Genomic DNA, 230,686 nt, shown 5'->3' with positions numbered 1-230,686 from the left:
GATGCCGCCAGCCAAGCTTGGCTCGCCGTAACCCGTAGCGGTAGAAAGCCAGCACCGGCCAATGCCACAGGTACAGGGAAAAAGATCGAAGTCCGATTGCCCGGGCGACTGGGTTGGCAAGCGCTTTGGCCAGCAGGCCGGACTTGTCGGAGCCGCCTAGGATCAACAGTGCCGCACCGACCGCTGGGACTATCGAGCGGACGCCAGGGAATCCGCCTGTCTCGTCTAGCACGGCCAACGAACCAGCAATTAGGGCCACGCCGAATATGCCCGCGGCATTCGCCACGGCGGAGCTGATGCGCCGCAAGTCCAGCCATAGGAAGAGCAGGGCACCCACCAGCAGCTCGCCTGCGCGGGAAGGCAGCATGTAGTAGGCGAATGATGGATCACGCGTAACGTAGTACTCACTTACCGCGAACGATGCTATAGCGATGATCACAGCCGCGGTAGCCAGCAGGCGTTTACCGCCCAGCTTCATGGCGATGATCATTAAGGCCGGCCACACTAGGTAGAACTGTTCCTCCACACCAAGCGACCACATGTGAAGAAGTGGCACAGTCTCGGACGACTGAGCGAAATAGCTGGTGTCGAGGAAAAGCCAGAAGTAGACGTTAGCGGCTGACAGAGCTGCAGCGATCGCAGAGCCTGACAGGTCTTTCACATCACTCGGCATCATGAGAAGCGAGCCGGCGACCAAAGTTATGGCCGTGACGAAGATGGCCGCAGGCAAGATCCGGCGCACTCGACGACCGTAGAAGTCAGCGAAGGAGAAGCCATCGCCCTTGCCGTAGATGATCCCGGTGATAAGGAACCCCGAGATGACGAAGAAGATGTCTACACCGATAAACCCGCCTGGCATCCACTGCTTGTTGAAGTGAAAGATTGTAACCGCCAAAACGGCCACTGCCCGAAGACCGTCAATGTCCGGTCGATAGGCTAAGTGTTTGCCTTGCATTTTTGATTTCCCTGTCATGGGGCCGCTGAATAAACGGCCGATGATACCGTTTTGCCCGCAGTCGCGGGCTTTTTTGTGCCTGGAGAAAACATGGCCAGACTCACCGAGACCCAGGCCGGAGGCGCGAACGTGCTCCGGTTTCTGGACCTGATTGCCTTCTCTGAAGGCACCTCGACCGTCAAGGCGAGCGATGACGGCTACAACGTGCTGTATGGCGGCGGCCTGTTTAAGGGCTATTTTGACCACCCGCGGCGCAAGCTGACCTTCCCAATAAACGGCAAGCCCGTAACCAGCACGGCAGCCGGCCGATACCAGCTGCTCGAGCGTTACTGGGATGCGTACCGGGTCAGCCTTCGCCTGTCGGGCGGATTCACGCCGGAGAACCAGGACCGCATTGCGCTGCAGCAGATCCGCGAGCGCAAGGCCCTGGACGACATCAAGGCCGGCCGTATCGAGCAAGCGATCGCCAAGTGTTCGAACATCTGGGCCAGTTTCCCTGGCAATAACTATGGGCAGAACCCACACCGCCTGGAAAAGGTGCTGGCTCAGTGGCAGAAGCTCGGCGGGGTGCTGGCATGACCTGGCTTGGCGCGGTACCGGCTTGGTGCTGGTGGCTGATTGCCTTGGTGCTAGTTGCCGGCGGGCAGCATTACCGGGTTGTGCTTGCTAATGGAGAGGTCACAGCGGCACGCAAGGAACTGTCCGACTACCGCCTGGAGGTCTCCGAGCGGGACCGGCGCGCCGCCGCCCAGGCCAGAACCGAGGAACAGCGCCGCCAGGCCGTGGCGGACCAGTAGGGTGAGAATGCACGCAAGAAACTGGAACTGGCCCAAGGCCGCGCCACTACTGCTGAGTCTGCTGCTGGTGGGCTGCGCGGTGAAATCGCCAGACTGCGGGACGGTCGAACAGCAACCTGCGACGCCATCGCTACCCAGCAGCGCCAAACAGGAGCCTCTACCGTCGTGGTGCTCGGGGAGTTGCTTGAAGAAGCTGACCGAATGGCGGGAAGCCTCGCAGAAGCGCTTGAGCGGAGCCGAATAGCAGGTGTCGCATGTCAGAGCATTCTTGCTGCAACCCAGAAAAAAGCCCGCTGATAAGCGGGCTTATTCAAATTGGCTGGTTCAGCTCAATTGATTACGCGTTGAGCCAGTTGGTAAATTTTCATGGAGCCAACCACACTTAGGTGGCCTTCATCTCGGTAAATAGGCACGCCATCAATGATGCTGACGCACGTAGATGTGTTGCATAGAGTATCCGAGAGGCGAACAACCTTAACATGAAGATCCTGCTCGAGGAACGAATAGAATTGGTCAAGATTCTTTGAGTACCGCTCAAATACGCTTCGTGGCTTACCACAGTCTAGATTATCACCAAAGCTTACCTTTCCGCTGAGGGTTCGCTCCATGCAATTCAGATTTTGCGTAGTTATTCCCGGAGGGCTGGCGATAACTATGACTTGCTTTCCGGAGGATCGCAGCTTTTCGATCGTGTTAGATATATCGCTTTTTAGTGAAGGAAGACCGGTATCAACAAGTACGTTTTCACCTTGCGGCTGGCGTACGGACATTTTTCCGCCTGGGTTGGCGTAGCTGGCGAATGATGCAGCGAGAATCACGTTCTTGATCGACTCGTCATTCATGATGAAGTTCAAGACCTTATCGTTGAATGAAATACAATTCGTGACTTTTTGAGGGATAGTTGTTTTCGGATTGAATGGTGACGTTCCAATGAACGGCGGGCAGGCGCTGAACGTGGCTTGGCGAAGGTCAATGTTCTGCGTCTTTGCCAGCCCTGGCACATTGTGCATCGCGTAAGAGTCTCCCCAAACAATAGTGGCTGGACTCTTACTGGTTTTACACGCAGGGTCATCAGAGAAATTGAAGTTGTCACACTTCTTGTTCAGTCCATAGTTCGGCGCGCGGTTTGCGCTGAAATCGATGGAAGGTTTCCCAGCCTCAACTACTGCAAGATGAATTGCGAGGACCGCGGCACCAGCCGCAGCGTACGTTGCGAAGGTAGGGAGGGCGCGCTTGCCGGCGAAGCGGAAGGGGTTCTCAATTGCTTTGTGCATAACAACTGCCAGAACCACCGAGAGGACGACAACGCCAACTTTGGTTTCCAGAGGGATTGGGCCGACGTAGGAACTGTTCATGAATACCATGAGCGGCCAGTGCACAAGGTAAAGCGGGTAGGAGATATTGCCCAGGCTAGAAAGCGGCTTCAAAACTTTAGAAGAGTTTAGAGCTTCGCTACGAGCAAGAATCAGTATCAGCGTGGCCGCACAAACTATGAGTGCATCCAATCCTGGATGAGGGAGGCCTGTAGTAAAGAACTGGATGGCGATCAAACCAACAATGGCTGGTACTACCAAGGGCTTGCACGCGCTTCTGACCCTATCGCTATGGGCCACGAGAGCGCCAGCAGATCCAATCAATAGCTCCCATGCGCGCGAAGGCAAAAGGTAGAATGCTGCACTCGTGTCTGTCGACAAGAGATAGATGCAAACTGCAAGGCTGGCAGCTATGAGAGTTGCAATTGTGTGAGGCCAGAGTCGGCGAGGAGTGAAGATCAGAATAACCGGGAGAAATAGATAGAATTGCTCTTCAACCGCCAAGGACCAAAGGTGAAGCAGCGGTTTGAAAGCGGCAGCAACGTCGAAATATCCGGTTTGCCCCCAGAGCACGAAGTTAATGCTGAATGTGAGCGCGCCAATAATCTGTGACTGGAGAGCTTGAAGCTCAATAGAGTTCAGGAAAAAAACAGAGCCGATGGAAGTCAGGATTATCGTTGTAAAAGCAGAAGGAAGAAGCCGGCGCGCACGCCGTAGATAGAAGTCCGAGAATGAAAAGGCTTTATCTTTGATCTTGCCGGCGATGATCGAGGTAATCAAGAATCCAGAAATTACAAAGAATATATCAACTCCGAGATACCCGTTCTTCAGGTACATCAGGCCTATGTGGTCTAGTACTACTAGTGCTACTGCTAGCCCCCTTAGGGCTTGTATATCCTGTCTTATTGAGCTCATTTAAATCACTGCAAGGTTTCTGGTTGGCTGATAAGGCTGCAGTGCGTTTTAAACTTGACATTCCATGGGCTCGAAGCTTGGTAAAATTCCTAGCCCCTCTGCCTAAGAGCGCAAATTGGCGCACGTGTCCCTGGCGAAACGCTGGCACTATACAGAAAGGCCGCCAGAATTTCATGACCGGCCTGACGAGGGCGCGACGAATGAACAGGTCCATACTAGGGATGATCGAAGCAGGCGAGCCACTGATCCAGCAGGCCATCGAAGCCATGCGGGAGTACCACCAGGCACAGGACCATGGCGCGCCGCCTGAAGAAGTCGAGCGTCTACGCCTATTGGCGGATTCGCTATACCAAGCGGTTCTCGATTACCAGTTAATCCAAGCAGGGCGGGCACCGGCTACTATTCAATGATGGCGGCCTCAGAATGGAGTTCAGATGGAGACTAAACCACCGTTCCTTTATCCGGACCATCCCATGTATACCGACGCCGTGCAGGCATGGAAGCGTCACCATGAAGCTAAGGCCTCTGGTGCGCCGGCGGAAGAGGTAGAGCGTCTGCGGATGATCGCAGAGTCACAGTGTCAGGCAGTCACCGACTACCAGCTCAAAGCGTTAGGCGGCCCTGCTGGTCCGATTCACTAATTGGTTCGATCAGCTCGGCGCCCTGGTTGCGCACATTGCCAACGGCCGTGCCAACCCGGTACCACGCGAAGGCCTCGGCCGGCTCTCCAAGGTTGAGCATCAGTTGCTCGGCATGCTCGCTCGGCATTTCTGCTCCAATCCACTCGTAGGCCAGTTCTGGCGACAACACGACAGGCCGACGGTCGTGAACATCGACCATGCCGCCCCGGGCATCGGCGGTGATGATCACAAACCCGTCGTGCTCGCCGCCGGTGAATTGGCCGATCGACGCGCAAAGGGCAGGGCGCCCGTCCCGGCGACGGATGTAATACGGCTGCTTCTTCGGCCCACCTGCATCGACCCATTCGTACCAGCCGTCGATAGGCGTGATGGCACGGTGCGGCCAGATCGCTCGGAAGAATGGGCCGTGCGCCACCTTCTCGACCCGAGCATTGATCGGCGCAGCCCGGTCGGTTGCCCAATGCGGCCGCCATCCCCACCTCACCAGGTCCGCCCGCGGACCTGCGTCATCAACCCGCAGCACTGCCACCGGAGTGGTCGGCGCAACGTTGTACCGGCCAAGCGGATGTTCGCCGACGTTGTTTCGCCAAGTCTCGGGCAGGCTCAGGGTTTCAACGAAGTCGTGTATGCCCCGGTACTGGCTCAACCTTCCACACATAATTGATTCCTCCGAAACCATGAGCGTAGGTTAGGGCATGGTTCTCTTGACCAGCTCCCCAAGGTTGAGAGCGAAGCCATCTCTGGTCAGGTCGATGCCATAGGAACATCGAGCCGTGTTCATCAGGTGCACGTATTCGACATACGCGCAGTTTGCACGCTTGTGCTCCACGGCGATTTGCGCCTGCAGGTCCTGGTTGATCTGGACCAGCTTGTTGATGTTGCGATTGGCCTGAGCAAGGTCGTGCCTGAGCAGGTCATTCTCGTTGCAGAGCAGGTGGCACTGGTGCTCGAGCATTTCTTCTCGAGTTGGCATGCCCAACTCAAAGCCAGTGGTGTCGATGTCCATGATGAGCGTCTGAATCTAACTGTATATGTATACAGTATTTGCATTCGTGCTCGTCGCCAAGCCTGGAGCGACAAAGTGACAATGGCGGTATTGGTGTACAGGAAATTGAATTAACGGAGTATGCCGAATCGGCATGGAGGATGGGCACAGACTGTCGGACCAATCGGCGAACCAACCAGTGCGTTTTGGCGGGGGATAGAGGGGAGTTTCAGCCAGTAAAACCTACGCATCTCCACCTGCTAAACCCCATTGCATAGCGCATGGTGATGTTAGCGGTAGAAATCAAGTGCTTGTCCTGCGGGGGTTCCAGAGGTGTATTTAGGCCCTCTCGTCAGTTTTGGGCCAATTTTGGGCCAATTCGACTCGGGGCGGCAGCTTCTCCAGCTCCCTCCAGTCCGAGGAGGAGCTGATCCATTTCGCGTAGGTAGAGAGCAACATCTCGACGCTATGGCCGAGCTGGTTCGCGATGAACGCGGGGTTCATCCCAGCCATCAGGCACATGGTTGCGTAGGTGTGGCGGGTGTCGTACTGCCGGCGTTCACGGATGTCCAGCGCCTTGAGCGCTGATTTGAAGTGGCGGATTGTAACACTTGGTTCGTTGATCCACAGCCCACCTTTGCTCGGCTGGCTGCTGGAGCTGGATCCGCTGTCGCTAGAACTGCTGCTGTCGCTCGACGAGTAGCTGCTGTAGTCGCGGCTTGAGCACGAACCAATTGAACGCGCCGGCTCATAGCTGTCGACCTGGTAAGCGGGATGTAGCGGGCTGACCGGGCTCAACGGGCTCAGCGGATCAAGCATCGGATCTTGCCGACCGGCTGCCGGGCTATGGCCGCGCGCGAAACCGGTCGGGCCTATGACCGGACGGTGCTTCGGCTTCTTCTTACATTTGAACAAGCGGGTCAGGAAATTGAGCATGAGTCTCTCCATGCCCGGGCATGTCGGCGGGCTTGAGTTGTAGGGGGAGGGGTTACTCGCTGTACTGCTTGCTGTTGCGGTGCCCCAGCTCGATGGTGATGGCAACGCATATAATGCGTTAGGGATCACCTCAGCCCGGCTTTTGGCCGAGCCAAACCCGCCTGGAACGGCACCATGCCGGACGGGATATCACTCAGGGAAATGAGAAAAATGAAGACCGCTATCAAGGCCGGTATCGCAGGCGCGGTGCTGGTAGTAGTGGGCGCAGCCCACGCCGAGCTGCACGGGGAAGAAGCAGAGAATGCAGCACGGGATGCAGCGGTGCGTCAGTACGCGGCGAAGCTGGAGGCCGATTGGCAGCAGTGCTTGAGGAAGCCGGAGACCAAAACCACCCAGGATTCAGGTCTTTGCGCATATGCAATGCGGGAGGCGGCTAAGGATGCTGTGAAAGAGAAGTACCAGAAGGCCCTGGCCACCGCAAAGGAGTACGTCGATAAAGGCTGGCTCCCGAAAAATTTACCGGCCATGATGCCCCAGGCGCAGGCAGCGTGGGAGCAGTTCGTAGAGGCAGATTGCGGTGTGGTAGGTGCTCTCGTCACTGGGACCGCGAGCGCTACCTATCAGATAGTGTGCGAGTACAAGCACCAGATACAACGTCTCCACGACCTGGACCAATGGTGATTTTGATGGTGATTGATAGACGCAGGTCGTCGTAGTCAGGCCGGTCGCCCGATTTGGCCGCCTAGATGATTTCTCCGAAAGTTTTAATGGCTTGTCTCCAGCGGCCAGGGCCTCAGCCTTCAGTGAGGCGTACGCCACGCCATCCAACGCGCTGTCCTCGTGGTATTTGTCGGAGTTCTGCCACTGGCGCACGTCCTTGACGACCTGCATCAGCAGCCAGCCTTCTGCTTCGGTGAGATCGCGACCGGTTATGGCGTTGAAGGCTTGGACCGTCTTCACCATGCTGCGAGTGCCGTCCGGTGCGTCGTACTGCTTGCCGCGCTCGGCCTGTACGTCGATGGCGGCCTGCAGGAAGTCGGTGGATTTCTTCACAGCTCATACCTCTCATCAATCCAGCGCCCAGGCGCCAGAGCGGGTGTAGGTTCGGGTTGGGTTTCGTGCGGGTAGAACTGGCGCTCGTTGCCGGCCTGTAGCTGGCTGTCGGGGATGCAGCTGATGCCGACATGGTTGAGGATGTAGCAGGTGACGCCGCGCTGGCTGTCGTGCTCGACGTCGATGACGTTCTCGGTTGCGCTGGCTCCGGTGGCCAGCAGCAGGAGGCAGAGGGCGAGGCGAGTCATGGCTGCACCCGCTTGAACTCGACCGCCCAGACCCATGGGTTGGCGCTCCACAACTCATCACCGTTGATGCTGCTCCAGAGGCACTCGAATACCCAACCTGCGACACGCTGCTGATGACTCGACTGGCCACCGAGGCGGTCGGGCGGATCTTTAGGCCTGGGTTCCGCTACAGCAAGGCCGAGGTGCTGCTGGGGATGGACCTGCGGCAACCAGGTGAGTTTTCAGAGGATTTGTTTGCGCTCAAGCAATCGGTGGCATGTGACCGGCTGATGCAGGTGATGGATGACATCAATGAGCGCTGGGGGAGGGGGACAATGCGAGCCGCCAGCGTGCCGGCGACACCGGACTGGGGGATGAGGAGAGAGATGATGAGCCAATCCTATACAACGCGGATCGATCAATTGTGGACGGTCAAATGTTGAGCCTGCCAGCGGCCTGGCTGGCCGAACTCAATGATCAGCCCGCTCTGATAGCCGATCCGGATGGCCGAGCTAGGGTGCTTGCCGAGCTCGCGATTTCTGCGCACCGACGCGGTTACGTTAATGCGAGCCAGTTGGCTGACATGCTGGAGTTTGCCGAGGCGGCTAGGCTGTGGGCTTTGATTGAGGATGGAGAGGTGACTTGAGCCGATCGATGCGCCCCGCGGCTAGCGGGGCGTTATTTTTGCCGGTCGTGAATGGCTGCCTTCGACCCAAAGCAGACAGTTGGCGGTACTGCGATCTCAATGAATGTCAGGTACCACGACGATCTCGACAAAACCCTCAGACCTGCAAGGTGGCTCGAACGCGGCCGCAACTGCCTCGATACTCGCTTGCGGCACTTGATGATCCGAGCGTCGCAACGCATTGCGTGTAAGCGCTTGCTCCAGCGAAGTTCTCAACCAGACGGCGGTGACCGGTACCCCATGCTGTGCGGCCAATACCAGTATCGGCTCACGATGTTTGCGTCGCGGCAGTGCCGCATCGAAATACAGGCAATGGTTGTCTTCCCCAGCAGCACGATTAAATTCGATCCAACTGCTTTTTCCCGCACCCTGCACGCCTACTACCAATATCAACCTGGCATTCGGCCCGGCCCGCGAAAGCGCAGCTTCCAGCGCCAGCATCACCAACCGCCAGGCATCAGCGTTCCGCGATTGGCTGAATACTCGCCCGCCGAGGGTTTCAAGGTAATCGTCCGGATTGAACACGCGCGTATCATCTGCTGGGGCAGATGACCAACGATATCCAGTGAGCGGCCATGATTGTCCAGCCAAGTTGATGGATTTCGTTGTCGCCTTGCTGCCACCACAATGCCGATAAAAGTTTCTATGCGGATTATGGGACAACACCCAAGCCAGCAAATCTTGACGGCCCGGTGCCTGAAGCTGCATCGCCACCGCCAGCAGCAATCGTCGCCCAATGCCCCGATTTTGCCAGGGGGGTAGCAGATACAAGGCATAGAGCTCATTAACCACATCTGACGCCGAGCTTCGGTTCGGCCCTCCCGACGAAAAGCCCACGATCTCTCCCGCCACTTTGGCTGTGTAGTAGAACACGCCACTACGGGCGAACAGGGCCTGATGCCGTTGCAACTGATCTTCGACGGTTAACCCGGCCAGATATGCATCTGGCAGGACTCCATGGAACGTTGCCTGCCAGGCCTTCACCGTAACGACCGCGATGCCTGCCAGATCCTCAGGGGCTGCCGGGGTAACGAGCAAGTCCATATGAGTTCTCTCAGGGAGCCTTTCGACTGGGCTCTGTTCGTGACAAATCACCTTATCCACACGCATCAATTACCCAGCTCTAGCTCTGCTTACCATGGCCAAGTGAATGCTTGCAGAGCGATCTGTTTCGTCATGAATCGAGCATCACGCCATAACGGGTAAGCGGGAGTGGTTCACCGTTTTCTTCAAAGATGCGTTGGCTTCCTGCCTGCACTGAAAAACCATGCTTGCAGTAAAAGCGTGTGGCTCGCTCGTTGCCATCGAGCACCCAAGCACAAACCTGTTGATAGCCATGACCCATTATTGCCTGCCGGGCCTCTGCCCAGAGAGCTGTACCAATACCACACGCCCAGAATGCCGGGTCGAGGTAGATTGCCATCAGTTCAGCAGTGCCGGTGGGACCATCCTGATCACGGCTAGGGCCGAAGGAAACCCAGCCAATCACTTGCCCATCAAATTCGGCAACGCGAATTGACGGGCTGCCAGACTCAATTGCCTGCTTCAGGAACACCACACGGCGTTCCACACTGGTGTCCAAGGAACTCAGGTATCGTTTTGACAACAGACCTTCGTAGGCGCTTTGCCAACTGTGGATGTGAAGGATGGCAATGGCAGCGGCATCATCGCTGACAGGCTTGCGAACAAGGAGCTTGGGTAACAAGCTGATGCTATCCATGTGATCAGATCTAAAAGGGTACTGCGTAGGCTGTTGCATGCGCCATGCCAGTTGGCGAGTTACGATCAACTGGCGCTTATGGCGGCATCAGCAAATTTTTCCTGCTTCCCAACCACACAAACTGTTTCGGCGGTGTTCTCAGGCCAACAGTAACGGCCTGGATCCATCCAGCCATGCCTATCGGGGGTTTAATGCTTCGCACAAGGAGGTCAACCACATGAGTGTTTCGAAGGCATGGCTGGAGTCAGCCATTCACGCGCTGGAGGTACGTCTGCTTGAACGCGAGTCTCGCCTTGATCGCGACATACTGAACAGCTTCCTGGCTCCAGATTTTGTGGAATTTGGCGCGAATGGTGCCGTTTGGAACCGAACACAGATCATAGACGCCTTGCTGGAGCAGGACTTTGTCCAGCGTCAGATCAACGATTTTCAAATACGCATCCTGTCCGAAAAAGTGGTGCTGACCACCTATCGATGCACTGTCCTTAGTCCGAGCGGCAGCACCGAATCTTTGAGAAGTTCAATATGGCGCCAGGTGGGAGACGATTGGCAAATGGCATTCCACCAGGGAACGGTGAGGGCAAGAGAATAAAAAATAACGCCAGATGAATGGCCGCTTCGGGTCGAAAGCGGACGGTGGAGATAGGAATGATGTCTTGGCTACATGAGCCTGTTTCTCTGACCTGAACAACTAATTTGCCCTGGTGGCTGATCCTGATGGCGCGCAGCAGTCCTGAGCGAGCTGGACTGTGCCGCGCGCCGACGGTGGCAAATCGACGAAGGTGATCTGGTGGACATGCTGAAACTGGCGGAGGCAGTCTGGTTATGGGCGCACGAGCATGACCATTCAGGCGGCCCGCTCGGCGTCGATCTGGTGCCATAGTTCCTCTTCGATGAACTCGGCGTAACGGTCGGCCATCTCGGCGCAGCCATTCCGGCCCAAGTCATGTGGGCCACCGTCTGGATCCAGCCACTGGCCGGATATCACGCGAAACTCCAGCTCCCGGTAGCCTTGAGCGTCCCAATCGCTCGACCAGGCGCCGGGCCGAGGCTGCTCATCCACTAGATCAGTTACCTCGCACTGCAACACGCTGGCTTCACCGTCCACCGCAACCTCATACACTGTGCCTCCTGGACAGGTTATTTACCAAGCTCTTTCCGAACGTTTTCTGTGCTATTGCCTACGGCCTTCACAGCTTCCCGGAGCTGTTGCTCGGTGACGCCGAATTTTTGTGACCAGTAATGGACCTCCCAGTCTTCGCTGAGATTGATGCGAGTCCGATCCTGAGTGCCTCGGTTCAAAAGATCATCAGCCATTTCTAGGCTCCTTTGAGGAGACCTGGTCAATCCAGGCCGGTGAACATCTGGACCTATGGGAGCGGCGCAGGTTTATTTTTTCTGGGGGTAATTGGTCGGCAGAAAGCCGGAGGGGAGCGAAAAACGATTCCAAAACTGAAATGGTGACCCTTGCAGTATGTGGCCTGTATCGTGCCGTTTCATCGTTGTTTTGGAATCGATTTTGCCTTGCGGGCGGCATGGATAGGGCGCTTGTGCCACGGTCTTGAAAGCCGCTGACCCGCACTTGGTGTACGCCTGGATTATCACCTGAAGTCTTGGGTCAATTCTTGGGCCATTGTAGCGTTAGGTGCGGTGTGGAGAGGCTGAAGCCCGCGAAAACAGGCACTGTACACCGCTCAAAACCGCGAAAATAATCGCATGGTGATGTTAGCGGTGGAGATCAAAGGGCTTACCTATCAGTAACTTACGACGCTGGGCTTTCAGCTGATACCGATTTGATACCAATCTTGAGTTTTTCCAGCTCGCTCCAGTCGGAGCTTGAGTTGAGCCAACGGGCCTACGTCGACAGCAGCATCTGAACGCTGTGACCCAGCTGTTGGGCGATAAAATGCGGGGTTGAGGCCGGACATTGAGGATATCGTCGCATAGGTGTGACGGCAGTTGTATGGGGCCGACGCCGAATGCCCAGCTCATTCAGCGCCGGCATACACTGTTCCACCGCACCGCCAAGGCCTACAAGGGGTTTGGTTCAGTACAAGAAAATCGGCCGGTGGTCCGATTCAGTTCTCAAGCTGCAACAGCGAGATTGCGTCTCGCCCCGCTTTGACTATGGTGAGAATTCACCAGTGGCATACAACTAAAGTCGTAGGAGGTCGACATGAGGATTCGTGGTGAGGTTTTCTGGAAATGGGCTGACCCTTCGCTTCACCATCGTACTCATGACGAGACCCTTAGTGATGGAACGCACATAGATGTCCAGGTGCGACTGTCGCGGGCAGGTAACACGCAGATGTTCATTGGGGTGTATGCCGCAGGCGGCATGGCCCTTCATGAGGAAGCATTCGATTCGCGCCCAGGTGAATCCATGACCAGGGCTTTGGCCTGGGGGGTGGGTAGGGCTCGCCGGATCGCCACTGATACACAGCCGAAATTCGACCAGGTCGCCTGCTCGAACTAGAGCATGGAGAGGCTAGTGCCAACTGGAGTACAAGTGTACTCCATTCAGTATTTCGATCACCCCTGGGTTAAGCATCACCGCATAACGAGCACATGGCGGCGGATTTCGTGGTCTTTGCGTGGTTCGCATTACTTTCTCCATGCATGCGTCGCCCTCGCCGGGGAGGCGTTCATCGTTTGAGGGGGTGGTATCCTTCGCCGCTTACCAGCCAAGGAAATTGGTGATGCATTTGCGCGAAAGGCTTCGAGCGTTCCAGCTGTGGTTTAACCCGAAGCGCAGACGGTGGGCTGGCGTTGCGCTGATTGCACTTGGCGTGGTCGGGATGTTTCTCAACCCTGAAAGCCGGTGGACCTTGGTGTTAGGAACCGGGATCTACTGGTTCTTCACAGCCTTGCCACCCGTCCTCGGCGGGAAGTGTTGAGGCGGTGGCGGGCAGCGCGTGATGCAAGCTTTGCTGAAGGATTCGATCTTTGCTATAACGCCCGACCATTTCACAGGAAGGATCCTTATGAAACGCACCATAATTGGCGCCATGCTCGTTGCCGTTACTGCGCTGTCGCTGAGCGGCTGCTTCGAATCCGAGGCCGAAAAGAAGGCGAAGGAGCAGCAAGAAGCCAGCGAGAAATTTTGGAAAATCACGCCGCCAGACCGGAGCAAGGACCAAGGGTTTAAGCCCTGATTCACTGCAGTTCCTAACGCCGCCGACAACGGCGGCGTTTTCATATGCCCTTTGGCGCTGTCGGGCAGCGTCCTTCTGGCCCAGCATCTACTTGCTGGGCCAATTCGCACGACCTGCATTGATTTCCCGTCTGGCCCTGTCGCCAAGGCCAGCCAGTGAAATCGAAGTGATCCAGGCGGCCCATCGTTCTCCTCAAGGGTCAGTTTGCAAACGTATGCGAATCAGCATCCGTACTGGGATGTTCAACCCGGACGAAGCGCATCACGGCCAGGGTGCGTTGGTAGAGCTTCCATACCCAAACTGTGACACGCTGCTGATGTGACCGGCTGATGCGGGTGATGGATGACATCAATGAGCGCTGGGGGAGGGGGACAATGCGAGCCTCCAGCGTGCCGGTGACACCGGGCTGGAACATGAGAAGGGAGATGATGAGCCAATCCTAAACAACGCGGATCGATTCACCTGTCGACATACTGATGCGCCCCAAATAGCATGCCTTAATCCAATATGCACGAGCTGGTAAAAATGATCTCAGATCCTGGCACACCAACTCTCGACCAGCTGAAAGTTCTCCTGACGGTCGTAGAGGTGGGAAGCTTTGCCGGTGCTGCAAGGAAACTGCACCGTGCAACGTCCGTGGTGAGCTATTCCATTTCCAACCTCGAGATACAGCTCGGCGTATCACTTTTTGACCGCAAGACGACACGTAAACCACAGCTGACAGAGGCTGGCCGTACAGTGTTGGCCGAAGCACGAACCATCATCAACGGAGTCAACGGACTGCGTTCGAAGGTGTCTGGACTGCTGAATGGTCTCGAAGCAGAGGTGCATCTTGTTCTGGATGTAATGCTGCCAGCGGAGCGGGTGGTCGATGCGCTTAGGACTTTCAGACAGCTGTTCCCAACCGTGGCTTTGCATCTACACATGGAAGCGCTCGGGGCGGTCACGCAACTAGTATTTGAGAAAAAAGCCGGCATTGGAATCAGTGGGCCTCTGGAGACGGGAAGGGATGGCCTTGAGCGTGTCGGCGTAGGCAGTGTAGAGTTAGTACCCGTTGCAGCACCAGCCCACCCACTCGCCCTCGCCGGCCGCAACGAGCCTGGAGCGGCAAGAAATCACGTCCAATTGGTGTTGTCAGACCGCTCAATGCTCACTGGGGACAGAGATTTTGCCGTAGTGAGCCCCCGCACCTGGCGGCTCGCGGACTTAGGCGCAAAACACATGCTACTCAAGGAAGGCATTGGCTGGGGCAACATGCCCTTACCTATGGTCCAAGCGGACCTCAATTCGGGACATCTTATCCATCTCGATCTGCCCGATTGCAAAGGCGGCTCTTACGCGTTTGACGCTATCTACCTTACCGATTCGCCGCCTGGGCCGGCTGGTCTATGGCTCATCAAACGCTTCGGCCAGCAAGCCGAAGCTCTCTAGACTTGTCGAATAATTCGAATAAAACCTTCGATATTCTTCTGGTTTTTAGCCAGCTAGGCCCCTGTTAGGCTGTTGCTCATAGACCAGACCCGCGCTCCGGTGCCTGGCCTCAATGGTCACAAAATTCCGGTACCACGAGGTGAACCTATGTATTCGGCAGCCGAGCTTCTCAAACACCATTTCGAAACGTTTGTTGATGACCATGAAAAATGGAAATCCCTAATCGCCCCAGACATCCTCTGGGAGCTACCCTTCGCCCCGAGTCTCGGTCACCCGGAAAAGCTAGTCGGCCGCGAGCAAGTGCTCAATCACGTCGCCTGGTTTGTCGGAGCGGTTGAATCGTTTCGATTCCACGATATACGTATTCAGCAATTCGCTGATTCACTGTCCGCCGTCGCGCAAGTCAAGGCGCAGGGGATCATCACTGAGACGGGTAAAACCTACTCACAAGAATATGTCCTTTTCGTTAGCGTTTCTGAGGGAAAGCTGACGCATATTCGTGAGTACTTCGATCCTGTCCAGGCGTCTTATGCCTTGGACTCCCCCGTGGTGATGCCGGGCTAGCGCCGCTGCCTAGTACACGAAAGAAGCAAAACTCCGACAGGCAAAGCAAGGTCGCCAAGGAGTCGAATGTCAAAAAGAGAGAAATTGGCACCGTCGAAAGCGACAAACAATTCCTGACTTGGAGACATCAAAATGACTGACTTCATCCCAACCCCAAATGAAGTGGCAGGCAAAGTGGTGCTGGTAACCGGCGCGGCTAGCGGCATCGGGAAGGCCATCGCCGAGCTCCTTCACAGCCGTGGAGCGAAAGTCATTGCCGAGGATATCGACCCGAAAGTCAACGCCCTTGAGCGGCCCGGCCTGGTTCCTTTCGTCGCCGATATCACGGTTGACGGTTCTGCCGAGCAAGCGGTGGCGTTGGCGGTAGAGAAGTTTGGCAAGCTGGACGTCCTGGTCAATAACGCCGGTCGCATCCTGTACAAGCCCCTCGTCGAAATGACCCGTGAAGATTGGGAATGGCAGATGCAAACCAACGTGACGGGGGCCTTTCTTCATTCCCGAGAGGCGATGAAGGAGATGATGAAGAACAAGAGCGGCGCGATCGTGAACATCGCCTCGTACGCGTCCTACTTCGCATTTCCCGGTATCGCGGCCTATACCGCGTCCAAAGGCGCATTAGCACAGTTGACTCGTACCCAGGCGCTGGAAGCGATTGAGCATGGCATTCGGGTCAACGCCATTGGCGTGGGAGATGTGGTTACCAACCTGTTGAACCACTTCATGGAAGACGGTCGTGGGTTCCTGCAGGAGCATGGCAAGTCCGCGCCGATCGGTCGAGCTGCAGCACCGGAAGAGATCGCCGAGATTGTCTCTTTCCTGGCTTCCGAGCGCGCCAGCTTCATTGTCGGTTCGGTGGTCATGGCCGATGGCGGCATGAGCGTCCCGGTAGGTTAATCCTCCGCGTTGTCCGCGTTGTCCGCGTTGTGCTGCATTGGCAGCACAACGCGTTTCCTTGCTAGCAGACCTTTTCAGCGGAGGCATCATGACCGCACCTCGAAAATCCGACTTTCCCCTCATCGACGTTCGCCAGCATCTGGAAACCGGGCCCATCGTCCTCGTGACCTCAGCCTGGAACGGCGAAAACAACATCATGACCATGGGCTGGCACATGATGATGCAGTTCGATCCAGCCCTTTTTGGCTGCTATATCTGGGCGGGGAACCACAGCTACGAACTGATCCGCAACAGCCAGGAATGTGTGATCAACGTACCCACCCTGGAGCTGGCGGACCAGGTAGTCGCGGTGGGCAACAGTACGGGCAGTGACGTAGACAAGTTTGGTGAATTCGGACTTACCGCGACAGCGGCGACGCGGGTTGCAGCGCCGCTGATAGCCGAATGTTATGCCAGCTTCGAATGCCAGCTGTACGACTCGAAGCTGATTGGTGATTACGGCTTGTTCATCTGGGAAGTCGTCAAAGCGCACGTAGATCGCTCCGTGAATCAGCCCAGAACGCTGCACTACAGGGGAGGCGGTCAATTCATGGTGGCTGGGAAAACTTTGGATTTTCGCCAGCAATTTCGTCCCCAGAACCTCTGACTGGCGTGGCCCACTCACTATTTACGGTATTGAGTAGGCGTGACGCCAACCTCACGTTTGAACACCTGCGAAAAATGGCTTGGGCTGCTGTATCCGATCTCCAAGCCTATATCGATCACGCTCCGATCCGTTTCGACCAGGAGCTGCCGGGCTCTTGCCATCCTCAGTCTGATAAAGAACTGCGACGGGGAATAACCAGCGGCTTTTTTGAACAGCCGGCTGAAGTGGTACTCGCTCATCCCAGCTATTTCGGCCAAGTGTCCAAGATTGAATTCCTCAGCCAAATTCGCCTCCATCGCCGACAGCACGCGGCGCAGCTTGTAAGCAGGCAATGCGTTGCGGCGCACGATATCGTCCGCTGAGCTGTCTAGGTAGCTGCGGGCAAGGTGGATGGCGATGCATTGGGCCAGACCCTGCAGATAAAGAGGACTAGCCCTGTGCACCGTCAGCTCCAGGCGAACTTGCTCCAGTAGAACGGACAACCCATCGTCACGCCCGCCTGAGACTTCACGTAGTCGAACCGCTTCCACAGACCCGCCCAAGACCTCATGGATGGCTTTTTCCAAAAGCGGGATGCCGAGGTAGATATGCATGACTTCAAATGGTTCTACACCGTCTACGTTCCAGCGCATCTCGTAAGGCTGTGCCGAAGTAGTCAAGAAGAAATCACCTTTGGACACCTGGCTACATTGCCAGTCGCCGTCAAGCTCACGCTCCTGAACGGCAGCATTCCCGGAGATGATCCACACGAGCAAGGGCTCAGCTACGGCGGGCACGATAAAGCTCTCTTCCTTACGCTCCCGGTTATAGATCTGCACCAACATATCCCTATCGGCCAGGACGTCCGAGGCGGCAAGCCGCTCACCCCGAATGTAAGCCTCCAGACCATGGGCTGAAGTCCGCTCTATGACATCCATGGAATCGCCACCTCAGTCAGTACGCCTGCTCAAACGAGCCATCTCGGGCGTTGGTCTCACAGGGGGGACTTGAAGTTCAAGCCTAGGCTTTCAACGGTGAAGGCCGATCGCGGACCCGTTTGGGGATGTAAAGAACCCGCTCTGGATGCGTGTTCTGAAACGTAAAGGTCCAAAAAAAGCCGGAATGTCTCCATTCCGGCCGGGCCTTCAACGCTCGTGATACAGAATCATCCCTGCGTGATACAGCACGTTGCTACGAAACTCCCCGTCGGCAGTAAATCCGCTGTCATCCACATACTCGATGTGATCCCCCTCTAGCCAGTATCGACCTTGGTACGCGCTTTGTTGCCCTCCGCGGGCTTCGTCATAGCGGCCGCCAGGCAGGAGCTCATGGCGAATGCGTCCGTCAGCCGTCACCCACATGCCAACGTATTTATCCTGATCTCCAAGTGGTTCACCCATGGCATTTCCTCGCTGTCTACCGGATATTCAGAATGGACTTGCGGTTGGACGCACGATCAGTTCGCTGACATCGACATCTGCAGGCTGTTCTACGGCGTAGGCGATCGCCCGGGCAATCGCCGAGGCTGGAATCGCGATCTTGCGGAACTCGCGCATCTCGGCACGCCCGCCCTCATCGGAAATGCTGTCGGCCAGTTCGGACTCGGTGACGCCTGGGGCAATTACGGTGACCCGGATGTCACCCCCCACCTCTTGGCGCAAACCTTCGGAAATGGCTCGTACGGCATATTTGGTAGCGCAGTACACCGCAGCTGTCGGGCTCACCGCGTAGGCTCCAATCGAGGCAATATTGATGATCTGACCGGCGCGCTGTTCTTGCATGAGCGGCAGCGTTGCGGCAATGCCGTGCAGGACACCGCGAATGTTCACATCGATCATCCGATTCCACTCATCTACCTTGAGCGCTTCGAGTTTCGAAAGCGGCATGACGCCGGCATTGTTGATCAGCACGTCGACGCGTCCGTGCAGTTCGACAGCGAAGTCTATAAAGGACTGCATGTCATCCAGGTTGGTGACATCCAGCGCCAGGACATCAGCGATACCGCCTGCTGAACGAATCTCCCTGGCCAGAGTTTCCAGGCGATCGGTGCGGCGGGCGCCCAGGACCACGCGAGCGCCTTTGCTGGCAAGCAGGCGGGCTGTTGCTTCGCCGATACCACTGCTGGCGCCGGTGATCACGATGACTTTTTGTTCGATGCCGTGCATTTTTTCGTACTCCTGTTTCTGGCTTGAGGTGCCACCGCCGACGGGCAGGTGGTGAAGCAAGAGTAAGAAGCCTGAGCTGGGCTGGGTTATCCCATTCCTATTGCCAACATGCACGATCCTGCGTTAGCGGTCGGGTTGGAGGTCATCCCGTTATCAGTGGGAAAAAGGGAAAAGGCTTTTCTATTTAATCGAACATAAAGCAAGAAATTAACCGTCTATTCAGCTATGTGAGGCTGTTCCAAACTTCCTCCTACCAGCGTTCCATTCCGGAATGCTTACATCAAGGAACGTATGCCATGCCTCCCGCCACCACCGTTTCAAGCTCAGCCTCTCATCCTTCGGCTGCAACAGCTGGTGCAGCCGCACTAGTAGGTCGCGTTTTTCTGAGCGCGATATTCATCCTCTCCGGCATATCCAAGGTAAACGCGCCGGCCATGATGATCGGCTACATCAGTTCAGTGGGTCTGCCGTTTCCTTCCTTAGCGCTGACGCTTGCCATTCTTGTGGAAATAGCCGGCGGTGTAGCTCTAGTCGCCGGCTATAAGACCCGTGTTGTCGCAGCAGGTTTGGCGCTTTTCAGTGTCCTCACTGCGGTGGTCTTCCACAGTGCTCTGGCCGATCAAAATCAATTCATTCACTTCTTCAAGAACATCGCGATGGCCGGCGGTTTGCTGCAGATCGTGGCCTACGGCGCAGGCCGCTTCAGCTTGGATTCGCGTCGCCATTAACTGACGCGCGCTGCCATCCATCGACTTAGATAAACCATTACCTACAGAGGGGAAGTTCATGAAAGCTATACAAGTGGCAGAGTACGGTCAGGTTGAGCGGCTTGAGCTGATAGAGCTTGTAGAGCTGGTGCCCAACGATGACCAGGTTCTGATTGACGTTGCCGGGAGCGGAATCAATCCGATCGACTGGAAAATTCTCTCGGGGGCCATGAAGCAGTTCATCCCAATGTCCTTCCCCTACACGCCGGGTGTCGAGGTTGCTGGCACCATTGCAGCCGTTGGAAAGAATATTCATGAATACGCTGTGGGTGATGAGGTGTTCGGATTCATTGGAATAGTCGGTGGTTACGCCACTCAGGCTCTTGCAACGCCCGACAGGCTTGCGCACAAACCCGATGGGCTATCACTTCTTCACGCCGGTGGAATTCCTGCCGCAGCGCTTACTGCTTGGCAGGCGCTGCACGAACACGCCGAAATCAAGCCAGGCCAGACTGTTTTGATTCACGGTGCCGCAGGCGGGGTGGGTAGTTTCGCGGTCCAGTTAGCACGGCTGGCCGGCGCTCATGTAGTGGCAACGGGCTCGGCCAGAAACCGAGGCTACCTCCGATCACTCGGCGCCCATCAGTTCATTGATTACACCGCACAACAGTTCGAGAACCTCGTCAGCAATGTCGATACGGTGATTGATCTGATCGGCGGAGAAACTCAGGATCGGTCCTGGGCGGTGATCAAGCGTGGTGGGGCGTTAGTCTCGCCTGTCAGCACACCCAACGTGCAGAAAGCTCTTGAGTACGGCGTAGTCGGAAAAAACTTCGCAACCCGGTCGGACGGGCGCCAGTTAGCGGAGATAGCGAAATTGTTTGCTGAGAAGAAGCTACACGCCGAGGTTGAGGTCGTTCCGCTTTCCAAAGCGGCTGAGGCTTTGATGCTAAGCCGGGGAGGACATACTCGTGGCAAACTGGTGTTCGATGTGAATCGGTGATTAACCTCGAAGGCCCTGCGCTCGAGTGAATCTGCCAGAAGGCGGCCCTACGCAGGAATATGCAAAAGCCTCGCAGGAACCAAATAACGGCCTGCTTATCGCCGCCGTAATCTGAGCCCAAGCAGAAAGCGAGCCCGCTTCTGCCGCCGGCCATCAGAGCGACCGAGCCTGCAACAAACAGGAATCCATGTCACGCTTTGCACTGAAAACCGGCAACGAATCCATCGCAAATTACGGAGTCGCTGTCATGAAAACTGTACATACCATGATGATTGGAATCGCCTTGTCTGCTCTCAGCGCAGGTTCGATGGCATTGCCAGCCAAAGAGATTGGAAGTTGGACCAATCAGACCTGCAAAGAAGTGATGGCTCCCCTTGTGGCGGAGGGTGGTGCGGATCGCCGTAATGACCGCCGTGTGGCTGAGGGTGGTACTGATCGTCTGAATGACCGCCGTGTGGCTGAAGGTGGTGGGGATCGTCTCAATGACCGCCGCGTGGCCGAGGGTGGTGCAGATCGTCTCAATGACCGCCGCGTGGCCGAGGATGGTTCGGATCGCCTGAATGACCGCCGTGTGGCTGAGGACGGTGCTGATCGCCTGAATGACCGCCGTGTGGCTGAGGACGGTGCTGATCGCCTGAATGATCGCCGTGTGGCTGAAGATGGTGCGGAACGTCTTAATGCCCGTAGAGTGGCTACATTCGATACGGATTGTGTAACCTATGCCTGACGTATATAGCCCATCCTACCGAGAGCCCGGCCCGCCGGGCTCTTGCATTTGAAGGGTGTTCATTAGCATCTACCCAAAAGGCTGCGGACCAATTTATTCTCTGCAATAGAACCAGCCTAACGGGAGGTAATGGCAGTGGATGACAGGGACGAAGAGCTGACGCGTCTGAGGGCCGAGCTAGCATCAACCATGCATCGTTATGCTCCCACCTATGGCGTGTTTCAGACGGGAATTGCTCCGCTGCATTTCATTCGCAGTGATGCTCCAACCGATGTGATCCACACTGTACATAAGCCGGGGCTATGTATCGTTGTGCAGGGCCGTAAACAGGTGCAGCTGTGGGAAGAAAGCTATGTCTACGACCCTTTGAACTATCTGGTCGTCTCGGTAACCCTGCCTCTCGCGGGTCAAGTGACAGAGGCATCCTCAGAAAAGCCCTATTTCTGCATCCGCCTGGATATTGATCCGGCAGAAATAGCTCAGCTGATCGCAGACGTCAGTCCTATCGGCGTGCCGAGCCAACAGCCCCACCGAGGGTTATATCTGGATAAGATCGACAGCTTCTTGCTTGATGCAATGCTGCGATTGGTACGTCTGTTGGATGTACCATCGGATATCCCAGCGTTGGCGCCGCTCGCTTTGAGGGAAATTTTCTACCGACTGCTCAAAGGCCAGCAGGGTAAGCGTCTACATGAGATAGCCATAACCGATAGCCAGACCCATCGCGTCACTCGGGCCATTGAGTGGCTGAACAATAATTATGCACAACCATTGCACATTGATAAGCTAGCGAGTTATGTCAATCTTAGTAACTCGACGCTTCACCATCGATTCAAGGCTGTCACCGCGATGAGTCCTTTGCAGTATCAAAAACAACTTCGCCTGCAGCATGCACGCAGGTTGATGATCTCAGAGGGTCTGGATGTTTCTACAGCCGGATTCAAGGTGGGCTATGAGAGTCCCTCGCAGTTCAGCCGTGAATACAGCCGGATGTTTGGGGCCCCACCGAGCCGAGATATCGCGAAGCTTCGGTCTCTCGGGTAAGGTGCCGCTGAGGGGTCGGCTAAAACAACCCTGATGGCAGACGCCGAGCAGAAGGTGCTGCGGCACCTTATCGGCTGCTATGGGGCCAGGCTGTGTGAAAACCTCCCGACCGATGTGGCTGTTCAAAAAACATCCTAAAAACCGCGCCTCTACGCAAAATCTGGGTCTGCTGAGCCGCCATCTCTTTTCAGATTTCACGTACGAGCGCGATCATCGAAAAGCAGCGGGGGTTTTCACGCAGCCTGGGTCGAAAGCGGACAGTCAACGGCTGCTACCAACTGATGCCAATTTTGATACTACTGGCGGGGGAAATGAGGGGGCAGGAGGGGTGTTTTGCCTAGTAAACTCAATCCCTTAGCATAGCGTGCAGATCCACGATGCTGGTCAAACGGATTCAGCGCCTGCCCGCAGCCGTGTCAGCCTGCCGCTACGGGCGATGGCTGCAGGTTGGCTGCCTCCTCGGGAATCCTGACGAACACGCTGTACTTGCCACCTTCCATTTCTTCGAAGGCAATCAGTTTTTTCACCAGCAGACCGTTCAGTACCTTGCCGGCGTTCAATAGCAGCATGCCGTTGTCGGCATTGAGGTTGCGCGCCAGTATCATGCCCTCTGCCAGCTCGTGCGTGCTCAATACCTTGATCGCCGGGTCGGTCAAGGTAATGTCACGCATATACTCGGCACAGACGCTGACGAAGTCTTCCACCAGGTCTGGGTCATACAGTTTTCCGGCATATTTGCGTATGTAGAGCAGTGCCTCGTCGCTGTTGAGCTGGCGGTCCAGGACCAGTCCGCGCTGCAATTCGATGAAATCCACGGCCATTTTCAACCAGCGGGCGCCCAGTGGAATGGCCGCGCCCTTCAGGTGGCCCGGAAAACCACTCCCATCCCAGCGTTCCTGGTGGTGAAGGATGATTGGTGCCGCCTCTTTCATCGGCTCCAGGCTCATGACCAGCGCTTCGCTCTGTTTCGGGTATGACCGGTAGAGTTCGCGCTCTTGGGCAGGTATGAGATCGGCAGGGCAGGTGAGCATGCTGTCGGTCCAGCTCATCTTGCCAATGTTGTAGAGGGCTGCAGCCATGGTCAGGTTGCGACAGGTACCTTCGTCCAGCCCATGGCTGGCGCAATACACCCGTATCAATTCTATGACTTGCCGGTTGGTCTGCTTGGCCTTGGGCAGGCGCATGTTGCCCAATTGCGAAAAGAACTCGGTGCTGGTCACGTAACTGCGCTTGAGTTCTTCATAGGCAAGGTCAAGCATGTCGGCAGTTTGTTGCAACTCGGCGGTGCGCGCCGCTACACGCTGTTCAAGGCTTTCGTTAAGCGCCTTGAGCTGCCTGATCTGCACCTGCGTGAGCTGTTCCAGGCGCTTTCGTTCGCTTTCGGAATGTTGGTGGGCCAACGCCTGGCGCAAGGTGACCAGCAGCTCTTCATCATTCCAGGGTTTGCTGATGTAACGATAGATATGCCCATCATTGATGGCTTTTGCGATGGTTGTCCGTATCAGCGTAACCCGTAAGCAGAATGCGCAACGTATCAGGGAAACGCTCATGTACATGCGCCAACAGCGTTGCCCCGTCCATGTTTGGCATGCGCGCATCACTCATTACCAGGTTGACCGGGTGCTGCTGGAGCAACTGCAGGGCATCGGCGCCGCTTTCGGCGAGGAGGAGTTCGTAGGGTTGGTTGCGTAGCAGGCGACGAAGGCTGTTGAGAATCGAAGGTTCGTCATCAACCAGAAGGACCACGGCTTTGTCTGCTGTGCCATCGCTTACGGGTAGCTCCATGGTTCCCTCCTTGCCGGTCTCGGCCAGACTGATCCTTGGCCACAGCCTAGATGATATTTGCCCCGGCCGTTAGCTTTTGCCGGTTGGTCTCACTATGCTCGGAGGCAGGTGGCATCTTGCCAGGGAGGGTAGTGCTGTGCCGATCTGTCTACAGGTTCGCATCGTTGCCGTGATGCTTGTGGTCTTGCCAGCGTTGGCGTTGGCCCAGAGCATCGGCGGGCCGCTGACGCCATTGCCGGCGGTGCCTGAGCTTGACCCTGCCCGGGTGGAACTGGGGCGCAAATTGTTCAATGACCCGCGTCTGTCCCCGGATAACAGCCAGGCCTGTGCTAATTGCCATCGCCTGGACCGTGGTGGCGCGGACGGCCAGGCACGCTCGCCTGGTGCAGATGGCAAGCCTTTGCCCGTTCATACCCCCAGCGTGTTCAACGCCAGCCTGAACTTCCTGCAGTTCTGGGATGGGCGTGCGCAATCGTTTGACGGCCTGGTGCACCTGACAACCGGTAGTGCGGACGATAAAGGAGTTGGCTGGGCTGCCGTAGTTCAACGCATTGCCGGTGATCCGGCTTATCAGGCAGGGTTTGCCCAGGCCTATGGCAAGCCAGTAAACGTCCTGGATGCCAAGGATGCCCTGGTCACGTACCAGCGTACCTTGCTGACACCTGATTCACGTTTCGATCGCTATCTGAAAGGCGATACCAGCAGCCTCAGCCTGGAAGAGAAGCACGGCTACCAGCGCTTCCAGGAATACGGTTGTATAGCCTGCCATCAAGGCGTGAATATCGGCGGCAACATGTTGCAGAAGTTCGGTGTGTTCGATGACTACTTCGCCAACCGTGGCCATATTGCCGAGGCGGATCGGGGGCATTACAACGTGACCGGTGACCCGGATGACCTCTACCTGTTCAAAGTTCCCAGTCTGCGAAACGTGGCGGTCACGGCGCCTTACTTTCATGACGGCTCGGCACCTACCCTGGAGGCCGCTGTCGATGCCATGTTTCATTATCAGTTGGGACGTAAGCCGAGCGACGATGATAAAGCGCTGATCATCAAGTTTCTCCAGACGCTCACCGGCCAGTGGGAGGGTAAGCCGCTATGAGACTGAACGCGCGGCGCAGTCTGCTGCTGTTGGCTACCTGTGCCATGTCGCTGGCTTCCGTGCTGGTCTATCTGTACTGGATGTCCAAGTCCGATGAGAACGGCACCTACGCCCAGGCGCGTGATCTGATTCGTCAGATCAAGCAGTACGATGCACAGTGGGAAGGTGCAGTGCTCAAGTCGCGCACCACAACCAACTACAATTATGACCCGCTGGTGTTGCCGTTGCTGGAAATGAAGCGTCTTTGGCGGGAGTTCGACACGCTGGAGGGGCGTCACCTACAAACAGACAGGCATGCCTGGCAATCGGCCTTTCGCGATTACCAGCAAGCCTTTGACGACAAGGTCCTGCTGGTTTCGCGCTTCAAGTCGCACAATGCAATCCTGCGAAATTCCCTGGCTTTTCTCCCGGCCGCAGCCGATGTCATACAGGTACACCTTCGTCAATTGGTGGATGCCGATACACTGCGCCTGCGCAGAATCACCAGCGATACCTACGACTTGATGCTGAGCAGCCTTGAGTTTGCCCAGACCACAACCGATGACAAAGCTGCCGACATCCTGGTCGGGCTGAACAACCTTTCGGTCAACAAGGAGCGCTTGCCTGTCGATTTTCAGGTGCCCATCGATACCATCAGCCAACACATAGCGTTGATTCTTCGTGAACAACCCAAGGTCGATCAGCTGCTTGAAGCGATCGAGGCGGTTCCGATCGCCGAGCGCCTGGACGCCATCGCCCTGATGCTGGACCGCGACGAACAGGCAGCAGCGCTGACGGCTCAGCGTTACCATTTCTACCTGCTGGTGTTTTCCACCCTGCTGGTTTTGCTGTTGCTGTACATGGGGGTGTGGTTGATGCGCAGCTACGCCGAGATAAACCGGGTAAACCGCGCCCTGGTGAGCGCCAACGATGAACTGGAACAGCGGGTTGAACGGCGCACACAGGCGCTGAGCCAAGCCAGCGCTGCATTGCAGCGCGAGGTGGATGAGCGCCGGCAGCTCGAGAACCAGTTGGTGCAGTCGGAAAAGCTCGCCTCGCTCGGTCAGCTGGCAGCCGGCGTCGCCCATGAGGTCAATAACCCGATTGGTTTTGTCTCGTCCAACCTCGGTGCCCTGGATGACTATTTCAGCCGTTTGCAGGATATGCTCAAGGCTTATGCTGATGCGGAAAATACCCTGATACCGAACAAGCTCAGCGCGGAGCTGGCGAAATTGCGCACGGAAATCGAGCTGGACTACTTGCTGGAGGATATTCCGGCGCTGATCCGCGAATCCAAGGACGGTATCAGCCGCGTTGCGCGGATCGTGAAGGATCTCAAGGACTTTTCGCGAGTCGACAGCAGCAATGACTGGCAACTGGCGGACCTGCATCAAGGCATAGAGTCGACATTGAACATTGTGGCCAGCGAACTCAGGCACAAGGCAGACCTTGTCAAGGAGTACAGCCCATTGCCGCAGGTCGAATGCCTGCCTTCGCAGATAAATCAGGTCATCATGAACCTGCTGGTCAATGCCACCCAGGCGATGGGGGCCGAGCGTGGCAAAATCGCCCTGCGAACCGGCGCCAGTGAGAATTGGGTGTGGATCGAAGTCGCAGACAATGGCTGTGGTATTCCTGCCGAAAGCCTGCAAAAGATCTTCGATCCTTTCTATACGACGAAGCCCGTCGGCCAAGGCACCGGGTTGGGGTTGTCACTTTCGTACGGAATCATCAAGCGACATGGGGGCGAGATCCGCGTAGACAGCGAGGTAGGAGTCGGTACCACATTCCGGGTCGAATTGCCCATCCATCAGGCGCGCTCGGCCTGAGCCTGCCCCGACAGCACCCGGGCAGTGGAGTGCTGGAACGGTAATTGCTGCGAACCTGAGGCATCGATCATGCGGAGTATGCAGAAATGACTCAGAATGACCGCTACTACATGGTGTTCGTTGTGGTTGCTGTGCTGGTCCTGGATCTGGCGGCGACGTTTGTGTTTCTGAAGGCCATCGCCTGATCCCCGCTTGTGGGGCCAGTTTCACCCGAAATCGGGGGCATCGGCAGGGTGACAATCCGGTTGGGCAAGCCTTCGGTCTGGAACTTGCCGGGTAACCCGCGAATGCAGGTTAGCTTCGCGGGGAAAGCCCGCCCCTAAACCGATATAGCGAACAAGCCTAATGCCCGGCTGACATTGAGCAGTAACATGGGCAAACCAAAACAAAAAAAGGGCATGCGGCTTGGCAACACTTTCCCAAGTTACTCGATGGGGCAGCAGGAGCGTGTCGCGTGAAGAGCTCAAGATCGGTAGCAGGCGCAATACTGATGTCTACTTTCGCCACACTATTCATGGCAGGCTGCGCACATGACCCCGATGTGCGTGAGGGCCATGGTTATGCGTCCGGCGACACAGAAAGAAGTACGCCGGCGTACCTGGGGTGCGTCAAAAGCGAACTTCCAGGGCGTGTGAAAACCTACCAGGTCGATGGTGACAACTCGGTCAAACTGTTCGTCGACAGCACCGACCCCAACCAGGCGGGTGGCTTGATCGAGGTGCGGGGCACGGGATCCCGGCAGCACTTCAGGGCTTATCAACGCGACGCCTGGTACGACCACGGCAGGCTGCTGGACGCCGCGCTGATGTGTGCAAAAGCATGATCAATTCCACTCAGGTACAAAAAGCCCGCCCACGAGAGCGGGCTTTTTGCATTTGCCGACCCCAGTCGCAGTAACCGCCCCCTCACGCGACATGCCCGAACTATTGTTGATCGCGTACCGCTACCCAGTTACGAAGGCCGCTTCTACCCGGACGCGTTCTATGTATTCAGTGGCCGGGCACCAGGCAAAGTGGCCAAACTGAAGTTTCGCCAGGAACTTCCAATTATATACCTGTGTCCATTTGAGTGGGTGTGACTGGGAAGTATCATCCGTTCGCATCTATCAACAAGGCAGAAGGTACTTTCACACGCGACCTGCCAAATAATACTAACTTTCATTATCGATCAAGCCGCTATTTGTGACTATTTAAAATGGAGTAGCAGGGCGCTCGGGTCGCCGTGTTGGCGTAGTTTCGAGCGTTGTAAGAATTACCAAGTTTTTATAGAAAACCGACTGGCGTTTTAGGGTGGGCATGCTATTTCTGGATATACGAGTGCGACTGCTCGGTCGTGCTGTTGACAAAGGGACTGTCAGGTATGTCGATTCAGGCCAAGGTATCTCCCCTCGCTCAGAATGTTACTTCCGCCGCCCCCATCGAAATCCCCAACAACGGAATACTGACGCTCACCCAGAGCAGTAACGTTGTTCTGGATATTGCTCCTGAAAGTGTGACCGGCTACAGCAAAAGCGGCCCAGATCTGATCGTACAACTGAAGTCCGGCGAAAGCCTGCGCATTGCCAACTTCTATGTCGAAGGGCAGCCTGTAAGCCAGTTGTACCTGGTAGACCGGGACAAACTGCTGGCCGTCGACTTGCCGCCGGTTGCTGCCGATGGGCCGCTGGTGGCGGGTTATGTGCCCCAGGAGAGCCTTGCCGGTTTCGACTCGCTCACTGCCGCCGACAGCACCGTTGGCGGGCTGAGCCCAGGCGGTGCACTGCTGGCTGGTGCAGCGATCATCGGTGGCGGCGTCGCGATCGACCAATAGCAACAGTGGTGGCGGTGGTGGTGGTGGCAGTGGCAGCGTGCCGCCTGACACCACGGCCCCGGCGCCGGCTAGCGGCCTGCAGATTGCCACGGATGGCAGCAGCATCAGCGGCACGGCCGAGCCGGGCGCCACCGTGGGCATTGACACCAACGGCGACGGGCAAACGGACGTCAGCGTGGTGGTCGGCCCTGATGGCAACTTCCAGATTCCGCTGAACCCGCCACTGACCAACGGCGAAACGGTCTCTGTAGTGGTGACCGATCCGGCCGGCAACAGCAGCCCGACCGTGACCGTGCAGGCCCCTGACTTTCCTGATGCGCCGCAGATCAACCCGAGCAATGGCTCCAGCCTGAGCGGTACAGCCGAACCGGGCAGCACCGTGGTGCTCACCGACGGCAACGGCAACCCCATCGGCCAGACTACCGCCGACAGCAACGGTAACTGGTCATACACCCCGGACACCCAGTTGCCCGACGGCACGGTGGTCAAGGCGAGTGGTCAAGGACGCCGCCGGTAATAGCAGCCCGCCCGCCAGCACCATCATCGATGGCGTGGCGCCGTCGGCACCCGTGGTCAACCCGAGTAACGGTACCGAGCTGAGCGGTACCGCCGAGCCGGGCAGCAGCGTTACCCTCACCGATGGCAGCGGCAATCCGATCGGCCAGACTACCGCCGATGGCAACGGCAACTGGAGTTATACCCCCGCGACACCGCTGCCCGACGGCACCGTGGTCAACGCCACTGCGACCGACCCGGCCGGCAATACCAGTGGGCAGGGCAGCACCACGGTGGATGGCGTGGCCCCGGGCGCGCCCACCATCAACCTGAGCAATGGCAGCAGCCTCAGCGGCACCGCCGAGCCAGGCAGCACTGTGGTCCTCACCGATGGCAACGGCAACCCTGTCGGCCACACGACAGCCGACAGCAACGGCAACTGGTCGTATCCTACTGATAGCCAACTGCCTGATGGCACGGTGGTCAACGCGGTGGTCGAGGATGCCGCCGGCAACAGCAGCCAGCCCGCCAGCACCATCATCGATGGCGTGGCGCCATCGGCTCCCTCGGTCAACCCGAGCAATGGCGCCGTGATCAGCGGCACCGCCGAGCCGAACAGCACCGTGATCCTTACCGATGCCAGCGGCAATCCGATCGGCCAGGTGATGGCCGATGGCAGTGGCAACTGGACCTACACCCCGACCACGCCGATTGCGGATGGTACGGTGGTCAACGTGGTGGCCCGGGACGCAGCCGGCAACACCAGTACGCCCTCGAGCACCACAGTGGATTCGCAGGCCCCGGCGGCACCGGCGGTCAACCCTAGCAACGGCAGCGAAATCAGCGGCACCGCCGAGCCAGGCAGTACCGTCACCCTGACCGATGGCAGCGGCAACCCGATCGGCCAGACCACCGCCGATGGCAGTGGCAACTGGTCGTTTACGCCCGCTACGCCACTGGCCAATGGCACCGTGGTCAACGTCACGGCGACCGACCCGGCTGGCAACACCAGCGGGCAGGGCAGCACCACGGTGGACGGTGTGGCGCCAGGCACGCCCACCATCAACCTGAGCGATGGCAGCAGCCTCAGCGGTACCGCCGAGCCGAACAGTACGGTGACCCTCACCGACGGCAGCGGTAATCCCATCGGCCAGGCGACGGCCGACGGCAGTGGCAACTGGAGCTTCACTCCAGCCACGCCGCTGGCCAATGGCACAGTGGTCAATGCCACGGCGAGCGACTTGGCGGGCAACACCGGCCCGGCAGCGACAGTCACCGTCGATTCCAATGCGCCGGCTGCACCCGTCATCAATCCAAGCAACGGTGTGACCATCAGCGGTACGGCTGAAGCCGGCGCCACCGTGACCCTGACCGACGGCAGCGGCAACCCGATCGGCCAGATCACCGCAGACGGCAGCGGTAACTGGAGCTTCACCCCCGGCACGCCGCTGGCCAACGGTACCGTGGTCAACGCCACGGCAACCGACCCGACCGGCAGTACACCAGCGCGCCGTCGAGCACCACGGTGGACTCGGTGGCCCCGGCCGCGCCGGTGGTCGAGCCGAGCAACGGCGTGGAAATCAGCGGTACCGCCGAAGCTGGCGCGACGGTCATCCTCACCGACGGCAGCGGCAACCCGATCGGCCAGACCACCGCCGATGGCAGTGGTAACTGGTCGTTCACGCCGGGTACGCCGCTGGCTAACGGTACGGTGATCAATGCCGTGGCCCAGGATCCGGCAGGCAATGCCAGCGGGCCGACCAGCGTCACCGTTGACGCCATCGCCCCGGCCGCGCCGATCATCAACCTGAGCGACGGCAGCAGCCTCAGCGGTACAGCAGAGCCGAACAGCACGGTAACCCTCACCGATGGCAGCGGCAATCCGATTGGCCAGGTGACGGCCGATGGCAGTGGCAACTGGACCTACACCCCGGCCACGCCGATTGGTCATGGCACAGTAATCAATGTGGCGGCCCATGACGCAGCCGGCAACAGCAGCATTCCGTCGAGCACCACAGTGGATTCGCAGGCTCCGGCCGCACCCGTAGTCAACGCCAGCAATGGCACCACGGTCAGTGGCACCGCAGAACCAGGTAGTACCGTCACCCTGACCGATGGCAGCGGCAACCCGATCGGGCAGGTGACCGCCGACGGCAGTGGTTACTGGAGCTTCACCCCCGGCACGCCATTGGCCAATGGCACTGTGGTCAACGCCACGGCAACCGACCCGACCGGCAACACCAGCGTGCCGTCGAGCACCACGGTGGACTCGGTTGCTCCGGCTGCACCAGTGGTCGAACCGAGCAATGGCAGCGAAATCAGCGGTACCGCCGAGCCAGGCAGCACCGTCATCCTGACCGATGGCAGTGGTAACCCGATCGGCCAGACTACCGCCGATGGCAGCGGCAACTGGGCCTTTACACCTTCGACCCCGCTGGCTAATGGCACGGTGATCAACGCTGTGGCCCAGGACCTGGCCGGCAATACCGGCCCGCAGGGCAGCACTACGGTGGATGCGCTCGCACCCGCTGCGCCAGTGGTCAACCCGAGCAATGGCGCGGTGATCAACGGCACCGCAGAGCCGAACAGCACGGTGACCCTCACCGACAGCAGTGGTAATACGATCGGCCAGGCAACGGCCGATGGCAGTGGCAACTGGAGCTTCACTCCAGCCACGCCGCTACCCAATGGCACCGTGGTCAACGCTACTGCGACCGATGCCGCCGGCAATACCGGCAACCCCGGTAGCACTACCGTGGACTCGTCGCTGCCATCGATTCCGCAGGTCGAGCCGAGCAACGGCTCGGTGATCAGCGGCACCGCCGATGCGGGCAACTCCATTATTCTCACCGATGGCAACGGCAACCCGATCGGCCAGGTCACCGCCGACGGCAGCGGCAACTGGTCGCTCACGCCCGGCACTCCGCTGCCGGATGGCACTGTGGTCAACGCGGTAGCGCGCAATCCTGGTGGGACCGAAAGTGCGCCGGCGGTGATTACCGTGGACGGCGTGGCGCCGGCGGCGCCAGTGGTCGAGCCGAGTAATGGCACGGAAATCAGCGGTACCGCCGAAGCTGGCGCAACTGTCATCCTCACCGACGGCGGCGGCAACCCGATCGGCCAGACTACCGCCGATGGCAGCGGCAACTGGTCGTTCACGCCCGGTACGCCGCTGGCCAACGGTACGGTGATCAATGCCGTGGCCCAGGATCCGGCAGGCAATGCCAGCGGGCCGACCAGCGTCACCGTTGACGCCATCGCCCCGGCTGCACCGATCATCAACCTGAGCGACGGCAGCAGCCTCAGCGGTACCGCCGAGCCGAACAGCACGGTAACCCTCACCGATGGCAGCGGCAATCCGATTGGCCAGGTGACGGCCGATGGTAGCGGCAACTGGACCTACACCCCGGCCACGCCGATTGCTGATGGCACAGTAATCAATGTGGTGGCCCAGGACGCAGCCGGCAACAGCAGCATTCCGTCGAGCACCACAGTGGATTCGCAGGCTCCGGCCGCACCCGTGGTCAACGCCAGCAATGGCACCACGATCAGCGGTACGGCTGAAGCCGGCGCCACCGTGACCCTGACCGATGGCAGCGGCAACCCGATCGGCCAGATCACCGCCGACGGCAGCGGCAGCTGGAGCTTTACCCCCGGCACGCCGTTGGCCAACGGTACCGTGGTCAACGCCACGGCAACCGATGCGACCGGCAACACCAGCGCACCGTCGAGTACCACGGTGGACTCGGTGGCCCCGGGCGCGCCGGTTGTCGAACCGAGCAACGGCAGCGAAATCAGCGGTACCGCCGAGCCGGGCAGCACCGTCATCCTGACCGATGGCAGTGGCAACCCGATCGGCCAAACCACCGCCGATGGCAGTGGCAACTGGTCGTTCACGCCGGGTACGACGCTGGCCAACGGTACGGTGGTCAACGCTGTGGCCCAGGACCCGGCTGGCAACACCAGCGGGCAGGGCAGCACCACGGTGGACGGTGTGTGCGCCAGGCACGCCCACCATCAACCTGAGCGATGGCAGCAGCCTCAGCGGTACCGCCGAGCCGAACAGTACGGTGACCCTCACCGACGGCAGCGGTAATCCGATTGGCGAAGTCACCACCGATGGCAGTGGCAACTGGAGCTTCACCCCAGCCACGCCGCTGGCCAATGGCACCGTAGTCAACGCCACGGCAAGCGACTTGGCGGGCAACACCGGTCCGGCAGCGACGGTCACTGTCGACTCCAGTGCACCTGCCGCGCCGGTTATCAATCCAGGCAACGGCGTGACCATCAGCGGTACGGCTGAAGCCGGCGCCACCGTGACCCTGACCGATGGCAGCGGCAACCCGATCGGCCAGATCACCGCCGACGGCAGCGGCAGCTGGAGCTTTACCCCCGGCACGCCGTTGGCCAACGGTACCGTGGTCAACGCCACGGCAACCGATGCGACCGGCAACACCAGCGCACCGTCGAGTACCACGGTGGACTCGGTGGCCCCGGCCGCGCCGGTTGTCGAACCGAGCAACGGCAGCGAAATCAGCGGTACCGCCGAGCCGGGCAGCACCGTCATCCTGACCGATGGCAGTGGCAACCCGATCGGCCAAACCACCGCCGATGGCAGTGGCAACTGGTCGTTCACGCCGGGTACGACGCTGGCCAACGGTACGGTGGTCAACGCTGTGGCCCAGGACCCGGCTGGCAACACCAGCGGGCAGGGCAGCACCACGGTGGACGGTGTGGCGCCAGGCACGCCCACCATCAACCTGAGCGATGGCAGCAGCCTCAGCGGTACCGCCGAGCCGAACAGTACGGTGACCCTCACCGACGGCAGCGGTAATCCGATTGGCGAAGTCACCACCGATGGCAGTGGCAACTGGAGCTTCACCCCAGCCACGCCGCTGGCCAATGGCACAGTGGTCAATGCCACGGCGAGCGACCTGGCGGGCAACACCGGCCCGGCAGCGACGGTCACTGTCGACTCCAATGCGCCGGCTGCACCCGTCATCAATCCGAGCAACGGGGTGGTGATCAGCGGAACAGCTGAAGCGGGTGCCACCGTGACCCTGACCGATGGCAGCGGCAACCCGATCGGCCAGATCACCGCCGACGGCAGCGGCAACTGGAGCTTTACCCCCGGCACGCCGTTGGCCAATGGCACTGTGGTCAACGCCACGGCAACCGACCCGACCGGCAACACCAGCGCACCGTCGAGTACCACGGTGGACTCGGTGGCCCCGGCCGCGCCGGTGGTCGAACCGAGCAACGGCAGCGAAATCAGCGGTACCGCCGAGCCAGGCAGCACCGTCATCCTCACCGATGGCAGTGGCAACCCGATCGGCCAAACCACCGCCGATGGCAGTGGCAACTGGTCGTTCACGCCGGGTACGCCGCTGGCCAACGGTACGGTGATCAACGCTGTGGCCCAGGACCCGGCCGGCAATACCGGCCCGCAGGGCAGCACTACGGTGGATGCGCTCGCACCCGCTGCGCCGGTGGTCAACCCGAGCAATGGCGCGGTGATCAACGGCACCGCAGAGCCGAACAGCACGGTGACCCTCACCGACAGCAGTGGTAATACGATCGGCCAGGCAACGGCCGACGGCGGTGGCAACTGGAGCTTCACTCCAGCCATGCCGCTGCCCAATGGCACCGTGGTCAACGCCACCGCGACCGATGCCGCCGGCAATACCGGCAACCCCGGTAGCACTACTGTGGACTCGTCGCTGCCATCGATTCCGCAGGTCGAGCCGAGCAACGGCTCGGTGATCACCGGCACCGCCGATGCGGGCAACACCATTATTCTCACCGATGGCAACGGCAACCCGATCGGCCAGGTCACCGCCGACGGCAGCGGCAACTGGTCGTTCACGCCCGGCACTCCGCTGCCGGATGGCACTGTGGTCAACGCGGTGGCGCGCAACCCTGGTGGAACCGAAAGTGCGCCGGCGGTGATTACCGTGGACGGCGTGGCGCCGCCCGCACCGGTGGTCGAGCCGAGCAACGGCGTGGAAATCCGCGGTACTGCCGAAGCTGGCGCAACTGTCATCCTCACCGACGGCGTCGGCAACCCGATCGGCCAGACTACCGCCGATGGCAGCGGCAACTGGGCCTTTACACCTTCGACCCCCCTGGCCGATGGCACCGTGGTCAACGCCACGGCGACCGATCCGGCCGGCAATACCAGCGGGCCGACCAGCGTCACCGTTGACGCCATCGCCCCGGCTGCACCGATCATCAACCTGAGTGACGGCAGCAGCCTCAGCGGTACCGCCGAGCCGAACAGCACGGTGACCCTCACCGATGGCAGCGGCAATCCGATAGGCCAGGTGACGGCCGATGGAAGTGGCAACTGGACCTTCACCCCGGCCACGCCGATTGCGGATGGCACAGTAATCAATGTGGTGGCCCAGGACGCAGCCGGTAACAGCAGCATTCCGTCGAGCACCACAGTGGATTCGCAGGCTCCGGCCGCACCAGTGGTCAACGCCAGCAATGGCATAAACGATCAGTGGCACCGCAGAACCGGGTAGCACCGTCACCCTGACCGATGGCAGCGGCAACCCGATCGGCCAGATCACCGCCGACGGCAGCGGCAACTGGAGCTTTACCCCCGGCACGCCGTTGGCCAATGGCACTGTGGTTAATGCCACGGCAACCGACCCGACCGGCAACACCAGCGCACCGTCGAGCACCACGGTGGACTCGGTGGCTCCGGCTGCGCCAGTGGTCGAACCGAGCAACGGCGCGGCAATCAACGGTACTGCCGAAGCTGGAGCGAGGGTCATCCTCACCGATGGCAGCGGCAACCCGATCGGCCAGACCACTGCCGATGGCAGTGGTAACTGGGCCTTCACGCCTTCGACCCCGCTGGCCAATGGCACGGTGATCAATGCCGTGGCCCAGGACCCGGCCGGCAACACCAGCGGGCCGGCCAGCGTCACCGTTGACGCCATCGCCCCGGCCGCGCCGATCATCAACCTGAGTGACGGCAGCAGCCTCACGTGGTACCGCCGAGCCGAACAGTACCGTGACCCTCACCGACGGCAGCGGTAATCCCATCGGCCAGGCGACGGCCGACGGCAGTGGCAACTGGAGCTTCACTCCAGCCACGCCGCTGGCCGATGGCACCGTGGTCAACGCCACGGCAAGCGACCTGGCGGGCAACACCGGCCCGGCAGCGACGGTCACTGTCGACTCCAGTGCACCTGCCGCGCCGGTCATCAATCCAGGCAACGGCATGACCATCAGCGGTACGGCTGAAGCCGGCGCCATAGTGACCCTGACCGATGGCAGCGGCAACCCGATCGGCCAGATCACCGCCGATGGCAGCGGCAACTGGAGCTTCACCCCCGGCACGCCGTTGGCCAATGGCACTGTGGTCAACGCCACGGCAACCGACCCGACCGGCAACACCAGCGTGCCGTCGAGCACCACGGTGGACTCGGTTGCTCCGGCTGCACCAGTGGTCGAACCGAGCAACGGCGCGGCAATCAGCGGTACATGCCGAAGCTGGAGCGAGGGTCATCCTCACCGACGGCAGCGGCAACCTGATCGGCCAGACCATCGCCGATGGCAGCGGCAACTGGAGCTTCACCCCCGGCACGCCACTGGCCAATGGAACCGTGGTCAACGCTACGGCAACCGACCCGGCCGGCAACACCAGTGCGCCGTCGAGCACCACGGTCGACTCGCTGGCCCCGGCCGCGCCAGTGGTCAACCCGAGCAACGGCACCGTGATCAATGGTACTGCCGAGCCGAACAGCACCGTGACGCTCACCGACGGTAGCGGTAATCCTATTGGCGGGGTCACCACTGACGGCAGCGGCAACTGGACGTTCACACCTGCCACGCCTCTGCCCAATGGCACCGTGGTCAACGCTACGGCGACCGATGCCGCCGGCAACACTGGCACCCCTGGTAGCACTACGGTGGACTCGTCGCTGCCGTCGATTCCACAGGTCGATCCGAGCAACGGCTCGGTGATCAGCGGTACCGCAGATGCGGGTAACACCATTATCCTCACCGACGGCAACGGTAACCCGATCGGCCAGATCACCGCCGACGGCAGTGGCAACTGGAGCTTCACCCCTGGCGTACCGCTGCCGGATGGCACCGTGGTCAACGCGGTGGCGCGCAACCCTGGTGGGACCGAAAGTGCGCCGGCGGTGATTACCGTGGACGGCGTTGCGCCGCCCGCACCGGTGGTCGAGCCGAGCAACGGCGCGGAAATCAGCGGTACTGCCGAAGCTGGCGCAACTGTCATCCTCACCGATGGCGTCGGCAACCCGATCGGCCAGACTACCGCCGATGGCAGCGGCAACTGGTCGTTCACGCCCGGTACGCCGCTGGCCAACGGCACGGTGATCAACGCCGTGGCCCAGGACCCGGCCGGCAATACCAGCGGGCCGGCCAGCGTCACCGTTGACGCCATCGCCCCGGCCGCGCCGATCATCAACCTGAGTGACGGCAGCAGCCTCAGTGGTACCGCCGAGCCGAACAGGTACCGTGACCCTCACCGACGGCAGCGGTAATCCCATCGGCCAGGCGACGGCCGACGGCAGTGGCAACTGGACCTATACCCCAGCCACGCCGCTGGCCAATGGCACAGTGGTCAATGCCACGGCGAGCGACCTGGCGGGCAACACCGGCCCGGCAGCGACGGTCACCGTCGACTCCAATGCGCCGGCTGCACCCGTCATCAATCCAAGCAACGGTGTGACCATCAGCGGTACGGCTGAAGCGGGCGCCACCGTGACCCTGACCGACGGCAGCGGCAACCCGATCGGCCAGATCACCGCCGATGGCAGCGGCAACTGGAGCTTCACCCCCGGCACGCCGTTGGCCAATGGCACTGTGGTCAACGCCACGGCAACCGACCCGACCGGCAACACCAGCGTGCCGTCGAGCACCACGGTGGACTCGGTGGCCCCGGCCGCGCCAGTGGTCGAACCGAGCAACGGCGTGGAAATCAGCGGTACCGCCGAAGCCGGCGCGAGGGTCATCCTCACCGACGGCAGCGGCAACCCGATAGGTCAGACCACTGCCGATGGCAGTGGCAACTGGGCCTTCACGCCTTCGACCCCGCTGGCCAATGGCACGGTGATTAATGCCGTGGCCCAGGACCCGGCCGGCAACACCAGCGGGCCGGCCAGCGTCACCGTTGACGCCATCGCCCCGGCCGCGCCGATCATCAACCTGAGTGACGGCAGCAGCCTCAGTGGCACCGCCGAGCCGAACAGTACCGTGACCCTCACCGACGGCAGCGGTAATCCCATCGGCCAGGCGACGGCCGACGGCAGTGGCAACTGGAGCTTCACTCCAGCCACGCCGCTGGCCAATGGCACAGTGGTCAATGCCACGGCGAGCGACCTGGCGGGCAACACCGGTTCGGCAGCGACAGTCACCGTCGATTCCAATGCGCCGGCTGCACCCGTCATCAATCCAGGCAACGGTGTGACCATCAGCGGTACGGCTGAAGCCGGCGCCACCGTGACCCTGACCGATGGCAGCGGCAACCCGATCGGCCAGATCACCGCCGACGGCAGTGGTAACTGGAGCTTCACCCCCGGCACGCCGCTGGCCAACGGTACCGTGGTTAACGCCACGGCAACCGACCCGACCGGCAACACCAGCGTGCCGTCGAGCACCACGGTGGACTCGGTGGCCCCGGCCGCGCCAGTGGTCGAACCGAGCAACGGCGTGGAAATCAGTGGTACCGCCGAAGCCGGCGCGAGGGTCATCCTGACCGATGGCAGCGGCAACCCGATAGGTCAGACTACTGCCGATGGCAGTGGTAATTGGAGCGTCACCCCAGCCACGCCGCTGGCCAATGGCACGGTGATCAATGCCGTGGCCCAGGACCCGGCCGGCAATACCAGCGGGCCGACCAGCGTCACCGTCGACGCCGTCGCGCCACCTGCTCCGATCCTCAACCCAAGCAACGGGGCGGTGATCAGTGGTACCGCTGAAGCCGGGGCCAAGGTGATTCTTACCGACGGCAGCGGCAACCCGATCGGCGAAACGACCGCCGATGGCAGTGGCAACTGGACCTTCACGCCTGCGACCCCTCTGGCTAACGGCACGGTGATCAACGCCGTGGCCCAGGACGTGGTCGGCAATACCAGCGGGCCGACCAGCGCTACCGTTGATGCTGTCGCGCCGCCTGCGCCGATCATCACCCCGAGCAACGGGGCAGTGGTCAGTGGTACTGCTGAAGCCGGTGCCAAGGTGATCCTGACCGATGGCAGCGGCAACCCGATCGGGCAGGTCACCGCTGATGGCAGCGGCAACTGGAGCTTCATCCCTGGCTCGCCGTTGGCCAACGGTACCGTGGTCAACGCCACGGCAACCGATGCGACCGGCAACACCAGCGTGCCGTCGAGCACCACGGTGGACTCGGTTGCTCCGGCTGCACCGGTGGTCGAACCGAGCAATGGCGCGGCAATCAGCGGTACTGCCGAAGCTGGAGCGAGGGTCATCCTCACCGATGGCAGCGGCAACCCGATCGGCCAGACCATCGCCGATGGTAGCGGCAACTGGAGCTTCACCCCCGGCACGCCACTGGCCAATGGAACCGTGGTCAACGCTACGGCAACCGACCCGGCCGGCAACACCAGTGCTCCGTCGAGCACCACGGTCGACTCGCTGGCCCCGGCCGCGCCAGTGGTCAACCCGAGCAACGGCACCGTGATCAATGGTACTGCCGAGCCGAACAGCACCGTGACGCTCACCGACGGTAGCGGTAATCCCATTGGCGGAGTCACCACTGACGGCAGCGGCAACTGGACGTTCACACCTGCCACGCCTCTGCCCAATGGCACCGTGGTCAACGCTACGGCGACCGATGCCGCCGGCAACACTGGCACCCCTGGAAGCACTACGGTGGACTCGTCGCTGCCGTCGATTCCACAGGTCGATCCGAGCAACGGCTCGGTGATCAGCGGCACCGCCGATGCGGGCAACACCATTATCCTCACCGATGGCAACGGCAACCCGATCGGGCCAGGTCACCGCCGACGGCAGTGGCAACTGGAGCTTCACCCCTGGCGTACCGCTGCCGGATGGCACCGTGGTCAACGCGGTGGCGCGCAACCCTGGTGGAACCGAAAGTGCGCCGGCGGTGATTACCGTGGACGGCGTTGCGCCGCCCGCACCGGTGGTCGAGCCGAGCAACGGCGTGGAAATCAGCGGTACTGCCGAAGCTGGCGCAACTGTCATCCTCACCGATGGCGTCGGCAACCCGATCGGCCAGACTACCGCCGATGGCAGCGGCAACTGGTCGTTCACGCCCGGTACGCCGCTGGCCAACGGCACGGTGATCAACGCCGTGGCCCAGGACCCGGCCGGCAATACCAGCGGGCCGACCAGCGTCACCGTCGACGCCGTCGCGCCACCTGCACCGATCCTCAACCCAAGCAACGGGGCGGTGATCAGTGGTACCGCTGAAGCCGGGGCCAAGGTGGTCCTTACCGACGGCAGCGGCAACCCGATCGGCGAAACGACATCCGCCGACGGCAGTGGCAACTGGGCCTTCACGCCTGCGACCCCGCTGGCGAACGGCACGGTGATCAACGCCGTGGCCCAGGACGTGGCCGGCAATTCCAGCGGGCCGACCAGCGCTACCGTTGATGCCGTCGCGCCGCCTGCGCCGATTCTCAACCCGAGCAATGGGGTAGTGGTCAGTGGTATCGCCGAAGCCGGGGCCAAGGTGATCCTCACCGACGGCAGCGGCAACCCGATCGGGGAGACGACCGCCGATGGCAGCGGCAACTGGGCCTTCACCCCCGGTACGCCGTTGGCCAACGGTACGGTGGTCAATGCCGTGGCCCAGGACGCGGCCGGCAACACCAGCTCGCCAGTGGTCAGCACTACGGTGGACACGGTCGCACCTGGCCAGCCGACGGTTGACCCAAGCAACGGTACCGAGATAAGCGGTACCGCCGAAGCCGGCGCCAGGGTGATCCTCACTGACGGCAGCGGCAACCCCATCGGTCAGACTACTGCCGATGGCAGCGGCAACTGGGCCTTCACGCCTTCGACGCCGCTGGCCAACGGCACGGTGATCAACGCCGTGGCCCAGGACCCGGCCGGCAATACCAGCGGGCCGACCAGCGTCACCGTCGACGCCGTCGCGCCACCTGCACCGATCCTCAACCCAAGCAACGGGGCGGTGATCAGTGGTACCGCTGAAGCCGGGGCCAAGGTGGTCCTTACCGACGGCAGCGGCAACCCGATCGGCGAAACGACCGCCGACGGCAGTGGCAACTGGGCCTTCACGCCTGCGACCCCGCTGGCGAACGGCACGGTGGTCAACGCCGTGGCCGAGGACGCCGCCGGCAATACCAGCGGGCCGACCAGCGCTACCGTTGATGCCGTCGCGCCGCCTGCGCCGATTCTCAACCCGAGCAATGGGGTAGTGGTCAGTGGTATCGCCGAAGCCGGGGCCAAGGTGATCCTCACCGACGGCAGCGGCAACCCGATCGGGGAGACGACCGCCGATGGCAGCGGCAACTGGGCCTTCACCCCGGTACGCCGTTGGCCAACGGTACGGTGGTCAATGCCGTGGCCCAGGACGCGGCCGGCAACACCAGCTCGCCAGTGGTCAGCACTACGGTGGACACGGTCGCACCTGGCCAGCCGACGGTTGACCCAAGCAACGGTACCGAGATAAGCGGTACCGCCGAAGCCGGCGCCAGGGTGATCCTCACTGACGGCAGCGGCAACCCCATCGGTCAGACTACTGCCGATGGCAGCGGCAACTGGGCCTTCACGCCTTCGACGCCGCTGGCCAACGGCACGGTGATCAACGCCGTGGCCCAGGACCCGGCCGGCAATACCAGCGGGCCGACCAGCGTCACCGTCGACGCCGTCGCGCCACCTGCACCGATCCTCAACCCAAGCAACGGGGCGGTGATCAGTGGTACCGCTGAAGCCGGGGCCAAGGTGGTCCTTACCGACGGCAGCGGCAACCCGATCGGCGAAACGACCGCCGACGGCAGTGGCAACTGGGCCTTCACGCCTGCGACCCCGCTGGCGAACGGCACGGTGGTCAACGCCGTGGCCGAGGACGCCGCCGGCAATACCAGTGGCCCGGTCAGTACCACGGTCGACTCGGTGGCACCATCGGCACCACTGCTGAGCATCAGTAGCGACGGTGCGCTGCTGACCGGTACCGCCGAGCCGAACAGCCAGGTGCGTATTGTGATCGATGGCGATACCGCAAACCCGATCACGGTGAATGTCGACGGTAGCGGCAACTTCAGCCTGCCGTTCGCACCGCCGCTGATCATCGGTGAGCTGATCGCCGGGGTCGCAGTGGACGCTGCGGGCAACGTCAGCGGGCCAGCGACGATCAACGCGCCGGACCTGGCACCGCCGACCATCAGCGTGCCAGAAGCCGCCGATACCTGGATCAACGCTGCCGAAATCAGCGATGGCATCCAGGTCGACGTGACGATACGCCCGACCATGCAGGTCGGCCAGGTGATCACCGTCGCCTTCGCCGGGCAGAACGGCTACGAGACGCAGGCGACGCACACCATCACCGCTGGCGATATCCTGGCCGGCAGTGTCACCGTGACCATTCCCCCTGGCGATGGCATGGGGCCGTTCCCGGAGGGCGCCTCTACCGTCACCGCAGACATCAATGGCGGAACTGCGTCGAGCCCGGTGCCGTTCACTGTCGACACCATCCCGCCTGCGACCCCGGTGCTGTCGCTGGTGGGCAGCATCCTGACCATCTCCACAGATCCGGGAACCGAACTGACGGTCGAAGTGGACATCGGCGGCGTCACCGCCACCGCCACGGTGACTGCCGACAACAGCGGGCTGGCCTCGCTGAATCTGCTTACCGACCTGGACATCGACCTTACCCTGGACCAGTTGCTCAATGCCCAAGTCTCCGTGACCGGTGAGGACCCGGCCGGCAACCCGAGCAATGTGGCGACCATCGGTGTCGGCAGCAGCATCGAGCAGCCCGTTACCATCGGCAACTTCGGGGTCGACGTCAGCCTCAACCCGCTGAACCCGCGGTTCGGTTTCAGTGGCACCACCGAACCGGACTCCAGCGTGGTGATCCGGGTCATCACCCCGGCGCTAAACGTCGAGCTGCTGCCGATCGCGGCGGACAGCTCTGGCAACTTCTCGCTGAACCTGCTGAGCCCGACCGTCCTCACCCAGTTGGGGTTGAACATCACCGATATCCTTAACCTCGGTTCGCAGATCTCGTTCAACATCGTCGCTACCGATACCAACGGCAACGACAGCTCGGCATACGGCATCACCCTGACCCCGAACGGGCTGTCAGTGAACATTGGCCAGATCGACGTCAACGGCACCTCGGGGGACGATGTCATGTCCGGGGCGAGCGGCAGTTCGGAGCACATCAATGGAGGCGATGGCAACGACCTGATCTTCAACGTGGGGACCGGTGATCACGTGGTGGCAGGCAACGGCAACGATGCCGTCCAGATCACCGCGACCGACTTCGTCAGCATCGATGGCGGCGCGGGCTTCGACACGTTGGTCCTGGCCGACGGCATCGACCTCGACTACAACGCCGTCGGCGTCGGCACGCTCTCCAACATCGAGCGTATCGACCTCGGCCGGGGCGACTCGGGGAGTGTGCTGACCCTGACCGCAGCGGAGGTCGACGCCATCACCGATGCCAACAACGTGCTGCAGATTACCGGCGAGAGCAACGACACCCTCAACGTGGTGGGTGCCGTGAACACCGGGACCACCCAGCAGCTCAACGGCATTACCTACGATGTCTACAGCTTTGGCAGCAGTACCCTGCTGATCGAGGACAACACGGTACAGGTTGTGGTCTGATGCGCGGCCTGTCCGTGCTCAAGGGAAGGCGCCGTGGCGCGGGAGCCCTTTGGCTCCTGTGCTTCGGGCTGCCGTTATCCACTTCGGCAATTCCTCTCGACCAGGCGGTGCGGGAGGGGTTGGCGATCCACCCGCAGGTGCGTTCGGCGATGGCCGAGGCGGACCGTGCGGGCACCGAGGTAGAGATCGCCAAGGGTGGTTACTACCCCTCCGTCACGATGTCCGGAGGGCCGCAGGAGTTCGACGTTGGCGAGGTCGTCTACGACCTCACCGTATCGCAGATGCTGTATGACTGGGGAAGGGTGACAAGCAAGGTCGACAGCGCCAGCGCAACCCGGCGCAAGCTGTCCGAGGCGGTGCTGGTGGCGCGCGACGATGCGGCGCTGGATATCGTCGAGACCTACCTCGACGTGCTTGCCTCGGAGCGCCGGGTGGAGACGGTGCGCCAGCACATCCAGCGTCTGGACCGCATCCGCGAGATGACCCAGGCGCGCGGCAGTGATGGCTACGCCGACCGTAGCGAACTGGACCGCGCCAACCTGGAACTGGCACGCGCCCAGGAACAACTGTCGCTGGAGAAGGGCAACCTGCAGGACGCACGCAACCAGTACGCGATCCTGGTTGGCCAGGACCCCTCCGAACTGGTGGAGCCCGAGCCGATGTCGCTGCAGCGCTACCTGGCTGCCAGCGACGTGGCACGGGTGATCCGTGAATCGCCGTTGCAGCGCAAGGCACTGGAGGACGCCAATGTCGCCGAGGCGCAAGTCCGCGAGGCCAAGGCTTCGTTGCTGCCGCAGTTGAACCTGGAGGCCTCCGCGTTGCGCCGGGAGATCGGCGGTCGCCCGGAAAGCGACTCGGTGATGTCGCTGCGCTTTCGCATGGACACCTTCCAGGGGCTTTCCAATTTCCGCCGGCCGACCGCTGCGCAACAGCGCCTGGAGTCGGCGCAGTGGACGGCCGATGCGATGCAGCGTGATATCCGCCGGCAGTTGCAGACGCTGTTCGACAACAGTGACACGCTGCGTTGGCGGGAGCAGTCGCTTAGCCAGCAGGTGACGGAGGCGGAACAGGTCGGCGAGCTGTACCGCGAGCAGTTCGAGGTCGGCCGGCGTGACGTGATCGACTTGCTCAATGTGCAGCGCGAGCGTTTCGAGGCCGAGCGGCAATTGATCAATCTGCACATCGAACGCAAGCGTATCGAGTACCGGGCGGCCGCGCAGGTCGGTCTGTTGGGGGCTCTACTGGAGAATCGGTTGAATCATGGAAGTTGAACAAGCCCCAGATAACGTTTTGCCCCTGAACCACGACGACCCGCTGCGCCAGGGCCTGCTGCTGCTGTGCCGGCAACTGGGCCGGCCGCTGGGCGACGCCGAGCTGGTCGATGGCCTGGCGCTGGAGCACGGACGCCTGCCGCTGCGGCTGGTCGTGCGCGCGCTGCGCCGTGCCGACCTGACTGCCAGGGTCGCGGAGCTGCCATTGCGGCACATGGACGCCTACCTGCTACCGGCCCTGCTGCTGCTCGGCGATGGCCGCAGCCTGCTGCTGGTTGGCGTCGAAGGCGAGCAGTGCGAGGTACTGGTGCCGCAGAGCGACGGTGGCCGTGAATGCATGGCGTTACCCGCGCTGGAGGCGCTTTACAGCGGCACGGCGGTGTTCGCCAAATGCCGCTATCAACCCGACGGCCGAGTCGGCGACTACGCCAGCAGCTTGCCGGAGCATTGGTTCTTCGGGCCGCTCAAGCGGCTCTGGCGCTCCTATGTGGAAGTCACGGCGGCGGCCCTGGTGGCCAACGTCCTCGCGGTCGCTTCGGCGCTGTTCGCCATGCAGGTGTACGACCGCGTGGTGCCCAACGCGGCCTTCGATACCCTGTGGATACTCGCCAGCGGCGTGGCCTTGGCAATCATTGTCGACGGGGTGTTGCGGATCCTTCGCGGGCACCTGCTCAACGTACTTGGCAAGCGCCTCGACCTGCAGCTGTCGAGCCTGCTGTTCGCTCGCGTGCTGAGCACCCGGATTGCCGCCAAGCCGGCGTCGATTGGGGCGTTCAGCACCCAGGTGAGGGAATTCGAGTCGGTCCGTGAGTTCTTCACTTCGTCCAGCGCCGCGCTGATCAGCGACCTGCCGTTCGTGGCCATCTTCCTGTTGCTCATCGCCGTGATCGGTGGCCATGTGGTCTGGGTTCCGCTGGTGGCCTGCGTGTTGATGCTGCTGCCGGGGTTGCTGACCCAGCGCCTGCTGGGGCACCTGTCGCGGCAGAACCTGCGCGAGGGGGCGATGAAGAACAGCGTGCTGCTGGAAGCCTTCGAACACCTGGAGACGGTGAAGGCCGCGCGTGCCGAAGGCCGTTGCCGCCAGCAGTGGGAGACACTCACGGGGGAACTGGCCGGTACCGCGATGAAGACCCACGCCTTGGCCTCGACCCTCAGCTACTCGGCCAGTATCGTCCAGCAGCTGTGCTACGTCGGGGTGGTGGTGTTCGGCGTCTACCGCATAAGCGACGGGGCGATGACCGTCGGTGCCCTGGTGGCCTGTTCGATCCTTGCCTCGCGGGCCATCGCCCCCTTGTCCCAGGCGGCCGCCATCCTCGGCCGCTGGCAGCACACCAAGGTTGCACTGGAGGGCCTCGACCAGCTGATGTCGGCCGAACAGGAGCGTCCCGTCGGCAAGCGCTTCGTGCACCGCGAGCGGCTCCACGGGCATTACCGCCTGGAGGGGCTGCGGCTGGCCCACGGCGACAGCTCGCCGGTGGTCGATGTGCAGGCGCTGAGCATCCAGGCCGGCGAGCGGGTGGCGCTGCTCGGCGGCAATGGAGCGGGCAAATCGACCCTGCTGCGGCTGCTCAGTGGCCTTCTCGACGCGCAATCCGGCCGGCTGTTGCTGGACGATATTGCCCTGAGCCAGCTCGACCCGGCCGACCGCCAGCGCGGCATCGGCTACTTGCCACAGGACGTGGCGCTGTTCCACGGCAGCCTGCGCGAAAACCTCAACCTGGCGAACGCTGCGTTGAGCGACGAGGAATTGCTGGAAGCCCTCGACGGCGTGGGGCTGGGCACTTTCGTACGCGCTCACCCGTTGGGCCTGGACATGCCGATCCAGGGCAACGCAAGCCTCTCCGGCGGCCAGCGTCAGGCTGTCGGGCTAGCCCGGGTACTGTTGCAGGACCCGCCGATCCTGTTGCTCGACGAGCCGACGGCGGCCTTCGACCAGAACAGCGAGAAACAGGTGATCGACTACCTGCAGAAGTGGCTGGGCCGGCGCACACTGATCATTACCACCCACAAGAAAAGCGTGCTGGCGCTGGTGGACCGTGCAGTGGTGCTGCGCAATGGCCAGGTGATCATGGACGGCCCGCTGAATCAGGTGGTGCTGGGCAACCAGGTGCAGGCGCCACAGGTCGCCGAGGGAGCGGGTCATGGCTGCTGAAAATTACTCTGTACAGCTGCGCCGGCAGTTGGCCGATCCCTTGCTGGCGACCACTCACCCGGTCTACCGTCCGCTGCTCTGGACCCTGCTCGGCAGTGTCTTGCTGTTCGTCGCCTGGGCCGCCTGGGCGGAACTTGATGAGGTGACGCGCGGCGACGGGCGCGTGGTGCCGTTCAGCCGCATTCAGAAAATCCAGAGCCTGGAAGGCGGCATTCTCGACCGCCTGCTGGTGCAGGAAGGCGACCTGGTGGAGGTCGGGCAGCCGCTGCTGCGCCTTGACGAGACGCGCTTTCTCACCAATTTTCAGGAGTCGGCCAACCAGGCCGGCGTGCTGCGGGCGGCCATCGCCCGGCTGGAAGCCGAGGTGCTGGGCAAGGCGGCCATCGAGTTCCCGCCCGACATCGATCCGCAGGGGCCGCTGGCGCGCTCCGAGCGCGAGCTGTTCAAGTCGCGACGGGACAAGTTGCTCGAAGGTAGCCAGGCGATCCAGAGACAGATCAGCCTGGCCCAGAGCCAGCTCGACTTGGTCCGCCCGCTGGTGGCCAAGCGTGCGGTGAGCCAGATGGAGGCGCTGCGGTTGAGCCAGGACATCGCTACCCTCAACGGCAAGCTGACCGAGCTGAAGAGCAGTTACTTCCAGGACGCCTACACCGAGCGCTCACAGCGCAAGGCCGACCTCAGTGCGCTGGAGCCGATTGTGCAGCAGCGCCAGGACCAGTTGCGCCGTACCGGAATCGTTTCGCCCGTGCGTGGGCGGGTCAACACCGTGCTGATAAACACCCGTGGCGGGGTGATCCAGCCCGGCGAGGCGATCATGGAAGTGATTCCGGTGGAGGACCGCCTGCTGGTAGAGGCCAGGATCAAGCCGCGTGACGTGGCCTTCCTGGTGCCGGGCATGCCGGCCAAAGTGAAGATCACCGCCTACGACTTCAGCATCTATGGCGACCTCAAGGGCACCCTGGAGCAGATCAGCGCCGACACCATCGAGGAGGACACGCCCCATGGCAAGGAGTCGTACTACCAGGTGCTGATCCGCACTGACGGTAGCCAGCTCAAGCGCGGCGAAGAGGTGCTGCCGATCATTCCGGGCATGGTTGCCGAGGTGGACATACTCAGCGGCAAGCGCAGCGTCCTCAATTACTTGCTGCGCCCGCTGATCAAAGCCCGTCTCTACTGACCCCGACCAGGCGTTTGGAACGGGAATTGCTGCATTGCTGAAAACCTGTGCATTTTGGGGATACGGCCATGCTTCCGGAAGATCTGTACGTCATGTTCCTCTTCGCCGTTGCCGTACTGGCCCTCGATGTTGCAGCCATCGTGCTGTATCGGGGGGCCAAGCCCTGACCCCGGGTTTCGGGGACTGTCACCCTGAACCGGGTTTTGTTCTACAGTGCAGGGAGGTCACTGTGTAAGGAAACAGATATGGCAAAGCAACGGTGGGCAGTTGTCGCTATTTCGATCGCACTGTCAGTGGGCCCTGCGCTCACTTATGGCGACCCGGGTAACGGTAAAGGGCAGGGCCATGGCAAGGGGCAGGGGCAGCATGGCCAAGGGCACGGTAGCGCATATGGTGGGCCGTCGATTAACCGTGGCGATGTGCTTGGCATTCTGGATGGGCACCGCAATTACTGGAGCGCGGGGGCGGCCTTGCCCCCCGGCATTCAGAAGAACCTGGCCCGTGGCAAACCTTTGCCGCCGGGTATCGCCAAGAAGCTGGATGGCAGGCTGCTGGGGCAGCTCCCTCATTAATGATGGCTATGAATGGATGCAGGCGGGTGCCGATCTGATCCTGGTAGCAGTTGCTACGGGGATCATCTACGAGGTGTTGAACGGCGCGCTGGATTGACCTCAGGAGCGGTTGTCAGCAAGCGCCTCAGCTGGCTTGCTGGCAATTGCTCCACAAGGCGCTCCTCCGGGCTAGCGCTGACTACCGTCAGCTGCGCCACCCCCTTGCCGCCCGGTGCCTTCCGAGCCACTGCCATCCACGCCCGGCAAATCCCGGTTGTCATTCTGTTCCGCCGGGGGGCTGTCGGGGTCGTTGCCCTGTATGCGCGGGTCGGTGTTCCGGGGCACGGGTTTTTCGATCGGGTTGAGAGTGCTGTCTACGCCAGGCTTGGGCGCCGGGCTGTGCGGGTCGTCAGGGTAGGTGGGGCCGGTGCCGGCGGCCAGGGCCAATGGCGCGGCGAGCAGGGTAACCAGCAGGATGCTTGAGCGGGGCATGGCAGGCTCCTTCGCTTCGGGTAGGGCTGATACTTCCTTTCGGCCCTACCCGAAACTTCAAGGTGCCATTGCCCCGATCAACGGTTACACCACCAGTGAAAGCAACATGATGAAGATGATGCCGACGATCGACAGGATGGTTTCCATCATGCTCCAGGTCTTGAAGGTTTCGGCCACGGTCATGTTGAAGTATTGCTTCACCAGCCAGAAGCCGGCGTCGTTCACATGGGAAAGGATCAACGAGCCGGCGCCGGTGGCCAGCACCAGCAACTCGCGGTTAACCCCCGGTACCAGATCGATGACCGGTGCGACGATGCCCGCGCCGGTAATGGTGGCGACCGTGGCGGAACCGGTGGCGATGCGGATAACCGCCGCTACCAGCCAGGCCAGCATGATCGGCGAAATTTCCGCCTGCACCGCCATTTGCCCGATCACGTTGCCCACGCCGGTGTCTACCAGCATCTGCTTGAAGCCGCCGCCGGCACCTACGATCAGCACGATCGCGGCGGTCGGCGCCAGGCTTTGGTCGAGCATCTTCATGATCTGCTGGCGGTTGAAGCCACGGGCCGCGCCGAAGGTGTAGAAAGCCAGCAGCAGGGCGGCGAGCAGGGCGGTGATGGGGTGGCCGATCAGGTCCATCCACTGGCGCACGATGTGCTCGGCAGGCAGCACCACGTCGGCGAAGGTCTTCAGCAGCATCAACACCACCGGCAGCAGCACGGTGACCAGGGTGATGGTAAAGCTCGGCAGGTTGCCCTGGTCGGACTCCTTGGCAATCTGGTCCATCAGTTCCTGGGACGGGCTGCCCGGGATGTAGCGGGAAATGAAGTTACCGAACAGCGGGCCGGCGATAATGGCAGTAGGCAGCGCCACGATCAGGCCATAGAAGATGGTCTTGCCGATGTCGGCATGGAAGATGCCGATCGCCAGCAGCGGGCCCGGGTGCGGGGGGACCAGGCCGTGCACCACCGACAGGCCGGCCAGCAGGGGGATGCCGATCTTGATCAGCGACACGCCCGAGCGCCGGGCAACGATGAACACCAGCGGAATCAGCAGCACGAAGCCGATCTCGAAGAACAGCGGGATGCCCACCAGGAAGGCGGCGAACATCATCGCCCAGTGCACGTTCTTCTTGCCGAACGCGCGGATGAGGGTTTGCGCGATCTGGTCAGCCCCCCCGGAGTCGGCCATCAGCTTGCCGAGCATGGTGCCCAGGGCGAGCACGATGCCGACGAAGCCGAGAACACCGCCAAAACCGTCCTGGAACGATTTCATGACCTTGGCCACCGGCATGCCGGAGGTCAGGCCGAGGAAGCCGGCCGCGATGGTCAGGGCGACGAAGGGGTGGACCTTGAAGTGGGTGATCAGCAGGATCAGCCCGACGATGGTAACCAGCGCGTCGAGCAGCAGGAAGGTATCAGTAGCCAGTCCGAACATGGTTTGAAGGCCTCGGTCTTATCGTTGTTTTGGCGTAACTTTTTTTTGCAACTTTGCGCACGTTTATGGGGCAGGGTAGCGCTGTCTTTGGTGAGCCAAGGAAAGCCGCCGGGGTCAGGCGGTTCGTGCCAGGCCTCGCTCACCGCGGCCCTTTAGCCAGCTGTCCACCGCTTCGGCAAGTGCTTCGATGGGCTGTGTGGCATCAAGCGCCAGGGTCAGGGGCTCGCCGTGTGGCGGTTCCAGGGCAGCGAACTGGCTGTCGATCAGGCTCGCCGGCATGAAATGCCCGGGGCGGGCCAGCACGCGTTTTTCGGCTTCGGCGGGCGACAGTTCGAGGAATACGAACACCAGCCCCGGCACGGCATCACGCAGGGTGTCGCGGTAGCGGCGCTTGAGGGCCGAACAGGTCAGGATCGGACGTTCCCCGGCCGCGGTGGTGGCTTGCAGTTCCTGGCCAAGACGCACCAGCCAGCCGGCACGGTCGCTGTCGTCCAAAGGGATGCCAGCGCTCATCTTGCGGATGTTTTCGGCAGGGTGGAAAGCGTCGCCTTCGATCAGGCGGCCGCCGCTTCGGGCGGCGATGGCAGCACCGATGCAGCTTTTGCCGCAACCGGCCACGCCCATCACCACGATGGCGGACAGGGGAGAATTCATCAGTACCTCCTGCGGGTGAGATAGCGCTGTCTCGTCATGGACGAGCAGTCACTTCCCCCGGTGTTATTGGTCTTGTCCTTACGCAGTATGGACGCTTGGCGGCGAGCGCGTGGCGGCTGCTACCAAAGATTACATTGCCTGCGTCCTGAGACAGCGCTACCTTAGTGGCCGTTCCCTTTCCTTGCAAGTAGTAAAATTACAACACCCATGTCCCGCACCGGCTCCCGCACCACAGGTCGTCCCACCCTGGCAGAAGTTGCCAGGCTTTCCGGGGTTTCCCCGATTACCGCCTCGCGCGCCCTGCGTGGGGTCAGTACGGTTGCACCGGAACTGGTGGAAAAGGTCGTTGCGGCTGCAGCGAGCCTGGGGTATGTGGCCAACCCGGCGGCCCGTGCGCTGGCTTCGGCACGTAGCCAGTCGGTAGTGGTTCTGATCCCGTCGCTGTCCAACCAGCTGTTCATCGACACGCTGGAGGCCATTCACGAGGTCATGCGCCCACGGGGGCTCGAGGTGCTGATCGGCAACTATCATTACGACCTTGCTGAAGAAGAGAACCTGATCCGCAACTACCTGGCCTACCAGCCTTGCGGCATGCTGCTGACCGGTTTCGAGCGCAGTGAGGCATCGCGGCAGATGCTGGCGGCTAGCGGCGTGCCCTGCGTGCACATGATGGAACTCAATGGCGAGGCCGGGGCGCTTTCGGTCGGTTTCTCGCAACAGCAGGCCGGCCGCGCTGCGGCTCGCCACCTGATCGAGCGCGGGCGCAAACGCCTGGCGTTCATTGCCGCCCAGCTCGACCCGCGAGTGATGCAGCGTGCCGAAGGGTTCCGCCAGGCGTTGGCCGAGGCCGGCTTGCAGGCGGCCGAGCTGGAGGTGCTGGCACCGGAGCCTTCTTCCATCGCCTTGGGTAGCGCACTGTTCAGTCAGCTGCTGCAGCAGGCACCGGATGTCGACGGCATTTTCTTCTGCAACGACGACCTGGCCCAGGGCGCAGTGCTGCAGGCATTGCGCCAAGGGGTGGAGGTGCCGCGGCAGGTGGCGATGGTCGGTTTCAACGACCTGCCGGCTTCGGCGCACATGGTGCCGCGTTTGACCTCGATTCGCACGCCTCGGGCTGCCGTTGGGCGCGGCGCGGCGCAGGCGCTGCTGGCGTTGCTCGATGGCAAGCGGGTGCCGAATGCGCAGCAGGATTTGGGTTTCGAGTTGATGGTGCGGGAGAGCTCCTGAGTACGCCTTGAGTGATAGGGTGAATTTGAAATCGAGCGACGCGCAGGAGGCGCCACAAAGACCACGCCGCACGCCAGGCGATCTATGCTCATGACACCGCGCATAACAGGAGCCCGGCGTCATGTTCGATTTCCACCGCAAGTCCGATCTGGTCGAGATCCAGCGCAGTCATGAGGCCTTGGCCAGCTTGCAGGCGAAGCTGGCGGCAATCAGCCGCTCCATGGCCATGATCGAATTCGCTCCCGACGGCACGATCCTCGATGCCAACGAGCGCTTCTGCCAAGCGATGGGCTACAGCGCCGACGAATTGCGTGGCAAGCACCACCGGCTGTTCTGCGACCCCGCCTACGCCAAAAGCGCCGAATACCAGCAACTTTGGCATGAGCTGGGGCAGGGCAAGGCCATCAGCGGTACTTTCGAGCGCGTCGACAAGGCCGGCCGTGAAGTCTGGCTGGAAGCCAGCTACATGCCGGTACTGAATGAACAGCATCGGGTCAGCAGCGTGATCAAGGTAGCTTCCGACATCAGTCAGCGGGTGATGCAGGAGCACGAGAGCGAAAGCCTGCTCAAAGCCATCAGCCGTTCCATGGCGGTGATCGAATTCACCCCGCAGGGCCGGGTGATCAAGGCCAACCAGAACTTCCTCGATACCATGGGCTATCGCCTGGACGAGGTGGTTGGCCGCCATCACGGGCTGTTCTGCCTGGCGCACGAGCGCGAATCGGCCGAGTACCGCGAGTTCTGGGCTTCGCTCAATCGTGGCGAATACCATTCGCACCGTTTCGAGCGCATCGACAAACATGGCCGGATGGTCTACCTGGAGGCTTCCTACAACCCGATCTTCGACAGCAAGGGCCGATTGTACAAAGTGGTGAAGTTCGCCAGCGACATCACCCGCCAGGTCAGCACCCAGCAAAGCGCCGCCGATGCTGCCCATGCCAGTTCGGTACAGACCGATGCCTGCGCACGCAAGGGTACCGAGGTCGTGCAGCAGGCGGTTCAGGTGATCGAGCAGATTTCCCATGAGCTCAACGACGCTGCACGCAGCATCGATGCGGTGAACAGGCAGTCGGATGTGATCGGGCAGATCGTGCTGACCATCCGTGGCATTGCCGACCAGACCAACCTGCTGGCTTTGAACGCGGCCATCGAGGCGGCCCGCGCCGGCGAACACGGGCGTGGTTTTGCCGTGGTGGCTGACGAGGTGCGCAGCTTGGCAGCTCGAACCAGCAAGGCCACCCTGGAAATCGTCGACGTGGTACGGCAGAACCACGATCTGTCGCTATTGGCCGTAGCCAGCATGCAGTCGAGCCTGAAGCGCACCGGCCATGGCGTGGCGCTGGCCAACGAGGCTGGGACGGTGATCATGGAGATCCAGCAGGGTTCACGGCACGTGGTGGATGCCATCAGCCAGATCAGTTCGACGCTGCAATTGCATTGAGTGTATCGCCCAGCTCCTCCAGCAAGGCCTCCAGACTGGCTTGTAATTGCAGGCGCAAGTCAGCTGTCGGCAGGCCTTGGCCATGAGCCTGCTCGATGGCTTCGCAATCCGTGACCAGTGCACGCATCTTGAGCATTTTCGCCCCTCCCTTGATCCGGTGAGCCAGTGCGCGCACGGTCTCGCCGGGGGCGTCTGCTGCAAGTGCGCGCAAGCTGGCGAGGTCTTCGCTGACACTCTGTGTCAGCTGTTCCAGCAAATGCCGAATCAGTTGTTCGTCGTCCTGGGTCAGGTGGCGCAGTTCGCCCAGGTCGAAGCCGCTGCCGGTACGCACCGGTGGCTGTTGCCGGGCACGGGCCTGCGGTAGCCGGGCCTTGAGCGTGTGCAGGCCAATCGGTTTGAACAGGCATTCGTCCATGCCGCTGGCCAGGCAGCGGGCACGTTCCTCGGCCTGGGCATTGGCGGTCACGCCAAGAATCCGGCATGCCGCCAGGCCACGTTCGGCTTCGAGGTTGCGGATGCGACGGGTCAGTTCGTGGCCATCCATGACCGGCATGCTGCAATCGGTTATTACCAGGTCGAAGCGCGCTGCCTGCCAGTGCGCCAATGCGATTTCGCCGTTTTCCGCCAATGTCACGCGGTGCCCCAAGGTTTGCAGTTGCCGCTCCAGCAGCAGCAGGTTGGCCGGGTAGTCGTCGACCACCAGTATGTTCATCGGGCCGCTGCTGGTTTCCAGCGTCGGGGCGTGCTGCTGGACCTGCAGCGGTGCTGCGCAGGCGGGCAGTTGCAGGCTGACCTGCACTTTGGTGCCAACACCTTCGACGCTCTGCAAGCTCAAGTTGCCGCCCATCAACTCGGCCAGGGTTCGGCTGATGACCAGGCCCAGGCCTGCGCCTTGGCGTGCCCGGGGGCCGTCGGCCTGGACGAAGGCATTGAACAGCCGGGCCTGGTCGGCCGGGCTGATGCCGATGCCGGTGTCTCGCACAGTCAGTTCCACGGCCAGCTGGTCGCTGTCGGCGGCCGTGGGCAGCAGCAGGCTGGCTTGGACTTCGCCGCGATCGGTGAACTTGATGGCGTTGCTGATCAGGTTGGACAAGACCTGCTTGAGCCGCAGCGGATCAGCCAGCACCCAGACCGGCGCAGCGGGCAGTTCGCTATGCAAATGCAGGCCTTTGGCCCTTGCGTTGCCTTCGAACACCCGCACGCTGGCACGTACCAGTTCGACCAGGTTGGTGGGTACCGGCTGCAGGGTAATGTGCCCTGATTCGATGCGGGAAATGTCGAGAATATCGCCAATCAGTTCGAGCAGGCCCATGGCCGAATCATGAGCGGTCTGCAGGGTCTGGGTGTCACAACGGCCGCCGCGGCTGTCTTCCAGGGCCAGCTCCAGCAGGCCGATCACGGCATTCATCGGGGTACGGATTTCATGGCTCATGGTGGCCAGGAAGGTGCTTTTGGTCTGGCTGGCCTGTTCGGCATCTTCCTTGGCCTGGCGCAGTTGTTCGAGCAGGCCGCGGCTTAGCGCCAGCTGCGCTTGCAGCGCATGCTGGGCCTCGGTGCGCTGGTTGATCAGCTTGCGCAGGTAACTGTTCCAGAACACCACCCCGGCCAGCAGCAAGGCTGACAATACCAGCACTTGCAGGGCCAGGGTGCGGTAGTCGCGCCAGGGGCTGTCGCTGACCAGGGTGCTGGTGCGCCAGCGGTTGATCAGCTGGTCCAGCTCTTCGGGTGGAATGCTCAGTAGCGCCTTGTCGAGGATGGCCTGCAACTGGGGGCTGGTCCGCGGCCACGGCGAAGGCGGCGATGGCCGGGTCGTCGTCGAGCACACTGGCGATGCGCAGGCGGTCCTTGAACACATGGCTTATGTAGTAGGCAGCATTGATATGACTGCTCAGAGCGACGTCGGCGGTACCGTTGGCCACGGCTTCCATAAGGTCGAGCGGGTTGTCCACCTCGACCACCCTGGCCTGCGGGTAGCGCTGTTGCAGCAGGGCCCGTTGCGGCGAGCCGCGCACCAGGGCGATGCGCTGGCCATCCAGCGCCTTGGCCTGCGCCGGTGATGCGTTGTCGCCGCGGGTTACCAGCACCCGCGGGCTGACCAGGTAAGGGCGGGTATAGCGCAGTTGTTTCGAACGGTCCGTGCCGTAGCCCAATGCGCCGATCATCTGCGCATCGCCGTGTGCCACGCGCTCGACCATTGCCTGTGCCGACGGGCTTTCGACCGGCTTGAAATGCAGCCCTGTGCGCAGCGAGATCTGCTTGAGCAGGTCGAGGGTAATGCCGCTGGGGCGGTGCTGGGCATCGTTGAAGGTCAGCGGCGCCAGTGAGGTGTTGACCAGTACGTTGATGGTGGGGTTGGCAGCGATCCAGGCTTCTTCTTCTGCGGTCAGGGCGGCGAGATGGCGCTGCAGCAGCAGGCTGGTGTTGCCACTGCTCCAGCGGCGCAGAATGTTCAGGCGCTCGCTTTCGCTGATGCGTGCCAGCGCCTTGTCGATCAATTGGTGCAGGCGCGGGTTGTCACTGGCCATGGCAAAGGCAAATGCCCCCGGGGCGACCTGGCAGAAATGGTCGATCTTCAGTGTCCCCTGGTAACTCTTGCCAATCGCGAAGTCGGTACTGATGGCATCGCCCAGGTAGGCGTCGGCTTCGCCCAGTTCGACGGCGGCCAAGCCGGCCAGGGTCGAGCGATACAGGCTTAATTGCGCCTTGGGGTACAGGGTGCGGACGTTACTGGCTGGCAGGTAATGATCGACCATGGCCAACCGCAGGCCGGCGAGGTCGGGCGTGTTCTTCAGGCTGCGCCCCTCACGGGTGACTATCACCGGCAGGTCGTCGGCATAGGCAGCACTGAGGCTCAGCTGGGCATCCGCGGCCTCGAAGGCGTTGGAACTACCCAGCAGGTCGATACGGCCCTCGCGCAGGGCGGCGATGGCTTCGTGGCGGCTGTCGTAGCGTCGTACCTCGATGGGGATGCCCAGCTGTTCGGCGATAATACCTGCGTAATCGGCGCTCAGACCTTCGTAGTCGCGCGGGCTGACATTGATTTCGAGCGGTGGGTAGTCGGGCCGCGAACTGCCCAGCACCAGGTGCTGGCGTTGCTGTAGCCATTGCCGCTCTTGTTGGGTCAGCGCAAGGGGGGCGGCGGCGCTGACCGATCGGGCCAGCAACTGGCGGGGTTCGCTGTTGGCCAGCAGCGCGCCGGAACCGGCCAGGCCGATGGCCAGGAGGGCGCTTGCCAGCAGGCGCTTCATCGCGGCCAAGTGCTCAGTAGACGCTGTTGCGCTTGGCCAGGTCGACCATTTCAACCAGCGATTCGGTCTTGAGCTTTTCCATGATGCGGCCCCGGTAGGTGCTGATGGTCTTGGCACTGAGGTTCATGCAGGTGCCGATATTCTTGTTGTTCTCGCCCCGCGCCAGCCGCCGCAGCACCTCCATTTCCCGGTTGGACAGGCTGGCCAGGCGCACCGGTTCGCTTTCCAGCGAGTTGCTGTTGACCGACATTTGCGGGAAGGTCGAGTAGCCCTTGACCAGGGCCTTGAGGGCAAACAGCAACGCCTCGTGGTCTTCTTCCTTGGTGACGAAAGCGCCGATGCCGGCATCCAGGCAGCGCCGCACATACAGGTCGGTGGCCTGGCCGGTCAGTACCATGATCTTGGGGACCGGCTCCAGGCATTGCAGGCGCTTGATCACTTCCATGCCATCCAGGCCGGGCAGGCCGATGTCGAGAATGACCACGTCCGGGCGCAGTTCGCGGGCCACCTGCGCCACCTCGCTGCCATTGCCGACCTCGCCGATGACATGAAAGCGCTCGCGCTCGAGCAGTAGGCGCAGGGACAGCCGGACGATGGGGTGGTCGTCGACGATCAGCACGGTTGTCATGAGGAAAACTCCTGTCGGGGTGTGGTCCGCTTCCTTGATCACTCAGGAATACGTCTGCAAGTGGGTTATCGGAAGCGCTGCACGATACGACCATTCCCTAAATTTGGTAATGCCGAGTATAGAAGTGTTGAAAGTCCACGCGGTATTTGTTGAAAAATCCTACAAGTAGCGGGAAAGACATCACCCTGTCAAAGCGGCAATGTCTTTTTTGAGGTCGCTCAAGCGCAGGCAGAGTGCGATTTGGTCACGCGCTGGGTCGAGGCGGGGTTGTTGGCCAGTGCCCGGCCGACCCGTGTCGGGCGTGCTACCAACTGGCCGGTGCAGTTCGGGCAGCGGCCCTGGAAACGGGTTTCGGCGCAGGTGCGGCAGAAGGTGCATTCGAAGGAGCAGATCAGCGCGTCGGGGCTGTCACCCGGCAGGTCGGTATCGCAGCACTCGCAGTTGGGGCGTAGGTCCAGCATGGGCATGACTCCTGTTTGCAGGTGGGAACCTGGAGTCTGCTACGCCTGCGGCGAACCTGGCAATGCTCAGTCGCCAGGGCGATACAGGTGGGCGTGCCCTGCGCGGTACAAGGCCGATTCGGCAAACGGTGTGTCGCCCAGTACATGGCCCACGAGGATCAGCGCGGTGCGCCGGAAGTCCTTGGCCGTGACGCGTTCGACGATATCGCCGAGGGTGCCGCGCACCCAGTCCTGATCCGGCCAGGTGGCGCGATGTACCACCGCCACCGGGCAGTGTGCGCCGTAGTGTGGCAACAGTTCATCGACGATACGCGACAGGTGCTTGACCCCCAGGTGAATCGCCAGGGTGCTGCCGTGGCGCGCCAGGTCGCCCAGTTGTTCGCCGGGCGGCATTGGCGAACTGTCGCCATAGCGGGTGAGGATGACGGTCTGCGCGACCTGCGGCAGGGTCAGTTCGCAGCCGAGCAGGGCGGCGCTGGCCGCCGTGGCGGTGACCCCGGGGATGATCTGGTAAGCGATGCCCAGCGCCTGCAGGTGACGGATCTGCTCACCGATGGCGCCGTACAGGCTGGGGTCGCCACTGTGTACCCGCGCCACATCCTGGCCTCGCTCATGCGCGCTGCGCATGGCGGCAATGATCTGTTCCAGGTGCAGTTCGGCACTGTTGATCACGGTCTCGGCCTGATGGCCCTCGAGCACGGCGGCCGGCACCAGCGAACCGGCATAGATGATCACCGGGCACTGGCGAATCAGCCGTTGGCCCTTGACCGTGATCAGTTCCGGGTCGCCTGGGCCGGCGCCGATGAAGTAGACCGTCATGGAATGTCCTTGCAGGAAAGAGGAGGGTGAAACGTTCAACAGGCCAGGGCGAGGGTAGCCGGGCCCAGTACCTGGCGCGTCAGCAGCAACCTGGCCGTGCCCAGCCGCTGGCTGGCGAGTGCCAGTGCCGCACTCTCGGCCACGCCCCAGCAGCCGCTATGGGCATAGGCTGTGGCGGAACAGTGGCTGAGTTGGTGTGCGTAGGGTTGCAACTGCGCGCAATCGTACAACACCAAGGGCACGTCGAGGCGCTTGGCCAGCTGCTGCAAACCGGGTTCGTCGGCCTTCAGGCTGATGCTGGCGATACCGTTGAGGTCGGCCAACGCCAGGCCCTGATCGTCCAGGGCCTGGCGTAGCAAGGTTTCCAGCGTATCCACCGGGCAACCCCGACGGCAGCCGAAACCGGCGTAGAAGGCTGGCATCAGGCCTGGCTGGAGCGTCGGAACAGCCAGGCGCTGAGCAGGCCCAGGGCCAGCCAGAAGGCGGCGTTGGTCAGCCAGGAGGCGACTTTGAACTGGGCTTCCAGTGCTGCGGGGGCCAGGCTCTCGTGCACCTCGGGTTGCGGTGCACCGATCACATGGGGCATGACCAGCAGTACGGCGCCCAGTGCCTTCAGCAACCCGTGGCGAGCGAACACCAGCAGCGCCAGGCCCAGCGCAGTGGCACTGGCGGTGCCGATCCACCAGGCCTGGCGTTGTCCCAGGTCGGCGGCTGCAGTACCTGGCAGTTCCGGCGGCAGGCCCAGGGTCGGGGCCAGGCAGAACACGGCGAAACCTGCCAGGCCCCACAGTGCACCCGTGCCGGCACGCTTTGGTTCACGCAGGTTGTAGAGGGCGGTGAGGATCAGGGCGAAGCCGACCGCCACCACCAGGTTGCCGCCGGTGGTGGACAGTACCCGTTGCCAGCCGTCTTCCGGTGACCAGGCTTCGGCGCTGTGTTCATGGCCGGCCACTGCGCCAGCATGTTCGTGCTGGGCGGACGGCGCCGCAGACTCGTAGGTTTCAGCCTCGAGAATCAGCGGGGTGACCCAGAAGCTTTGCAGCAGGGTCAGCAGCAAGGCCGCCAGCAGCCCGCTGAAGCCCGCGGTACGGGCAATGCGTGTGATCATCGGGCGTACTCAGTGGCAAGGGAAGGCGGCGCTGTGGCGGGTGTCGTGGGCGGCGTTGTGCACGGCCTCGATGTGCGAGAAACCAGCGAAGTACACCAGGCACAGGCCCAGCAGGCTGGCGCCGACGGCGATGACGACACGCTGGCTGAGGGTGGTGGGGGTGGTAAGGCTGTGTTGCTTGGCGCTGGTGACGGGCATGACGCGTTCCTCTGCTTTTTGTGGGCAATGGGCAAGCGCGGCAGCCCCGAGCGTGGCGGCTCAGGGGAATGCAACAGCGCCCGCCCACCGCGGGGTGTTCATGAACGACAGGCCGGTCTCCGGGCTTGCGAGGAGGAGCCAGGCTCCTGGAAGGCGTCACCTTCCCATGCCCGATGCCCGGGCACAGTGGTACAGACGCTTCGCTCGCTTACCGTTGCGGGGGCAGCACCGGCCTTGTCCGGCCCTGCTGGAGGGCCTGCAACGCACCGGTTTCCCGTTTCACCCCCATCGGGGGCACCTGAACGCGAGGCATAAGGAGAGCATGGGGGCGGGCTTGGCGTCAATTGCCGTGATGGTAGGGTTTTGGCTTTGCAGTGCCGGGAGCATCCACCCACTCACCCGCGAGCAAACGCCGCCAGCTTGTCCCCATCCAGCCGGTAGCGCACCCACTCATCCTGCGCTTCGGCGCCCAACTTCTCATAGAAGCCAATCGCCGGCTCGTTCCAGTCCAGCACACTCCATTCCAGGCGCCCACATTTGTTTGCCACCGCCTCGCGGGCAATGTGTTGCAGCAACTGTCGCCCGGCGCCGTCGCCGCGTTGCTCAGGGGTGATGTACAGGTCTTCCAGGTAGATACCGTTGCGGCCTAGCCAGGTCGAGTAGCTATAGAAATACACGGCAAAACCGATTGCCCGGCCATCGCGCTCGCAAATCAGGCTGTGCACGGTGCTGCCCTCGCCGAACAGGCTGTGCTCGATATCGGCAACGCTCGCTATCACCTCGTGGCGGGCACGTTCGTACTCTGCCAGCTCGGTGATGAAGGCCAGGATCTGCTCGGCATCGGCGCGTACGGCAGGGCGAATGGTGAGGCTCATGGTGACGGCTTCCTTGGTCGGGTTGTAGCGGTACAGCAATGTGTATCTATGCAATATAGTGGAACTGTACCGGTCGCACAGGAGGGCGACTCCGTTAGTGTGACAGGACCCGTCAAGAAAGTGGAATGCCTGCCATGCTTGCCTCTGCCGACCTGCTGACCGCCTTCGTGCTGTTTGCCTTCGTATCTTCCATCACACCTGGCCCCAACAACACCATGCTGCTGGCCTCGGGGGTGAACTTCGGTGTGCGTCGCTCGATCCCCCATGCCATGGGTATCAGCGTCGGTTTCATGGTAATGGTGCTGGCCGTAGGCCTGGGCCTGGGCGAGGTGTTCAAGGCGTGGCCAGCGCTGTATACGGTACTGCGCTACACCGGCGCCATCTACCTGCTGTACCTGGCCTGGAAGATCGCCACCTCCGGGCCGGTCGGCACAGCCTCGTCCAGCGCCCGCAAACCGCTGGGCTTCTGGGGGGCGGCGGCATTCCAGTGGGTCAACCCGAAGGCTTGGGTGATGGCGGTAGGGGCGATAACCACCTACACACCGGCGCAAGGCTATGTGACCAACGTGATTGTCATTGCCGCCTTGTTCGCCTTGGTCAACCTGCCCAGCGTGGGGGTTTGGGTAATGTTTGGCAGCGCCCTGCGCAACCTGTTGCAGAATCCGCGCTGGCTGATGCTGTTCAATGTCCTGATGGCCTTGCTGCTGGTGATTTCACTGTACCCGCTGCTATTTGTAGAATCGGCGTTTTCCTGACCTCGCGAGTACAGTAGCCGATGCAGTTGATCCCCTGGTCTCACGAATGCGCCGAAGGCTTCACGCTGCGTGGCTGGCGAACCCCGGCCAGTGGCAAGCCGCTGCTGCACTTTCTGCACGGCAACGGCTTCTGCTGCCTGGCCTACCAGCCGTTGCTGATGCGCCTGGGTGAGCACTTCGACCTGTGGCTCAGCGATGTCCAGGGGCATGGTGACAGTGACCACGGCGGGGTGTTTCGTGGCTGGAACCGCACCGCTGCGCTGGCAGTGGACGCTTTCGCAGCCGGGCGAGGCGAGTATGGCGACGTGCCGCGCTTTGCCGTGGGGCACAGCTTCGGTGGCGTACTGACCGGCCTGATCCTGGCCAGTGAACCGCAACTGTTCACGCGTGCCGTGCTGCTTGACCCGGTACTGTTCAGCCGACGCATGCTGGGAGTGATGGGGGTTGCAGCGCTGGTCGGCTTGCATCGGCGCCATGCGTTGGCGCGCAAGGCCGCCAGCCGTCGCAGCCACTGGCCTGACCGTGAGGCGGCCCTGGCTTCGCTGCAGGGGCGGGGGATCTTCAAGGGGTGGACCGATGCGGCGCTGCACGCCTACATCGAGCACGCTATCGGTGACTGTGGCGAAGCGGTGGTGCTCAAGTGCCGACCAAGCCGTGAAGTGGAAATCTTCAGTTCGTTCCCCAAGCGCATGTGGGCGAGCCTGACGGCGATCCGCACGCCTACACGGGTGCTGTATGGCGAACATACCTATCCCTTCGTGCCCCATTCGGTGAACCGCCTGGCGGCGCTCAACCCTGACGTGACCGCGCAGCAGGTCCCCGGAGGACACTGCTTCATGCAGGAAGACCCGGCCATGGCTGCGGAGTGGGTGCTTGGTTTCTTGTTGAGATAATTGTTCCATTGATGGGACGATGAATGCCAAGCCAGCCAGCTACCGCGTGATTGGCATCATTGATAAGGTTATCCCAACCAAGAGAGGAGCCTTCTCATGAAAACGATTCTGGGTATTCATCGCAGCCCTCACGCCCACTGGGTAGGTGATGGTTTCCCGGTGCGCAGCCTGTTCACCTACGACAACCTGGCCAGCAAGATCAGCCCGTTCCTGCTGTTGGACTATGCCGGTCCTTATGACTTCACACCAACCAGCGCGCGGCGTGGGGTTGGCCAGCACCCGCACCGCGGCTTCGAAACCGTGACCATCGTTTACCAGGGCGAGCTGGAGCACCGGGACTCCACTGGCGCGGGTGGCTTGATCGGCCCCGGTGACGTGCAATGGATGACAGCCGCCAATGGCATCATCCATGAAGAGTTCCATTCCCCAGGCTTCGCCCGCACTGGCGGTACGCTGGAGATGGTACAGCTGTGGGTCAACCTGCCGGCGCGGGACAAGCGCGCCGCGGCTGGCTACCAGACGCTGCTGGCCGAGGAGATCCCGGTGGTGGCGCTGGACCGTGAGGGCGGTAGCCTGCGGGTGATTGCCGGTGACTATCGTGGCCACGCTGGCCCGGCACGGACCTTTACCGCCATGGATGTCTGGGACCTGCGCCTGAATGCCGGTGCAGCCTTGCAACTGCCGGTGGCCGCCGGGCGCAATGCGGCGCTTGTGGTGTTGCGTGGCAATGTGCGAATCAACGGCGAGCGCGAAGCCGGCCCATCCAGCCTGGTGCTGCTTGACCGGGGCGGCGTGGATGTTGCTGTCGAAGCGCTGGAAGGTGCCAGCCTGCTGTTGCTCAGCGGCGAACCGATCGACGAGCCGATAGTGGGTTATGGCCCGTTCGTGATGAACAGCCAGGCAGAAATTGCCGAGTCGTTCGACGACTTCCATGCCGGGCGGTTCGGGCAGATGCACGATGCACGGGACGGCGCTGCGCATTGATCCTGATTGATTGAATGGCTTGTCCGGCCCTATCGCCGGCAAGCCAGCTCCCACAGGTATTGCACATGGCTTGGGATCAATGCGGTCGAGGTGGGGGGCTTGCCGGCGATAGGGCCGGTATAGGCATTACATTTGCTGGCATGATGCACCCATGCCAAAGCTCACCCCCATGCACGCCGTGCGCCGATCATTGCCCACCCCCGGGCGCCACATCCTGTGGCTGCGTTACCGTGCCCCTTACCATTGGCCCTCGACCCTGGCCTTCCTCGCTGCCCGTTGCATCCCCGGTATCGAGACCTGCCTCGACGGCACCTACCGCCGTACCCTGGTGACTGCCGGCCGCCATGCCGTCTTGCACGCTACCCCTTCGCGCAGCCAGTACCTGCGGGTCTGCCTTGAAGGCGTCCCGGCTCACGCGCTACCCGGCCTGACGGCCAGGCTGAGGCGGGTCTTCGACCTTGATGCCGACCCCGCGCGCATCACTGCCGATCTGTCCCGCGACCCGCTGATGGCTCGCCTGCTGCAGGAGCGCCCAGGCCTGCGCGTGCCACAAGGCTGGGACCCGTGCGAGCAGGCCGTGCGCACTGTGCTGGGTCAGCAGGTCAGTGTGGCCGGGGCCATGACCCTGGCCGGCCGTCTGGTGCAACGCCACGGCGTGGCCTTGCGCTGGCCCGCAACCGGCCTGAGCCATGTGTTTCCGGCTCTGCCGGTACTGGCGGCTGCGCAGTTCGATGGCCTGGGCATGCCGCAGGCGCGCGCAGCCACCCTGGGCAGGCTGGCCAGCGCACTGCTGGCCGAGCCCGGGCTGCTACGCAGCGGGCAAATGCTGGAGGAACTGCAGCGCAACCTGTGCCAAGTCAAGGGGATCGGCCCTTGGAGCGCGCAGTACCTCGCGCTGCGCCAGGCCGGTGCGGCCGATGCCTTGCCGCTGGGCGATGTGGCGCTGGTCAAGGCATTGCGTCTGCTCGAAGGCGATGGCGCCCAACTGGCGCAACGCGCCTTGGCCTGGCGACCCTGGCGGGCCTATGCGGCCCAGCACCTGTGGGCATCGCTGGGGCCTGCCGGGACCACTCGTCGTTAAAACTGCCATTGCGTTCGAACCCTGCACCCGGGCAAGCAATCTTCCACTAAGGTGCTAGAGGATTCCCTGCCCGATAATTGCCCCGGCGTATGAACGCCTGCCGCGGCATGCGCAATATCAATTGGCACCCCGCCTGACAAAGGCGTACTCACACAACAGACCATCGCACAGAGAGGGTCGTACCATGTCGTTGATAGGAGTTTCGATGCTAGAAATGCGGCAGATGATCGAGCAGGCCTGCCTGCCCGACCGTTGTGAAGTCAGCTGCCCGGACGGCGCCAACCTGACCATCCGCCTGGGGCAGGGCCAGAGTCTCGATGAGGGCGTGACCCTGAGCGGGGTCCCGCTGCAAAGCCTCAACAGTTGCCGCGACCTGGTCAACCTGGTGGGGCAGCTGCACGCGCTGCGTACCAGCCACCCGGCGCCACTCAAGGCGATTGCCTGAGCGCGCCCGCTGCGCCCCGGTCAGCCGAGGTTGGCCGGGCGCACATATTCCGGCATCAGGCCGTTGAACCAGAACAGGATCATCGCCACCAGGATGGTCACCAGCAGCAGTAACCCCACCCCCCACACACAGGTCGCGAACAGCATGGCCTGCTCCTTCTTCAGCCGCAGGAAAGTCTGCAACCCGCCATATAGCAACACGCTGGCATACGCCGAGGCTGCCAGCAGTGCCGCCAGTGCCAGCCAGCGGACCGGCAGCAGGCCGGCCACCCCGGCGAAGAACCATGGCGTGGCGCAGTAGGCGGCAAAGCCGATGCACTGGTTGAGGCTGGGCTGTGCATCGAAACCGCGCGACATCCAGCGGATCATCGTGCCCATCAGCATTACCCCGGCCACCGTGGTGACGTAGAGCAAGCCTGCCAGCTGCGCAGCGCTGCCCATACTCAGGCGTACCCGTTCTTCGGCCGCCAGGCTCCAGCCGAAGGTGGTGGTGCCGACGAACAGGCACACGGCGGGGATCAGTGCCAAGGCCAGCAAGCGCGGCAGATATTGCTGCGGGTGGTCTTCCTCGGCTCGGCGGATTTCCAGCCAGGCGTCGGCGGGGTGGGTGAAGAGTTTGAGCAACGGACTGTTCATTGACGTTCTCCGCGTTCTCCGGAGGGCGTGGGCCCTTTTGCTATGGAGACGTGCTGCGCCAGGTGGGTTCAGTCGGGTTTATCGCCGTTGATCGTGTTACAGCAGTTCCAGCAACAGGTTCAGGCCGCCATCACCGCATTTGCCTTGGTCGCGGACCACGCCGTGGTAGCTGCGCCCGTCCCAGACGAAAGCCACGCTGTGAGCCCGGTCGACCTTGTCGGGCAGCGGCGGGCAGATGTGCAGGCGCAGGCCCGGGCGGCCTTGCAGGTTGAGTGCGGCGAGCTGGCATTGGCACTCCACGCTTTGAGCCACCGGGCCGAACAGGGTATCGCGTACGTAATCGAGCTGTACGGAGGCATTGGGTGCGCGGCAGGGCATTTTCATGGGTGCACGCCTCCGCTGTGAGGGGACGGGGAACAGGGCTGGCAGGGCATGGCGGGCTCCAGGCTGAAGAGGGCGTGGGTTATCGTTTGAAGCTTGCCCGGCCAAGATGTTCAACGTGTTTCATGTGCGTTCATCCTGTTTGCGCAGGGGACCGGCCGCAGGCCATTCAGCCACCAGCCCTGCGCAAGGTCAGGTTGATCCGCCGTTCACCCAGGCGCGGATGCACGCCGGGCTTGATCGGCAACACGCCGTGAAAGCGCAAGCGGTCTTCGCCGCCCCAGACCAGCACATCGCCATGGCTCAGCGGGATGCGCCGGGTCTTGTCGGCGCGCTGCAGGCCACCGAACAGGAACACCGCCGGCAGGCCCAGCGACACCGACACGATGGGCTGGCCGAAGTCCTGCTCGTCGCGGTCCTGGTGCAGGCTCAGGCGGGTGCCCGGGAGGTAGTGGTTCACCAGGCAGGCATCCGGCACAAAACCGTCGAACCCGGCCATGGCCGCAGCGCGGGCTGCCAGGTCAAGCAACACCGGGGGCAGGGCGGGCCAGGGTTTGCCGCTGAGTGGGTCGCAGGGGCTGTAGCGGTAGCCGTGTTCATCACTGACCCAACCCAGCGTGCCACAGTTGGTCAGGCCGACTGCCATGCGCAGGCCACCCGGCGTGCGCATGTGCCGGAACGGCGCGGCGCGTAGTACCGGGCGCAGGGCGTCGAGCAATGCCTCGATTTCGACCAGGGCAAAGCCTGGCAGCAGCACGGTGTGGCTGGCCAGGCGTTGCGGCTGGGCGCCGAACAGGTCAAGGTCGGACTGGATCATGGGTCAGGCATCGGTTGGGGTGTAGACCATTGTAATGCGCTTGGCAGGCCAGGCCTATTCGCGGGCATGCCCGCTCCCACCTCGACCGCGCTGCCTTCAGGCCTGTGTAGTACCTGTGGGAGCGGGCGTGCCCGCGAACCGGTCGGCAAGAAAAAGGAGTTGTGACGGGAATAAAAAGGAACCGCGGCACCAGGGAGAGGAGCACCGCGGTTCAAGGGGGGAGCGATCTACTGCTGAGTCACCGTGGCCAGGTTCGCGCTGCCGAGCTGGCTGATGGTGGCGGTTTGGTTGGTACCACTTTGGTCGACGTACGCCTGGTTGCCCTGGCCGCCCTGGGTCACGTAGGCGATGTTCATGCTGTCAGCCTGCTTGATGGTGGCTTCGTTGCCGCCACCGTACAGCTGGTTGGTGTAGCTCTGGTTGCTGTAGCCGGATTGGTCCAGGGTGATGGCGTTGCCGTTGCCCTGGCTGTTGCCGTAGGCATAGTTGTCGGTACCACGCTGGTCGGCGACCAGAATGTTGTCGGTACCGTTCTGCTCGAAGTACAGCTCGTTGTTCATGTCGGCCTGTTTTGTCTGCATCTGGTTGCCGGTGCCTTTCTGGGTCAGCGTGGCCAACTGGTTGTCACCGTTCTGGGTCAGGTTGACGCCGTTGCCATTGCCGTTCTGGTTGATGGTGGCGTTCTGGTTGGTGCCGAACTGTCCGCCCATCTTGGCGCCTTTCCAGTTGCTGGCGGTGATATTGTTGCCATTGCCCTTGGTGTTGATGGTCAGGTTGAGGTTTTCACCGTTCTGGTAGGTGAAATGCAGGTTGTTGCTACCGGTCTGGGTGATGGTGGTGGTCGAGTGGTTGGTCTCGAACTGGTCCGACCAGCTGGCGTTGGCCGTGCCCTGTTGCGACAGGCTGACCTTGTTGTTCATGCCGAAACTCTGGTCGATATAGCCTTCGTTCATCTGCCCGGACTGGGTCACGGCTGCCTGGCTGCCGGTCTGGGTGTCCTGCCACACTTCCACCGAGTTGCCGCCACCGTACTGGCCAATGCCGATGGTGCCGCCGTTACCGTCACGCTGGTCACCATACGCCCAGTTGCCCTGGCCATCCTGGTAGACCTGGATATCGCCATCAATATGGTTCAGGTGCTCGGCGGCGGCATAATTGTCCTGGCCGGTCTGGTTGATGTTGCTGCGGTTGTTGCTGCCGCCGAAGGTCTGCTCGATGAAGGCTTCGTTGCGCTGGCCGGATTGCCAGGTGGTGGCCTTGCTGCCCTCCTGGCTGTCCTGCCACACGGTCGAGGTGTTCTCGGCGCCTTGCTGGGTTTGCAGCGATTGATTGCCCAGGCCCAGCGACTGGCTGGCAAAGGCATCGTTGTAGCTGCCGCCGGCGTGTTGGGTGATCTGGCTGCCGTTCTCGAACAGTTGCTCGGCGTAGCCGGCGTTGTACTGGCCGGTGGCGCTCTGCCGGATATCGCTGGTGCTCTCGGCCTGCACCGCCATGTGGTTGTGGCCCTTGCCGGTCTGGGCCTGGGTGGCCGAGGCGTATGGCGCCAGGGTCTGGCTGACTTCGGCGATGTTTTCCTTGCCGTCCTGGGTCTGGGACGAGGTGCTGTCAGCAGCCATGGCCTGACCTGCAAGGGCCAGGACGATAGCGGCACTTAACGGAGCGAGCTTGTACATGGGGTGCCTCCAGGTCTATCGGTATTGGGTGATCTGAACGTGCTGACCGTTGCCGGCCTGAGTCACGGAGCTGTTGAGGCCCGTGCCGGACTGCACGATGCTGGCGCTGTTGTCGTTGCCGATCTGCTCGATGGCCGCGCTATTGCTGCTGCCGCTTTGGCGGATCGACGCGCTGTTGCCATTTCCCTGTTGGCTGATGATGGCCATCAGGTCACTGCCCTCCTGCAAGATGTACGCTTCCTGCGCGCCACCGGCCTGGACGATGCGGCCCAGCAGGGCCTGGCCGTTCTGGTCGAGGACGGCGCGGTTGCCCGTGCCTTGCTGCCCGATCACCGCAGCCTGGCCGGCGCCGGCCGGCAGCAGGCGAATGATCACCGGGTCGCCGAGGTCGTTGCCGGGCGCGAGGTCGGCATTGTCCAGCAGGTCCTCGGCCCAGCAGGCCTGGCCCGCCAGGGCCAGGCCGAGCAGCAGGGGGTACAGGCGTTTCATTGCACCCTCCGGCCTTTACTGCACGGTTACGTTGACGGTGCGTGTGGTGCCCTGGCTGGTGGTGATCGTTGCCGTCGGTGCCGCAGTCGGGACGATCGTGGTGCTATTGCTCACCGCCAGGCGCCAGCGGCCGGTCAGCGCTACCGTGGCGGTGCCAAGGGTCTGCACGCCGGTAGTGGTGGTAACCCGCACGGTGACGGTGTTGCCGGTGGTGACCGACGAGGTACCGCTGAGGTCCCAGTTGTAACGGTTGTTGGAGCGTGCCGTGACCGTGGCCGCCGTGACCGCGAAGGTTTCGGCGGCGGGCCGTGGCGACACGTTGACGGTGACGGTGCCGGGGTTGGACAGTGCCCCCAGCGAGTCACGAGCCTGGTAGGTGAAGGTGGTGGTGAAGGCGGTGGTCACCGTGGCCGGAGGGGTGTAGGTCACCGTGGTGCCGTCGGTGCTGACTGTGCCCCGACCGGTAGCCGGCTGGGTGAGGGAGGTAGCGGGAACAGTCAGCGGCACGTTGCCTTCCGGATCGGTGTCGTTGGCCAGCACGTTGATGGTCAATGGCACGCCCAGGGTGGTGACGGTTTCCGGATTGGCGGTTGGTGCCCGGTTGGGCGCTACGTTGATGGTGACAGTAGCCGGTTCCGACTTCAGGCCCTTGGCGTCCACCGCCCGGTAGCTGAAGGTGGCCACCACGGGTTGCGTGGCCCCGGCTGGCGGGGTGTAGGTGACCGAGGTGGTGCCGTTCATCACAACGCCGCCAAGGCCGGTACCGGGCTGGGTCAGGTCGCTGATGGTCAGCGGCACGTTGCCGTCCGGGTCGCTGTCGTTCTGCAGAAGGTTGAGGGTGATCGGGATGCCGACGCTGGTGCTGCCGATATCGGCCTGGGCCAGTGGTGGCTGGTTGGCTGCCTCGACCGGCGCGTTGCCGACCACCACCACCGGTTCGACATCGCTGCCGCCACGTGCCGACTTGACCGTGATGGTGGCCGGTGGCTGCGGCACGTCGTTGACGGTCAGGCTCTGCAGCGTGCCTGCCTTGGACAGGCGACCGTAGCCCTGGGCGAGCAAATCGGGGATCGCCACTTCATCACTGGAACTGGCCTCGATCAGCAGGCGCTTGTTGGCCCAGTCGTAACGTGCCGTGCTGACCTTGACTACGTCGGTGAGCTTGCTCGACAGCGCGGTCGGCTGGGTACCGCCGGCACTGTTGCTGGCGGTGACCACCACCACTGCGGGCGGTGCGTCCTGGCCGAACTGCTGGTGGAAGAACAGCCCGTTGTTGTCGGCGGTGAGGGTGAACTGGCACGGCGAAGGCGGGGCGCCGACCAGGGCAATGCCATTGCGCATGCACAGGCTGGCTGCGCTGGGCGCCTTGGCGAACACTTCCGTGCGGGTGCCGCTGGCGTTGCGCGAATAGGTGGCGCGTTCCAGGGTGACCGGTGTTTGTGCGCGTGGGTCCAGCACCTTGCCCGAGACAGTGAAGGCGTTGGTCTGGATGGTGCCAGCGGGGCCTTCGATGCGCACGAAGTTGGTACTGAAGGGGCTTCCGGTCACCGCTTCGGTGATATTGGGGTCGCCGATGTAGGTTTCGGCGGCACCCGTATCGGGGTTGACCTCGGTATAGGGCCCGCCAACCCCTTTCAGCCAAGGGCCGATTGCCCCCGCCAGCGCTCCGCGGAAGTTGCCTGGCGCGCCGATGCCGATGTCGCGGGTAATGTTGATTGCCCGTCGGCCTGGCGTAGTGACGTTGACCGTCTCTACGCCATAGGGGTGGGTGATGGTGTAGGTGCCGGCAGTGGGCACCGACACGCGGATACGGATGCGTGCGAAGCTCTGTTGGTCCCCATCCACCGGGTTTTCGGCAGCAAAGGCTGCTTCCACGCCAGCGACGTAGACTTCCAGTTCGTAGCCACTGTTACCCACGGCCGGGATGGAGGTTTCGGCCAGGAACCAGAACATTTCCGGTGGCCAGTTGTCGGGAAATACCAGCGGCAGGGTGTCGTCGTAGATACCCGGTTCGGGTAGCAGGGTGCACATGTAGGCTGGTGTGCCGGGGGCGCCTGCGGCCCGCGAACTGACGGCACGTGACTGGCACAGCTCCAGGGACTGGTCGAGGCTGTCCTTGTACCACATCGGGTAGCCACCGGTGGCGAAGGTGTAGGGCCCCGGGTCGACATCAGACAGCGCGGCAAAGGCTGCGCTGGTAACGGTAAGGGAGAATCCGGCGGCCAACAGCGCACGGCGCGACCAAGTATTCATGCTGCCTCCTTGAAGGCTGAGCCTTTGTCTGTTCATGGCACCAGCACCACGTCTTCGGTGTCGCTACCGCCATTGGCACTGGTGACCTGCACCTTGGCCGGCGGGATGGGCGAGAGGGTGGTGTTCAGCGTCTTCACCGCGCCGTTGCCGCTCAGGTTGCCGATCAACGTGCCGTTGCCGGTGTGCGCGGTAAGTACCGGCGGCGTGGTCTCGTCGCTGGTGCTGGCCACCAGGGTCAGCTCGCCGGTAGACAGGCGGTACCGGGCCTGGGTGATGGTGACCAGGTCGGTCAGTGGCACGTTGGCGCTGGTCAGGCTGCTGGTGGGAATCGCCACACTGTTGTCGGCGGTGAGCGTCAGGATCGTTCCGGCAGCCGGGTCGAGCACCGACTGGGCATACCAGGCACCCGTGCCGTTGGCCTCGGTGAGGTTCAGGTTGGGGGTCTGGCTGGTCAGGGCGACGCTGGCCGGTGGTGGTGGGGCCATGACGAAGATGTCCTGCTGGGCGCGCAGGTCGCCGTTTTCGGTATGCCGCGAGTAGGTACTGCGTTGCGGCATCAACGGGGTTGGCAAGGCCACCGTAGAAAGCTTGCCCGAGATCGCGAACAGCTCGGTGCGCAGGTCGATGCCGCCGGGGCCTTCGATGCGTACATAGTTGGTGTTGAACGGGCTGCCGGTCACCCGTTCTTCCAGGTTCGGGTCGCCGATGAAGCGCTCGCTGCCTTCGGTGTAGGGCCCGTTGACGCTGCGCAGGAACGGCCCAACGTCGCCTTTGAGCGCGCCGGTAAAGTCGCCTGCACCGCCAATACCGATATCACGGGTCATGTTGATCGCCCGGCGCCCCCCGGCGGGTACGTCGAACACTTCGACGCCATAGGGGTGGGTAATCACGTAGGTGCCGGCGGTGGGAACATCGACCCGGATACGCACCCGGGCGAAGCTGACCTGATCGCCATCGACAGGGTCCCCAGAGCCGAACGCGGCCTCTATCGCCGTGCCATAGCCCAAGTCGATACCGCGCGCCGCATCGACGATGGTGGCGTCGGCGGTGAACCAGAACGCCTCATCGGGGAAGTTGCCGGGGAAGGCGATGGGTTGAGTATCGTCGAACACGCCAGGGGTGGGCAGCAGGGTGCACATGTACGATGGTGCTCCGGGCGCGCCAGGGACACGCGAGCTGACCGCCTTGGTCAGGCACAAATCGAGAGTGCGACCGTGACTGTCCTGGTACCAAGCGGGGAAATTGCCGTTGGCGGGGACATAGGCGCCGGGGTCGACAGCATTCAAGGCAGCCTGCGCCGGGAGCTGGAGCATGCCGGCGAAAATCGCCATTGCCAGCGGGTGAGGTATCGGTCGGTGCATGAGTCATTTCCTCCTGCAAACGGGCCCATGGACTTGGGGCGTCTGGCAGGAGATCGGCAATAGGCGTGCCAAGCCGAAAAAAACATGCTGTAGCCCTTGCAGCGCAAGGGATCCAATTCTTTTGCAAGGGTGTTCGCAGGCGTTTGCCGTTGGGCGCCGTGTCCCCCAAGGTTGGGGAGTGGGGCAGGGTCGTACCTCCCCAATCATGACACTTGCGTGAACGCGGCCCTGTGGGCGCGGGCCTCGCTCATGGATGTCCATGCAACCGCCAGGGCGCAGGCTGGCCCAACGTCCAGGCAGCCCTTCCAGTTCAGGTCTGAAACCGGTTTCAAAACATTTCTGAACGCGCTAGATTATCCGGCTGTTTTGTTGATGGCCTATCAAGACCACTGCCCCGTATTGAAAATCAGATGGCGCTTTTCAAGGCCGCATACAGCCGATGAGGATTCGCAATGCCTGAGCATGCCCCAGACAACCCGCGCAGGGATTTTCTGCGCAAGACCTTGACCTTGATCCCTGTGGTAACCGTGGCCAGCACTGGCCTTGGCGTGGGCGCTGGTCAGCTGCTTGCGGCCCCGCAACATGAACCGAAAGTGCCGGCCACGCCGCCAGCGGGCAACTACCAGCCGACCTTCTTCACTGCCGAGGAGTGGGCCTTCGTGCAGGCAGCCGTCTCGCGCATTATCCCGGCCGACGAGCTTGGCCCTGGCGCACTTGAAGCCGGCGCTGCCGAATTCATCGACCGGCAGATGAACACCCCTTATGCAACCGGCGCGCAGTGGTACATGCAAGGCCCGTTCAAGGCCGACGCCGCGCCCGAACTGGGTTACCAGCTGCAACTCAGCCCGCAACAGATCTACCGCCTGGGCATCGCCGCCGTGGACGGCTGGTGCAAGGCCAACTCCGGGCAAGTTTTTGCTGCGCAAGATAGCGCTACCCGGGACCATGTTCTCAGCAAGGTCGAAGCTGGCGAGCTGGTTTTCGACACCGTGCCGGCCAAGCTGTTCTTCAGCTTGCTGGTGCAGAACACCCGTGAAGGATTCTTCTGTGACCCGATCCATGGCGGTAACAAAGGCATGGTCGGCTGGACCCAGATCGGCTTCCCCGGCGCCCGCGCCGATTTCATGGATTGGGTCGAGCGCAACGAGCCTTACCCGTTTCCGGCTGTTTCGATCCGTGGCGAGAGGGCCTGAGGCATGGCGAGCGTGATGAAGAAAGTGGACGCGGTAATCGTGGGCTTCGGCTGGGCCGGCGCGATCATGGCCAAGGAGCTGACCGAGGCCGGGCTGCAAGTGGTGGCCCTGGAGCGAGGGCCTATGCAGGACACCTACCCGGAAGGCAGCTACCCGCAGGTGATCGACGAACTGACCTACAGCGTGCGCAAGAAGCTGTTCGTAGACGTGTCGAAGGAAACCGTCACCATCCGCCACGGCATGAACGACGTGGCACTGCCCAATCGCCAGCTCGGTGCCTTCCTGCCGGGTAAAGGTGTAGGTGGCGCAGGGCTGCACTGGTCGGGCGTGCACTTCCGGGTGGACCCGATGGAGTTGCGCATGCGCAGCCACTACGAAGAACGCTACGGGCGCAAGTTCATCCCTGAAGACATGACGATCCAGGACTTCGGGGTCAGCTACGAAGAACTGGAACCGCACTTCGACTTTGCCGTAAAAGGTATTCGGTACTTCTGGCCAGGCCTGGACTGTCAACGGCCAGGTCGTTGGCGAAGGGAAGGGCGGCAACCCCTATGCGCCGGACCGTTCCAGCCCGTTCCCGCTGCCCTCGCAGAAAAACGTGGTGTCGGCCAGGCTGTTTGAAAAGGCGGCGGCCAGCCTGGGCTACAAGCCTTACAACCTGCCCTCGGCCAACACCTCCGGCGCGTACACCAACCCGTATGGGGCGCAGATGGGGCCTTGCAACTTCTGCGGTTTCTGCAGCGGCTACGTGTGCTACATGTACTCCAAGGCCTCGCCCAACGTGAACATCCTGCCGGCGCTGCGCCAGGTGCCGAACTTCGAATTGCGGCCCAACGCCCATGTGCTGCGGGTGAACCTGGACGACAGCAAGCGCAAGGCCACCGGGGTGACCTACATCGATGCCCAGGGGCGGGAAGTGGAGCAGCCGGCGGACCTGGTGATCCTGGCGGCGTTCCAGTTCAACAACGTGCGCCTGATGCTGCTGTCGGGCATCGGCAAACCGTACGACCCAGTCAAGAACGAAGGCGTGGTGGGGCGTAACTTTGCCTACCAGAACATGGGTACGGTCAAGGCGTTCTTCGACAAGGACACATACACCAACAACTTCATCGGCGCCGGTGGCAACGGTATTGCCATCGATGATTTCAACGCCGACAACTTCGATCATGGCCCGCACGGCTTCGTCGGTGGCTCGCCCATGTGGGTGAACCAGGCCGGCACACGGCCGATTGCCGGCGGCGCTACCCCTCCCGGCACACCGGCCTGGGGCAGCGCCTGGAAGAAAGCCACCGCAGATTACTATACCCACCAGGTGTCGATGGACGCCCATGGTGCCCACCAGTCCTACCGCGGCAACTACCTGGACCTTGACCCGACCTACCGCGACGCCTACGGCCAGCCGCTGCTGCGCATGACCTTCGACTGGCAGGAAAACGACATCAGGATGAACCAGTTCATGGTCGACAAGCTCAGCAAAATCGCCTTGGCGATGAACCCCAAGACCATTGCCGTGCTGGGCAAGAAGGTCAAGGACCACTTCAACACCGCCAGCTACCAGACCACTCACCTGAACGGCGGCGCGATCATGGGCACCGATCCGAAAACCAGTGCGTTGAACCGCTACCTGCAAAGTTGGGACGTGCACAACGTGTTCGTCCCGGGCGCCTCGGCGTTTCCGCAAGGCTTGGGTTACAACCCGACCGGACTGGTGGCTGCGCTGACTTACTGGTCGGCCCGCGCCATCCGCGAGCAGTACCTGAAAAACCCTGGCCCGCTGGTTCAGGCTTGAGGAGCGATGCGCATGAAGACAATGTTGATCGCAACCTTGCTGGGCGCCAGCCTGGCTGCCCAGGCTGCATCGAATGACGATGCGCAGGTGCGCCAGGGCGAGTACCTGGCCCGCGCCGGCGACTGTGTCGCCTGCCATACCGCCAAGGGCGGCAAGCCGTTCGCCGGCGGGCTGCCGATGGAAAGCACCGATCGGCACGGTGTACTCCACCAACATCACTCCGGCGGCCAGTGGTATTGGCCAGTACAGCTTCGAAGACTTCGACCAGGCGGTGCGCAGGGGCATCGGCAAGGACGGCAGCACCCTTTATCCCGCCATGCCATACCCGTCCTATGCGCGCGTCAGCGAGCAGGATATGCAGGCGCTGTATGCCTACTTCATGAAAGGCGTGGAACCGGTCGAGCAACCGAACAAGGCCAGCGACATCCCCTGGCCACTGAGCATGCGCTGGCCGCTGGCGATCTGGCGCGGGTTGTTCGCCCCAGAGGCCAAGCCTTGGCAGGCATCGGCGGCGGCCGACCCGGTTGTCAACCGTGGTGCCTACCTGGTCGAGGGCCTGGGGCACTGTGGTGCGTGCCATACGCCCCGGGCGCTGACCATGCAGGAAAAGGCACTCAGCCCACAGGATGGCGAGCAGTTCCTGGCCGGCAGTGCACCGCTGGAAGGCTGGATTGCCAAGAACCTGCGTGGTGACCACAAGGACGGCCTGGGTAGCTGGAGCGAGGAGCAGCTGGTGCAGTTTCTCAAGACTGGCCGTAGCGACCGCAGCGCCGTGTTCGGTGGCATGAGCGACGTAGTCGAGCACAGCATGCAACACCTGAGCGATGCCGACCTGACCGCTATCGCCCGCTACCTGAAGACGCTACCACCGAGTAACCCTGACGACCGCCCGCACGTGTACGACAAACAGGTTGCGGATGCGCTGTGGAAGGGCGACGACAGCAAGCCCGGGGCGGCGGTGTACATCGACAACTGCGCGGCCTGTCACCGTACCGATGGCCAGGGCTATACCCGCGTGTTCCCGGCCCTGGCTGGCAACCCGGTGGTGCAGACGGCGGACGCCACATCGCTGATCCACGTGGTGTTGGCGGGGGGCACGGTGCCGGCGACGCACGCGGCGCCGTCGAACTTCACCATGCCGGCCTTCGGCTGGCGCCTGAGTGACCAGGAGGTTGCCGAGGTGGTGAACTTCATCCGCACCAGTTGGGGTAACCAGGGCAGCGCCGTTACGGCTGGTGATGTGAAAGCCCTTCGCTGACCCAATCCTGGGTGGGTGAGACTTGCTCCTGTGGGAGCGGGCGTGCCCGCGAAGCAGGCGACGCGGTGAATGGCACCGGCTTCGCCGGTGTTCGCGGGCGCGCCCGCTCCCACAAAGTTCCTCAGTTATATTTCCTTTAATATCAATTTGTTGTCAGGTGCTTTTCATCCTGTATAACACCTTTTTGTAGCAGAGCCGACCAACGGCAGGTTGACTAACAGGTGCGATTTTGCTGTATTGAAACCGGTTTCATCGCTATCACAACAATCATAAGGACAGCCCATGACCGACGCGCCTGCCCATGCCCGCGAACGGGTCACCATCAGCGAAGTAGCGCGTGTCGCTGGCGTTTCCAAGGCCACCGTCTCGCGTTACATCGGTGGCGACCGCCAGTTGCTCGCCGAAGCCACCGCCAAGCGCCTGGAAGAGGTCATCGAGCGCCTCGGTTACCGCCCCAACCAGATGGCCCGTGGCCTGAAACGCGGCCAGACGCGCCTGATCGGCATGCTGGTGGCCGATATCCTCAACCCCTATTCGGTCGCCGTGATGCATGGCGTGGAAACTGCCTGCCGCCAGCACGGCTACAGCCTGGTGGTATGCAATACCAACCGCGACGACGAGCAGGAGCGTCACCACCTCGTAGCCCTGCAGTCGTACAACGTCGAAGGGCTGATCGTGAACACGCTCGGCCATCACCCCGGCGAATTGCTCAACCTGCAGCGCGACATCCCCATGGTGCTGGTCGACCGCCAGTTGCCCGAACTGAATGTCGACCTGGTGGGCCTGGACAATGCCGACGCGGTCGAGCAGGCCCTCGACCACCTGCAGGCGCAGGGCTACCGCGACATCCTGGCGGTAACCGAGCCCCTTGATGGCACCAGTTCGCGCCTTGAGCGGGTGCAGGCGTTCGGCACGTCGATCAGCCGTCGCCCCGGCATGCGCCAGCAGGTGCTGGAAACCGGCGCCGGCCTGGATGACCAGCTGGCTTCGTTCCTCGCCGGCAGGGGCCATGGCCCGCAGGCCATCTTCACCTTCAACGGTGTCGCCACCCTGGCCGTGACCCGGGCCCTGCATGAGGCAGGGCACAATCTGTTCGCCGACGTCGGGCTGATCGCCCTCGACGACCTCGACTGGTACCCCTTGGTCGGCAATGGCATCACTGCACTGGCCCAGCCCACCGAGCGCATCGGCGTGGCCGCATTCGAAAGCCTGCTTGGTCGCCTGCGCGGCGACAGCGGGGCAGCCCGGCGCATCGACTTCAAGGCCGCGCTGATCATCCGAGGTTCAACCCAGCCACAGTAATCAGAGGCAGGCATCTGCGTGCCTGCTGCCGATAAAAAATGAAACCGGTTTCATAAGGACAACAACAATGCATTCGAACCCCGTTTCCATCAGCCTCTCCAGCTACGGTGCCGACTTCGTCCGGCAACGTGGCCAGGAGCAGTTCATTGACCTGCTGGCTGCCGCCGGCGTCACTCGCGTGGAACTGCGCGAAGAACTGTTCACCCGTGCGCCGGATACTGCAGCGCTGGCCGCGGCCATTGCCGCACTGGGCCTGGAGTGCCTGTATTCCACGCCCCTCGAACTGTGGACCGCACAAGGTGTGCCGGACCCGCAATTGGCGCACAAGCTGGAAATCGCCCGCGGCCTTGGCGCGGTAGCGCTCAAAGTGTCCCTGGGCCACTTCCAGGCGAGCTGTGACGTCGCGGCCTTGGCGACGCTGTTGCCGGCGCACGGGCCGTTGCTGCTGGTTGAGAACGACCAGACCGCGCAAGGTGGGCGCATTGCCCCCCTGCAGCAGTTTTTCCAGCGCGCCGATGCGCTCGGGCTGACGGTGGGCATGACCTTCGATATCGGTAACTGGCAGTGGCAGGGCGAGCCTGCCCGGCATGCCGCGCGCCAGCTTGGCCGCTGGGTGCGCTACGTGCATTGCAAGGCTGTGCAGCGCCGGGCCGATGGGCGCCTGGTTGCCGTGCCGCCAGAGGCCTCGGACCTGCAGGCATGGGCCGAGCTGATGGCCGAGTTCACCCCTGGCGTGGTACGCGCTGTCGAGTACCCGCTGGTGAGCGACGATCTGCTGGCGCTGACCCGCGCCCAGGTGCGCGATCTGGCGGCGCTGGGGCAGGGCGTATCGAGTGGGGTGCTGAGCCATGCATGAGCATGACGTGTTGTGTTTCGGCGAGACCATGGCCATGTTCGTCGCCGAGCAGGCCGGTGACCTGGCCAGTGTCGGTCAGTTCGGCAAGCGTATCGCCGGCGCCGACAGCAACGTGGCCATCGGCCTGGCGCGGCTGGGCTTCAAGGTCCGCTGGCTGAGCCGGGTGGGCGACGATTCGCTGGGCCGTTTCGTGCTCGACAGCCTGCGCCGCGAAGGCCTGGACTGCTCCGGTGTCGAGGTGGATGCCAGCTACCCCACCGGCTTCCAGCTCAAGGCCCGCTGCGATGACGGCAGCGACCCGGCGGTGGAGTACTTCCGCCGTGGTTCGGCGGCCAGCCGACTGTCGCCGGCGCTGCTGCGCCCAGGCTTTGTGCAGGCCCGCCATTTGCACGCCACCGGCATCCCGCCGGCGCTGTCGGACGGTTGCCGGGCGTTGTCCCATGCGTTGATGGATGCCATGCGTGCCGCCGGTCGCACCATCTCGTTCGACCCCAACCTGCGCCCCTCGCTGTGGCCTGACCACAGCAGCATGGTGCGAGAAATCAATGCCCTGGCAGTAAAGGCCGACTGGGTTCTGCCCGGTCTGGAAGAGGGCCGCCTGCTGAGCGGCCAGCACACCCCTGCAGACATCGCCGCGTTCTACCTCGACCAAGGGGTGGAACTGGTGGTGATCAAGCTGGGCGACGCCGGTGCCTACTTCCGCAGCGCCAAGGGCGAAGGCCAGGTTGCGCCAGTGCCGGTCAGCCAGGTGGTGGACACCGTTGGTGCCGGCGATGCCTTTGCTGTCGGCGTGCTCAGTGCGCTGCTGGAGGGCCGCCCCGTAGCCGAAGCAGTGGCGCGTGGCAACTGGTGCGGCAGCCGCGCCGTGCAGTCGCGTGGCGACATGGAAGGGCTGCCGCTGCGCCAAGAGCTGCAAGCCCACGACCTGCGCAGAAGCGCCTGAACACTTGACCCGAAACACCTGTTGCAACAAAAACAACAAGCTCAGGAGAAACGAACCATGCAAAGCCAAAGCCTGGCACCTCGCCGCTGGTGGTACATCATCCCGATCGTGTTCTTCACCTATAGCCTGGCGTACCTGGACCGCGCCAACTACGGGTTCGCCGCCGCCTCCGGCATGGCTGAAGACCTGCATATCACCCCAGCACTGTCTTCTCTGCTGGGGGCGCTGTTCTTTCTTGGTTACTTCTTCTTCCAGGTGCCGGGCGCCATCTACGCCGAAAAGCGCAGCGTGAAGAAGCTGATCTTTGTCTGCCTGATTCTCTGGGGCGGCCTTGCCACGCTCACCGGTGTGGTCAGCAACGTCTACATGCTGATCGGCATCCGCTTCCTGCTCGGGGTGGTGGAGGCGGCGGTGATGCCGGCCATGCTGGTTTATCTGTGCCACTGGTTCACCCGCGCCGAGCGTTCGCGCGCCAATACCTTCCTGATCCTCGGCAACCCGGTGACCATCCTGTGGATGTCGGTGGTGTCGGGTTACCTCGTCAAGCATTACGACTGGCGCTGGATGTTCATCATCGAAGGCCTGCCTGCGGTGATCTGGGCGTTCTTCTGGTGGCGCCTGGTGGATGACCGCCCGGCCCAGGTGAACTGGCTGAGTGCGCAGGAAAAGGCCGACCTGGAGCAGGCGCTGGCTGCAGAGCAGCAAGGCATCAAGCCGGTGAAGAATTACCGCGAGGCGTTCCGCTCGCCGCAGGTGATCATCCTTGCGCTGCAGTACTTCTGCTGGAGCATCGGTGTGTATGGCTTCGTGCTGTGGTTGCCGTCGATCCTCAAGCAGGCGGCCAACCTCGACATCGTGCAGGCCGGCTGGCTGTCGTCGGTACCTTACCTGGCGGCGGTGCTGGCCATGGTCGGTGTGTCGTGGGCGTCCGACCGCATGCAGAAGCGCAAGCGCTTTGTCTGGCCGCCACTGCTGATCGCCGCCGTGGCGTTCTATGGCTCCTACGCCCTGGGCAGCGAGCACTTCTGGCTATCGTACGCGTTGCTGGTGGTCGCCGGCGCCTGCATGTACGCCCCCTATGGCCCGTTCTTCGCGATCGTGCCCGAAATCCTGCCGGCCAACGTCGCCGGTGGTGCCATGGCGCTGATCAACAGCATGGGTGCGCTGGGCTCGTTCGGTGGCTCGTGGCTGGTGGGTTACCTCAATGGCGTCACGGGCGGGCCTGGTGCCTCCTACCTGTTCATGTGCGGTGCGCTGCTGGCCGCCGTTGCGCTTACTGCCGCACTCAATACTTCCCAGACATCTGGCCGGGCCAGGCGCAACAACTCGCGTCTGGCCATGAACCATTAGGAATCTGTGCAATGAAAAAGCGAATCGTGCTGTACAAACGCCTGTCTGACGACTTGATGGCACGCCTGCAAGAGCGCGTCGAGGTGACTTGGGTGGATACCTCAGGGCCCGATGGCCTGGCGCGCCTGCGCGACGCCCTGCCGGGTGCGCACGGGCTGCTGGGGGCCAGCCTGCGCCTGGACGCCAGCCTGCTCGACCTGGCGCCGCAACTGGAAGTGGTGTCCAGTGTTTCGGTCGGCGTGGACAACTACGACATCGCCGAACTAGGCCGGCGTGGCGTGATGTTGACCAACACGCCCGACGTGCTGACCGAAACCACCGCCGACACGGGCTTTGCCTTGATCCTGGCCACCGCCAGGCGGGTTGTGGAACTGGCGAACTGGGTGCGAGAAGGCCACTGGCAGGCCAACCTCGGCCCAGCGCATTTCGGCTGCGATGTGCACGGCAAGACGCTGGGCATCGTCGGTATGGGCCGCATTGGCGAGGCCTTGGCCCGGCGCGCTGCGGCGGGCTTCGGCATGCGGGTGCTGTATCACAGTCAGCGTGCCAAGCCTGCGGTGGAGGCGCGCTATGCCGCGCGTCAATGCAGCCTGGATGAACTGTTGCAGCAGGCGGATTTCGTTTGCCTGACGGTACCGCTGAGTGCCAGCACCGAAGGCCTGGTCGGCGCGCGGGAGCTGGCGCTGATGAAGCCGCAGGCAATCCTGGTGAACATTTCCCGCGGGCGCGTGGTGGACGAGCCGGCGCTGATCGAAGCGTTGCGTGCCCGGCGCATACGCGGCGCCGGCCTGGATGTGTTCGCGCAGGAGCCGTTGTCGGCGCAGTCGCCGTTGCTGCAACTGGACAACGTGGTGGCGACCCCGCATATCGGCTCGGCAACCGAAGAAACCCGCCAGGCCATGGCGCGCTGTGCGGTGGACAACCTGCTCAGTGCGCTGGCCGGCGAGCGCCCGGCGAACTTGGTGAATGGCTAACACCCCACAGGTACGGCACATTCCTTCAGCTGATGGGGCCCTGTGGGAGCGGGCATGCCCGCGAAACAGGCGGCGCGGTGGATGGCACCGGCTGCGCCGGTGTTCGCGGGCGCGCCCGCTCCCACAGGGTCACTGCTGATTCAATGAATCATGTGCCCCGGAGTCAATGCGATTCTGAGCGCTGCGCCTGCCCAGCAGCCTCTACCGGCTCCAGCGGCGGGTGCTCCTGCGCCGCATGCATCAGGTCTTCGGTCACCCGCAGTTCGGCACCGGTCGGCGAGAAGGTGGTCGACGCGGTGAACGGGGCCGGGTGCTCTGCCGCCGGGCGCTTGCCACGGCGCCACATGAAGAAGCACACCATGGCCAGGTTGACCACGGCAAAGGCCCAGAACAACCCGGCCTCGCCAAACTCGGTCATCATCGGCGAAATCGCCACCGGCGCCATGGCCGAACCCAGCGAGTTGATCAGCAGCAGGCCCTGGATCATCGGCACCAGCGCATCGGACGGCGCCCGGTCGGCCGCATGGCTGACCGCCACCGGGTACAGGGTAAAGACGCCACCGCCCAGCAGGAACAGCATGGCCGGCAGCAGGATCGAGTCCGACGGCAGGAATACCGTAACCAGTGACAGCAGCACGCACAGCGCGGCCAGGGCGATCAGCACATCCTGGCGGTCCTTGCGGTCAGACCAGCGCCCGACCGGGTATTGCAGCAACATCGCCCCCAGAATCACCCAGGCCATCATGTTGCCGACCTCACCCACATCCAGGCCGATGCGCTGCAGGTACAGCGGCAGCAGGGCATAGATGCCGGCAATGGCCACGCCCGAACCAAAGCAGCCGACCAGTCCTGACGGTGCCACGCCCAGCAACTGGCGCGGCTTGAGCGGTTCGACCTGGTCCAGCAACGGTGATACCCGCGGCAGGATCACGATGGGCAGGACCGACAGGGCGGCGAGCACGCCGGCCAGCATGAACGGTGCGGTGTCACCCATGTGGGTGATTTCGCCAAGGCCGGCCTGGGCGATCACCCCGGCGCCGTAGAAGGCGATCATGTACAGCGCTAGCAGGCGGCCGCGGATCTTGGCGTCGCCGGCCAGCAGCAGCCAGCTTTCGATCACCAGGAACACGCCCACCGCCGCCCAGCCGTTGATCAGGCGCAGCAGCGACCACCAGGTGACGTCGTAGAACAGGCCTTGCAGCAGGATGGTCACGGCGATCAGCGAGGCGAAGCTGGTGTAGGCGCGGATATGGCCGATGCGCAGGATCAGCCGGTCGTTGAAAATGGCACCCAGGGTCAGGCCGATGAAATAGGTCGAGGAGACCACGCCGATGGTGGTGGCCGACTCGCCGGCTGCGCCCAGGCGCAGGGTGGTAAGGGAAGACATGAAGCCGTTGCCCAGGGCAATGATGAACAGCCCGAGCAGGGGCGCCAGCGCCATGGCCAGCAAACGCGGAGACATAGGTACCTCTGGTTGGATGAGCGGATGAGCGCCTTTTCGGACGCGCACACCGGCTCGACCCTGACGGGGCCGAGGGCTGCACGGATGTGCCTGGGCTGGATGCGACGCTGCCGGTTGCCACCGTTCAAGGCGACAGGCGAAAAGGAAGCGCGATTCTACGGGCTTGTGCGGCTTTGCCCAAGGGGCATGGGTGTGCGACGAGACGCCGCAGCCTGCGGCATAATACCGGGCCCACTTCCAAGGAAGGCCACCATGTTCGCTTCGCTGTTCGCCGTGCTGGCGCCGGTTTTCATCGTCGCCGGCATCGGCTATGCCTGGGCCCGCAAGGGCCTGGACTACCCCACCGAATTCATCGCTCGGGTGGTGATGACCGTCGGCACCCCGTCGCTGGTACTGTCTACGCTCAGCCGCACCGAACTGGACCCGAACGCCTTCACCAGCATGGCCATGGCCTGCCTGCTGTGCACCTTGGGCATGGCCCTGGCCGGCTTGCTGGTGTGTCGCGCTTCGGGCATGCACTGGCGAGTGCTGTTGCCGGCGTTCATGTTCCCTAATACCGGCAACATGGGCCTGCCGATCAGCCTGTATGCCTTTGGCGAACACGGCCTGGCCCTGGCCGTGGCGTTCTTCCTGACCCTGTCGATCGTGCAGTTCACACTCGGCATGGCAATCTCCGGTACTGCCGCATCGCTCAAGGCACTGCTGCGCAACCCCATCGTGATCAGCCTGGCCGGCGCCATGCCGATCATCTTTCTTGATTTCAAACTGCCGCGCTGGCTGGCCAATACGGCAGACCTGCTGGGCGGCATGACCATTCCGCTGATGTTGCTGACATTGGGTGTGTCGCTGGCCAGCATCCGCCTGCGCCATGTGGGCAGGGGTATGCTGCTGGGCGGTTTGCGCATCGGCCTGGGGGCTGCCGTGGGCTGGGCAGTAGGCGCGGCGCTGGGCATGGCCAGCCTGGAGCGCGCAGTGCTGGTGGTGCAGTCGGCAATGCCGGTGGCGGTGTTCAACTACCTGATGGCGGTGCGCGCCAATCGCGAGCCGGAGCAGGTGGCGAACCTGGTGATGTGTTCCACGGTGCTGTCGTTTGCCTGGTTGCCGGTGGTGCTGGCCTGGTGGATGTAAAACCTGTACCGGCCCTTTCGCGGGTAGACCCGCTCCCACAGGTACTGCGCAGGTCTCAAGGCCTGTGAGGGACCTGTGGGAGCGGGTTTACCCGCGAAGAGGCCGACACGGCAAACGGCTATTTCTCCTGCAACCGCCACCCCTGGCTGGTTAGCACCATCGCCCGGGTTTCCTTGAGCGGCGTGTCATTGCTGGCCACCGCCTTGCCCAGTTCCGCGACGCTGGCTTTCACTTGTTCATTGGCAGCCCAAGCCGGTAACCCGGTGATCTTGTAGGCATAGGTCACATTCGACATCTTCTGCCCGGTCACCTCGCTCGGCTCACTGAACTGCTCGATCGCGGTGACCTGAGCCTTGCCGAAGCACAGCCCGCTATCTGCCTTGTAGTACTTTCGGCCTTCGTCGGTGAGGTCATAGGCGTAGTAGATGTCCGTGCGTGCCGCTTGCCACAGGCGGGCGGGCACCTCGGTGCGCGAAATCTCCTTTTCGCTGACCACGCCTACCTGGGCCAAGGCATGCAGTGCCTTGTTGGTGCCATGGAGGTCGAAATCCTGGGTTCTGGTGGGGAATGAACTGGTGATGAAGCAGTACGGGTATTGGCTATCGAGGTAGGCCTGGGCGGCCTTGTGGAAACTGGCCTCGCTGGTGTCCTCGCTGTTCGAGCAACCGGCCAGGGTGGCCAACAGCGCCAGCGGCAGGGTCTTCCTGTACATGGTGACACTTCCTTGAGTGACGAAGGCAAACGGGTCGTGCGCGATTAGAACCTACGGGCCAGAGCGGTGCAATCATGGCAAGACGGCATCTCTGCATGTGCTTCGCTGGCCTCTTTGCGGGTATTGCACAGTTTTGAAGACCTGTGGTGAACCTGTGGGAGCGGGTTTACCCGCGAAGAGGCCAGTGGCAACAAATCAATCCTGGCTACGCGTATCGATACTGACCACCACCGACATCCCCGGCCGCAAGCGTTTGGCCTCTGGCTGGTCGGCATCCACGGTAATCCGTACCGGAATGCGCTGGGCAATCTTGACGAAGTTGCCGGTGGCATTATCCGCCTGCAGCAAGGCGAACTCGGAGCCGGTGGCCGGTGAAACCTGCTGCACGTGCCCATGCAGCTTCAGGTGGTTCAGCGCATCCACGGTAAAACTCACCGGCTGGCCTATGCGTACATTGGCCATCTGGGTTTCTTTCATGTTGGCAATCACCCACAGGGTGTCGGGTACCAGCGCCATCAGCTGCGCGCCGGAATTGACATAAGCCCCCAGGCGCGTACCGATCTGCCCCAGCTGGCCGTCGCGCGGGGCGGTGACGCGGGTGTTGTCGAGGTCGATGCGGGCCAGCTCCACGGCGGCCTTGGCGTTTTCCACCGAGGCCTCCAGCGCGGCCCGGTTGACCACCACGGTTTCGCGATCCTGGCGGGCGATTTCCAGGGCCGCCTTGGCCTGGGCCAGGCTGGCGACCGCCGCGGCCTCACTGGCGCGGGCCAGGTCCAGGTCGCGGCGTGACACCGAGCCATCGCTGACCAGCGCCTGGTTGCGGCTGAGGTCGGCCCTGGCCTTGGCTGCCTGGGCCGCAGCATCGTCGATGGCAGCCTGGCGCTGGGCAATGCTGGCCTCGGCACTTTTACGCTGCTGCAGGTTGTTGGCCAGGGCCGCCTGTTGTTGCTGCAGCTGGGCGATGGCCTGGGCCAGGCGTTGTTTGTAGATGCGGTCATCCAGTTGCACCAGCAGGTCGCCGGCCTTGACGAACTGGAAGTCATGCACCGGCACATCGACGATATAGCCGCTCAACTGCGGCCCGATGATGGTCACCTGGCCGCGTACCAGCGCGTTCTCGGTGCTTTCGATGGCACTGCTGAATGGCGGCAGACGCCAGGCGTACAACACCAGCAGGATGCCGGCCAGGGCCACGCAGGCGAAGCTGATCGACGACAGGATACGCACCCGCCGCGAACGCACCGGGCTGGTCGGCTCGCTGGGCGGCGTGGCGCCCTCCGGGGTTTCGGCAATGGCAGTGGTGGTCGTGGTGCGGGTGTCGTCGGTCATCGGGTGGGCGCGCCGGGGGTGGAGTCAGGGGAAATGGTTCGGCGTTTCGTGTGCCAGAGCCAGGTGCTTCGAATGCAGATCCAGACCATGGTCAGGATAGCGATGCTGCCGATCAGCACGAACACATCGTTGTAGGCCATGATATTCGCCTCGCGGGTGGCGGCACTGGCCAGCAGGCGCATGCCGGCTTCGCTGCGCAGGGCCGGGTCGGCGATGATGCCGCCGTAGCCGGCGCCGCCACTTTGCACACGCGCCGTGACCAACGGCTCCAGGTAGCTGAGGCGATCCATCAGGTGGCTGGAGTGGAATTTTTCCCGCCAGGTCTGGAAGGTGCCCAGCAGCGCCGCGCCAATCAGGCCGCCAAGGTTGTATGCAGATGCCGAACAGTACCGAAAAACTCACCAGGTTGCGCGGGTTGGCACGGACATGGCTGATGCCAAGGGCCATGGACGGGCCGAGGAAGAAGGTGCTGCCGAATGCCAGCAGGAACTGGCTGAGGTACATCTGCGCAGGGCGAGTGAGGTTGCTCGAACTGCTGTCCATGAAGGCGCCGGTGGCCATGGCCAGCAACGAGATGAGCAGCGGGATCACCAGGTGGTTGGGGTTGATGGTGAGGGCACTGCCGGCCAGGCCGGCCACTGCGCCAAGGAGCATGACCGCGTACAGCGTGCGCATCTGCTCGCTGCCCAGGTTCAGCGCCTGCAGGAAGCCGACCGCCCCGGTGGATTGCTCTGAGGTGACCATGCGGATCAGCACCACGCACAGCGCCAGGCGAATGATCGCGCCGCTGCCCAGCCAGCGGGTCATCAGCAACGGGTTCTGGCGGTTGTGCTCGATGGCCAGGCCGCTGAATACCAGCGCGATCGAGGCCGCCAGGGCCATGCCGATCCAGGGCGCCTCCAGCCACCAGTCGATTCGCCCGAGTGACAGCACGGCGCACAGCAGCGCGGTGCCGCTGGCCATCAGCGAGAAGGTGAGGAAGTCCAGCGGCTCGAAGGTCTTGAAGCGGTCACCGGGGGGGAGCTTGAGCATCAGCACGCAGCCCAGAGCGGCCAGTGCCAGGCCCAGTTCGAACAGGTACAGGCCGCGCCATTCGGCGATCTGCAGCAGGTCTTCGGAAAAGATCCGCGCCAGCGGCAGCGCCAGTTGCGAGGCGCCCAGGCCCAGCACCATCGCCTTCAGCCGCCATTGTGCCGGGAACGCCTGGATCATGTAGTAAAGCCCCAGCGAGCTGAGCGCGGCACCGACCATGCCATGAGCCGCACGTACGGCGATGGCCGAGTTCAGGTCGTTGACCAGCAGGTGGGCGAAGGTAACCAGGGCATAGAGCACCAGGAACACCTCGGTGAACGCGCGCAGGCCGAACTGCTGCCGGAACTTCACCAGCAGCAGGTTGATGGACACGTTGGTCATCACGTAGGCGGCCGGCAGCCAGGCCATCTCCGCCGTGGTTGCGCCCAGCGCACCTTGCAGGAACACCAGGTTGGCGGTGACCAGCGCGTTGCCCAGGCCACCAGTGATGGCCACCAGCAGCCCGACCACGCCGTAGGCCAGGCGTTTGGCGGGGGAGTGCAGGGGCGTGGAGGGGGAGCCCGGCAGGCTGGGTTTTTCGTGGGGGAGCCACTGGCGGGGGGCGTATTTGTCCATGGGGCAGACTGTACTTGAGGGTGCCGGGGGATGAAAACAGTCTATCTCCTGTGCCGGCCTCTTCGCGGGCTTGCCCGCTCCCACAGGTACTGCACAGCTTGCAAGACTGTGGTGAACCTGTGGGAGCGGGCAAGCCCGCGAAGAGGCCGGTGCAGGCGCTACAAGGCTTTGGCCAGAAACGCCGCAGTGCGGCTTTCAGCACACCTGGCCACCACCTGCGGCGTCCCGCAGACCACTACCTGCCCCCCGGCATCCCCGGCCCCCGGCCCGATGTCGATCACCCAGTCGCTCTGCGCCACCACCCGCATGTCATGCTCGACCACCACCACGCTGTGCCCGCCATCGACCAGGCGGTTGAGCTGGACCAGCAGCCGGTCGATGTCCTGCGGGTGCAAACCGTTGGTAGGCTCGTCCAGTACATACAACGTCGCCCCGCGGGCCATGCGTTGCAGCTCGGTGGCCAGCTTGATGCGCTGCGCCTCGCCGCCAGACAGTTCGGTGGCCGGCTGGCCCAGGCGCAGATAGCCCAGGCCGATGTCCTGCAGCACCTGCAGGCAGCGCCGCGCTGCTGGCTGTTCGGCGAATACCTGCAGGGCCTGGTCAACCGTCAATTGCAGCACTTCGGCAATGTTCATGCCTTGCCAGCTCACCGCCAGGGTGTCCGGGTTGTAACGGGCGCCATGGCAGGTCGGGCAGGGCGCATAGACGCTGGGCATGAACAGCAACTCGACGCTGACGAAGCCTTCGCCCTCGCAGTTTTCACAGCGGCCCTTGGCAACGTTGAAGGAAAAACGCCCGGCATCGAAGCCTTTTGCCTTGGCCTGCTCGGTGGCGGCGAACAGCTTGCGCACATGGTCGAACAGGCCGGTGTAGGTGGCCAGGTTGGAGCGTGGTGTACGGCCGATCGGCTTCTGGTCGACCTGCACCAAGCGCCTGATGCTGCCAAGGCCCGCGCTCACATGCCCGCTGCTGGCCTGTTCGGGTTCATCTTCCAGGCTCTGCTCTTCGGGCTCGTTGCGCTGCTCGGCATGGCCCAGGTGCGTACCCACCAGCTCCAGCAGGGCCTGGCTGACTAGGCTCGACTTGCCCGAGCCGGAAATACCGGTGACGGCGGTAAAGCAGCCCAGCGGGAATTCTGCACTGAGGTTGTTCAGGTTGTTGCGGCAGATGCCTTCGAGCTTCAGCCAGTCGTGGGCCTGGCGTGGTGTGCGGGTGGTCTGTGCCGCTGCACTGAACAGGTAGGCCCGGGTACTCGACTGCTCGACCTGGGCCAGGCCTTTGGGGGGCCCGCTGTAGAGGATGGTGCCGCCATGCTCGCCAGCTGCAGGCCCTACATCAACCAGCCAGTCGGCGCGGCGCATGGTGTCCAGGTCGTGCTCCACCACATACACCGAGTTGCCAGCCCGCTTCAGGCGCAGCAGCGCTTCGAACAGGGCTTCGCTGTCGGCCGGGTGCAAGCCTGCCGACGGCTCGTCGAGCACGTAGATCACGCCGAACAGTTGCGAGTTCAGCTGGGTGGCCAGGCGCAGGCGCTGTAGCTCGCCAGAGGACAGGGTCGGTGTGCTGCGCTCCAGGGCCAGGTAGCCCAGACCCAGGTCCAGCAGGGTATCGATGCGTTCGAGCAGTTCATTGGCGATGCGTTGCGCCGCCAGGCGCTTTTCCAGAGTCAGGTCGTCCTGCTGTTGGGCCAGGTAGTCCGCTGCCGCCACCTTGCGCAATACCCCGGCCAGCGCCTGCAGCGACAGGTGCGACAGCTCGGCGATATCCAGGCCGGCGAAGGTCACACCCAGCGCCTCGCGCTTCAGGCGCTTGCCGTGACACAGCGGGCAGGGGCTGGGGCGCATGAACCGGGCGACGCGCTTGCGCATCTGGGCGCTTTGCGAGTGCATGAAGGTGTGCAGCACGTAACGCCGGGCACCCATGAACGTGCCCTGGTAGCTGGGCTCCTGCTTGCGCTTGAGGGCGGCGCGGGTCTGCGCCGGGGTCAGCCCGGCATACACCGGCGCAGTGGGGGTTTCTTCGGTAAACAGGATCCAGTCGCGCTGCGCCTGTGGCAGGTCGCGCCAGGGGATATCGACGTCGTAGCCTAGCGTCACCAGGATGTCGCGCAGGTTCTGCCCCTGCCAGGCCATGGGCCAGGCTGCCACAGCGCGCTCGCGGATGGTCAGCGACGGGTCGGGGACCATGGTCGCTTCGTTCACTTCGTAGACCCGGCCCATGCCATGGCATTCCGGGCAGGCGCCCTGGGGCGTGTTGGGCGAGAAATCCTCGGCATACAGCATTGCCTGGCCGGCCGGGTAGTGGCCGGCGCGGGAGTAAAGCATGCGGATCGAGCTGGACAGAGTGGTCACGCTGCCCACCGAGGAACGTGCACTCGGCGTGCCGCGTTGCTGCTGCAGCGCCACCGCTGGCGGCAGGCCCTCGATGGCATCCACATCCGGCACGCCAACCTGGTCGATCAGGCGCCGGGCATAGGGCGCGACCGATTCGAAGTAGCGGCGCTGGGCTTCGGCGTAGAGGGTGGAGAAGGCTAGCGAGGACTTGCCCGAGCCGGACACGCCGGTGAACACCACAAGTGCGTCACGGGGGATATCGACATCGATGTTCTTCAGGTTGTGCTCGCGGGCGCCCCGCACACGAACGAAGCCGCTTGGGGTGGTTTGGCGTGGGGGCATGACGCAGTCCTTGGCTGTAGCTGAACAGTGCGCCCAAGGTAACAGCAATTGCAGCGCTCGTGCGTGGCAATGTTTCCCCTTAGCAAATCTGCGAGTTATCGAGATAGGTGCTTGTAGTTAGTGTGGTTTGGCGAACACGAACAACAGGAACTTGTAATCATGCAAACTTCGACATTACTGGCAACTGATCAGCAGTCATCAATCCAGGCGGGTAACAATATCCCAATAAAACCCTATACACCCTATGGCTATCGGGTAATCCAGACCGGCCTCTTGTTGGCCTTTGCCGGAGAGCCAGGAGCATCATTGCCGCGCTGTTACCTGTTGGGCAATGGCAAGCGTACGTATGACACCGTGTTGATGCGCTTCCATCGCCCGGACATATTCAGCCCGTTTGGTCGGGGAGGGCTTAATGCCTATGCCTATTGCAAGGGCGACCCGATAAACAATGTGGACCGTGACGGCCATTCACCCACGCGCATCATCGGGCAGTCAACAGGGCTTGTATGGGGATCGGTGGGCATGCTGTCGGCACTTAACAAAGCCTCCAGGACAATTGTCAAACGCTCGGTCGCCAAAGCCAAGGGCCTGCCAGTGCCCAAAGAATTCGATGCCTCGAGCCGAACCAACAATGCGATGATCTTTAACGGTGGCTTGTTCAGTACCCTGACTAAAGTGCCCGGCGTGGTGATGGCCTATGCATTTCCCACTGCCTCATTAGCCAGTGAAGCATTTACGGCATTTGGGTTGGGGGCGGCGTCTGTCGCGGGGGTGGGCAAGTTGCGGCAGTTGTATGGCGATGTCAGGTCGACCTATCGGGAAGCCCGCTTGCACAGGCTGCCACTGCGCAGACTGGCAGTAGAGTCCGTTAAAGAAGTTACCGGATGGAATCGACTACGTGGCCAGGAGTCGGCCATCCTCGAACCCCTGCCGGAAAAAGTATTGTTAGTGCGCATGGCTGAAAAAGTGTGACGGTCACCCTGGCAACCCACGTTTCGGTTCCACCGTGCGAAACCAGATTCGATTGTGCTTCATCGCTCCTCGCGTTTATCTGTCAGCCAAGCACGACCTGCCTCACCTGTCGTGACCTCAAGGCGAACAACAAGAACGGGAAACCACCCGCGCGAGGAGACTCTACATGTCCCGACATCAGCACATCCTGGCCTGGCTGAACGATGTGGCCAGCGACCTGCATGCAATCCGTCACGATATCCACGCTCACCCGGAACTGGGTTTCGAAGAAAGCCGCACTTCGGCGCTGGTCGCCCGTCTGCTCGAAGCATGGGGCTACGAGGTGCATACAGGTATCGGCAAGACCGGTGTGGTCGGCGTACTGCGCAACGGCAGCAGCTCACGCCGCCTGGGCCTGCGCGCCGACATGGACGCGCTGCCCATCCACGAGGCCACCGGTGTCGTCTACAGCAGCCAGCACCAGGGCTGCATGCACGCCTGCGGCCATGACGGGCATACCACCATGCTGCTGGGCGCCGCGCGCTATCTGGCGGCGACCCGGCAGTTCGATGGCACGCTGACGCTGATCTTCCAGCCGGCCGAGGAAGGTCAGGGCGGCGCCGAGGCGATGCTGGCCGATGGCCTGCTGGAGCGCTTCCCTTGCGATGCACTGTTCGGCATGCACAACATGCCCGGGCTGCCGGCAGGGCACCTGGGCTTTCGCGAGGGGCCGATGATGGCCTCGCAAGACCTGCTCACGGTGACCCTGGACGGGGTTGGCGGCCATGGCTCGATGCCGCACCTGACCGTCGACCCGCTGGTGGCGGCGGCCAGTGTGGTGATGGCGCTGCAAACCGTGGTGGCGCGCAATATCGATGCGCAGGAGGCGGCCGTGGTCACCGTCGGCGCCTTGCAGGCCGGCGAAGCCGCCAACGTGATCCCGCAGCAGGCGCTGCTGCGCCTGAGCCTGCGTGCGCTGAACGCCGAGGTCCGGGCGCAGACCCTGGAGCGGGTGCGGGCCATTATCGTCAGCCAGGCCGAGAGCTTTGGCTGCCGCGCTACCATTGAACACCGCCCGGCCTACCCGGTGTTGGTCAACGCACGCCGCGGAAAACACCTTCGCCCGGCAGGTGGGGGTGGAGTTGCTCGGTGCCGAGGCCGTGGATGGCAATACCCGCAAGCTGATGGGCAGCGAAGACTTCGCCTGGATGCTGCAACGCTGCCCGGGCGCCTACCTGTTCATCGGCAACGGTGTAGCGCGGCCGATGGTGCACAACCCTGCCTACGACTTCAACGACGACATCCTGCTAACCGGCGCCGCCTACTGGGGCGCGCTGGCAGAGCGCTGGCTCGCGCCTGCCTGACCTTTTCTTTTGACGACTGCCGCTGGAACCCGGGCGCGACCGCGCCTGGGCGATCACCCAATCATTGTGTGGAGTGTTTTCTATGCAGACTTCGAGCACCGGCGTGTCACGTACCCGGCAAGTGGTCGCCGCCGTCATCGGCAACGCCCTGGAGTGGTATGACTTTATCGTGTACGGTTTTCTGGCCAGCATCATCGCCCGCCAGTTCTTCCCCTCCGACGACGAATACGCCTCGCTGCTGATGGCCCTGGCCACCTTCGGCGTCGGCTTTTTCATGCGCCCGGTGGGCGGCGTGCTGCTGGGCATGTATTCCGACCGCAAAGGCCGCAAGGCAGCGATGCAGATGATCATCCGGCTGATGACCGTGTCCATTGCCATGATCGCCTTTGCCCCCGACTACCTGGCCATCGGCATGGCCGCGCCGATGCTGATCGTGGTGGCGCGCATGCTGCAAGGTTTTGCCACCGGTGGCGAGTACGCCAGCGCCACGGCCTTCCTGGTGGAAAGCGCGCCGGCCCACCGCAAGGGCCTGTATGGCTCTTGGCAGCTGGTGGGGCAGTGCCTGGCGGTGTTCTCCGGGGCGGCGATGGTGGCCTTGGTCACCCACTTGTGCACGCCTGCGGCGCTGGACAGCTGGGGCTGGCGTATCCCGTTCGTGCTCGGCCTGCTGATCGGCCCGGTGGGGTTGTGGATTCGCAAGCACATGGAAGAACCCGAGGAGTTCATCGAGGCGCGACGCCAGGCCAAGGGCCAGTCGCCCAGCCTGTGGCAGGTGCTGCGTGAGCATCGGCGCAGCCTGTTGGTATCGATGGGCCTGGCCTGTGGAGCGACGGTGTCGTTCTACGTGGTGCTGGTGAACATGCCGACCTTCGCCCACAAGAACCTGGGGTTGCCGCTGGACCAGGTGCTGCTGGTGCAGATGCTTGCCGTGGGGCTGATGACGGTGGTGATTCCACTGTCCGGTGCATTGTCTGACCGGCTGGGGCGGCGACCGGTGCTGATGGCCTTCACCCTGGCGTTCTTCGTCATGGTCTATCCGTTGTATGTGTGGGTGGCTGCCGCGCCGTCGCTGGAGCGCCTGCTGGTGATGCAACTGCTGCTGTGCACCGCCATCGGTGGCTTCTTCGGGCCGGCGCCCACGGCCCTGGCCGAGCAGTTCCCGGTCGAGGTGCGTTCTACCGGTGTATCGGTGGCCTATAACGTAGCGGTGATGGTGTTCGGCGGCTTCGCCCCGTTGATCGTCACCTGGCTGAGCAAGGTGCTCGGTACCCCGGTGGCGCCGTCGTTCTACGTGCTGTTTGCCTGCCTGCTGACACTGCTGGGTACCTATTGCCTGAAAGAAGCCCCACGCGCGGGCAAGCCTGCCGCTTTCAACCTTGGAGTGAAACCGTGATGCCGCTAGCCATCGACCCCATCGTTGCCCTCGATGCCGAGGCATTGTCCAGGGCCATCCATGCCCGCCAGATGTCGTGCCGGGAGGTGATGCAGGCCTATCTGGCGCATATCGAACGCTTCAACCCGCAGGTCAATGCGCTGGTGTCGCTGCGCCCGGCCGAGGTACTGCTGGCCGAGGCCGATGAGCGTGACCGCGAGCTGGCCCGCGGCCATTCGCGCGGCTGGATGCATGGCATGCCCCAGGCGATCAAGGACCTGGCTGCCACTGCCGGGCTGCGCACCACCCTGGGTTCGCCGCTGTTCGCCGAGCAGGTGCCCGAGCAGGACGCGATCAGCGTGGCGCGGGTAAGGGCTAGTGGAGCGCTGATCGTGGGCAAGAGCAATGTGCCGGAATTCGGCCTCGGCTCGCAGACCTACAACACCCTGTTCGGTACCACCACCAATGCCTACGACCCGGGCAAGGTGGCCGGGGGCAGCAGCGGCGGAGCGGCGGCAGCGCTGGCCATGCGCCTGCTGCCGGTTGCCGACGGCAGCGACATGATGGGCTCGCTGCGCAACCCGGCGGCGTTCAACAACGTGTATGGCCTGCGCCCGTCGCAGGGCCGGGTGCCCCATGGTCCGGCGCCGGAACTGTTCGTACAGCAGTTGGCCACCGAGGGGCCGATGGGCCGCAGCGTGGTGGATGTGGCGCGGCTGTTGTCGATCCAGGCGGGCTTCGATGCGCGGGCACCGTTGTCACTGGGCGAGGGCCGATGTGATTTTGCCGCCGGGTTGCAGCGCGATTTCCGAGGCGTGCGGGTTGGCTGGCTGGGCGACTACGATGGCTACCTGGCGATGGATGACGGAGTACTGAGCCTGTGCGAAGCGGCCCTGGCGGACATCGCGGAACTGGGTTGCCGGGTCGAGGCCTGCCAGCCGGCGTTCGACCTGGCGCGTTTGTGGCAATGCTGGCTGACCCACCGCCACTTCCTGGTGCACGGCAACCTCGGCGCGGCCTATGCCGACCCGGGCAGGCGCGCGCTGCTCAAGCCCGAGGCACAGTGGGAAGTGGAGGGTGGCCTGCAACTGGGTGCTACGGTGGTGTACCAGGCTTCAGTGGCCCGCAGCGACTGGTACCGTGCGCTGGGCAAGCTGTTCGAGCGTTACGATTTTCTGCTGCTGCCCTCGGCCCAGGTGTTCCCGTTCGATGCACGGCAACCTTGGCCAACGGTGGTCGGGGGGCGGACGATGGACACCTACCACCGCTGGATGGAAGTGGTGATAGGGCCGACCCTGGCCGGTTTGCCGAGCATCAGCGTACCGGTCGGTTTCAATGCTGCCGGGTTGCCGATGGGCCTGCAGATCATCGGCCCGGCCCAGGCCGACCATGCCGTGTTGCAGCTGGCCCATGCCCATGAACAACTCACCCGCTGGGTAGCGCGGCGCCCACCCCGGAGGCTGCAAGTGCCATGAAACTGCTGGGCAGGCGCGGATCTTGCTGGCTATCCTGACCATCCGGCTACAAGGAGGTCACACTCATGGGCATCACGGCAGACAGTGGCGGCGTGCGTTCGGTGGAGCGGGCGCTGGCCATTGTCGACCTGCTGGGAGAACACCAGGCGCTGGGCCTGGAAGAACTGCATTACCTGACGGCGCTGCCCAAGGCCACGGTATCGCGCATGCTCGCCACCTTGCAGGAGCAGGGCTGGGTTTACCGCGGCCTCAGCGACCGGCGTTACCGGCTGTGCGCGCGGCGCCTGTTCGGAGATCGCCAACTGCGTTTCAAGCGGCGCCTGGTGGAAAGCGCAGCGCCCATGTTGCTGGCGTTGAGCGAGCGCACCGGGTTGGTGGCTGACCTGTCGTGTTTCGATGGCGAGCGGCTGGAGGTGATGGAGAGCGCCATTCCCCAGGTATTGCGCAAGCGCTACCCGCACACCTGTCAGATCGTCGGGCACCATGCCAGCCTGTTCCACTCGGCGATGGGGCGGGCATGCCTGGGTGAGCTGGCGGTCGATGAAGTGCAGCGTCTGGCGGCCCATGAGCGGGTGGGCGACGAGACGGTACTGCGCGATATCGAGGAGGACGCGAGCAAGGGATTCGGCCAGCGAACCGAAGGGCACTGGGAGTACCCGGTGCGTTTGCCGTTCCTTATCCGCGCGATTGCCCTGCCGGTGCATGCCGAAGGGCGTCTGGCCGGGAGCATTGCCTTGCACTGGCCGCTGGATCAGGCGCCGGTGGAGCGGGTGTTGAACCTGCACCTGAACAGCCTGGCTAGCACGGTGGGCGAGGTGCAGCGGGCCCTGGTGGTTTAGCGGGGACTTGTACTGGCCTCTTCGCGGGCTTGCCCGCTCCCACAGGGAATGGTGCATTGCCTGAGACATGCTCGGTACCTGTGGGAGCGGGCAAGCCCGCGAAGAGGCGAGTGCAGCAAACAACAAAATTCAGCGCTCCAGGCTGTACATGCGGCACTCCGCCAGCAACGCCAGCAGGTTCGGCTCACGCTCCCGCGCCTTGAGGAACACCACGCCGATATGCTGCTGCAGGCGATATTGCGGCTTCAGGGCAATCAACCGGACCCGGTTTTCGTACACCGCCGCGATACGCCCGGGCAGCAGAGCAAAGCCCACGCCCGAGCTGACCATGCTCAGCAGGGTGAAGATATCGTTCACCTGCATGGCCACCTTGGGTTCGAAGCCGGCTTGCTGGAACACCCGTGCACCATCACGGTGGGTGGCAAAGCCCTGGGTCAGGGTGATGAAGGTGGAGTCGGCCAGGTCGGCCAGGTCCACCTCGGCCTTCTCGGCGAAGGGTGAATCGATGGGCACGGCGAGGAAGATGTCGTCGGAGAACAGCGGCAGCTGCTCGCAGGCCGGGTCGCTGATGCTTTCGTCGAGCGACACGAGGATGGCCTCCAGCTCGTGGTTCTTCAGACGCTGCAGCAGGTCGACGTTGGAACCCAGGGTCAGGTCGATGTTGAGTTCGCTGCGGCGCAGCTTCAGGCCCATGACCAGCTTGGGCACGGTTTTCACCGTCAGCGAGTAGAGCGCGCCCAGGCGGAAGCGCTCGGCGTAGAAACCGGCGGCCTCGCGGGTCTGACGGACCATCTGCTCGGCGTCCAGGATCAGCTGGCGGGCTTTCTTTTCCAGCACGTAGGCGCTTTCCAGCGGGATCAGCTGGCGGCCTTCGTGCTTGAACAGCGGGCAGCGCAGTGCGCTTTCCAGCGAGTGGATGGCGCGGTGCACGCTGACGGCGCTGGTGGCCAGCTCGGCGGCGGCGCGGCCGAGGTTGCCGGTGCGCATGAAGGCGAGGAAGGTTTCCAGCTTCTTGAGGGTCAGTTCTTCGTCGATCAGCATGGGTTGGCCCCGTATGCTCATTGCATGGATCCGATCAACGCCCACAACGCCGGCTCGTTGAAATCATCGATCACCAACCCGGCCCCCGCCGCCAGCAACCGCTCCGGCGCCTGCGTAGTGGCCACGCCCACGGTAAAAATCCCCGCGCCACGCGCTGCCGCCACCCCCGGCAGCGAATCCTCGAAGGCCAGTGCCTGCCCGGCCTCGGCACCCAGCCGTTGCAACCCGGTCAGGTAGGGCAACGGGTCCGGCTTGGCCCGTGCCAGTTCCTCGGCCACCAGCACATGTTCAAAGCGCTGGCCCAGGCCCATGGCATTCAACATGTGCTCGGCGTTCAGCCGCGGCGCGTTGGTCACTACGCACATGCCGATGTCTCGGGCCCGGGCATGTTCCAACAGGCGCAAAAGGCCCGGCATCGGCTCCAGAGACGGCGCCATGTCGCGGAACAGCGCTTCCTTGCGGTCAGCCAGCACCCGGCACTGTTCGGCACTGGCACCGGCAAACAGCTCGGCGAACAGTTCACCATTGGCACGGCCGCTGACCTGGGTATCGAACTGCGCCTGGCTCAGCTCGCGGCCGTCATGCTCGCGCAGCAGTTGGCGGAAGGCCTGCAGGTGCAAGGTGTCAGTGTCGGTGAGGGTTCCGTCGAGGTCGAAAAGCAGGGCAGTCAGCATTGGGTATCCAGGTCCAGAAATCGTGGGCAGGCCAGAAGGGAGACTCTTCGCCTTTGGAGTTACGTGAACTCCACTGTCCTGAGTGTACTGGAGTACGGCAGCCTTGGCAGGGCTGTGCTCGAGCTCGGGATTGGCGCCTGCGCATCGAGTCAGCAACTGCCAAAGCTGGAAAGCCAACTGAGTAACCGGCCGTTGTCGCGCTCCGGCCTTCGAGGTTTGGTCATCAGTTCTGGTTGGCGTAGGTGGCTGGGCGCAGGTAGCTTATTTTCTGCACCTTGCCGTCGCTGTCACGGTAGGTGAGGGTGGCGGTGTCTGCTTGGCCGTTGGCGTGGCTCGAGGCTTCCACCGCGATCACTTGGGCGATGTCCAGGTTCATGCCGTACTGGTACGGAGAGGCGGTCTCGGCGAAGGCGACGACGCTGCTGCCGAAGGTCAGGGTGGCGATGGCGATTGCTTTGATGAAGGTCATGATCATTCTCCGTTAGCTTGGGTAGTGGGATCAGCGAATGCTTGCTGCCTGGGCCTGATAATGCGCGCTAATAATTAGTGCGCAAAATATATTTCCACTATCTGGTCTATTGGAGCGCTGCATCGGAAACCAGTCATGGCTGGTCGTTGATTCCGCTTACGAACGGGATGTCAATCCGAGGTGATCTGGGGGCAGTCTGCGCTGGCACACGTCTTGGCAGCGGGCGCTGATCAAGGATGTGCACAGGTGTCATGCTGGAGCTGCGAGCGCATCCAGTCGATAAATACCTGGGTCTCGGCGACCGCATCTTTCGACACCCCATAGTAATAGCGAGTCAGGGGCAGTCGTAGATGAGGCAGCGGGGTGTGCAGTCGGCCGGTGGCAAGATCCTTGCCCAGCAGCGTGGTCGGGCACAGCGCCAGGCCAAGGCCGTCGACGGCAGCTTGCAGCACCAGGTGCATGTGATCGAACTGCAGCGCTGGCCGTTGTCTTGCCTGACTGATACCGGCCAGCTTGCACCAGGCCTGCCAATCCCCACTGCGTGTCCTGCCCGAGAGCAGGGTATGGTGCAGCACATCCGACGGCGCCTGAACCGGTATTGCCTCCAGAAGAGAAGGCGCGGCAACCAGCAGCAGCTCGTCCTCGAACAGCATGCTCGGTTCAAGGTTGGCCGCCCAGCCGGCGCTGCCACGGCGCACTACCAAATCGAAGGCCTCACGCGATGGGTCGGGGGCCAGGGTGCTGGTCGAGATCTCGGGCTGAATCTCCGGAAACTGCGTCATGAAATCCGGTAACCGAGGGATCAGCCAGCGCACGGCAAAGGACGGGCGGACATTGATGATCACCTTGCTCGATGCACTGCTTCGGGTCAGGGCCTGGGTGGCGTTGGCGATCTGCGCCAGGCCCAGGCTGATCTGTTCATAGTAAGTCTGGCCACTCGGGGTAAGTACCGACTGCCGACTTCGGCGTTCGAACAACATTACGCCAAGGTGCTCTTCGAGCAGGCGTATATGGCGGCTGACAGCACTGTGGGTGACATGCAGCTCCTCGGCGGCACGGCTGAAGCTCTGGTGACGCGCAGCCGAGGCAAAGGCCCGGAGGGCATTCAAGGGGGGGAGGTCTCTGCTCATGTGTCTAATTTTGTCACATCAGGGGCGCAAATAAAGCGTTTGTAAGCGATGGTGTTTCACGCCACTCTGACGCCGCTCTGTTCTGGTCTTCGTCCATGTGCGCAACAAGCATCCGCTTCGCTGATCGGACTTTGCTGCATGCGGCATTGATCCTCGGGTGCCGTTGGCAGCCCTGACGCTCTTCAGTTCGATGCCAGGAGGCATTTTGCATGGCTAGTTATGGATTGTTCCTTGTCCTCGCGACTTTCACTGTGTTAAGCCCCGGTCCCGGGGTGGTGCTGACTCTCTCCAATGCCCTGCGTCACGGCTGGAGCGGAGCGCTGCCGGGGATCTTTGGCATCGCCTTGGGCGCTTTCATCGTCGCCGGGCTCTCGGCCAGCAGCGTGGGGTTGGTCCTGGCGACCTCGGCAACGGCGTTCACCGTGCTCAAGTACGCCGGCGCGTTGTACCTGTTGTACCTGGGGGTGAAGATGTGGCGTACCCAGCGTTTCATCCCGGAGTTTACCGTGACTGCCACGCAACCCTGGCGGCGCTTGGTCGAAGCGTTGTCGATCCAGCTGCTGAATCCCAAGGCTGGATTCTTCTTCCTGGCGGTGTTTCCACAGTTCATCAGTGCGCAGGACAACTACTACCGTCAATTCTTCTTGCTGGTTACATCCTACGCGTTGCTGGTCTTGCTGGTACACACTGGGTATGCGCTGATGGCCAATAGCGCGAGGGGCTGGTTGTCGAGCGACCGCGGTGGGCGAATTGTCGGCAAACTCTCCGGCATCACCTTCTTCTGTTTTGGTGTTCTGATGGCATCGGCCAGTAAATGAACTTCTGCCACCAGCTATATAGCCTTCAGCATCATTGCGGTAATTTTGCGATCACCTTGATCTCGAAGTCGAAGCCCGACAGCCAGGTCACGCCGATGGCGGTCACCGTTGGATAGGGCGCCTCACCCCAATATTCGGCCGCTACCCCCCAGATGGTTTCGAATTTCGAGTCGGGGTCGACCATGAAGATGGTCGTGTCAACCACATCCTCGAAAGTACTGCCGGCTTCGGCCAGGATCGCGTTGAGGTTGGCGAAGGCCGTGCGAACCTGCGCCGCGAGGTCCGGCTCTGCCGAGCCGTCCTTGCGGCTACCGACCTGACCGGATACGAACAGAAAACCGTTGGAGCGAATCGCCGGCGAGTAGCGGTGGAGCTCATACAATGCATGGCGCTCAGGCGGGAAAACCACATCACGTTTGCTGGACATTGCATACCTCGTTCGGGGCCCGGGCGGCCCGGTGTTTACGGTGAAGCCACTATAAAAAGGCCACCGAGCTGAATAAACGGGCAGTGCTGGCCATGACTGTTTGTATAATCCAGACAATCCAGGGGCGAGCGAGACGTGTAATGGACCGTTTCGATGCAATGCAGGCATTTGTCCGTGTGGTGGAAACTGGCAGCTTCACCAAGGCGGCAGCCACACTGCACATGAGCAAGACCACCGTGACGCAGCTCGTTCAGCAACTGGAAGCGAGGCTGCGAGTGCGCCTGCTCAACCGCACCACACGCAAGGTCAATGTCACCGCCGACGGTGCGGCCTACTACGAACGCGTCGTCCGGCTACTGGTCGACATGGACGATGCCGAGACCAGCTTGTCCAGCGCCTCGATGTCACCGCGCGGGCGGCTGCGAGTGGATGTCCCCAGCCCACTGGCGCGAATGCTGCTCATACCAGCCTTGCCAGGGTTCTTTGCACGTTATCCGGAAATTCAGCTGACCGTGGGCGTGAGCGATCGTATCGTCGACATCATTGGTGAAAACGTCGACTGCGTGGTGCGTGGCGGCGAGATCACCGATCAATCCCTGGTGGCAAGGCATGTGGGCGATCTGAAACTCGGCATCTATGCCGCACCCGGCTATTTGCAGCGCTTCGGTACGCCGGTGCACCCCCGTGAGCTAGGGGAGAGCGGCCACAACACCGTCGGCTTTCTCTGGTTTCGTACGGGCAAAGCCTTGCCCTACGCGATGCAGCGGGGCGAGGAGCGCGTGGAGGCCCAGGGCCGCTCGCAGCTGATGGTAGACGACGGCAATGCGTACCTTGCCGCCGGCCTGGCTGGCCTGGGGATAATCTGGCTACCGCAGTACATGGCCAAACCTCACCTGGCCAGCGGCGAGCTGCTGCCGCTGTTTGAAGACTGGCAGATGGCGCCAATGCCGATGTATCTGGCATTCCCACCGAATCGCCACGTCAGCGCCAAGGTGCGGGTATTTATCGACTGGATGATCGAGTTGTTTGCCGAGCATGCGCCTGTGGCTGGGTGACACAGGGGTAAGTAAACCCGTTTCGCTATCCAGAAGCTTCTGCCTTTTCCCCGGAGTATCAGTCCAGGCAACCTGACGCAATTGATCGTAGCCGCCAAGCCGTCGACGAAGGGGGCTGTTCAGCGTGCCCCGAAAAGAGTACAAATGTGCTCCATGGACAATCTAACCCCAAAACGCCGCGCCATCTTCGAGTTCATCCGTGAGCGCATTGCCGATCACGGCCAGCCGCCGAGCCTGGCCGATATCGCCACGCGCTTCGGTTTTGCCTCGCGTAGTGTCGCGCGCAAGCACATCACCGCCCTGTGCCAGGCCGGCTACATCGACGTCACGCCGAACCAGGCGCGGGGCATACGCCTGGCCGAACGGCTGCGCCGCCCGGAAATCCTCGAAGTGCCGGTGCTGGGCCAGGTGGCGGCAGGGGCCCCCATCGGCCCGGACCTCGACATTCACGAGCAGTTGCTGCTCGACCCCAGCCTGTTCCGCCGTACCCCCGACTACCTGCTGAAGGTGCGTGGCGACTCGATGATCGACGACGGCATTTTCGACGGCGACCTGGTCGGCATCCTCCAGCAGGCCGACGCCCGCGATGGCCAGATCGTGGTCGCGCGCCTGGACGGCGAGGTGACCATCAAGCGCCTGCAGCGCCAGGGCGGCGGTTATCGGCTGCTGCCACGCAACCCGGCCTATGCGCCCATCGATGTGCGGCCTGAACAGGAGTTCTTCATCGAAGGCGTGTTCTGCGGCTTGCTGAGGCGTGACTGATGGGCGCGGTGGTCGACCTCGACAGGCTGCTCGACCAGCGCCGGGTATGGCGCGGCCGGCAGGCCCAGGCGCGGCCGCTCGGCCTGCAGCCCACAGGGCATGCGGCCCTTGATCAATGCCTGCCGGAAGGCGGCTGGCCTGCGGCTGCCCTCAGCGAACTGTTGCTGGCCAGCCCAGGGTGTGGCGAATTGCAGCTGCTGTGGCCAACCCTGGCCCGCTTGAGCGCTGAAGCCAGCCGGATCGTGCTGGTGGCACCGCCATTCATTCCTTATGCCCCGGCCTGGCAGGCCGCGGGGGTGGACCTTCGCTGGCTGGTGCACGTGGACGCCGAACCTGCCGATGCCCTGTGGGCCGCCGAGCAGTGCTTACGCTCCGGCAGCTGTGCGGCAGTGCTGTGCTGGCCGGAACGTGCCGATGACCGTGCCCTGCGGCGCTTGCAGGTGGCTGCCGAAACCGGCCAGGCGCTGGCCTTCGCCTGCCGGCCGCAACAGGCGGCGCACAACCCCTCACCCGCAGCGCTGCGCATTGCCGTCGACACCCGCCCGGCACAATGGCGCGTGCTGAAAAGCCGTGGCGGCATGCCACCGGCGCTGCCCATCGCCTGCCCGGGGCGGGGCTGATGCAACATGCTCTGGGCCTGCATCCTGTTCCCCCAGCTGGCGCTGGACACGGTCCTGCGTGAGCGTGACGACCCCGATACCCCTCTGGTGCTGCTTGGCGGGCCGACCCAGCGACGCGTACTTCAGGCGGTCAACCCGGCGGCGGCCGCGCTCGGCCTGCGGGCCGGGCAGACCCTGACGGCGGCGCGTGCGCTGGCCGATGGCTTCAGCTGTGTCGAAGCCGACCCCAGGCGCATCGACCAGGTGCAGCAGTTGCTGGCGGCCTGGGCCTACCGCTTCAGTGCCCAAGTCAGCCTGCACTACCCACGGGCGCTGTTGCTGGAGGTGGGCTCCAGCCTGCAACTGTTCGGCCCGTGGCCGCTGTTCGAGGCACGCCTGCGCCAGGAACTGGCGGAACTGGGCTTGCGCCAACGCATCGTGCTGGCCAGCAACCCGGTGGCGGCGCGCATGCTCGCCAACGGCCACGATGGCCTGGCCGTAAGCGATGCCGACGCCACCCGTGCGGCGCTGCTGGGCATGCCCATCGAGCGTATCGGCTTGCCTGCGCAGGCCTGCCGAAGCCTTTGTTCGCATGGGGCTGCGCCAGTTGGGCCAGGTACTGGCCTTGCCCCGTGACAGCCTGGCCAGGCGCTTTCCGGCCGAGGTGCAGTTGCACCTTGACCAGCTGCTCGGCCTGCGCAACCTGGGGCTGGGCTTCTACCAGCCACCGGACCGGTTCGAGAGCCGGCTGGAGCTGAACTTCGATGTCGAATCGCACCAGGCCCTGCTGTTCCCACTGCGGCGCATGCTCAACGACCTTGCCGCGTTCCTCGCAGGGCGTGACTGTGGCGTGCAGCGTTTCTGCCTGTACCTGGAGCACGCCGAAGGGCCGGATACCGTGCTGAAGGTAGGCCTGCTGGCCGCCGAACGCGATGCCGCGATGCTGTTCGAACTGGCGCGCGGGCGCCTTGAGCCGCTGCGCATTCCCGCACCGGTGCGCAACCTGCGGCTGGTCGCCGAGGACCTGCCACCCTTCGTGCCGCAACACCAGGCGTTGTTCGATCCGCGTGCGCAACAGGCGCAACCCTGGGAGCAATTGCGCGAACGGCTGCGTGCCCGCCTGGGTGATGAGGCGGTCAAGGGCCTGAGCGCGGCAGCCGATCATCGCCCCGAATGTGCCTGGCAAGCGCTAGAGCAGGGGGCCCAGGGCAACATGCCGGTGGCCCCTGGCAGCCGCCCTGGCTGGCTACTGTCGGCCCCCGTGGCACTGGACGAAGCCGGCTATCGCGTGCAAGGCCATGCCGAACGTATCGAGTCGGGCTGGTGGGATGGCGGCGATGTGCGCCGCGACTATTACCGCATCGAGACCCGTGATGGCCTGCGCGGTTGGGCCTACCGCGACCTGAGCAACGCCGGCCCGTTGTGGCTGCAGGGCTGGTTCGCATGAGCACCCCGGGTTATGCCGAGCTGCATTGCCTGTCCAACTTCAGTTTCCAGCGCGGCGCGTCGAGCGCCGACGAGCTGTTCCGGCGCGCGCGTGAACAGGGCTACCAGGCGCTGGCGATCACCGACGAATGCACCCTGGCTGGCATTGTCCGGGCCTGGCAAGCAGCGAAGGAACACCAGCTGCGGCTGATCGTGGGCAGTGAAGTGCAGTTGCAGGACGGCCCCAGGCTGGTGCTGCTGGTGCAGGACCTGGCCGGCTACCAGAACCTGTGCGCGCTGATCACCCGGGCCCGGCGACGGGCGCAGAAGGGCGAGTACCAACTGTTTCGCGATGACCTGCAGCAGCACCATCAGGGCTTGCTGGCCTTGTGGGTAGCCGATGACAGCGGCGATGCCGCCCCCGGGCAGTGGCTGCGCAACGTGTTCGGCGAGCGCCTGTGGCTGGCCGTGCACCTGCACCGTGGCAGTGACGATACCTTGCGCCTTGAACGCTTGCGCGGCCTGGCGGCCACGGTCGGCATTCGCGCCGTGGCCTGTGGCGACGTGCACATGCACGTGCGCGGTCGCCGCGCCTTGCAGGATTGCATGACTGCCATCCGCCAACATTGCCTGGTGGCCGAGGCCGGGCGCTTCCTGTTTGCCAATGGCGAGCGGCACCTGCGCAGCCAGGCGCAACTGGGCGAACTCTATCCCGCCGACCTGCTGGCCGAGACCCTGGCCATCGCAGCGCGCTGCCAGTTCGAATTGAGCGAGTTGAAATATCAGTATCCATGCGAACTGGTGCCCCAGGGGCATACCCCGGCAAGCTGGTTGCGGGAATTGTGCCAGCAGGGTTTGCCGTTGCGCTGGCCAGAAGGGCCGAGCAGCATGGTGCGGGAGGTGCTGGCCAAGGAGCTGGCGCTGATCGAGGAGCTGGGCTACGAAAGCTACTTCCTGACGGTGCATGACATCGTCGCCTTCGCCCGTAGCCAGCGCATCCTGTGCCAGGGGCGGGGGTCGGCTGCCAACTCGGTGGTGTGCTTCGTGCTAGGCATCACCGAGCTCGACCCCATGCAACACCACCTGCTGTTCGAGCGTTTCCTGTCGCGCGAGCGCAACGAGCCACCGGACATTGACGTGGACTTCGAGCACGACCGGCGCGAGGAGGTGATCCAGTATGTATTCCGTCGCTACGGCCGGCACCGGGCGGCGCTCACGGCGGTGGTCAACACCTACCATGCTGCCGGTGCGGTGCGGGATGTGGCACGGGTGCTGGGGCTGCCCGCCGACCAGGTGGACGCCCTGGCCAAATGCTGTGGCCGCTGGAGCGATCGCATACCCGATGACCAGCGCCTGGCCGAGGCCGGTTTCGAGGCTGGCAGCCCTTCGCTGCGCCGGGTGCTGGTGCTGGCCGGCGAACTGATCGGCTTCCCGCGGCACCTGTCCCAGCACCCGGGCGGTTTCGTCATCTCGCAGCAACCCCTGGACGAACTGGTACCGGTGGAAAACGCCGCGATGCCGGAGCGCACGGTGATCCAGTGGGACAAGGACGACCTGGACATGGTCGGCCTGCTCAAGGTCGACGTGCTGGCGCTGGGCATGCTCAGCGCCTTGCGCCGCTGCTTCGACCTGCTGCAACGCCACCGTGGCCGTCACCTGACCCTGGCGACGATCCCCGGCGAAGACCCGGCCACCTACGCCATGATCAGCCGTGCCGAGACCATGGGTGTGTTCCAGATCGAGTCCCGCGCGCAAATGGCCATGCTGCCGCGGCTGCGGCCCGCAACGTTCTACGACCTGGTCATCGAGGTAGCCATCGTCCGCCCCGGGCCGATCCAGGGCGACATGGTCCACCCTTACCTGCGCCGGCGCCTGAAGCAGGAACCGGTGACGTACCCCTCGCCGCAACTGAAGGCAGTGTTCGAGCGCACCCTGGGCGTGCCGCTGTTCCAGGAGCAGGTGATGGAACTGGCGATGGTCGCGGCCGACTACACCCCTGGCGAGGCTGACCAGTTGCGCCGCAGCATGGCCGCCTGGAAGCGCCACGGTGGCCTGGAGCCGCACCGCGAGCGGCTGGTGCAGGGCATGTTGCGCAATGGTTACGACCTAGCGTTTGCCGAGCGCATCTTCGAACAGATCAAGGGCTTTGGCAGTTATGGTTTTCCGGAATCGCACGCGGCCAGCTTTGCCTTGTTGTGTTATGCCAGCAGCTGGCTCAAGTGCCATGAACCGGCAATTTTCACCTGTGCGCTGATCAACAGCTGGCCCATGGGCTTCTACAGCCCCGACCAGTTGCTGCAAGAGGCCCGGCGCCAGGGTATCGAGGTCAGGCCGGTGGATGTGTGCCACAGTGACTGGGACTGCACGCTCGAGCCGGAGCCTGGAGATGCCCTGGCCATTCGCATGGGTTTGCGCCTGGTGCGTGGTCTTGCCGAGGCCGATGCCAGGCGCCTGGCGCAGGCGCGGGCGCAGCGGCCATGGCGCGATGTCGAAGACCTGTGCCTGCGTGCCGGGCTCGACGCGCGTGCCCGCGCCCACCTGGCCGATGCCGGCGCGCTGCGCGGCTTGGCCAGCGATCGGCACCAGGCGCGCTGGCAGGTGGCGGCGGTGCAGCCGCAACTGCCTTTGTTCGCCGACGTGGATGCCTTGCCGGAAAGCACCGTTGCACTGCCTGTGCCCAGCGTGGCCGAGGACCTGATGGCCGATTACCAGACCCTGGGTACCACGCTTGGGCCGCATCCCTTGACCTTGTTGCGCCCACGCCTGCGGGCGCTGGGCTGTCGCAGCTCGCGCGAGCTGCAGGGTGTCGGGCATGGTGACAACATTGCCGTGGCCGGGCTGGTGGTGGGCCGCCAGCGGCCCCAGACCGCCAGTGGCGTGACCTTCGTCACCCTGGAGGACGAGCACGGCATGGTCAATGTGGTGGTGTGGCGGGAACTTGCCGAACGGCAGCGGCGGGCGCTGGTGGGGGCGCAGTTGCTCAAGGTCAGCGGGCGGCTGGAGCAGGAGGATGGCGTGCGCCACCTGATAGCACGGCGGCTGGAGGATGTAAGCTCGCTGTTGCAAGGGCTGGACGTGCGCAGCCGGGATTTCCATTAACCCGCGGCACCTCAAGCAAAATCATGATTTTTGCGCGGTCTCTGTGGGAGCGGGCAAGCCCGCGAAGCAGCACACGCGGTGCATGGCACCGGCTTTGCCGGTGTTTGCGGGCGCGCCCGCTCCCACAAAAAAGCGATTTCGTGCCAGTCGCTACACCATCGCCAACCGCTGCTTGCGCGTCGGCGCCGGGAACGCCCGGTCGATCGCCCGCAGGTCTTCGCTGGTCAAGGTCAGCGTACCCGCAGCCGCATTCAACCGCACATGCTCGGGCGCTACGGCCTTGGGGATGGCTATCACCCCGTCATGCCGGGTCACCCAGGCCAGGCTGACCTGGGCCGCCGTGGCGCCATGGCGCTCGGCGATTTCCGCCAGCACCGGGTGCTGCAGCAGGCGCCCGGCCTGGGCCAGCGGGCAGTAGGCCATGATCGGCAGCGCGCGCTTTTCGCACCATGGCAACAGGTCGAACTCGATGCCGCGCTGGGCCGGGTTGTACAGCACCTGGTTGGTGGCGCAATCGGGGTTGTGCAGTTCGCGCAGGTCGTCGACGTCGAAATTGGACACGCCCCAGCGCTTGATCTTGCCTTGCTCGCGCAAGCGCTCGAAGGCCTCGACGGTTTCCTCCAGCGGGTACTGGCCACGCCAGTGCAGCAGGTACAGGTCGATGCAGTCGGTGCCCAGGCGAGCGAGGCTGCGCTCGCAGGCCGCCGCCGTACCACGCCGGCTGGCATTGTGCGGATACACCTTGCTGACCAGGAACACATCGTCGCGGCGCCCGGCAATGGCCTGGCCGACCACTGCTTCGGCACCACCTTCGGCATACATCTCGGCGGTATCGATCAGGTTCAGGCCAAGTTCGATGCCTTGTTGCAGGGCCGCCACCTCGGCCGCCTTGCGGGCCGGATCTTCGCCCATGTACCAGGTGCCCTGGCCAATGGCCGGAACGCTCGAACCTGCCAGATTCACGTAACGCATGTCACCTCCGGGATGCGGGTATTGGAAAGCAGAACCTCAAGCAGCGCTTGCGCCGCCGTGGACAGCTTGTGTTCGCTGAGGGCGATCACGCCGATGCGCCGCTCGACCGTGGGCTCGACCAGGGTTACGCAGCGAGCGCCTAGCTCCTGCATCTGGTTGATGCACAGCGCAGGCACGGCACTGACCCCCAGGCCACTGGCGACCATGCGGCCGATGGTCGACAGCTGGTGGCTCTCGAAAGCCACCGCCAGCTTGCCGTGGCGGGCGGCCACGTTCTGCTCCATCAGCAGGCGCACCGCCGACGGGCGTTGCAGGGCCACGAAGTCTTCGGCCAGCAACTGTGCCCAGCTGACCTGGGGTAGCTGGGCCAAGGGCGAATCGGCGGGCACCACGGCGACGAAGCGGTCCATGTACAACGGGTGGAAATCCAGGCCATCGATGTTGTCCGGTTCGAAGCCAATGCCCAGTTCGACGCGGCGATGGCGCACCAGTTCCTGCACCTGTTCATTGATCACATCGTGCACCGTGACATTGACCTTCGGGTAGCGCTGGCGAAATACCTTGAGCGAATGGGGCAGCAGGTTACCGGCAAAGGCCGGCATGGCCGCCACCGAAACCCGGCCCAGTTGCAGGGTGAAACGCTGGCGCAGCATTTCTTCGGTGTCGTCCCAGTCAGCCAGCAGACGACGCGCCAGCGGCAACAGCACCTCACCCTCGGCAGTCAGGCTGACGCTGCGGGTGGTGCGGCTTAGCAGGGCGCCGCCAAGGTTTTCTTCCAGCGCCTTGATGGTCAGGCTCAGGGCCGGTTGCGAGACATGCAGGTGTTCACCGGCCTGGGCGAAGCTCTGGTACTTGGCCACAGCGACAAAGGCGCGCAGTTGCTTGACGTTCATGACTGGCCTGTTGGTTGTTTTGGAAAAATTATCAATCGATGATGAAAACAAAATTAACAAATCAGTCGCTTGCGGTGAAGATGTCCCCACACGCTCACCGACAGCCTCGTCGGTTCAACAACTACAAAAGGCGGATCAGCATGGCCGGACTGGACAAGCGCGTTGCAACTTATGAACAGGCCCTCGAAGGCCTGACCGACAACATGACGGTACTGGCGGGTGGTTTCGGCCTGTGCGGCATCCCGGAAAACCTTATCAGCGAAATCAGGCGCCGTGGCGTCAAGGGCCTGACCGTGGTCTCCAACAACTGCGGTGTCGATGGCTTTGGCCTGGGCGTGCTGCTGGAAGACCGGCAGATCCGCAAGATGGTCGCTTCGTACGTGGGCGAGAACGCCGAGTTCGAGCGCCAGTTGCTGAGCGGCGAGCTGGAAGTGGAACTGACCCCTCAAGGCACCCTCGCCGAGAAAATGCGCGCCGGTGGCGCCGGCATCCCGGCCTTCTACACGGCCACCGGCTACGGCACCCCGGTTGCCGACGGTAAGGAAGTGCGCGAATTCAACGGCCGCAAGTACATTCTTGAAGAATCCATCACCGGCGACTTCGCCATCGTCAAGGGCTGGAAGGCCGACCACTACGGCAACGTGGTGTATCGCAACACTGCGCAAAACTTCAACCCGCTGGCGGCCACCGCCGGCAAGATCACCGTGGTCGAAGTGGAAGAGATCGTCGAACCTGGCGTGCTGCTGCCCAGCGAGATCCATACCCCGGGCATCTACGTGGACCGCGTCATCGTCGGCACCTTCGAAAAGCGTATCGAAAAGCGCACCGTCAAGGCCTGAGCGCCATCCACCAGAACAACAAAGAGATCCTGACCATGGCACTGACCCGCGAACAGATGGCGCAACGCGTCGCCCGTGAACTGAAGGACGGCTACTACGTCAACCTGGGCATCGGCATTCCGACCCTGGTGGCCAACTACGTACCCGCCGACATGGATGTGATGCTGCAGTCGGAAAACGGCCTGCTCGGCATGGGCGAATTCCCCACCGAAGGCACCATCGATGCCGACATGATCAACGCCGGCAAGCAGACCGTCACCGCGCGCCGCGGTGCCTCTATCTTCGATTCGGCACAGTCGTTCGCCATGATCCGTGGCGGCCATGTCGACCTGACCGTGCTCGGCGCTTTCGAAGTGGACGTGCAAGGCAACATCGCCTCGTGGATGATCCCGGGCAAGCTGGTGAAGGGCATGGGCGGCGCCATGGACCTGGTAGCCGGTGCCGAGAACATCATCGTCACCATGACCCATGCCTCCAAGGACGGCGAGTCCAAGCTGCTGCCGCAGTGCAGCCTGCCGTTGACCGGCGCTGGCTGCATCCGCAAGGTGCTGACCGACCTGGCCTACCTGGAGATCGAAGACGGCGCCTTCATCCTGCGCGAGACCGCGCCCGGGGTGAGCATTGAAGAAATCATCGAAAAAACTGCTGGCAAGCTGATCGTGCCGGATGATGTGAAGGAAATGACCTTCTAACGCATCATGCGATCCTGCCCTGTGGGAGCGGGCGTGCCCGCGAATGCTGCGGTGAATTTACCGACGCATTCGCGGGCACGCCCGCTCCCACAGGGTTTTGCGTAGTCTGGTAGTACTGCTTCACCTCATAAAACCAATAAAAGGAATTGAACCGTGGCCGCTGAAATCCAAGACAGCCGTTCCGCGCGCTTTGCCTTGCGCTGCTCCAACTGGGCCGAACGCTGGTTCCCCGATTCCTGGGTGTTTGCCGCCCTGGCGGTACTGCTAGTGTGCATCGGCGCCCTGGCCATGGGGGCCAAACCGACCGATACCGCCAAGGCCTTTGGCGATGGCTTCTGGAGCCTGATCCCGTTCACCATGCAGATGGCCTTCGTGGTCATCGGCGGCTATGTGGTGGCAAGCTCGCCGCCTGCCGCGCGCCTGATCGACCGCCTGGCGCGCATCCCCGGCAATGGCCGTTCGGCAGTGTGCTGGGTGGCGCTGATCTCGATGCTGGCATCGCTGCTCAACTGGGGCCTGTCGTTGGTGTTCGGCGGCCTGCTGGTGCGCGCCCTGGCCCGGCGCACCGAACTGAAGATGGACTACCGCGCTGCCGGCGCCGCCGCCTATCTGGGCCTGGGCGCCGTGTGGGCGTTGGGCCTGTCTTCGTCGGCGGCGCAACTGCAGGCCAACCCGGCTAGCCTGCCACCGTCGATCCTGTCGATTACCGGGGTGATTCCGTTCACTGAAACCATCTTCCTCTGGCAGTCCGGCGTAATGCTGGCGGCCTTGGTGGTGGTCTCGCTGGTGATCGCCTACGCCACGGCCCCAGGGCCGAACAGCGCGCGCAGCGCCCAGGACTGCGGGGTAGACCCCAGCTTCACCGCACCACCGGCACCCCAGCGCACTCGCCCGGGCGAGTGGCTGGAACACAGCCCGATCCTGATCCTGTTGCTGGTGGCCCTGGCCGCCGGCTGGCTGTACCAGGAGTTCGCCACCAAGCCGGCGATTACCGCCATTTCCGGGCTGAACACCTACAACCTGTTGTTCATCATGCTCGGTGCCTTGCTGCACTGGCGCCCGCGCAGCTTCCTCGACGCGGTGGCGCGTGCGGTGCCGACCACCACCGGGGTGCTGATCCAGTTCCCGCTGTATGGTTCGATCGCGGCCATTCTCACCCAGGTGAAGGGCGTGGACGAGCAGACTTTGGCCCACCACATTTCGCTGTTCTTCACCCAGATCGCCACGCATGACACCTATGCCGTGCTGATGGGCGTGTACTCGGCGGTGTTGGGCTTCTTCATCCCGTCGGGTGGTGGCAAGTGGATCATCGAGGCACCTTACGTGATGCTGGTGGCCAATGACCTGCAGTATCACCTGGGCTGGGCAGTGCAGATCTACAACGCCGCCGAAGCCTTGCCGAACCTGATCAACCCGTTCTACATGCTGCCGCTGCTGGGGGTGCTGGGTCTCAAGGCGCGCGACCTGATCGGGTTCTCGTTCGTGCAGTTGCTGGTGCACGTGCCGCTGGTGCTGGTATTGCTGTGGGCACTGGGTACGACGTTGCAGTACATCCCACCGGTGATGCCGTAAAGGCGGGGGCCGCTGCGCGGCCCCAGCATTTCCCTGGCAGTCCACGTATGATGGCCAGGCTGCCTTCGCCTGGGAAACCCCGTGTCACATGTCTATCCGATTGAAACTGCTGCGAAAGAAACTGGGGATGACCCTGGAACTGCTGGCCGACAAGACCGGCATGACCAAGAGCTACCTGTCCAAGGTCGAACGCGGCCTGAATACGCCGTCGATCGCAGCCGCGCTGAAGCTGGCGCGGGCACTGAATGTCAATGTCGAAGAACTGTTCGCCGAAGAGCAGCCCGGCCAGCGCCGCTACAGCCTGGTGCGCCATGGCGAGCGCCAGGCACTGGTGGGTGACGGGGCAGGGCCTGGGTACGCGGCCCTCACCAGCCAGGTCGGCCAGCGCAGCCTGCTGCCGTTCCTGATCCAGCCACCGTCAGATTTCAGCGACCCCACGTTCAAGGAGCACCTGGGCGAAGAATTCCTGTTCGTCCACGTCGGCCAGGTGGAAGTGGACTTCATGAATGAGCGTGTGCTGCTGGAGCAAGGCGATGCCCTGCATTTCAATGCCCAGACTCCGCACCGCCTAAGATCGGTGGGGCCGCTGCCAGCGCAGTTGCTGGTCGTGGTACATCACGCAGACGAGTAAAACGACGGCGGCGCACGCGCGCCCCAGGCTTTTGCCTTTCTCAGCCATGAAACACTGACGCCATGACAACAGCGCTCCTCTCCTCAATTCGCGCGTCGATATTTTGACGATGTTGCCCGTTGCTCATTGAATTTTATTATAGTGTCGAATCATTGACGCAATGTCAGGGTGCTCATAAGCTCAATTCAACAGTGAAACAACTCCCGAATACCGCGCCAACACCTAGTTGATTTTCCTCTTAAAGGAGGGGCGTATGCGCACGGCTCTGATTATCAAATCGATGTCTTTGCTGGTGTTGTTAAGTGGTGCGGCGCGCGCGGCGGATACGTATTTCAATCAGAGCAGTATCATCCCTGGTTCAACTGCAGGGTGGTTCTTTGCATTTGCTGTGGTTGGCTTTGTAGCAGTCGCCAACAGGAAAAATATCTGATTCCGCCAGCCTGGGTTCTACCCTTGATGCCAGCGGCCCGGGGTTTGGCTTGTCAATTCCCCAACCGTTGCTATATTGCCAGTAGCCCGTGCAGGTCCACGGTTGCAGGCAGCACAGCCCAGGCTGCACAGCGTCAAGGCAAGGCCTTCGGAAGTTCGAGGCCATCGCGGTTGGCGTATGCCGCGAAGCGGAGCGAGAGTTGGTGTGCTGTTCTCATTCAGTGCTCTTTGTCGGGCCTTTTCGGCCGGAGGGACCCTCATGGTGCGTTCAATGTTTGTCGCGTTCTGCATGCTGATGGTGTGGTCTGGTGCCGGTAAGGCCGACCCGAACAGTGCCGCCTACCTGCTCAGCCCTGGCGATGTGGTGATGGTCTCGGTGTGGCAGGAAGATAGCCTGCGCCAGGAGGCAACCGTACTTCCCGATGGCAGTATCACTTTTCCACTTGCCGGGCGCATCGATGTTGCCGGGCTGGATGTAACGGCTGTTGAAAAACAAGTGGCGGCCAAACTCGAGAAGTTTCTCCCCGACCCGAACGTCAGCGTTGTCGTCAAGAGCATCGCCGGCAACCTGGTCTATGTACAAGGCAAAGTGATCAAGCCCGGGCCGGTACAAATGGCGGGCCCTACCGCGGTGCTGCAGGCCCTGAGCATGTCGGGTGGCCTGGACAAGTTTGCCGACGAAAGCGAAATCAAAGTGGTGCGCGGTGCCGGCACTTCCCAAAAAATCCTGCCCGTGCGATATAGAGACCTGGTGTCTGGCCGGGATATGTCCACAAACATCCAACTGCAGGCTGGCGATACGCTGGTCGTTCCTTGATCTTGCCTTTAATAAGAACACTTGATGCCTCTTCTAAGAACAACTGGTATTGCAACGGCAATCTTGGTGTTGCCGTTCACGGACACGGTCCTGGCAGCAAATTGGCAGTCTACAGTGGTGGTACCGACATCCGTCGAATACGACAGCAACCCCTTGCTGCTGTCGTCGGGTGAAAAGGGCATAACGCGCACGATCATCGCGCCGGATTACACCCTGATCGGTACCTTCGACCGTGACGAATTGAGGTTGGGGCTGGGTATGCATGTATTGCGCTCGTCCGACACGGCGGTGGTCGACAACCGTGAGGACCCGGATGTGAGCCTGGGCTGGCAGCGCCAGACCGAGCGCGGGCGATTCGGCCTGCTGGCGCGTTACAACGAAAGTTCGACGCTGTCGGGAACCGTGCTGGATACCGGCGTGGTTACCACGGATGGCACGCAAAAGCTGTATACGCTGACCGGCAACTGGAGCCAGGCGATTACTGAACGCAGCACCTTGAGCAACGAAACCACGTACAACCGCGCCCGTTACGACATCAGTACGCTGACGGGTTACGACGAACTGGGCAACGTGTTCACCTGGACCTACGCCTGGAGTGAGCGGGCTGATGTGTACAGCCGCTTTGGCGCCCGGCGCTATGAGCCCGAGCAGGACCAGACGGCGACGGCGTCCAACAGCTACAGCCCGGCGGTCGGGGTCAAGTACCAGTTCTCCGAACGCCTCAGCGCCGATGCGCATGTGGGCGTCACCGAGGTGTCCGGCGACGAAGGTGGCCGACGCGGGGAGGGTGGGGTTGCGCTGCTTTACACCGGTGTGCGCGCCGACGCCAGCTTCACCGCCGAACGCAGCACGGTGGCCAGCGCCGAAGGTGGCTTCGCCGAACTTGACCAGGTGCGCGGTGTGTGGAGTTACGCCGTCAGCGAGCTGACCCGGGTAGGCGCGGACGCTGCCTGGCAGGACAGCAAAGGGCAGACCCCCAACACCTTGCAGACTTACAGTGTGTGGGCCAGCCGCCAGTTCTCGCCGTACTGGGACCTGCGCCTGTCGCTGATGTACAAGGAACGGCAGCAGGATCACGAAGCTGATGCGAACGCTACTATCGTGGGTTTGACGTTGACGTACAGGTACCCCGACATCTGAACTTCAGGCAGGTGGCCCCATGAAGTCTGACTACGAGCTCTCCCTCAGAGATTACATCGCCATAATCAAGGACCGGGGCCTGATATTGGGGGTGAGCATCGTAGTCATCCTGGCCGCCACCGTCGCCGTCGCCGTGATGGTGCCGCCGATCTACCAGTCGACTGGCACCATCCTGGTGGAGTCGCAGCAGATTTCGCCCGAGCTGGTATCGACCAACAACACCAGCTTTGCCGATGAACGCATCGAGGTGATTCGCCAGCGGGTGATGACCCGTGAGAACCTGCTGCGCATCATCGGCAAGTACAACCTGTTCCCCGACAACCGCTTCAGCGAAAGCGACAAGATCGACCACATGCGCAATGCCGTCGTGGTCGAGACCCTGACCACCTACGTGCGCGGGCGCGGTGAAGCGACCGTGGCGTTCAATGTGTCCTTCGAACACAAGCAGCCGGAAGTGGCCAAGGAAGTCGCCGACGAACTGGTGACGCTGTTCCTCAACGAGAATCTCAAGCAGCGTACCGAGCGGGCCAATGAAACCACCGAGTTCCTCACTCAGGAGGCGAACAAGCTGGGGGCCGAACTGGCCAGCCTGGAAAACCAGCTGGCGGACTTCAAGCAGGCGCACGCCAATGCCTTGCCCGAGCACCAGACCCTGCGCATGAACATGCTGTCGCGCTCGGAGCTGGAGTTCCGCGAGGTCGACCGCGATTACAAGGCGGCCCAGGAAGAACTGCGTTACCTGGAACTGGAACTGTCTGCCGCCAGTGCCGGGCTGGCCACAAAGGCCGGCGAAGGGCCCAGGGCGGCCAGTGCCGAACAGCCTAAGGACCTGGCCAGCCTGAAGGCCGAATATGCCCAGCTGCTGACCCGCTACAAGGAAGCCCACCCCGATGTGGTGGCGGTCAAGCGCAGGATCCAGGCGCTCGAAGCCAGTGGCAGTCGTACGGCGGTGGCGTCCACGGTAGGCCTTGATGTCGCTCGCGTGCGTGCCAAGATGAGCGCAGCGCAAGAGCGTATTGCTTCGCTGGCCGAGCAGAAGCGCGAGTTGACCCGCAAGATGGAAGGCTACGAGGCCGAAATCCTCGAGGCGCCGCAGGTGGAGCGTGGCCTGGTGACCCTGATGCGTGACCACGACAACGCGCGCAAGAAGTACGAGGAAATCCGCGCCAAGGAAATGGGCGCGAAGATTACCGAAAGCCTGGAACAGGAAAACAAGGCCGAGCGTTTCGTACTGCTGGAACCACCGCTGTTGCCGGAGAAACCGATCAAGCCCAACCGCAAGAAAATCGCCGCGCTGGGCCTGGTGCTGGCACCGGCAGGTGGCGGTGCGCTGGTGATGCTGCTGGAAATGTTCAATCAGCGTATTCGCGGCGTCGGGGCCCTGGAAAACCTGCTGGGCAGGCGGGTGCTGGTGGCGCTGCCTTATATCGATACCAAGGCAGATGTGGCCAGGCGCAAGCGTTGGCGCAACTGGCTGATCCTGGCGGCGCTGGCGCTGGCGGCTATCATGGTAGTGCTGGTGCACGTGTTCTACATGCCACTGGATGTGCTGTTGATCAAAGTCATGTCTCGGTTTGCATAGGGAAGCAGTGATGGACAGGACCAAGCCGGCTGTTGGCAACAATCTTCACCCGGTTACCCCGGGTACCCCGCAGGCCTTGTCACCTGCTCCTGGCACGGCGCTGACGGAAGTGCCTGGCCAGTTCGATTATGTGAACACCAAGGTGGTGCCGCTGCGCGCCGAGCACCTGGAACGTCACCGCATCGTCGCCTACAACAAGAACTCCCACATGAACGGGCCGATCGACCTGCTGCGCACGCAGGTGCTCAGGACCATGGATGAAAATGGCTGGCGAACGCTGGCCATCACCTCGCCAACCCCTGAAGCGGGCAAGACGGTGCTGGCGGTCAACCTGGCCATGAGCATCGCCCACCACACCACCAAGACCGCGTTGCTGGTGGACTTCGACCTGCGTCGGCCCAAGGTCGGCAGCACCCTGGGCCTGCCCATGGACCAGGCGCTGAACGAGTTTCTGTCGGACGAGGCGCAACTGCAGGATTGGCCTGGTCAACCCGAGCTTGCCTCGGTTTGTGGTGCTGCCGACGCGGGTACCGGTACCGTTGTCTACCGAAATGCTGTCGTCGCCCAAAGTGAGCAACCTGATCAGCGAACTGCGCAACCGCTACGAGTCTCGCATCTGTATTTTCGATTTGCCGCCGCTGCTCAGCTCTGACGATGCGATCACCGTGATACCCAAGTTCGACTGTGTGCTGCTGGTGGTGGCCAACGGTATGAACAACAAGAAAGAAATCGAGGATTGCCTGCATCACCTGGCCAGGGTGAACCTGGTCGGGACGGTATTGAACAAGGCCGACGAGCAGCCGCGGACATATTACTAGGCCGCTCCCACAGGTATGGCGTATTCCTTCAGCTGACGGGGCCCTTGTGGGAGCGGGCATGCCCGCGAAGCAGGCGACGCGGTGAATGGCACCGGTTGCACCGGTGTTCGCGGGCGCGCCCGCTCCCACAGGGAATCGCAGCGCCTTTCAAACCTCAGGTCTGCCGCGTGGCCCAGGGGTACTGCAACTCCCACTGCCACGCATGCCGCACAATTTGCTCCAGTGAGGCAAATTCCGGCCGCCAGCCCAGCACCTGCAGTGCCTTGCTTGCATCCGCCACCAGCCGTGGCGGGTCGCCGGCCCGGCGCGGCGCGTCCAGGGCATTGATTTGCCGCCCGGTCACCGCCCGCGCCGTATCGATCACCTGCTGCACCGAAAAGCCCAGGCCATTGCCCAGGTTGAACGCAGTGCGTTCGCCACCTGCCAGCAAATAGTCCACTGCCAACGCATGTGCCGCTGCCAGGTCGGCCACATGCACATAGTCGCGGATGCAGGTACCGTCCGGCGTGTCGTAGTCACGGCCGAACACCGTCACCGACTCACGCCGGCCCGACGCGGCTTGCAGGATCAACGGGATCAGGTGGGTTTCCGGGTCATGGCGCTCCCCCAACCGGCCTTCCGGGTCAGCACCCGCTGCATTGAAGTAGCGCAGGCACACCGACTTCAAACCGTAAGCCCGGTCGAAGTCCTCGAGAATCTGCTCGACCATCCATTTGCTCAGCCCGTACGGGTTGATCGGCCCCTTGGCATGCGCTTCGTCGATCGGCACATACTGCGGGTTGCCGTAGACGGCAGCACTGGAAGAAAACACCAGGTACCGGATACCGGCATTTACCATGGCCTGCAGCAGGGCAAGGGTGGCCGCGACGTTGTTCTGGTAGTACTTGCCGGGCACGCTGACCGACTCGCCCACCTGGATGAACGAGGCAAAGTGGAACACGGCATCGAAACGGCAAACACCAAACAGCACATCCAGGGCGGGTTCGTCGGCGATGTCCAGCTTTGCCCACTGGACGCCGGGGCCGGGCGAGACCAGGTCCGCCACCACCACCTCATGGCCCGCAGCAAGCAAGTGCCTGACCATATGCGAGCCTATGTAGCCTGCGCCACCGACAACCAGAAACTTCATCCATGCCTCCTGGACTCTGCTGTTGTACAGCCGCGCTTTTCAGCTACCGGTCTGTTGTGAGGGTAGATGGCCATATCCCCTATTTCAAGAACAGCCAATTGGACATGTACTTGCCGTCGAAGGTGATGTTGTAGCGTCCATTCTGGTAAGCCATCGGCAACGGTTTCAACTGCGCCTGTGCGTCCCGCGCGAACAGTTTCAGGCCAGCAGGCGCCTTGATGCTCAAGGTGCCGGCAAGCGGCTCGACGTTGAAAGGGGTCTTGTCGTCGGCCTTGGGCACGGCACGGGTGCCCACCGACAGCAGCAGTTCGCGCGACTGGCCCAAGGGTTTGCCGTCCAGGCTTTGCACCACGACGCTGGCATACGGCGTTTGTGCTTGCACCTGGATCGCGCCGAGGCTGATCGAGCGACCGCCCAGCCATCCGGTGGCGGCCTGGGTCAGCGTTGTGTCGATGGTGTAGACGCCCTGTTGCCAGTTGCGCTTGAGTTCGCCCGTGTCGCTGACCGCCTCCGTGGCGTCGGCTGGCAGCAAGGACTGCCCCGGGTCCTGCAGCACCTGCGCGTCGGCAGGGATGGCGGCCGGTTTCAGCCAGGGCAATTCCGGCGTCTGCGGCAGGGCGATCTGCAGCTGGCCCTTTTCCATGGCCGTGCGCAGCAGCGGCGAGTTGCGCGGGGTGATCTCCTGGTTGTACAGGGTGGCGGGCGTCGGCGCGAACACGTAGCGGGTAGTGGCCGGCTTCACATCCGCTCGGCGATAGAGCAGGGCGGCAGCGGGCAGGGTGGCGATCATCGCCGGGTCGTTGTACGCGTGCCAGTTATCCGCCGTGCGCCAGCCCGGGTTGAAGGCCTGCTGGCTGTAGGCATACTGCATCATGGCGTCCCAGCCCTGGTGGGCGGCGGTGCCGGCCACATACAGCGGCAATGAGTGGCGGTCGGGCAGTGGGAATGGCTCGGCGTTCCACTCGGTGACGGTCAGCGGTTTGCCGACCACCTGGGCAGCGGCGAGCCAGTCGAGCATGCTGTCGCTGGTCAGCGGGTTCTTCTCCAGTTGGCCATTGGCACCGTAGGCATGGGCGTCGATAACATCGCCTGCGGTCAGCGCTGGCAGTGCGCTCAGGCCATTGCCACCCCAGGTACTGGTGGTGGCGATCGGCACTTTCACGCCAAGGCCGCGCAGGTGGGCGATCATGTCGGCGTTGAAGCGCTGTTCCAGGTCATTGAGGAACAGCTTCGAAGGCCCATGCTCCCAGGCGCGCCAGGTGAGGTCGGTGGGCAGGTCATATTGTTTGGCAAAAGCTTTGGCCGCATCCATATAGCGTTCGCTGTGGCGCGGTACATCCTTGTTCGGCATCAGGGCATTGCCATAATGCTGGGTAAGGTCGTTCTCGTTGGTGATCAGCACTGCAGCAATCGCCGGGTCGTCCTTGTAGGCCATGCCGGTGTATTCGTTCACATGGGTCAGGTACTGCTCGGCAAAGCGTTTCATCGCCTGTTGGATACTTCGGTTCACATAGGCATAACCTTTGAGGTCAACCTGGTTCTCGCCCTTGGCCAGTTCCTGGAAATCGTCAATGTCAGCATTGGCGGTAAGCGCTCGCTGCACGTGCATGTCCAGCCAGATATAGATGCCTTCGTCCTTGAGTGCCTTGATCCACAGGTCGAGCTTGCGCAGCGATTCGGCACTGAGCTGCCGGGTATCGCGCACCAGGGTGCCGTCGCCAAACACGTTCGGGCTCACCCAGGGCGAGTCGTGGTGGTGCAGACGCACCAGGTTGAAGCCCAGAGCGGACAGGCGCTTGGCCTGTTGGCGGATTTCTTCGTCGGGGCTCTTGAACAGCGAATAGGCGGACAGGTTGGTGCCCCAGAAGCGCACCGGGGTGTTGTCCTCGAACATCAGCTGTTCGCCGACAGCCTTGACGAAACCACGCTTGCCGGCGGGTTTTTCTGCGGCATTGAGGAATGACAGGTCCACTGGCGAGGTACGCCAGTCCAGTTGATCGTCCGGCCAACCGGCCGGGTCGACCAGGCCGAAGCGTTCGCTGGGCGTGGGCCCCAGGTCGATGTCGCCGGTGACGTTGAGCACCGCCTTGATCTGTTGCCGGCCGGCATTGATCGGGTCGCTGTAGATGAACGCACGCAGTTCGGACGGGTTGCCGCGCTCGAAATACACCTTGGCCAGCGGCGGGTCGAAGCGCATTTCGACGCGCCGGCCCAGGCCTGCCTTGCCCCACGACCAGCCACGGTTGCCGGGCAGCAACTGCGGGGCGCCCATTTCCCCGGCAATTTGCGCCGGGTCGAACTGGAACACCATGCCGCCGCCCATCACCCCGGCCTGGCGGCTGTGCGCGTCAAGGTCGAAGGCCCAGCTCAGGGTTTGTGCCTGCTCCTTGCGGATATCCGCCTCCAGGTCGAAGTCCAGCGCCTTGTTCTGGCCCTGCAGCGTGTAGTGGTAGGGGCCATTGACCTTGAACGTGGTGGAGAAGCCAGTCCAGCTCCAGTTGGCTGCCCAGAAGTCGAACTTGGCTTTCATCACCGGCCCACCACCGTGGGTCACCATGGGCAGGCCATTCTGTTCATCGACGCTGACTTGCCACGCCGATGCCCAGCCGGTGAGCGGCAGCAAGACCAGGCCGGCAATGGCCGTTACCCGCAGCAGAGGTTGAATAATCGGGCAGCGTAGGGTAAGCACGTTCATTGGCGTTACCTGGGTTGAAGGCCGGGGTCGGCCAGCGCGATCGCCTGGCTGTCGTGCAGGCTGCGGACCATCTGGATGTAGGCCACGCCCAGCCCGGCGACAGACCAGTACACCACCGGAATGAAGGTGATGCTGCTGACGGTGAAAATGATCACCAGGATGCCGAGCAGTGTCGCCAGCAATACCCGGCCGAGCTGGCGTCGCTCGTCATCCTTGTCGGGGAAGCCGAGCATGGCCTTGCGAATGCCGTGCAGTACGGTGGCGAAGAACGCCACGAACAGCCCAAGCCCGACCAGCCCGACCCGCAGCGCCAGGTTGATGTAGGTGTTGACGATGTCGATGATGCCTTCACCCTGAATCATCGATTGCATTTCCGGGGTGTTGCGGAAGTCGAACGAGCCAAACAGCGGGTTGCGCTGGATGACGATCCACGCGTTGTCCATCAGCCGTTCGCGGTAGGTGATGTTCTCTTTCTCGAGGCTGCCAATGAACGGCAGCAGGTCCAGTACCTTTTCGCCACCGGGCACGATGGTCAGCAAGGGCAGGGCCAGCATGCCGGCCGCGGCAAGCAGCGCCAGGCGCCTGACCGCCCCCTTGCCCAGGGCGATGAACACCACCACGATGACCACAGCGCCGATCCACGGGCCACGGGACAGTGGCGCGAACAGCCCGGCGGCCAGCAGCAGGGCGCCCAGCACCCGCTGCCGGGGGCGGCGCACATAACCCTGGACAAACAGGAACAGGCCGATGGCCACGCTCATAACATAGCCCAGGGCAATCGCCTGCCCGGTGGTGACGCTGGCGCGCAGCGAACCGCCACGGCTCAGGTAGCCCGACATGCTCCACGGCACACCCATGGCGTCAACCAGGGCGCTGTACAGCAGCCAGTGGCGCACGTACTCGGCCACGCCGATCAGGGCCAGAACGAAGGCGGCAAGCACGAACGCCAGCAGGGTGTCCTTGAACTCGCTGATCTGGCGCAGGCCACGGCTGGCCACGTAATACGGCAGGAACACATCGACACACAGGTACAGCGTCTGGCGCAGGGTGTCGGTCAGGGTGGTCTCGCGCAGGTACAGCACGCTCATCAGCAGCAGGCCGGCCGCCAACAGCCTGTCGGGCCAGGTGCGGCCGAAGCGCAGGGTGTCGGCTTGCCGGCGCAGGGCCAGTGCCGCCGGCAACAGCACGCACAGGGTCAGCAGGCGGATATGGTTGAGGTCGACCAGATAATTGACCACGCCAAACCCGGGAACCTGCACCGAAGCCGGCGGGATCAGGAACAGCAGCATGTAGAACAGCGCCATGGGGTTGTGTTCGCGACGCCCTGCGATGTACAGGATGACGGCGCCAGCACCCAGGTACAGCCAGAAGCTATGCGAAAAGAAGGCCAGCAGGGTAAGCAGGAACCACAGGTTGCGCCGGCGCTTGAAGTCAGCCAGCGGGATCAGGTCGCTGGCAGGCCGCCGCGCCAGCAGGAAGACCACGCTCGCCAGAAACAGGATGACGATCAACGCACGAAAATGTTCAGGCATTGGCTATGTGCACCTTTGCATCGGTGGGCAACGGCTAGCGTCGTGGCTGATTGAAACTATAGTGACCTTTTAGCCAGTCAGTCAGAGATTGATGTCATGCCGTCGATTGATGTGTCTGCCACTGCGGGCCTGCGCGAGCGGGCCCTGAGGGCCGGGTCCTGGAACCTGGTTGCGCAAGTGGCGTCACAGGTGATGCGCCTTGGCGGCAACCTGGTCATGGCCCGCTTGCTGCTGCCAGAAATGTTCGGCGTGATGGTCATCGCTACCACCGTTTCGGTACTCCTGCATTTATTGTCCGATGTCGGCCTGCGCCAGAACATCATTCAGAGCAAGCGCGGTGACGACCCGGATTTTCTCAATACCGCATGGACCGTGCAGATCATCCGCGGCTTCGTGCTGTTCGTCCTGACCCTGCTTCTGGCCTTGGGGGCCTGGTTCGCCCAGCTCACCGAACTGTGGCCGGCGGACTCCACCTATGCCGCACCGGTGTTGCCGATGGTGCTGGCGGCAACCGGGCTGTCCGCTGTGGTCTGGGGCTTCCAGTCCACCAAGATAGATGTCGCGGTACGGACTTTCCAACAGAAGCGCGTAGTGTTGGTGGACCTGGCCTCGCAGGCGGTTGGCCTGGTGGCGATGCTGGTGCTGGGCTACCTGACCCACTCGGTGTGGGCACTGGTGATCGCCGGCCTGGTGTCTGCCGTGGTCTGGACCATCCTCGGTCATACCGCTCTGGAGGGGCATGACAACCGCCTGCAGTGGGACCGCAGCGCGCTGACCGAACTGATCGTGTTCGGCCGCTGGATCCTGATTGTCGTCGATGGTCGGCGTGCTGGCCATGTACGGTGACCGCATGTGGTTTGGCGCCAGTATGACGGCGGCACAATTGGGTGTGTATTCGATTGCCGTGTTGATCCTGGGTGCCGTGCAGACAGCGCTGATGAAGATTTTCGGCGCAGTGGCGTTGCCCGCCTTCAGCGAAGCGGCACGGGCCGATGACACGGAGCGCCTCAAGGCGCTGTATTACCGCTTCCGTCTGCTGGTCGACCTGCTGGTGCTGTTCATCTGTGGCGGTTTCCTGACCGCCAGCCCGTTGCTGATCGGTTGGCTGTACGACGATCGCTACCGTGAAGCCGGCCCGATGATGGCCATTCTTTCGCTGTCGTTCCTCACATTGCGCTATACCTTGGCTCATCAGGTGTGGATTGCCCTGGGCCTGACCAGATACCAGGCCATGGATAACATCATCCGCCTGGTCTCGTTGTGGGGGGGGCTGCCACTGTTGCTGGCGATCGGTGGCGTTGACTGGGCGATCTGGGGGGTTGCCCTGCATACCGTGCCAACTCTTGTGCTGATCGTGTACGTGAATCGCAAGCTGGATATGTTCAGCCTGAGGCGCGAGCTGGTGGTACTGCCGATGCTACTGGTCGGGGCGCTTTGCGGGGCGCTGCTGACAGCCTTTTTCAACTGGCTGTAGTTCGGCTTGTCGGGTAAAACTTTTCAAGGTGCAGGTCACTGGATCATGGGGAAGCTTACGTTTTGTACTGCGCAATTGGGTCGTAGGGGTTTTCTCCAGAGTTGTGTCTTGCTGGGTGTAGGTGGTGTGGTGTTTGCGGCTACGTCAGCCGTCGCCAGTCAACCTGCCGGCAGGCCTGGGTTCGTGGTGATCAACGGCTGGGTACTGCCGTCCCGTTACTTCCGGAACGAGCACGCATGATCAGGGACTATCAGCAGCAGAAGGCGCTGCGCGACAGTTACGATGTCTGCATCATCGGCGCCGGCCCGGCCGGTATCACCCTGGGCCTGCGCCTGGCCGGCGCCGGCTGGAGCGTCCTGCTTGCCGAAGGTGGCGGGCGCGAATACTCGGCGAACTCGCAAGCCTTGTACGCGTGTGAATCCACTGGCCTGGAGCTGTATGCCGGGGAAGCTCGCCTGCGTTACCTGGGCGGCACATCCAACCATTGGGCCGGCCGTTGTCGGCCGTTCAGCCCTTCGGATTTCGCAGTTCCCCCCATTGGCGACTTGCCTGGCTGGCCCATTCCTTATTCGGAGATCGCAGGTTACCTGCCTGCTGCCATGGATATCGTCGACCTGCCGCCAGGGGCGGACTTTCATGCGTTGAATGATGGCCTGGACGGCGGAGACTTCGAGCCGGACCGCTTTCTGCTGAGCCCGCCAACGCGCTTTGCGCAGAAGTACGCCACGGCCCTGGAGCAGACCCAGGGCCTGGACGTATTCATCAACTGCAATTGCGTGAACCTGGAGTTCGACCAGGCCTCCGGTCACCTGGCTGCAGTCGTGCTTTCCGATGTACGAGTGCAATCGCCAGCGCCTGGTTGCAAGACACTTCGTACTCGCTACAGGTGCCATCGAGAATGCCCGGCAACTGCTCAACAGCGAGTCGTTGGCGGCGGCGGGGATAGTGAGCAAGGACGGGCTGGTAGGCGGTTGCTTCATGGAGCATCTGAACATTGACCTTGGCACCTTTATCCTCAACTCGAGGCTGGCCCCTGACCCGCGCGAGTACTACACCACCGATGCTTTCGTCGATGAATACAAGGCAGGCAAGGGCAACGTCAGGGCCGCCGTGCTGGCTGACGTGCAAACCTATGGTCGTACTGCCGAGGTGAAGCATTTTCTGGAGAACCTGGTCTGCGACATGGGAGTAGCCAGCAAGATCGCCTTCGTGGCCAAGTTCAACTGCCCCGGTGATGGCGTCATCAGCACCATGATCGAGCAGTTTCCCAACCTGCACAGCCGTATTTCGCTGCTGGAGGAGAGGGACGCACTGGGCGTGGCCAAGGTCAATGTCAACTGGGTCCTGACCGCTGATGACCGGCACACCATCAAGTGCATCGGTAGCGAACTGGCCAAGCAGTGGGCTGCCATGGACCTGGGCTTCATCAAGCTCAATGACTTCGTTTACAACACCTCGATACCGCTGAAGTTGTCGCCACATGCCCATCACATGGGTACCACGCGCATGGCGTCTTCGGCGCAGTTCGGTGTTGTCGATACCAACTGCAAGGTGTTTGGTACCGAAAATCTTTATGTCGCTGGCAGCAGCATCTTTGCCACGGGCGGCGCTTCCAATCCGACCATGCCGCTGCTGCAGTTTGCGGTACGCCTGGCCGACCACCTCGATGCCAGGCTGAGCGCGGCCAGCGACGCCATGGCGTGATGCATGTTGTAAATGGGTTGAGTGCGCGACGGTCAGCACCACAAGAACGAGACCGGATGCGCCTCAGGGACAGTCCAGATGGCTTTGATTGCGAGGCTGGCAGAATGAAGGGATGGATACGCAAGGCAGTGGCGCACTATGTCCATGCAACGGGGCGAGGAAGCTCCTTCTACAGGAGGTTCTGCAAGCCGTCAGGGCTTGAGTGGGGGGCCTACCTTGCCCGCTGGGGCAACTTCCACTCGGTAGGCAGCAACTTCTATGTCAATACAGGCTGCAAGTTCCTTGACCCTTCGCTGGTTCGCATCGGCAACAGTGTGGGGCTGTCCGACTGCACCCTTATCGGTCATGACGGGGTGGTACTGCTGATCGAACATCGCTTCGGCAAGCATCTGGATTCGGTCGGTTTCATCGACATCAAGGACAATTGCTTCATCGGCCACGGTGCAATCGTCATGCCTCGCGTCACCATCGGGCCTGAGTCGATCGTGGCCGCCGGTGCCGTGGTGACCAAGGATGTGCCGCCGGGCACGGTGTATGGTGGCAACCCTGCAGAGTTCATATGCACCACCGAGGCGTTGATCAAACGGGTTGAGGCACGTTGCGAAGCCTACCCATGGATCGACCTGGTCAAGCAGCGCAATGGTGCCTACGACCCGCAACTGGAGCCGCAGCTGATGGCGCAAAGGCGCCAGTATTTCTTCGGGGACGGCAACAATGGCTAGCAAACCGGTGGACGTCATGGTGGTCAACTTCAACACGGCCGGGCTGCTGCAGCCGATGTTCGATGCACTGCGCCGGGCCGACAGCGAACGGCTCGCCAGCTACCTGGTGGTGGACAACGCCTCGGTCGATGACTCGCTGCAGCGCCTGGCCGAGGTGTGCCCGCAAGCGCTGCTGCTGAGCAACTCGCAAAACGTGGGGTTCGGCCGGGCCAACAACCAGTTGCTGGCGCACCTGAAGGGCAGGTACGCCTTGCTGCTGAATACCGATGCCTTCGTTGCCGCCGACTCACTGCAGAAAACCCTCGACTACATGGATGCCCACCCCGAGTGCGGGGTGCTGGGGGTGCGCCTGGAAGGCCGCGACGGCGATTTGCAGCCCAGCTGCCGCTACTTCCCCACACCGCTCAACGTGTTCGTCGGGCGAACCGGGCTGGGGCGCTTTTTCCCGGGCTTGAAGATGGTCGACGAAATGAACTGGGACCACGCCTCGGTCCGCGAGTGCGACTGGCTGCCGGGCTGCTTCTACCTGGTGCGCCGCGAAGTGCTGGACCAGGTGGGCCTGTTCGACCCGCGCTACTTTCTTTATTACGAGGAGGTCGACCACTGCAAGCGGGTGAAGGCGGCCGGCTGGAAAGTGGTGTTCTACCCCTATACCACGGTAGTGCACATCGGAGGGGAAAGCTCCAGATCGGTGGCCGAACTGGAGGCGGCCAGCCGGCAGATCTCGTCATACCAGATCGAAAGCGAGCTGCTGTACTTTCGCAAGCATCACGGGCTGGCGGGGCTTGCCTTGCACATGCTGCTGGTCACCCTGGGCGACCTGGTGCTGGCACTCAAGGCGCTGTTGAAACGACGCGGCCGGGGCGCAATACAGGCCTGCTGGCGTCATTGCCGGACGACCTGGTCTCTGTTGTTCAAGACCCGGTACGCCAGCCAACCGACAAGGTAGGTAAAGCCATGTTCGAGAACATACGTGCCGACCTGCGTGCCCATGGCGGCGACTGGGGCGCCCAGGGCTTCTGGGTATTGCTGGTGTACCGTTTCGGCCGATGGCGCTATGGCGTGCGTCCGGCACTGCTGCGCAAGCTGTTTTCGTTCATCTACAAGATCCTGTTCAAGTTCGTGCAGATCATCACCGGTGTGGAGCTGCCGTGCGAAGCGGTGATCGGCCGCAACTTCGTCATCGACCATTTTGGCGGCATCGTCATCAGCGGCTATGCCCGGTTCGGCGATGACTGCCGCATTCGCAACGGCGTGGTGGTGGGCCTGAAGAACGTCAACGAGCCCATTGCACCGGTGTTCGGCAACAACGTCGATATTGGCACCGGGGCCAAGGTGCTGGGCAGCATCCGCATCGGCAACAACGTGATCATCGGTGCCAATGCCGTGGTGTTGGTGGATGTGCCGGACAACTCGCTGGCGGTGGGGGTGCCGGCGATCATCAAGGCCAGGCAACCGGCCGCCACGGCACCCGTCGAGTGAGCCCCATGGCGAGTGGGATCGGTGTGGTGGTGATTGGCCGCAACGAAGGCCAGCGCCTGGCGCGTTGCCTGAACTCGCTGCTGCAGGGTGCGGACAAGGTCATGTACGTCGACTCGGGCTCCAGCGATGGTTCACCGCAGCTGGCCCGCAGCCTGGGAGTAGAGGTACTGATGCTGGACATGGGCACACCGTTCACTGCCGCACGCGCACGCAACGAAGGCTTTTGCGCCTTGCAGCAGCGGCTGCCGACGATGCGGTGGGTGCAGTTCGTCGATGGCGATTGCGAGGTGGATGGCGGCTGGCTGGCCGCGGCGCAGGCGTTTCTCGATGAACATCCCGACGTGGCAGTGGTGTGTGGCCGTCGGCGCGAGCGCTTCCCCCAGCGCTCGGTGTACAACCTGTTGTGCGACCTGGAGTGGGACACCCCCGTCGGCGAGGCCAAGGCGTGTGGTGGCGATGCCCTGATGCGGGTAGATGCCTTGGCTGCTGTTGGCGGCTTTCGCCCGGAGCTGATCGCCGGAGAAGAGCCCGAGCTGTGTGTGCGCTTGCGGGCAAAGGGTTGGAAGGTCTGGCGCCTGGACGCCGAGATGACCCTGCACGACGCTGCCATGACCCGTTTCAGCCAATGGTGGCGGCGTAGCCTGCGTGCTGGCCACGCCTACGCCGAAGGGGCCTACCTGCATGGCCAGGCGCCGGAACGGCACTGGCTGCGCGAATCACGCCGTGCCTGGCTGTGGGGCCTGGGTATCCCGTTGGTGATCCTGCTGGCCTGCCTGCTGCTGGGTGGCTGGTGTCTACTGTTGCTGCTGGTCTACCCGCTGCAGGTGGTACGCCTGGCTCGCCGTGGTGGCAAGTCGGTGCGGGAGAACTGGCTACAGGCGGTGTTTCTGGTCTTGGGCAAGTTCCCGGAAATGCTCGGGCAACTGAAGTTCTTGCGCCACCGCATCGCGGCCGGCAAACCGACGTTGATCGAGTACAAGTGAGAGAGGCCCATGATGCTCGGCACGATCGTGAGAAGCGTGTTTACCTTGCAACCGGGCTATTCGTTGCGGGCGCTGAACAACAAGTGCAAGTTGACGCTGCAGATTGCCAGGCAATGGCCTGAGCTGAAGGCGTTCCTGCGGCGCATGACGGCGGCGCTGGGCCAGCAAGGTTTGCAGCGGCTGGGGGTGGATTGCATCGGTGTCGTGCAGTGGCCTTACCTCAGCAAATGCTGGCAGGCCCCGCAGCGCCTGGAGGTGGTGGCTTCGCACTTCGAAGTGCTGGCCGGGCAGTTTCCGGCGCTGTTGCTGCTGGGGCGGGACGAAAGCCTGACGCTGTGCGAGCTGTCCAGCCATTCGCCGGCCTGTCGCCTGGTCCTGGACCGGCCGATCTGGTTCAAGCGCGAAGGCGAGCTGGTATTGAACCTGTTCCAGGGCGACCTGCGCGTGGCATCCCTGGCATTCAGCCTGTGCCGCAGCCAGGGCGAACTGTGCCTGTTCATCGGTGCCGTGCAGGGCATCCACAAGGGGATCGACAGCGAAACGTCACTGGCCATCTACCGCGACCTGACCAAGGATTTCGAAGGGCTGCGCCCGCGCAGCCTGCTGCTGGAGGCATTGAAGTGCCTGGCCAGGACGCTGGGCGTGGTGCATCTGTATGCCGTCAGTGACGCCTGCCGCCACCATCGGCACGCGTATTTTGGCAACGACAAAGGCCAGGACCTGGCGGCCAATTACGACCTGATCTGGCTGGAGCACGGCGCTACGGCATCGAACCATGCTGACTTCTTCGCCCTTCCGCTGGCTGCGGCGCAGCGGGCGGAACAGGATATTCCGGCGAAGAAACGGGCAATGTACCGCCGTCGCCAGGCGCTGCTCGACAAGATTTTTGCCCGCTTGCAGGCCGCGTTGCCAGGCAGCGGTCACACGCTTGGACTACAAGAGGAACAGGGGGATGCATCTGACGAGGTGGTAGCGGCGGGGCGCCGGCCACCGGTTGTCGACAGCCTGAAGTAATGGCCGGCCCTGCCGCGGCAGGGCCGAAGGTTCACTACGCGGGTCTTGATCTGGATTCCTATGCGCATTGCTTACTTCATAAACCAGTACCCGAAGGTCAGCCACAGTTTCATCCGCCGCGAAATCCTGGCGCTGGAGCGCCAGGGGGTAGAGGTGCAGCGCATTGCGCTGCGCGGGTGGGACGCCGAGTTGCAGGACGCCGAGGACGCGAGCGAACGAGCCAGAACCCGCTATGTGCTGCAGCGTGGCGTCAAAGGCTTGCTGGCACCGGCCTGGCAAGTGCTGCGCGCGCAACCGCGGCGGTTCTTCCGGGCGCTATGGCTGGCCATGCGCCTTGGCCTGCGGGCCGACCGCGCCTGGCCCTACCACCTGGTCTACCTGGCCGAAGCCTGTCAGGTACTGCAGTGGTTGCAGGCAGGCGAGGCAAAACATGTGCATGCGCATTTCGGCACCAATTCCACCGAGGTGGTGATGCTGGCCAACGTGCTGGGCGGGCCAGCCTACAGCTTTACCGTGCACGGGCCGGAGGAGTTCGACAAGCCGCAGTTCCTGCACATGGGCGAGAAGGTGCGGCGTGCTGCATTTGTCGCGGCGGTCAGCTCGTACGGGCGCAGCCAGTTGTTTCGCTGGGTGGCACATGATCACTGGGCCAAGGTGAAGGTGGTGCATTGTGGCCTTGAGCGCAGTTTCCATGAGGTGGCACCGGTCAGCGTGCCCACGGCACCGCGCCTGGTCTGCGTCGGCCGCCTGTGCGAGCAGAAAGGCCAGCTGCTGTTGCTCGAGGCCGTGCGGGTACTGGCCGGCCGGTCGATCGCCTGCGAGCTGGTGCTGGCCGGCGACGGTGAAATGCGTGGGCAGATCGAGGCGTTGATTGCACGGCATGGCTTGCAGCAGCAGGTGCGCATCACGGGCTGGATCAGCAGCGCACAGGTGCGCGAGGAAATCCTCGCCGCCCGCGCGCTGGTGCTACCCAGCTTTGCCGAGGGTTTACCGGTGGTGATCATGGAGGCCATGGCCTTGCGCCGGCCAGTGCTGACCACTTACGTGGCCGGCATTCCCGAGCTGGTGCGGCCGGGCGAGAACGGCTGGTTGTTCCCCGCCGGCGCCGTGGACGAGCTGGCGGCGGCCATGGCCGAGTGCCTGGCGCAGCCCGCCGAAGTGCTGCAGAGCATGGGCGAGGCGGCTCGCCAGCGGGTACTGCAACGGCATGACATCGATACCGAGGCGGCCAGGTTGGCCGGCTACTTCAAGGTGTCCGCATGATGAGTGTATTGGCTGGGTTATTGGGTGTGGTGGCGGCCCTCGTCCTGTTGCCGGTGCTGCTGCTGTTGCTGCAGGTGCTGATGGCCTGCCTGCCGGCGCGTGTTCAGCCCTTGGGCAGCCATGCTCGTCCGCAGGTGGCAGTACTGGTGCCAGCCCATGACGAGGCTTCGATCATTCGTGCCACGCTGGCGAGCATTGTTCCGCAGTTGCGCCCTGGCGACCGCTTGCTGGTGGTGGCGGACAACTGCACGGACGACACTGCGCGGCTGGCGCGCGAGGCTGGTGCCGAAGTGGTGGAACGCCACGACGCACAGTTGCGCGGCAAGGGCTACGCCCTCGACTTTGGCGTGCGCCACCTGGCCGGGCAGCCACCCGAGGTGGTGATCGTGGTGGACGCCGATTGCCAGGTGGGCGAGTGGGCAATCGAGCGTCTGGCGCGGCGCTGCCGTGAGGTCGACCGCCCGGTACAGGCACTGTACCTGATGCGTGCACCGGCTGGGGCTGGGCTTAAGGTGCAGGTTGCCGAGTTCGCCTGGCGGGTAAAGAACCTGGTGCGCCCGCGTGGCTGGGCACGGCTGGGCCTGCCTTGCCAGTTGATGGGCGCGGGCATGGCGTTCGGCTGGCATGACCTGGCCTTGATCGACCTGGCCAACGGGCACCTGGTAGAGGATGTGAAGCTGGGCCTGGACCTGTGCCAACAGGGCAAGCCCCCAGTGTTCTGCCCTGAGGCGGTGGTCAGCAGCCAGTTCCCGGCCGGCCAGCAAGGCCTGGCTAGCCAGCGCACGCGCTGGGAGCATGGGCATCTGGGCTTGATGCTGGCCGATGCGCCCAGGCGTGCGCTGGTCGCAATCACCCAGCGTAACAGCAGCCTGCTGGCCATGACCCTGGACCTGCTGGTGCCGCCCCTGGCGTTGCTGGTACTGGCCCTGCTCGGGCTCAACCTGGTGGCCTGGCTGGCGTACCTGCTGTTCGGCCTGGCGGCACCGGCGTGGATCGCCCTTTGCGCGCTGGCATTGCTGGGCCTTGCCATCGTGCTGGCCTGGGCGCGCTTCTGTCGCGAACTGATCCCGTTTTCCGTGTTGCTGTATGCGCCGTTTTACGTCGCAAGGAAGGTCCCCTTGTATCTGCGGTTTGTGATCAAGCGCCAGGTTGAATGGGTACGTTCGAAACGGGATGAAGGCTGATGGCAGAGTGGCAGAAACGCTGGAATACCCTGGTCGGCAAGCTCGACGTGGTGCCTGATGCCGCTGCCGCGCAGCAGCTGCTCGACAGGCTTGCCACCCCGCAGGTGCCGACCGTGCTGGGCTTCGTCAATGCCCATGCAATGAACCTGGTGGTACGCGATGGTGCATACCACCAGGCACTGTCTGCTGCCGACGTGCTGCTGCGCGATGGCTCCGGCATGGCGATCCTGTATCGCCGGCTGGGGCTTGAACCCGGGCTCAACATGAATGGTACCGACTTCATTCCCAGGCTCATGGCCGCCTACCGGGGGCGGCGGGTCGCTTTCTGGGGCACTCGGCAACCTTACCTGGACCAGGCCGCGCAGCGCAGCGCTGCCCTGTACGGGGTGCTGCCGGTGTCGGTTCACGATGGCTTTGCCAGCGTCGACAGCTACCTGCAGCTGGCCAGGGAGCTGCAACCGGAGCTGATCGTGCTGGGCATGGGCATGCCCCGGCAGGAGGCAGTGGCGGCGAGGCTGGCGGCCACTGGCGGGCCGTGCCTGATCGTGTGCGGCGGTGCGATCCTGGATTTTCTCGGCGGCAAGGTCAACCGGGCGCCCGAGTGGCTGCGGCGGTTGGGCGGGGAGTGGCTGTACCGGCTGTGGCGCGAGCCCAAGCGTTTGTTCATGCGCTACGTGGTGGGCAACCCGTTGTTCCTGCTGCGCACCTTGCGGTACCGCCGGGGCGGGCAGTGATTACGGCACACTGATGGCGGGTGGCTGCTACAGTGAGATCATGGGCTGAGGCTGCACGGTTCTGGCTCACTGGCTGTGCATGAGCTTTCGTCAAGACTGGCTGTTTGACCAAAGCCACGTGCTGCGCGCAAATCGATGAGGTCTGAAATGGTTTTCGAACCCAGAAGCAGTCGTTCCTTGCTGCAAAGAAGAAGTAGCGTAAGTAACGCCATTCAGGCCGGTCTCGACGGAATTGCAGTCACCAGTATTGCCTGGTACCTGATCTACGACCAGTTTGGCTACATCACTTCCGATTATGTGATCATGCTGCTGTTGCTGGTTGGCGCACTGGCAGTCATTTACGATCATTACGCGATCTACCGTACCAACGTCGGGCTTTCCATCAAGGCGTTCCGGCTGTTCAAGGCCTGGTCGGCTACCTTTTGCTTCCTGGTGGTCATGGCATTCCTGACCAAGCAGAGCGAAACCTATTCGCGGCTGTTGGTCGTGCAGTTGTTCATCATTGGCTACATTGCCCAGTTGTTCCTGCATTTTGCCGTGCGAGAGTTGCAAAAGCGCTTTACCGCCCATGCACGCCTGGACAACGCCCTGATCATTGGTGCCGGTGACCTGGCCAATTTCCTGTATCAGAAAATCAGCAACAACCCTTGGCTCGGCGAGCGTGTGCTGGGTTGCGTGCTGATCGGGGCCGAGGAGCCGGGGGGCGAAAGCACCGAAGGCAAGCAGCGCCTGCCGGTGCTCGGGCATATTGCCGAGCTCGACGATATCGTGGCCCGCCACGGCATTCGCACGGTGTACCTGGTGACCCCGCTGGGTGGTTCCGAGGTTATCAACGATGTGTATTTGAAGCTGCTCGACAAGTGCATCGCGGTGAACTGGGTGCCGGACATCTTCTCGTTGCGCCTGATCAACCACAGCGTGAGGGAAATCGCCGGCATTCCTGTACTGACCTTGTCGGAAACACCGCTGACGGGCATGAGCCTGTTCCTGAAAAATCTCGAAGACAGGCTATTGGCGGCGCTGATCCTGCTGTTTGCATCGCCGGTGTTGCTGGCCGTTGCGCTGGCGATCAAGCTCGATAGCCGCGGCCCGGTGTTCTTCCGTCAGGAACGTACCGGCTGGACCGGGGAAGCGTTCCGCATCTGGAAGTTCAGGAGCATGCATGTCCACCAGCCGGAAGCGGGCGTGATCAAGCAGGCGCAGAAGAACGACCCGCGGTTGACCCGGGTCGGCGCCTTCATCCGCCGCACCAGCCTGGATGAACTGCCGCAGTTGTTCAATGTACTGACCGGGGAGATGTCGCTGGTTGGGCCGCGGCCGCATGCGTTGCAACATGACACCTTGTATTCGCAGGACATCGTCGACTACTTTGCCCGCCACAACATCAAGCCTGGCATGACCGGCCTGGCGCAAGTGCGCGGGTTCAGGGGCGAAACCAAGGATATCGAGCAGATGATTCAGCGGGTGGACTCGGACATCGAGTACATCAACAACTGGTCGCTATGGCTGGACTTCGTGATTCTGGTGCGCACGCTGAATGCGTTTACCGGCAAGCAGGCGTATTGAAGCAGGAGCGCGCAAGTGAGCTAGTCCTTGTTCAACGGGTGCAGCTCCCTGAACACCCGCGCTTCCTCCACCAGCCAGTCATGCACCGCCCGTGCCCCCGGCTGGTTCAGCCCACCCGGCGGGTAATGCACCACATAACGCTTGTGATTGGCGATCGGCACGCCGAAAGGCACGATCAGCGCACCGCGCTCCAGTTCGTCGTTGAGCAGGGTGCGCCGGGCAATCGCGACGCCACTGCCGGCGATCGCCGCCTCGATGGTCAGATGGTTGCGGTTGAAGGTGTGCCCACGCCGCACATCCAGGCCGATGGCGCCGATGCCCTCCAGGTAGAACTCCCATTCGGCATATTCCGAACTGCCACGCCAGGCCGTGATGTCGTGCAGCAGCGGGTAGTGTGCCAGGTCCGCCGGCCCATGCAGCGGTGGGCGCCCGCGCAGCAAGGTGGGGGAACACACGGGGAAGATCTGTTCATCCAGCAGCGGCGTCGAGAGCATGCCGGGGTAGCTGCCATCGTTCAGGTCGATGGCCAGGTCGAAATCGCCCGGGTTCAGGGCCTGGGCACTGTCTTCGGCCACCAGCCGCAACTCGATGTCCGGGTAGCGTTGCTGAAAGCGTGGCAGGCGGGGTGTGAGCCACTTGGCCAGAAACGACGGGATCGAGCGCAGGCGCAAGGTGCCGCGGATTTCACCGGCGTCCAGGCGCAGCAGTTCGGCTTCGATGCTGCCGTAGGCTTCGGCCACCGTCTGCGCCAGGCGTTGCCCTTCGGCGCTCAGTTCCACGCCGCGTGCCCGGCGCAGGAACAGCCGGTAGCCCAGTCGTTCTTCCAGCTGGCGCATCTGTTGGCTGACTGCACCCGGGGTGATATGCAGCTCTTCGGCACAGCGGGTGAAGGACAAGTGCCGGGCGGCACAGGCGAACACATGCAGCCAGACGAACATCTGGCCATTGAGTTGTCGTCGCATCGTTTAGTACCACTAAAGCCTTGCTTAGGAAGTTTCGTTGGTCATCCGTGAGCCAGCGCGGCAGTATCGCGCAAAATCGCAATACCACTCAATTTTTCCAGATATCCGTGCTGCGGCATTAGTCCCGGGCACGGTCAGGCATTAGCATGGCTATCAGTGTTTTCGACCTTTTCAAAATCGGCATCGGGCCGTCCAGTTCCCACACCGTCGGCCCCATGCGGGCGGCGGCTACTTTTGCCCAGGCCCTGCGTGAACAGGGGCTGTTGGCCAGGGTAAGCCGTGTCGAGGTGCGGCTATACGGGTCGCTGTCGGCCACCGGGGTTGGTCACGCCACTGATCGCGCCTGCCTGCTCGGCCTGATGGGGCAATGGCCGGACCGCATCGACCCGGCCACCATCGAGTCGCGTATTGGCCAGGTTATGCAGGAGCACTGCCTGATGCTCGATGGCAGCCACCCACTGGCGTTCGAGTACAGCCGCGACATGCTGCTGCTCGACGAAAACCTGCCGTACCACCCCAATGCCATGAGCCTGGAAGCCATGGACGGGCAGGGCAGCCTGCTGCGCCAGACCTACTATTCGGTGGGCGGTGGCTTTATCGTCGAGCAAGCCGAGATCGATGCGCCTGCAGTCGAAGTGAACGCGTTGGTGCTGCCGTACGAATTCGACAGTGCTGCGCAGTTGCTGGCCTTGTGCAAGGCCCATGGTTTGAGCGTGGCGCAACTGATGATGGCCAACGAATGTGCCTGGCGCCCGGAAGCCGAGGTACGTGAGGGCCTGCTGCGGATCTGGGGCGCCATGCGCGAATGCGTCGACAATGGCTTGCGCAACGAAGGCATCCTGCCTGGCGGGTTGCACGTCAAGCGCCGCGCGGCGCGGCTGCATCGCAGCCTGCAGGAGCTGGGCAAGCCCAACGTGATCGGTTCCACCCTCAGTGCCATGGAATGGGTCAACCTGTTCGCCCTGGCGGTGAATGAAGAGAACGCCGCCGGCGGGCGCATGGTGACTGCGCCTACCAACGGTGCGGCTGGCATCATTCCGGCCGTGCTGCACTACTACATGAAGTTCAACCCGGGCGCGTGCGACGCGGATGTGGTGGACTTCCTACTGGCGGCGGCGGCGGTCGGCATCCTGTGCAAGAAGAACGCGTCGATTTCCGGGGCCGAGGTCGGCTGCCAGGGCGAGGTGGGTTCGGCTTGTTCGATGGCCGCCGCCGGCCTTGCCCAGGTGCTGGGTGCCACGCCGCCGCAACTGGAAAATGCCGCCGAGATTGCCCTGGAGCATAACCTTGGGCTGACCTGCGACCCGGTTGGTGGCCTGGTGCAGGTGCCATGCATCGAGCGCAACGCGATTGCTGCGGTGAAAGCGATCAACGCCGTGCAGATGGCGTTGCGGGGGGATGGCGAGCACTTCATCTCGCTCGACCGGGTGATCCGCACCATGCGCGATACCGGGGCGGACATGCATGCCAACTACAAGGAGACCTCGCGCGGCGGGCTGGCCGTTGCCTTCGTCGAATGCTGACGCGGTCAGCTGTAGGAGCGGCCTTGTGTCGCGATGGGGCGCGCAGCGGCCCCAGATTCATGCGTTTACACTGAAATAGCCGGGGCTGCTTCGCAGCCCTTTCGCGACACAAGGCCGCTCCTACAGGGGCAGTGGGCTTTTAGCGGGCTTTCTGTTTCGCTTCCAGGAAGCTCGCGCGCATGTCCTTGGCCCAGCCGTCCAGCACTGGCTTGACGTCATTCAGGGTCAGCTTGGTGGTCTTGTTCTCCAGTTCCTGCCCCGTGCCCTTGCGCACCACCTGGGCCAGCACCTTCTGGCTGGAACCATCGAGGAACGCAGCCTCCACACCGACATCCACCTCCTGGTCCCGGCCGCCCATTGCAGTGTTCACACCGGCTGAAATCAACGCAATCGGGATCACCTCATAGGGCTTGAGGCCCTCGTTGCTGGTGGACACTGCGGTGATTGCCGGGCGCACCACGATCACGCCCGGGCCGGGGCCCTTGGCCAATGGCACCACGCTGCCCATCTCACGGCGCAGCGCTTCGTTGAAGTAGCGGGTGATTTCCTGCAGCGTCTGGGTCGAGATGACCTCCGTCGGCTGAGGCCTGGGGTAGAACTGGCTGGGCTCGATGAACACTTGGCTGTACTGGTTGATATTGACCTTCGGGTCGATCCAGCGCATCACCGGGTCGCCCGAAGGGCTCTTGGTCTCTTGCAGCCGGCTGTAATCCTTGAGGAAGCCGGAGTAGTCCTTGGGGTCCACGCGGTTGCTGGAGCAGGCAGCGACGGTAAGCAATGCGGCGCACAGCAAGGTAAGGCGAGGCAATGATTTCATGATGAAAATGCATCCATGATAGGTCGGCCAGAACAACGCTAGCAGGTGCGCGACAGTTGGCCAGTGGGCTGGTTCAATCTGTAGTGGGAATTGGCTGCGGTAATGTTCCCAGGCGCGCAAATTCCTACAGTGTCTTGGGACCTCGCTGGCTTTTCAGTTACTACCGCCCGTGGAAAAACTATGCCCGTTAAGGGTATGGTTGGGGTCCGGTGATGGAAATTTTCAAGCGCAAGGATTTCGCGCGTTGGCAAGCGCAAATGGGAGCAGGGCGAGACACGCCCGTCCGGACCGGCTTTGAAGTTGCTGAATCTCATTAAAAACAAAGGGTTGCAGGTTCTTCTTTAAGTGCTGTATTTGGTTTGAAAATCTTTCTAAAACAGTGGATTACGGTGATTTTTGAAAAATCTCGTTTAACTTCCGATTCGCAGGCAAGATCGCTGACACCTCACCCCAGCACCTCCCGCAATCGATACCACAACATCCCCAGCGCCAGCAGTGGCGAGCGCAGTGCCTTGCCGCCCGGGAAGGTCAGGTGTGGCACGGCGCTGAACACGTCCAGCCCCTGGCTGTGGCCGAGTGCGATGCTTTCGGCCAGCAGTTTCGCCGTCCAGTGCGTCACGTTCAGCCCATGCCCGGAATACCCCTGGGCATAGTACACATTGGGGTGCTGGCTGAGGCGCCCGACCTGGGGGAAGCGGTTGGCGGTGATGCCGATCATGCCGCCCCACTGGTAGTCGATACGCACGTTGGCCAGTTGCGGGAACACCTTCAGCACCTTGGGCCGCATGTAGGCGGCGATGTCCTTGGGGTCGCGGCCGGAATAGTGGCAGGCACCGCCGAACAGCAGGCGCCGGTCTGCCGTGAGGCGGTAGTAGTCAAGGCCGACCTTCTGGTCGCACAGCGCCATGTTCTGCGGGATCAGGCTGCTGGCCAGTGGTTCGGGCAGTGGCTCGGTAGCCACCACATAGCTGCCGGCCGGTAACACCTTGCCGCTCAGGCGTGGTTCCAGTTCATCGAGGTGGGCGTTGCAGCCCAGCACCAGGCTGGTTGCCCGCACCTTGCCGCGGGCGGTGTGCAGGGTCACCTGGGGGCCATGCTCGATGCGCAGCACCGGGCTCTGCTCGAAGATGCGCACGCCCAGGCCCTGGGCTGCGCGGGCTTCCCCCAGGACCAGATCGAGCGGGTGCAGGTGGCCCGAGCCCATGTCCACCAGGCCGCCGGCGTACTGGTCGCTGGCGACGATTTCATGCAATTGCTCGGCACTGACCAGGCGGGTTTCAGGGCGATAACCGAGTGCGGCCAGATCGTCCTGTTCGTCCTTGAATGCAGCGAACTGCGCAGAGGTGTTGGCCAGTTCGCAGAAGCCCCAGCGCAGGTCGCAGGCAATGCCGTACCGGGCGATGCGGCTGGCCACCAGCGCCACCGAGTCGATGCCGGCCTGCTTCAGGTAACGCACGCCGTCCTGGCCGACATGCCGGGCAAAGCCGCTGACATCATGGCCGATGCCGCGAATCAGCTGGCCGCCGTTGCGGCCGCTGGCGCCCCAGCCGATGCGCCGGCCTTCCAGCAGCACCACCGAGAGCCCGCGCTCGGCCAGTTCCAGGGCAGTATTGACCCCGGTGAGCCCGCCGCCAACCACGCACACATCAGCGGTCAGGTCTCCATCCAGGCCAGGGTAGGGCGCCGCGTCGCGTGCCGTGGCGGCATAGTACGAAGCGGTGTGTTGGGTAGTGAAAGACATGGGCGTTCTCGACTCAGCGGTTTGACTTGATCTTGCTCCAGGAGCGGGTCATGACGCGCATGATCTTCGGGCTCGGCGTGCTGGAGATGTACAGCTTGTCCAGCACGTCCTGGGGTGGGTAGATCTCGGGGTTGTGCACCAGCGACGCGTCCATGTAGGCCTTGGCGTCAGGGTTGGCGTTGGCATAGCCGACCGTGGCGCTGACCTTGGCGATCACCTTGGGGTCGAGCAGGTAGTTGATGAACGCCAGGGCCTGTTCGGGGTTGTTGGCGTCCTTGGGGATGGCCAGCAGGTCGAACCACAGGTTGCTGCCTTCCTTGGGAATGCTGTAGGCGACTTTCACGCCGTTTTTCGCCTCCACGGCGCGGTTGGCGGCCTGAAACACGTCACCGGAGTAACCGAAGGCCACGCAGACATCGCCATTGGCCAGGTCGGAAACGTACTTGGAGGAGTGGAAGTAGGTGATGTAGGGGCGCAGTTCGAGCAGGCGGGCTTCCGCCTTGGCATAGTCGGCCGTTTTTTCGCTGCGCGGGTCCATGCCCAGGTAGTTGAGCATGGCCGGGAACAGTTCGTCGGGGGAGTCCATGAACGCTACGCCGCACTGCTTGAGCTTTTTCAGGTTCTCGGGCTCGAACAGCACCGCCCACGAATCGATATGGTCGACGCCAAGGACCGCCTTGACCTTGTCGACGTTGTAGCCGATACCGTTGGTGCCCCACAGGTAGGGTACGGCGTACTGATTGCCGGGGTCGTTCTGTTCAAGCTGCTTTAGCAGCCTGGGGTCCAGGTGCTGCCAGTTCGGTAGCTTGCTGCGATCCAGCGGCAGTAAGGCACCGGCCTGGGCCTGGCGCGCAAGGAAGTGGTTGGACGGCACCACCACGTCATAGCCGGTGCGCCCGGCCAGCAGCTTGCCTTCCAGGGTTTCGTTGGAATCGAACACGTCATAGACCACCTTGATCCCGCTGCTGGCCTGGAAGTCGGCCAGGGTGGTGTCACCAATGTAGTCGGTCCAGTTGTACACGCTGACCGAGGGGGTGGCGTGGGTGGTGGTTGCGAACAGCAGGGTGAATGCGGCGGGGATCAGGGTTTGCAGATGACGCATGGAGACACCTCGTTGGTCTTGTTCTTCGAGTTCGGTGTGTTGGGGTGCAAAGCACCCCTTGGGTGGTTCAGACGCTGAGCATCAGGAATTCACGCTCCCACGAGCTGATCACGCGCTTGTAGTTCTCGTGCTCGGCACGCTTGACCGCCACATAACCCTGGACGAACTGCTTGCCCAGGTACTGCTGCACGGTTTCGCAGTCTTCCATGTGCTGCAGGGCGTCCTCGATGGTGATCGGCAGGCGCAGGTTGCGCCGCTCGTAGGCGCGGCCCTGTACCGGTGCGCTGGGCTCGATGTGCTCGACCATGCCCAGGTAGCCGCACAGCAGGCTGGCGGCGATGGCCAGGTACGGGTTGGCATCGGCGCCTGGCAGGCGGTTTTCCACGCGCATCGCCTCGGGGCTGGAAGTGGGCACGCGCAGCCCGGCGGTACGGTTTTCTTCACCCCACTCGACGTTCACCGGTGCCGAGGTGTCCGGCAGGAAGCGGCGGAACGAGTTGACGTTGGGCGCGAACATTGGCAGCAGCTTGGGGATGTACTTCTGCAAACCGCCGATGTGGTACAGGAACAGCTGGCTCATGCTGCCGTCTTCGTTGGCGAAGATCGGCTTGCCGGTGGCGATGTCGACCACGCTCTGGTGCAGGTGCATGGCACTGCCGGGCTCGTCGGTGATCGGCTTGGCCATGAAGGTGGCGGCCACGTTGTGCTTGAGCGCCGCTTCGCGCATGGTGCGCTTGAACACAGTGATCTGGTCGGCCAGGTCCAGGGCGTCGCCATGGCGGAAGTTGATTTCCATCTGCGCCGGGCCGTCTTCATGGATCAGCGTGTCCAGGTCCAGGCCCTGGATCTCGCACCAGTCGTAGACGTCTTCGAACAGCGGGTCGAACTCGTTGGCGGCATCGATCGAGAACGACTGGCGGCCGCTTTCGGCACGGCCGGAACGCCCCAGCGGCACTTGCAGGGGCAAGTCCGGGTCTTCGCAGCGCTGGGTCAGGTAGAACTCCATCTCCGGGGCCACGATCGGTTGCCAGCCTTTGTCGGCATACAGCTTGAGCACTTTCTTCAGCACGTTGCGCGGCGACAGCTCGATGGGGTTGCCTTGCTTGTCGAAGGTGTCGTGGATCACGATAGCGGTCGGCTCGATCGCCCACGGGATCTGGTACACGGCGGCCGGATCGGGGCGGCAGACCATGTCGATGTCGGCGGCATCGAGCAGGTTGTAGTAGATGTCATCGTCGACGTAGTCGCCGGTGACCGTCTGCAGCAGCACGCTCTCGGGCAGACGCATGCCACGCTCGTGGAGGAACTTGGCGGTGGGCGCGATCTTGCCGCGGGCAATGCCGGTCAGGTCGCTGATCACGCATTCGACTTCGGTGATCCGGTGTTCTTTCAGCCAGGTGGACAGCTGATCGAAGGGGGCGTTCATACAGACCTCTTGGTTGGGTTTTAGTGGGGGAGCGAGCATGCCAGCGTGAACCGTCATCCGGTTTCGAGGGCGTCCCGCTTCCCAGGTGACGCACTGCAGACTATCTTGGTCGCAGCCCGCAAGGCTGATCTATCCACTTTCTCCGGCAATGAATGCACCAAAAGAGTGCAACTAGGACCGAGCGTGACAACCGCCAATGCCCTGCAAGTCCAGGCTTTCCACACCACCGACGTTACCGAACAAGTACGTGCTACCCCCGGATGGCAGCAGCAGTACCGGCAGATGTCACCCGGGCATTTCAGCGGTGAGCTGCGTTGCCTGGGGCTGGACGGTGTAGAGGTGTACGAGGAGCGGCTGAACACCCGGGTGGAGCAGTTTTTCCGAGCGCCGAGCGGCTCGCTGGCGTTCTGCTTCGACCGCAGCGAGAACAGCCTGTACCTGCTGAACGAACAGAGCCGCAACATCTGGATCACGCCTGAGAACTACCAGGAAGTTGCGGTGGTGTTCGACCAGGCGTTCCTGGCCCGCCATGGGCTTGACCCGCAGCGCCTGGAAGGGTTGTTCATGGTGCCACTGGGCAGCGGGCAGAATGCGCTCTTCGGCAGCTGGCTGAGCGCGACACTGACCCGCCTGGGCGAGGCGGATTGCCCGCTGCAGGGGCAGGCCCTGGCGGAGCAGCTGCTGGAGGACTGCCTGTTCATCCTCGACAATGCCTGCCAGCGCCTGCAGGGTGTGGCGTTGGGGCGGCGCGACGAGGAGCGGGCGATCATGCGCCGGGTAAGCGAGTGGGCGGCCGACTGCCCGGAAGAAACGCTGAACCTGGTGGAACTGGCGGATGTTGCCGGGGTTTCCCTGCGTCAATTGCAGCAAGCCTTCAAGGCCTTTACCGGGATGCCGCCGGCGCACTGGTTGCGTTTGCGCCGACTGAACGGTGCGCGGCGCGATTTGTTGCGCGGTGGTGGGGTGACCGTGGCCGAGGTGGCAATGCGCTGGTCGTTCTGGCATTTGGGAAGATTTTCAGAGAGTTATCGGCAGTTGTTCAAGGAGTTTCCCAGTGAAACCTTGAAGCGGGGCAGGGGCTGAGTTTAGGGATGTGGTTTGATGGCGTAGCTGCTGGCCTCTTCGCGGGCTTGCCCGCTCCCACAGGGACCTCACAATGCCTGGCCCTGAGATGATCCTGTGGGAACGGGCGAGCCCGCGAAGTGGCCGGCCCAGGCACTACACAACCCAGCAATCCACCGCGAAAATTGCTATCGTGCCGCCCTGATTCGACCCGAGGTGCCGATGTTCTACCTGCCTTTGCCCAGCGACCAGGCTGACAGCCTCGCCAGCGAGCCCACTACCGATTTCTTCACCACTGCAAGCGTCCTCGACGCCGCCGCAGTGCTGTTCGTGCAAAACCTGCCGCGCCAGCCCGCCACCGCCTCGGCGGATGCGCAGGAACGCCGCTTTGCCGAAATAGTGCGTATTGCCAAAGAAGTCGAAAGCGCCGCACCGGGGCGCTTCCAAGGCCAGGTAGCACAGCACTTCGATCGCGAAGCCTTCGCCATGGGCCTCGGCATGCTGGGCGATAACGGTATCGCACTGCTGTCCACCGAGGTGGCGTACCAGGCCGACGAGTTGCTGGACGCCGAGGGCCAGTGGAACTTCCAGTTCGCCGACAACTACCGCCAGCGAGCAACCCCATTGCACCCGGTGTACCTGCCTTCCCTTGCCAGCGACCTGATGCTCAGCGACCAACAGAACCGCCTGCTGCGCGAATTCCTAAGTGGTATCGATGAGTCGGTGGCGGTACAGGGCTTTGCCGGCACTGGCAAGACGTTCCTGATTCACCAGTTCGCCCGCCTGCTAGAGCCGCAGCGCACGCTGTTGCTGGCCTTGACCGAAGGCCAGCTGCGCGCCTTGCAGGCGCGGGTCAAGGATGCTGCCGCCTACACCGCGCTGACCTTCGGCCAGCTCGCCGACGAGTTGCTCAACCGCGATCTCACCAGCAATGGCTGGCGTTTGCGCGACCCGTATCGCACCAGGCTTTCGTGGCGCCCGCAGGATGCGCAGGTGGTACGTTGGCTGGCTATCCCCGACATCGGTCCGCTCGCCGCGCGTGATGTGGTTGCGTTGTGCATTCGCGCGGTACGCACGTTCTGTCACAGCGCCGACACCCAGCTGCAGTTGCACCACCTGCCCTGGGCCGGGCCGGGAACCACGCCGCTGGATCAGGAAGTGTTGCTGGAAAAGGCACGCCTGTACTGGCAGGAGCTGATTCGCCCGTCGTCACGGGAAATCCAGTTGCCGGTGCGCGACTACCACCGGGTCAAACTGCTGTCGCTGACCGGCCACGTGATCGACAGCCGCTACACCCATGTAATCGTCGATGAGGCCCACGAGCTGTCGGCTCCGATGCTTGCCGTGCTCGACCGCAGCCCGCAATCGATCATTGCCCTGGGTGACGAACTGCAGAATCTCAACGGCCTCAGCGCGCACCATGGCGGCTTTATCCGTCAGCGTTACATCGACCATTCACTGCGGGCCGGGCCGGCGATGGACAACGTGCTCAACCCATTGATCCAGGCACACCCGGCGGCGATCCAGGCGGCCTTCAGTGGCAGCGCCGAGCATTACACCCGGGTCAGTTTCTTCGATACGGTGAGCGTGCCGGAACAGCCTACGGCGCTTATCGTCGACGATGAATGGGGCCTGTTTGGCTGGTTCCAGCGCCTGACCCACCAAGGCGTGCCGTTCGTGCTGCTGAAAAGCGCGCGCAAGGACTTTGAGTTGTTCGTCGAAGACTGCATCGAGCTGTACCGCCATGGTACCCGGCCGCGTCACCCGATGCTGTTCCGCTACGCCAGCTGGCAGGCGCTGGAGCAGGACAAGGGTGATGACAAGGCCTTCGTTGCCGTGGCCAACATGCTGCGCAAGGGCTACACGCCGGAGCACTTTGCCAGGGCCAAGAGCCGTTATCGTTGGGACAAGGCGCCCAAGCTGTTCCTGGGGCGCGTGCGGGATGTGAAGAACCTGGAGTTCGCCCGGGTGATGGTGTCGCCAGAGCTGCTGGTGGCGCCGCAGGTGGCGGGCAACCGCAATGAGCGGGCGCGAATGCTGGCAGGGTTGTATACCGCCTGTTCGCGGGCGCGGCATGAACTGATCGTGCCGGGGGGGATGCTGGACTGGGTCAAGGACCAGGTTCGCGATTAAGTCGCTGGGGGCCGCTGTGCGGCCCAATCGCCGGCAAGCCAGCTCCCACAGGTGCTGCACATGGCTTGGAGTCAATGCGGTCGATGTGGGAGCTGGCTTGCCGGCGATGGGCTGCAAAGCAGCACCAGGGTCATGAATCAGTTACGGTCCAGCCACACCGTCTGGGCATTGGTGAACTCACGCACCCCAAAGTGCGACAGCTCACGCCCGAAGCCGCTCTTCTTCACCCCGCCAAACGCCACGCGGGGGTCGGAAGCGCAATAACCGTTGATGAACACGCCGCCGGTATCCAGCGCCGCGGTCATGCGTTCGGCCAGCGCGTAATCGGCGGTGTAGATGGTCGAGGCCAGGCCAAATTCGCTATCGTTGGCCAGCTCCACCGCATGCTCCGCATCCCGTGCGCTGATGATCGCCCGCCACCGGCCCGAACAGCTCCTGCTTGAACGCGGTCATCTCAGGGGTGACATTGGCGAACACGGTCGGCGCGTAGAAGTTGGCCACGCCATCCACCTTGTGGCCACCCAACAGCAGGGTGGCGCCTTCGGCGAGGGTTGCCTGGACTTGGCCATCCAGCTCGTCGCGCAGGTCATAACGGGCCATAGGGCCGATGTAGGTGTCATCCTCCAGTGGGTTGCCGATTTTCAGCTCGCGAGTAGCCTCGACGAATTTTCGGGTGAATTCGTCAACGATGCTTTCCTCCACGATCAGGCGCTTGGCCGCAGCGCAGACCTGGCCGGTGTTCTGGTAGCGGCCGATCACCGCAGCCTTCACGGCGGCGTCCAGGTCAGCATCGGCCAGCACGATGAACGGGTCGGAACCGCCCAGCTCCAGCACGCACTTCTTCAGCGCGGCGCCGGCTTGTGCACCAATCGCCATGCCGGCACGCACGCTGCCGGTCAACGTCACTGCGGCAATGCGCGGGTCATTGATGGCGCGGGTGACGCCGTCCGGGGTCACGTTCAGCACCTCGAATACGCCTTCCGGCAGGCCGGCGTCCTTGAACAGCTCGCCCAGCAGGTAGGCGCTGCCCATCACGTTCGGCGCGTGCTTGAGCACGTAGGTGTTGCCGGCCAGAATCGCCGGCACGGCGCCGCGCAGTACCTGCCAGACCGGGAAGTTCCAAGGCATCACGGCCAGGATCGGGCCGAGCGGGCGGTACTCGATGCGGGCTTTCTCGACCTGGGTCGGCTCGGCGGCGAGCATTGCCGGGCCGTGTTCGGCGTACCAGCGGCACAGGCCGACACACTTGCTGACCTCACCGCGAGCCTGGGCGATGGGCTTGCCGATTTCGCGGCTGATCATTTGCGCGAAGGCTTCGGCCTTGTTTTCGAGGGTGCTGGCCAGGGCAAGCAGGTATTCGCTGCGCTGACCCAGTGACACCTGGCGCCACTGGCGGTAGCCAACCTTGGCGCGTTGCAGCGCCGCTTCCAGTGCGGCGTCGGTGTCGAACGGGTAGGCGCCGATCTGCTCGCCGCTGTAGGGGTCGAGGGAGATGGCGTGGGTCAGGCTGCTGATCGCGCTCATGTTGGGACACTCTCGTTGTTGATCCGTGACGCCAGACTAGTGGGCTAGGGCTTTAATGAAAACTGAATAATAATGAGCGAAACATTCACGTTTGGAGAAAGGGTGTGGACTTGGTGCAACTGGAGATTTTCAAGGCCGTGGCAGAGCAAGGCAGCATCAGTGCTGCCGCGCAGCACATCCACCGAGTGCCGTCGAACCTGACCACCCGCATCAAGCAACTGGAGGAAGACCTCGGCGTGGAGCTGTTCATTCGTGAAAAAAGCCGCCTGCGCCTGTCCCCCGCAGGCTGGAATTTCCTCGAGTACACCCGGCGCATCCTCGACCTGGTACACGAAGCGCGGTTGACCGTGGCCGGTGAAGACCCGCAAGGCACCTTTGCCTTGGGGTCGCTCGAGAGCACGGCGGCGGTGCGCATCCCGGCCTTGCTGGCGGCCTACAACCAGCGCTACCCCAAGGTCGACCTGGACCTGTCCACCGGGCCTTCCGGGACCATGCTCGAAGGGGTGTTGTCCGGCCGCCTGGTGGCGGCGTTCGTCGACGGGCCGGTGTTGCACCCTACGCTGGAGGGCATGCCGGTGTTCGAGGAAGAAATGATGGTCATCGCGCCGCTCAACCACGCCCCGGTAACCCGCGCCCAGGACGTCAACGGCGAGAGCATTTATGCCTTTCGTGCCAACTGTTCGTACCGCCACCATTTCGAGAACTGGTTCGTGCAGGACCAGGCTGTGCCGGGCAAGATCCACGAAATGGAGTCGTATCACGGCATGCTGGCCTGCGTCAGCGCCGGTGCCGGGCTAGCCATGATGCCGCGCAGCATGCTCGACAACATGCCTGGTTGCAGTACTGTCAGTGCCTGGCCGATGTCGGAGGATTTCCGCTACCTGAAAACCTGGCTGGTGTGGCGCCGGGGCACGGTGTCGCGCAGCCTGAGCATGTTCGTGAAGTTACTTGAAGAAAAGCGTGCAAGCTGAGGATTTAAATGGATATTAACACTGTTAAAGTGAAATTCATCCGCACGACCACGCATCAGCACGAACGCCGTTACGCCCGGAGGATCAGATAATAGGTAAGCCATCCTCGAAAGGAGGGTCGTATCATGCGTAACCACCATTATGCCCTCGGCACGGCGTTGCTGATCGCCCTGGCGCTGCCATGGACCCTGGCGGCCGCCGCCGACCTCAATGCCCCAATCGACATGCAGGCCGTGCAACTGCAACAGCAGGAGCAGAACGGCGTCCGTTACCTGCAAGGCGGCATCGGCCAGGATGAAGCCAATGCCTTGCGCAAGACTCCGGGCTATGACCTGCACGTAGAACTCTCCACCGGCCCGGAAGGCAAATTCCAGAGCGGTGCCAACATCGACATCCAGAATGCACAGGGCCAGTCCGTGCTCAGCCTTGTGGATGCCGGGCCGCTGCTGTACGTGCAGTTGCCTCCCGGCAAGTACAAAGTCACTGGCAACGCCCAAGGTCAGACGGTGCAACAGTTGGTGACCGTGAATGGCAAGACTCCGACGACCGTGGACCTGAACTGGCGTTGATGGAACACAGGCAGGAGTACGCATGTGCTCCTGCCTGAAAGGAGCGCATCGCCATGAACCTGGATCTTCAGCTGGAGATGTTGGACGAGCGGGGCTATGTGTTGCTCCCCGGTGTGCTCGAACCCTTGCGTATCGCCTTGTTGCGCTGTGCCATCGATGATCTGCAGCCCATTCACTGGGATTACCAAGGGTTGCTGGAACACTATAAATGCGTGTTCAACCGCAACCCGTTATGGTTGCCTTTTCTCGACCTGCCACCGCTGATTGCCCTGGCCGAAGCAGCGTTGGGCGCTGACTGCCATGTTATCGGGCAAACCGCCTGGCGTAGCCACCCGGGCTACCCTGGCATGGCCCTGCACCTGGACTATCTGCCCATGCAGTTGCCCGCCTGGCTCAGCGAGCGCGGCGACTTTACCCAACCTGCGCAGATCCTGACTGCGCAGCTGTACCTCAGCGATATCGACCATCACATCGGGCCGACCTGGATCGTGCCCGGCAGCCACCGCGCGGCGCGGCCACCGCAGGCGGGCGAGCAACACTGGCAGGGCCGTGAGGCACAGCCGGTGCTGTGCAAGGCAGGCGATGCGCTGGTGTTTCGCAGCGATGTCTGGCACTGCGGCGCGGCCAACTGCAGCCAGTCGCAGGTGCGCGACATGCTGCAAGTGCACTATGGCCGGCGCATGGTCGCACAGAAGTTTTCGCCATACTTGAGCTGGCGTTTCAACCCGCAGGTGCTGGAGGAGGCCACACCGAGGCAAAGGCGCCTGCTGGGCGAACACGACGAGGCGGAATACGACTGAGTGCTGTCGTTCGGCAGGGCAGATGCTGGTAAACGGAATAGCCAATAGTGGCAATTCACTTTCAACTTTCTGTTTATCTGGACAATAATCAGAAAAGTATTACTCCGTGTGACCGGCCGGGATGCAGCCGGTCCCGCATAAGATCGAGGGGCCCAAGCCCCCGCGTGCCGTGTAGACCATCAGGAGAAGTCATTGATGAAAACCCGTCTAGCAGCTTCGCTGGCTGCTGCAGTGCTGGCCTTTGCCGGGGCGAATCTGGCCCAGGCAGCGCAGGTGAGCGGCGCCGTTGGCGCCACTGGCCAAGGCGACATGACCTACCGTATTGGCCTGTCGTTCGACTGGGACAAGAAATGGCTTGAAAGCAGTACCGGTTATCTGACCGGATATTGGGACGCGGCCTACACCTATTGGGAAGGTGGTGAAGCCAGTGGCGCGCACTCGCTGTCGTTCAGCCCGGTGTTCACTTACGAGTTCAGTGGTTTCAGCTATACCCCTTACATCGAAGCCGGTATTGGCCTGGCAGCGTTTTCCAAGACCGACGTGGGCGACCAGCGCCTGGGCTCGGCGGTCAACTTCGAAGACCGCATCGGCTTTGGCCTGAAATTGCCGGGGGAGCAGAAGGTGGGCATCCGCGCGATGCATTACTCCAACGCTGGGCTCAAGCAGCCTAACGATGGCATCGAATCGTATTCGCTGTTCTACAGCAAAGGGTTCTGATGCCTGGGGCCGCTGTGCGGCCCTTTCGCGACACAAGGCCGCTCCTACAGGAAATCGCGGTTTCCTTGTAGATACTCTGTTGGCGGTCAAGCTTTTCTGAGGTGTTCAGAGCTGAAAAGCTTGGCCGTATCAAATGGCTCATCCCCGCGCATACATGCCCAGATGCCTGTCAGGTACTTGCGCATGACAGCAGCGATAGCCTGCATTTTCTTCTTGCCCCTGTTGACCAACGACTCGTAAAAAGCCTTCGCATAAGGGTCGCAGCGCACTGCGGTCAAGGCAGGCATGTACATGGCTGCCCGTAGATAAGCATTCCCACTTTTGCCGAGTCTGCCGGGCTTATCAATGCTCGTTCCCGATTGGGTCTGTCGAACATCGAGACCCGCGTGGCGAGCTACCTGCGAGGACTTGAGCATTTGAGGAAGGATGGTCAGTTCAGCCAATGCCGCAAGTGCAGAGACTTCTCCCATCCCAGGCCCTGCGAGCAGCTGCTTGTACTGCCGAGTAAGCGTCGGACACTGGGCGACCAGCTCGCGGCCCGCCTTACGAAAGCGCTCAATTCGATTATCCAGTGAAGCAATCGCTTCCTCCTGATCCTCGATCAGCATCGACACGGTTGTAGCGGTCGCCTGCAATGCATGCAGTTCGTTCTTCGCCCTTGTACGATGCCCCACCAAACGATTGATGTGTCGCCCCAGAGCCCTCAGTTCAAGCTGCACAAGGCTTGGAGGTGTCCACAAGCGCGGTGTCATACGCTCGCCGTACTCGGACAGCAGTTGAGCATCTATTGCATCGGTCTTGCTGTTCACCAGCATCAGTTTGGCGAAATTGTGGAAGCTCTTGGGGTTGATCACGGATACAGGGAGGTCAGCCGCATGTAGCTCAAGGGCCAAGTCCAGGTAATAGATTCCGGTCGCCTCCATCACGATCGACTTGGGTTTGAGTGCCAGCAGCTTTTTCACCGCAGCCTTACGGCCTGCAGGGGTTTGAGCGATATCCCACTGTCCGGCCGGACGCCCATCTTTACGCACCCCAACGACCGAAGTACGTGAGCCGATATCGACGCCAACCCAGACACTCATTCCTTCCCTCTCCCAAGCGAGTTAGGTAACAATGGCCTCCGGTTCCCCGACCTCGAACTTCATGCTGCTGCAACCTTGTAATGCGAAGTCCGACTTGTCGGCTTCTCGATACTCTTCGCAGTGGGCAATGAGGCGGGGGGCCTCTCTACATACAAGGTCAGGGGCAATACCTGCCTTCAGGAGCGATCGGCCTCCCCGGAAGTGCTTCTTCAGCCCGACGAGAATAACCTCTCCCGCTAGGCCAGACACAACATACAAGGAGCGGCCTTGTGTCGCGATGGGCTGCAAAGCAGCCCAGCAATTCAGAAGGTATAGGAAACCCCGGCCTGCACCGTGCGCGGTGCCCCCGGGTAGACGTAGTTGTTGAACGCCCCCTCATCATAGCCCTTGTTGAACACGTTCTTCACGTCCAGGTTCAACCGCACGTGTTCGTTGACCTTGTAGTAACTCAGCAGGTCCACCACGCTGTAGCGCTCCATGGTGTAGGTCGTGGCTGCCGTCTGGCCGGCGCGATCATCCACGTACTTCACCCCAACCCCCAACCCCAGCCCTTTGGCCAGGCCATCCTGGAACTCGTACGTGTTCAGCAGGCTGAAGCTGTTGCGCGGGATGTTGGCCAGGCGCGTGCCCTTGGGCAGGGTCGTATCCTTGGTCACTTCGGCGTCTACGTAGGCATAACCACCAATCACGCGCCACTCCGGTGTCAGATTGCCAGCGATGTTGATGTCCAGACCACGGCTGCGCACCTCGCCGGCGGCGATTTTGTAGGTGTTGGTGGTGTCGTTCGGGTCGTTGGCCAGTACGTTTTCCTTGACGATATGGTAGATCGCGGCATCGATGCTGAGTTGGCGGTCGAGCGCCTCCCATTTCATGCCCAGCTCGTAGGACTTGCCTTTTTCCGGGTCAAAGCCACCGCCGCCGCTGGCAGGCGTGCCGGTGTTGGGCTTGAACGAGCGCGCGGTGTTGGCATAGACCGCCACGGTGTCACTCAGGTCGTAGATCAGGCCGAAGCGCGGAGTGACGCCGTTTTCGGCCTTGTTGAAGTCGCGGTTGGTCGGCAGCTTGTCGTCGTAGTCATGCTCGAAACGTTCGAAGCGCACTCCCGCCAGCGCCTTCAGGCGCTCGGTCAGGGCCACCTGGTCTTGGATGAAGAAGGCCCAGGTCTGCAGGTTTTCCTTGTCCCAGGTGGTGGTGCGGGTGAGCGCAGGTCGAGTCTGGCCAAGGACTGGGTTGTAGATGTCGATGGGGTAGGTGCCATCAGCAGCGGAGGAGCGTTGGATAATCGAGTTGTAGTCGTAGTTCTCGTATTCGACGCCGGTCAGCAAGGTATGGCTGAACGCTCCGGTATCGAAATGCCCGGTCAGGTTCAGTTGCCAGTCGCGGTCGGTCCACTCCAGCTTGCGGTAGTTGAAGTTACGTTCCAGGGTGCGGCCGTCTGCAGGTGCTTTGTTGGCTTCGACCGCATTACCCTTGAGCGAACCATCCAGGAACTGGAACCCACCGCCCAGCGTCCAGTTGTCGTTGAGCAGGTGCTCGAAGCGCACCTGCGCCATGTTGTTGTCGTTGTGCAGTAGGTTGTCGCTGCCTTTTTCCCAGATGTAAGTGTCACGCGAGGCGCTGCCGGTCTGGGTCGGGTAGCGGGTCAGGCCGCGGTCCAGCGGATGGTTGTTGCGCATGAAATCGCCTTCGAAGACGATCCTGGTGCTGTCGTTGACCTGCCAGCTGAGCACTGGCGCCACATCATAGCGCTCGCTTTCCACATCGTCGCGGAAGCTCTCGCCACCTTCGCCCAGCAGGTTCAGGCGATAGGCCAGCGAGCCATCCTGGTTCAGCGGCCCGGTAGCATCCAGGGTCGCGCGGTGCATGCCCTGGTCATCGAACTGGCTGCCCAGGGTGACCTTGGACTCTGGCAGCGGCTGCTTGCTGACCACGTTGAAGGTGCCGCCGGGGTCGCCACGGCCGTACAGGCTGCTGGCCGGCCCACGGATCACTTCAAGGCGCTCGACAGTGTTGGCATCGGGCGCATTGGGGTAGCCACGGTTGATCGGAAAACCGTTGCGGTAGAATTCGCCGGTGGTGAAGCCACGCACGGTGAAGCTGGTCAGGCCCTGGCCGCCGAAGTTGTTGGCGCGGCCGACACCTCCGGCGTAGTCCAGGCCGTCCTGAAGGCGCGTGGCGCCGGTGTCTTGCAGAACATCCTTGGGCACCACGCTGACCGATTGCGGGGTCTCGTGCAGGGCGGTGTCGGTGCGGGTGGCGCTGGCCGAACGGGTAGCCTTGTAGCCCTCGACCGGGCCATCGGCACGTTCGCTGTCGGCGCTGCTGGTAATGTTCAGGGCCTGAAGTTCGATCTGGGCGGGTTCGCTGAGCGGTTCAGGCTCGGCAAAGACCAGCGGGGAGACAGCATGAAGCACACAAAGCGAAACGAACGTGCGACGCATCGACGGTACGATCCTGGAGTAGGGCGCTGAGGGTAGGGTGGATAAACGCCGAAAAACTACTACGAATCATTATCAAATGCATTCTTTTTGTGTGGCACTGGTGTGCCAGATACCACGTGGAATTTGTGCTGGATTCTTCGCGGGCACGCCCGCTCCCACAGGTCATGCACAAATCCTGAGCCTGTGACGAACCTGTGGGAGCGGGCGAGCCCGCGAATAGGCCAGTTCAGGGGCAGCAGCTCTCAACGAACCGCCTTGATCGCCAGCACATTGCACAGCGGATGCTCCAGCACATGCGCGGTGGTCCCGCCCAGGAACGTCTGCAGGGTGTCATGCCGATGGCTGCCCATCACTATCACATCCGCCCGGCTGTGGCCGACGAACTGGGCAATGGCCTTGATCGCGGCCCCTTCCAGGAAGTGCCTGCGTTCCAGCGGGATCTGATGCTGGTCGCCCAGCCGGTTGAACGCTGCCCGCTGCGCGGTCCGCACGCTGACATCGAAGCCGGGCATGGTCACCGTACCGGCACCGAAGTCGGCAATGTGGGTCTTGGCCGCGTCGCACACGTGCAGCAGGTGCAGCTCGGCATTGCACTGCAGGGCCAGGGCATGGGCGCAGTGGATGACCTGCTCGTCCAGGTGCTCGCCAGCGCCATGGCTGTTCAGGTCCACCGCGGCGGCAATCTGCCGCGGCAGGGGCAGGCGGATATCACTGACCAGGTGCACGGCGACCGGGCTGTCCTTGAGCAACTGCCAGTCCAGGGGCGTTACCAGCAGGCGCTTGAGCACCGGTTCGTGCTGCACGTCCTTGATCAGCAGGTCGCAACCCAGCTGTTCGACCCGCTCCAGCACGCTGCGCAGCGGGTCGCGGGTCAGCAGCAATTCGGTAGATACATCCAGGCCGGCATTTGTCAGCTGTTCGGCTTCGTCCGCCAGCCATTGGCGGTTGTCGCTGAGCAGCCGTTCACGCTCGCGGCTATCGCTCATCAGGCCGAAGGTGTCGACATCGTCGACGAACACATTGATATCCAGCAAGGCCCCGCTGGATTCCGCCAGCGCCGCAGCGCGTTGCAGCGCCGGCGTGTGGCGCATCTGCGGGCCGAGCATGACGAACAGACGCTTGAACTGGCTCATCTCACACCTCCACGTGTGGCAGCCCCCCGGTGACTTGGTCTTGTTCAGTCTAGACCGCGCAGGGCGGCATGAGCACCTGACGGATGCTGGCGCGGCACGACGTGTCGGGTATGATGCGGGCCCCATCATTTTCACGAGGCCCGCCCCATGTCCCTGAGTGCTGAACAGATCGGCGAATTCCGCGCCTTCGCCGAGCAGCTGGCCGATGCCGCTGCCGTGGCGATCAAGCCATATTTTCGCGCCAGCCTGGACGTCGAGGACAAGGGTGGGCGCCTGTACGACCCGGTAACCGTGGCTGACAAGGCCGCCGAGGACGCCATGCGCGCGCTGATCCAGGCCCGCTATCCCGAGCATGGCATTCTTGGCGAAGAAGGCGGTGTGGCAGTCGGCAGCAGCCCGCTGACCTGGGTGCTGGACCCGATCGACGGCACCCGTGCCTTCATCACCGGCCTGCCGCTGTGGGGCACGTTGATTGCGCTGAACGACGGTACACGCCCGGTGGTCGGGGTGATGAACCAGCCGTTTACCGGCGAGCGCTTTGTCGGCACGCCGGAAGGTGCCTGGCGCAGCGGTATGCCGCTGAAGACCCGCGCCTGCGCCGACCTGGCCTCGGCCACGCTGATGTGCACCACGCCGGACATGTTCGATACCTCCGCGCGCAAGGCAGCCTTCGAGGCTGTTGCCGGCAAGGCGCGGCTGATGCGCTACGGTGGCGACTGCTATGCCTACTGCATGCTGGCTTCCGGGTTTGTCGACGTGATCGTCGAGGCCAGCCTGCAGCCGTATGACGTGCAGGCACTGATGCCGATCATCGAAGGCGCGGGAGGGGTTATCACCGCGTGGGATGGCAGCAGCGCGCAGAATGGCGGGTGCGTGGTGGCCTGTGGTGACCCGGCGCTGCATGCACAGATGGTGGAGATGTTGCGGCACGCCATGTGATTCATGTGTTGCCTGTGCCGGCCTCTTCGCGGGCTTGCCCGCTCCCACAGGGACCCCACAGTTCTTGACATCTGTGGTGAGTCTGTGGGAGCGGGCAAGCCCGCGAAAAGGCCGGCACCGCTATCCATCCTCTCCAACCACCGCACTTTTTCCCGTTTCCGGGCTCTATGCTTGGCCAGGCCGCTCTGATCCCCGGTGCGGCCGCCGAATATCGACCCGGTGCCGATGGTTGCAAGCAAACCGAATGCCTTCTCTCGCCTGCTGCTGGCAGGCACCCTCACATGCCTGTGCGCCTGTACCCAGCAGCAGGGCCGTGACATGCTCGATCAGTTCGGCAACGGCAAGCCCAGCGAGCTGTTCCAGACCAGCGTCGACCGCATGGCCACGCTGTCCATGCGCGACAACCTGCAGAGCTTGTACCTGCTGATGAACAAGCTGTACCTGCGCAACCCCAACCAGTGGAAGCTGTCCGGTTACGTGGACGCTGCCACTGCCGAGCGGCAGATCCGTATCGCCATCGAACAACGCCAGCCCTTGCCGCAATTGGGCAACCGTCGCGATCTTGCAGCCTTGAGCTACGCCCTGAGCCCCGAGTTTCGCGGCGACCGGGTCGGCGCCTTCATCTACGCCATCGGCAGCATGCTGATCACCGCGCACGGCGGCCGTACCGAGTTCTACATGACCGATACCATCGACCCGCTGTTCGTCAACAATGCGGCGCGCAATATCGAGAAGGCTACCTGGATGCTCAGCCAGCGGCAGGATGCCAATGGGGTGCTCCTGTTGTTCTCCAACGAAATCTCGGAAGAGGGCAGCAACCTGAGTTTTGCGGTGGAGTTCGGCAAGATCGTGGCTCGGCTGGACTTGCTGGCGGAATTGCTGGATGAGCGTTATCGGCGCATTGGTTTGAATTACGCACAAAGCCTGCTGTTGATGAACTTCCTGCCTGTACAGTGAAGTGAGCGGTTGCGGGTTGCCTGTGCTGGCCTCTTCGCGGGCACGCCCGCTCCCACAGGGATCACCGCTGCTTCAACCTGTGGGAGCGGGCGCGCCCGCGAAGAGGCCAGCACAGGAAAATACCGTTCGATAAACGAACACAGCCCCTGGCTATCCTGTCCGCCATTCGCCCATCCATTCCAAAGGCCGCATTGCCCGAATCCCGCCTTTTTGCTTAAGTGTGCCCATCCACCGGTTGTCGCCTGCCCCCGCGACCCGCAGCCGGCTCGATAGAATGACCGTGACGACCGCAGCCACAGCCCACAAGGCCGTAGGACGCGGCGACCAGAACAATAACGATACCGAGTGCCTTGCCTATGGAAAGCCGCCTGCTGAGCGAGCGCAGTAGCGTGTTTCATCACGCCGACCCTTATGCCGTGTCTGATTACGTCAACCAGCATGTAGGCCAGCATTGCATCGGTCTGTCGCGTAGCACCCATCCCCAGGCCAGCCTCAGTCACCGCAAGTTCGCCGAACTCGACCTGTGCCGTATCAGCTATGGCGGCAGCGTGCGGGTTACTTCGCCGGCGCTGGAAACCATTTATCACTTGCAGGTGTTGCTCAACGGCAACTGCCTGTGGCGCGGGCACAAGCGTGAGCATCACCTGGTGCCCGGCGAGCTGTTGCTTATCAACCCCGACGATCCGGTTGACCTGACTTACTCGGAAGACTGCGAGAAGTTCATCCTCAAGGTGCCGACCCGGTTGCTGGATTCGATTTGCCATGAACAGCGCTGGCACCGGCCCGAGGGTGGCGTCCGGTTCTTGCGCAACCATTACCGGCTAGAAGAACTGGACGGGTTCGTGAACCTGCTGGCCATGGTTTGCCATGAGGCGGAGGTGAGCGATTCACTACCCAGGGTGCAGGGCCATTACAGCCAGATCGTCGCCAGCAAGCTGCTGACCCTGATGAGCACCAATATCCGTCGCGAAAGCCTGGGTTCGCCGGGTGCAAGCCTTGAGCGGATCATCGACCACATCGACCGCAACCTGAAGCTTGAACTGACCGCCGAAGCGCTGGCAGAGCATGCGTGCGTGAGCTTGCGCTCGCTGTATGCATTGTTCGACCGGCACTTGCAGACCACGCCCAAACACTATGTGCGTCAGCGCAAGCTGGAGCAGGTGCGCGCCTGCCTCAGCGACCCCAGCTGTTCGGTACGCAGTGTCACCGAACTGGCCATGGATTACGGCTTCCTGCACCTTGGGCGGTTCTCCGAGGTGTACCGGCAGCAGTTTGGCGAATTGCCCTCGGAAACGTTCCGTAACCGCCGCTGAACCGCACCGGCCCATTCGCGGGTAAACCCGCTCCCACAGGAATTCCACAGCCTGTCAGGACTACACAGTACCTGTGGGAGCGGGCATGCCCGCGAAAAGCCCCTTGAACCTGTTCACCCCAACCTGCACAAAACGGATATCACCCCGCACAAACCGGATATTCCCGCCCAATCCCAGCCCCTAACCTGACCAGGTCTAAACAATAACAAGGGAGACCCTGGCCATGTCCCTGGGATTCGACTACCTCAATGCCTTGCTCGAGGACGACCGTGAAAAGGGCATCTACCGCTGCAAGCGCGAGATGTTCACCGACCCCCGCCTGTTCGACCTGGAGATGAAACACATCTTCGAGGGCAACTGGATCTACCTGGCCCACGAAAGCCAGATCCCTGAGAAAAACGACTTCCTCACCCTGACCATGGGGCGCCAGCCGATTTTCATCGCGCGCAACAAGGACGGTGAGCTCAATGCCTTCCTCAACGCCTGCAGCCACCGCGGCGCCATGCTTTGCCGGCACAAGCGCGGCAACCGCTCCAGCTATACCTGCCCGTTCCACGGCTGGACCTTCAACAACAGCGGCAAGTTGCTGAAAGTGAAGGACCCGAGCAACGCCGGCTACCCCGAAAGCTTCAATTGCGACGGCTCCCACGACCTGACCAAGGTCGCGCGCTTCGAGTCGTACCGCGGCTTCCTGTTCGGCAGCCTGAATGCCAACGTGAAACCGCTGGTCGAGCACCTGGGCGAATCGGCCAGGATCATCGACATGATCGTCGACCAGTCGCCAGAAGGCCTGGAAGTGCTGCGCGGTGCCAGTTCGTACATCTACGAAGGCAACTGGAAGCTCACCGCCGAGAACGGCGCCGACGGCTACCACGTAAGCTCCGTGCACTGGAACTACGCCGCCACCCAGAACCAACGCAAGCAGCGCGAGGCGGGTGACGAGATCAAGACCATGAGTGCGGGCGCCTGGGCCAAGCAGGGTGGTGGCTTCTACTCGTTCGACCACGGCCACCTACTGCTGTGGACCCGCTGGGCCAACCCCGAGGACCGCCCGGCCTACGAGCGCCGTGCCCAACTGGCCGCAGACTTCGGCCAGGCCCGTGCCGACTGGATGATCGAGAACTCGCGCAACCTGTGCCTGTACCCGAACGTGTACCTGATGGACCAGTTCAGTTCGCAGATCCGCATCGCCCGGCCGATTTCGGTGAACAAGACCGAAATCACCATCTACTGCATCGCGCCGAAAGGCGAGAGCGCCGATGCCCGTGCCAAGCGCATTCGCCAGTACGAAGACTTCTTCAACGTCAGCGGCATGGCCACCCCGGATGACCTGGAGGAGTTCCGCTCGTGCCAGACCGGCTACGGCGGCGGCACCGGCTGGAACGACATGTCCCGCGGCGCTGCCCACTGGGTGGAAGGCGCAGACGAGGCGGCCAGGGAAATCGAGCTCAAGCCACTGCTGTCCGGCGTGCGCACCGAGGACGAAGGCCTGTTCGTGCTGCAGCACAAGTACTGGCAGGAAACCATGATCCAGGCGCTGAAGGACGAACAGCAACTGATCCCCGTGGAGGCCGTGCAATGAGCCTGTATGAAACCGTGCGCGACTTCCTCTACCGTGAAGCGCGCTACCTCGACGACGCCCAGTGGGACCAGTGGCTGGAACTGTACGCCAGCGATGCCAGCTTCTGGATGCCGAGCTGGGACGATGACGACACCCTTACCGAAGACCCGCAAAGCGAAATCTCGCTGATCTGGTACGGCAACCGTGGCGGCCTGGAAGACCGGGTGTTCCGCATCAAGACAGAGCGCTCCAGTGCGACCGTGCCCGACACCCGTACCTCGCACAACATCAGCAACATCGAGATCGTCGAGCAGGGCGAGGGTAGCTGCCAGGTGCGCTTCAACTGGCACACCCTGAGCTTCCGCTACAAGACCACCGACAGCTACTTCGGCACCAGCTTCTATACCCTCGACCTGCGCGGCGAACAACCGCTGATCAAGGCCAAGAAGGTGGTGCTGAAGAACGACTACGTGCGCCAGGTCATCGACATCTACCACATCTGATCCAGGTTACTGCGAGCGCTGCCCGGTGCGTCCTGCGACACGCCGTGGCCAGGCTCGCCCGCGAGGTGCAACATGAGCTACCAGATCGCACTGAATTTCGAAGACGGGGTCACCCGTTTCATCGAGGCCAGCGGCCATGAAACCGTGGCCGACGCCGCCTATCGCCAGGGTATCAACATCCCGCTGGACTGCCGCGACGGCGCCTGCGGTACTTGCAAGTGCAAGGCCGAGTCCGGGCGCTATGACCTGGGCGACAACTTCATCGAAGACGCCCTGAGTGAAGACGAAATCGCCGAAGGCTACGTCCTGACTTGCCAGATGCGCGCCGAAAGCGACTGCGTCATCCGCATCCCGGCTTCGTCGCAGTTGTGCAAGACCGAACAGGCAAGCTTCGAAGCCGCCATCAGCGATGTCCGCCAGCTGTCGGCCAGCACCATTGCCCTGTCGATAAAGGGCGAGGCCCTCAGCCGCCTGGCCTTCCTGCCGGGGCAGTATGTCAACCTCAAGGTGCCGGGCAGCGAGCAGAGCCGCGCCTATTCGTTCAGCTCGCTACAGAAGGACGGCGAGGTCAGCTTCCTGATCCGCAACGTGCCGGGTGGGCTGATGAGCAGCTTCCTGACCAACCTGGCCAAGGCCGGCGACAGCATGACCCTGGCCGGGCCGCTGGGCAGCTTCTACCTGCGGCCTATCCAGCGCCCGCTGCTACTGCTGGCCGGTGGCACCGGCCTGGCGCCGTTCACGGCGATGCTGGAGAAGATCGCCGAGCAGGGCAGCGAGCACCCGCTGCACCTGATCTACGGCGTGACCAACGACTTTGATCTGGTCGAACTCGACCGCCTGCAGGCGCTGGCAGCGCGCATCCCCAACTTCACCTTCAGCGCCTGCGTGGCCAACCCGGACAAGCCAGTACCCGCACAAGGGCTACGTGACCCAGCACATCGAGCCGCGCCACCTCAACGACGGCGATGTGGATGTGTACCTGTGCGGCCCGCCACCGATGGTCGAGGCGGTCAGCCAGTACGTGCGCGAGCAGGGCATAACCCCGGCGAATTTCTACTACGAGAAGTTCGCGGCGGCGGCCTGATTCCTTTTATCCCAAGCAATACGCCGACCTTGTGGGAGCGGGCGTGCCCGCGAAGAGGCCAGCAGGTTCAACAACTTTGTCTGGTCGGACGCATTCGCGGGCACGCCCGCTCCCACAGGAACTGTGGCGAACCGGAGAGATGGACATGAACAACCGATTCCAAGGCAAGGTCGCCCTGGTCACCGGTGCCGCCCAGGGCATCGGCCGTGGCGTGTGCTGGCGGCTCAAGGCCGAAGGCGCACAAGTGGTCGCGGTAGACCGCTCCGAACTGGTTCACGAACTGGCCGGCGAGGGCATGCTTACCCTCACCGCCGACCTGGAACAGCATGGCGACTGCGCCCGGGTCATGGCCGGCGCGATTGAAGCGTTCGGCCGCCTCGACATCCTGGTCAACAACGTGGGTGGCACTATCTGGGCCAAGCCCTTCGAACACTACGAAGTGGAGCAGATCGAAGCCGAAGTGCGCCGCTCGTTGTTCCCCACCCTGTGGTGCTGCCATGCCGCACTGCCGTACATGCTCGAACGTGGCAGCGGCGCCATCGTCAACGTCTCGTCCATCGCCACCCGTGGCGTCAACCGCGTGCCTTACGGCGCGGCCAAGGGCGGCGTCAACGCGCTGACTGCGTGCCTGGCCTTCGAAACCGCCAGGCGCGGCATCCGTGTCAACGCCACCGCGCCCGGCGGCACCGAAGCGCCACCGCGGCGCGTGCCGCGCAACAGTGCCGAGCAGACCGAACAGGAAAGGCGCTGGTACCAGCAGATCGTCGACCAGACCCTCGACAGCAGCCTGATGCACCGCTACGGCAGCATCGACGAGCAGGTGGGCGCAATCCTGTTCCTCGCTTCCGACGAAGCCTCGTACATCACCGGCGTGACCTTGCCGGTAGGGGGCGGCGACCTCGGCTGATCGACACCCCAAGGCAAGAGCTTTCTTTCACAACAAAAACAAGAGCGACAGATGCCATGCGAACCCTTGACGTACACCCGATCATCGATAACGCGCGCTTTACCCCGTACCACTGGATGGTCATGGCCTGGTGCGGCCTGCTGCTGATCTTCGACGGCTATGACCTGTTCATCTACGGCGTGGTACTGCCGGTGATCATGAAGGAGTGGGGGCTGACCCCGTTGCAGGCCGGTGCACTGGGCAGCTATGCGCTGTTCGGCATGATGTTTGGCGCCTTGGCATTCGGCAGCCTTGCCGACCGCATCGGTCGCAAGAAGGGCATCGCCATCTGTTTTGCCTTGTTCTCCGGGGCGACCCTCCTCAACGGGTTCGCCAGCAGCCCGAGCGAGTTCGGTATCTACCGTTTCATTGCCGGCCTGGGCTGTGGCGGCCTCATGCCCAACGCCGTGGCATTGATGAACGAGTACGCGCCCAAGCGACTGCGCAGCACGCTGGTAGCGATCATGTTCAGCGGCTACTCGCTGGGCGGCATGCTCTCGGCGGGTGTCGGCATCTTCATGCTGCCGCGTTTCGGCTGGGAGTCGATGTTCTTCGTCGCTGCGGTACCGCTGCTGCTGTTGCCGGTGATCCTCTGCTACCTGCCTGAATCGATCGGTTTCCTGGTGCGCCAGGGCCGTACCGACGAGGCCCGCAAGCTGCTCAAGCGGCTGGACCCGGATTGCGACGTGCAGGCAGATGACGTGCTGCAGGCTGCCGACCGCAAAGGCACCGGGGCGTCGGTGCTGGAACTGTTCCGCAACGGCCTGGCCATTCGCACCCTGGCACTGTGGCTGGCGTTCTTCTGCTGCCTGCTGATGGTCTATGCACTCAGTTCATGGTTGCCGAAGCTGATGGCCAACGCCGGCTACAGCCTGGGCTCGAGCCTGTCGTTCCTGCTGGCACTGAACTTCGGCGGCATGGCCGGGGCGATTCTGGGTGGCTGGTTGGGCGATCGCTACAACCTGGTCAAGGTCAAGGTGATGTTCTTCATGGCCGCCGCGCTGTCGATCAGCCTGCTTGGCGTCAACAGCCCGATGCCGGTGCTGTACCTGCTGATCTTCATTGCCGGCGCCACCACCATCGGCACGCAGATCCTGCTGTATGCCGGTGCCGCTCAGCTGTACGGGCTGTCGGTGCGTTCCACCGGGCTGGGCTGGGCCTCTGGCATCGGCCGTAACGGCGCCATCGTCGGCCCGCTGCTGGGTGGTGCGCTGATGGGCATCAACCTGCCCCTGCAACTCAATTTCATCGCCTTCGCCATCCCGGGCGCCATTGCCGCGCTGGCCATGGCCGTGCACCTGGCCAGCGGCCGTCGGCATGCCCAGGCCATTGCAGCGCAGGCGTAATACCTGAACAACACATGAGGTGACCCACCATGACCGTGAAAATTTCCCACACTACCGAGGTTAAGCAGTTCTTCGAAGAGGCCGCAGGCTTCGGCAACGATGCCGGCAGCCCGCGCCTGAAGCGCATCGTGCAGCGTGTGCTGCAGGACACCGCGCGGCTGATCGAAGACCTGGAAATCAGCGAGGACGAGTTCTGGCATGCCGTCGACTACCTCAACCGCCTGGGCGGCCGTGGCGAGGCCGGGCTGCTGGTGGCGGGGCTTGGCGTCGAGCACTTCCTCGACCTGCTGCAGGATGCCAAGGACCAGCAGGCAGGCCTGATCGGCGGCACCCCACGCACCATCGAAGGCCCGCTGTACGTGGCCGGTGCGCCCATCGCCGAAGGTGAAGTGCGCATGGACGACGGCAGCGAGCAGGACGTGGCCACGCTGATGTACCTGGAGGGCCAGGTGCTCGACTCGCAAGGCCGGCCGCTGCCGGGGGCCACGGTCGACCTGTGGCATGCCAATACTCGTGGCACTTATTCGTTCTTCGACAAGAGCCAGTCCGAGTACAACCTGCGCCGGCGCATCGTCACCGACGCGGAAGGGCGCTACCGTGCGCGCTCCATCGTGCCGTCGGGCTATGGCTGCGATCCGCAGGGGCCGACCCAGGAATGCCTGGACCTGCTGGGCCGCCATGGCCAGCGCCCGGCGCATGTGCACTTCTTCATCTCGGCGCCGGGGCACCGGCACCTGACCACGCAGATCAACCTGGCCGGGGACAAGTACCTGTGGGATGACTTTGCCTATGCCACGCGCGATGGGCTGGTGGGCGAGGTGGTGTTCGTCGAAGGCGAGGCGGGGCGGCATGCCGAGCTGAAGTTCGACTTCCGGTTGCAGCGGGCCCAGGGCTGCGCGGATGAGCAGCGCAATCGGCGCCCGCGGGCTTTGCAGGAGGCCTGATACACCGAGGTGGCTTCTTCGCGGGCTTGCCCGCTCCCACAGGGCCCGCGCAGTTCGGGGCCTGGGATGAGCCGGTGGGAGAGCGGGCGAGCCCGCGAAGAAGCCAGCATAAAACAAGAGCCAGCCACGAAGGCCGGCCGCCGCCTTGCGAGACAATCATGAAAACCCTGATCAAGGACTGCTCCCTGTCGGCCCTGGTCGCCGGCTGCATTGCCACGACGATCTCCTACGCAGGCCCTTTGGTGATCATCTTCCACGCCGCCGAAGCCGCCGGCCTGTCCCATCGACAACTGTCTTCCTGGGTGTGGGCGGTGTCCATGGGCAGTGCGGTGCTCGGCGCACTGCTCAGCCTGCGCTACCGGGTACCGGTGGTTATCGCCTGGTCGATCCCTGGCTCGGCTTTGCTGGTCACCGCCTTGCCACAACTGGGCCTGGAACAGGCCGTGGGTGCGTACCTGGTGGCCAACCTGGTCCTGCTGCTGATCGGCATCAGCGGGGCCTTCGACAGCATCATTGCGCGTTTGCCGGGTTCCATCGCCGCAGGCATGCAGGCCGGCATCCTGTTCAGTTTCGGCATCGAGGTGTTCCGCGCCTTGCCGGTGCAGCCGCTGCTGGTCCTGGCAATGTTCGTCACCTACGTGCTGATGCGCCGGGTGCAGCCGCGCTACGCCGTGGCGGCGGTGCTGTGCGTGGGCATGGTGGTGACCGTGGCCAGCGGGGCGTTTCGCAGCGAAGCGTTGGTGCTTGAGCTGGCGTCGCCGCAGTGGGTCACCCCGCAATTCAGCCTGGCAGCGGTATTCAGCCTGGCACTGCCGCTGGTGCTGGTGGCCCTGACCGGGCAGTTCATGCCGGGCATGGCGGTGCTGCGCAACGCCGGTTACCCCACGCCGGCCAGCCCGATCATCAGTGCCAGCGCGCTGGCCGGTGCCGCGCTGGCGCCGTTCGGTTGCCACGGGCTGAACCTGGCGGCGGTCACCGCCAGCCTGTGCACCGGGCATGAAGCCCATGAAAACCCCCAGCGGCGCTATGTCGCGGCGGTGGCGGGCAGTGCGCTGTACCTGCTGCTGGGGATCGCCGGGGCCACGCTGATGTCGCTGTTCGCCGCATTTCCCGCTGCCCTGATCGCAGCACTGGCCGGGCTGGCGCTGTACGGCGCGATCAGCGAGGCCCTCGCCCGCAGCCTGGCGGAGCCGGCCGAGCGCGATGCCGGGTTGTTCACCTTTCTGGTCACCGCTTCGGGGGTGGCCTTCCTGGGCCTGTCGGCAGCGTTCTGGGGCCTGCTGTTCGGCCTGTTGGCCCATGCGTTGCTCAGGCTGCGACAGCCACGGGCCGGGGAGGTGCTGCGCCGTACCCCATGAACCGCCGTGTTTCCAACGCTTTACCCATAAAAACAAGATCAAGAGAGCTTCGGAATGAACCACACCCCTTGCGTCGCCCTGGGCCTGACTTTGCTCAGCCAACCGTTGCTGGCCGCCGAAGGCGGTTTCTTCGAGGATTCGAAGGCCACCCTGAGTGCCCGTAACTACTACTTCAGCCGCGACTTCTCCGACATTGTCGGGGCCAACCGGCAATCCAGGGCCGAGGAGTGGGCCCAGGGCTTCATCCTCGACTTCAGGTCGGGCTACACCCCGGGCAAGGTCGGCTTTGGCGTGGATGCCCTGGGCCTGCTGGGCATCAAGCTCGACAGCAGCCCCGACCGCACCAACACCGGGTTGCTGCCGGTACACAGCGATGGCCGGGCCGCCGATGAATACAGCCGCCTGGCGCCTACCTTCAAGGCCCGGCTGTCCAGGACCGAGTTGCGCGTCGGCGAACTGCAACCCAACTTGCCAGTGCTGACCTTCAGCGACATCCGCCTGTTGCCACCGACCTACCAGGGCGCAAGCCTGAGCTCGGCGGAAATCGACGGCCTGACCATGCAGGCCGGGCACCTGAAAAGCACCCACCTGCGCAATGAAGGCGGCGACGGCAAGATGAACGCCATGCTCGGCCATGTGCCGATGCGCCAGGCAGCGAGCGACGCCTTCAGCTACCTGGGCGGCGACTATGTGTTCAATGCCAACCAGAGCAGTGTCAGCCTGTGGTATGGGCAGCTGGAGGACATCTACGAACAGGGCTTTGTCGGCCTCAAGCACAACCAGCCCGTAGGCAACTGGGTGCTCAGCGCCAACCTGGGGTATTTCACCGCGCGCGAGGATGGCGATGCGTTGCTCGGCAACATCGACAACCAGGCGTTCTTCTCGATGTTCACCGCCCGGCATGGCGGGCACAGCTTCCATGCCGGCTACCAGGGCATCTATGGTGACAGCCCGTTTCCACGGGTATTCGCCAACATCTCGCCGCTGGGTAACGAAGTGCCAACCTATGAGTTCGCCTACACCGACGAACGCTCGTACCAGGTGCGCTACGATTACAACTTCGCGGCCATGGGCGTGCCGGGGCTGACTGCGACCGTGCGCTACATAACCGGTAACAATGTCGATACCGGGCTGGGTTATGAAGGGCGTGACCGCGAGCGTGACCTGGACATTGGTTACGCGGTGCAGAGCGGAGCGTTAAAGGGGCTGGGGATCCGGGTACGCAATGCCATGGCCCGCTCCAACTACCGCAGCGACATCGACGAGAACCGCTTGACGCTGGTGTACACCTGGCAGTTGTTCTGAATAGTGCTCAGAGGGATGTGCAAACCCGGTGGGAGATTCTTATGTTGCCTGCACTGGCCTCATCGCCGGCAAGCCAGCTCCCACAGGGATAGCGCATGGCATGAGGTCAACGCGGTCAGGGTGGGAGCTGGCTTGCCGGCGATGAGGCCGGTGCAGGCAGCCCGTTACAGGTGTTCCCACAAGAGGAATTGCACATTGGGCCCGGATGAAGTTAGCTTCCGGCAACCACCTTTTCAGGAATGCCACCCTTGGACTCCATCACCCAAGCAGTACTCGGCGCAGCCCTGCAAGGTACCGTACTCGGCCGTATCCAGGGCCGCCGCTCGCTGCTGTATGGCGCGGCGCTGGGCACGCTGCCCGACCTTGACGTGATCATCCGCTACGCCGATCCGGTGTCGCAGATGACCTACCACCGCGGCCCTTTTCTCATTCCCTGTTCGTGCTCACCGGGCTGGCCATGCTGCTGGCCTGGCTGGTCAACAAGTGCTGGCCAGGCAAGGGCTATACCTTGCCCAGGCTGTTCCTGGCATTCTGGCTGGTGCTGGTCACCCACCCGTTGCTCGACGCCTTCACAGTCTACGGCACGCAGTTGTTCTGGCCTTTGCAGGCCACCCCGGAAAGCTGGGCAGCAGTGTTCATCATCGACCCGATCTACACCGTGCCGCTGCTGGCGGCGGTGAGCTACGCCCTTGTCAAAGGGCTGACGAGCAGGGCTATGCAGTTACTGACCTTGGCCCTGGTGTTCGGCGCAGCCTACCTGGGTTTCGGCCTGGCCGGGCGCATGGCGGCCGAGCAGCGTTTCCAGGCGGCCCTCGACCAGCAAGGTATCGCCGTCAGCCAGGTACGTGCCGTGCCTATCGCCTTCAACAGCCTGGTCTGGCGCGTACTGGCCAAGACCCCGGATGGCGATTACTACGAAGGCATCAGCAGTGTGTTCGACCAGCAGGTGCCAGAAATGCAGCGTTTGCCGCGTAACCTTGAACTGGCCCGAGCACTGGCCAACGACCCGCTGCACCAGCGCTTGCGCTGGTTCACCGATGACTGGCTGCGTTACGACCAGGTCGGCGAGGCGCTGGTGGTCAGCGACCTGCGCATGGGCCTGCCCGGGAACTACACGTTCCGCTTCAGCATGGCCCACCGCGACAGCCAGGGGCACTGGATTGCCGATGTGCCTTCGATGTGGAAGGGCGCAGGTCCGGGGGCAGCGTTCAATGGCAGCGACCTGGTGCTGATCTGGCGACGGATCGTCGAGCAGCAGCCACCTTTGCCGCTGGCAGCCTGGACTGATCGTTACCTGGGGCCCGCAACAGTCGAGCGCGGGCGCTGAGGCGTGCGCTCAGCCGGGCTGGACCTGGTCAAGTGGACGGCGATGCTGACCATGGTCGCCGACCACCTGCGTTTTCTGTGGCCTGATGCCGTTGGCTTGTTCGTTCTTGGCCGGTTGGCGTTTCCGCTGTTTTGCCTGGCGATTGCGATGAATGTGGCGCGCACCAGGTGCGGAGCGCTCTATACCCGCGGCAACTTGCGTTATCTGGGGCTGATGCTGGTGTTCGCGGTGCTGTCGGAACCTGCGTACCATTGGCTGGACAGTGGTTCACCAACGTTCAGCGTGATGCCGACCCTGGTGCTGGGGTTGCTGGTTGCCTGGGGTGTGCATCATTCGTTGAGGTCGGCGCGAGCGCTTGGCTTTGCCGGTCTGCTTGCAGGGTGGCTGTTCAGCGAACAGTTGATGTACGGGCTTCCGGGGGTGATGCTGCCGGGCGCCTGCTTGATGGCTCGGCGGCAGGGAGGGGTGAGCGGGTTGTTGCCTTGCCTGTTGGCGATGGGTGGGAACCTGACCAACAGTTGGTTGCGGGAACATCTGTTGACGCCCTTTACCGTGCTGACGCTGATTGTTGCTGCATTGGCCATTCCGGTCGGATTGCTGTTGCTGCGTCATGATGATTGGCGGGTACCGGCAGTGGGACGTTGGGGGTACCTGTTCTATCCGGTCCATTTGTTGGTGATCAAGGTCTTCGCTTGATCGCTCTGGCAGCCACACCTGCCAGTTTGGCATGCGTTTGCATGCCTGTGCTGCGCGCGCCCTGGCTGAACTGAGCTCAACCCTGCTGGCCTCTTCGCGGGCTCGCCCGCTCCCACAGGATCACCACAGCCCGGGGAATTGTGGGATCCCTGTGGGAGCGGGCGTGCCCGCGAAGAGGCCGGAACAGGAGGAAAGTCAGCTGCGGGCCAACCGCCCACTCACATAATGCGCCACATCATTGAACCCCGGCGTCGACGCATGCCCCGCCGTCACCAATGAATCGATGAACGCCTCATCCTCTGCCGTGATTTTCACCGCCAGCGCACCGCCATAGGTATCCCACTGTTCTTCCGTACGCGGCCCGACAATCGCCGAACTGACCAGCTGGTTGTTCAGGACCCAGGCGATAGCGAACTCGACGATACCCACGCCCTTGGCTTCAACATAGGCCTGGATCTGCCGGGCGGTGGCCAGCGACTCCTGGCGCCATTCAACCTCCATGATGCGTTTGTCCTGGCGCCCGGCACGGCTACCGGCATCTGGCACTGCGCCTGGCGCATACTTGCCGCTGAGCACGCCCCGCGCGAGCGGGCTGTATGGCACCACACCAAGGCCGTGGGCAGCCGCCGCAGTGAGCTGCTCCGGCTCGGCCTGGCGGTTGACGATGTTGTACAGCGGCTGGCTCACCACCGGCCTGGGCACGCCCATGCGCTCGGCAATGTGGCAGGCTTCGGCGATGCGCCAGCCGCGGAAGTTGGACACGCCCCAGTAGCGGATCTTGCCCTGGCGCAGCAGGTCGCCGATGGCCTGCACGCTCTCTTCCAGCGGCACTTTGTGGTCTTCGCGGTGCAGGTAGTAGATGTCCACGTAGTCCATGTCCATGCGCGTCAGCGTGGCATCGAGGGCGTTGAAGATGTGTTTGCGCGACAGCCCGCTGCGGTTGGGCAGGCCATCGGCCGGGCCGAAGCCGACCTTGCTGGCCACGATCCAGTCCTGGCGATGGCGGGCCACTGCTTCGCCGACGATTTCCTCTGCACGCCCGGCGTTGTACACGTCTGCGGTGTCGATGAAGTTGACACCCTGGCCCCAGGCCTTGTCGATGATGCGCAGGGCATCTTCGGTGCTGGTCTGCTCGCCGAACATCATGCTGCCCAGGGTAAGGGCGGAAACCTGCAGGCCACTGTGGCCGAGAGGGCGGTAGATCATGCGCGTGGGTCCTTGTGCGATCGGCTGATCTACTCGTTTTACACACAACCGGGGCGCAATGAAAGGCAGCCTCAACCGATCAGCGTCAAGGCTTCCTGCAAGGTCAACGGCCGCTTCAGGCGTTGCGACAGCGTCGCCATGGCGTCGGAATAGCCCTTGGCGATGACCGCCTCGACCCGCTCGTCCACGCATTGCAAGGCAATGAAGTCGCCTTTTTCCGGCTCGCCGACGAACTCGATACGGTTCCAGTCCCGCGCATGGCCCAGTACTTCGTAGGTGCGGCCGTGCTGGTAGGTCCAGAAGAACGGTACATCGGCATAGCGGCGCTGCTCGCCGAGCATGTTGGCGGCGGCGATGACCCCATGTTGCTGGGCCAGGCGCCAGTGTTCGATACGCACCGGGCGCCCGCTGAGGGGGAAGGTGGCGATATCCCCCGCGGCCCACAGCCCATCTGCAGCGCGCATTTCAGCGTCGACTCGCACCGATTTGTCTTCGCTCAGCAGCACGCCCTGGATAAAAGCGGTCGCCGGTCTTACCCCGGTGCCCAGCAGCACCAATGCCGTCTGTAGCCGCTCACCGTTGGCCAGCAGCACCGCCTCGACCTTGCCTTGGCCTTCGATCCGTTCGACCTCGGTGGGGCCGTGGAAGATGACTCCCTTGCGTTCGTGCAACTCGCGGATGCTACGGCCGATGCGCTCGCCCAGCTGGCGGGCCAGGGGGACCTCGTGGCGGGTGACCAGGTGCACCTGCACGCCGTACTTGCGCAAGGCCGAGGCGGCTTCCAGGCCGATGAAACCGTCGCCGACGATTACTGCCGGCTGGCCGGGCTCGGCAGCGTCCAGCAGGTGCGCGGCATCCTCCCGTGAGCGCAGGGTGAATACCCCGGGCAACTCCACACCTGGGATATCGGGCCGCAGCGCCTTGCCGCCGGTGGCCAGCAGGCAGGCGTCATAGTCGATCTGCTGGCCGTCGGCCAGGGTGAGCTGGCGTTTCTGGGTGTTCAGGGTGCGCACCTTGCCATGCTTGCGTTCCAGCTGGCCTTTGCGCAGGGCGTCGGCTTCAAGCAGGGCCGGCACTTCATCGGGCGGCATCTGCCCGGCGATCACGAACTTGCTGAGGGACGTACGATCGTAGGCTGGCTGGCGCTCCTGATCGACCCAGACCAGGCGGCCGGCAAAGCCATGGGCCAACAGGGTGGCGACTGCGGCACTGCCTGCGGCACCGGCGCCGACCACCACGAAACAACGGGCATCACTGTGGCGGGGCGGCTCGGTTCTGGGCAGGGGCTGGTCATCGACCCAGACCTCGTCGCCCTTGACCCAGGTGCGATAGCGACGCAGGTCGGCCAGGGCCGGTGGCTCGCAGACCGCACCCTCGTCCACAGCGAACGCGGCCTTGTGCCAGGGGCATACCAGCAGGCCGCCGCACACCACGCCTTCATTGAGTGGGGCGCCTTCGTGGGGACAGTTGCCCTGGTATGCGTGCACCTGGTCGCCCTGGCGGATGAGGATGATTTCCTCGCTGCCGGCCTGCACGCGCAGTGGGCGGTGTTCGTCGAGTTGGGCCAGGCGGGCCACGGCGTGCTGGGTCATGGCGGTTCTCCAAAGGGACCTTTGGAACCATTTGACGCCTGGGTCGGTGAGGGGATGCGTTGAGCTGACGATCGGTGGAGGGAGTGAATTGTGTATGGCCCTGGGCGGGCCTCTTCGCGGGCTTGCCCGCTCCCACAGGATCACCCCAGGCTCGAATGCTGTGGTATCCCCGTGGGAGCGGGCAAGCCCGCGAATGGGTTCAATTGGCCCTTGCAGTACTCAGCGCACCGGCCCGAGTCACCCGCAAGGCCACCAGGCTACCCAGCACGATCAACGCCGCCAGCGAATACAACGCGGCATCGGTCGAGCCTGTCTGGTCCTTGATGAAACCGACCAGATACGGGCTGAGGAAACCGGCCATCTGGCCCACCGAGTTGATGATCGCCAGGCCCGCCACAGCCGCGCTGGCGCTGAGCAGCGCGGTAGGCATCGGCCAGAACATCGGCAGGCCGGTAAGGGCGCCCATGGTGGCGATCGACAGGCCGAGGATGGCGATGGCCGGGTTGCCGGCAAAGTTCACCGCGATCAGCAGGCCGATGGCGCCCATCAGCATCGGTACTACAAGGTGCCAGCGGCGCTCGTTGCGCAGGTCGGCCGAGCGCCCGCAGAGAATCATGAACACGCCAGCCAGCAGGTACGGGATGGCGCTGAGCCAGCCGATAAGCAGCGGGTTGTCGAAGCCCATGTTCTTGATGATCGAAGGCAGCCAGAAGTTGATCGCGTACACACCGCTCTGGATGCAGAAGTAGACGAAGCCGAAGGTCCAGATCAGCGAGTTGGTCAGCACGGCGAGCACGCTGTCGCCGGTAGTGCTCGGCTTGCCTGCAGCATCGGCGTCGAGGTCGGCGGCAATCAGCTGGCGTTCGGCTGGGCTCAGCCAGGCGGCTTTCTGGTAGCCGTCACTGAGCAGGAATACTGCCAGTACCCCCAACGCAACGGTCGGCAGGCCCTGGATCAGGAACATCCATTGCCAGCCGGCCAGGCCGTGCTGGCCAGCGGCGAAGTGCTGGAGGATCCAGCCGGAGAACGGCCCGCCGAGCAGGCCCGACACCGGGATCGCCGACATGAACAGGGCCATGATGCGACCGCGGCGGGCCGCCGGGAACCAGCGCGAAAGGTACAGCACCACGCCGGGGAAAAAGCCGGCTTCGGCGGCGCCGGTCAGCAGGCGCAGGGCGTAGAATTCGGTGGGCGTGGTGACGAACAGCAGGCAGGTGGAGAGGCTGCCCCAGGCGATCATCATCAGCGCGATCCAGCGCCGCGGGCCGAAGCGGTTGAGCGCCAGGTTGCTCGGCAGGCCGCAGAGCACATAGCCGATGAAGAAGATGCCGGCGCCAAGGCCGTACACCGTTTCGCTGAACTTCAGGGCGTCGAGCATCTGCAGCTTGGCAAAGCCGACGTTGACGCGGTCCAGGTAGTTGAACAGGTAGCAGATGAAAATGAACGGAATCAGCCGCAGGGTGATGCGCCGGTACAGCGCGTTGCGGGTGGTGTCCGTGCCTTGGTCAGGGGCGGGGCTGTATGCCATGATCGGGTTCTCTGTTGTTATGGTTGTCGCCGCGTCGCCTGTTCCGGCGCTCGCCCTGACGAGTCTCGGGGACGGCGGCGTGCCTGTCTTTGTGCTTTTGCACAGCACTTGCACCGGGCTGCTGTGCCCGAGCCCAAAACCCTGACACCCAAAGGACCGTTCAATGTTCGAACTCGACCATGACCTGGCACAGGATATCGTTGACCGCGCGATGGCCATTCTGCCATGCAACGTCAATGTCATGGACAGCCAGGGCTTGATCCTGGGTAGTGGCGAACCGGAGCGCATCAACACCCGCCACGAGGGCGCGCAACTGGTACTGGCCAACGGCCGCATCGTCGAGCTGGATACAGACGCGGCCAAATGCCTGAAGGGTGTGCAGCCCGGGGTGAACCTGCCATTGATGCTTGATGGCAGGTTGATGGGCGTACTTGGTCTGACCGGCGACCCGCAACAAGTGCGTACCTATGGCGAACTGGTGCGCATGACTGCGGAAATGCTACTGGCCCAGCGCCATTTGCAGGCGGACCAGCAATGGCGACGGCAGCGCTGTGACGACTTGCTGGCCTTGCTGCTGGGCGGCAGTGGCGATTCTCCCCGGTTGCTCGACGAGGCCCGGCAACTGGGGCTGAAACCCCAGTTGCCACGGGTGCCGTGCCTGTTCGAACTGGCCTCGGGGCCCGCCGCCGAAGCCTTGGCAGCATGGTTGATGAGCCGCTACCCGGACAGTTGGTGCGTCAGCCCGGCCCGCCAGTCGTTGTTGTGGTGTCGCCCGGCAGGCGTGGCGCTGGACGAACCTCGCCTGCTGGAACGCCTGCAGCGCCATGGCTGGGAAGTGGAGCGGCTGGCCCTCGGCAGTGCCGCGCAAAGCCTGGAACAGTTGCGCCGCGGCTATCGCCGGGTGCGCGACCTGTTGGCCTATGGGCGCGAGGTGCTGCCCGGCGAGCGCCTGCTCAGCCTGCAGCGCTACCGGTTGCCGGCATTGCTGTGGCGGCATCGCAACGATGATGCGCTGGATGAGTTGCTGGAGCCATTGCAACGTATACGCAGCAGGGACGGCAGTGGGCAGTTGCTCACCACTCTGCGCGCCTGGTGTGCCCATGACGGTCAGAGCCAGGCCTGTGCCGATGCCCTTGGTATCCACCGCAACAGCCTGCGCTACCGCCTGGAGCGCATTGCCGAACTGGGCGAGGTCGACCCGCTGCGTATGGAAGGCATGCTTAGCTTGTACCTGGGGTTGCAGTTGCTGCCTGCCGACTGAAGGGTTGCCTGAACCGGCCCTATCGCCGGCAAGCCAGCTCCCACAGGATACATGCTGCCCTCAGGCCTGCGTTGAACCTGTGGGAGCTGGCTTGCCGGCGATAGGGCCAGTACAGGCGAAAGGCATCCGCCCAAACAACCCGCCCGGCGTTTTGTGCATTTGACCGAGGCTACCTTTGCAGCCACCTGTCAGCATGCCGCTCATCTGGACAGGAGAAACCCCATGAAGATCGTCATTGCCCCCGACTCGTTCAAGGACAGCCTCGACGCTGCCGGCGTCGCCCGCGCCATCGCCGCTGGCCTGGGCGAGGCCTGGCCGGAGGCCGAGCTGGTCGAGTGCCCGATGGCCGACGGTGGCGAAGGCACCATGCAGGCGATTCTCGCCGCCAGCCACGGCGAACTGCGGCTGCAGACCGTGCGCGGGCCGTTGGGGCAAAGTGTGGAGGCGGGCTGGGGCTGGCTGCCGCAAAGCCGCACGGCGATCATCGAAATGGCCCAGGCCAGTGGCCTGCAACTGGTGCCGCCTGCCCAGCGCGATGCTTGCCGCAGCAGCACCTGGGGCACCGGCGAGCTGATTGCTGCCGCCCTGGCTGCTGGCGCGCAACGTATAGTGCTGGCCATCGGCGGCAGTGCCACCAACGACGCTGGCAGCGGCATGTTGCGGGCGCTGGGCCTGCGCCTGCTGGACGCCGACGGGCAAGCACTGGAAGAGGGCGGCCTGGCCTTGGCCAAGCTGGCCCGTATCGATGCCAGCGACCTCGACCCGCGCCTGGCCGAGGTGCAATTCGAAGTCGCAGCAGACGTTGACAACCCGCTGTGTGGCGCCAACGGCGCATCGGCGATCTTCGGCCCGCAGAAGGGCGCCAACCCGCAGCAGGTGCAGGCGCTGGACCAGGCCCTGGGCCATTTTGCCGACCATTGTGCACAGCTGCTGGGTGAGGATGTGCGCGACTACCCTGGCTGCGGCGCAGCCGGCGGCATGGGGTTCGCGGCGCGGGCATTCATGGGCGCGCAGTTCCGCCCCGGGGTGGAAGTGGTGGCCGAACTGGCCGGCCTGGATGCGTTGGTGCAGGGCGCAGCCCTGGTGGTCACCGGCGAGGGGCGCTTCGACGCCCAGACCTTGCGTGGCAAAACGCCGATGGGCGTGGCCCGGGTCGCCAAGCGCCATGGGGTACCGGTGGTGGTGCTGGCCGGGACCTTGGGTGAGGGGTACCAGCAGCTGTATGCCCATGGGGTCGATGCCGCCTTTGCCCTGGCCAGCGGGCCGATGAGCCTGGAGCAGGCCTGTGCCAATGCGGCCGACCTGCTGCGGGCGCGGGCGGGTGATATCGGGCGCTTTTGGCGCTGCGCGAAGCAGATCTGAGCAGATTGACCGGTGAATTGTGTGAACCCACAGAATACTGCCTGCTGGGGCGGCCGTACCTAAGTCTGTCGAGTGGTCTGTGCCGCGTTTTGGATATCTGGCGGGGTTTGAATGCGTGCATAGCCACTGGGCGCGGAGGGCAGGATCAGATCGGTCTGGTGAGTGCCTTCGCGTTGCTGAGCACTGAGTAGCCTGCTGAAGAGTTCATCGAGGGTTTCCTCGCGATCTCCCCAGGGGGATTGCTCAGGTAACGGTATCGGAGCCCGGCCCTGAGGTGACCTGTTCTGTTCTGTGACTGTGGACGCACGAGGCGCGGGGTAAGGCGGTGCAATAGGTTGGTAGACCACCTCATTGGTTGCTGGTTTTTGCACATAGAGCGTCAGACTGTCGTTGCTGCTGCCAGAGCCTGAAGATTTGGCAGGAATCTTACCGAGAGACGTTTTGCGCTTGTACATATGCCCATCCGGATCGGTGTGATTGACCGGATCGTTCCCACAGAAACAATAGCAATTGATCCCTCCGGCCATAAAGGGACTCAAGCTGTCTGGTGAGTTGAAACGCATCAGGCTGGGGCTATAGGCCCGGTATCCATTACCTAGCAAGTAGGTCTTTGACGCTGTCTCGAAGGGCTCACCATTGAACCCCAGCAATGGCTGGCCCAGCAGGGCTGTCTGATGATATCCGTAAGTTGAATAGGCGCGCTGCTTTGCACGCTGTGTAAGAGCCGGCACATGAAGTATCGATCTTTTGGAATCCATAGTGTGACCTTCGTTATAAATTTGATCCAACAGCGCATGTTGTGATGTCCAGTATCCTGAGCGGCGAAAGTCACGACTACTGTCAATAATGTTAGGTCCGGCGAACCAGGGCCAGCTTCGACCGGGCTATCAAGGCGGCTCTTGCCGTTTCTGGGTTTCAGGAAACAAGCTTTTGAGCCTGGCTGGCCGGTAGCACCGCCAGTTCGCCAAAGCGCTGCGCCGCGTCGATGTAGCGTAATGCCGACTTGGCGTCTTTCCAGCCCACGTAGCTCATCAGCGACTTCAACTCCCAGCCGTTGGCCGTGGCCCAGGTGGCGAAGCCACGGCGTAGCGAGTGGCCGGTATACAGCGCCGCCGGTACCCCGGCGCGCTCCAGCATGCGCCGCAGCAGGCCGACCAGGCTGTTGCTGTTGAGCGCGGTATCGCCGAGGTTGCCCCAGCGGTCGAGCTTGCGGAACACCGGCCCATGGGCGATGCCGGCCACTTCCAGCCACTGCAGGTAGGCCGCGACCGGGCACAAGGTCTTGAGGGCCGGGGTGCGGTGTTGCACGCCCAAAGCTTCGCGGTCGCCTTTACTGCGTGGCAGGAACAGGGTGATGCCGACACCGGCCTCGGCCTGGATGTGCTCGACGCGCAGGCGTGCCAGTTCATCGCCGCGAAAGCCGCGCCAGAAGCCCAGCAACAGCAAGGCTGCATCGCGGCGGGCCCGGCGCAGGGCGGCCAGGTCATGCCGCTCCCGTGCCTGGCGGGCTTCCTCTTCAAAACATTCCACTGCGCTTTGCAGGTGCTGCAGTAACAGCGGTGCGGCCTGCCTGGGCGGTGTCGGGTGCAGGGTGCGGATGCCGCGCAGTACCTGGCGCACCAGCGGCGCCTTGGTCGGGTCGGGGAAACCTTGGGCGACATGCCATTGGCTGAGCGCGGCCAGGCGCTGGCGCAGGGTGCTGACGGCATGCTGGTCGGCGTGATCGGCCAGGTAGCGGGCGATGCTCTCGGCAGTGGCCGGGAGAAAGCCGCCCCAGTGGGTTTCGAAATGCTCGATGGCGGCCTGGTAGCTGCGCCGGGTGTTGTCACGGGTGGCGGCGCGAAGGTAGCGCTCGATGTCGGTCATGATGCAGCTGTCGGTGGGCGATGGGCACACGATAAACCGAAATGGACTGCCTGTCCCGGCTGTGCTTTTCAGCTTGACTGCTGGCGCGCTGCCTTCAAGGGTTTCCCTTGTCTGCCAGGGGCGTCTGCAGGCGCGCTGTTTCTTCCTCCATGTAGCTCATCAGCGCACTGACTTCGGCATCGCCCAGGCGCATGTTGGGCATGGCCAGGCGCTTGTATTGTTGGTACAGCAGCATGGCCAGGGGGTCTTTCTGTGCCAGCATCTGGTCGGGCTCCTTCAGCCAGCGGGTCAGCCAGTTGGCATCGCGCTGGCGGGTCACGCCCAGCAGGTCAGGGCCGATGCCGGGTTGTCCAGGCTCGGCGTTGCCAAGGGTGTGGCAGGACGAACAGCGGGTGCGGAAGAGCTGCTCGCCACTGCTGGGGGCGCGTACCTCGGGCGCCTGGGCGTAGTCATTGGCCATGGTACTGGCCTGTTTCCAGTTGTGCAGGCTGTTGCCCAGGCGGTCGGCGAGGATATACGGGCTTTCGAAGGGCGAGGCCTTCATCCAGCGGCCGGTGGCCTGGTTGCCGATGATAAGGCTCAGGTTGTGGTCCTTGGAGCGCCCGTTTTCCAGGCCATCGATGTACAGGCCCAGGCTGCGACGCAATTGTTCGATATCGGCCGGCTCGCCAGTGAGTAGCGTCCAGCCGGGGCCGATGGCGAACTTTTCGGCGTAGCGCTTGAGGGTGGCGGGGGTGTCGTTGTAGGGGTCGATGCTGATGGAATAGAGGAAGATATCCTTGCCAACCCGGTCACCGAGGATTTTCTGCACCTGGCGCAGGCGCGCGGTTTCCACCGGGCAGGAGTCGGAACAGCCGGTAAAGATGAAGTTGATGGCGACCACCTTGCCCTTGATCAGGTCGTCGAAGAAATGCACCTTTTCACCGTCCTGGGTGAGCAAGGGGATGTTGGGAAAGTAGTTGGCACCCCATGGGGTTGCCGCTTCCTCGGCTACGGGTTGTTGCGGCTGCAGCGTCCAGAACGGGATGCTGGCGGCGAACAGCGAGAGCACCAGCAGGAAACGCCATGAACCAGGCATGATGTGGCCCTCGTCGATAACGGTATCGGGGGCACCCCTGCAGCCCATCGACGCGGTTCGTCGCCACGACAAGCCAGCCCCCACAGGTAATGCGCAGGTCTTGAGGGCAGCACGGTCGGTGTGGGAGCTGGCTTGCCGGCGATGGGCCGCACAGCGGCCCCCGCTTTACCTTCACTTGTACCTGACTGGCGCGGTCACGCTCTGCCCCAGCGCCGATTTCACGGTCACCGTCGCCGGCGTGGCCGGGCCATAGCCGCTGGTGGTTGCCACCAAGCGCCAGCTGGCACCGCTGCTCGTGGCGGTCATTGTGGCGGTGCCCAGGTTCACCGGGCCGCCGGTAGTGGCAGCGGTCACAGTGATGCTGTTGCCCGTGGCCACCGTTGTGGTGCCAGCGATTTCCCAGGTGAAGCGGTTGCTGCTGAGCACCTGTACCGTGGCACTGGTGACCTGGATCTGGTCGATCGCCACCGCCGCGCCCACCGCGATGCTGACCGTGGCCGGCGCTACCGATTCGGCGCCCTTGCTGTCACGCGCCGAGTAGTTGAAGCTGGCGGTGAACGGTGTGGTGACCGTGGCCGGCGGGGTGTAGGTCACGGTGGTGCCATCGGTGCTGGTGTTGCCCTGGCCAGAGTCCGGTTGGCTGAGGCCGACGACCTTCAGCGGCAGGTTGCCTTCCGGATCGCTGTCGTTGGCCAGCACGTTCAGGGTGATCGGCTTGCCGGCCGTGGTTGCCGCGCTGTCGTTGGCCGCGACTGGAGGTTTGTTGGCCGCGTCGTCGTCATGGTCTTGGGTGCGGAAGGTCGGCAGGCCAACCGAAGCGACGTACTCCACGCCATCCCAGCCTGGCAGAGGGGTCGGCATCACCTGGAACTGGCCTGGGTGCTCCAGGTCCCAGCGCAGCAGCATCGACGAGTCTTCATGCTGGGTGTTGTGGCAGTGTTCCATGTAGGTACCGGCAAACTCGCGGAAGCGGATTGCCACTTCCACCTCTTCCGAAGAATCGATATCCGGCCCGATGCGATACACGTCCTTGCGCGCCCATTTTTCCCATTCTGGCGGTGCCTTGCCGTCGCGGCTAAGGACCACGCCTTCCTCGAAGTGCACATGCACCGGGTGGCTCCAGCCATTGCCGCCGTTGATGATCTTCCACACTTCCAGGGTGCCGTCGCCGCTGAAACCGCCGTCGGTAGACTGCTGGGCCAGTTGCGGCGCCGCGTTGATGCGTCGTGGGTCCATGCTGTAGCCAAAGCCGCCGTCGGTCTTGATGGTCCAGGGCTGGGTGTCGGTACCGTCCGAACGACCGAAGATGAACTCGCGGTGTCGGGCAGCCTGGAGTTTGGCCTGGTCGGTGGCAGAGTTGCGGTCGATCGGCAGCGGCAGCATCTTCATGCCTGCGGCCTTGCCCGGTTTGGCCGGTTCATAGGCTGCCGGGTTCATGCTCAGGTCCTGGCCGCTGTAGGGCTGTACCACAAGCTGCAGGAACCTGCCGATTGCCGGGTCGCCGTTTTCCCAGCGCGGGCCTTTGCTGGTCTGCTTGATCACCGGCTTGTACTTTTCCGACAGCACGTCGGCCAGCGAAATGGCGCCTTCCGGGCCCTTGCCACTCTGGTGTTCCTCAAGGTTGACGAAATACAGCTTGTCGCCAACCTTGATGCCGTTCTTGGCGAAGTTGATGATGATGTCATAGCGTTCGGCGATGCCTTGCAGCGGCAGGATACCGTTGTTGTCCTGCAGGTTGCCGTCACCGTTGAGGTCCATGGTGCCGTCGAACGGCACGGTGTGTTCCATGATGTTGCCGTCGTTGGCGATCATGTGGAACGGCACCCGTGCATACGACAGGTTGGAGCCGGTGGGGCCTTTGAACTCACCACTGGTACCGGCAATTTCCCGCACCACGGCAAACTTGAAGTAGCGCGACACCGAGCCGTTGAGGATACGGAAGCGGTAGCTGCGCGCACGTACCTTCAGCACGGGCCGGTACTGCCAGTTGACCAGGATCTGGTCACCGAGGAAGCCATCGGTGTTGAACGGGTTGAACCACAGCTGCCCGTTGGCATCCCAGGCCTTGTCGGCGATCACCAGGTTGACGTCGTAGTCGCGGTTGCCCCACGGCATGCCCGAGCCGCTGGGGAAGCGCAGGTTCACGCCATCCTGCAGGGCCTCGTTGCCGCGGTCCAGGGCGCTGTAGTAGTTCATCATCACAGCGTTGCCTTTGTAGACGTTCTGCGCCGTGAAATCCATCATGTGGTCGTGGAACCAGTGGGTGCTCATGGTTTCGCGCCAGTCACCGCGTATCTTGATGCTGCCGTTCTGGCAGGTTTTCAGGCCGGGCGAGGCGTCATTGACGAACAGGGTTTCACCCGGCGAGCAGGGGAACGCCGCACGCGCGTCCTGGGCGAGGGTGTTGATGGTGTCGTAGCCGGCCAACTGCAGCGGCCAACGGTAGTCGTAATACTGGCCGGGGAAGAAGTAGGCATTGGCATAGCCGTCGCTCTCTGCCGGCGAATGGCCGTTGTGTTCGTGTGTGGAGAGGGTGTGCAAGCCAAAGCCGTAGTTGGCCGACGGGTCGATCGGCAGGGCGTTGTAATGGCGCATCAGGATCGGCTGGCCATAGCGCGCCATCAGCAGTTTGGGCGGGAAGGTGCCGTCGAAGGTCCATAGCGACTTGTGGTTTTGCAGTGGCATCCTCGGGTGGAAGCGGGTGTCGATGCCCTTGGTGGTGCCCAGTGAGCTAGGGATATCGGAGGTCTGGTAGTACAGGCCACCCGGGGCAAACTCGCCAACCGCATAGTTGTGCAGCTGCTTGCGGTCACGCAGGCCGAGGTTGATGCGTGCACCCGCCTGGGCGGTCTTGAACCCCGCCTGTGGGTAGAACTCGTTCCAGCGCTGGTGCGACCAGCCTTTTCCTGGTGGCCGGCCTTCCGCTGGCGAGCCGACCGGCTTGCGGTTCAGGAACATCTCGATCTGCGCCTTCCATGGGTTGCGGTCGAGCACGTTGGAATACTGGGTCGGGAACGGGTACAGGCCCGGTTGTTTGAGGAAGGCTTCCAGGGCCGTACCGGCAGGGCCACTGCGAGCGACCACGTCAGGGTCCTGCGCCGGTGCTGCGCCCAATGTGGGCACCGGGAAGGTCAGGGCGGGCGGCGGCAGCGTGGGGTCGAGCTTTTCGGTGCCGAATTCCTCGAACAGCAGTAACTGCTGGGTAAACGGCAGCGCCCCGAACAGCGGGCTGGGCTTGCCGTTGGTGGGGTATTTGTTGTCGGTTTGCAGGGCCGGTTGCAGCACATTATTGGCGCTTACCGTGTCGCGGTTGCCGTATGCACCATCGGTCAATTCGAGTGAACCGCGGTTGGCTTCCGGCATGCTGTACAGGTCGAGCAGGGGCTGGGTCGGGTCCGCAGGCTGGTCTGTGTAGGCCGAAGGGTCGGTCGGTGGAGGCATGCTGTTGTCATCGAGGGGAGCGGCGGTAGCCGTGATCAGCCCGAGGCCGAGCATCAGCGTAGTAACGGTGGACAGCTGAAATGCAGGCCTGGCGGGGTGGATCATGGCAGGTGTTTTCATTGCCTTATGCCTCGTTCGCGACATCATGGCTTGCGGCCATCAATGGCTTTTTGCCCGTTTCTGGGGCTAGAGCAACGGGTGTGCCAACCCAGAAGCGAGGAATGTGTTTCCAAACAAATCCTTGCGGCGCCTATGGCGCGCAAAATAACGTGGCGTCAAAAATGGGTAAGGGGCCCCACTAGTGGGTCACCCATTGCCCAAAGATTGGGTGACAGCAGCGGTGCCCTGGGGTATACCTGAGCGCCACCAAGGGGAGCCCGGCCAAGGGCTGAGAAACCGCTGAACGCTGCAGCGCGGTGACCCTTCGAACCTGATCCGGATCATGCCGGCGAAGGGATTGGGGCTTGCAACCTGCCTTTTCGCCGGCCTCACTGCGAGGCCCGTCCATGCCAACCATCGTGGTCTCGCTGTCTCCACCATCAAGGACAGCAACATGACCGAACGCTTCAGCCAGTCCCTGCGCCGCCGCAGCGAGCCGACCTGGTCGGCGGCCGTTGGCCACCGCTTCGTCACCCGATTGTGCGACGGCAGCCTGCCGGCCCCGATCATGGTCGACTACCTGGTGCAGGACCACCGCTTCCTCGACAGTTTCGTGACCCTGCTGGGCGCAGCCATCGCCACCGCCGACACCTTCGAGGCGCGCCTGCGCTTCGGTCGTTTTGCCGGGATGATCTGCAGTGACGAGAACACCTACTTCCTGCGCGCCTTCGAGGCCCTTGGTGTAGGTGCTGCACAACGCAGCGAACCGGCCGACACGGTGCCAACCGCAGGTTTCAAGGCGATCATGCGCGAAGCGGCGGCCACCAGGTCCTATGCAGCCGCACTGGCAGTACTCAACGTCGCCGAAGGCCTGTACCTGGACTGGGCGCTGAAGGCGCCAAAACCGATGCCGGACAATTTCGTCCATGCCGAATGGATCACCCTGCACGACAACCCGGCATTCCAGGACTTCGTTGCCTTCCTGCAAGCCGAACTTGACCGCGTCGGCCCGCAGGAAGCCGCGCTGGCAGGTGACTTCTACCAGCGCACCGTGGCGCTGGAGCTGGCCTTCTTCGATGCCGTCTACCCGGAGGACAAATGAGCCTGGATATCTTCGACCGCCTCAAAGCGGCCGCCGAACCGCAGTGGAACAGCTACGTCGACCACGAATTCGTACGCCGGATGGGCGAGGGTACGCTGAGCGAAGCCGCCTTCCGTACCTATCTGGTACAGGATTACCTATTCCTCATCCAGTTCGCCCGCGCCTGGGCGCTGGCCGCCTACAAAAGCCGCCGCCCGGCCGATATACGTGCTGCGCAGGCCGGGCTGGCGGCGATTCTGGATGAAACCGAGCTGCACTTGCGCCTGTGCACACGCTGGGGCCTGACCCAGGCCGATATCGAGGCCGCGTCTGAACACCAGGCCACGGTTGCCTATACCCGCTATGTGCTGGACTGCGGCGCTGCGGGCGACCTGCTGGAGCTGCATGTGGCGCTGGCGCCTTGCGTGATCGGCTATGCCGAGATTGGCCGGGCGCTGTCCGAGCGCATTGGGGATCTGGGCAAACACCCGTACCGCGAGTGGATCGCCGAGTATGCCGGTGAGGGCTACCAAGGTGTTGCAGCGGCGGCGCGCAAGCATCTGGATGAACTGGCGGCGCGAAGCATGACCGAGCAGCGGTTTGCCGAGCTGGTGGGGATTTTCGGCCAGGCGTCCAGCCTGGAGGCGGACTTCTGGCAGATGGGGTTGGCTAGCCAGTAATGTATTGCATGGCCCTGCGCGGACCCTTGTAGGAGCGGCCTTGTGTCGCGAAAGGGCTGCGAAGCAGCCCCAGGATTTCAGCGCAGAAGCACAAATTGCTGGGGCTGCTTCGCAGCCCTTTCGCGACACAAGGCCGCTCCTACACGGTCCGCACTAGCCGGGCAGATGCGATTTCCGTCACTATTCTGCCAGGGCCATCAGCCAAGCCCAGGGAGAAGCATCATGAACATCATCAACGCACGCCTCCGCGGCAAGCCCGGCCTGTTTCGCATCGAGCTCAGCGGCGAACGCATCGCCGCCATCGTGCCCCAGGGCGAAGGGGTGGCCGCGTGTGCTGCCGATGACCTGGACGCCGGGCAGAACCTGGTGGTGGCGCCCTTCATCGAACCGCACATCCACCTGGACGCCACGCTGACCGCAGGCGAGCCGCAATGGAACATGAGCGGCACCCTGTTCGAAGGCATCGAGCGCTGGGCCGAGCGCAAGGCAATCACCACCCACGACGACATCAAGCGCCGCGCGAAAAAGACCATCGGCATGCTGGTAGACCATGGCATCCAGCATGTGCGCACCCATGTCGATGTCACCGACCCCACCCTGACCGCTCTCAAAGCCATGGTCGAAGTGCGTGATGAAGTGCGCGACCTGCTCGACCTGCAGATCGTCGCCTTCCCCCAGGAGGGTATCGAGTCGTACGCCAATGGTCGGGCGCTTATGAGCGAGGCGGTGGCCATTGGCGCCGATGTGGTCGGCGGTATCCCGCATTTCGAGAACACCCGCGACCAGGGCGTGTCGTCGGTGAAGTTCCTGATGGACCTGGCCGAGCGCACCGGCTGCCTGGTGGATGTGCATTGCGACGAGACCGACGACCCACAGTCGCGCTTCCTCGAGGTGCTGGCCGAAGAGGCCCGGGTGCGCGACATGGGTGCCCGGGTGACGGCCAGCCATACCGTGGCCATGGGCTCGTACGACAATGCCTACTGCTACAAACTGTTTCGCCTGCTCAAACAGTCGGGTATCAACTTCGTCTCCTGCCCGACCGAAAGCATTCACCTGCAAGGGCGTTTCGACAGTTACCCGAAACGCCGTGGCGTCACCCGCGTGGCTGAACTCGACCGGGCCGGGATGAACGTCTGTTTTGGCCAGGATTCCATCGTCGACCCTTGGTACCCGCTGGGCAACGGCAACATCCTGCGTATTCTCGAGGCCGGCCTGCATATCTGCCATATGCTGGGCTACGAAGACCTGCAACGCTGCCTGGACCTGATCACCGACAACAGCGCCCGCACCCTGAACCTGGGCGAACGCTACGGCATTGAGGTGGGGCGCCCGGCGAACCTGTTGCTGCTGTCCGCGCCAGACGATTACGAGATGGTGCGCAGCCAGGGGCATGCACTGGTGTCGGTACGCAACGGTAAGGTGCTGATGCGGCGTACGCCGGCGCAGGTGCAACGCTTTGCCTGACGCCGGCGTGGTTTCAGGCGGCCAGCGCAGCCAGCACGCAGCTTGAGATCTGCGCATCCTGCACGGCTACGCCGGTCAGGTCCGCCAGGGTTATCTGGTCATCATGCTCACGCCCCTTGGCACGGCCAGCCAGCAGCGCACCCAGTTCGCTCAGCTGGGTTGCGTCGATCAAGCCGCTGTTCAAGGCATGGGCAACCTCGCCGTACTGGCTGCACTGGGCCATCGAGTCGACGACGACGCGATCTGCCCTGGCCACTAGCGCCGGGTCCAGCTCCTGCTTGCCTGGCGCATCGGCACCGACAGCGGTGATGTGCGTGCCGGGCTGCACCCACTCGCTGCGCAATAGCGGTTGGCGCGACGGAGTCGTGCAGACGATCAGGTTTGCCGCCGCGGCGACCTCTGCGGGATCACGAGTGGTCCGCACCTCGTAACCTAGCGCAGAGGCAAAGGTGCTGTAGGCGGCAAGCCCACTGTCCTGGCGACCCCAGACAATGACCCGGCGGCAGTCGGTAACTGCGCCCAGCTGTTCAAGCTGCATCCGCGCCTGCATGCCGGTACCCAGGATGCCAATGGCGCTGACCTGTGCCGGCGCCAGCAACCGCGCAGCGATACGCCCGGCCAGGCCTGTGCGCATACCGGTCAGCCACCCCTCGTCCTGCAGCAAGGCCAGCGGCTCCCCGGTGAGCGCAGACAGCACCAGCATCAAGCCGTCGTTGCTCGGCAAGCCCCTGGACGGGTTGTCGTAGAAGCCGGTCGATAGCTTGACCGTGAAGGTGGCGCTGCCCGCTAGGTAAGCCGACTTGACGCAGCAGTCACCGTTGGCCTCGGGGAAGGCAAAGCCCTGAACCGGCGGAACCTGCGCCTTGCCCTCGGAGTAGGCGATGAAGCCTTGTTCCAGGCAACGTACCGCGGCTTCCGGGTCCAGGCTGGCGGTGATCTGCGCTCTGCTGAAAACCTTCATTGGACAGCCTCGAGGAACTTGTCGAGCAGGATGTTGCGGCCACACACGACCACCGCCACGTTCTTGCCGCGGTAGCGCTCGGCAAGCTTTTGCATGCCGGCGACCGCAACAGCGGCGGCACCTTCGATGATCCAGCGCTCACTGCTGGCGACATCGCGCATGGCGGCCCTGATCTCGGCCTCGCTGACCAGCACGGTGTCGGTCAGCAGCGCCTGGCACAGCGGGAAGGTGATGCTACCGGGCTCGACACCGCCGGCCGTGCCATCGGACAGCGTGTCAGTCGCTTCCACGTCGATGATGCTGCCGGCCTTGAGCGACTGCTGCAGGGCCGGGTCATTTTCTGGCCAGCAACCAATGATGTCGATGCCAGGTTTGAGTACCCGCAAGGCCGCAGCAATACCGGCAATCATTCCGCCACCGCCCACGGCAACGAACACGGCGTCCAGCTCCGGCGCCTGCTCGAACAGCTCGATGCCGATGGTGCCTTGGCCCGCGATGACTTGCGGGTCGTTGTAGGGCGACACGAACGGTTTGCCCTGGGCCTTGGCCTGGCTGGCTGCTTCCAGTTCCGCACTCAGCGGGTCGGTGGGCAGGCAGACCACTTCGGCGCCCAGTGCACGCATGGCTTCCACCTTGTACGCAGAGGCAGAGGTGGTGGTGTAAACGGTGACAGGTACCCCAGCCCGCTTACCCGCCAGCGCCAGTGCCTGCCCGTGGTTGCCGGAGGAGGCGGCAATCACGCCTCGCTGGTGTCGGTCGACCGGCAACAGACGGATCTTGTTGCTGGCTCCACGAAACTTGAACGAGCCGGTGTGCTGCAAGTGTTCGCACTTGAGCAGCACGTTGCAGCCGCTCATTGCCGACAAGCGGGCGCTGTAGGTCAGTGGGGTGATGCTGACGGCCGGGCGCAGCGCCACATGGGCATCCTTGATCGCTTCGTATAGCGCATCCAGGTAACGGGTATCGACAACGGAAGGAGAAGCGGTGGCGGCTGACATGACTGCATTCCTGTCTATTCGTGGAAAACATGTCCACCGTAGACTATTAATCCATATCAGGCAAGAGGGTGCGCGCAACCGTTGGCGCCCGAGACCGGCCGCCCGCGTAATGGGCTACAGGGGAGGAGTTGTCGCCTAGGCGCGGAATTCCTTCAGGTACTTGTACACCGTGGCCCGGCCCATGTTGAGCACGTTAGCGACGTAGTCGGCGCCGCTGCGCCCCTCGAACGCGCCTTCAGCGTGCAATGCTTGCACCAGGCTGCGCTTGTCTTTTATCTGCAGCGTTTGCAGTGACAGGTTGCGCTCCTGTAGCCAGGCATGCAGGAAGGTGTTGATGCGTTCCTGCCAGTCGTTGCGGAACAGCGAATCCGGCTGCGGCACCAGCCGGCTCATCTGGAAGAACGCCTCTAGCGCCGCGCGGGCCTGCTCCAGTACCGACACGTTCAGATTGATGCACATCAGGAACTCGGCTTCACCGTCGCTGTTGCGCAGCACGGTACTGATGGAGCGGATCTTCTGGCCGTTCCAGTTGAGCTTCTCGTAGGGCCCAAGGTTGGCACCGTTCAGCAGGTCGCCCAGTTCGTGGTCGATGGCCGAGTCATCGCCCAGTTTGCGCTGGGAGAAATTGTTGGCGATGTGCACGACGGTCTGGCTGCGCAGTTCATGGACGATGACTTCTGCGTGCGGGTACAGCAGCAGGGCGATGCTGTCGGCGATTGCCTTGTAGTTTTCCAGGGTCATTTTCTGTCGGTGATCGGGTGCTGGACGCCCATGGTGGCGGCAAAGCTTGACCGACACAAGGCAGCTACAGGCAGGGTCGGTACATTCGCCCTGCTGGAAACCGCTCTGTTTTCCCTTTCACATGCGATAAGCCGTGATTATTCCACCTCATGAAATGTTTGCAGGGTAGATTGCGAGCCCTCATAATCGGTACGTAATTACATGGTACATAACACGGTACAAAATCGTAGGAGCAAGCATGGCCCGGGGCGGTATAAACAAGGTTGTAGTGCAGCAGGCGCGTCAGGCGCTGATTGCCCGGGGCGAGAATCCCAGCATCGATGCCATACGTATCGAGCTGGGCAACACCGGCTCCAAGACCACGATTCACCGCTACCTGAAAGAGTTGAACGGCCAGCAGCCTGTGGCCGCCGAAGGCGGCATGGCGCTGAGCGATGTGCTGAGCCGAATGGTCGGGCAACTGGCAACCCAGTTGCAGGACGAGGCCGACCTGAAGATCGAGCAGGCCGAAAGCGCATTCACTCGACAGCGCGAACAACTGGAGGCACAGCTGGCCATTGCCCAGCAGGCACTGGCTGCGGCGCATCAGCAGCATCAGATCGATGTGGCCGCACTGGCCGCCGAGTCGGAAAAACTGCTTTCCACCCAAAGCACGCTGCAGGCCGAACAGTTGCGCAGTGCCAGCCTCAACCAGTCGCTGGGCGAGCTGCAGGTGCGCCTGGCCGACAAGGACGAGCAGGTCAAATCACTGGAAGACAAGCACCGTCATGCCCGCGACGCGCTGGAGCACTACCGCACCGCCAGCCGCGAACAGCGTGAGCAGGAACAGCGCCGCCACGAATCGCAGCTGCAACAGTTGCAGGTGGAAGTGCGTCAACTGCAGCAGGGCATGATCGTCAAGCAGGACGAACTGACGCGCCTGCACCGCGACAACGAGCGCTTGCTGGGTGAACATCGTCAGGCCGCCAGCGCCTGCAGGGCGCAGGATGAACTGCTGGAACAGCGTGATGCGCAGATACAGGGCTTGCGCACAATCCTGGCTCAGGCACAGGGCGCCAGCGAGGAGATGCGTCGGCAGCTGGATGTGCAGGCACAGAGCCTTGAAGCCAGGCGCGACGTGTGCGCGGAACAGGCTCGCCAACTGCAGTGGCTCGAGGAACAGCTGAAGGAACGTGATGAAGCGCTGGTTCAATGCCGTACTCGGCTAGCCGCGAAAACAGATTAATCAAACTTTTCCCGGCCGGTGGTTTCTTCCCTAGACACGCACCGGAGATAGCCTCATGCCTGAAGCAGAACAACCAGGAAAACACCCCCAAGGGCCCCATTCGTCCGAGCAGGCGAACAAACGCGAGGACTTGGGTTTCGATCCTGATTCGCCAGATGTGGAGGATCCACAAGTCGACCCTCAAGGGCCTGCCAAGCCACCGCGGGATGACGAAAAATCCCCATGAAGGCGGCAGTGTCGCGAAGGGCCGCGCAGCGGCCCCCGCGATCGGGATGGCATTGCCAGGGCCGCAGGCTCGAGCCCTTGGCCAGGCAAGCCCGGCTCGCTCGACTCAGGACTCCGCCTGCCTGGCCGCCTCCACGCCCGCAGCCGAGAGCTTGATCGGATAGTTCACGCTGATCTGGTGGTCGCTGCTTACCGCCACGCTGCCATCCTGGATCAAACCGGCCTCCTGCAGCGTCTTCAACATACCGGCAACGGCTTTCTCGCCCCGATAGTTGTCCAGCACTTCCTTGCCCAGCCCCTGGGGGTGAGCGTGCAGCAGACGAGTCAGCACTTCGGCTTTCAATGCATCGTTGCTCATGGCGGGCCTCACTTGCCGTGTTTGGCCTGAAGCGCCTTGGCATGCTCCAGATGCTGTTCGAGCTTGGGCAGGGTTTCGCTCGCAAAGGCCTTGAGCTCAGCCTTGTCTGACGAAGCCGCCTCCTTCTTGAACAGCTCCACCGCCTTTTCGTGAGCGTCGACCTGGTTGTTGACGTAGGACTTGTCGAACGATTCCTCCCGCCATTCCAGGATCATCTTCTTGACCTTGTTCGGTTATTGCCGCTTCGTCGGGTACGGAAATGTCCAGCTTGCGAGCAATGTCGCCGAGCTTCTGATTGGCCTGGGTGTGGTCGGTGACCATCTGCTGGGCGAAGGTCTTGATCTCGGCATCCTGGCTTTTTTCCAGGGCCAGTTTGCCAGTGACCACCTCGGCAATGCCGGCTTCGGTGGCCGCCTCGACGAAGTCATCGGAGCCCGCCGCCAATGCGTGTACCGATGCCAGGCCCAGCACCATGGAAAAACCGACTCGCTTGATGAAGAGACTGCTCATGCTTCACTCCTTAAACCGTGACGCGACCTCAGTGTCGCGTACGGTTGAGGGTGCAGGCGCGGCAAAGGTTTAATCTTTTTCCTGGCCGGCTTCGCTCAGGTGGTGCTGAACTATAGTGAAAGGCGGCGAACGCGGTATGGCCAGGGAACTCAATGGGTGCAGCCAGGAAACAGGATGAGGACGGACTTTTCGCCGTAAGCGGCGAGGGCCGCGCCGTGGCGCTGTTCCGCCTGGTGGTCGCGTTCATGCTGGTGGTGATGCTGGCCTTCGCGGTAGTGGAAGGCTGGCGTATCTGGCGCGACTACCGGCACGCCTTCACCAATGCCGAGAACATGGTTACCAACCTGGCCCGGGCCACGGCGCAACATGCCGAAGACGCCATCCGCCAGGTCGACGCCATCACCGCGGCGCTGGCCGAGCGGCTGGAAGGCGACGGTTTCGGGCATATCGACCGGCCGCGCCTGCATACCTTGCTGGTCCAGCAAAAAAACATCATGCCGCAACTGCACGGGTTATTCGTGTATGGCCCGGATGGTAGCTGGATCGTCACCGACCAGGCGGTCGTTCCGGCCAATGCCAACAATGCCGACCGTGATTATTTCATCTACCACCGCGAGCATACCGACCGAGGGGTACACATTGGCTCGGTGGTGCGCAGCCGTTCCACTGGTGACCTGGTCATCCCCATTTCACGGCGCCTGGAACATGCCGACGGCAGTTTCGCCGGGGTGTTGTTGGGCACCATCAAGGTGGAGTGGTTCGTGCGTTACTACGGCGACTTCAAGATCGACGAACGTGGCGCACTGGTGCTGGCCAAGCGTGACGGTACCATCCTGGTGCGGCGGCCGTTCGTCGAGCAGGCGGTGGGCCGCAGCCTGCGCAACAGTGAGATCTTCCGCAACCACTTGCCGCATGCAAACGAAGGAGTGGTCGAGGCGGTCGCCGTGGTGGACGGTACGCCACGGCTGTATGGCTATCGTGCGCTGTCGAGCTATCCGTTGGTGGTGGAGGCGGGCTTGTCGCGGGAGTCGATCATCGCGCCGTGGCGCCGCGATGCGATCAAATCGGTGTCGGTTTTGCTGCTGCTACTGGTGGGGTTGGCGGCCTTTGGTGGTGTGGTGCTGCGCCAGTTGCGCGAGCGTATTGCCATCGAGCGGGCCCTGCACCAGGCACACCAGACCTTGAAGGCCCTGGCGCTGACCGACAGCCTGACCGGCCTGGGGAACCGTCGGCGGCTGGATGCGGTGTTCGAGCCGGAGCTGCGCAGGGCGCGACGCCAGGGCTATCCGCTGGCGCTGGTGATGCTCGACCTGGATTACTTCAAGGCCTACAACGACCGTTACGGCCACCCAGCGGGCGACCAGTGCCTGCGGCGTTTTGCCGAGTTGCTGCAACAGGCGCTGAAGCGGCCGGCCGACCTGGCTGTGCGCTTTGGGGGCGAGGAGTTCACTCTGCTGCTGCCCGATACGGATACTCGCGGGGCGGAACTGCTGGTGCAGGAGGTGCAGCAACTGTTGCGCCGGCAGCTGTTGGAGCATGCGGGTAGCCCACTGGGGCGGGTATCGTTCAGTGCGGGAATTGCCGTGGGTGACCCGGCGCGGGAGGAGGTGACGGCCGAGCGGCTTATGGCGGCGGCGGATGCGGCGCTTTATCAGGCCAAGCGCCAGGGCCGGGATGGGTATTGTGTGGCGGGGAGTATGGCGGTCGGGCTGGAAGAATGACTTCTTTGAATACCTGTACCGGCCCTTTCGCCGGCAAGCCAGCTCCCACAGGGATATCACTGCCCTCAGGCTTGGTGGTACTCCTGTGGGAGCTGGCTTGCCGGCGATGGGCTGCGCAGCAGCCCTTGGGCCTCAGCCCCTACACAAAGGCGCATCGCGCAGCGCCCGAGCAGCCCATGGGCAAGCTCACTGGCCAGGATACCCCGCAGCCGAGCATCCAGCAGCCCGTCATCAATCACCTCGAACCCGAGCCGCGCATAGAACGGTGCATTCCACGGCACATCGGCAAAGGTGGTCAGGGTCAGCTCCTTCGCTCCCGCCTGGCGTGCGATATCGGCGACTTGCAGCACCAGCCTGCGGCCGACACCTTGCCCCTGGGCCTCCCGCCGCACCGAAACTTCGTGAAGATGCAGCGCCTGCCCCGCAAACCGGCCACAGGCAAACCCCAGAATGCGCCCCTGCGTGTCCTCAGCCACCCAGCTACCGCCCACGTCGACGTAAAGCCCGGTGTGCGTCGTGGCCCATCACGTCACCCTGTGCCAGCCATGCCAGCGCCGGCAAGGCAACAAAGGCCTGAGCTGCCGAGCGCTCGACGTCCGGGAGGCATTGAATGTCGTGTTCAAGGGTAGGGCGTATGCGCATGAGTCAATCCTTTTCAAAGGGGCCGTCCTGATCTGTCGCACCAGGCCTGCAGCCGGTCACGCCTGCATGGAAAAAAACACGGGCAATCGGTAACCTTGCGCCTTCCCTTGCCATCACCCGGACCGTCCCATGCTGTTCAATCTCGCCGTGCTGTTCGGCACCCTGGTGGCCATGGAGGGCGTTGGCACGCTGGCTCACAAGTACATCATGCATGGCTGGGGCTGGTGGCTGCACCGCTCGCACCATGAGCCGCAACTGGGCATGCTCGAAACCAATGACCTGTATCTGCTAGCCCTGGGGCTGATCGCCACGCTGCTGGTGGCCTTTGGCAAGGGTGGTCATGCGCCCTTGCAGTGGGTGGGCGGCGGGGTGGCGGGGTACGGTGTGGCGTATGTCGTGGCCCATGACGGGTTCTTTCACCGGCACTGGCCGCGCAAGCCACGGCCGGTCAACCGCTACCTCAAGCGTTTGCATCGCGCGCACCGGTTGCACCATGCGGTGAAGGGGCGCACGGGGAGTGTGTCGTTCGGGTTCTTCTATGCACCGCCGCTGAAGGTGCTGAAGCAGCAGTTGCGGCGTAAGCGCAGCCAGTTGTGACCCGGGCTCCCACAGGCAACTCGCCTCAGTTCACTGTTTCACCTTTTGGCTGCACCGCCACATGCCCGCGGCTCACCCACCAGCCAAACCCGGCCGCCGTGAAGAACATGATCAGGCTGTACAGCGCCGCCGGCACCGCCATGGTGGCGTTGTTCAGCAGCGAAGGGCTCAACGCCAGGGCAATCGCCAGGGTCCCGTTGTGTATGCCGATCTCCATGCCGATGGCAATCGCCTGACGCTTGGGAATGTTCAGCAGGCGCGGGACCCAGTAGCCCACACCCAGGCTCAGCAGGTTGAACAACAGCGCGGCCAGGCCCACCACCGGCGCGTACGCAACCACGGTTTGCCAGTCCTTGGCCAGGGCCAGGACGATGGTGAACGCCAGGAACAACGCGGCTACCAGCTTCATCGGCTTCTCCATGCGCGCGGCAAAAGCCGGTGCGAAGCGGCGTATCAGCATACCCAGCGCCACCGGCAGCAGGACGATGGCGAACACCTGCATCACCTTGGCAAACTGCAGCGGGATGGCCTGGTCCGATGCCATGAACCAGCTTAGCGACAGGTTCACCAGCAGAGGCATGGTGAGGATCGCGATCAGCGAATTGACCGCTGTCAGGGTGATATTCAACGCCACATCGCCATGCGCCAGGTGGCTGAACAGGTTGGCCGTGGTGCCGCCAGGCGAGGCGGCCAGCAGCATCAGCCCCACCGCCAGGGCCGACTCCAGGCCAAAACCGTTGGCGATCAGGAAGCACACCAGCGGCAGGAGCAGGATCTGGCAAACCAGGCCAACCACTACCGGCTTGGGGTACTTCACCACGCGGGCGAAGTCGGCCAGGGTCAGCGACAACCCGAGGCCGAGCATGATGATGCCCAAGGCCAGCGGCAGAAAGGCGGTAAGCAACGGCGAGGCGGTCATGGGCGGTCTCTCGGGCGAAGGATCCCGAGGAGTGTAGGCCGGCCCTGGTTGCTAGCTAATTGCAAAGCGCCAGCGCTTGGTAACCGTTTGTTACCAAGCGCAGCCGCCAGTGAGGCTGCATGCCGCGTTGCAGTAGGCCTGCAGGCAAAGTAGCATTCCCGTTTTAACCGAGGATTAGCCTGTCATGCCGTTCCAGCAAGGTCTGCTTGCCACCCCGGTGCCGGCCCACGCCCGTCACCTGTTCTTTACCCTGCAGTCGCCCGAAGCCCTGCCTGCTGCGCTGGATGCCTTGCTGCCGCAGGTCGATGGCGAACAGCTGATCCTGGGTGTCGGCGCCCCGCTGGCCAAGGCCCTGGGCCGTGAAGTGCCTGGCTTGCGCGCCTTCCCGCAGCTGGATGCCGCTGTGGAGAACCCCAGCACTCAACACGCCCTGTGGCTGTGGCTGCGTGGCAACGAGCGCGGCGACCTGCTGCTGCGGGCCCAGGCCCTGGAACGGTTGCTGGCACCAGCCCTGCGCCTGGCCGATAGTGTCGACGGCTTCCTGCACCGTGGCGGCCATGACCTGACCGGCTATGAAGACGGCACCGAAAACCCGGTGGACGAAGCGGCAGTGCAGGCGGCCATTGGTGCCGATGGCTCCAGCTTTGCCGCGTTCCAGTTGTGGAAGCACGACCTTGAGTACTTCAAGTCGCTGCCCCAGGCCGACCAGGACAACATCATCGGGCGCCGCCTGAGCGACAACGAAGAGCTCGACGACGCTCCCGCGTCCGCCCACGTCAAGCGCACGGCGCAAGAGAGCTTCGAACCAGAGGCGTTCATGGTCCGTCGTTCGGTGGCCTGGGGCAGACCAGCGCGGCGCTGGCCTGGCCTTCGTGGCCCTTGGTCACAGCTTCGATGCGTTCGAAGTGCAGCTGCGGCGCATGAGCGGCCTGGAGGACGGCATCATCGACGGCCTGTACCGCTTCAGCCGGCCACTGAGCGGTGGCTACTACTGGTGCCCGCCGATGAACCAGGCAGGGGTCGACCTGAGCGTGCTGCTGCAAGCCTGATCGCTAAATATCCAGATACAGAAACACCGGGCGCAGCGAGGTATAGCGGCTAGCCTTGAAAGTTTCCGCCTCATGACGGGAGCTTTTCCATGTACGCACGTCGTGATGTCCTACGTGCGGGTGCCACCTTGGGCTTGCTGGCCGCCAGCCCCTGGTTGCACGCCGCCAGCCCGACGGGTTTGCTGACCCGTAAAGTGCCGACCACCGGTGAAGCGCTGCCGGTGATCGGTGCCGGCACCTCCGGCAGTTTCGAGGTAGAAGCCGGCTCGCCCCAGTACCAGCAGCTGAAAATCGCGCTCAAGGCGTTCTTCGAAGGCGGTGGCCGGGTCATCGACACCTCGCCCAACTACGGCGGCGCCGACAGCATTCTCGGCCAGTTGCTGGAAGAGGGCGGCTGGCACCGGCAATGCTTCATTGCCACCAAGATCGCCGCCGACAGCCGGGCAGAGGCCCAAGCGCAATGGGCCGGCAGCCTCAAGAGCCTGCGTACCGACAAGGTCGACTTGCTGCAGATCCACAATCTGCGCGACTGGCAGACCCAGCTGCCCTATGCCCGCGAATTGAAGCAGCAGGGCAAGGCCCGCTATGTCGGCATTACCCATTACCTGAACAGTGGCCAGGAAGAGGTTGCGCGCATCGTGCGCAGCGAAGCGCTGGACTTCATCCAGATCAACTACTCGGTCAATGCCCCTGACGCCGCCCGCGAACTGCTGCCGCTGTGCCAGGACAAGGGTGTGGCCGTGCTGATCAACCGGGCATTCGACGATGGCCGCCTGTTCGCCCGGGTCAAGGACCAGGCCCTACCTGGCTGGGCCGCAGAAGCGGGTATCGGCAGCTGGGCGCAGCTGTTTCTCAAATTCGCCATCAGCCACCCTGCGGTGACCTCGGTCATTCCCGCGACCAGCCGGCCCGAGCGCCAACTTGACCAGCTCAAGGCCGGGTACGGGCCATTGCTGACCCAGGCGCAGCAACAGGCGCTGATCGAGCAGTTTGCCTGACACCATGGCAGCCTGGCGGCGGCGCCTGGACCAGGGGCTGAACATCCAGCCCGGCGAAGGGCCGGCGGTGATCGCCGGCTTGCTGCTGTTCTACCTGTTGTTCACTGGCTACTTCATGCTGCGCCCGGTGCGTGAAACCATGGGCGTCGCCGGCGGCGTAGACAACCTGCAATGGCTGTTCACCGGCACCTTCATTGCCACCCTGGCGTGCCTGCCGGTGTTTGGCTGGCTGGCCTCCAGGGTAAAGCGCCGACACATCCTGCCCTGGACCTACGGCTTTTTCACCAGCAACCTGCTGCTGTTCGCCATGCTGTTTGCCCACGACCCTGACGCTCCATGGACGGCCCGGGCCTTCTACATCTGGTTGTCGGTATTCAACCTGCTGAGCATCTCGCTGGCCTGGAGTGTGCTTGCCGACGTGTTTTCCACCGCGCAAGGCAAGCGCCTGTTCGGCCTGCTGGCGGCCGGTGCCAGCCTGGGCGGGCTCAGTGGCCCCATCGTGGGCACGCTACTGGTGGTGCCGCTGGGCCATGCCGGGTTGCTGGTGCTGGCCGCGGCGTTCCTGCTGGGCAGCGTCGGCGCTGCGTCGTACCTGCAACGCTGGCGAATGCGCCATCCATTGCCGACGCAAGCCAAGCGGGCGGATGCCCGGCCACTGGGCGGCAACCCGTTTGCCGGTGCCACTGCCGTGCTGCGCTCGCCCTACCTGCTGGGCATTGCCTTGTTCGTGGTGTTGCTCGCCAGTGTCAGCACCTTCCTGTATTTCGAACAGGCGCGCATCGTCAGCGAAACCTTCACCGACCGTACCCGGCAAACTCAAGTGTTCGGCCTGATCGACGCTGTGGTACAGGCCCTGGCCATCCTCACCCAGGTGCTCCTCACCGGTCGCCTGGCCGGTCGGCTGGGGGTGGGGGTGCTGCTGGTGGCAGTGCCGCTGGTAATCGCCGCGGGCTTTCTTTGGCTGGCACTGGCCCCTGTGTTCGCGGTTTTCGTGGTGGTGATGGTGGTGCGTCGGGCCGGTGAGTACGCACTGGTACGGCCGGGGCGGGAGATGCTGTTCACCGTGCTGCCCGCTGCGGACAAGTACAAGGCCAAGAACTTCATCGACACCGTGATCTACCGCGGCGGTGATGCCTTGAGTGGCTGGCTCAAGCGGGCGCTGGACGTAATGGGCGAGCATCCGCAGCTGGCGATGCTGATCGGTACGCTGATTGCCTTGGGCTGGGCAATGACCGGCGCTTGGCTGGGAAGGCGACAGGCACGCCTGGATAGCACATCGCGCGACTGACAGGGGCGCCAAATATGCGGGTGCCGCTTATTTAATGCCGCTGGTCCGAACGCTTCGCATTAAACCGAATCCGCAGAAATGACCGAACTCCGAACTGGTGTACGGCAGGTAATGCTGTGCATTCCTAAGTCATACGAGGTTTAAGACCATGGCCAACAAAGAGAACAGCCGCACCGGCAACCAGCAAGGCAGCCAGGGTGGCAACAAGAACCCGGGCAACTTTGCCAATGACCGCGAAAAAGCCTCCGAAGCTGGGCGCAAGGGCGGCCAGCATTCCGGTGGTGGCCGTACCAGCGAATCGGGCCGCAAGGGCGGCCGTTCGTAAGTGAGCCTACGCAGTGCCCGGGTGATCGGGCACTGCGATTTTGCACAGAAGGAGAACCCCATGCGCTTGATCCCTCTGATAGCCCTGGTGGGCACGCTTGGTTTGCTGGGTGGTTGCTTTGACCGGGACAACGATCACCCGGCGAAGGATGCCGACCAAAGCAAACCCTCTTTGCAGATGCAGCAACCTGGCGACAAACCTGCTTCACAACCTGCGCCAGACCCTGAACCGATGCCCGGTCAGAAACCCAGCCAATAAAACGTGGACAAGGACTACGGCATGACGGTAATGACCCGCAAGACCGACGCGGTGATACCGGCTTCGGCAAATGGGCCAAGCCTGAAGCAGCGTTACCAGACGTTGCTCGAAGGCCATGACACCACGAGCACTTCGTGGCTGAACGAACAATTGGCACACGCGCAGCGTTTGCCGGATGACCTGCCTGCCGATCCCGCTCTGCTGGATGCCTGGAGCGCTCGTCACGCCAGCCAGGTGGCCGAAGCCTATGCCAGTTACCTCGAGCAACGCCGCCAAGGCGCACCACGGCGCTATTTTGCCAACCGCGCCCAGGCGTTGTGGTTCCTGCAACAAGTGGCGCCCACCAAGGCAGTGGACGGGGCATGGCTGCACAGCACCTTGCGACATTGGGGCGATCCGCGCTACCACGGCCTGATTCGCACCTACATCGAAGAACTGGGCGGCGGCGACCCGCGCTGCAACCATGTACTGATCTACCAAAGGCTGTTGAGCCGGCTGGGTTGCCTGGACCTGCCTGAACTGGACGACCAGCGTTACCTGCAAGGTGCCGTACAGCTGGCGTTGGGGCGCCACGGTGATGAGTTTCTTGCCGAGGTGATCGGCTATAACCTGGGCTATGAACAGCCACCGTTGCATTTGCTGATTACCACCTACGAACTGGCGGAACTGGGCATCGATGGCCATTACTTCCAGCTTCACGTGACCATCGACAACGCAGCCAGCGGGCATGCACATCTGTCTGTCCAGGCGCTGCGCCAACTATGCCCGGCCGACGACGCCGGTCAGTTCTACCAGCGGGTGCGCAACGGGTATCGCTTGAACGACCTGGGGCCCGATACCCCCAGCCTGATCAGCAGCTTCGATCTCGAATCCGAGCTGCTTTCGGCACTGGAGCACAAGCGCAACTTCGGCCAGTTCATGCATTCCGACCATTGCCGCTTGCAAAAGCGCACCGTCAACCAATGGCTGGCCGAGCCCGGCGCCATGCCCGCGTTTCTTCAGGCCCTGCAGGCGCAGGGCTGGATCCGTCGCGGTGAGCCACCCGTCAACAGCCGCTGGTGGGCGCTCATCGACGGCCCATCGGCACCCATGTATGGCGTGTTCACGGCGTATGAAAAACAACTGTGGCACGACTGGATCGCCGCGGGTTGGCAAGCCCGGGGCCGCCGCGTGCTGCCTGGCAGCTGGGAGGTGCAAGCACAGTCGGACGATACGCTTGCGCAGCCTGCCCCGGGCGCCGACATCGAAACCTTGATCGACACGATGGCGGGTAACCGCCATGCGACACCGGAAGGATTGCTGGCCACCCGGCGCTACTTGCGTGCTACCGGCCTGATTCAGGAGGTCACCCACTGATGCTGCTCGATCCCAAACAAATCCAGGCTGACCAGGCACTGCTGCAATTGGGCAGGCGCCTGCGCGCCGATGGCTATCGCTTCACCTGTGTTACCCCGGCAACCCATGCTCGGGTGAATGCGCGCCCGGAAGCTGCGCAGGCCAGGACAGTGCGCGATGTATTCGGCTGGAGCCGCCCGTTCCGTTCGTCACTGGTGTCTGCCGATGAACTGGATCAGATGCGGCTGGCCCAAGTGCTCAAGGAGCACGGAGAGTTGCTGATCAGTACCGTGCGCTGGTCGACGGTCGACGACCTGTTGCTGGTGCATTCTGCATACCCCACCCAGGACGCCGACGCGGTGTTTCTCGGCCCGGACAGTTACCGTTTCGCCCAAGTGATTCAGGATCATCTGCAACGCACCCCGAAGCGCGTCGAGCACGCCGTGGATATTGGTTGCGGCACGGGTGTCGGCGCGTTGCTGATTGCCCGCGGGGCGCCCCATGCCCATGTCAGCGCCGTGGATATAAACCCGCTTGCGCTGCGTTACACCGCGATCAACGCGGCATTGGCGGGCCTGAGCAATGTGTCCGTGGAACCGAGTGATCTGCTTGATGGCATTACCGGGCTGTTCGACCTTGTCGTTGCCAACCCGCCGTACATGCTGGATGCCGGCGAACGCACCTATCGGCATGGCGGTGGTTCGCTAGGCGCGCAGCTGTCGCTGCGGATCGTCGAACAAGCCTGCGAGCGGCTTGGTTCAGGAGGCACGCTACTTTTGTATACCGGCGTGGCGATCATAGAAGGCCGGGATGCCTTGCTCGAAGCCATTCGCCTGCGCCTGGCGGGGCCGAAATGGTCCTGGGTGTATCGGGAGATCGACCCGGACGTGTTTGGCGAACAACTGGACGAACCTGGTTACGAGCAGGTCGAGCGCATCGCCGCCGTGGTGCTCACTGTCACCCGCAATCGCTGAGGCAGCATGGCCCGACCCTGCACGTTCGGCATCGAGGAAGAGTACCTGCTGGTGAACCTGGACACAGGGCAGGTACCTGCCACACCCGCGCCTGCCGTGATCGGGCGCTGCAGGGAGGCCTTGGGCCAGCATTTTGCCCAGGAAATGTTCCGCAGCCAGATCGAGGTGGCCTCGCCGGTGTTCGCCAACCAGTTCGAGGCGCGCGAGTTCTTCCAGCATAGCCGCCAGCGGTTGAATTCGGCCCTGGCCGAAGAGGGCATGGGCCTGTACGGTGCGGCAAGCCACCCCAATGCCGCCTGGCTGCGGCAGAAACCGGCTACCCCGGCGCATTACCGGCAACTGTTCGCTGACTACCGGCATGTGGCGCGGCGCAGCCTGCTCAACGGCCTGCATGTCCACGTGGGCGTACCCCCAGGCTGTGACCGTATGCAACTGATCAACCGTGTACTGGGCTGGTTGCCGCTGTTGCTGGTGCTGAGTACGTCATCGCCGCTGTGGGCCGGCCAGTGCACCGGCTACATGAGCTACCGTCGGGTGATTTGCGGGGAGTGGCCGCACATGGGCTTGCCCGAGCCCTTGCCGGACTGGAGCGCCTACGAGCGTTACCGTGCCTTGCTGCAACGTACAGGGTCGCTGGCCGCGGATGGCGACTTCTGGTGGGCGATCCGGCCCTCGCGGCGCTTCCCGACGGTCGAGCTGCGCATTTGCGATGGCTGCCCGCGGCTGGAGGACGCGCTGTGCATCGCCGCGCTGTTTCGCCACCTGGTCGAGCACAGCATCATGTACCGGCATGACCCGTCGGCCTGCAACCGCGAGCAGCGCTGGATCACCCAGGAAAACTACTGGCGCGCCATGCGCCATGGGCGCCAGGGTGAATTCATCGGCCTGCATGAGCAACAGCCGGTCACGGCCGTAGGGTGGCTGGCCCAGTTGCAGGAGCAGTTGCCGATCGACACGGCAGACGCCGAACGCGCCTTCCACCATGCACACCGCCTGTTGCGCGACGGTACCCACGCCGACCAGCAATTGCAGTGCCTGGCGCAGGCCAGTGCAGCCGGCCTGGGCAGGACGCAGGCGTTACGGGCCGTGGTGGCCGCCGGGGCTTGCAATTAGCCGGGGTTGGCTGAAAATGGCCGCGCCTTTCGCAGCCACTCGGAACCCCCTGCGCCATGATGCTGATCAAACAATTTCCCGACGTTTCCCTCGACGACACGTTGTTTGTCTTCGCCCTTGAAGCCGAGGCCGGCGATGTATTCGCTGACCTCAACACGGTGTTCACCGGCATCGGCAAGGTCAATGCTGCCATCGCCCTGACCAAGGCCATTGCCGCACACCGGCCCAGGCTGATCGTCAATCTTGGCTCGGCCGGCAGCCAGCGCCATGGCAAGGGCGAGGTGGTGTGCTGCAACCGCTTCGTGCAGCGCGACATGGACGTGACCCCACTGGGCTTCGCCCGCTACCAGACGCCTTTGTCGGACATCCCGGTGGTATTGGAGCACGGCACGCAGATCCCTGGCCTGGCCCTGGAAACCTGCGGCAGTGGCGACAGCTTCGAGATCAACCATGGCGATGCGCCTTATGACGTGGTCGACATGGAAGCCTACGTGCTGGCGCTGATCGCACGTAGCGAAGGCATCCCGTTCGTGTGCCTGAAGTACATCTCCGATGACGCCGGCAGTGACGCGGCGCAAGACTGGGCGGTGCAGGTACACCTGGCGGCTGAAGCTTTCAGGCGGGTGCTGTTCAACCAGGCGTGAACCTATGGTGGCGTCCTGTCGGCCTCGACCGTCCTGGTGCCCGACTACATCGGTAGTTTCTCCAGCGTGTATTCCAAAGACGGTGGCAGTGGTGGTGGCAGTAGCTGATGCCAGGGACGCGCCGGATGTCGACGCTGTCGAGGTGCGCAACTGATCACTTTGACTGTCGTATCGACCGCTGGTCGGTGTAGGGGCCAGTCAGAAAAAACCATCGATGGCGGTTTACCTCGAAAACGGTAGAGCAACCTTCGCGGGCTCGCCCGCTCCCGCAGGGCTATCACCAGCTTCAAGACCTGTGGGGGCGGGCAAACCCGCGAAGGGCCTATACCGGTTTCACCAGAGGAGTGGCCCCCATGCCCAACAAACCCCACGACCAGTTCAGCATGCAGAACCCGCTGACCCAGTACCCGCACCCACCGTTCCCGGCTCAAGGCCAGCCAGCCCCGGGGCTGGATGCCAACATGCAGCCCGAGCCAGACCACGGCGAAACCACTTACAAGGGCTTTGGCCGCCTGGCAGGGCGCAAGGCGCTGATCACCGGTGCGGATTCGGGCATCGGCCGCGCCGTGGCCATCGCCTTTGCCCGCGAGGGCGCCGACATTGCCCTCAATTACCTACCTATCGAACAACCCGACGCCCGCGAAGTCATCAAGCTGATCGAAGCCGAAGGCCGCAAGGTGGTGGCCATTGCCGGTGACCTGAAGGATGAGCAGTTCTGCAAGGAACTGGTCGACCAGGCCCACGAGCAGCTCGGCGGCCTGGACATCCTGGTCAACGTCGCCGGCAAGCAGGAAGCGCGCAAGGACATCAGCCAGGTCAGCCACGAGCAGTTCGACCACACCCTGAAAACCAACGTCTATGCGCTTTTCTGGCTTTGCCAGGCGGCCGTGCCGCTGATGCCGGCGGGGGCGACCATCATCAACACCGCCTCGATCCAGTCCTATCAGCCTTCGGCCACCTTGCTCGACTATGCCACCACCAAGGCCGCGATCGTCGCCTTCACCAAGGCCTTGGCCAAGCAGGTGATCGAGCGCGGTATCCGGGTCAACGCCGTGGCCCCGGGCCCCATCTGGACCGTGCTGCAACCCAGTGGCGGGCAACCGCCGGAGAAAATCCCCGACTTCGGCGCGCAAACGCCGATGAAGCGCCCGGGGCAACCCGCCGAATGTGCACCGGTGTATGTGTTGCTGGCCAGCCAGGAGTCCAGCTACATCACCGGTGAAGTGTTCGGCGTGACGGGCGGCAACCCGCTGCCGTAGGGCGGGGCGGTTAAACCTTCGCCACCCGTTGCAGTCGATTCAGGTACTGGCAGGCAACCTTGGGAGCACCACCAATGGCTAGGGCAATCTGGAAAGGCGCCATCAGTTTCGGCCTCGTGCACATACCGGTGGCCCTCAATACCGCGGTGCGCACCGAGCGGGTCGATTTCGACTGGCTCGACAAGCGCAGCATGGAGCCGGTCGGCTACAAACGGGTGAACAAGGTCACCGGCAAGGACATCGACAAGGACAATATCGTCAAGGGTGTCGAGTTCGAGAAGGGGCGCTACGTGGTCATCAGCGAAGAGGAAATTCGCAAGGCCCGGCCCGAAGCGACCCAGACGATCGACATCTTTTCCTTCGTCGAAGCCGGTGAGATCCCGCTGCAGTATTTTGACACACCGTACTACCTTACCCCCGACCGTCGTGGCGGCAAGGTGTACGCCTTGCTGCGCGAAACCCTGGCCAAGACTGACAAGGTGGCGCTGGCCACGGTGGTGCTGCACACCCGCCAGCACCTGGCGCTGCTGCGGCCGCTGGAAGACGCGTTGGTGATGATCACCCTGCGCTGGCCCGAGGAAGTGCGCGGGCTGGAAACACTGGAACTGGACAGCAGTGTGACCGAGGCCAAGGTGGACAAGCGCGAGCTGGACATGGCCAAGCGGCTGGTGGAAGACATGAGCGGGCCGTGGAAACCGGCGGACTACCAGGATGTGTTTCGCCAGACCATCATGGACCTGGTGGAAGAGAAGGCCAGCAAGGGCAAGATCGAAACCGTGGAGAAGGGCGAGGCGACGGAAGCTGGGAAAGGCGCGGACATCCTCGACCTTACCGAACTGCTCAAGCGCAGCCTGGGTGGCAAGAAACCGGCGAAGAAGACACGCAAGGCGTCCTGAAATGTTCATGACTCATTGAATTAGCGAGGTACCTGTGGGAGCGGCTTTAGCCGCGAACACCGGCGCAGCCGGTGCCATGCACCGAGTTGAATTCTTCGCGGCTAAAGCCGCTCCCACAGGGTACGCGCCGCGTGCGAACTAGCATCAGATCTGTGTCTGCAACCCCACCAGATAATCGCCAAACCCTCCGCGGGCGCGGCTGTCGCGCCGGCTGCTGGTGACCACGCTATGCCTGGCGGTCCATACGATCTGCGCGCCACTGGCCTGCAGGTCGCTGACCAGTTGCACATCCTCATGCGCCGCCAGGGGCTTGAAGCCGCCCACCCGATTATAGGCGTCGGCACAAACCCCCAGATTGGCCCCATGCACATGCCGATGCCCCTCACGTGCGTGGTAGCGGCTGTGGTACAGCTTGCGCAAGGCCGCTGTCTGCCAGGGCTGCCAGCACTCGACATGCACCGTTCCGCACACCACCTCGGCCCTGCAGGCCAGTTGCGACAACAGCCAGTGCGCTGGCACCCGGCTGTCGGCATCGGTGCATGCCAGCCACTGCGCGCCGCGCTCGACCATGTATGCCGCACCCACCCGGCGCGCCATGCCGACGTTGCCGGTATCCACCGTCAGCGCCGTTACACCGAAACGGCTTGCCACGGCGGCACTGCCATCGCTGCAGCGGTCCAGCACCACCAGCACCTCCACCTGGTACCCCACCTGCTGCGCCTGCCGGGCGGCCGCCAGTACTGCCCGCAGGCAGCGCCCAAGGCGCCGGGCCTCGTTGTGCGCCGGGATAACAACGGCAATCATGGGCAGGTCTCGTCAAGGTCGACCACGCTGGGCTGAGAAGACCAGTATTCCAGCACGAAGTCCGCCTCGTCATGTTGCAACTGCAGATGCAGCGGCAGGTGCCGGGCCAGCATGCGATGCACTTCACGCCCGTCCTGCGGGCAACCGGCAATAGGGTGCTTCCAATGGCAGGCCAGCAGCCCGCCGTCGTAGGTCAGGCTGGCCACCGACTGTTCGATCACCTGCAGCCAGTCGGTCGGGTCGAGGTAGTATCCCACCTCGCTCAGCACAATCAGGTCGAAACTCCCGCCCGGCCAGTCCGCCGGCAGCCGCGCCTGCTCCACCGAGACATTACCCAGCTGGGCCAAGCGCTCACTGGCCAGGGCTACCGCAGTAGGGTCCAGGTCCTGGCACAACAGGTAGGCACAACGCTCGGCCAGCAAGGCGCTGAGCTCGCCATTGGCGCAAGCCGGCTCGAAAACGCGCTGATAGCACTGGCGCGGCAGGCTGGCCATGACCAGCTCGCGCTTGCGCTTTTCGTACCAGCGGGTACGAAATGCCCAAGGGTCTTCACTGGTGGCGTACAGGTCGGCGAAATACTGTGAGTCAAGGCTCATGACAACTCCAATTACAGGAACACCAGTTCGAAAGGTTGCAGCAAACACTCCTGCAAGTTCGGCGGCAGTACGGGCGGGCGCGGGCCATCCGGCTCGAGCTGGCTGACATGGGCGGCCAAGGCCTTGCGCTTGCGGGCCAGGCTGGCCTCGTCGAGCTGGATGCGGTGGGCCCGCTGCCAAGGCAGGCGCGGGTCGTCCGGTTGTGCCCAGTGCCAGGCCCACACGGGTACCTCCAGGCATTGCGCCTTGCGCATCCGCACCGCCTGCACCGCAGCCCGGCCCACCGCCTCGTGGTCACAGTGGCCGTCGCCGCTCCAGGTGGCCATCAGCAGATCGTCAGGCCTGAGCAACTGATTCAGATGGTTGAGCAGAAACGCCTCGTCACGTGGCAAGGCGCCGTCCTTGAGGTGGAGCCGCCGCCAATCCAGGCGGCCGAGGTCGAGGTCAAGCTGTTGCAGCGCATGGCGGCTTTCCAGCGGCCTTTGCCGGCGCAGACGGTGTTCGCTCCAGTGGCGAGAGCCGGGGTGGCTCGCTTCGCCATCGGTCGCAGAGATCAGTACCAACTCGTTTTCCCGGCCACGGAAGCCCGCCAGCAGCCCGCCGGCCATGAGAATCTCGTCATCGGGATGCGGCGCGAGCAGTACCAGGCGGCGGCCCGGCGGGCACAGCTGCTGCGGGGTAATCCAGGTCGCCCTGGCCAGGTGCGCGGCCTGCTGCCAAGCCGTCCACGGCGTGCCGCTGCTCGCCTGGATCAGGTTCTCGCTCATAGTTGCCAGACGCCTGCGGGCTGTTGCGCCGACTGCTCGCCTAGCGCCGCCAGGTCGCGTTCGGCATGGCTCTGGCGCAGGAACACCGGCAAATCGGCGCTCAGCCGGGCAAAGTGGTTGTTGCGGCAGAAAGGCGAAGCGCCCAGCGCCCGACCCACATGATGGATCACCTGCTCCACGGCCTGTTCCACCTGGGCGCGGGTGCGGCGTACTTCGAAGCTGGCGTCTGCGCCCGGTTGGCGGTCGATCCATGCCGCGCATTCGCGCAGCGCTGCCCTGGCACCGTACAAGGCGGCGTCGACCGCCCCGAGGTGAGCATCGGCATGTGGGTCGGGGCGGGGGTTGCGGCAGTGTTCGCGCAGGTAATCGGCCAGGGCTTCGGCAGCGCCGTACCAGCAGGCCGCAATCCCAGCACCGCCGTGCCAGAACCCTGGGCGCGACAGGTATTGCCCGGGGCGGCCGATGGCGATGCCAGGGGTGTGGTCGAATTCGATTTCGACGCTGGCCGTCGTGGCCATACCGACAGCCTGCCAGCGTTCAATGGCAAGGCCCTGGCTGGGATGGGACAGTTCGATGGCCACCAGCTGTGGTTGGTCGTGCTGGTCCCAGGCCGTGATCAGTGCCCGGTCGATCTGCAGTGCGCCCGAACACCAGGCCTTGCGCCCCGACAAGCGAACCTGGTCGCCATCACGGTCCACGATGCAAGCGCGGGCATCCGGCGGTTCGGCGGCCCACACGGCCCATATGCCTTCGGCAGCGTGGTGTGCGGCAGCACATTCGGCAAGGATCGCCAGCGCGTCGGTGTGGCCCTCGTACAGCTTGGCCAAGGCCAGGTCACAGCCTGCCACCCGGGCCAGTGTTTGCCAGCGCCGCAGCGTATTGCCCTGGCCGGGCAGGGGTAACAGGTCGAGGTGGTCGGCTTGCAGTGCCTGGATCAGCTGCGGCAACTGGGTATCCAGGTTGAGCGGTTGCTGCCGCTCGCCGAACGCGCGCAGCAGGCGATCGAGGTTGGTCAGGTCAAAATCCTGGACAATGCTCATGGGCTCGGCTCCTTGGTCAGGCTAGCCTTCATCAGGCCAGCCCCAGCTGCTTGCGCATGGCCACGGTGATCGATTGCCTTGTCTTGCCATAATCGGCCCAGGGGTCGTTCACATCACTCAGGCGTTCGAGCACGTTGCCGATGTTCCACTGGTTGGCGCCCTTGAGTTGCGGCAGTTCCTCGCGCCAGATCGGCACGGATACCGGCAGGCCTTCGCGGGCGCGCAGGCTGTACGCACAGGCGGTGGTCGCACCTTTGCCATTGCGCAGGTAATCGATGAAGATGCGCCCGACGCGGTTTTTCGGCCCGGAAACGGCACTTAGTCTGTCGGGGAACAGCCTGGCCAGGTAATCGACGATGGCGTGGCTGAACGCCTTCACTTCATCCCAGTCAGCCCGCCGGGTCAGCGGCACGACCAGGTGCATGCCTTTGCCACCACTGGTCTTGAGAAACACTTTCAAGCCCAGTTCATCCAGAAGTGTCAGGGCCAGTTGGGTGGCTTCGAGCATGGCCTTCCACGGCAGTGCCGGGTCCGGGTCGAGATCGAGGACGAAGCGGTCAGGCTTGTCGAAATCCTTGTCGGTGGCGTTCCAGGTGTGCAGTTCGAGCATGTTCATCTGCACGGCACCCAGCAGGGTGTCGGCGCGGTTGATGACCATCGCCGCCTGGCCGGCCTCGGCCTTGTCGTAGCTGAGCACGTTGGGCAGATGCAGTTGGCCGGCGTTCTTCTGGAAGAACAACTCGCCGGCCAGGCCATCCGGCGCGCGCACCAGCGCTACCGGGCGGTCCTTTAACTGGGGCAGTAGCCACTGGCTGACGGCGGCGTAGTACTCGGCGACCTCGCGCTTGGTCACGCCGCTGGTGGCGTCGATTACCCGCTCGGGGTGGGTCAGGCGCAGCTCGCCCAAGGCTTCCGGTGCCTTGGCCTGCTTGCGCTTGGGCAGGGGCTTGGTGGGCATGCTGCGCTCCAGGTCGATTGCGGTAGCCGGTTTGTCATCGCGCAGGCCGTGGAATACCGAGTGGCGCACGATGCCGTCACGGGTCATCTGGGCATAGGCGACTTCGGCCAGCAGTTGCGGCTTCAGCCAGTGCACGCCACGGGCTTCCGCGCCGGTGGGCGGTTTGGGCAAGGCCGGCCTGTCGACTTCCAATGGTTCAAGCCGGGCGTGGATGCTGGCCAGCGTGGTGGCACTGAAGCCGGTGCCGACCTTGCCGGCATAGCGCAACTCGCCGCTATCGTTGTCGTGCAAGGCTAGCAGCAGGGCACCGAAACCGCTGCGGCTGCCCTTGGGGTCGGTGTAGCCGACGATCACGAACTCCTGGCGCTGCTTGCACTTGAGCTTGATCCAGTCGGGACTGCGGCGGCCGCTGTAGGGACTGTCGACGCGCTTGCCGATCAGGCCTTCGAGTTGTAACCGGCAGGCGCTATCAAGCAGGGATTCGACGGGCTGGTCAAAGTCGGCGGAGTACTTGAGTACGTCCGATTCACTGTGCTCCAGCAAGCGCTGCAAGGTGCTACGCCGGTCCTGCAATGGTAACTGACGCAGGTCCTGGCCACCGAGGAATGGCAGGTCGAACAGGTAATAGGTGATGTGCTCGTCACGCTCGGTGTCGAAAGCGTTCTGCAGCGCCTGGAAGTCCGCCGCGCCGTTTTCGTCCGCCACCACCACCTCGCCGTCGAACCAGCCCGAATCGATGCCTAACGCACGCAAGGCGGCAACCTGCCGAGGCATCTTGCTGCTCCAGTCATGGCCATTGCGGGTGAACAGGCGCACGTCGTCACCGTCGACGCGGGCCAGGATGCGATAGCCGTCGAACTTGACCTCGTAGCGCCAGTCGCCACTGGGCGGGGAGTCGACCAAGGTGGCCAATTGTGGCTGCAGTTGCGCCGGCAACGGCACCTTCTGGCCTTTGCTGGCGGATTTGCGACGCGGCGCGGCAACCTTTTTTGCTGCCGGCTTGCGTGGTACCAGCGTGCGGTCACTGAGCACGCTGTCGGGTTGGGCCTCGACGATGCTGTAGTCGGCTTCGCTACGCGCCTGGCCGTCGTGCGACTTGACCAGCATCCACTGTTCCTTCTTGCCGGCCAGGTGGGTGCGGAACAGGTTCCATACACCGCTGAGCTTTTCCCCTTGCAGGCGGAACCGCAGTTTGCCCTTGGCATAGGCTTCACGCGCATCGCCTTCGGGCTCCCATATGCCCCGGTCCCAGACGATCACGTCGCCAGCGCCGTAATGGCCTTCCGGGATATGGCCTTCGAAGTCGGCATAGTCCAAGGGGTGGTCTTCCACGTGCACGGCCAGGCGGCGCACCTTGGGGTCCAGCGACGGCCCCTTGGGGATCGCCCAGCTTTTCAGCGTGCCATCGAGCTCCAGGCGGAAGTCGTAATGCAGGTGGCTGGCATCGTGCTTCTGGATGCAGAACTGCAGTGCGTGGCCCCGCTTGCTCCGGCTGCGCTTGCCGCTGGGTTCGGGCGTGGCATTGAAGTCGCGCTTGCGCGCATATTCCTGCAGGGGCTTGGCCATGGCGGGCTCCGGGCGGTTCGCAGTCTCTAAGCTGGGAGGCAGCAGCCAGGGCGGTAGTTCAAAAAAACTCTGAATCTTCCAGCGGCAGGTGCAGTCGACCGAATGAAGCCACCTGACGGAGAACGCACATGGCCCGAGCAGATGAACCGAAGCCGTATACCCCCAGCGAAATCGACGACACCGAAGACCGTATGGGCAGCGTGCATGAGCTGGACTTCGACGAACGCCTGGATGAGCGAGAAGGGCGTGTAGGTGACGAGCGCCCCGCCGCGGACGTGGCCAAAGAGTTCCCGCCCCGGCGCGTGGCCGAAAGCGGCATGACCGGCGGCGAGGCGTTGAGCGACAGCCTGCACGAGGACAACGTTACTTATGACGACCTGAGCCCGGACACTTTGCTGGATGAAACCGGCGCCCGCGACCCGCACGAACCGGGCGGCAGCGGTGGCCCTGCAGACAAGACCCTGCGGCAGGTAGAGGCCAGTGAAATTGGCGGCGGCATAGGCCTGGACGAAGCCGAACTGGCCCGCTCCGCGCCGCTTGATGGCGAACCGTGGAGCGATGATGTGATCGATGACGAGGAGATCAAGCCATGAACGAGGTGCGTTGTGCCTGTGCCGGTTGTTCCTGCACCGTGGATGCCAATGCCTTGCAGCTCGAAGGCAAGGTGTATTGCTGCGAAGCCTGTGCCAGCGGGCATCGCAATGGCGAGCCGTGCCGGATGGCTGATTGCCACTGTGGTGAAAAAACCGGGGAAAGCGCGGTAGACAATGCGCTGGACGAGACTTTCCCGGCGAGTGACCCGATTTCGCCCTGATGCCTGGCCCTCCCTGTGGGGCCCTATCGCCGGCAAGCCAGCTCCCACACCGACCGCACTGACCTCAGGGCTGTGCTATCTCTGTGGGAGCCGGCTTGCCGGCGACAGGGCCAGAACAGGTAAAACAGTGGGCTCAGTGAGTCTGCCAAATGCCATTGCTACGCTCGCAATCGGTGCGGGCTTGCCCCAGGCTGGGGGTGTCGTAGTAATAGGTGATCACCCGCGCATCCTTGGGCAACGCCGGCTTGTCGCCGCCAGAGGCCTTGGGGTTGGCCAATGCTTCCTGGGTCAACGGTGCGATGCAACTGCCAACGCTGCCATCGGCACACCGTGCGACCTTGTGCTTTTCGCTGTTGAGCATGTCCTTGCTTTCGTTGCTGCACGACCAGTTGATCGCTTCGGCGGGCAGGTTGCTGTAGCTGTAGCAGCTGTGCCGCTCCACCGGCGTTACCGCCTCGCTGGAGGACCGGGTGAGCACGTTGCAGGCCTCGGCCAGGGCTTGGCCGCTGATCAGGCTGGCCATCATCAGTATCAACATCGGCTTCAGGACAGGACCACGCATTTGCCACCTCCCGGGCCAGAGGCCCTCGTCAGGCCTAGGCCGGCTTGTCGCGCCGGCGCATGGCCTTGGCGCGTTTTTCCAGGATCAGGTAGGTAAGCACCGCCAGCAACAGCGGCACCAGGTAGTACAGCGTGCGGTAGCCCAGCAAGGCCGCTACCAGCGTTCCCTGGGCCAACTGCCCGTGCAGCAGCGCCAGGAATACCGTCTCCAGCACACCCAGCCCGGCCGGGATATGGGCGACCACGCCAGCCACGCAGCTGATCAGCAGGATGCCAAGTATCGACGGGTAGAAGGCTTCGCCAGGCAGCAACCAGAAGATCAGCAATGCCATCAGCGCCCAATTGCTGGCACCCAGTACCACTTGGCACAGCGCCAGGCGCAGCGACGGCAGCGTTACCTCATGGTCGCGCCAGCGCCAGGTGCGCTTCTTGGCGAAACCACAGGCCAGCAGGTAGCCTGCGGCAATCGCCAGCAATGCCAGGCCGATCAGCTGCAGGCCGCTGGCGCCGACCGCCCAGTTGGCAGGCAACTCGACCAGGCGCAAGGCGAACACCGTGCCCGCCAGCAGCATGTAGCCCATCCAGTTGGTCAGCAGGCCCAGGGTAAGGATGCGTGTGATGGTCGCCGTGTCCAGCCCCAGGCGGCTGTATAGCCGGTAGCGCAAGGCAACCCCACCCACCCAGGTGGTGAAATTGAGGTTGAACGCGTAGCAAACGAAGGCCACCGGCAAAACCTGGCGAGCCGGCAGGTGGTGGCCGGTGTAGGCTCGGGCCAGCAGGTCGTAACTGGCGAATGTCAGGTAGCTGCACCCGGCCAGCGCCAGGCCGATGGCCAGGGTGCCGGGCTTGTAGGCCAGCAACGACTGGCGTACCTCGTTCCAGTCCAGGTTGCGCGCCAGCAGGTACAGCAACGCAGGGATCAGGATCAGGAATGCCAGAGTGAACAGCCGCTTGCCCCAGGTTTGCCAGTGTTTTCGCGCCATCAGGTCTTGCCCTCGTGATAGTCACCCTGTGCCTCGGCCTCCGGTTGCACCGAGCGCAAGCGCTGGCGGTGCGCCGGGAACCAGCCGGCAATCCGCGGGAAATGGCGGATCACGTGGAAGCACAGGAAAATCAGCGGCGCGCGCCACCAATAGCCGCGAACCATGCGTTCCAGGGTGACCGGTTTGCACTGTTCGCTGGCCAGCGCCTGCAGGTGCTGGTTGAGTTGCTGGTTGAAGGCGCGATCACGGATGAACAGGTTGGCCTCCAGGTTGAATGACAGGCTCAACGGGTCCAGGTTGCTGGAGCCGACGGTGGCCCACTGGTCGTCCACCAGCGCCACCTTGCCGTGCAGGGGCCGCTGGCAGTACTCGTGAATCGCCACACCGTCGCGCAGCAAGTAGTTGTAAAGCAGCCGCGACAACGCCCGAACCCAGCGCATGTCTGGCTGGCCCTGCAGGATCAGTTGCACCTCCACGCCGCGCCGGGACGCATTGCGCAGTTCGCGCATCAGCCGGTAGCCCGGGAAGAAATACGCATTGGCCACCACGATGCGCTGCCGGGCACTGCGAAACGCTTGCAGGTAGTGGGCTTCGATATCGGTGCTGCGCACCCCGTTGTCACGTTCAACCAGCACGGCGCTGCAGGTGCCGGCAGGCTCGGTCAGCGGCCGTACCGCGCTGGGCGGCTGCAGTACCGGCGACATCAGGCGCTTGCTGGCGGCGTGCACCTGCGCCACCACCGGGCCGGCGACCTCCACGGCATAGTCCTGTTTGGCCATGGCACCAAAGTCGCCCAGGTGGTCGGCGCTGTAGTTGATGCCGCCAATGAAGGCCCGCTCACCATCGACCACCACGATCTTGCGGTGCAGGCGCCGGAACAGGTTGGTGCGCATCCCCACCAGCCGCGGCTGCGGGTCGAAGGCGTGGAAACTGACTCCGGCATCGGTCATGGCCGCAATGAAAGACTGGGGCAGGTCGGCCGTACCGTAGCCATCCACGGCCACTTCGACACGCACGCCGCGGCGGGCGGCATCGATCAGTACCTGCTGCAATTGCTGGCCAACCTTGTCATCGAAGATGATGAAGGTCTCCAGCAGGATTTCCTCCCGCGCCTGGGCCATGGCCTCGAACACGCGGGGGTAGTATTGCTCGCCATTGATCAGCAACTGCACGCTGTTGCCGTCTACCCAGGGTCGGTTCACAGGTTGATCTCCGATGCCAGAGGGGCGTGGTCGGAAAGGTGCGACCACGGGTATTTCGACAGCACCTGGGCATTGCCGGGCATGGCATTGCGCAGGTAGATGCGGTCCAGGCGCAACAGCGGCAGACGCGCCGGAAAACTGCGTGCCGGGGTGCCAAAATGCTCGCCAAAGGCTTCTATCAGGTATTCGCTGAGCACCGCATCGGCCTTCAGCCGCCAATCGTTGAAATCGCCGGCAATGATCACCGGTGCCTCGGGCGGCAGACCATCGAGAAGGTCCAACAGCAACTTTACCTGCCGTTGCCGATGGGCCTCGCGCAGGCCCAGGTGCACGCACACGGCATGCACCTGATCATGGCCGGGCACTTCCAGCTCGCAATGCAGCAGGCCGCGTTGCTCATTGCCTTGCACCGACACGTCCAGGTTGTCGAAGCGGCGGATGGGGAATTTGGACAGTAGCGCGTTGCCATGGTCACCGTGGGGGTACACGGCATTGCGACCATAGGCGAACTGCGGCCACATGCTGTCGGCGAGGAACTCGTACTGTGGCGTATCCGGCCAGGCGGGGTGGCGCAGGGCATGTTGCTGGTGGCTGCCGTGCACTTCCTGCAGGAACACCAGATCGGCGCCGGTGGCACGCACGGCTTCGCGCAACTCGGGCAGGATGAAGCGCCGGTTGAAGAAGGTGAAGCCCTTGTGCACGTTCAACGTCAGTACATTCAGCCGACGCACGGCGGTGACCTTGTCGATGATGCAGTGCGGGGCAGGCAGTGTCCTGTTCACAGGGTCACCTCCGGCACCACGCCAGGCTCGGTCATCAGTTCATGGTCCAGCGACAGCTTCTGCAACAGGCGCCGGGCATCATAAGGCGCATGCACCTTCTGGTCGTTGTCGAAATAGCAATACACGTCACGGCTGGCGCGCCGTGGCGGCGGCCCCGGCACGACCAGCTGGGCATCGTCCGCCTGACGGCCCTGGCTCCAGTGCTGGATACGCTGTTTCCAGCGCCGCAGCGCCTGGGCGGTATAGCCACTGCTGTACAGCTCGACATCGCCATGCAGGCGCATGTACACGAAGTCGGCGGTAAGGTCCTCGACATACGGCCATTTTCCGGCGCTGTCGGCCACTACCAGTGCCACCCGGTGTTTGCGCAGCAACTTGATGAAGGCTTCGCACAGGAAGCTTTCGTGGCGGATTTCCACGGCGTGGCGCAGCCGTGCGTTGCCCTTGATATCTGTGCCGCCGTTGTCCTTCAGGCGTTGCGCACACCCCATTGCGCATTCGCGGGCAGCCTTGCGGCTGTGCGGCAGCAGTTCGAGAAAACGGGTGAAGCGGGCCTCGTCGAACTTCATGTTCGGTGGAAACTGCCACAGGAACGGGCCCAGTTTCTTGCCAAGCAGCAGCGGCCCGGAAGCGAAAAAATTGGCCACGGCCTCTTCGATGTCCTTGAGCCGCCGTACATGGGTGATGTAGCGCGGGGCTTTTACCGCGAACACGAAGCCGGGCGGGGTTTCGTCATGCCAGCCCTGGTAGCGTTCGGGCGTTTGCAGGCTGTAGAACGAGCCATTGATTTCAATGCTGTTGACTGCCCGCGAAGCGAACGCCAGTTCGTCGTCCTGGGGCAGCCCTTTCGGGTAGAAATCCTTGCGCCACGGGCCGTAGCGCCAACCAGAGATGCCGATGCGGATATCGCTCACGCTGCCTTCCTCATTGCCGGGTCCTTGTTCGGTCACTCTGAAGGTGCGACTGACGAACAACGGCCAGGGTTCAGCACGGTTGACCAACGGAAAAGGCTGATACCGCGTTGAACTTTGCCGCCCGCGACGTTTCCACCGCATACCTGCTACGAGAAGGGGTGCCAGGATGAAATTCGACCGTTTCGCCCAGTGGCTGGCCAATTGGTCCGGCCGCCCGCTGACCTTTGGCATCGCCTGCCTGCTGATTGAGCTGGGCAGTGACCGGGCCGTTGTTCGATTTCAACGACACCTGGCAACTGGTGATCAACACCTCGACCACCATCATCACCTTTCTCATGGTGTTCCTGATCCAGAACACCCAGAACCGCGACAACGACGAACTGCACATCAAGATCGATGAGCTGTTGCGCACCACCCAACAGGCGCACAAGGCGCTGCTGGACCTTGAGGACATGGATCCGGCCGAGCTGCATGCCCTGCGCAAGCAGTACCGGCAGATGGCCGGGCAGGGTGACGATGCGCAGAACACCAAGGAATGAACTGCCAACCCTGGAGGCAAGCATGGCCAGACATATCGTCCACTTCACCGGGCCTATCAATTCATCCACCTGCGGTAACCTGATCAGCACCTGTTCGCGGGCGTTGCAGCAGGGCGCGGAGGTCCTGCAACTGAATATCGCCACCATGGGCGGCGAATGCAGCTACGGGTTTACCTTGTACAACTTTCTGCGGGCGTTGCCGGTCGCGGTGCATACCCACAACCTGGGCACGGTGGAATCCATGGGCAACATCCTGTTCCTGGCCGGGGAACGGCGCACCGCATGCAGTTACAGCAAGTTCCTGTTTCATCCGTTCCACTGGACCCTGCACGGCTCGGTCGACCACTCTCGCATGGCCGAGTATGCAATGAGCCTGGACTATGACCTGCGGCTGTACGCCCAGATTGTCGCCGAGCGGACCGAAGGGGCGGACGAGGTACTGGATGTGCCGCGGTATCTGATGGCATACCCGCGAATACTCGGGCCACGGGAGGCACTGGCGAACGGGATGATCCATGCCATAGACGAGATGCCGATCGAGGTGGAGGCCTGCCAGTGGAGTGTGCATGCCTAGCTGATACCGGTGTCGGCCCCTTCGCGGGCATGCCCGCTCCCACAGAACTGTACATAACTCATTGAATTAGCAGGGACACTGTGGGAGCGGGCAAGCCCGCGAAGAGGCCTGCACAGGCGAAAAAAGGTTCATCTCACTGACGCCGCCGTCGCCCGGTCACACGCCAGCAACGAGCGGATCAGCAGCTTGATCTCGTCCTTGAGCATGGGCACCTGGTCCAGGTGGGCAAAGCGGCAATCGGCAATCTCATGCAGGGCCTTGGGCTGCGGGGCGTCGGCAAACGCCGCCTCGAACACATAATGCATGCGCTGCGCCGCTTCATGGCGCATCAACAAGGTCAGCGATTCGGCCTGTAACCCGGTTTCTTCCAGCAATTCGCGCTCCGCTGCCTGTACCGGCGTCTCGCCGGGTTCGATCTTGCCGCCGGGCAGGGTCCAGGGGGCATTGGGTTTTCTCACCCACAACCATTTGTGGGTTTGTTTGCCATGCCGGCAGATGATGGTTGCGCGGTGCTTGACAGGCTTCATTCGAACTCCAGGGCGAATCCTTCATTCCATGAAGTTTCGGCCCCCGGCAGCAATAAACGTTGCGTTGAAACTGAACCAGTGGTCAATAAGGCACCGAGCCGCTCAAGGCTTCGATGGCCTCGACCAGCTCGTCGTAGCCCACCGGCTTGTTCAGGTGCCGGTCGAAGCCCGACTGGCGTGATTTGTACTGGTCGGCGCTGGCGCCATAGCCGGTCAGCGCGATGGCAGGGGTATGGCGCAGGTGCACATAGGCACGCAAGGCCTTGATCAACGCATGGCCGTCCATCACCGGCATGCCGATGTCGGACAGGATGATGTCGTACTCCTCACCGGCAGCGGCTTCCAGGGCTTCACGTGGCTTGCTGAAGGCATTGACAATGGCGTTCTCCATTTCCAGCAGCTCCTGCATCACCGCCAGCACTTCTGCGGAGTCATCCACCAGCAACACGCGTATTCCATTCAGGCGGCCCTCGCTCGGTGGTTCCGAGCCCTGCGCACGCTGCGGGTGCTGCATTTCGCCAAGGGCCAGGGTGACCGTAAAGGTACAGCCCAGGCCAAGCCCCGGGGAGGTGGCGCGTACGCTACCGCCATGGGCCTCGACCAGTTGCCGTACCAGCGACAGGCCGATGCCCAGGCCCTCGCGACTGTGGCTGGCCTGTTGCGGTGTAGCCTGGCTGAACAGGTCGAAGATGTGCTCGAGGCTGTCGTGGCTCAGGCCTATGCCATGGTCGATCACCTGCAGGCGCGCATGGTCTTCGTCGTGGCTCAGCACCAGGCGTATCTCACTGCCTGCCGGGCTGAACTTGAGTGCGTTGTTCAGCAGGTTCCAGATGATCTGCTCAAGGCGGGTAACGTCACCCTCGATCATCACCGGCTGGTTGTCGGCGGGCAGTTCCAGGCGAACCGTGCAGGGGTGCTGCTCGCTCACGACCACGCCATGGATGCCCTGCAGGACGGCAAGCAGGTCCACAGGCTCGGTCTTGAGTTTCAGTTTGCCGGTGCGAATGCGCGCTACATCCAGCAGGTCGTCGATGATCCGCGCCTGGCTGGTTACCGCGTCGCAGATGGTAGCCACGGCCTTGCTCGCTGCACTGATACTCTTGAGCGACGGCAGGCGGCGCAGGATTTCGGCATTGAGCTGGATCAGGTTGAGGGGGTGCTTGAGCTCGTGGGACATGATGGCGAAGAACTCATCCTTCATGTGGCTGGTGCTCTGCGACTCGGCCAACTGCTTGCTCAGGCGCTCTTCGCCCTGGCGCACGCGTTCCTCGGCCGCATGGCTGCTGCTGATATCGATGAAGGTCAGCACCGTGCCGTCGATTTTCTGTTCGCTGGAGCGGTAGGGCAGCAGGCGAGCCAGGTACCAGTGATCGCCCTGGCCAGCGATTTTACGCTCGATGATGTTCTCGCCCTGGGCCACGGCGCGGGCATCGTCGGCCAGTGCCGGGTAATCCAGGCGGTGGGTGATGTCGAGCAGGGAACGGCCGGTATCGACCGGCAGCATGTTGAACAGGTCGGTGGCGCGCGGCGTGAACCAGCGGATATGCAGGTTGCGGTCGACGAACACCGTAGCGATCTCGGTACAGGCGATCAGGTTGCTGAGGTAGTCGTTGACCTTGTCGGTTTCTTCGACCTTGTTCTTCAGCTCGTAGTTGACCGTGAGTAACTCTTCGTTGATCGACTGCAGCTCTTCCTTGCTGGTTTCCAGTTCTTCACTGGCTGATCGCAACTCCTCGTTGATGGCCTGCATCTCTTCGTTGGAGGCTGTCAGCTCCTCGCTGGATACTTCGGACTGCTCGATGGTTTCCTGCAGTTGCAGGCGCGTGCGCTGCAGTTCGCGTTCGAGGTTTTGCAGGACCATGCTGTCGGTCTGGCGGATGCTGCCCGGTATCGGCAAGGACGGATCGGGCGTGCGCTCTTCGAATACGACCAGCAGGCAATCGCTGCCGCCGGGATCATCCTTGTACGGCTGCACGGTGATTTCCACCTGCAGTTTGTCCGCGGTATCCGTCAGTTCGACAGGTCGCGAGGTCACTGCCTCGACCCCTTGCCGCGCCTGGAACAAGGTGCTGCGCAGGGCCAGGCGCAGGGGCGGCAGCACCAGGTTGAGCAGGCTGCGGCTTGGTTCGCCACCGACCAGTTGCAAGAACCGCCCCACGCCTTCGCTCATGTGCAGGATATTGCCGTCGGTATCGACGATCAGGCTGGGTGGCATGCGACTGGCCAGGGCGCGATGATGCAGCTCGGCGAAGGAAGGGGTGCGGCCGGGCTTGGCTTTGGCCAGTGTTTCCGGTGGTTTACGGGTGACAGCAGTACCAGGCAACTGGCGCCTGGAGTGGCGGCCGCTGTTGCTGGCATCGAGTGCGCGGAAAATGCGGTTGCGTTTGTCCACCGGGGCGAACAGTTCGCTGGCGACATCGGCCGACTCGGATGAACCAAGGAACAGGTAGCCACCCGGACGCAAGGCAAAGTGGAACATCTGCAGGATGTCACGCTGTACCTCGCGGTCGAGGTAGATCAGCAGGTTGCGGCACACGATCAGGTCGATCTGCGAGAACGGTGGGTCCGACAGCAAATTGTGGCGGGCGAACAGCACCTTCTCGCGCACCTCTTTGCGCACCCGGTAATGCTGGTCTTCCTTGAGGAAGAACTGGCGCAACCGGCTGGGCGGCACGTCGGTGACAATCGATTCGGGGTAAGCGCCACTGCGCGCGATGCCTATTGCGCGTTCGTCCAGGTCCGTGGCGAACACTTGTACCTTGTGCGCGCGCCGTTCCAGCGCCAGCTGCTCGCAAACCAGTATGGCCAGGCTATAGGCTTCTTCACCGGTGGAGCAGCCAGCCGACCAGACGCGGACCTGGTCCGCGCCGTCGGCCATGTCGCGTTCGCAGGCCAACTGTGGCAGTACATAGCGCTCCAAGGCTTCGAAAGCCTCACGATCGCGGAAGAAATTGGTTACACCAATCAGCATGTCGGCCAGCAACGCACTGGATTCCGCTGGATGTTGCTCCAGATAGTGCAGGTAGGCCTTCAGGTCTGCTTGCCCGGTCACATGCAGGCGACGCTCGATGCGCCGCAGCACGGTGGCGCGCTTGTAGTGCTGGAAGTCGTGGCCGGTGTTGCTGCGCAATTGCAGCAGGATTTCCTCGAGCATCGGCTCGCAGGCCTGGGCGTCCCCGGCACGGGTGCCCAAGGCCGGTGGCAAGGTGTCGTCGTCAATTTCCGGGAGCCTGACCTGACGGGCATTGCGCCACAGTTCGAGCAGTTTCTGCGCCATTTCTGCCGCCGGCAGCACCAGGTCGACCATGCCGGTCTCGATGGCGGCGCGCGGCATGCTGTCGTACAGGGCGTCGTCCGGGGTTTGCGCCAGGGTCACGCCGCCTTGCTCCTTGATCCGCGACAGGCCCACGGCGCCATCGGCACCGGTACCGGACAACACCACGCAGAAGGCGTGGTCCTTGTGCACGTCAGCCAGGTCACGGAAGAACAGGTCGATGGCGACATGGTCGCCCCGGCGCCGGTTGGCCGGGGTCACGCGCAGGTAGCCATCGTTGGTGGACAGGCGATTGGCCGGTGAGATCACGTAGATGTGATTGCGCTCGATCGGCACCGGCTCGGTCACCTGGCGCACCGGCATTGGCGTGGTGTCCTGGATGATGCGATCGGCGATGCTCTGGTGGTCGGGGGACAGGTGCAAGACCACGACGAAGGCCATGCCGCAATCGCCGGGCATTTGCCGGAACAGCGTACAGATCGCCTCCAGGCCGCCTGCCGAAGCACCGATGCCCACCACCGGGAAATCCAGGTGGCTAGGGCTGAGCGCCGGGTTCTGGGGCGAGGCAGGTTGCTTGGGGGACGACTTCATGGACGGAGCCTTGTAAAGACCGGAACGTTCCGCCCTGAGCAACATCATCGGGCGTGTGTGTGGCGGGATTATATGCCGTCGCCATGCCGTTGAGACCTCTGCCGGCACAGGAAAGTGCGACTGCCTGCATCCGCGGCCCAAACCTTTTGCCGGCCTGTGTTTGGTGCCACTGGTCAGTTGTCGGCAAAACCATTGAGCAGAGTCTGTGATCGGCGGCTCGGAACCTAGGCATGGCAACCATTCATGCGACCAGCCAACCATCGCAAGGAGATACCACATGGCGCAGGATCAAGAGCGAGCCAGCCAGCGCGGCGGCACCAAGGAAACCAACCCAGGCAATTTTGCCAATGACCGGGAACGTGCCTCCCGCGCGGGGCACAAAGGCGGCCAGGCTTCCGGGGGCAACTTCGCCAACGACCGCCAACGGGCATCGGAGGCCGGTCGCAAAGGCGGCCAGAATAGCCACGGCGGCGGCCGCCAGCAGTGAGTTGAAGGGGTGCCGGACACCCGGCACCCGCAGGGGCCAGGTGCCGGTAAAACCCTGCGTAGCGAGGCTGCAAAACCTCTGGTAACTATCGCTCGTCAATTTTATTGAATCTTCTGGCCATGCCCCGATCAACCAGGGTGTCATCCATGGAGAAAAGGAGGCCCCTGCGATGCCTGGCCCACAGCTATACATCATCGACTACCAACTGCATGGCCAGCCGCGCAGTTTCATCATTCGTCTGGAGAAGCTGGACAATGCCGAGGCCTGGCACTGGGCAAGTTGCGATGCGGGCATTGGCATCATTCCCAAGTTCGGACGCGAAAAAATCAGGAAAGTCAGCAGGCCGATGGCCGAGCGCTACGGGATTACTGCGGTGAGCTGGCGGGTATCCGGCAGCAAGCCGAACCAGTCGGCGGGCGGGCCTGCGGCGACGATGTGATTCCCCGACTCAAATTTCAAAGTTGGCGCTATCCCTGCAGGAGCGCCTTGTGTCGCGAAAGGGCCGCAACGCGGCCCCAGGATCGATGCGCAACAGTGGAAATTACTGGGGCTGCTGTGCAGCCCTTTCGCGACACAAGGCCGCTCCAACAGGATTGCGCTGGCCGTCTGGTCATGAGTGTCAGGCACCGGATTCGGGGTCGCTGGCTGGTACGCCCGGGCGGTTTCCTTCGTCATCAGTCACATTTGGGTCGGCATCCGGGTCATCTGCGCGGTCATTGCGCCGGTCCGGCTCGAGCTCTGGCCAGTCATCCTGTACGCTGCCACCGCCCATCCTCGGTAAGTCATTCATCTGGCAATCCTCGTGTTCGGTGCTCATTGAATGAGAGTGGCAACGGCCAGGAGAGGTCGATTGACTGCCGACCGCCCCTGACCAACGGTAGCGTCAGGGCTTTTTCAGCACCAGGGTGAGAATGTCGTAGCTGGCGACCAGCTCGCCCAGCTGGTTGGTCACCTCCACATCCCATGCCACCACGCCCTGGGGCTGGCCCAGCGGGCTGGTCTTGCCCTGGTCGATCTTGCGCTTGCAGGTCAGGCGCGCCTGAATGGTGTCACCGATGCCCACCGGGTTGATGAAGCGCAGCGTATCCAGGCCGTAGTTGGCCAGTACCGGGCCAGCACCCGGGGAGACGAACAACCCGGCCGCTGCCGACAACACGAAGTAGCCGTGGGCGATGCGCTTGCCGAACTGCGATTCCTTGGCGGCGATCTCGTCGAAATGCATGTAGAAATGGTCACCCGACAGGCAGCCGAAGTTGACCAGGTCGGCTTCGGTCACAGTGCGTCGGTGGGTGAGCAGCGACTCGCCGATGCGCAACTGCTCGAAGTAGCGGCGGAACGGGTGCACTTCGGTTTCGATCACTTCGCCACCGCGCACGTATTCGCCGGTTACCGCGGTCAGCATGCTCGGCGAACCCTGTATTGCGGCACGCTGCAGGTAATGTTTGACGGCACGCAGGCCACCCAGCTCTTCACCACCACCCGCGCGGCCCGGGCCCCCGTGCTTGAGCTGCGGCAATGGCGAGCCATGCCCCGTGGATTCCTTGGCCGCCTCGCTGTCGAGTACCAGCAGACGGCCATGCCAGGCGGCGGCCACCGGGATGGCCTTGGCTGCCACGCTTCGGTCGGCGGTGACCAAGGTCGCCACCAGGCTGCCTTTGCCTCGTGCGGCCAGCACCAGGGCTTCATCGAGGTCGTCATAGGCCATCAGCGTGCTGACCGGGCCGAACGCTTCGATATCGTGGGCACCGCCTTCTGCATGCGGGTCGCGGGCCTGCAGCAGGGTCGGGGCAAAGAACGCGCCCTCGGCCACACCCTCGCCACGCGGCGCAAAACCATCGCTGGCGCCGAACAGCTGGTCGCAGCTGTGCAGCAGGCTGCGCACCCGCTCGGCCACGTCGTGCTGCTGGTCGTGGGAGGCAAGGGCGCCCATGCGCACACCTTCCAGTGACGGGTCGCCGACCACTACCTTGGCCAGCCGCTCGCGCAGGCGCGTGGCAACGGCGTCGATGTGCCTGGCCGGTACGATGGCGCGGCGAATGGCGGTACATTTCTGCCCGGCCTTGGTGGTCATTTCACGGACCACCTCCTTGATGTACAAGTCGAACTCTTCGCTGTCCGGGGTCACGTCCGGGCCGAGGATGGCGCAATTGAGCGAATCGGCTTCGGCGGTGAACGGCACCGAGTTGCGCACCAGGTTCGGCGTGACACGCAATTTGGCGGCGGTGTCGGCGGAGCCGGTGAAGGTCACCACGTCCTGGCCCTGCAGGCGGTCGAGCAGGTCGCCGGTGCTGCCGATCACCAGTTGCAGGCTGCCTTCGGGCAACAGCCCGGATGCATTCATCAGGCGCACCACGGCCTCGGTCAGGTAGCTGGTCGAGGTTGCCGGCTTGACGATGCACGGCATGCCGGCGAGGAAGGTCGGGGCGAACTTCTCCAGCATGCCCCAGATGGGGAAGTTGAAGGCGTTGATGTGCACCGCCACGCCGGCGCGCGGAACCAGGATGTGGCTGCCGGCGAAATGGCCTTGCTTGCCCAAGGGGATGGCCGGGCCTTCATGCACCAGGTTGCCCGACGGCAACTCACGGCTGCCAATGCCGGCATAGGAGAACAGCGTGGCGTTGCCGCCTTCGATGTCGATCCAGCTGTCGGCACGGGTGGCGCCGCTGTGGTGGGACAGGGCGTAGAGCTGTTCCTTGCGCTCGGCCAGGTACAGGGCCAGTGCCTTCAGGCGCGCGGCGCGCTGCTGGAAGTCCATGGCCATCAGCGTGGCCAGGCCACGGCCACGGGCAAAGTCCACGGCCTCGGCGAAATCCGGGCGTTCTTCGTGGCTGTAGGCCAGGACGTGGCCATCCAGGGCGCTGCGCAGCGCCTGGGCGCCGTGCTGGCCAAGCCAGCGGCCGGCGATGAAGCTTTGCAGGGTAGGGGCGGCAGACATGCTGTTCTCCAAATGCTGAGGGGCGCTGTTACCACAGCGCCACGGTGTAGCCGATGATCAGGCGGTTTTCGTCCACGGCGTTGGTCAGGCCATTGCCGGAACGGAAGGTAACGTTGCGCCAGCGCAGGCTGACGTCCTTGAACGGGCCGCTCTGGATGACGTAGGTGATGTCGGTGTCGCGCTCACGCTCACGGCCATTGCTGACGGTGGCGGTTTCGGCGTGGCGGCCATCGGTGTAGCGGGTCATGAAGCTCAGGCCGGGGATACCCATGGCGACGAAGTCGTAGTCGTAGCGCACTTGCCAGGAGTCCAGCCCGGCGCGGGTGAAAGTGTTGTAGGTGACCAGGTTGACGGTGAACGGGTCGCCGCCGTTCACGAACGGGAAGGCACTGTCGCCGGACATCTGCTGCCAGGCCGCGGTGAACTTGTGGGCCCGTACGCCGAGGGTGAACATGGCGTTGAAGTTGCGGTTGTCGATGTTGCCGGCACGCTCGGCGCCGTCGTTGCGGCTGTCGAAGTAGCGCAGGTCGGTGCGCAGGCTCACGCCTTCGCCCAGTGGGCGGGTATCGATCAGGCCGACGAAGTGCTGGCGGTAGATGTCTTCGAGCTTGGCGTAGTAGTAGCTGACGCTGGTTTGCGGGGTGATGGCGTAGCTGCCGCCACCGAAGTCCAGGTGGTCGCTGCTGGCGGCGCCGTAGCCGATGTCGTCGCGGCCAGAGGAATCACGCAGGTTGGCCTTGGTCAGGCGGCCAGCGTTGAAGGTCAGGCCGGCCAGGTCCTGGCTGGTGAGCAGCCCACCTTGGAACGTGGAGGCCAGCAGGCGGGTGTCGTTGTACACCACCACCGGCAGGATCGGTTGCAAGGTACCCAGGCGCAGGGTGCTCTTGGCCACCCGCACCTTGCCGGTCAGGCCCAGTTCGCTGTAGTCATCGACCGGTTCGTGGCTGTTCGGGCCGAACGGCAGCAGGCCGGTATTGCGGCGGTCGCGGCTGGAGTCGAGCTTGATGCCCAGCTGGCCCATGGCGTCGACACCAAAGCCGACCGGGCCGTCGGTGAAGCCCGACTCCAGCTTGGCGGTAAAGCCCTGGCCCCATTCCTCGGCCTTGGCCTGCGGCGCGTTGCTCTGGCGGAAGTCGCGGTTGAGGTAGTGGTTGCGCAGCTCAAGCCGGGCGTGGCTGTCGCCGATGAAATCTGCCATGGCCGGCAGCGGCAGGGCGAGGGTGGCCAGCCAGGCGGCCGAAATGAAGTGCGTGCGGTTCATTGTTGTTGTTTTACCCGACATGGTTGTTCTTCCCTGATGGTCAGTGCTTGCTGGCGCCGGCAGCGCCGATTCCGGTCATGGAGCGGATGAACTGGGCCAGGTAGCGGCCACGTTCCTGGCTGGCGCGTTCGGAGCTGTCGGTGACGGAGAACACCCAGGCGCCGAGGAAGGCCAGGCTCATGGAGAACAGCGCCGGGTTGCTGTAGGGGAACAGCGCTGTTTCGTTATGCAGCACGTTGACCCACACCGCCGGGCCCAGCACCACCAGCAGCACCGCCGAGACCAGGCCGGCCATGCTGCCGCACACCGCGCCGCGGGTGGTCAGGCCTTTCCAGAACATCGAGAGCAGCAGCACCGGGAAGTTGACCGACGCGGCCACGGCCAGCACCAGGCCGGAGAGGAAGGCGATGTTCTGCGACTCGAACATCAGGCCAAGAATGACCGCCAGCAGGCCGATCAGCAGGGTGGCGAGACGCGACACGCGCATTTCCTCCTGCTCGCTGGCTTTGCCCTGGCGCACCACGCAGGCATACAGGTCGTGGGAAACGGCCGATGCACCGGACAGCGCCAGGCCGGCGACCACCGCCAGGATGGTGGCGAAGGCAACGGCGGAGATGAAGCCGAGGAACAGATTGCCACCCACGGCCTGGGCCAGGTGCACAGCGACCATGTTGCCGCCGCCGATGATCGCGCCGGTGGCGTCACGGTAGGACGGCTCGGTGCCGACCATGACGATGGCACCAAAGCCGATGACGATCAGCAGCAGGTAGAAGTAGCCGATGAACCCGGTGGCATAGAACACGCTCTTGCGCGCTTCCTTGGCATCGCTGACGGTGAAGAAACGCATCAGGATATGCGGCAGCCCGGCGGTCCCGAACATCATGCCCAGGCCCAGGGAAATGGCATCCACCGGGTTGGACAGCAAGCCGCCCGGGGCCATGATCGCCTGGCCCTTGGCATGCACGGCCACGGCGCTGGCGAACATCGCCTCGGTGCTGAAGCCGAAATGCTTGAGCACCATGAAGGCCATGAAGCTGGTGCCCGACAGCAGCATTACCGCCTTGATGATCTGTACCCAGGTGGTGGCGAGCATGCCGCCGAAGGTGACGTAGGCGACCATCAGCACGCCGACCAGCATCACCGCGTACAGGTAGCTGATGCCGAACAGCAGTTCGATCAGCTTGCCGGCACCGACCATCTGCGCCACCAGGTACATCAGCGCCACCACCAGCGTGCCAAAGGCCGAGGTCAGGCGCACCGGGGTTTGCGCCAGGCGGTAGCTGACCACGTCGGCGAAGGTGTACTTGCCCAGGTTACGCAGGCGTTCGGCAATCAGGAACAGGATGATCGGCCAGCCGGCCAGTACGCCCAGGGCATACAGCAGGCCGTCGTAGCCGTTCATGAACATCATCGCCGAAATGCCCAGGAACGATGCGGCACTGATCATGTCACCGGCGATCGCCAGGCCGTTCTGCATGCCGGTCAGGCCACCGCCGGCGGTGTAGAAGTCGCTGGCCGAGCGGGTGCGCATGGCGGCCCAGCGGGTGACCAGCAGGGTGAAGCAGACGAACACCATGAACATCGAGATGGCGGTCCAGTTCATTGTGCGCACTCCTGCTTGACCTTGTCGTTGAGCGGGTCGAGCACGTTGTTGGCGCGGTGCACGTAGATACCGGT

At 63.1% G+C, this 230,686-nt stretch carries 186 protein-coding genes, 31 pseudogenes and 2 riboswitches (2 of these 219 only partly in view); of the genes and pseudogenes, 128 read left to right on the top strand and 89 right to left on the bottom strand.

What is annotated here, in order from left to right:
- On the bottom strand, positions 1 to 955 hold the 5' portion of the coding sequence (locus QIY50_24665; protein WGV20413.1) for an acyltransferase. Its footprint begins 239 nt before the window's first position; the window shows 955 of its 1,194 coding nt (coding positions 1-955); its start codon is at positions 953 to 955; its stop codon lies beyond the left edge, outside the window.
- Between the two features lie 90 nt (positions 956 to 1,045).
- Between QIY50_24665 and QIY50_24660 the strand changes: the two genes are divergently transcribed.
- Positions 1,046 to 1,534 (top strand): glycoside hydrolase family 104 protein, encoded by a 489-nt coding sequence (locus QIY50_24660; protein ID WGV20412.1) that lies wholly within the window; start codon positions 1,046 to 1,048, stop codon positions 1,532 to 1,534.
- A pseudogene (locus tag QIY50_24655) lies at positions 1,531 to 2,049 on the top strand (DUF2514 family protein). Before QIY50_24660 ends, QIY50_24655 begins: the two are co-directional and overlap by 4 nt.
- 32 nt (positions 2,050 to 2,081) lie before the next feature.
- On the opposite strand, the gene QIY50_24650 reads toward QIY50_24655, so the two are convergent.
- A complete protein-coding gene (locus tag QIY50_24650; GenBank protein ID WGV20411.1) occupies positions 2,082 to 3,980 on the bottom strand; it encodes an acyltransferase family protein in 1,899 nt (632 codons plus the stop codon).
- Positions 3,981 to 4,180: 200 nt separating this feature from the next.
- On the opposite strand from QIY50_24650, the gene QIY50_24645 reads away from it, so the two are divergent.
- Positions 4,181 to 4,390: a hypothetical protein gene (locus tag QIY50_24645; GenBank protein WGV23115.1), complete on the top strand. Its 210-nt coding sequence runs from the start codon at positions 4,181 to 4,183 to the stop codon at positions 4,388 to 4,390.
- A 24-nt stretch (positions 4,391 to 4,414) separates the two neighbouring features.
- The gene (locus QIY50_24640; protein WGV20410.1) at positions 4,415 to 4,621 is read left to right on the top strand and encodes a hypothetical protein; all 207 of its coding nucleotides are present in this window, start codon (positions 4,415 to 4,417) and stop codon (positions 4,619 to 4,621) included.
- On the opposite strand, the gene QIY50_24635 is transcribed toward QIY50_24640, so the two are convergent.
- From QIY50_24635 to QIY50_24615, 5 genes are all read right to left on the bottom strand, one after another.
- A complete protein-coding gene (locus QIY50_24635) occupies positions 4,584 to 5,279 on the bottom strand; it encodes an SOS response-associated peptidase family protein (GenBank protein WGV20409.1) in 696 nt (231 codons plus the stop codon). The genes QIY50_24640 and QIY50_24635 overlap by 38 nt on opposite strands.
- A 30-nt stretch (positions 5,280 to 5,309) precedes the next feature.
- Complete coding sequence (locus tag QIY50_24630; GenBank protein WGV20408.1) at positions 5,310 to 5,627, bottom strand: hypothetical protein; 318 nt, start codon at positions 5,625 to 5,627, stop codon at positions 5,310 to 5,312.
- 318 nt (positions 5,628 to 5,945) lie between these two features.
- Positions 5,946 to 6,542: a hypothetical protein gene (locus QIY50_24625; protein ID WGV20407.1), complete on the bottom strand. Its 597-nt coding sequence runs from the start codon at positions 6,540 to 6,542 to the stop codon at positions 5,946 to 5,948.
- Positions 6,543 to 7,058: 516 nt separating this feature from the next.
- Positions 7,059 to 7,595, bottom strand: coding sequence for a hypothetical protein (locus QIY50_24620; protein ID WGV20406.1), 537 nt, complete (start codon positions 7,593 to 7,595; stop codon positions 7,059 to 7,061).
- Entirely contained in the window at positions 7,592 to 7,843 is a 252-nt protein-coding gene (locus QIY50_24615; GenBank protein WGV20405.1) for a hypothetical protein, read from the bottom strand. Before QIY50_24615 ends, QIY50_24620 begins: the two co-directional genes overlap by 4 nt.
- A gap of 89 nt (positions 7,844 to 7,932) precedes the next feature.
- On the opposite strand from QIY50_24615, the pseudogene QIY50_24610 reads away from it, so the two are divergent.
- Both QIY50_24610 and QIY50_24605 read left to right on the top strand, forming a co-directional pair.
- Positions 7,933 to 8,265, top strand: a pseudogene (locus tag QIY50_24610) (DUF4113 domain-containing protein).
- A complete protein-coding gene (locus QIY50_24605) occupies positions 8,259 to 8,468 on the top strand; it encodes a hypothetical protein (protein WGV20404.1) in 210 nt (69 codons plus the stop codon). Before QIY50_24610 ends, QIY50_24605 begins: the two are co-directional and overlap by 7 nt.
- A gap of 96 nt (positions 8,469 to 8,564) precedes the next feature.
- Here QIY50_24605 and QIY50_24600 read toward each other — a convergent pair whose 3' ends face one another.
- On the bottom strand, positions 8,565 to 9,551 hold the full coding sequence (locus QIY50_24600) for a GNAT family N-acetyltransferase (protein ID WGV20403.1): 987 nt from the start codon (positions 9,549 to 9,551) through the stop codon (positions 8,565 to 8,567).
- 130 nt (positions 9,552 to 9,681) lie between these two features.
- Positions 9,682 to 10,227 (bottom strand): GNAT family N-acetyltransferase, encoded by a 546-nt coding sequence (locus tag QIY50_24595; GenBank protein ID WGV20402.1) that lies wholly within the window; start codon positions 10,225 to 10,227, stop codon positions 9,682 to 9,684.
- 217 nt (positions 10,228 to 10,444) lie between these two features.
- On the opposite strand from QIY50_24595, the gene QIY50_24590 reads away from it, so the two are divergent.
- Positions 10,445 to 10,819, top strand: coding sequence for a DUF4440 domain-containing protein (locus QIY50_24590; GenBank protein ID WGV20401.1), 375 nt, complete (start codon positions 10,445 to 10,447; stop codon positions 10,817 to 10,819).
- A gap of 255 nt (positions 10,820 to 11,074) precedes the next feature.
- Here QIY50_24590 and QIY50_24585 read toward each other — a convergent pair whose 3' ends face one another.
- The 3 genes and pseudogenes from QIY50_24585 to QIY50_24575 all read right to left on the bottom strand — a co-directional run bounded on the left by QIY50_24585 (position 11,075) and on the right by QIY50_24575 (position 12,214).
- The gene (locus QIY50_24585; GenBank protein WGV20400.1) at positions 11,075 to 11,350 is read right to left on the bottom strand and encodes a hypothetical protein; all 276 of its coding nucleotides are present in this window, start codon (positions 11,348 to 11,350) and stop codon (positions 11,075 to 11,077) included.
- 17 nt (positions 11,351 to 11,367) lie between these two features.
- Positions 11,368 to 11,544 (bottom strand): DUF3606 domain-containing protein, encoded by a 177-nt coding sequence (locus tag QIY50_24580; GenBank protein WGV20399.1) that lies wholly within the window; start codon positions 11,542 to 11,544, stop codon positions 11,368 to 11,370.
- Between the two features lie 445 nt (positions 11,545 to 11,989).
- Positions 11,990 to 12,214: pseudogene (locus QIY50_24575) on the bottom strand (site-specific integrase).
- Positions 12,215 to 12,403: 189 nt separating this feature from the next.
- Here QIY50_24575 and QIY50_24570 point away from each other — a divergent pair.
- The 8 genes and pseudogenes from QIY50_24570 to QIY50_24535 all read left to right on the top strand — a co-directional run bounded on the left by QIY50_24570 (position 12,404) and on the right by QIY50_24535 (position 16,917).
- Positions 12,404 to 12,703, top strand: coding sequence for a hypothetical protein (locus tag QIY50_24570; protein WGV20398.1), 300 nt, complete (start codon positions 12,404 to 12,406; stop codon positions 12,701 to 12,703).
- Positions 12,704 to 13,211: 508 nt separating this feature from the next.
- Positions 13,212 to 13,382, top strand: coding sequence for a hypothetical protein (locus QIY50_24565; protein WGV20397.1), 171 nt, complete (start codon positions 13,212 to 13,214; stop codon positions 13,380 to 13,382).
- A 193-nt stretch (positions 13,383 to 13,575) separates the two neighbouring features.
- Positions 13,576 to 13,825 (top strand): annotated as a pseudogene (locus QIY50_24560) (DUF4113 domain-containing protein).
- Positions 13,762 to 13,905 (top strand): annotated as a pseudogene (locus tag QIY50_24555) (hypothetical protein). Before QIY50_24560 ends, QIY50_24555 begins: the two co-directional pseudogenes overlap by 64 nt.
- Positions 13,906 to 13,907: 2 nt before the next feature.
- Positions 13,908 to 14,813, top strand: coding sequence for a LysR family transcriptional regulator (locus QIY50_24550; protein WGV23114.1), 906 nt, complete (start codon positions 13,908 to 13,910; stop codon positions 14,811 to 14,813).
- 147 nt (positions 14,814 to 14,960) lie between these two features.
- The gene (locus QIY50_24545; GenBank protein ID WGV20396.1) at positions 14,961 to 15,377 is read left to right on the top strand and encodes a nuclear transport factor 2 family protein; all 417 of its coding nucleotides are present in this window, start codon (positions 14,961 to 14,963) and stop codon (positions 15,375 to 15,377) included.
- Between the two features lie 132 nt (positions 15,378 to 15,509).
- Positions 15,510 to 16,271, top strand: coding sequence for an SDR family oxidoreductase (locus QIY50_24540; GenBank protein WGV20395.1), 762 nt, complete (start codon positions 15,510 to 15,512; stop codon positions 16,269 to 16,271).
- Between the two features lie 88 nt (positions 16,272 to 16,359).
- On the top strand, positions 16,360 to 16,917 hold the full coding sequence (locus tag QIY50_24535) for a flavin reductase family protein (protein WGV20394.1): 558 nt from the start codon (positions 16,360 to 16,362) through the stop codon (positions 16,915 to 16,917).
- Between the two features lie 17 nt (positions 16,918 to 16,934).
- On the opposite strand, the gene QIY50_24530 is transcribed toward QIY50_24535, so the two are convergent.
- The 3 genes from QIY50_24530 to QIY50_24520 form a co-directional block, all read right to left on the bottom strand.
- Complete coding sequence (locus tag QIY50_24530; protein WGV20393.1) at positions 16,935 to 17,834, bottom strand: AraC family transcriptional regulator; 900 nt, start codon at positions 17,832 to 17,834, stop codon at positions 16,935 to 16,937.
- Positions 17,835 to 18,041: 207 nt separating this feature from the next.
- Positions 18,042 to 18,296, bottom strand: coding sequence for an Atu4866 domain-containing protein (locus QIY50_24525; protein ID WGV20392.1), 255 nt, complete (start codon positions 18,294 to 18,296; stop codon positions 18,042 to 18,044).
- 27 nt (positions 18,297 to 18,323) lie between these two features.
- Positions 18,324 to 19,061, bottom strand: a complete 738-nt coding sequence (locus QIY50_24520; protein ID WGV20391.1) for an SDR family oxidoreductase — start codon at positions 19,059 to 19,061, stop codon at positions 18,324 to 18,326.
- A gap of 296 nt (positions 19,062 to 19,357) precedes the next feature.
- Here QIY50_24520 and QIY50_24515 point away from each other — a divergent pair, with 296 nt between their 5' ends.
- The 4 genes from QIY50_24515 (at position 19,358) to QIY50_24500 (ending at position 22,542) form a co-directional block, all read left to right on the top strand.
- Positions 19,358 to 19,789, top strand: coding sequence for a DoxX family protein (locus QIY50_24515; protein WGV20390.1), 432 nt, complete (start codon positions 19,358 to 19,360; stop codon positions 19,787 to 19,789).
- A 58-nt stretch (positions 19,790 to 19,847) separates the two neighbouring features.
- Positions 19,848 to 20,771, top strand: coding sequence for an NADP-dependent oxidoreductase (locus QIY50_24510; GenBank protein WGV20389.1), 924 nt, complete (start codon positions 19,848 to 19,850; stop codon positions 20,769 to 20,771).
- A gap of 247 nt (positions 20,772 to 21,018) precedes the next feature.
- On the top strand, positions 21,019 to 21,498 hold the full coding sequence (locus QIY50_24505; GenBank protein WGV20388.1) for a hypothetical protein: 480 nt from the start codon (positions 21,019 to 21,021) through the stop codon (positions 21,496 to 21,498).
- Positions 21,499 to 21,627: 129 nt separating this feature from the next.
- A complete protein-coding gene (locus QIY50_24500; GenBank protein ID WGV20387.1) occupies positions 21,628 to 22,542 on the top strand; it encodes an AraC family transcriptional regulator in 915 nt (304 codons plus the stop codon).
- A 416-nt stretch (positions 22,543 to 22,958) separates the two neighbouring features.
- Here the strand turns inward: QIY50_24500 and QIY50_24495 are convergent.
- Positions 22,959 to 24,327, bottom strand: a pseudogene (locus QIY50_24495) (response regulator).
- A 172-nt stretch (positions 24,328 to 24,499) separates the two neighbouring features.
- Between QIY50_24495 and QIY50_24490 the strand changes: the two are divergent.
- From QIY50_24490 to QIY50_24420, 15 genes and pseudogenes are all read left to right on the top strand, one after another.
- A complete protein-coding gene (locus tag QIY50_24490) occupies positions 24,500 to 25,426 on the top strand; it encodes a cytochrome c peroxidase (GenBank protein ID WGV23113.1) in 927 nt (308 codons plus the stop codon).
- Positions 25,423 to 27,234, top strand: coding sequence for an ATP-binding protein (locus tag QIY50_24485; GenBank protein WGV20386.1), 1,812 nt, complete (start codon positions 25,423 to 25,425; stop codon positions 27,232 to 27,234). Before QIY50_24490 ends, QIY50_24485 begins: the two co-directional genes overlap by 4 nt.
- A 490-nt stretch (positions 27,235 to 27,724) precedes the next feature.
- Positions 27,725 to 28,057 carry a hypothetical protein gene (locus tag QIY50_24480; protein ID WGV20385.1) on the top strand — a complete coding sequence of 111 codons (333 nt, stop codon included), beginning with the start codon at positions 27,725 to 27,727 and terminating at the stop codon, positions 28,055 to 28,057.
- Between the two features lie 536 nt (positions 28,058 to 28,593).
- A pseudogene (locus QIY50_24475) lies at positions 28,594 to 33,529 on the top strand (Ig-like domain-containing protein).
- Position 33,530: 1 nt separating this feature from the next.
- A complete protein-coding gene (locus QIY50_24470; GenBank protein WGV20384.1) occupies positions 33,531 to 36,065 on the top strand; it encodes an Ig-like domain-containing protein in 2,535 nt (844 codons plus the stop codon).
- 34 nt (positions 36,066 to 36,099) lie between these two features.
- Positions 36,100 to 36,588, top strand: coding sequence for an Ig-like domain-containing protein (locus tag QIY50_24465; GenBank protein WGV23112.1), 489 nt, complete (start codon positions 36,100 to 36,102; stop codon positions 36,586 to 36,588).
- A pseudogene (locus tag QIY50_24460) lies at positions 36,563 to 36,670 on the top strand (hypothetical protein). The gene QIY50_24465 and the pseudogene QIY50_24460 overlap by 26 nt, the downstream one beginning before the upstream one ends.
- Before the next feature lie 102 nt (positions 36,671 to 36,772).
- Positions 36,773 to 36,916 (top strand): annotated as a pseudogene (locus QIY50_24455) (Ig-like domain-containing protein).
- A pseudogene (locus QIY50_24450) lies at positions 36,903 to 37,163 on the top strand (Ig-like domain-containing protein). Before QIY50_24455 ends, QIY50_24450 begins: the two co-directional pseudogenes overlap by 14 nt.
- Positions 37,158 to 38,066 carry an Ig-like domain-containing protein gene (locus QIY50_24445; protein ID WGV23111.1) on the top strand — a complete coding sequence of 303 codons (909 nt, stop codon included), beginning with the start codon at positions 37,158 to 37,160 and terminating at the stop codon, positions 38,064 to 38,066. The pseudogene QIY50_24450 and the gene QIY50_24445 overlap by 6 nt, the downstream one beginning before the upstream one ends.
- Positions 38,041 to 44,367: pseudogene (locus QIY50_24440) on the top strand (Ig-like domain-containing protein). The gene QIY50_24445 and the pseudogene QIY50_24440 overlap by 26 nt, the downstream one beginning before the upstream one ends.
- Positions 44,367 to 45,638, top strand: a complete 1,272-nt coding sequence (locus QIY50_24435) for a TolC family protein (protein WGV20383.1) — start codon at positions 44,367 to 44,369, stop codon at positions 45,636 to 45,638. Before QIY50_24440 ends, QIY50_24435 begins: the two are co-directional and overlap by 1 nt.
- Positions 45,628 to 47,790 (top strand): type I secretion system permease/ATPase, encoded by a 2,163-nt coding sequence (locus QIY50_24430; protein ID WGV20382.1) that lies wholly within the window; start codon positions 45,628 to 45,630, stop codon positions 47,788 to 47,790. Before QIY50_24435 ends, QIY50_24430 begins: the two co-directional genes overlap by 11 nt.
- The gene (locus tag QIY50_24425) at positions 47,780 to 48,967 is read left to right on the top strand and encodes an HlyD family efflux transporter periplasmic adaptor subunit (protein ID WGV20381.1); all 1,188 of its coding nucleotides are present in this window, start codon (positions 47,780 to 47,782) and stop codon (positions 48,965 to 48,967) included. The genes QIY50_24430 and QIY50_24425 overlap by 11 nt, the downstream gene beginning before the upstream one ends.
- A gap of 245 nt (positions 48,968 to 49,212) precedes the next feature.
- A pseudogene (locus tag QIY50_24420) lies at positions 49,213 to 49,636 on the top strand (anti-virulence regulator CigR family protein).
- Positions 49,637 to 49,707: 71 nt separating this feature from the next.
- On the opposite strand, the gene QIY50_24415 reads toward QIY50_24420, so the two are convergent.
- The 3 genes from QIY50_24415 to QIY50_24405 all read right to left on the bottom strand — a co-directional run bounded on the left by QIY50_24415 (position 49,708) and on the right by QIY50_24405 (position 52,101).
- A complete protein-coding gene (locus QIY50_24415) occupies positions 49,708 to 50,010 on the bottom strand; it encodes a hypothetical protein (protein ID WGV20380.1) in 303 nt (100 codons plus the stop codon).
- 84 nt (positions 50,011 to 50,094) lie between these two features.
- Positions 50,095 to 51,447, bottom strand: a complete 1,353-nt coding sequence (locus QIY50_24410) for a GntP family permease (GenBank protein WGV20379.1) — start codon at positions 51,445 to 51,447, stop codon at positions 50,095 to 50,097.
- A 114-nt stretch (positions 51,448 to 51,561) separates the two neighbouring features.
- Positions 51,562 to 52,101: a gluconokinase gene (locus QIY50_24405; protein WGV20378.1), complete on the bottom strand. Its 540-nt coding sequence runs from the start codon at positions 52,099 to 52,101 to the stop codon at positions 51,562 to 51,564.
- 207 nt (positions 52,102 to 52,308) lie between these two features.
- On the opposite strand from QIY50_24405, the gene QIY50_24400 reads away from it, so the two are divergent.
- Positions 52,309 to 53,328, top strand: a complete 1,020-nt coding sequence (locus QIY50_24400; protein WGV20377.1) for a LacI family DNA-binding transcriptional regulator — start codon at positions 52,309 to 52,311, stop codon at positions 53,326 to 53,328.
- Between the two features lie 121 nt (positions 53,329 to 53,449).
- On the top strand, positions 53,450 to 54,769 hold the full coding sequence (locus tag QIY50_24395) for a PAS domain-containing methyl-accepting chemotaxis protein (protein ID WGV20376.1): 1,320 nt from the start codon (positions 53,450 to 53,452) through the stop codon (positions 54,767 to 54,769).
- On the opposite strand, the pseudogene QIY50_24390 reads toward QIY50_24395, so the two are convergent.
- The 8 genes and pseudogenes from QIY50_24390 to QIY50_24355 all read right to left on the bottom strand — a co-directional run bounded on the left by QIY50_24390 (position 54,744) and on the right by QIY50_24355 (position 62,106).
- A pseudogene (locus QIY50_24390) lies at positions 54,744 to 58,017 on the bottom strand (transporter substrate-binding domain-containing protein). The gene QIY50_24395 and the pseudogene QIY50_24390 overlap by 26 nt on opposite strands.
- 13 nt (positions 58,018 to 58,030) lie before the next feature.
- A complete protein-coding gene (locus tag QIY50_24385; GenBank protein WGV20375.1) occupies positions 58,031 to 58,645 on the bottom strand; it encodes a response regulator transcription factor in 615 nt (204 codons plus the stop codon).
- A gap of 218 nt (positions 58,646 to 58,863) precedes the next feature.
- Entirely contained in the window at positions 58,864 to 59,106 is a 243-nt protein-coding gene (locus tag QIY50_24380) for a DUF1272 domain-containing protein (GenBank protein ID WGV20374.1), read from the bottom strand.
- Positions 59,107 to 59,172: 66 nt separating this feature from the next.
- On the bottom strand, positions 59,173 to 59,925 hold the full coding sequence (gene cobM, locus QIY50_24375; protein ID WGV20373.1) for a precorrin-4 C(11)-methyltransferase: 753 nt from the start codon (positions 59,923 to 59,925) through the stop codon (positions 59,173 to 59,175).
- Between the two features lie 35 nt (positions 59,926 to 59,960).
- A complete protein-coding gene (locus tag QIY50_24370) occupies positions 59,961 to 60,347 on the bottom strand; it encodes a cobalamin biosynthesis protein (protein ID WGV20372.1) in 387 nt (128 codons plus the stop codon).
- A complete protein-coding gene (locus QIY50_24365; protein ID WGV20371.1) occupies positions 60,347 to 61,033 on the bottom strand; it encodes a CbtA family protein in 687 nt (228 codons plus the stop codon). Before QIY50_24365 ends, QIY50_24370 begins: the two co-directional genes overlap by 1 nt.
- A 9-nt stretch (positions 61,034 to 61,042) precedes the next feature.
- Entirely contained in the window at positions 61,043 to 61,231 is a 189-nt protein-coding gene (locus QIY50_24360) for a CbtB domain-containing protein (GenBank protein ID WGV20370.1), read from the bottom strand.
- A gap of 92 nt (positions 61,232 to 61,323) precedes the next feature.
- Positions 61,324 to 61,548, bottom strand: a riboswitch (cobalamin riboswitch).
- 78 nt (positions 61,549 to 61,626) lie between these two features.
- Positions 61,627 to 62,106, bottom strand: a complete 480-nt coding sequence (locus QIY50_24355; GenBank protein WGV20369.1) for a GNAT family N-acetyltransferase — start codon at positions 62,104 to 62,106, stop codon at positions 61,627 to 61,629.
- Positions 62,107 to 62,231: 125 nt separating this feature from the next.
- Here QIY50_24355 and QIY50_24350 point away from each other — a divergent pair, with 125 nt between their 5' ends.
- The 5 genes from QIY50_24350 (at position 62,232) to QIY50_24330 (ending at position 66,264) form a co-directional block, all read left to right on the top strand.
- Positions 62,232 to 62,861, top strand: a complete 630-nt coding sequence (locus QIY50_24350; GenBank protein ID WGV20368.1) for a LysE family translocator — start codon at positions 62,232 to 62,234, stop codon at positions 62,859 to 62,861.
- 20 nt (positions 62,862 to 62,881) lie between these two features.
- Positions 62,882 to 63,754 carry an alpha/beta hydrolase gene (locus QIY50_24345; protein ID WGV20367.1) on the top strand — a complete coding sequence of 291 codons (873 nt, stop codon included), beginning with the start codon at positions 62,882 to 62,884 and terminating at the stop codon, positions 63,752 to 63,754.
- Positions 63,755 to 63,850: 96 nt separating this feature from the next.
- Positions 63,851 to 64,738: a pirin family protein gene (locus tag QIY50_24340; protein ID WGV20366.1), complete on the top strand. Its 888-nt coding sequence runs from the start codon at positions 63,851 to 63,853 to the stop codon at positions 64,736 to 64,738.
- A gap of 151 nt (positions 64,739 to 64,889) precedes the next feature.
- The gene (locus QIY50_24335) at positions 64,890 to 65,819 is read left to right on the top strand and encodes an AlkA N-terminal domain-containing protein (GenBank protein ID WGV20365.1); all 930 of its coding nucleotides are present in this window, start codon (positions 64,890 to 64,892) and stop codon (positions 65,817 to 65,819) included.
- Positions 65,820 to 66,003: 184 nt separating this feature from the next.
- The gene (locus QIY50_24330; protein ID WGV20364.1) at positions 66,004 to 66,264 is read left to right on the top strand and encodes a DUF1652 domain-containing protein; all 261 of its coding nucleotides are present in this window, start codon (positions 66,004 to 66,006) and stop codon (positions 66,262 to 66,264) included.
- A 20-nt stretch (positions 66,265 to 66,284) separates the two neighbouring features.
- Here QIY50_24330 and QIY50_24325 read toward each other — a convergent pair whose 3' ends face one another.
- From QIY50_24325 to QIY50_24295, 7 genes are all read right to left on the bottom strand, one after another.
- Positions 66,285 to 66,899, bottom strand: a complete 615-nt coding sequence (locus QIY50_24325) for a Yip1 family protein (protein WGV20363.1) — start codon at positions 66,897 to 66,899, stop codon at positions 66,285 to 66,287.
- A gap of 96 nt (positions 66,900 to 66,995) precedes the next feature.
- Positions 66,996 to 67,283 (bottom strand): hypothetical protein, encoded by a 288-nt coding sequence (locus tag QIY50_24320; GenBank protein ID WGV20362.1) that lies wholly within the window; start codon positions 67,281 to 67,283, stop codon positions 66,996 to 66,998.
- Between the two features lie 166 nt (positions 67,284 to 67,449).
- Positions 67,450 to 68,097: a DNA oxidative demethylase AlkB gene (alkB, locus tag QIY50_24315; protein ID WGV20361.1), complete on the bottom strand. Its 648-nt coding sequence runs from the start codon at positions 68,095 to 68,097 to the stop codon at positions 67,450 to 67,452.
- A 227-nt stretch (positions 68,098 to 68,324) separates the two neighbouring features.
- Entirely contained in the window at positions 68,325 to 69,770 is a 1,446-nt protein-coding gene (locus tag QIY50_24310; protein ID WGV20360.1) for a curlin, read from the bottom strand.
- Between the two features lie 15 nt (positions 69,771 to 69,785).
- A complete protein-coding gene (locus tag QIY50_24305) occupies positions 69,786 to 70,259 on the bottom strand; it encodes a curlin (GenBank protein ID WGV20359.1) in 474 nt (157 codons plus the stop codon).
- 15 nt (positions 70,260 to 70,274) lie between these two features.
- Positions 70,275 to 72,512: an Ig-like domain-containing protein gene (locus QIY50_24300; protein ID WGV20358.1), complete on the bottom strand. Its 2,238-nt coding sequence runs from the start codon at positions 72,510 to 72,512 to the stop codon at positions 70,275 to 70,277.
- A gap of 32 nt (positions 72,513 to 72,544) precedes the next feature.
- Positions 72,545 to 73,873 (bottom strand): hypothetical protein, encoded by a 1,329-nt coding sequence (locus QIY50_24295; GenBank protein ID WGV20357.1) that lies wholly within the window; start codon positions 73,871 to 73,873, stop codon positions 72,545 to 72,547.
- Between the two features lie 452 nt (positions 73,874 to 74,325).
- Between QIY50_24295 and QIY50_24290 the strand changes: the two genes are divergently transcribed.
- From QIY50_24290 to QIY50_24255, 8 genes and pseudogenes are all read left to right on the top strand, one after another.
- A complete protein-coding gene (locus QIY50_24290; protein WGV20356.1) occupies positions 74,326 to 75,066 on the top strand; it encodes a gluconate 2-dehydrogenase subunit 3 family protein in 741 nt (246 codons plus the stop codon).
- Between the two features lie 3 nt (positions 75,067 to 75,069).
- Positions 75,070 to 76,855 (top strand): annotated as a pseudogene (locus tag QIY50_24285) (GMC family oxidoreductase).
- 12 nt (positions 76,856 to 76,867) lie between these two features.
- Positions 76,868 to 78,113, top strand: a pseudogene (locus tag QIY50_24280) (cytochrome c).
- A 282-nt stretch (positions 78,114 to 78,395) separates the two neighbouring features.
- Positions 78,396 to 79,415 (top strand): transcriptional regulator PtxS, encoded by a 1,020-nt coding sequence (ptxS, locus tag QIY50_24275; protein WGV20355.1) that lies wholly within the window; start codon positions 78,396 to 78,398, stop codon positions 79,413 to 79,415.
- A gap of 67 nt (positions 79,416 to 79,482) precedes the next feature.
- Positions 79,483 to 80,271 carry an AP endonuclease gene (locus QIY50_24270; protein ID WGV20354.1) on the top strand — a complete coding sequence of 263 codons (789 nt, stop codon included), beginning with the start codon at positions 79,483 to 79,485 and terminating at the stop codon, positions 80,269 to 80,271.
- Positions 80,264 to 81,214, top strand: coding sequence for a sugar kinase (locus QIY50_24265; protein ID WGV20353.1), 951 nt, complete (start codon positions 80,264 to 80,266; stop codon positions 81,212 to 81,214). Before QIY50_24270 ends, QIY50_24265 begins: the two co-directional genes overlap by 8 nt.
- Positions 81,215 to 81,271: 57 nt before the next feature.
- Positions 81,272 to 82,564, top strand: a complete 1,293-nt coding sequence (locus QIY50_24260; protein WGV20352.1) for an MFS transporter — start codon at positions 81,272 to 81,274, stop codon at positions 82,562 to 82,564.
- Between the two features lie 11 nt (positions 82,565 to 82,575).
- Complete coding sequence (locus QIY50_24255; protein ID WGV20351.1) at positions 82,576 to 83,538, top strand: D-glycerate dehydrogenase; 963 nt, start codon at positions 82,576 to 82,578, stop codon at positions 83,536 to 83,538.
- A 163-nt stretch (positions 83,539 to 83,701) separates the two neighbouring features.
- On the opposite strand, the gene QIY50_24250 is transcribed toward QIY50_24255, so the two are convergent.
- Entirely contained in the window at positions 83,702 to 85,000 is a 1,299-nt protein-coding gene (locus QIY50_24250) for an MFS transporter (GenBank protein ID WGV20350.1), read from the bottom strand.
- Positions 85,001 to 85,252: 252 nt separating this feature from the next.
- On the opposite strand from QIY50_24250, the gene QIY50_24245 reads away from it, so the two are divergent.
- Positions 85,253 to 86,128, top strand: a complete 876-nt coding sequence (locus QIY50_24245) for an AEC family transporter (GenBank protein WGV20349.1) — start codon at positions 85,253 to 85,255, stop codon at positions 86,126 to 86,128.
- 118 nt (positions 86,129 to 86,246) lie between these two features.
- On the opposite strand, the gene QIY50_24240 is transcribed toward QIY50_24245, so the two are convergent.
- The 4 genes and pseudogenes from QIY50_24240 to QIY50_24225 all read right to left on the bottom strand — a co-directional run bounded on the left by QIY50_24240 (position 86,247) and on the right by QIY50_24225 (position 92,491).
- Positions 86,247 to 86,840, bottom strand: a complete 594-nt coding sequence (locus QIY50_24240; protein WGV20348.1) for a hypothetical protein — start codon at positions 86,838 to 86,840, stop codon at positions 86,247 to 86,249.
- A 195-nt stretch (positions 86,841 to 87,035) separates the two neighbouring features.
- The gene (locus tag QIY50_24235) at positions 87,036 to 88,169 is read right to left on the bottom strand and encodes an HlyD family secretion protein (GenBank protein ID WGV20347.1); all 1,134 of its coding nucleotides are present in this window, start codon (positions 88,167 to 88,169) and stop codon (positions 87,036 to 87,038) included.
- Positions 88,166 to 89,816 (bottom strand): annotated as a pseudogene (locus QIY50_24230) (MFS transporter). Before QIY50_24230 ends, QIY50_24235 begins: the two are co-directional and overlap by 4 nt.
- Positions 89,817 to 89,974: 158 nt before the next feature.
- On the bottom strand, positions 89,975 to 92,491 hold the full coding sequence (locus QIY50_24225) for an excinuclease ABC subunit UvrA (protein WGV20346.1): 2,517 nt from the start codon (positions 92,489 to 92,491) through the stop codon (positions 89,975 to 89,977).
- 159 nt (positions 92,492 to 92,650) lie between these two features.
- On the opposite strand from QIY50_24225, the gene QIY50_24220 reads away from it, so the two are divergent.
- The 5 genes and pseudogenes from QIY50_24220 (at position 92,651) to QIY50_24200 (ending at position 98,492) form a co-directional block, all read left to right on the top strand.
- Complete coding sequence (locus QIY50_24220) at positions 92,651 to 93,463, top strand: RHS repeat-associated core domain-containing protein (GenBank protein ID WGV20345.1); 813 nt, start codon at positions 92,651 to 92,653, stop codon at positions 93,461 to 93,463.
- Between the two features lie 166 nt (positions 93,464 to 93,629).
- Positions 93,630 to 94,806, top strand: a pseudogene (locus QIY50_24215) (M20 aminoacylase family protein).
- Positions 94,807 to 94,888: 82 nt separating this feature from the next.
- A complete protein-coding gene (locus QIY50_24210; protein ID WGV20344.1) occupies positions 94,889 to 96,199 on the top strand; it encodes a citrate-proton symporter in 1,311 nt (436 codons plus the stop codon).
- The gene (locus QIY50_24205; GenBank protein WGV23110.1) at positions 96,199 to 97,653 is read left to right on the top strand and encodes an amidase; all 1,455 of its coding nucleotides are present in this window, start codon (positions 96,199 to 96,201) and stop codon (positions 97,651 to 97,653) included. Before QIY50_24210 ends, QIY50_24205 begins: the two co-directional genes overlap by 1 nt.
- 65 nt (positions 97,654 to 97,718) lie before the next feature.
- Entirely contained in the window at positions 97,719 to 98,492 is a 774-nt protein-coding gene (locus QIY50_24200; GenBank protein ID WGV20343.1) for a helix-turn-helix domain-containing protein, read from the top strand.
- A gap of 129 nt (positions 98,493 to 98,621) precedes the next feature.
- Here QIY50_24200 and QIY50_24195 read toward each other — a convergent pair whose 3' ends face one another.
- The 4 genes from QIY50_24195 to gcvA all read right to left on the bottom strand — a co-directional run bounded on the left by QIY50_24195 (position 98,622) and on the right by gcvA (position 101,806).
- Positions 98,622 to 99,533 carry a LysR family transcriptional regulator gene (locus QIY50_24195; GenBank protein WGV20342.1) on the bottom strand — a complete coding sequence of 304 codons (912 nt, stop codon included), beginning with the start codon at positions 99,531 to 99,533 and terminating at the stop codon, positions 98,622 to 98,624.
- A gap of 17 nt (positions 99,534 to 99,550) precedes the next feature.
- Positions 99,551 to 100,207 carry an HAD family phosphatase gene (locus QIY50_24190; GenBank protein ID WGV20341.1) on the bottom strand — a complete coding sequence of 219 codons (657 nt, stop codon included), beginning with the start codon at positions 100,205 to 100,207 and terminating at the stop codon, positions 99,551 to 99,553.
- A 223-nt stretch (positions 100,208 to 100,430) separates the two neighbouring features.
- Positions 100,431 to 100,676, bottom strand: coding sequence for a DUF2790 domain-containing protein (locus tag QIY50_24185; protein ID WGV20340.1), 246 nt, complete (start codon positions 100,674 to 100,676; stop codon positions 100,431 to 100,433).
- 230 nt (positions 100,677 to 100,906) lie between these two features.
- On the bottom strand, positions 100,907 to 101,806 hold the full coding sequence (gcvA, locus tag QIY50_24180; protein WGV20339.1) for a transcriptional regulator GcvA: 900 nt from the start codon (positions 101,804 to 101,806) through the stop codon (positions 100,907 to 100,909).
- Positions 101,807 to 102,015: 209 nt separating this feature from the next.
- Here gcvA and QIY50_24175 point away from each other — a divergent pair, with 209 nt between their 5' ends.
- Positions 102,016 to 102,624 carry a LysE family translocator gene (locus QIY50_24175; GenBank protein ID WGV20338.1) on the top strand — a complete coding sequence of 203 codons (609 nt, stop codon included), beginning with the start codon at positions 102,016 to 102,018 and terminating at the stop codon, positions 102,622 to 102,624.
- 31 nt (positions 102,625 to 102,655) lie between these two features.
- On the opposite strand, the gene QIY50_24170 is transcribed toward QIY50_24175, so the two are convergent.
- On the bottom strand, positions 102,656 to 103,051 hold the full coding sequence (locus tag QIY50_24170) for a RidA family protein (GenBank protein WGV20337.1): 396 nt from the start codon (positions 103,049 to 103,051) through the stop codon (positions 102,656 to 102,658).
- 140 nt (positions 103,052 to 103,191) lie between these two features.
- Here QIY50_24170 and QIY50_24165 point away from each other — a divergent pair, with 140 nt between their 5' ends.
- The 5 genes and pseudogenes from QIY50_24165 to QIY50_24145 all read left to right on the top strand — a co-directional run bounded on the left by QIY50_24165 (position 103,192) and on the right by QIY50_24145 (position 109,991).
- Entirely contained in the window at positions 103,192 to 104,106 is a 915-nt protein-coding gene (locus QIY50_24165) for a LysR family transcriptional regulator (protein ID WGV20336.1), read from the top strand.
- 144 nt (positions 104,107 to 104,250) lie between these two features.
- Positions 104,251 to 104,868, top strand: a complete 618-nt coding sequence (gene lexA, locus QIY50_24160; protein ID WGV20335.1) for a transcriptional repressor LexA — start codon at positions 104,251 to 104,253, stop codon at positions 104,866 to 104,868.
- Positions 104,868 to 105,488 carry a translesion DNA synthesis-associated protein ImuA gene (gene imuA / locus QIY50_24155; GenBank protein WGV20334.1) on the top strand — a complete coding sequence of 207 codons (621 nt, stop codon included), beginning with the start codon at positions 104,868 to 104,870 and terminating at the stop codon, positions 105,486 to 105,488. The genes lexA and imuA overlap by 1 nt, the downstream gene beginning before the upstream one ends.
- A gap of 6 nt (positions 105,489 to 105,494) precedes the next feature.
- Positions 105,495 to 106,914: pseudogene (locus tag QIY50_24150) on the top strand (DNA polymerase Y family protein).
- A complete protein-coding gene (locus QIY50_24145; GenBank protein WGV20333.1) occupies positions 106,911 to 109,991 on the top strand; it encodes an error-prone DNA polymerase in 3,081 nt (1,026 codons plus the stop codon). Before QIY50_24150 ends, QIY50_24145 begins: the two are co-directional and overlap by 4 nt.
- Positions 109,992 to 110,141: 150 nt before the next feature.
- On the opposite strand, the gene QIY50_24140 is transcribed toward QIY50_24145, so the two are convergent.
- Both QIY50_24140 and QIY50_24135 read right to left on the bottom strand, forming a co-directional pair.
- Positions 110,142 to 110,963, bottom strand: a complete 822-nt coding sequence (locus tag QIY50_24140) for an aldo/keto reductase (protein ID WGV20332.1) — start codon at positions 110,961 to 110,963, stop codon at positions 110,142 to 110,144.
- On the bottom strand, positions 110,951 to 111,856 hold the full coding sequence (locus QIY50_24135) for a LysR family transcriptional regulator (protein ID WGV20331.1): 906 nt from the start codon (positions 111,854 to 111,856) through the stop codon (positions 110,951 to 110,953). Before QIY50_24135 ends, QIY50_24140 begins: the two co-directional genes overlap by 13 nt.
- 140 nt (positions 111,857 to 111,996) lie before the next feature.
- Between QIY50_24135 and QIY50_24130 the strand changes: the two genes are divergently transcribed.
- From QIY50_24130 to QIY50_24090, 9 genes and pseudogenes are all read left to right on the top strand, one after another.
- On the top strand, positions 111,997 to 112,695 hold the full coding sequence (locus QIY50_24130; protein ID WGV20330.1) for a CoA transferase subunit A: 699 nt from the start codon (positions 111,997 to 111,999) through the stop codon (positions 112,693 to 112,695).
- A gap of 35 nt (positions 112,696 to 112,730) precedes the next feature.
- On the top strand, positions 112,731 to 113,387 hold the full coding sequence (locus QIY50_24125; GenBank protein ID WGV20329.1) for a CoA transferase subunit B: 657 nt from the start codon (positions 112,731 to 112,733) through the stop codon (positions 113,385 to 113,387).
- Between the two features lie 153 nt (positions 113,388 to 113,540).
- Positions 113,541 to 114,959, top strand: a complete 1,419-nt coding sequence (locus tag QIY50_24120) for a TIGR00366 family protein (GenBank protein WGV20328.1) — start codon at positions 113,541 to 113,543, stop codon at positions 114,957 to 114,959.
- Positions 114,960 to 115,047: 88 nt separating this feature from the next.
- On the top strand, positions 115,048 to 115,590 hold the full coding sequence (locus tag QIY50_24115) for an XRE family transcriptional regulator (protein ID WGV20327.1): 543 nt from the start codon (positions 115,048 to 115,050) through the stop codon (positions 115,588 to 115,590).
- A gap of 253 nt (positions 115,591 to 115,843) precedes the next feature.
- Complete coding sequence (locus tag QIY50_24110; GenBank protein WGV20326.1) at positions 115,844 to 116,020, top strand: hypothetical protein; 177 nt, start codon at positions 115,844 to 115,846, stop codon at positions 116,018 to 116,020.
- A 258-nt stretch (positions 116,021 to 116,278) separates the two neighbouring features.
- Positions 116,279 to 116,836, top strand: a complete 558-nt coding sequence (locus QIY50_24105; GenBank protein ID WGV23109.1) for a polysaccharide biosynthesis/export family protein — start codon at positions 116,279 to 116,281, stop codon at positions 116,834 to 116,836.
- A 24-nt stretch (positions 116,837 to 116,860) separates the two neighbouring features.
- Positions 116,861 to 117,976 (top strand): hypothetical protein, encoded by a 1,116-nt coding sequence (locus QIY50_24100; GenBank protein WGV20325.1) that lies wholly within the window; start codon positions 116,861 to 116,863, stop codon positions 117,974 to 117,976.
- A 19-nt stretch (positions 117,977 to 117,995) separates the two neighbouring features.
- Positions 117,996 to 119,558, top strand: a complete 1,563-nt coding sequence (locus QIY50_24095; GenBank protein WGV20324.1) for a Wzz/FepE/Etk N-terminal domain-containing protein — start codon at positions 117,996 to 117,998, stop codon at positions 119,556 to 119,558.
- A gap of 10 nt (positions 119,559 to 119,568) precedes the next feature.
- Positions 119,569 to 120,376: pseudogene (locus tag QIY50_24090) on the top strand (CpsD/CapB family tyrosine-protein kinase).
- 154 nt (positions 120,377 to 120,530) lie between these two features.
- On the opposite strand, the gene galE reads toward QIY50_24090, so the two are convergent.
- The 3 genes from galE to QIY50_24075 form a co-directional block, all read right to left on the bottom strand.
- Positions 120,531 to 121,505: a UDP-glucose 4-epimerase GalE gene (gene galE / locus QIY50_24085; protein WGV20323.1), complete on the bottom strand. Its 975-nt coding sequence runs from the start codon at positions 121,503 to 121,505 to the stop codon at positions 120,531 to 120,533.
- Positions 121,506 to 121,584: 79 nt separating this feature from the next.
- Complete coding sequence (locus QIY50_24080; GenBank protein WGV20322.1) at positions 121,585 to 124,200, bottom strand: cellulase family glycosylhydrolase; 2,616 nt, start codon at positions 124,198 to 124,200, stop codon at positions 121,585 to 121,587.
- 5 nt (positions 124,201 to 124,205) lie between these two features.
- Positions 124,206 to 125,732: an O-antigen ligase family protein gene (locus tag QIY50_24075; protein ID WGV20321.1), complete on the bottom strand. Its 1,527-nt coding sequence runs from the start codon at positions 125,730 to 125,732 to the stop codon at positions 124,206 to 124,208.
- A gap of 96 nt (positions 125,733 to 125,828) precedes the next feature.
- Between QIY50_24075 and QIY50_24070 the strand changes: the two are divergent.
- From QIY50_24070 to QIY50_24020, 11 genes and pseudogenes are all read left to right on the top strand, one after another.
- Positions 125,829 to 127,206: pseudogene (locus tag QIY50_24070) on the top strand (oligosaccharide flippase family protein).
- 236 nt (positions 127,207 to 127,442) lie between these two features.
- Positions 127,443 to 128,910, top strand: a pseudogene (locus QIY50_24065) (GMC family oxidoreductase).
- A 104-nt stretch (positions 128,911 to 129,014) separates the two neighbouring features.
- Positions 129,015 to 129,632, top strand: a complete 618-nt coding sequence (locus tag QIY50_24060) for an acyltransferase (protein WGV20320.1) — start codon at positions 129,015 to 129,017, stop codon at positions 129,630 to 129,632.
- Positions 129,625 to 130,581, top strand: a complete 957-nt coding sequence (locus QIY50_24055) for a glycosyltransferase family 2 protein (GenBank protein WGV20319.1) — start codon at positions 129,625 to 129,627, stop codon at positions 130,579 to 130,581. The genes QIY50_24060 and QIY50_24055 overlap by 8 nt, the downstream gene beginning before the upstream one ends.
- 8 nt (positions 130,582 to 130,589) lie before the next feature.
- Positions 130,590 to 131,114 (top strand): serine acetyltransferase, encoded by a 525-nt coding sequence (locus QIY50_24050; GenBank protein WGV20318.1) that lies wholly within the window; start codon positions 130,590 to 130,592, stop codon positions 131,112 to 131,114.
- Positions 131,115 to 131,119: 5 nt separating this feature from the next.
- Complete coding sequence (locus tag QIY50_24045) at positions 131,120 to 132,097, top strand: glycosyltransferase (protein WGV20317.1); 978 nt, start codon at positions 131,120 to 131,122, stop codon at positions 132,095 to 132,097.
- A gap of 9 nt (positions 132,098 to 132,106) precedes the next feature.
- Positions 132,107 to 133,111, top strand: a complete 1,005-nt coding sequence (locus tag QIY50_24040) for a VirK/YbjX family protein (GenBank protein ID WGV20316.1) — start codon at positions 132,107 to 132,109, stop codon at positions 133,109 to 133,111.
- A gap of 60 nt (positions 133,112 to 133,171) precedes the next feature.
- Positions 133,172 to 134,374: a glycosyltransferase gene (locus QIY50_24035; GenBank protein WGV20315.1), complete on the top strand. Its 1,203-nt coding sequence runs from the start codon at positions 133,172 to 133,174 to the stop codon at positions 134,372 to 134,374.
- Entirely contained in the window at positions 134,371 to 135,558 is a 1,188-nt protein-coding gene (locus QIY50_24030) for a glycosyltransferase family 2 protein (protein WGV20314.1), read from the top strand. The genes QIY50_24035 and QIY50_24030 overlap by 4 nt, the downstream gene beginning before the upstream one ends.
- On the top strand, positions 135,558 to 136,292 hold the full coding sequence (locus tag QIY50_24025) for a WecB/TagA/CpsF family glycosyltransferase (protein WGV20313.1): 735 nt from the start codon (positions 135,558 to 135,560) through the stop codon (positions 136,290 to 136,292). Before QIY50_24030 ends, QIY50_24025 begins: the two co-directional genes overlap by 1 nt.
- A 147-nt stretch (positions 136,293 to 136,439) precedes the next feature.
- Positions 136,440 to 137,858 carry an undecaprenyl-phosphate glucose phosphotransferase gene (locus QIY50_24020; protein ID WGV20312.1) on the top strand — a complete coding sequence of 473 codons (1,419 nt, stop codon included), beginning with the start codon at positions 136,440 to 136,442 and terminating at the stop codon, positions 137,856 to 137,858.
- Positions 137,859 to 137,878: 20 nt separating this feature from the next.
- Here the strand turns inward: QIY50_24020 and QIY50_24015 are convergent, their stop codons facing one another.
- Positions 137,879 to 138,820, bottom strand: coding sequence for a LysR substrate-binding domain-containing protein (locus tag QIY50_24015; GenBank protein WGV20311.1), 942 nt, complete (start codon positions 138,818 to 138,820; stop codon positions 137,879 to 137,881).
- 146 nt (positions 138,821 to 138,966) lie between these two features.
- On the opposite strand from QIY50_24015, the gene QIY50_24010 reads away from it, so the two are divergent.
- A complete protein-coding gene (locus tag QIY50_24010; GenBank protein WGV20310.1) occupies positions 138,967 to 140,343 on the top strand; it encodes an L-serine ammonia-lyase in 1,377 nt (458 codons plus the stop codon).
- Positions 140,344 to 140,482: 139 nt separating this feature from the next.
- Here the strand turns inward: QIY50_24010 and QIY50_24005 are convergent, their stop codons facing one another.
- Positions 140,483 to 141,160: a DUF3313 domain-containing protein gene (locus QIY50_24005; GenBank protein WGV20309.1), complete on the bottom strand. Its 678-nt coding sequence runs from the start codon at positions 141,158 to 141,160 to the stop codon at positions 140,483 to 140,485.
- A 252-nt stretch (positions 141,161 to 141,412) separates the two neighbouring features.
- Between QIY50_24005 and QIY50_24000 the strand changes: the two are divergent.
- Positions 141,413 to 141,505, top strand: a pseudogene (locus tag QIY50_24000) (transcriptional regulator).
- Between the two features lie 100 nt (positions 141,506 to 141,605).
- On the opposite strand, the gene QIY50_23995 reads toward QIY50_24000, so the two are convergent.
- The 3 genes from QIY50_23995 to QIY50_23985 all read right to left on the bottom strand — a co-directional run bounded on the left by QIY50_23995 (position 141,606) and on the right by QIY50_23985 (position 145,429).
- Positions 141,606 to 142,901, bottom strand: a complete 1,296-nt coding sequence (locus QIY50_23995) for an FAD-binding oxidoreductase (GenBank protein ID WGV20308.1) — start codon at positions 142,899 to 142,901, stop codon at positions 141,606 to 141,608.
- Positions 142,902 to 142,914: 13 nt separating this feature from the next.
- Positions 142,915 to 144,003: a polyamine ABC transporter substrate-binding protein gene (locus QIY50_23990; GenBank protein ID WGV20307.1), complete on the bottom strand. Its 1,089-nt coding sequence runs from the start codon at positions 144,001 to 144,003 to the stop codon at positions 142,915 to 142,917.
- A gap of 67 nt (positions 144,004 to 144,070) precedes the next feature.
- Positions 144,071 to 145,429, bottom strand: a complete 1,359-nt coding sequence (locus tag QIY50_23985; GenBank protein ID WGV20306.1) for a glutamine synthetase family protein — start codon at positions 145,427 to 145,429, stop codon at positions 144,071 to 144,073.
- 183 nt (positions 145,430 to 145,612) lie between these two features.
- Between QIY50_23985 and QIY50_23980 the strand changes: the two genes are divergently transcribed.
- Positions 145,613 to 146,512: a helix-turn-helix domain-containing protein gene (locus QIY50_23980; GenBank protein ID WGV20305.1), complete on the top strand. Its 900-nt coding sequence runs from the start codon at positions 145,613 to 145,615 to the stop codon at positions 146,510 to 146,512.
- 201 nt (positions 146,513 to 146,713) lie between these two features.
- Entirely contained in the window at positions 146,714 to 148,624 is a 1,911-nt protein-coding gene (locus QIY50_23975) for an AAA family ATPase (GenBank protein ID WGV20304.1), read from the top strand.
- A gap of 137 nt (positions 148,625 to 148,761) precedes the next feature.
- Here the strand turns inward: QIY50_23975 and QIY50_23970 are convergent.
- A pseudogene (locus QIY50_23970) lies at positions 148,762 to 150,148 on the bottom strand (aldehyde dehydrogenase family protein).
- A 104-nt stretch (positions 150,149 to 150,252) separates the two neighbouring features.
- Here QIY50_23970 and QIY50_23965 point away from each other — a divergent pair.
- The 4 genes from QIY50_23965 (at position 150,253) to QIY50_23950 (ending at position 153,205) form a co-directional block, all read left to right on the top strand.
- Positions 150,253 to 151,119 carry a LysR family transcriptional regulator gene (locus QIY50_23965; protein WGV20303.1) on the top strand — a complete coding sequence of 289 codons (867 nt, stop codon included), beginning with the start codon at positions 150,253 to 150,255 and terminating at the stop codon, positions 151,117 to 151,119.
- A gap of 125 nt (positions 151,120 to 151,244) precedes the next feature.
- On the top strand, positions 151,245 to 151,688 hold the full coding sequence (locus QIY50_23960; protein WGV20302.1) for a carboxypeptidase regulatory-like domain-containing protein: 444 nt from the start codon (positions 151,245 to 151,247) through the stop codon (positions 151,686 to 151,688).
- Between the two features lie 53 nt (positions 151,689 to 151,741).
- Complete coding sequence (locus QIY50_23955) at positions 151,742 to 152,488, top strand: phytanoyl-CoA dioxygenase family protein (GenBank protein WGV20301.1); 747 nt, start codon at positions 151,742 to 151,744, stop codon at positions 152,486 to 152,488.
- 195 nt (positions 152,489 to 152,683) lie between these two features.
- On the top strand, positions 152,684 to 153,205 hold the full coding sequence (locus tag QIY50_23950) for an acyloxyacyl hydrolase (GenBank protein ID WGV20300.1): 522 nt from the start codon (positions 152,684 to 152,686) through the stop codon (positions 153,203 to 153,205).
- A gap of 86 nt (positions 153,206 to 153,291) precedes the next feature.
- Here QIY50_23950 and QIY50_23945 read toward each other — a convergent pair whose 3' ends face one another.
- The 3 genes from QIY50_23945 to QIY50_23935 all read right to left on the bottom strand — a co-directional run bounded on the left by QIY50_23945 (position 153,292) and on the right by QIY50_23935 (position 157,861).
- Positions 153,292 to 154,287, bottom strand: a complete 996-nt coding sequence (locus QIY50_23945; protein ID WGV20299.1) for an IS110 family transposase — start codon at positions 154,285 to 154,287, stop codon at positions 153,292 to 153,294.
- A gap of 302 nt (positions 154,288 to 154,589) precedes the next feature.
- Complete coding sequence (locus QIY50_23940) at positions 154,590 to 156,728, bottom strand: TonB-dependent receptor (protein ID WGV20298.1); 2,139 nt, start codon at positions 156,726 to 156,728, stop codon at positions 154,590 to 154,592.
- Positions 156,729 to 156,970: 242 nt separating this feature from the next.
- Entirely contained in the window at positions 156,971 to 157,861 is an 891-nt protein-coding gene (locus tag QIY50_23935) for a universal stress protein (protein ID WGV20297.1), read from the bottom strand.
- Between the two features lie 147 nt (positions 157,862 to 158,008).
- On the opposite strand from QIY50_23935, the gene hisN reads away from it, so the two are divergent.
- The 13 genes and pseudogenes from hisN to QIY50_23870 all read left to right on the top strand — a co-directional run bounded on the left by hisN (position 158,009) and on the right by QIY50_23870 (position 172,140).
- The gene (gene hisN, locus QIY50_23930) at positions 158,009 to 158,800 is read left to right on the top strand and encodes a histidinol-phosphatase (protein WGV20296.1); all 792 of its coding nucleotides are present in this window, start codon (positions 158,009 to 158,011) and stop codon (positions 158,798 to 158,800) included.
- Between the two features lie 225 nt (positions 158,801 to 159,025).
- Complete coding sequence (locus QIY50_23925; protein WGV20295.1) at positions 159,026 to 159,757, top strand: hypothetical protein; 732 nt, start codon at positions 159,026 to 159,028, stop codon at positions 159,755 to 159,757.
- Positions 159,758 to 160,113: 356 nt separating this feature from the next.
- Complete coding sequence (locus QIY50_23920) at positions 160,114 to 161,070, top strand: AraC family transcriptional regulator (GenBank protein ID WGV20294.1); 957 nt, start codon at positions 160,114 to 160,116, stop codon at positions 161,068 to 161,070.
- 223 nt (positions 161,071 to 161,293) lie between these two features.
- Positions 161,294 to 162,652: a benzoate 1,2-dioxygenase large subunit gene (benA, locus tag QIY50_23915; GenBank protein WGV20293.1), complete on the top strand. Its 1,359-nt coding sequence runs from the start codon at positions 161,294 to 161,296 to the stop codon at positions 162,650 to 162,652.
- Positions 162,649 to 163,134 carry a benzoate 1,2-dioxygenase small subunit gene (gene benB / locus QIY50_23910; GenBank protein WGV20292.1) on the top strand — a complete coding sequence of 162 codons (486 nt, stop codon included), beginning with the start codon at positions 162,649 to 162,651 and terminating at the stop codon, positions 163,132 to 163,134. The genes benA and benB overlap by 4 nt, the downstream gene beginning before the upstream one ends.
- 72 nt (positions 163,135 to 163,206) lie before the next feature.
- Positions 163,207 to 164,218 (top strand): annotated as a pseudogene (benC, locus tag QIY50_23905) (benzoate 1,2-dioxygenase electron transfer component BenC).
- 145 nt (positions 164,219 to 164,363) lie between these two features.
- On the top strand, positions 164,364 to 165,125 hold the full coding sequence (locus tag QIY50_23900; GenBank protein ID WGV20291.1) for a 1,6-dihydroxycyclohexa-2,4-diene-1-carboxylate dehydrogenase: 762 nt from the start codon (positions 164,364 to 164,366) through the stop codon (positions 165,123 to 165,125).
- A 56-nt stretch (positions 165,126 to 165,181) separates the two neighbouring features.
- Complete coding sequence (locus QIY50_23895; protein ID WGV20290.1) at positions 165,182 to 166,510, top strand: aromatic acid/H+ symport family MFS transporter; 1,329 nt, start codon at positions 165,182 to 165,184, stop codon at positions 166,508 to 166,510.
- Between the two features lie 29 nt (positions 166,511 to 166,539).
- Positions 166,540 to 167,454, top strand: a complete 915-nt coding sequence (gene catA, locus QIY50_23890) for a catechol 1,2-dioxygenase (GenBank protein ID WGV20289.1) — start codon at positions 166,540 to 166,542, stop codon at positions 167,452 to 167,454.
- Between the two features lie 158 nt (positions 167,455 to 167,612).
- Entirely contained in the window at positions 167,613 to 168,812 is a 1,200-nt protein-coding gene (locus tag QIY50_23885; GenBank protein WGV20288.1) for a benzoate/H(+) symporter BenE family transporter, read from the top strand.
- Between the two features lie 54 nt (positions 168,813 to 168,866).
- A complete protein-coding gene (locus QIY50_23880; protein WGV20287.1) occupies positions 168,867 to 170,117 on the top strand; it encodes an OprD family porin in 1,251 nt (416 codons plus the stop codon).
- Between the two features lie 248 nt (positions 170,118 to 170,365).
- A pseudogene (locus tag QIY50_23875) lies at positions 170,366 to 171,444 on the top strand (metal-dependent hydrolase).
- Between the two features lie 3 nt (positions 171,445 to 171,447).
- On the top strand, positions 171,448 to 172,140 hold the full coding sequence (locus tag QIY50_23870; protein ID WGV20286.1) for a TraX family protein: 693 nt from the start codon (positions 171,448 to 171,450) through the stop codon (positions 172,138 to 172,140).
- Between the two features lie 195 nt (positions 172,141 to 172,335).
- Here the strand turns inward: QIY50_23870 and QIY50_23865 are convergent, their stop codons facing one another.
- From QIY50_23865 to QIY50_23855, 3 genes are all read right to left on the bottom strand, one after another.
- On the bottom strand, positions 172,336 to 173,346 hold the full coding sequence (locus QIY50_23865) for an aldo/keto reductase (protein WGV20285.1): 1,011 nt from the start codon (positions 173,344 to 173,346) through the stop codon (positions 172,336 to 172,338).
- Positions 173,347 to 173,417: 71 nt separating this feature from the next.
- Entirely contained in the window at positions 173,418 to 174,938 is a 1,521-nt protein-coding gene (locus tag QIY50_23860) for an FAD-dependent oxidoreductase (GenBank protein ID WGV20284.1), read from the bottom strand.
- A gap of 199 nt (positions 174,939 to 175,137) precedes the next feature.
- Positions 175,138 to 176,466: an MFS transporter gene (locus tag QIY50_23855; GenBank protein ID WGV20283.1), complete on the bottom strand. Its 1,329-nt coding sequence runs from the start codon at positions 176,464 to 176,466 to the stop codon at positions 175,138 to 175,140.
- Positions 176,467 to 176,629: 163 nt separating this feature from the next.
- Here QIY50_23855 and QIY50_23850 point away from each other — a divergent pair, with 163 nt between their 5' ends.
- Together QIY50_23850 and QIY50_23845 are read left to right on the top strand one after the other, a co-directional pair.
- Positions 176,630 to 177,727, top strand: coding sequence for a sugar diacid recognition domain-containing protein (locus QIY50_23850; GenBank protein WGV20282.1), 1,098 nt, complete (start codon positions 176,630 to 176,632; stop codon positions 177,725 to 177,727).
- Positions 177,728 to 177,949: 222 nt separating this feature from the next.
- Positions 177,950 to 179,089, top strand: coding sequence for a glycerate kinase (locus QIY50_23845; protein ID WGV20281.1), 1,140 nt, complete (start codon positions 177,950 to 177,952; stop codon positions 179,087 to 179,089).
- A gap of 455 nt (positions 179,090 to 179,544) precedes the next feature.
- Here the strand turns inward: QIY50_23845 and QIY50_23840 are convergent.
- The 4 genes and pseudogenes from QIY50_23840 to QIY50_23825 all read right to left on the bottom strand — a co-directional run bounded on the left by QIY50_23840 (position 179,545) and on the right by QIY50_23825 (position 185,594).
- A pseudogene (locus tag QIY50_23840) lies at positions 179,545 to 179,805 on the bottom strand (RHS repeat-associated core domain-containing protein).
- A 199-nt stretch (positions 179,806 to 180,004) separates the two neighbouring features.
- Positions 180,005 to 180,955, bottom strand: coding sequence for a site-specific integrase (locus QIY50_23835; GenBank protein WGV20280.1), 951 nt, complete (start codon positions 180,953 to 180,955; stop codon positions 180,005 to 180,007).
- A 94-nt stretch (positions 180,956 to 181,049) separates the two neighbouring features.
- A complete protein-coding gene (locus QIY50_23830; GenBank protein ID WGV20279.1) occupies positions 181,050 to 182,033 on the bottom strand; it encodes an SCO family protein in 984 nt (327 codons plus the stop codon).
- A 171-nt stretch (positions 182,034 to 182,204) separates the two neighbouring features.
- Positions 182,205 to 185,594: a multicopper oxidase domain-containing protein gene (locus tag QIY50_23825; protein WGV20278.1), complete on the bottom strand. Its 3,390-nt coding sequence runs from the start codon at positions 185,592 to 185,594 to the stop codon at positions 182,205 to 182,207.
- Between the two features lie 239 nt (positions 185,595 to 185,833).
- Positions 185,834 to 185,949, top strand: a riboswitch (TPP riboswitch).
- Between the two features lie 78 nt (positions 185,950 to 186,027).
- Here QIY50_23825 and QIY50_23820 point away from each other — a divergent pair.
- The 3 genes from QIY50_23820 (at position 186,028) to codA (ending at position 188,798) form a co-directional block, all read left to right on the top strand.
- The gene (locus QIY50_23820; protein WGV20277.1) at positions 186,028 to 186,675 is read left to right on the top strand and encodes a TenA family protein; all 648 of its coding nucleotides are present in this window, start codon (positions 186,028 to 186,030) and stop codon (positions 186,673 to 186,675) included.
- The gene (gene tenA / locus QIY50_23815; protein ID WGV20276.1) at positions 186,672 to 187,334 is read left to right on the top strand and encodes a thiaminase II; all 663 of its coding nucleotides are present in this window, start codon (positions 186,672 to 186,674) and stop codon (positions 187,332 to 187,334) included. Before QIY50_23820 ends, tenA begins: the two co-directional genes overlap by 4 nt.
- A gap of 222 nt (positions 187,335 to 187,556) precedes the next feature.
- On the top strand, positions 187,557 to 188,798 hold the full coding sequence (gene codA / locus QIY50_23810) for a cytosine deaminase (GenBank protein WGV20275.1): 1,242 nt from the start codon (positions 187,557 to 187,559) through the stop codon (positions 188,796 to 188,798).
- A 13-nt stretch (positions 188,799 to 188,811) separates the two neighbouring features.
- Here the strand turns inward: codA and QIY50_23805 are convergent, their stop codons facing one another.
- From QIY50_23805 to QIY50_23795, 3 genes are all read right to left on the bottom strand, one after another.
- The gene (locus QIY50_23805; protein WGV20274.1) at positions 188,812 to 189,759 is read right to left on the bottom strand and encodes an ornithine cyclodeaminase family protein; all 948 of its coding nucleotides are present in this window, start codon (positions 189,757 to 189,759) and stop codon (positions 188,812 to 188,814) included.
- Positions 189,756 to 190,757: a threonine/serine dehydratase gene (locus QIY50_23800; GenBank protein ID WGV20273.1), complete on the bottom strand. Its 1,002-nt coding sequence runs from the start codon at positions 190,755 to 190,757 to the stop codon at positions 189,756 to 189,758. The genes QIY50_23805 and QIY50_23800 overlap by 4 nt, the downstream gene beginning before the upstream one ends.
- A gap of 135 nt (positions 190,758 to 190,892) precedes the next feature.
- Positions 190,893 to 191,498 carry a PAS domain-containing protein gene (locus QIY50_23795; GenBank protein ID WGV20272.1) on the bottom strand — a complete coding sequence of 202 codons (606 nt, stop codon included), beginning with the start codon at positions 191,496 to 191,498 and terminating at the stop codon, positions 190,893 to 190,895.
- Positions 191,499 to 191,736: 238 nt separating this feature from the next.
- Here QIY50_23795 and QIY50_23790 point away from each other — a divergent pair, with 238 nt between their 5' ends.
- Complete coding sequence (locus QIY50_23790) at positions 191,737 to 192,723, top strand: DNA-binding protein (protein ID WGV20271.1); 987 nt, start codon at positions 191,737 to 191,739, stop codon at positions 192,721 to 192,723.
- A gap of 55 nt (positions 192,724 to 192,778) precedes the next feature.
- Complete coding sequence (locus tag QIY50_23785; GenBank protein ID WGV20270.1) at positions 192,779 to 192,949, top strand: DUF6021 family protein; 171 nt, start codon at positions 192,779 to 192,781, stop codon at positions 192,947 to 192,949.
- Between the two features lie 105 nt (positions 192,950 to 193,054).
- Here the strand turns inward: QIY50_23785 and QIY50_23780 are convergent, their stop codons facing one another.
- Together QIY50_23780 and QIY50_23775 are read right to left on the bottom strand one after the other, a co-directional pair.
- Positions 193,055 to 193,306: a hypothetical protein gene (locus QIY50_23780; GenBank protein ID WGV20269.1), complete on the bottom strand. Its 252-nt coding sequence runs from the start codon at positions 193,304 to 193,306 to the stop codon at positions 193,055 to 193,057.
- An 8-nt stretch (positions 193,307 to 193,314) separates the two neighbouring features.
- Positions 193,315 to 193,816: pseudogene (locus tag QIY50_23775) on the bottom strand (DUF4142 domain-containing protein).
- Positions 193,817 to 193,968: 152 nt separating this feature from the next.
- Here QIY50_23775 and QIY50_23770 point away from each other — a divergent pair.
- Positions 193,969 to 195,537: a sensor domain-containing diguanylate cyclase gene (locus tag QIY50_23770; protein ID WGV20268.1), complete on the top strand. Its 1,569-nt coding sequence runs from the start codon at positions 193,969 to 193,971 to the stop codon at positions 195,535 to 195,537.
- A 140-nt stretch (positions 195,538 to 195,677) separates the two neighbouring features.
- Here QIY50_23770 and QIY50_23765 read toward each other — a convergent pair.
- A pseudogene (locus QIY50_23765) lies at positions 195,678 to 196,179 on the bottom strand (GNAT family N-acetyltransferase).
- A 129-nt stretch (positions 196,180 to 196,308) separates the two neighbouring features.
- Between QIY50_23765 and QIY50_23760 the strand changes: the two are divergent.
- Positions 196,309 to 196,776, top strand: a complete 468-nt coding sequence (locus QIY50_23760; GenBank protein ID WGV20267.1) for a sterol desaturase family protein — start codon at positions 196,309 to 196,311, stop codon at positions 196,774 to 196,776.
- A gap of 25 nt (positions 196,777 to 196,801) precedes the next feature.
- On the opposite strand, the gene QIY50_23755 is transcribed toward QIY50_23760, so the two are convergent.
- Positions 196,802 to 197,695: a bile acid:sodium symporter family protein gene (locus QIY50_23755; GenBank protein ID WGV20266.1), complete on the bottom strand. Its 894-nt coding sequence runs from the start codon at positions 197,693 to 197,695 to the stop codon at positions 196,802 to 196,804.
- 184 nt (positions 197,696 to 197,879) lie between these two features.
- Here QIY50_23755 and QIY50_23750 point away from each other — a divergent pair.
- From QIY50_23750 to QIY50_23700, 11 genes and pseudogenes are all read left to right on the top strand, one after another.
- Positions 197,880 to 198,744: pseudogene (locus tag QIY50_23750) on the top strand (Dyp-type peroxidase).
- Positions 198,745 to 198,833: 89 nt separating this feature from the next.
- Positions 198,834 to 199,742, top strand: a complete 909-nt coding sequence (locus tag QIY50_23745) for an aldo/keto reductase (GenBank protein WGV20265.1) — start codon at positions 198,834 to 198,836, stop codon at positions 199,740 to 199,742.
- 4 nt (positions 199,743 to 199,746) lie between these two features.
- Positions 199,747 to 201,030 (top strand): MFS transporter, encoded by a 1,284-nt coding sequence (locus QIY50_23740; GenBank protein WGV23108.1) that lies wholly within the window; start codon positions 199,747 to 199,749, stop codon positions 201,028 to 201,030.
- Between the two features lie 148 nt (positions 201,031 to 201,178).
- On the top strand, positions 201,179 to 201,355 hold the full coding sequence (locus tag QIY50_23735) for a KGG domain-containing protein (GenBank protein ID WGV20264.1): 177 nt from the start codon (positions 201,179 to 201,181) through the stop codon (positions 201,353 to 201,355).
- Between the two features lie 60 nt (positions 201,356 to 201,415).
- Entirely contained in the window at positions 201,416 to 201,613 is a 198-nt protein-coding gene (locus QIY50_23730) for a hypothetical protein (protein ID WGV20263.1), read from the top strand.
- Positions 201,614 to 201,634: 21 nt separating this feature from the next.
- A complete protein-coding gene (locus QIY50_23725) occupies positions 201,635 to 202,969 on the top strand; it encodes an iron-containing redox enzyme family protein (GenBank protein ID WGV20262.1) in 1,335 nt (444 codons plus the stop codon).
- The gene (locus QIY50_23720; protein WGV20261.1) at positions 202,969 to 203,922 is read left to right on the top strand and encodes a class I SAM-dependent methyltransferase; all 954 of its coding nucleotides are present in this window, start codon (positions 202,969 to 202,971) and stop codon (positions 203,920 to 203,922) included. The genes QIY50_23725 and QIY50_23720 overlap by 1 nt, the downstream gene beginning before the upstream one ends.
- Before the next feature lie 6 nt (positions 203,923 to 203,928).
- Entirely contained in the window at positions 203,929 to 205,035 is a 1,107-nt protein-coding gene (locus QIY50_23715) for a carboxylate-amine ligase (GenBank protein WGV20260.1), read from the top strand.
- 56 nt (positions 205,036 to 205,091) lie between these two features.
- Positions 205,092 to 205,679 carry a nucleosidase gene (locus QIY50_23710; GenBank protein ID WGV20259.1) on the top strand — a complete coding sequence of 196 codons (588 nt, stop codon included), beginning with the start codon at positions 205,092 to 205,094 and terminating at the stop codon, positions 205,677 to 205,679.
- A 353-nt stretch (positions 205,680 to 206,032) separates the two neighbouring features.
- A complete protein-coding gene (locus QIY50_23705) occupies positions 206,033 to 206,938 on the top strand; it encodes an SDR family oxidoreductase (GenBank protein ID WGV20258.1) in 906 nt (301 codons plus the stop codon).
- Between the two features lie 74 nt (positions 206,939 to 207,012).
- Positions 207,013 to 207,834, top strand: coding sequence for a Ku protein (locus QIY50_23700; GenBank protein ID WGV20257.1), 822 nt, complete (start codon positions 207,013 to 207,015; stop codon positions 207,832 to 207,834).
- Between the two features lie 144 nt (positions 207,835 to 207,978).
- Here QIY50_23700 and QIY50_23695 read toward each other — a convergent pair whose 3' ends face one another.
- The 5 genes from QIY50_23695 to ligD are packed head-to-tail and all read right to left on the bottom strand — an operon-like array spanning position 207,979 to position 213,565.
- On the bottom strand, positions 207,979 to 208,638 hold the full coding sequence (locus QIY50_23695; protein ID WGV20256.1) for a glycosyltransferase: 660 nt from the start codon (positions 208,636 to 208,638) through the stop codon (positions 207,979 to 207,981).
- Positions 208,635 to 209,234 carry a class I SAM-dependent methyltransferase gene (locus QIY50_23690; protein ID WGV20255.1) on the bottom strand — a complete coding sequence of 200 codons (600 nt, stop codon included), beginning with the start codon at positions 209,232 to 209,234 and terminating at the stop codon, positions 208,635 to 208,637. The genes QIY50_23695 and QIY50_23690 overlap by 4 nt, the downstream gene beginning before the upstream one ends.
- Before the next feature lie 11 nt (positions 209,235 to 209,245).
- A complete protein-coding gene (locus QIY50_23685) occupies positions 209,246 to 210,001 on the bottom strand; it encodes a PIG-L family deacetylase (GenBank protein ID WGV20254.1) in 756 nt (251 codons plus the stop codon).
- Positions 209,998 to 211,041, bottom strand: a complete 1,044-nt coding sequence (locus QIY50_23680) for an acyl-CoA dehydrogenase family protein (protein WGV20253.1) — start codon at positions 211,039 to 211,041, stop codon at positions 209,998 to 210,000. The genes QIY50_23685 and QIY50_23680 overlap by 4 nt, the downstream gene beginning before the upstream one ends.
- 31 nt (positions 211,042 to 211,072) lie before the next feature.
- A complete protein-coding gene (gene ligD / locus QIY50_23675) occupies positions 211,073 to 213,565 on the bottom strand; it encodes a DNA ligase D (protein WGV20252.1) in 2,493 nt (830 codons plus the stop codon).
- Positions 213,566 to 213,693: 128 nt separating this feature from the next.
- Between ligD and QIY50_23670 the strand changes: the two genes are divergently transcribed.
- Both QIY50_23670 and QIY50_23665 read left to right on the top strand, forming a co-directional pair.
- Positions 213,694 to 214,158, top strand: a complete 465-nt coding sequence (locus QIY50_23670) for a phosphotransferase system, HPr-related protein (protein WGV20251.1) — start codon at positions 213,694 to 213,696, stop codon at positions 214,156 to 214,158.
- The gene (locus QIY50_23665) at positions 214,155 to 214,379 is read left to right on the top strand and encodes a metallothionein (protein ID WGV20250.1); all 225 of its coding nucleotides are present in this window, start codon (positions 214,155 to 214,157) and stop codon (positions 214,377 to 214,379) included. Before QIY50_23670 ends, QIY50_23665 begins: the two co-directional genes overlap by 4 nt.
- Positions 214,380 to 214,512: 133 nt before the next feature.
- On the opposite strand, the gene QIY50_23660 is transcribed toward QIY50_23665, so the two are convergent.
- The 5 genes from QIY50_23660 to QIY50_23640 are packed head-to-tail and all read right to left on the bottom strand — an operon-like array spanning position 214,513 to position 218,821.
- Complete coding sequence (locus tag QIY50_23660; protein WGV20249.1) at positions 214,513 to 214,941, bottom strand: hypothetical protein; 429 nt, start codon at positions 214,939 to 214,941, stop codon at positions 214,513 to 214,515.
- A gap of 34 nt (positions 214,942 to 214,975) precedes the next feature.
- Entirely contained in the window at positions 214,976 to 215,923 is a 948-nt protein-coding gene (locus QIY50_23655; protein WGV20248.1) for a lysylphosphatidylglycerol synthase domain-containing protein, read from the bottom strand.
- The gene (gene clsB, locus QIY50_23650; GenBank protein WGV20247.1) at positions 215,923 to 217,125 is read right to left on the bottom strand and encodes a cardiolipin synthase ClsB; all 1,203 of its coding nucleotides are present in this window, start codon (positions 217,123 to 217,125) and stop codon (positions 215,923 to 215,925) included. Before clsB ends, QIY50_23655 begins: the two co-directional genes overlap by 1 nt.
- Positions 217,122 to 217,907, bottom strand: a complete 786-nt coding sequence (locus QIY50_23645; protein WGV20246.1) for an endonuclease/exonuclease/phosphatase family protein — start codon at positions 217,905 to 217,907, stop codon at positions 217,122 to 217,124. The genes clsB and QIY50_23645 overlap by 4 nt, the downstream gene beginning before the upstream one ends.
- Entirely contained in the window at positions 217,904 to 218,821 is a 918-nt protein-coding gene (locus tag QIY50_23640; GenBank protein WGV20245.1) for a DUF72 domain-containing protein, read from the bottom strand. The genes QIY50_23645 and QIY50_23640 overlap by 4 nt, the downstream gene beginning before the upstream one ends.
- A 166-nt stretch (positions 218,822 to 218,987) precedes the next feature.
- Here QIY50_23640 and QIY50_23635 point away from each other — a divergent pair.
- Positions 218,988 to 219,360 (top strand): annotated as a pseudogene (locus QIY50_23635) (low affinity iron permease family protein).
- 22 nt (positions 219,361 to 219,382) lie between these two features.
- Entirely contained in the window at positions 219,383 to 219,934 is a 552-nt protein-coding gene (locus tag QIY50_23630) for an ATP-dependent Clp protease proteolytic subunit (GenBank protein ID WGV20244.1), read from the top strand.
- A 128-nt stretch (positions 219,935 to 220,062) separates the two neighbouring features.
- Here QIY50_23630 and QIY50_23625 read toward each other — a convergent pair whose 3' ends face one another.
- A complete protein-coding gene (locus tag QIY50_23625) occupies positions 220,063 to 220,461 on the bottom strand; it encodes an NUDIX hydrolase (protein WGV20243.1) in 399 nt (132 codons plus the stop codon).
- Between the two features lie 82 nt (positions 220,462 to 220,543).
- The gene (locus tag QIY50_23620) at positions 220,544 to 224,326 is read right to left on the bottom strand and encodes a CheR family methyltransferase (GenBank protein WGV20242.1); all 3,783 of its coding nucleotides are present in this window, start codon (positions 224,324 to 224,326) and stop codon (positions 220,544 to 220,546) included.
- A 277-nt stretch (positions 224,327 to 224,603) separates the two neighbouring features.
- On the opposite strand from QIY50_23620, the gene QIY50_23615 reads away from it, so the two are divergent.
- Positions 224,604 to 224,813: a general stress protein gene (locus tag QIY50_23615; protein WGV20241.1), complete on the top strand. Its 210-nt coding sequence runs from the start codon at positions 224,604 to 224,606 to the stop codon at positions 224,811 to 224,813.
- Between the two features lie 169 nt (positions 224,814 to 224,982).
- Positions 224,983 to 225,252: a hypothetical protein gene (locus QIY50_23610; protein WGV20240.1), complete on the top strand. Its 270-nt coding sequence runs from the start codon at positions 224,983 to 224,985 to the stop codon at positions 225,250 to 225,252.
- 180 nt (positions 225,253 to 225,432) lie between these two features.
- On the opposite strand, the gene QIY50_23605 is transcribed toward QIY50_23610, so the two are convergent.
- The 5 genes and pseudogenes from QIY50_23605 to QIY50_23585 form a co-directional block, all read right to left on the bottom strand.
- The gene (locus QIY50_23605; protein ID WGV20239.1) at positions 225,433 to 225,603 is read right to left on the bottom strand and encodes a hypothetical protein; all 171 of its coding nucleotides are present in this window, start codon (positions 225,601 to 225,603) and stop codon (positions 225,433 to 225,435) included.
- A gap of 93 nt (positions 225,604 to 225,696) precedes the next feature.
- The gene (gene paaZ, locus QIY50_23600) at positions 225,697 to 227,748 is read right to left on the bottom strand and encodes a phenylacetic acid degradation bifunctional protein PaaZ (GenBank protein WGV20238.1); all 2,052 of its coding nucleotides are present in this window, start codon (positions 227,746 to 227,748) and stop codon (positions 225,697 to 225,699) included.
- A gap of 28 nt (positions 227,749 to 227,776) precedes the next feature.
- Positions 227,777 to 229,009, bottom strand: coding sequence for an OprD family porin (locus tag QIY50_23595; GenBank protein WGV20237.1), 1,233 nt, complete (start codon positions 229,007 to 229,009; stop codon positions 227,777 to 227,779).
- A gap of 40 nt (positions 229,010 to 229,049) precedes the next feature.
- Positions 229,050 to 230,618 (bottom strand): annotated as a pseudogene (locus QIY50_23590) (cation acetate symporter).
- Positions 230,609 to 230,686, bottom strand: the final stretch of a protein-coding gene (locus QIY50_23585; GenBank protein ID WGV20236.1) for a DUF485 domain-containing protein. The gene runs 231 nt beyond the window's last position; only the last 78 of its 309 coding nucleotides appear in the window; the start codon falls outside the window, past its right edge; the stop codon is at positions 230,609 to 230,611. Before QIY50_23585 ends, QIY50_23590 begins: the two are co-directional and overlap by 10 nt.

Origin of the sequence: Pseudomonas putida (assembly GCA_029953615.1) — a bacterium.
Taxonomy (GTDB): domain Bacteria; phylum Pseudomonadota; class Gammaproteobacteria; order Pseudomonadales; family Pseudomonadaceae; genus Aquipseudomonas.
Note: the sequence above shows the minus strand (reverse complement) of the source record. Positions and strands in the feature narration are given on the sequence as shown.

Bases quoted from the DNA above. Each gene is read 5' to 3' on its own strand.
- QIY50_24660 (WGV20412.1), top strand. From the start codon at position 1,046: ATGGCCAGACTCACCGAGACCCAGGCCGGAGGCGCGAACGTGCTCCGG.
- QIY50_24650 (WGV20411.1), bottom strand. From the start codon at position 3,980: ATGAGCTCAATAAGACAGGATATACAAGCCCTAAGGGGGCTAGCAGTA.
- QIY50_24645 (WGV23115.1), top strand. From the start codon at position 4,181: ATGAACAGGTCCATACTAGGGATGATCGAAGCAGGCGAGCCACTGATC.
- QIY50_24640 (WGV20410.1), top strand. From the start codon at position 4,415: ATGGAGACTAAACCACCGTTCCTTTATCCGGACCATCCCATGTATACC.
- QIY50_24635 (WGV20409.1), bottom strand. From the start codon at position 5,279: ATGTGTGGAAGGTTGAGCCAGTACCGGGGCATACACGACTTCGTTGAA.
- QIY50_24630 (WGV20408.1), bottom strand. From the start codon at position 5,627: ATGGACATCGACACCACTGGCTTTGAGTTGGGCATGCCAACTCGAGAA.
- QIY50_24625 (WGV20407.1), bottom strand. From the start codon at position 6,542: ATGCTCAATTTCCTGACCCGCTTGTTCAAATGTAAGAAGAAGCCGAAG.
- QIY50_24615 (WGV20405.1), bottom strand. From the start codon at position 7,843: ATGACTCGCCTCGCCCTCTGCCTCCTGCTGCTGGCCACCGGAGCCAGC.
- QIY50_24605 (WGV20404.1), top strand. From the start codon at position 8,259: ATGTTGAGCCTGCCAGCGGCCTGGCTGGCCGAACTCAATGATCAGCCC.
- QIY50_24600 (WGV20403.1), bottom strand. From the start codon at position 9,551: ATGGACTTGCTCGTTACCCCGGCAGCCCCTGAGGATCTGGCAGGCATC.
- QIY50_24595 (WGV20402.1), bottom strand. From the start codon at position 10,227: ATGGATAGCATCAGCTTGTTACCCAAGCTCCTTGTTCGCAAGCCTGTC.
- QIY50_24590 (WGV20401.1), top strand. From the start codon at position 10,445: ATGAGTGTTTCGAAGGCATGGCTGGAGTCAGCCATTCACGCGCTGGAG.
- QIY50_24580 (WGV20399.1), bottom strand. From the start codon at position 11,544: ATGGCTGATGATCTTTTGAACCGAGGCACTCAGGATCGGACTCGCATC.
- QIY50_24570 (WGV20398.1), top strand. From the start codon at position 12,404: ATGAGGATTCGTGGTGAGGTTTTCTGGAAATGGGCTGACCCTTCGCTT.
- QIY50_24565 (WGV20397.1), top strand. From the start codon at position 13,212: ATGAAACGCACCATAATTGGCGCCATGCTCGTTGCCGTTACTGCGCTG.
- QIY50_24550 (WGV23114.1), top strand. From the start codon at position 13,908: ATGATCTCAGATCCTGGCACACCAACTCTCGACCAGCTGAAAGTTCTC.
- QIY50_24545 (WGV20396.1), top strand. From the start codon at position 14,961: ATGTATTCGGCAGCCGAGCTTCTCAAACACCATTTCGAAACGTTTGTT.
- QIY50_24540 (WGV20395.1), top strand. From the start codon at position 15,510: ATGACTGACTTCATCCCAACCCCAAATGAAGTGGCAGGCAAAGTGGTG.
- QIY50_24535 (WGV20394.1), top strand. From the start codon at position 16,360: ATGACCGCACCTCGAAAATCCGACTTTCCCCTCATCGACGTTCGCCAG.
- QIY50_24530 (WGV20393.1), bottom strand. From the start codon at position 17,834: ATGGATGTCATAGAGCGGACTTCAGCCCATGGTCTGGAGGCTTACATT.
- QIY50_24525 (WGV20392.1), bottom strand. From the start codon at position 18,296: ATGGGTGAACCACTTGGAGATCAGGATAAATACGTTGGCATGTGGGTG.
- QIY50_24520 (WGV20391.1), bottom strand. From the start codon at position 19,061: ATGCACGGCATCGAACAAAAAGTCATCGTGATCACCGGCGCCAGCAGT.
- QIY50_24515 (WGV20390.1), top strand. From the start codon at position 19,358: ATGCCTCCCGCCACCACCGTTTCAAGCTCAGCCTCTCATCCTTCGGCT.
- QIY50_24510 (WGV20389.1), top strand. From the start codon at position 19,848: ATGAAAGCTATACAAGTGGCAGAGTACGGTCAGGTTGAGCGGCTTGAG.
- QIY50_24505 (WGV20388.1), top strand. From the start codon at position 21,019: ATGAAAACTGTACATACCATGATGATTGGAATCGCCTTGTCTGCTCTC.
- QIY50_24500 (WGV20387.1), top strand. From the start codon at position 21,628: ATGGCAGTGGATGACAGGGACGAAGAGCTGACGCGTCTGAGGGCCGAG.
- QIY50_24490 (WGV23113.1), top strand. From the start codon at position 24,500: ATGCTTGTGGTCTTGCCAGCGTTGGCGTTGGCCCAGAGCATCGGCGGG.
- QIY50_24485 (WGV20386.1), top strand. From the start codon at position 25,423: ATGAGACTGAACGCGCGGCGCAGTCTGCTGCTGTTGGCTACCTGTGCC.
- QIY50_24480 (WGV20385.1), top strand. From the start codon at position 27,725: ATGTCTACTTTCGCCACACTATTCATGGCAGGCTGCGCACATGACCCC.
- QIY50_24435 (WGV20383.1), top strand. From the start codon at position 44,367: ATGCGCGGCCTGTCCGTGCTCAAGGGAAGGCGCCGTGGCGCGGGAGCC.
- QIY50_24430 (WGV20382.1), top strand. From the start codon at position 45,628: ATGGAAGTTGAACAAGCCCCAGATAACGTTTTGCCCCTGAACCACGAC.
- QIY50_24425 (WGV20381.1), top strand. From the start codon at position 47,780: ATGGCTGCTGAAAATTACTCTGTACAGCTGCGCCGGCAGTTGGCCGAT.
- QIY50_24415 (WGV20380.1), bottom strand. From the start codon at position 50,010: ATGCCCCGCTCAAGCATCCTGCTGGTTACCCTGCTCGCCGCGCCATTG.
- QIY50_24410 (WGV20379.1), bottom strand. From the start codon at position 51,447: ATGTTCGGACTGGCTACTGATACCTTCCTGCTGCTCGACGCGCTGGTT.
- QIY50_24405 (WGV20378.1), bottom strand. From the start codon at position 52,101: ATGAATTCTCCCCTGTCCGCCATCGTGGTGATGGGCGTGGCCGGTTGC.
- QIY50_24400 (WGV20377.1), top strand. From the start codon at position 52,309: ATGTCCCGCACCGGCTCCCGCACCACAGGTCGTCCCACCCTGGCAGAA.
- QIY50_24395 (WGV20376.1), top strand. From the start codon at position 53,450: ATGTTCGATTTCCACCGCAAGTCCGATCTGGTCGAGATCCAGCGCAGT.
- QIY50_24385 (WGV20375.1), bottom strand. From the start codon at position 58,645: ATGACAACCGTGCTGATCGTCGACGACCACCCCATCGTCCGGCTGTCC.
- QIY50_24380 (WGV20374.1), bottom strand. From the start codon at position 59,106: ATGCTGGACCTACGCCCCAACTGCGAGTGCTGCGATACCGACCTGCCG.
- cobM (WGV20373.1), bottom strand. From the start codon at position 59,925: ATGACGGTCTACTTCATCGGCGCCGGCCCAGGCGACCCGGAACTGATC.
- QIY50_24370 (WGV20372.1), bottom strand. From the start codon at position 60,347: ATGCCAGCCTTCTACGCCGGTTTCGGCTGCCGTCGGGGTTGCCCGGTG.
- QIY50_24365 (WGV20371.1), bottom strand. From the start codon at position 61,033: ATGATCACACGCATTGCCCGTACCGCGGGCTTCAGCGGGCTGCTGGCG.
- QIY50_24360 (WGV20370.1), bottom strand. From the start codon at position 61,231: ATGCCCGTCACCAGCGCCAAGCAACACAGCCTTACCACCCCCACCACC.
- QIY50_24355 (WGV20369.1), bottom strand. From the start codon at position 62,106: ATGAGCCTCACCATTCGCCCTGCCGTACGCGCCGATGCCGAGCAGATC.
- QIY50_24350 (WGV20368.1), top strand. From the start codon at position 62,232: ATGCCTGCCATGCTTGCCTCTGCCGACCTGCTGACCGCCTTCGTGCTG.
- QIY50_24345 (WGV20367.1), top strand. From the start codon at position 62,882: ATGCAGTTGATCCCCTGGTCTCACGAATGCGCCGAAGGCTTCACGCTG.
- QIY50_24340 (WGV20366.1), top strand. From the start codon at position 63,851: ATGAAAACGATTCTGGGTATTCATCGCAGCCCTCACGCCCACTGGGTA.
- QIY50_24335 (WGV20365.1), top strand. From the start codon at position 64,890: ATGCCAAAGCTCACCCCCATGCACGCCGTGCGCCGATCATTGCCCACC.
- QIY50_24330 (WGV20364.1), top strand. From the start codon at position 66,004: ATGTCGTTGATAGGAGTTTCGATGCTAGAAATGCGGCAGATGATCGAG.
- QIY50_24325 (WGV20363.1), bottom strand. From the start codon at position 66,899: ATGAACAGTCCGTTGCTCAAACTCTTCACCCACCCCGCCGACGCCTGG.
- QIY50_24320 (WGV20362.1), bottom strand. From the start codon at position 67,283: ATGAAAATGCCCTGCCGCGCACCCAATGCCTCCGTACAGCTCGATTAC.
- alkB (WGV20361.1), bottom strand. From the start codon at position 68,097: ATGATCCAGTCCGACCTTGACCTGTTCGGCGCCCAGCCGCAACGCCTG.
- QIY50_24310 (WGV20360.1), bottom strand. From the start codon at position 69,770: ATGTACAAGCTCGCTCCGTTAAGTGCCGCTATCGTCCTGGCCCTTGCA.
- QIY50_24305 (WGV20359.1), bottom strand. From the start codon at position 70,259: ATGAAACGCCTGTACCCCCTGCTGCTCGGCCTGGCCCTGGCGGGCCAG.
- QIY50_24300 (WGV20358.1), bottom strand. From the start codon at position 72,512: ATGAATACTTGGTCGCGCCGTGCGCTGTTGGCCGCCGGATTCTCCCTT.
- QIY50_24295 (WGV20357.1), bottom strand. From the start codon at position 73,873: ATGCACCGACCGATACCTCACCCGCTGGCAATGGCGATTTTCGCCGGC.
- QIY50_24290 (WGV20356.1), top strand. From the start codon at position 74,326: ATGCCTGAGCATGCCCCAGACAACCCGCGCAGGGATTTTCTGCGCAAG.
- ptxS (WGV20355.1), top strand. From the start codon at position 78,396: ATGACCGACGCGCCTGCCCATGCCCGCGAACGGGTCACCATCAGCGAA.
- QIY50_24270 (WGV20354.1), top strand. From the start codon at position 79,483: ATGCATTCGAACCCCGTTTCCATCAGCCTCTCCAGCTACGGTGCCGAC.
- QIY50_24265 (WGV20353.1), top strand. From the start codon at position 80,264: ATGCATGAGCATGACGTGTTGTGTTTCGGCGAGACCATGGCCATGTTC.
- QIY50_24260 (WGV20352.1), top strand. From the start codon at position 81,272: ATGCAAAGCCAAAGCCTGGCACCTCGCCGCTGGTGGTACATCATCCCG.
- QIY50_24255 (WGV20351.1), top strand. From the start codon at position 82,576: ATGAAAAAGCGAATCGTGCTGTACAAACGCCTGTCTGACGACTTGATG.
- QIY50_24250 (WGV20350.1), bottom strand. From the start codon at position 85,000: ATGTCTCCGCGTTTGCTGGCCATGGCGCTGGCGCCCCTGCTCGGGCTG.
- QIY50_24245 (WGV20349.1), top strand. From the start codon at position 85,253: ATGTTCGCTTCGCTGTTCGCCGTGCTGGCGCCGGTTTTCATCGTCGCC.
- QIY50_24240 (WGV20348.1), bottom strand. From the start codon at position 86,840: ATGTACAGGAAGACCCTGCCGCTGGCGCTGTTGGCCACCCTGGCCGGT.
- QIY50_24235 (WGV20347.1), bottom strand. From the start codon at position 88,169: ATGACCGACGACACCCGCACCACGACCACCACTGCCATTGCCGAAACC.
- QIY50_24225 (WGV20346.1), bottom strand. From the start codon at position 92,491: ATGCCCCCACGCCAAACCACCCCAAGCGGCTTCGTTCGTGTGCGGGGC.
- QIY50_24220 (WGV20345.1), top strand. From the start codon at position 92,651: ATGCAAACTTCGACATTACTGGCAACTGATCAGCAGTCATCAATCCAG.
- QIY50_24210 (WGV20344.1), top strand. From the start codon at position 94,889: ATGCAGACTTCGAGCACCGGCGTGTCACGTACCCGGCAAGTGGTCGCC.
- QIY50_24205 (WGV23110.1), top strand. From the start codon at position 96,199: ATGCCGCTAGCCATCGACCCCATCGTTGCCCTCGATGCCGAGGCATTG.
- QIY50_24200 (WGV20343.1), top strand. From the start codon at position 97,719: ATGGGCATCACGGCAGACAGTGGCGGCGTGCGTTCGGTGGAGCGGGCG.
- QIY50_24195 (WGV20342.1), bottom strand. From the start codon at position 99,533: ATGCTGATCGACGAAGAACTGACCCTCAAGAAGCTGGAAACCTTCCTC.
- QIY50_24190 (WGV20341.1), bottom strand. From the start codon at position 100,207: ATGCTGACTGCCCTGCTTTTCGACCTCGACGGAACCCTCACCGACACT.
- QIY50_24185 (WGV20340.1), bottom strand. From the start codon at position 100,676: ATGACCTTCATCAAAGCAATCGCCATCGCCACCCTGACCTTCGGCAGC.
- gcvA (WGV20339.1), bottom strand. From the start codon at position 101,806: ATGAGCAGAGACCTCCCCCCCTTGAATGCCCTCCGGGCCTTTGCCTCG.
- QIY50_24175 (WGV20338.1), top strand. From the start codon at position 102,016: ATGGCTAGTTATGGATTGTTCCTTGTCCTCGCGACTTTCACTGTGTTA.
- QIY50_24170 (WGV20337.1), bottom strand. From the start codon at position 103,051: ATGTCCAGCAAACGTGATGTGGTTTTCCCGCCTGAGCGCCATGCATTG.
- QIY50_24165 (WGV20336.1), top strand. From the start codon at position 103,192: ATGGACCGTTTCGATGCAATGCAGGCATTTGTCCGTGTGGTGGAAACT.
- lexA (WGV20335.1), top strand. From the start codon at position 104,251: ATGTGCTCCATGGACAATCTAACCCCAAAACGCCGCGCCATCTTCGAG.
- imuA (WGV20334.1), top strand. From the start codon at position 104,868: ATGGGCGCGGTGGTCGACCTCGACAGGCTGCTCGACCAGCGCCGGGTA.
- QIY50_24145 (WGV20333.1), top strand. From the start codon at position 106,911: ATGAGCACCCCGGGTTATGCCGAGCTGCATTGCCTGTCCAACTTCAGT.
- QIY50_24140 (WGV20332.1), bottom strand. From the start codon at position 110,963: ATGCGTTACGTGAATCTGGCAGGTTCGAGCGTTCCGGCCATTGGCCAG.
- QIY50_24135 (WGV20331.1), bottom strand. From the start codon at position 111,856: ATGAACGTCAAGCAACTGCGCGCCTTTGTCGCTGTGGCCAAGTACCAG.
- QIY50_24130 (WGV20330.1), top strand. From the start codon at position 111,997: ATGGCCGGACTGGACAAGCGCGTTGCAACTTATGAACAGGCCCTCGAA.
- QIY50_24125 (WGV20329.1), top strand. From the start codon at position 112,731: ATGGCACTGACCCGCGAACAGATGGCGCAACGCGTCGCCCGTGAACTG.
- QIY50_24115 (WGV20327.1), top strand. From the start codon at position 115,048: ATGTCTATCCGATTGAAACTGCTGCGAAAGAAACTGGGGATGACCCTG.
- QIY50_24110 (WGV20326.1), top strand. From the start codon at position 115,844: ATGCGCACGGCTCTGATTATCAAATCGATGTCTTTGCTGGTGTTGTTA.
- QIY50_24105 (WGV23109.1), top strand. From the start codon at position 116,279: ATGGTGCGTTCAATGTTTGTCGCGTTCTGCATGCTGATGGTGTGGTCT.
- QIY50_24100 (WGV20325.1), top strand. From the start codon at position 116,861: ATGCCTCTTCTAAGAACAACTGGTATTGCAACGGCAATCTTGGTGTTG.
- QIY50_24095 (WGV20324.1), top strand. From the start codon at position 117,996: ATGAAGTCTGACTACGAGCTCTCCCTCAGAGATTACATCGCCATAATC.
- galE (WGV20323.1), bottom strand. From the start codon at position 121,505: ATGAAGTTTCTGGTTGTCGGTGGCGCAGGCTACATAGGCTCGCATATG.
- QIY50_24080 (WGV20322.1), bottom strand. From the start codon at position 124,200: ATGAACGTGCTTACCCTACGCTGCCCGATTATTCAACCTCTGCTGCGG.
- QIY50_24075 (WGV20321.1), bottom strand. From the start codon at position 125,732: ATGCCTGAACATTTTCGTGCGTTGATCGTCATCCTGTTTCTGGCGAGC.
- QIY50_24060 (WGV20320.1), top strand. From the start codon at position 129,015: ATGAAGGGATGGATACGCAAGGCAGTGGCGCACTATGTCCATGCAACG.
- QIY50_24055 (WGV20319.1), top strand. From the start codon at position 129,625: ATGGCTAGCAAACCGGTGGACGTCATGGTGGTCAACTTCAACACGGCC.
- QIY50_24050 (WGV20318.1), top strand. From the start codon at position 130,590: ATGTTCGAGAACATACGTGCCGACCTGCGTGCCCATGGCGGCGACTGG.
- QIY50_24045 (WGV20317.1), top strand. From the start codon at position 131,120: ATGGCGAGTGGGATCGGTGTGGTGGTGATTGGCCGCAACGAAGGCCAG.
- QIY50_24040 (WGV20316.1), top strand. From the start codon at position 132,107: ATGATGCTCGGCACGATCGTGAGAAGCGTGTTTACCTTGCAACCGGGC.
- QIY50_24035 (WGV20315.1), top strand. From the start codon at position 133,172: ATGCGCATTGCTTACTTCATAAACCAGTACCCGAAGGTCAGCCACAGT.
- QIY50_24030 (WGV20314.1), top strand. From the start codon at position 134,371: ATGATGAGTGTATTGGCTGGGTTATTGGGTGTGGTGGCGGCCCTCGTC.
- QIY50_24025 (WGV20313.1), top strand. From the start codon at position 135,558: ATGGCAGAGTGGCAGAAACGCTGGAATACCCTGGTCGGCAAGCTCGAC.
- QIY50_24020 (WGV20312.1), top strand. From the start codon at position 136,440: ATGGTTTTCGAACCCAGAAGCAGTCGTTCCTTGCTGCAAAGAAGAAGT.
- QIY50_24015 (WGV20311.1), bottom strand. From the start codon at position 138,820: ATGCGACGACAACTCAATGGCCAGATGTTCGTCTGGCTGCATGTGTTC.
- QIY50_24010 (WGV20310.1), top strand. From the start codon at position 138,967: ATGGCTATCAGTGTTTTCGACCTTTTCAAAATCGGCATCGGGCCGTCC.
- QIY50_24005 (WGV20309.1), bottom strand. From the start codon at position 141,160: ATGAAATCATTGCCTCGCCTTACCTTGCTGTGCGCCGCATTGCTTACC.
- QIY50_23995 (WGV20308.1), bottom strand. From the start codon at position 142,901: ATGTCTTTCACTACCCAACACACCGCTTCGTACTATGCCGCCACGGCA.
- QIY50_23990 (WGV20307.1), bottom strand. From the start codon at position 144,003: ATGCGTCATCTGCAAACCCTGATCCCCGCCGCATTCACCCTGCTGTTC.
- QIY50_23985 (WGV20306.1), bottom strand. From the start codon at position 145,429: ATGAACGCCCCCTTCGATCAGCTGTCCACCTGGCTGAAAGAACACCGG.
- QIY50_23975 (WGV20304.1), top strand. From the start codon at position 146,714: ATGTTCTACCTGCCTTTGCCCAGCGACCAGGCTGACAGCCTCGCCAGC.
- QIY50_23960 (WGV20302.1), top strand. From the start codon at position 151,245: ATGCGTAACCACCATTATGCCCTCGGCACGGCGTTGCTGATCGCCCTG.
- QIY50_23955 (WGV20301.1), top strand. From the start codon at position 151,742: ATGAACCTGGATCTTCAGCTGGAGATGTTGGACGAGCGGGGCTATGTG.
- QIY50_23950 (WGV20300.1), top strand. From the start codon at position 152,684: ATGAAAACCCGTCTAGCAGCTTCGCTGGCTGCTGCAGTGCTGGCCTTT.
- QIY50_23945 (WGV20299.1), bottom strand. From the start codon at position 154,287: ATGAGTGTCTGGGTTGGCGTCGATATCGGCTCACGTACTTCGGTCGTT.
- QIY50_23940 (WGV20298.1), bottom strand. From the start codon at position 156,728: ATGCGTCGCACGTTCGTTTCGCTTTGTGTGCTTCATGCTGTCTCCCCG.
- QIY50_23935 (WGV20297.1), bottom strand. From the start codon at position 157,861: ATGAGCCAGTTCAAGCGTCTGTTCGTCATGCTCGGCCCGCAGATGCGC.
- hisN (WGV20296.1), top strand. From the start codon at position 158,009: ATGTCCCTGAGTGCTGAACAGATCGGCGAATTCCGCGCCTTCGCCGAG.
- QIY50_23925 (WGV20295.1), top strand. From the start codon at position 159,026: ATGGTTGCAAGCAAACCGAATGCCTTCTCTCGCCTGCTGCTGGCAGGC.
- QIY50_23920 (WGV20294.1), top strand. From the start codon at position 160,114: ATGGAAAGCCGCCTGCTGAGCGAGCGCAGTAGCGTGTTTCATCACGCC.
- benA (WGV20293.1), top strand. From the start codon at position 161,294: ATGTCCCTGGGATTCGACTACCTCAATGCCTTGCTCGAGGACGACCGT.
- benB (WGV20292.1), top strand. From the start codon at position 162,649: ATGAGCCTGTATGAAACCGTGCGCGACTTCCTCTACCGTGAAGCGCGC.
- QIY50_23900 (WGV20291.1), top strand. From the start codon at position 164,364: ATGAACAACCGATTCCAAGGCAAGGTCGCCCTGGTCACCGGTGCCGCC.
- QIY50_23895 (WGV20290.1), top strand. From the start codon at position 165,182: ATGCGAACCCTTGACGTACACCCGATCATCGATAACGCGCGCTTTACC.
- catA (WGV20289.1), top strand. From the start codon at position 166,540: ATGACCGTGAAAATTTCCCACACTACCGAGGTTAAGCAGTTCTTCGAA.
- QIY50_23885 (WGV20288.1), top strand. From the start codon at position 167,613: ATGAAAACCCTGATCAAGGACTGCTCCCTGTCGGCCCTGGTCGCCGGC.
- QIY50_23880 (WGV20287.1), top strand. From the start codon at position 168,867: ATGAACCACACCCCTTGCGTCGCCCTGGGCCTGACTTTGCTCAGCCAA.
- QIY50_23865 (WGV20285.1), bottom strand. From the start codon at position 173,346: ATGATCTACCGCCCTCTCGGCCACAGTGGCCTGCAGGTTTCCGCCCTT.
- QIY50_23860 (WGV20284.1), bottom strand. From the start codon at position 174,938: ATGACCCAGCACGCCGTGGCCCGCCTGGCCCAACTCGACGAACACCGC.
- QIY50_23855 (WGV20283.1), bottom strand. From the start codon at position 176,466: ATGGCATACAGCCCCGCCCCTGACCAAGGCACGGACACCACCCGCAAC.
- QIY50_23850 (WGV20282.1), top strand. From the start codon at position 176,630: ATGTTCGAACTCGACCATGACCTGGCACAGGATATCGTTGACCGCGCG.
- QIY50_23845 (WGV20281.1), top strand. From the start codon at position 177,950: ATGAAGATCGTCATTGCCCCCGACTCGTTCAAGGACAGCCTCGACGCT.
- QIY50_23835 (WGV20280.1), bottom strand. From the start codon at position 180,955: ATGACCGACATCGAGCGCTACCTTCGCGCCGCCACCCGTGACAACACC.
- QIY50_23830 (WGV20279.1), bottom strand. From the start codon at position 182,033: ATGCCTGGTTCATGGCGTTTCCTGCTGGTGCTCTCGCTGTTCGCCGCC.
- QIY50_23825 (WGV20278.1), bottom strand. From the start codon at position 185,594: ATGAAAACACCTGCCATGATCCACCCCGCCAGGCCTGCATTTCAGCTG.
- QIY50_23820 (WGV20277.1), top strand. From the start codon at position 186,028: ATGACCGAACGCTTCAGCCAGTCCCTGCGCCGCCGCAGCGAGCCGACC.
- tenA (WGV20276.1), top strand. From the start codon at position 186,672: ATGAGCCTGGATATCTTCGACCGCCTCAAAGCGGCCGCCGAACCGCAG.
- codA (WGV20275.1), top strand. From the start codon at position 187,557: ATGAACATCATCAACGCACGCCTCCGCGGCAAGCCCGGCCTGTTTCGC.
- QIY50_23805 (WGV20274.1), bottom strand. From the start codon at position 189,759: ATGAAGGTTTTCAGCAGAGCGCAGATCACCGCCAGCCTGGACCCGGAA.
- QIY50_23800 (WGV20273.1), bottom strand. From the start codon at position 190,757: ATGTCAGCCGCCACCGCTTCTCCTTCCGTTGTCGATACCCGTTACCTG.
- QIY50_23795 (WGV20272.1), bottom strand. From the start codon at position 191,498: ATGACCCTGGAAAACTACAAGGCAATCGCCGACAGCATCGCCCTGCTG.
- QIY50_23790 (WGV20271.1), top strand. From the start codon at position 191,737: ATGGCCCGGGGCGGTATAAACAAGGTTGTAGTGCAGCAGGCGCGTCAG.
- QIY50_23785 (WGV20270.1), top strand. From the start codon at position 192,779: ATGCCTGAAGCAGAACAACCAGGAAAACACCCCCAAGGGCCCCATTCG.
- QIY50_23780 (WGV20269.1), bottom strand. From the start codon at position 193,306: ATGAGCAACGATGCATTGAAAGCCGAAGTGCTGACTCGTCTGCTGCAC.
- QIY50_23770 (WGV20268.1), top strand. From the start codon at position 193,969: ATGGGTGCAGCCAGGAAACAGGATGAGGACGGACTTTTCGCCGTAAGC.
- QIY50_23760 (WGV20267.1), top strand. From the start codon at position 196,309: ATGCTGTTCAATCTCGCCGTGCTGTTCGGCACCCTGGTGGCCATGGAG.
- QIY50_23755 (WGV20266.1), bottom strand. From the start codon at position 197,695: ATGACCGCCTCGCCGTTGCTTACCGCCTTTCTGCCGCTGGCCTTGGGC.
- QIY50_23745 (WGV20265.1), top strand. From the start codon at position 198,834: ATGTACGCACGTCGTGATGTCCTACGTGCGGGTGCCACCTTGGGCTTG.
- QIY50_23740 (WGV23108.1), top strand. From the start codon at position 199,747: ATGGCAGCCTGGCGGCGGCGCCTGGACCAGGGGCTGAACATCCAGCCC.
- QIY50_23735 (WGV20264.1), top strand. From the start codon at position 201,179: ATGGCCAACAAAGAGAACAGCCGCACCGGCAACCAGCAAGGCAGCCAG.
- QIY50_23730 (WGV20263.1), top strand. From the start codon at position 201,416: ATGCGCTTGATCCCTCTGATAGCCCTGGTGGGCACGCTTGGTTTGCTG.
- QIY50_23725 (WGV20262.1), top strand. From the start codon at position 201,635: ATGACGGTAATGACCCGCAAGACCGACGCGGTGATACCGGCTTCGGCA.
- QIY50_23720 (WGV20261.1), top strand. From the start codon at position 202,969: ATGCTGCTCGATCCCAAACAAATCCAGGCTGACCAGGCACTGCTGCAA.
- QIY50_23715 (WGV20260.1), top strand. From the start codon at position 203,929: ATGGCCCGACCCTGCACGTTCGGCATCGAGGAAGAGTACCTGCTGGTG.
- QIY50_23710 (WGV20259.1), top strand. From the start codon at position 205,092: ATGATGCTGATCAAACAATTTCCCGACGTTTCCCTCGACGACACGTTG.
- QIY50_23705 (WGV20258.1), top strand. From the start codon at position 206,033: ATGCCCAACAAACCCCACGACCAGTTCAGCATGCAGAACCCGCTGACC.
- QIY50_23700 (WGV20257.1), top strand. From the start codon at position 207,013: ATGGCTAGGGCAATCTGGAAAGGCGCCATCAGTTTCGGCCTCGTGCAC.
- QIY50_23695 (WGV20256.1), bottom strand. From the start codon at position 208,638: ATGATTGCCGTTGTTATCCCGGCGCACAACGAGGCCCGGCGCCTTGGG.
- QIY50_23690 (WGV20255.1), bottom strand. From the start codon at position 209,234: ATGAGCCTTGACTCACAGTATTTCGCCGACCTGTACGCCACCAGTGAA.
- QIY50_23685 (WGV20254.1), bottom strand. From the start codon at position 210,001: ATGAGCGAGAACCTGATCCAGGCGAGCAGCGGCACGCCGTGGACGGCT.
- QIY50_23680 (WGV20253.1), bottom strand. From the start codon at position 211,041: ATGAGCATTGTCCAGGATTTTGACCTGACCAACCTCGATCGCCTGCTG.
- ligD (WGV20252.1), bottom strand. From the start codon at position 213,565: ATGGCCAAGCCCCTGCAGGAATATGCGCGCAAGCGCGACTTCAATGCC.
- QIY50_23670 (WGV20251.1), top strand. From the start codon at position 213,694: ATGGCCCGAGCAGATGAACCGAAGCCGTATACCCCCAGCGAAATCGAC.
- QIY50_23665 (WGV20250.1), top strand. From the start codon at position 214,155: ATGAACGAGGTGCGTTGTGCCTGTGCCGGTTGTTCCTGCACCGTGGAT.
- QIY50_23660 (WGV20249.1), bottom strand. From the start codon at position 214,941: ATGCGTGGTCCTGTCCTGAAGCCGATGTTGATACTGATGATGGCCAGC.
- QIY50_23655 (WGV20248.1), bottom strand. From the start codon at position 215,923: ATGGCGCGAAAACACTGGCAAACCTGGGGCAAGCGGCTGTTCACTCTG.
- QIY50_23630 (WGV20244.1), top strand. From the start codon at position 219,383: ATGGCCAGACATATCGTCCACTTCACCGGGCCTATCAATTCATCCACC.
- QIY50_23625 (WGV20243.1), bottom strand. From the start codon at position 220,461: ATGAAGCCTGTCAAGCACCGCGCAACCATCATCTGCCGGCATGGCAAA.
- QIY50_23620 (WGV20242.1), bottom strand. From the start codon at position 224,326: ATGAAGTCGTCCCCCAAGCAACCTGCCTCGCCCCAGAACCCGGCGCTC.
- QIY50_23615 (WGV20241.1), top strand. From the start codon at position 224,604: ATGGCGCAGGATCAAGAGCGAGCCAGCCAGCGCGGCGGCACCAAGGAA.
- QIY50_23610 (WGV20240.1), top strand. From the start codon at position 224,983: ATGCCTGGCCCACAGCTATACATCATCGACTACCAACTGCATGGCCAG.
- QIY50_23605 (WGV20239.1), bottom strand. From the start codon at position 225,603: ATGAATGACTTACCGAGGATGGGCGGTGGCAGCGTACAGGATGACTGG.
- paaZ (WGV20238.1), bottom strand. From the start codon at position 227,748: ATGTCTGCCGCCCCTACCCTGCAAAGCTTCATCGCCGGCCGCTGGCTT.
- QIY50_23595 (WGV20237.1), bottom strand. From the start codon at position 229,009: ATGAACCGCACGCACTTCATTTCGGCCGCCTGGCTGGCCACCCTCGCC.